At 60.4% G+C, this 228,294-nt stretch carries 209 protein-coding genes, 9 tRNA genes, 3 rRNA genes and 3 pseudogenes (2 of these 224 only partly in view); 109 read left to right on the top strand and 115 right to left on the bottom strand.

Features of this window, described 5'->3' with window-relative positions; translation table 11 throughout:
* On the bottom strand, positions 1-110 hold the start of the coding sequence (gene kdgD / locus ABWL43_RS04370) for a 5-dehydro-4-deoxyglucarate dehydratase (protein ID WP_064450699.1). 802 nt of this gene lie to the left of the window's left edge; only the first 110 of its 912 coding nucleotides appear in the window; it begins with the start codon at positions 108-110; the stop codon falls past the left edge of the window.
* Between the two features lie 233 nt (positions 111-343).
* On the opposite strand from kdgD, the gene ABWL43_RS04365 reads away from it, so the two are divergent.
* Positions 344-1,501, top strand: coding sequence for a phospholipase (locus tag ABWL43_RS04365; RefSeq protein ID WP_404486898.1), 1,158 nt, complete (start codon positions 344-346; stop codon positions 1,499-1,501).
* A gap of 163 nt (positions 1,502-1,664) precedes the next feature.
* Here ABWL43_RS04365 and ABWL43_RS04360 read toward each other — a convergent pair whose 3' ends face one another.
* The 8 genes from ABWL43_RS04360 to rplM all read right to left on the bottom strand — a co-directional run bounded on the left by ABWL43_RS04360 (position 1,665) and on the right by rplM (position 7,464).
* Positions 1,665-2,414, bottom strand: coding sequence for a FadR/GntR family transcriptional regulator (locus tag ABWL43_RS04360; RefSeq protein ID WP_106578653.1), 750 nt, complete (start codon positions 2,412-2,414; stop codon positions 1,665-1,667).
* Between the two features lie 158 nt (positions 2,415-2,572).
* A complete protein-coding gene (locus ABWL43_RS04355) occupies positions 2,573-2,992 on the bottom strand; it encodes a ClpXP protease specificity-enhancing factor (RefSeq protein ID WP_159954235.1) in 420 nt (139 codons plus the stop codon).
* 17 nt (positions 2,993-3,009) lie between these two features.
* Positions 3,010-3,627: a glutathione S-transferase N-terminal domain-containing protein gene (locus tag ABWL43_RS04350; RefSeq protein WP_106578651.1), complete on the bottom strand. Its 618-nt coding sequence runs from the start codon at positions 3,625-3,627 to the stop codon at positions 3,010-3,012.
* Positions 3,628-3,776: 149 nt separating this feature from the next.
* A complete protein-coding gene (locus ABWL43_RS04345) occupies positions 3,777-4,556 on the bottom strand; it encodes a cytochrome c1 (RefSeq protein ID WP_145165217.1) in 780 nt (259 codons plus the stop codon).
* Entirely contained in the window at positions 4,556-5,767 is a 1,212-nt protein-coding gene (locus tag ABWL43_RS04340; protein WP_404486895.1) for a cytochrome bc complex cytochrome b subunit, read from the bottom strand. The genes ABWL43_RS04345 and ABWL43_RS04340 overlap by 1 nt, the downstream gene beginning before the upstream one ends.
* The gene (petA, locus tag ABWL43_RS04335; protein ID WP_003216040.1) at positions 5,767-6,363 is read right to left on the bottom strand and encodes a ubiquinol-cytochrome c reductase iron-sulfur subunit; all 597 of its coding nucleotides are present in this window, start codon (positions 6,361-6,363) and stop codon (positions 5,767-5,769) included. The genes ABWL43_RS04340 and petA overlap by 1 nt, the downstream gene beginning before the upstream one ends.
* A gap of 265 nt (positions 6,364-6,628) precedes the next feature.
* A complete protein-coding gene (gene rpsI, locus ABWL43_RS04330; RefSeq protein WP_003171743.1) occupies positions 6,629-7,021 on the bottom strand; it encodes a 30S ribosomal protein S9 in 393 nt (130 codons plus the stop codon).
* A 14-nt stretch (positions 7,022-7,035) separates the two neighbouring features.
* Entirely contained in the window at positions 7,036-7,464 is a 429-nt protein-coding gene (gene rplM / locus ABWL43_RS04325; RefSeq protein WP_003171742.1) for a 50S ribosomal protein L13, read from the bottom strand.
* Positions 7,465-7,712: 248 nt separating this feature from the next.
* On the opposite strand from rplM, the gene ABWL43_RS04320 reads away from it, so the two are divergent.
* Complete coding sequence (locus ABWL43_RS04320; protein ID WP_404486892.1) at positions 7,713-8,753, top strand: NADP(H)-dependent aldo-keto reductase; 1,041 nt, start codon at positions 7,713-7,715, stop codon at positions 8,751-8,753.
* 112 nt (positions 8,754-8,865) lie between these two features.
* Here the strand turns inward: ABWL43_RS04320 and ABWL43_RS04315 are convergent, their stop codons facing one another.
* Complete coding sequence (locus tag ABWL43_RS04315) at positions 8,866-10,002, bottom strand: acyl-CoA dehydrogenase family protein (RefSeq protein WP_404486890.1); 1,137 nt, start codon at positions 10,000-10,002, stop codon at positions 8,866-8,868.
* A 220-nt stretch (positions 10,003-10,222) separates the two neighbouring features.
* Here ABWL43_RS04315 and ABWL43_RS04310 point away from each other — a divergent pair, with 220 nt between their 5' ends.
* Positions 10,223-11,143, top strand: coding sequence for a GlxA family transcriptional regulator (locus ABWL43_RS04310; protein WP_178119741.1), 921 nt, complete (start codon positions 10,223-10,225; stop codon positions 11,141-11,143).
* 129 nt (positions 11,144-11,272) lie between these two features.
* Here the strand turns inward: ABWL43_RS04310 and zapE are convergent, their stop codons facing one another.
* The 3 genes from zapE to ABWL43_RS04295 form a co-directional block, all read right to left on the bottom strand.
* On the bottom strand, positions 11,273-12,367 hold the full coding sequence (gene zapE / locus ABWL43_RS04305; RefSeq protein ID WP_145165227.1) for a cell division protein ZapE: 1,095 nt from the start codon (positions 12,365-12,367) through the stop codon (positions 11,273-11,275).
* A 79-nt stretch (positions 12,368-12,446) separates the two neighbouring features.
* Positions 12,447-13,805: a tryptophan--tRNA ligase gene (locus ABWL43_RS04300; protein ID WP_404486888.1), complete on the bottom strand. Its 1,359-nt coding sequence runs from the start codon at positions 13,803-13,805 to the stop codon at positions 12,447-12,449.
* 24 nt (positions 13,806-13,829) lie between these two features.
* A complete protein-coding gene (locus ABWL43_RS04295) occupies positions 13,830-14,459 on the bottom strand; it encodes an alpha/beta hydrolase (RefSeq protein WP_145165231.1) in 630 nt (209 codons plus the stop codon).
* Between the two features lie 147 nt (positions 14,460-14,606).
* Here ABWL43_RS04295 and ABWL43_RS04290 point away from each other — a divergent pair, with 147 nt between their 5' ends.
* A complete protein-coding gene (locus tag ABWL43_RS04290) occupies positions 14,607-15,044 on the top strand; it encodes a YhcB family protein (protein ID WP_145165233.1) in 438 nt (145 codons plus the stop codon).
* A gap of 193 nt (positions 15,045-15,237) precedes the next feature.
* Here the strand turns inward: ABWL43_RS04290 and ABWL43_RS04285 are convergent, their stop codons facing one another.
* From ABWL43_RS04285 to ABWL43_RS04275, 3 genes are all read right to left on the bottom strand, one after another.
* A complete protein-coding gene (locus ABWL43_RS04285; protein ID WP_404486885.1) occupies positions 15,238-16,962 on the bottom strand; it encodes an ABC transporter ATP-binding protein/permease in 1,725 nt (574 codons plus the stop codon).
* Positions 16,963-17,061: 99 nt separating this feature from the next.
* Entirely contained in the window at positions 17,062-17,622 is a 561-nt protein-coding gene (locus tag ABWL43_RS04280) for a response regulator transcription factor (RefSeq protein ID WP_003171731.1), read from the bottom strand.
* Entirely contained in the window at positions 17,615-18,877 is a 1,263-nt protein-coding gene (locus ABWL43_RS04275) for an ATP-binding protein (protein ID WP_106578640.1), read from the bottom strand. Before ABWL43_RS04275 ends, ABWL43_RS04280 begins: the two co-directional genes overlap by 8 nt.
* A 218-nt stretch (positions 18,878-19,095) precedes the next feature.
* On the opposite strand from ABWL43_RS04275, the gene ABWL43_RS04270 reads away from it, so the two are divergent.
* The 11 genes from ABWL43_RS04270 (at position 19,096) to ABWL43_RS04220 (ending at position 33,895) form a co-directional block, all read left to right on the top strand.
* Positions 19,096-19,812 carry an SIMPL domain-containing protein gene (locus tag ABWL43_RS04270; protein ID WP_145165237.1) on the top strand — a complete coding sequence of 239 codons (717 nt, stop codon included), beginning with the start codon at positions 19,096-19,098 and terminating at the stop codon, positions 19,810-19,812.
* A 90-nt stretch (positions 19,813-19,902) separates the two neighbouring features.
* Entirely contained in the window at positions 19,903-21,504 is a 1,602-nt protein-coding gene (locus ABWL43_RS04265; RefSeq protein ID WP_404486883.1) for an ABC transporter substrate-binding protein, read from the top strand.
* A 258-nt stretch (positions 21,505-21,762) separates the two neighbouring features.
* Positions 21,763-23,391 (top strand): ABC transporter substrate-binding protein, encoded by a 1,629-nt coding sequence (locus tag ABWL43_RS04260; RefSeq protein ID WP_106578637.1) that lies wholly within the window; start codon positions 21,763-21,765, stop codon positions 23,389-23,391.
* 365 nt (positions 23,392-23,756) lie between these two features.
* On the top strand, positions 23,757-25,301 hold the full coding sequence (locus tag ABWL43_RS04255) for an ABC transporter substrate-binding protein (RefSeq protein WP_370004724.1): 1,545 nt from the start codon (positions 23,757-23,759) through the stop codon (positions 25,299-25,301).
* Between the two features lie 170 nt (positions 25,302-25,471).
* Positions 25,472-26,866: an OprD family porin gene (locus ABWL43_RS04250; protein WP_145165243.1), complete on the top strand. Its 1,395-nt coding sequence runs from the start codon at positions 25,472-25,474 to the stop codon at positions 26,864-26,866.
* Between the two features lie 80 nt (positions 26,867-26,946).
* On the top strand, positions 26,947-28,545 hold the full coding sequence (locus ABWL43_RS04245; RefSeq protein WP_404486880.1) for an ABC transporter substrate-binding protein: 1,599 nt from the start codon (positions 26,947-26,949) through the stop codon (positions 28,543-28,545).
* A gap of 76 nt (positions 28,546-28,621) precedes the next feature.
* The gene (locus ABWL43_RS04240) at positions 28,622-29,632 is read left to right on the top strand and encodes an ABC transporter permease subunit (RefSeq protein WP_010565541.1); all 1,011 of its coding nucleotides are present in this window, start codon (positions 28,622-28,624) and stop codon (positions 29,630-29,632) included.
* A gap of 10 nt (positions 29,633-29,642) precedes the next feature.
* Positions 29,643-30,554, top strand: a complete 912-nt coding sequence (locus tag ABWL43_RS04235) for an ABC transporter permease subunit (protein WP_145165247.1) — start codon at positions 29,643-29,645, stop codon at positions 30,552-30,554.
* A gap of 10 nt (positions 30,555-30,564) precedes the next feature.
* Entirely contained in the window at positions 30,565-31,533 is a 969-nt protein-coding gene (locus ABWL43_RS04230; protein WP_242194736.1) for an ABC transporter ATP-binding protein, read from the top strand.
* Positions 31,533-32,504: a peptide ABC transporter ATP-binding protein gene (locus ABWL43_RS04225; protein WP_106578631.1), complete on the top strand. Its 972-nt coding sequence runs from the start codon at positions 31,533-31,535 to the stop codon at positions 32,502-32,504. Before ABWL43_RS04230 ends, ABWL43_RS04225 begins: the two co-directional genes overlap by 1 nt.
* 254 nt (positions 32,505-32,758) lie before the next feature.
* Positions 32,759-33,895: a hypothetical protein gene (locus ABWL43_RS04220; protein WP_404486877.1), complete on the top strand. Its 1,137-nt coding sequence runs from the start codon at positions 32,759-32,761 to the stop codon at positions 33,893-33,895.
* An 84-nt stretch (positions 33,896-33,979) separates the two neighbouring features.
* Here the strand turns inward: ABWL43_RS04220 and ABWL43_RS04215 are convergent, their stop codons facing one another.
* From ABWL43_RS04215 to ABWL43_RS04205, 3 genes are all read right to left on the bottom strand, one after another.
* On the bottom strand, positions 33,980-34,240 hold the full coding sequence (locus tag ABWL43_RS04215; protein WP_404486875.1) for a hypothetical protein: 261 nt from the start codon (positions 34,238-34,240) through the stop codon (positions 33,980-33,982).
* A gap of 97 nt (positions 34,241-34,337) precedes the next feature.
* The gene (locus tag ABWL43_RS04210) at positions 34,338-34,595 is read right to left on the bottom strand and encodes a hypothetical protein (protein ID WP_404486873.1); all 258 of its coding nucleotides are present in this window, start codon (positions 34,593-34,595) and stop codon (positions 34,338-34,340) included.
* Positions 34,596-34,783: 188 nt separating this feature from the next.
* Positions 34,784-36,367: a peptide chain release factor 3 gene (locus ABWL43_RS04205; protein WP_145165255.1), complete on the bottom strand. Its 1,584-nt coding sequence runs from the start codon at positions 36,365-36,367 to the stop codon at positions 34,784-34,786.
* A 332-nt stretch (positions 36,368-36,699) separates the two neighbouring features.
* Here ABWL43_RS04205 and ABWL43_RS04200 point away from each other — a divergent pair, with 332 nt between their 5' ends.
* The 5 genes from ABWL43_RS04200 (at position 36,700) to ABWL43_RS04180 (ending at position 41,782) form a co-directional block, all read left to right on the top strand.
* A complete protein-coding gene (locus ABWL43_RS04200; RefSeq protein WP_025856261.1) occupies positions 36,700-37,416 on the top strand; it encodes an ABC transporter permease in 717 nt (238 codons plus the stop codon).
* Between the two features lie 20 nt (positions 37,417-37,436).
* Complete coding sequence (locus ABWL43_RS04195) at positions 37,437-38,333, top strand: glycine betaine ABC transporter substrate-binding protein (protein WP_145165257.1); 897 nt, start codon at positions 37,437-37,439, stop codon at positions 38,331-38,333.
* An 11-nt stretch (positions 38,334-38,344) separates the two neighbouring features.
* On the top strand, positions 38,345-38,998 hold the full coding sequence (locus ABWL43_RS04190) for an ABC transporter permease (protein ID WP_027604864.1): 654 nt from the start codon (positions 38,345-38,347) through the stop codon (positions 38,996-38,998).
* Positions 38,995-40,152: a betaine/proline/choline family ABC transporter ATP-binding protein gene (locus tag ABWL43_RS04185; RefSeq protein WP_053131666.1), complete on the top strand. Its 1,158-nt coding sequence runs from the start codon at positions 38,995-38,997 to the stop codon at positions 40,150-40,152. Before ABWL43_RS04190 ends, ABWL43_RS04185 begins: the two co-directional genes overlap by 4 nt.
* A gap of 466 nt (positions 40,153-40,618) precedes the next feature.
* Positions 40,619-41,782, top strand: a complete 1,164-nt coding sequence (locus ABWL43_RS04180) for a type III PLP-dependent enzyme (RefSeq protein WP_053254366.1) — start codon at positions 40,619-40,621, stop codon at positions 41,780-41,782.
* 47 nt (positions 41,783-41,829) lie between these two features.
* On the opposite strand, the gene ABWL43_RS04175 is transcribed toward ABWL43_RS04180, so the two are convergent.
* Both ABWL43_RS04175 and ABWL43_RS04170 read right to left on the bottom strand, forming a co-directional pair.
* Positions 41,830-42,579: a tetratricopeptide repeat protein gene (locus ABWL43_RS04175; RefSeq protein WP_404486869.1), complete on the bottom strand. Its 750-nt coding sequence runs from the start codon at positions 42,577-42,579 to the stop codon at positions 41,830-41,832.
* Between the two features lies 1 nt (position 42,580).
* The gene (locus tag ABWL43_RS04170; RefSeq protein WP_404486867.1) at positions 42,581-43,261 is read right to left on the bottom strand and encodes a Fe2+-dependent dioxygenase; all 681 of its coding nucleotides are present in this window, start codon (positions 43,259-43,261) and stop codon (positions 42,581-42,583) included.
* Positions 43,262-43,468: 207 nt separating this feature from the next.
* On the opposite strand from ABWL43_RS04170, the gene ABWL43_RS04165 reads away from it, so the two are divergent.
* Both ABWL43_RS04165 and ABWL43_RS04160 read left to right on the top strand, forming a co-directional pair.
* Positions 43,469-45,754 carry a TonB-dependent receptor gene (locus ABWL43_RS04165; RefSeq protein WP_404486865.1) on the top strand — a complete coding sequence of 762 codons (2,286 nt, stop codon included), beginning with the start codon at positions 43,469-43,471 and terminating at the stop codon, positions 45,752-45,754.
* Between the two features lie 136 nt (positions 45,755-45,890).
* Positions 45,891-48,416, top strand: a complete 2,526-nt coding sequence (locus ABWL43_RS04160) for a PepSY domain-containing protein (RefSeq protein ID WP_404486863.1) — start codon at positions 45,891-45,893, stop codon at positions 48,414-48,416.
* A 132-nt stretch (positions 48,417-48,548) separates the two neighbouring features.
* Here the strand turns inward: ABWL43_RS04160 and ABWL43_RS04155 are convergent, their stop codons facing one another.
* From ABWL43_RS04155 to ptsP, 4 genes are all read right to left on the bottom strand, one after another.
* Positions 48,549-50,090: an alkaline phosphatase D family protein gene (locus ABWL43_RS04155; protein ID WP_404486861.1), complete on the bottom strand. Its 1,542-nt coding sequence runs from the start codon at positions 50,088-50,090 to the stop codon at positions 48,549-48,551.
* Positions 50,091-50,284: 194 nt separating this feature from the next.
* Positions 50,285-52,000, bottom strand: coding sequence for a PTS fructose-like transporter subunit IIB (locus tag ABWL43_RS04150; RefSeq protein WP_404486859.1), 1,716 nt, complete (start codon positions 51,998-52,000; stop codon positions 50,285-50,287).
* Between the two features lie 11 nt (positions 52,001-52,011).
* Positions 52,012-52,953, bottom strand: a complete 942-nt coding sequence (gene pfkB / locus ABWL43_RS04145) for a 1-phosphofructokinase (protein ID WP_404486857.1) — start codon at positions 52,951-52,953, stop codon at positions 52,012-52,014.
* The gene (ptsP, locus tag ABWL43_RS04140; RefSeq protein WP_404486855.1) at positions 52,954-55,812 is read right to left on the bottom strand and encodes a phosphoenolpyruvate--protein phosphotransferase; all 2,859 of its coding nucleotides are present in this window, start codon (positions 55,810-55,812) and stop codon (positions 52,954-52,956) included. It abuts the gene before it with no gap.
* A 294-nt stretch (positions 55,813-56,106) separates the two neighbouring features.
* Here ptsP and cra point away from each other — a divergent pair, with 294 nt between their 5' ends.
* Together cra and ABWL43_RS04130 are read left to right on the top strand one after the other, a co-directional pair.
* Positions 56,107-57,102, top strand: a complete 996-nt coding sequence (gene cra, locus ABWL43_RS04135) for a catabolite repressor/activator (protein WP_145165276.1) — start codon at positions 56,107-56,109, stop codon at positions 57,100-57,102.
* 2 nt (positions 57,103-57,104) lie between these two features.
* Positions 57,105-57,881 (top strand): TatD family hydrolase, encoded by a 777-nt coding sequence (locus ABWL43_RS04130; RefSeq protein ID WP_404486853.1) that lies wholly within the window; start codon positions 57,105-57,107, stop codon positions 57,879-57,881.
* Here the strand turns inward: ABWL43_RS04130 and ABWL43_RS04125 are convergent.
* The 5 genes from ABWL43_RS04125 to ABWL43_RS04105 form a co-directional block, all read right to left on the bottom strand.
* On the bottom strand, positions 57,828-58,256 hold the full coding sequence (locus tag ABWL43_RS04125; RefSeq protein ID WP_404486851.1) for a hypothetical protein: 429 nt from the start codon (positions 58,254-58,256) through the stop codon (positions 57,828-57,830). The genes ABWL43_RS04130 and ABWL43_RS04125 overlap by 54 nt on opposite strands.
* Positions 58,257-58,383: 127 nt before the next feature.
* Complete coding sequence (locus ABWL43_RS04120) at positions 58,384-59,088, bottom strand: methyl-accepting chemotaxis protein (protein WP_404488367.1); 705 nt, start codon at positions 59,086-59,088, stop codon at positions 58,384-58,386.
* Between the two features lie 1,517 nt (positions 59,089-60,605).
* A complete protein-coding gene (gene ampE / locus ABWL43_RS04115) occupies positions 60,606-61,442 on the bottom strand; it encodes a regulatory signaling modulator protein AmpE (RefSeq protein ID WP_106578613.1) in 837 nt (278 codons plus the stop codon).
* Positions 61,439-62,002 (bottom strand): 1,6-anhydro-N-acetylmuramyl-L-alanine amidase AmpD, encoded by a 564-nt coding sequence (gene ampD, locus ABWL43_RS04110; protein ID WP_145165284.1) that lies wholly within the window; start codon positions 62,000-62,002, stop codon positions 61,439-61,441. Before ampD ends, ampE begins: the two co-directional genes overlap by 4 nt.
* 61 nt (positions 62,003-62,063) lie before the next feature.
* Positions 62,064-64,220, bottom strand: coding sequence for a DUF1631 domain-containing protein (locus ABWL43_RS04105; protein ID WP_404486848.1), 2,157 nt, complete (start codon positions 64,218-64,220; stop codon positions 62,064-62,066).
* 245 nt (positions 64,221-64,465) lie between these two features.
* On the opposite strand from ABWL43_RS04105, the gene nadC reads away from it, so the two are divergent.
* Complete coding sequence (gene nadC, locus ABWL43_RS04100) at positions 64,466-65,314, top strand: carboxylating nicotinate-nucleotide diphosphorylase (RefSeq protein WP_145165288.1); 849 nt, start codon at positions 64,466-64,468, stop codon at positions 65,312-65,314.
* Positions 65,315-65,357: 43 nt separating this feature from the next.
* Here nadC and ABWL43_RS04095 read toward each other — a convergent pair whose 3' ends face one another.
* The 3 genes from ABWL43_RS04095 to ABWL43_RS04085 all read right to left on the bottom strand — a co-directional run bounded on the left by ABWL43_RS04095 (position 65,358) and on the right by ABWL43_RS04085 (position 66,386).
* Positions 65,358-65,663, bottom strand: coding sequence for a DUF6388 family protein (locus ABWL43_RS04095; protein WP_242194771.1), 306 nt, complete (start codon positions 65,661-65,663; stop codon positions 65,358-65,360).
* A gap of 172 nt (positions 65,664-65,835) precedes the next feature.
* Positions 65,836-65,908 (bottom strand) — tRNA-Thr (locus tag ABWL43_RS04090).
* 64 nt (positions 65,909-65,972) lie between these two features.
* Positions 65,973-66,386: a pilin gene (locus ABWL43_RS04085; RefSeq protein ID WP_277933556.1), complete on the bottom strand. Its 414-nt coding sequence runs from the start codon at positions 66,384-66,386 to the stop codon at positions 65,973-65,975.
* Between the two features lie 202 nt (positions 66,387-66,588).
* Here ABWL43_RS04085 and ABWL43_RS04080 point away from each other — a divergent pair, with 202 nt between their 5' ends.
* The 4 genes from ABWL43_RS04080 to yacG are packed head-to-tail and all read left to right on the top strand — an operon-like array spanning position 66,589 to position 69,477.
* Complete coding sequence (locus tag ABWL43_RS04080) at positions 66,589-67,797, top strand: type II secretion system F family protein (RefSeq protein ID WP_404486846.1); 1,209 nt, start codon at positions 66,589-66,591, stop codon at positions 67,795-67,797.
* A complete protein-coding gene (locus ABWL43_RS04075; RefSeq protein WP_404486844.1) occupies positions 67,794-68,660 on the top strand; it encodes a prepilin peptidase in 867 nt (288 codons plus the stop codon). Before ABWL43_RS04080 ends, ABWL43_RS04075 begins: the two co-directional genes overlap by 4 nt.
* Entirely contained in the window at positions 68,657-69,280 is a 624-nt protein-coding gene (gene coaE / locus ABWL43_RS04070; protein WP_262210097.1) for a dephospho-CoA kinase, read from the top strand. Before ABWL43_RS04075 ends, coaE begins: the two co-directional genes overlap by 4 nt.
* Positions 69,277-69,477, top strand: a complete 201-nt coding sequence (yacG, locus tag ABWL43_RS04065; protein WP_106578604.1) for a DNA gyrase inhibitor YacG — start codon at positions 69,277-69,279, stop codon at positions 69,475-69,477. Before coaE ends, yacG begins: the two co-directional genes overlap by 4 nt.
* Here the strand turns inward: yacG and ABWL43_RS04060 are convergent.
* The 3 genes from ABWL43_RS04060 to ABWL43_RS04050 form a co-directional block, all read right to left on the bottom strand.
* Entirely contained in the window at positions 69,474-69,689 is a 216-nt protein-coding gene (locus tag ABWL43_RS04060; protein WP_003171680.1) for a hypothetical protein, read from the bottom strand. The two genes, yacG and ABWL43_RS04060, sit on opposite strands and share 4 nt — an antisense overlap.
* Positions 69,690-69,755: 66 nt before the next feature.
* A complete protein-coding gene (locus ABWL43_RS04055) occupies positions 69,756-70,445 on the bottom strand; it encodes an energy-coupling factor ABC transporter permease (protein ID WP_242194780.1) in 690 nt (229 codons plus the stop codon).
* Entirely contained in the window at positions 70,442-70,909 is a 468-nt protein-coding gene (locus ABWL43_RS04050; RefSeq protein WP_404486840.1) for an FAD/FMN-containing dehydrogenase, read from the bottom strand. Before ABWL43_RS04050 ends, ABWL43_RS04055 begins: the two co-directional genes overlap by 4 nt.
* A gap of 100 nt (positions 70,910-71,009) precedes the next feature.
* On the opposite strand from ABWL43_RS04050, the gene ABWL43_RS04045 reads away from it, so the two are divergent.
* From ABWL43_RS04045 to ABWL43_RS04035, 3 genes are all read left to right on the top strand, one after another.
* A complete protein-coding gene (locus ABWL43_RS04045) occupies positions 71,010-71,639 on the top strand; it encodes a DUF1780 domain-containing protein (RefSeq protein ID WP_145165302.1) in 630 nt (209 codons plus the stop codon).
* An 89-nt stretch (positions 71,640-71,728) separates the two neighbouring features.
* Positions 71,729-71,902 (top strand): DUF3094 family protein, encoded by a 174-nt coding sequence (locus ABWL43_RS04040; protein ID WP_064450648.1) that lies wholly within the window; start codon positions 71,729-71,731, stop codon positions 71,900-71,902.
* Positions 71,903-71,962: 60 nt separating this feature from the next.
* The gene (locus tag ABWL43_RS04035; protein WP_404486838.1) at positions 71,963-73,261 is read left to right on the top strand and encodes an NAD(P)/FAD-dependent oxidoreductase; all 1,299 of its coding nucleotides are present in this window, start codon (positions 71,963-71,965) and stop codon (positions 73,259-73,261) included.
* A gap of 59 nt (positions 73,262-73,320) precedes the next feature.
* Here ABWL43_RS04035 and ABWL43_RS04030 read toward each other — a convergent pair whose 3' ends face one another.
* From ABWL43_RS04030 to rluD, 9 genes are all read right to left on the bottom strand, one after another.
* The gene (locus ABWL43_RS04030; protein WP_404486836.1) at positions 73,321-74,208 is read right to left on the bottom strand and encodes a LysR family transcriptional regulator; all 888 of its coding nucleotides are present in this window, start codon (positions 74,206-74,208) and stop codon (positions 73,321-73,323) included.
* Positions 74,209-74,239: 31 nt separating this feature from the next.
* Entirely contained in the window at positions 74,240-74,974 is a 735-nt protein-coding gene (locus tag ABWL43_RS04025) for a cysteine hydrolase family protein (protein ID WP_404488366.1), read from the bottom strand.
* 166 nt (positions 74,975-75,140) lie between these two features.
* Positions 75,141-75,217 (bottom strand) — tRNA-Pro (locus tag ABWL43_RS04020).
* Positions 75,218-75,311: 94 nt separating this feature from the next.
* A tRNA-Lys gene (locus ABWL43_RS04015) sits at positions 75,312-75,387 on the bottom strand.
* A 5-nt stretch (positions 75,388-75,392) separates the two neighbouring features.
* Positions 75,393-75,469: transfer RNA gene (locus ABWL43_RS04010), tRNA-Pro, on the bottom strand.
* 10 nt (positions 75,470-75,479) lie between these two features.
* Positions 75,480-75,555, bottom strand: a tRNA-Asn gene (locus ABWL43_RS04005).
* A gap of 302 nt (positions 75,556-75,857) precedes the next feature.
* The gene (clpB, locus tag ABWL43_RS04000) at positions 75,858-78,422 is read right to left on the bottom strand and encodes an ATP-dependent chaperone ClpB (protein WP_242194788.1); all 2,565 of its coding nucleotides are present in this window, start codon (positions 78,420-78,422) and stop codon (positions 75,858-75,860) included.
* A 170-nt stretch (positions 78,423-78,592) separates the two neighbouring features.
* Positions 78,593-79,318 (bottom strand): peptidoglycan editing factor PgeF, encoded by a 726-nt coding sequence (pgeF, locus tag ABWL43_RS03995; protein ID WP_404486834.1) that lies wholly within the window; start codon positions 79,316-79,318, stop codon positions 78,593-78,595.
* Positions 79,315-80,277, bottom strand: coding sequence for a 23S rRNA pseudouridine(1911/1915/1917) synthase RluD (rluD, locus tag ABWL43_RS03990; RefSeq protein WP_005784662.1), 963 nt, complete (start codon positions 80,275-80,277; stop codon positions 79,315-79,317). The genes pgeF (ABWL43_RS03995) and rluD overlap by 4 nt, the downstream gene beginning before the upstream one ends.
* Positions 80,278-80,426: 149 nt before the next feature.
* Here rluD and ABWL43_RS03985 point away from each other — a divergent pair, with 149 nt between their 5' ends.
* Both ABWL43_RS03985 and ABWL43_RS03980 read left to right on the top strand, forming a co-directional pair.
* Positions 80,427-81,452, top strand: coding sequence for an outer membrane protein assembly factor BamD (locus tag ABWL43_RS03985; protein ID WP_106578596.1), 1,026 nt, complete (start codon positions 80,427-80,429; stop codon positions 81,450-81,452).
* Positions 81,453-81,577: 125 nt separating this feature from the next.
* The gene (locus ABWL43_RS03980) at positions 81,578-81,811 is read left to right on the top strand and encodes a PP0621 family protein (protein WP_092240641.1); all 234 of its coding nucleotides are present in this window, start codon (positions 81,578-81,580) and stop codon (positions 81,809-81,811) included.
* Here ABWL43_RS03980 and thiO read toward each other — a convergent pair.
* From thiO to pilV, 5 genes are all read right to left on the bottom strand, one after another.
* Positions 81,798-82,907: a glycine oxidase ThiO gene (thiO, locus tag ABWL43_RS03975; RefSeq protein WP_404486831.1), complete on the bottom strand. Its 1,110-nt coding sequence runs from the start codon at positions 82,905-82,907 to the stop codon at positions 81,798-81,800. The genes ABWL43_RS03980 and thiO overlap by 14 nt on opposite strands.
* A gap of 62 nt (positions 82,908-82,969) precedes the next feature.
* Positions 82,970-83,371, bottom strand: a complete 402-nt coding sequence (locus ABWL43_RS03970; RefSeq protein WP_404486829.1) for a type IV pilin protein — start codon at positions 83,369-83,371, stop codon at positions 82,970-82,972.
* Between the two features lie 11 nt (positions 83,372-83,382).
* On the bottom strand, positions 83,383-83,913 hold the full coding sequence (locus tag ABWL43_RS03965; RefSeq protein WP_404486827.1) for a PilX N-terminal domain-containing pilus assembly protein: 531 nt from the start codon (positions 83,911-83,913) through the stop codon (positions 83,383-83,385).
* 7 nt (positions 83,914-83,920) lie between these two features.
* Positions 83,921-84,628, bottom strand: coding sequence for a PilW family protein (locus tag ABWL43_RS03960; RefSeq protein WP_404486825.1), 708 nt, complete (start codon positions 84,626-84,628; stop codon positions 83,921-83,923).
* Positions 84,625-85,110 (bottom strand): type IV pilus modification protein PilV, encoded by a 486-nt coding sequence (gene pilV, locus ABWL43_RS03955; RefSeq protein WP_404486823.1) that lies wholly within the window; start codon positions 85,108-85,110, stop codon positions 84,625-84,627. The genes ABWL43_RS03960 and pilV overlap by 4 nt, the downstream gene beginning before the upstream one ends.
* 206 nt (positions 85,111-85,316) lie before the next feature.
* On the opposite strand from pilV, the pseudogene ABWL43_RS03950 reads away from it, so the two are divergent.
* Positions 85,317-85,897, top strand: a pseudogene (locus ABWL43_RS03950) (GspH/FimT family pseudopilin).
* Here the strand turns inward: ABWL43_RS03950 and ispH are convergent.
* From ispH to murJ, 6 genes are all read right to left on the bottom strand, one after another.
* On the bottom strand, positions 85,851-86,798 hold the full coding sequence (gene ispH, locus ABWL43_RS03945) for a 4-hydroxy-3-methylbut-2-enyl diphosphate reductase (RefSeq protein WP_083360219.1): 948 nt from the start codon (positions 86,796-86,798) through the stop codon (positions 85,851-85,853). The pseudogene ABWL43_RS03950 and the gene ispH sit on opposite strands and share 47 nt — an antisense overlap.
* 184 nt (positions 86,799-86,982) lie before the next feature.
* Positions 86,983-87,420, bottom strand: a complete 438-nt coding sequence (gene fkpB, locus ABWL43_RS03940; RefSeq protein ID WP_010213263.1) for an FKBP-type peptidyl-prolyl cis-trans isomerase — start codon at positions 87,418-87,420, stop codon at positions 86,983-86,985.
* A 7-nt stretch (positions 87,421-87,427) separates the two neighbouring features.
* Positions 87,428-87,937, bottom strand: a complete 510-nt coding sequence (gene lspA, locus ABWL43_RS03935; protein ID WP_106578588.1) for a signal peptidase II — start codon at positions 87,935-87,937, stop codon at positions 87,428-87,430.
* Positions 87,930-90,761 carry an isoleucine--tRNA ligase gene (gene ileS / locus ABWL43_RS03930; protein ID WP_404486820.1) on the bottom strand — a complete coding sequence of 944 codons (2,832 nt, stop codon included), beginning with the start codon at positions 90,759-90,761 and terminating at the stop codon, positions 87,930-87,932. Before ileS ends, lspA begins: the two co-directional genes overlap by 8 nt.
* Before the next feature lie 14 nt (positions 90,762-90,775).
* Positions 90,776-91,714 carry a bifunctional riboflavin kinase/FAD synthetase gene (gene ribF, locus ABWL43_RS03925; protein ID WP_064450635.1) on the bottom strand — a complete coding sequence of 313 codons (939 nt, stop codon included), beginning with the start codon at positions 91,712-91,714 and terminating at the stop codon, positions 90,776-90,778.
* Positions 91,715-91,833: 119 nt separating this feature from the next.
* A complete protein-coding gene (gene murJ / locus ABWL43_RS03920; RefSeq protein ID WP_145165592.1) occupies positions 91,834-93,372 on the bottom strand; it encodes a murein biosynthesis integral membrane protein MurJ in 1,539 nt (512 codons plus the stop codon).
* A gap of 253 nt (positions 93,373-93,625) precedes the next feature.
* On the opposite strand from murJ, the gene rpsT reads away from it, so the two are divergent.
* A complete protein-coding gene (gene rpsT, locus ABWL43_RS03915; RefSeq protein ID WP_003171647.1) occupies positions 93,626-93,904 on the top strand; it encodes a 30S ribosomal protein S20 in 279 nt (92 codons plus the stop codon).
* 283 nt (positions 93,905-94,187) lie between these two features.
* Here the strand turns inward: rpsT and ABWL43_RS03910 are convergent, their stop codons facing one another.
* A complete protein-coding gene (locus ABWL43_RS03910) occupies positions 94,188-94,673 on the bottom strand; it encodes a peptidylprolyl isomerase (protein ID WP_003188398.1) in 486 nt (161 codons plus the stop codon).
* Here ABWL43_RS03910 and ABWL43_RS03905 point away from each other — a divergent pair.
* The 3 genes from ABWL43_RS03905 (at position 94,672) to ABWL43_RS03895 (ending at position 98,041) form a co-directional block, all read left to right on the top strand.
* Positions 94,672-94,962 carry a DUF3565 domain-containing protein gene (locus ABWL43_RS03905; protein WP_404488365.1) on the top strand — a complete coding sequence of 97 codons (291 nt, stop codon included), beginning with the start codon at positions 94,672-94,674 and terminating at the stop codon, positions 94,960-94,962. The genes ABWL43_RS03910 and ABWL43_RS03905 overlap by 2 nt on opposite strands.
* A 79-nt stretch (positions 94,963-95,041) precedes the next feature.
* Positions 95,042-97,141 carry a phosphate acetyltransferase gene (gene pta, locus ABWL43_RS03900; protein ID WP_106578583.1) on the top strand — a complete coding sequence of 700 codons (2,100 nt, stop codon included), beginning with the start codon at positions 95,042-95,044 and terminating at the stop codon, positions 97,139-97,141.
* The gene (locus ABWL43_RS03895; RefSeq protein WP_404486817.1) at positions 97,142-98,041 is read left to right on the top strand and encodes an acyltransferase; all 900 of its coding nucleotides are present in this window, start codon (positions 97,142-97,144) and stop codon (positions 98,039-98,041) included.
* A gap of 114 nt (positions 98,042-98,155) precedes the next feature.
* On the opposite strand, the gene cysN is transcribed toward ABWL43_RS03895, so the two are convergent.
* From cysN to ABWL43_RS03880, 3 genes are all read right to left on the bottom strand, one after another.
* Positions 98,156-100,054, bottom strand: coding sequence for a sulfate adenylyltransferase subunit CysN (cysN, locus tag ABWL43_RS03890; protein WP_262210075.1), 1,899 nt, complete (start codon positions 100,052-100,054; stop codon positions 98,156-98,158).
* 13 nt (positions 100,055-100,067) lie between these two features.
* Positions 100,068-100,985 carry a sulfate adenylyltransferase subunit CysD gene (cysD, locus tag ABWL43_RS03885; RefSeq protein WP_017137614.1) on the bottom strand — a complete coding sequence of 306 codons (918 nt, stop codon included), beginning with the start codon at positions 100,983-100,985 and terminating at the stop codon, positions 100,068-100,070.
* Positions 100,986-101,256: 271 nt separating this feature from the next.
* Positions 101,257-102,015, bottom strand: coding sequence for a Nif3-like dinuclear metal center hexameric protein (locus ABWL43_RS03880; RefSeq protein ID WP_404486814.1), 759 nt, complete (start codon positions 102,013-102,015; stop codon positions 101,257-101,259).
* Between the two features lie 102 nt (positions 102,016-102,117).
* Between ABWL43_RS03880 and algW the strand changes: the two genes are divergently transcribed.
* The 3 genes from algW to ABWL43_RS03865 all read left to right on the top strand — a co-directional run bounded on the left by algW (position 102,118) and on the right by ABWL43_RS03865 (position 106,224).
* Positions 102,118-103,272, top strand: coding sequence for a Do family serine endopeptidase AlgW (algW, locus tag ABWL43_RS03875; RefSeq protein ID WP_369302557.1), 1,155 nt, complete (start codon positions 102,118-102,120; stop codon positions 103,270-103,272).
* A 108-nt stretch (positions 103,273-103,380) separates the two neighbouring features.
* A complete protein-coding gene (locus tag ABWL43_RS03870; RefSeq protein ID WP_404486812.1) occupies positions 103,381-105,492 on the top strand; it encodes a TonB-dependent siderophore receptor in 2,112 nt (703 codons plus the stop codon).
* Between the two features lie 12 nt (positions 105,493-105,504).
* Positions 105,505-106,224, top strand: coding sequence for a DUF4198 domain-containing protein (locus tag ABWL43_RS03865; RefSeq protein WP_404486810.1), 720 nt, complete (start codon positions 105,505-105,507; stop codon positions 106,222-106,224).
* 132 nt (positions 106,225-106,356) lie between these two features.
* Here the strand turns inward: ABWL43_RS03865 and hemH are convergent, their stop codons facing one another.
* Both hemH and ABWL43_RS03855 read right to left on the bottom strand, forming a co-directional pair.
* Entirely contained in the window at positions 106,357-107,382 is a 1,026-nt protein-coding gene (gene hemH / locus ABWL43_RS03860; protein ID WP_404486808.1) for a ferrochelatase, read from the bottom strand.
* Between the two features lie 14 nt (positions 107,383-107,396).
* Positions 107,397-108,296 carry a TIGR01777 family oxidoreductase gene (locus tag ABWL43_RS03855; RefSeq protein WP_404486806.1) on the bottom strand — a complete coding sequence of 300 codons (900 nt, stop codon included), beginning with the start codon at positions 108,294-108,296 and terminating at the stop codon, positions 107,397-107,399.
* Between the two features lie 211 nt (positions 108,297-108,507).
* Here ABWL43_RS03855 and ABWL43_RS03850 point away from each other — a divergent pair, with 211 nt between their 5' ends.
* The 12 genes from ABWL43_RS03850 to ABWL43_RS03795 all read left to right on the top strand — a co-directional run bounded on the left by ABWL43_RS03850 (position 108,508) and on the right by ABWL43_RS03795 (position 118,514).
* The gene (locus ABWL43_RS03850; RefSeq protein WP_404486804.1) at positions 108,508-109,494 is read left to right on the top strand and encodes an NAD(P)/FAD-dependent oxidoreductase; all 987 of its coding nucleotides are present in this window, start codon (positions 108,508-108,510) and stop codon (positions 109,492-109,494) included.
* On the top strand, positions 109,491-109,706 hold the full coding sequence (locus tag ABWL43_RS03845; RefSeq protein ID WP_094948912.1) for a TIGR02450 family Trp-rich protein: 216 nt from the start codon (positions 109,491-109,493) through the stop codon (positions 109,704-109,706). Before ABWL43_RS03850 ends, ABWL43_RS03845 begins: the two co-directional genes overlap by 4 nt.
* Before the next feature lie 112 nt (positions 109,707-109,818).
* A complete protein-coding gene (locus ABWL43_RS03840) occupies positions 109,819-110,778 on the top strand; it encodes a YbgA family protein (RefSeq protein WP_404486802.1) in 960 nt (319 codons plus the stop codon).
* Between the two features lie 17 nt (positions 110,779-110,795).
* Entirely contained in the window at positions 110,796-111,725 is a 930-nt protein-coding gene (locus tag ABWL43_RS03835; RefSeq protein ID WP_404486800.1) for a MerR family transcriptional regulator, read from the top strand.
* Positions 111,726-113,168, top strand: coding sequence for a deoxyribodipyrimidine photo-lyase (gene phrB, locus ABWL43_RS03830; RefSeq protein WP_404486798.1), 1,443 nt, complete (start codon positions 111,726-111,728; stop codon positions 113,166-113,168).
* Entirely contained in the window at positions 113,161-113,583 is a 423-nt protein-coding gene (locus ABWL43_RS03825) for a nuclear transport factor 2 family protein (protein ID WP_404486796.1), read from the top strand. Before phrB ends, ABWL43_RS03825 begins: the two co-directional genes overlap by 8 nt.
* Complete coding sequence (locus ABWL43_RS03820) at positions 113,580-114,362, top strand: SDR family oxidoreductase (protein ID WP_106578568.1); 783 nt, start codon at positions 113,580-113,582, stop codon at positions 114,360-114,362. Before ABWL43_RS03825 ends, ABWL43_RS03820 begins: the two co-directional genes overlap by 4 nt.
* Positions 114,359-115,606 (top strand): NAD(P)/FAD-dependent oxidoreductase, encoded by a 1,248-nt coding sequence (locus tag ABWL43_RS03815; protein ID WP_404486794.1) that lies wholly within the window; start codon positions 114,359-114,361, stop codon positions 115,604-115,606. Before ABWL43_RS03820 ends, ABWL43_RS03815 begins: the two co-directional genes overlap by 4 nt.
* Positions 115,603-116,412, top strand: coding sequence for a DUF1365 domain-containing protein (locus ABWL43_RS03810; RefSeq protein ID WP_124416390.1), 810 nt, complete (start codon positions 115,603-115,605; stop codon positions 116,410-116,412). The genes ABWL43_RS03815 and ABWL43_RS03810 overlap by 4 nt, the downstream gene beginning before the upstream one ends.
* Complete coding sequence (locus ABWL43_RS03805) at positions 116,399-117,670, top strand: cyclopropane-fatty-acyl-phospholipid synthase family protein (RefSeq protein WP_145165579.1); 1,272 nt, start codon at positions 116,399-116,401, stop codon at positions 117,668-117,670. Before ABWL43_RS03810 ends, ABWL43_RS03805 begins: the two co-directional genes overlap by 14 nt.
* A complete protein-coding gene (locus ABWL43_RS03800) occupies positions 117,663-118,154 on the top strand; it encodes a DUF2878 domain-containing protein (protein WP_404486791.1) in 492 nt (163 codons plus the stop codon). The genes ABWL43_RS03805 and ABWL43_RS03800 overlap by 8 nt, the downstream gene beginning before the upstream one ends.
* Positions 118,155-118,208: 54 nt before the next feature.
* A complete protein-coding gene (locus tag ABWL43_RS03795) occupies positions 118,209-118,514 on the top strand; it encodes a YkgJ family cysteine cluster protein (RefSeq protein ID WP_016977069.1) in 306 nt (101 codons plus the stop codon).
* 134 nt (positions 118,515-118,648) lie between these two features.
* Here ABWL43_RS03795 and ABWL43_RS03790 read toward each other — a convergent pair whose 3' ends face one another.
* The 6 genes from ABWL43_RS03790 to hemA form a co-directional block, all read right to left on the bottom strand.
* A complete protein-coding gene (locus ABWL43_RS03790; RefSeq protein WP_145165577.1) occupies positions 118,649-119,167 on the bottom strand; it encodes an acyloxyacyl hydrolase in 519 nt (172 codons plus the stop codon).
* Positions 119,168-119,278: 111 nt separating this feature from the next.
* Entirely contained in the window at positions 119,279-120,073 is a 795-nt protein-coding gene (gene murI, locus ABWL43_RS03785; RefSeq protein ID WP_404486789.1) for a glutamate racemase, read from the bottom strand.
* On the bottom strand, positions 120,066-120,821 hold the full coding sequence (gene moeB, locus ABWL43_RS03780) for a molybdopterin-synthase adenylyltransferase MoeB (RefSeq protein ID WP_404486787.1): 756 nt from the start codon (positions 120,819-120,821) through the stop codon (positions 120,066-120,068). The genes murI and moeB overlap by 8 nt, the downstream gene beginning before the upstream one ends.
* A complete protein-coding gene (gene prmC, locus ABWL43_RS03775) occupies positions 120,815-121,645 on the bottom strand; it encodes a peptide chain release factor N(5)-glutamine methyltransferase (RefSeq protein WP_404486786.1) in 831 nt (276 codons plus the stop codon). The genes moeB and prmC overlap by 7 nt, the downstream gene beginning before the upstream one ends.
* Entirely contained in the window at positions 121,646-122,728 is a 1,083-nt protein-coding gene (prfA, locus tag ABWL43_RS03770; protein WP_119736461.1) for a peptide chain release factor 1, read from the bottom strand.
* Positions 122,725-124,014 carry a glutamyl-tRNA reductase gene (hemA, locus tag ABWL43_RS03765; protein ID WP_106578558.1) on the bottom strand — a complete coding sequence of 430 codons (1,290 nt, stop codon included), beginning with the start codon at positions 124,012-124,014 and terminating at the stop codon, positions 122,725-122,727. Before hemA ends, prfA begins: the two co-directional genes overlap by 4 nt.
* A 182-nt stretch (positions 124,015-124,196) precedes the next feature.
* Between hemA and ABWL43_RS03760 the strand changes: the two genes are divergently transcribed.
* From ABWL43_RS03760 to hrpT, 17 genes are all read left to right on the top strand, one after another.
* Entirely contained in the window at positions 124,197-125,921 is a 1,725-nt protein-coding gene (locus ABWL43_RS03760; RefSeq protein WP_106578557.1) for a tetratricopeptide repeat protein, read from the top strand.
* A 4-nt stretch (positions 125,922-125,925) separates the two neighbouring features.
* Positions 125,926-126,543: a lipoprotein insertase outer membrane protein LolB gene (gene lolB, locus ABWL43_RS03755; RefSeq protein WP_177016585.1), complete on the top strand. Its 618-nt coding sequence runs from the start codon at positions 125,926-125,928 to the stop codon at positions 126,541-126,543.
* Between the two features lie 50 nt (positions 126,544-126,593).
* Entirely contained in the window at positions 126,594-127,397 is an 804-nt protein-coding gene (gene ispE, locus ABWL43_RS03750) for a 4-(cytidine 5'-diphospho)-2-C-methyl-D-erythritol kinase (protein WP_242195080.1), read from the top strand.
* A 36-nt stretch (positions 127,398-127,433) separates the two neighbouring features.
* Positions 127,434-127,508, top strand: a tRNA-Gln gene (locus ABWL43_RS03745).
* Between the two features lie 46 nt (positions 127,509-127,554).
* The gene (locus ABWL43_RS03740) at positions 127,555-128,496 is read left to right on the top strand and encodes a ribose-phosphate pyrophosphokinase (protein WP_003208392.1); all 942 of its coding nucleotides are present in this window, start codon (positions 127,555-127,557) and stop codon (positions 128,494-128,496) included.
* Positions 128,497-128,634: 138 nt separating this feature from the next.
* Positions 128,635-129,237, top strand: a complete 603-nt coding sequence (locus ABWL43_RS03735; protein ID WP_106578554.1) for a 50S ribosomal protein L25/general stress protein Ctc — start codon at positions 128,635-128,637, stop codon at positions 129,235-129,237.
* 168 nt (positions 129,238-129,405) lie between these two features.
* Entirely contained in the window at positions 129,406-129,990 is a 585-nt protein-coding gene (gene pth / locus ABWL43_RS03730; RefSeq protein ID WP_010213318.1) for an aminoacyl-tRNA hydrolase, read from the top strand.
* A 21-nt stretch (positions 129,991-130,011) separates the two neighbouring features.
* Positions 130,012-131,112, top strand: coding sequence for a redox-regulated ATPase YchF (gene ychF, locus ABWL43_RS03725; protein ID WP_101266309.1), 1,101 nt, complete (start codon positions 130,012-130,014; stop codon positions 131,110-131,112).
* A gap of 304 nt (positions 131,113-131,416) precedes the next feature.
* Positions 131,417-132,331: a sigma 54-interacting transcriptional regulator gene (locus ABWL43_RS03720; RefSeq protein ID WP_404486781.1), complete on the top strand. Its 915-nt coding sequence runs from the start codon at positions 131,417-131,419 to the stop codon at positions 132,329-132,331.
* Between the two features lie 255 nt (positions 132,332-132,586).
* Complete coding sequence (locus ABWL43_RS03715) at positions 132,587-132,754, top strand: hypothetical protein (RefSeq protein WP_157986803.1); 168 nt, start codon at positions 132,587-132,589, stop codon at positions 132,752-132,754.
* An 86-nt stretch (positions 132,755-132,840) separates the two neighbouring features.
* Complete coding sequence (locus ABWL43_RS03710) at positions 132,841-133,206, top strand: hypothetical protein (RefSeq protein ID WP_404486779.1); 366 nt, start codon at positions 132,841-132,843, stop codon at positions 133,204-133,206.
* 4 nt (positions 133,207-133,210) lie between these two features.
* On the top strand, positions 133,211-133,996 hold the full coding sequence (gene sctJ / locus ABWL43_RS03705; protein ID WP_404486777.1) for a type III secretion system inner membrane ring lipoprotein SctJ: 786 nt from the start codon (positions 133,211-133,213) through the stop codon (positions 133,994-133,996).
* Positions 133,989-134,570 (top strand): type III secretion protein, encoded by a 582-nt coding sequence (locus ABWL43_RS03700; RefSeq protein ID WP_404486775.1) that lies wholly within the window; start codon positions 133,989-133,991, stop codon positions 134,568-134,570. Before sctJ ends, ABWL43_RS03700 begins: the two co-directional genes overlap by 8 nt.
* The gene (gene sctL, locus ABWL43_RS03695; protein WP_404486773.1) at positions 134,548-135,153 is read left to right on the top strand and encodes a type III secretion system stator protein SctL; all 606 of its coding nucleotides are present in this window, start codon (positions 134,548-134,550) and stop codon (positions 135,151-135,153) included. The genes ABWL43_RS03700 and sctL overlap by 23 nt, the downstream gene beginning before the upstream one ends.
* 91 nt (positions 135,154-135,244) lie before the next feature.
* Complete coding sequence (locus ABWL43_RS03690; RefSeq protein ID WP_145165552.1) at positions 135,245-135,478, top strand: hypothetical protein; 234 nt, start codon at positions 135,245-135,247, stop codon at positions 135,476-135,478.
* Between the two features lie 263 nt (positions 135,479-135,741).
* A complete protein-coding gene (gene sctC, locus ABWL43_RS03685) occupies positions 135,742-137,874 on the top strand; it encodes a type III secretion system outer membrane ring subunit SctC (protein ID WP_404486771.1) in 2,133 nt (710 codons plus the stop codon).
* On the top strand, positions 137,871-138,074 hold the full coding sequence (gene hrpT / locus ABWL43_RS03680) for an HrpT family type III secretion system protein (protein WP_119736448.1): 204 nt from the start codon (positions 137,871-137,873) through the stop codon (positions 138,072-138,074). Before sctC ends, hrpT begins: the two co-directional genes overlap by 4 nt.
* Positions 138,075-138,168: 94 nt before the next feature.
* On the opposite strand, the gene sctU is transcribed toward hrpT, so the two are convergent.
* The 11 genes from sctU to ABWL43_RS03625 are packed head-to-tail and all read right to left on the bottom strand — an operon-like array spanning position 138,169 to position 148,272.
* Positions 138,169-139,266, bottom strand: coding sequence for a type III secretion system export apparatus subunit SctU (gene sctU, locus ABWL43_RS03675; protein ID WP_369302541.1), 1,098 nt, complete (start codon positions 139,264-139,266; stop codon positions 138,169-138,171).
* Positions 139,263-140,051: a type III secretion system export apparatus subunit SctT gene (gene sctT / locus ABWL43_RS03670; RefSeq protein ID WP_404488364.1), complete on the bottom strand. Its 789-nt coding sequence runs from the start codon at positions 140,049-140,051 to the stop codon at positions 139,263-139,265. Before sctT ends, sctU begins: the two co-directional genes overlap by 4 nt.
* Before the next feature lie 10 nt (positions 140,052-140,061).
* Complete coding sequence (sctS, locus tag ABWL43_RS03665; RefSeq protein ID WP_058411467.1) at positions 140,062-140,325, bottom strand: type III secretion system export apparatus subunit SctS; 264 nt, start codon at positions 140,323-140,325, stop codon at positions 140,062-140,064.
* A gap of 7 nt (positions 140,326-140,332) precedes the next feature.
* On the bottom strand, positions 140,333-140,986 hold the full coding sequence (gene sctR / locus ABWL43_RS03660; protein WP_145165544.1) for a type III secretion system export apparatus subunit SctR: 654 nt from the start codon (positions 140,984-140,986) through the stop codon (positions 140,333-140,335).
* Positions 140,983-141,996, bottom strand: a complete 1,014-nt coding sequence (locus ABWL43_RS03655; RefSeq protein ID WP_404486768.1) for a FliM/FliN family flagellar motor switch protein — start codon at positions 141,994-141,996, stop codon at positions 140,983-140,985. The genes sctR and ABWL43_RS03655 overlap by 4 nt, the downstream gene beginning before the upstream one ends.
* Positions 141,993-142,451, bottom strand: coding sequence for a type III secretion system HrpP C-terminal domain-containing protein (locus ABWL43_RS03650; RefSeq protein ID WP_404486766.1), 459 nt, complete (start codon positions 142,449-142,451; stop codon positions 141,993-141,995). The genes ABWL43_RS03655 and ABWL43_RS03650 overlap by 4 nt, the downstream gene beginning before the upstream one ends.
* Positions 142,423-142,860: a YscO family type III secretion system apparatus protein gene (locus tag ABWL43_RS03645; RefSeq protein WP_404486764.1), complete on the bottom strand. Its 438-nt coding sequence runs from the start codon at positions 142,858-142,860 to the stop codon at positions 142,423-142,425. The genes ABWL43_RS03650 and ABWL43_RS03645 overlap by 29 nt, the downstream gene beginning before the upstream one ends.
* Positions 142,847-144,205: a FliI/YscN family ATPase gene (locus ABWL43_RS03640; RefSeq protein WP_145165537.1), complete on the bottom strand. Its 1,359-nt coding sequence runs from the start codon at positions 144,203-144,205 to the stop codon at positions 142,847-142,849. The genes ABWL43_RS03645 and ABWL43_RS03640 overlap by 14 nt, the downstream gene beginning before the upstream one ends.
* Positions 144,202-145,089, bottom strand: coding sequence for an FHA domain-containing protein (locus ABWL43_RS03635; protein WP_404486762.1), 888 nt, complete (start codon positions 145,087-145,089; stop codon positions 144,202-144,204). The genes ABWL43_RS03640 and ABWL43_RS03635 overlap by 4 nt, the downstream gene beginning before the upstream one ends.
* A 37-nt stretch (positions 145,090-145,126) precedes the next feature.
* Positions 145,127-147,220 (bottom strand): type III secretion system export apparatus subunit SctV, encoded by a 2,094-nt coding sequence (gene sctV, locus ABWL43_RS03630; RefSeq protein ID WP_404486760.1) that lies wholly within the window; start codon positions 147,218-147,220, stop codon positions 145,127-145,129.
* Positions 147,217-148,272, bottom strand: coding sequence for a TyeA family type III secretion system gatekeeper subunit (locus ABWL43_RS03625; protein ID WP_178119746.1), 1,056 nt, complete (start codon positions 148,270-148,272; stop codon positions 147,217-147,219). The genes sctV and ABWL43_RS03625 overlap by 4 nt, the downstream gene beginning before the upstream one ends.
* A gap of 262 nt (positions 148,273-148,534) precedes the next feature.
* On the opposite strand from ABWL43_RS03625, the gene ABWL43_RS03620 reads away from it, so the two are divergent.
* From ABWL43_RS03620 to pgeF (ABWL43_RS03590), 7 genes are all read left to right on the top strand, one after another.
* Complete coding sequence (locus ABWL43_RS03620; protein ID WP_106578536.1) at positions 148,535-149,086, top strand: RNA polymerase sigma factor; 552 nt, start codon at positions 148,535-148,537, stop codon at positions 149,084-149,086.
* A gap of 442 nt (positions 149,087-149,528) precedes the next feature.
* A tRNA-Met gene (locus ABWL43_RS03615) sits at positions 149,529-149,605 on the top strand.
* A gap of 95 nt (positions 149,606-149,700) precedes the next feature.
* The gene (locus tag ABWL43_RS03610) at positions 149,701-150,264 is read left to right on the top strand and encodes a GNAT family N-acetyltransferase (RefSeq protein ID WP_242194934.1); all 564 of its coding nucleotides are present in this window, start codon (positions 149,701-149,703) and stop codon (positions 150,262-150,264) included.
* Positions 150,264-151,097 carry an EamA family transporter gene (locus tag ABWL43_RS03605; RefSeq protein WP_404486757.1) on the top strand — a complete coding sequence of 278 codons (834 nt, stop codon included), beginning with the start codon at positions 150,264-150,266 and terminating at the stop codon, positions 151,095-151,097. Before ABWL43_RS03610 ends, ABWL43_RS03605 begins: the two co-directional genes overlap by 1 nt.
* 95 nt (positions 151,098-151,192) lie before the next feature.
* Positions 151,193-151,972 carry a PhzF family phenazine biosynthesis protein gene (locus tag ABWL43_RS03600; protein WP_145165525.1) on the top strand — a complete coding sequence of 260 codons (780 nt, stop codon included), beginning with the start codon at positions 151,193-151,195 and terminating at the stop codon, positions 151,970-151,972.
* Positions 151,973-152,008: 36 nt separating this feature from the next.
* Positions 152,009-153,838, top strand: a complete 1,830-nt coding sequence (gene ggt / locus ABWL43_RS03595) for a gamma-glutamyltransferase (RefSeq protein WP_404486755.1) — start codon at positions 152,009-152,011, stop codon at positions 153,836-153,838.
* Positions 153,839-153,861: 23 nt separating this feature from the next.
* Positions 153,862-154,584, top strand: a complete 723-nt coding sequence (gene pgeF, locus ABWL43_RS03590; protein ID WP_404486753.1) for a peptidoglycan editing factor PgeF — start codon at positions 153,862-153,864, stop codon at positions 154,582-154,584.
* Between the two features lie 190 nt (positions 154,585-154,774).
* Here the strand turns inward: pgeF (ABWL43_RS03590) and ddlA are convergent, their stop codons facing one another.
* The 4 genes from ddlA to ABWL43_RS03570 are packed head-to-tail and all read right to left on the bottom strand — an operon-like array spanning position 154,775 to position 157,372.
* Entirely contained in the window at positions 154,775-155,869 is a 1,095-nt protein-coding gene (gene ddlA / locus ABWL43_RS03585) for a D-alanine--D-alanine ligase (protein ID WP_404486751.1), read from the bottom strand.
* A 44-nt stretch (positions 155,870-155,913) separates the two neighbouring features.
* Positions 155,914-156,552, bottom strand: a complete 639-nt coding sequence (locus tag ABWL43_RS03580; RefSeq protein WP_242194952.1) for a LysE family transporter — start codon at positions 156,550-156,552, stop codon at positions 155,914-155,916.
* Between the two features lie 33 nt (positions 156,553-156,585).
* Entirely contained in the window at positions 156,586-156,804 is a 219-nt protein-coding gene (locus ABWL43_RS03575; protein ID WP_145165515.1) for a helix-turn-helix transcriptional regulator, read from the bottom strand.
* A 7-nt stretch (positions 156,805-156,811) separates the two neighbouring features.
* Positions 156,812-157,372 carry a DUF2975 domain-containing protein gene (locus tag ABWL43_RS03570; RefSeq protein ID WP_145165513.1) on the bottom strand — a complete coding sequence of 187 codons (561 nt, stop codon included), beginning with the start codon at positions 157,370-157,372 and terminating at the stop codon, positions 156,812-156,814.
* 195 nt (positions 157,373-157,567) lie between these two features.
* On the opposite strand from ABWL43_RS03570, the gene ABWL43_RS03565 reads away from it, so the two are divergent.
* Positions 157,568-158,377, top strand: coding sequence for an AraC family transcriptional regulator (locus ABWL43_RS03565; RefSeq protein ID WP_106578527.1), 810 nt, complete (start codon positions 157,568-157,570; stop codon positions 158,375-158,377).
* Between the two features lie 113 nt (positions 158,378-158,490).
* On the opposite strand, the gene ABWL43_RS03560 is transcribed toward ABWL43_RS03565, so the two are convergent.
* Entirely contained in the window at positions 158,491-159,834 is a 1,344-nt protein-coding gene (locus ABWL43_RS03560; protein WP_404488363.1) for an MFS transporter, read from the bottom strand.
* 121 nt (positions 159,835-159,955) lie between these two features.
* On the opposite strand from ABWL43_RS03560, the gene ABWL43_RS03555 reads away from it, so the two are divergent.
* Complete coding sequence (locus ABWL43_RS03555) at positions 159,956-160,840, top strand: LysR family transcriptional regulator (protein ID WP_404486748.1); 885 nt, start codon at positions 159,956-159,958, stop codon at positions 160,838-160,840.
* A 3-nt stretch (positions 160,841-160,843) separates the two neighbouring features.
* Here ABWL43_RS03555 and ABWL43_RS03550 read toward each other — a convergent pair whose 3' ends face one another.
* From ABWL43_RS03550 to ABWL43_RS03535, 4 genes and pseudogenes are all read right to left on the bottom strand, one after another.
* Positions 160,844-161,419, bottom strand: coding sequence for a flavin reductase family protein (locus tag ABWL43_RS03550; protein WP_145165507.1), 576 nt, complete (start codon positions 161,417-161,419; stop codon positions 160,844-160,846).
* 60 nt (positions 161,420-161,479) lie between these two features.
* Positions 161,480-161,911: pseudogene (locus ABWL43_RS03545) on the bottom strand (methyl-accepting chemotaxis protein); the annotation flags it as partial.
* A gap of 108 nt (positions 161,912-162,019) precedes the next feature.
* Positions 162,020-162,706, bottom strand: a pseudogene (locus tag ABWL43_RS03540) (PAS domain-containing protein); the annotation flags it as partial.
* Between the two features lie 194 nt (positions 162,707-162,900).
* The gene (locus ABWL43_RS03535; RefSeq protein ID WP_145165503.1) at positions 162,901-163,233 is read right to left on the bottom strand and encodes a DUF2790 domain-containing protein; all 333 of its coding nucleotides are present in this window, start codon (positions 163,231-163,233) and stop codon (positions 162,901-162,903) included.
* 225 nt (positions 163,234-163,458) lie between these two features.
* Between ABWL43_RS03535 and ABWL43_RS03530 the strand changes: the two genes are divergently transcribed.
* The 3 genes from ABWL43_RS03530 to ABWL43_RS03520 all read left to right on the top strand — a co-directional run bounded on the left by ABWL43_RS03530 (position 163,459) and on the right by ABWL43_RS03520 (position 167,191).
* Entirely contained in the window at positions 163,459-164,778 is a 1,320-nt protein-coding gene (locus tag ABWL43_RS03530) for an OprD family porin (RefSeq protein ID WP_404486745.1), read from the top strand.
* Positions 164,779-165,134: 356 nt separating this feature from the next.
* On the top strand, positions 165,135-165,809 hold the full coding sequence (locus tag ABWL43_RS03525) for a response regulator transcription factor PcoR (protein WP_119736387.1): 675 nt from the start codon (positions 165,135-165,137) through the stop codon (positions 165,807-165,809).
* Positions 165,806-167,191 carry a heavy metal sensor histidine kinase gene (locus tag ABWL43_RS03520; RefSeq protein WP_404486743.1) on the top strand — a complete coding sequence of 462 codons (1,386 nt, stop codon included), beginning with the start codon at positions 165,806-165,808 and terminating at the stop codon, positions 167,189-167,191. The genes ABWL43_RS03525 and ABWL43_RS03520 overlap by 4 nt, the downstream gene beginning before the upstream one ends.
* 253 nt (positions 167,192-167,444) lie before the next feature.
* Here ABWL43_RS03520 and ABWL43_RS03515 read toward each other — a convergent pair whose 3' ends face one another.
* From ABWL43_RS03515 to ABWL43_RS03500, 4 genes are all read right to left on the bottom strand, one after another.
* A complete protein-coding gene (locus ABWL43_RS03515) occupies positions 167,445-170,579 on the bottom strand; it encodes a CusA/CzcA family heavy metal efflux RND transporter (RefSeq protein WP_404486741.1) in 3,135 nt (1,044 codons plus the stop codon).
* 18 nt (positions 170,580-170,597) lie between these two features.
* Positions 170,598-171,707, bottom strand: a complete 1,110-nt coding sequence (locus tag ABWL43_RS03510; RefSeq protein WP_404486739.1) for an efflux RND transporter periplasmic adaptor subunit — start codon at positions 171,705-171,707, stop codon at positions 170,598-170,600.
* Between the two features lie 18 nt (positions 171,708-171,725).
* The gene (locus tag ABWL43_RS03505; protein WP_404486737.1) at positions 171,726-172,946 is read right to left on the bottom strand and encodes a TolC family protein; all 1,221 of its coding nucleotides are present in this window, start codon (positions 172,944-172,946) and stop codon (positions 171,726-171,728) included.
* 110 nt (positions 172,947-173,056) lie between these two features.
* Complete coding sequence (locus tag ABWL43_RS03500; protein WP_106578516.1) at positions 173,057-173,962, bottom strand: cation diffusion facilitator family transporter; 906 nt, start codon at positions 173,960-173,962, stop codon at positions 173,057-173,059.
* Between the two features lie 216 nt (positions 173,963-174,178).
* Here ABWL43_RS03500 and ABWL43_RS03495 point away from each other — a divergent pair, with 216 nt between their 5' ends.
* Entirely contained in the window at positions 174,179-175,549 is a 1,371-nt protein-coding gene (locus tag ABWL43_RS03495) for a gluconate:H+ symporter (protein ID WP_106578515.1), read from the top strand.
* A 3-nt stretch (positions 175,550-175,552) separates the two neighbouring features.
* Here the strand turns inward: ABWL43_RS03495 and ABWL43_RS03490 are convergent, their stop codons facing one another.
* A complete protein-coding gene (locus ABWL43_RS03490; protein ID WP_404486734.1) occupies positions 175,553-176,842 on the bottom strand; it encodes an MFS transporter in 1,290 nt (429 codons plus the stop codon).
* 185 nt (positions 176,843-177,027) lie between these two features.
* Between ABWL43_RS03490 and ABWL43_RS03485 the strand changes: the two genes are divergently transcribed.
* The 4 genes from ABWL43_RS03485 (at position 177,028) to ABWL43_RS03470 (ending at position 182,313) form a co-directional block, all read left to right on the top strand.
* A complete protein-coding gene (locus ABWL43_RS03485; protein WP_145165484.1) occupies positions 177,028-178,446 on the top strand; it encodes a short-chain fatty acid transporter in 1,419 nt (472 codons plus the stop codon).
* Between the two features lie 205 nt (positions 178,447-178,651).
* Complete coding sequence (gene acpA / locus ABWL43_RS03480; protein WP_404486731.1) at positions 178,652-180,352, top strand: acid phosphatase; 1,701 nt, start codon at positions 178,652-178,654, stop codon at positions 180,350-180,352.
* A gap of 122 nt (positions 180,353-180,474) precedes the next feature.
* The gene (locus ABWL43_RS03475) at positions 180,475-181,644 is read left to right on the top strand and encodes a hypothetical protein (RefSeq protein WP_242194999.1); all 1,170 of its coding nucleotides are present in this window, start codon (positions 180,475-180,477) and stop codon (positions 181,642-181,644) included.
* A 144-nt stretch (positions 181,645-181,788) separates the two neighbouring features.
* Positions 181,789-182,313: an SET domain-containing protein-lysine N-methyltransferase gene (locus ABWL43_RS03470; RefSeq protein ID WP_145165478.1), complete on the top strand. Its 525-nt coding sequence runs from the start codon at positions 181,789-181,791 to the stop codon at positions 182,311-182,313.
* On the opposite strand, the gene can is transcribed toward ABWL43_RS03470, so the two are convergent.
* Positions 182,310-182,954: a carbonate dehydratase gene (gene can / locus ABWL43_RS03465; protein WP_010213394.1), complete on the bottom strand. Its 645-nt coding sequence runs from the start codon at positions 182,952-182,954 to the stop codon at positions 182,310-182,312. The genes ABWL43_RS03470 and can overlap by 4 nt on opposite strands.
* Positions 182,955-183,093: 139 nt before the next feature.
* Between can and ABWL43_RS03460 the strand changes: the two genes are divergently transcribed.
* Complete coding sequence (locus ABWL43_RS03460) at positions 183,094-183,498, top strand: serine kinase/phosphatase (RefSeq protein ID WP_242195005.1); 405 nt, start codon at positions 183,094-183,096, stop codon at positions 183,496-183,498.
* A gap of 150 nt (positions 183,499-183,648) precedes the next feature.
* On the opposite strand, the gene rimI is transcribed toward ABWL43_RS03460, so the two are convergent.
* Together rimI and ABWL43_RS03450 are read right to left on the bottom strand one after the other, a co-directional pair.
* Entirely contained in the window at positions 183,649-184,101 is a 453-nt protein-coding gene (gene rimI, locus ABWL43_RS03455; RefSeq protein WP_003188286.1) for a ribosomal protein S18-alanine N-acetyltransferase, read from the bottom strand.
* Positions 184,094-184,837 carry an energy transducer TonB gene (locus ABWL43_RS03450; protein ID WP_145165603.1) on the bottom strand — a complete coding sequence of 248 codons (744 nt, stop codon included), beginning with the start codon at positions 184,835-184,837 and terminating at the stop codon, positions 184,094-184,096. Before ABWL43_RS03450 ends, rimI begins: the two co-directional genes overlap by 8 nt.
* A gap of 187 nt (positions 184,838-185,024) precedes the next feature.
* Between ABWL43_RS03450 and mksB the strand changes: the two genes are divergently transcribed.
* The 3 genes from mksB to mksF are packed head-to-tail and all read left to right on the top strand — an operon-like array spanning position 185,025 to position 189,836.
* Positions 185,025-186,302, top strand: a complete 1,278-nt coding sequence (gene mksB, locus ABWL43_RS03445) for an Mks condensin complex protein MksB (RefSeq protein ID WP_145165474.1) — start codon at positions 185,025-185,027, stop codon at positions 186,300-186,302.
* Positions 186,292-186,999 carry an Mks condensin complex protein MksE gene (mksE, locus tag ABWL43_RS03440; protein ID WP_145165472.1) on the top strand — a complete coding sequence of 236 codons (708 nt, stop codon included), beginning with the start codon at positions 186,292-186,294 and terminating at the stop codon, positions 186,997-186,999. The genes mksB and mksE overlap by 11 nt, the downstream gene beginning before the upstream one ends.
* Complete coding sequence (gene mksF, locus ABWL43_RS03435; protein WP_106578505.1) at positions 186,996-189,836, top strand: Mks condensin complex protein MksF; 2,841 nt, start codon at positions 186,996-186,998, stop codon at positions 189,834-189,836. The genes mksE and mksF overlap by 4 nt, the downstream gene beginning before the upstream one ends.
* Before the next feature lie 171 nt (positions 189,837-190,007).
* Here the strand turns inward: mksF and ABWL43_RS03430 are convergent, their stop codons facing one another.
* The 10 genes from ABWL43_RS03430 to ABWL43_RS03385 all read right to left on the bottom strand — a co-directional run bounded on the left by ABWL43_RS03430 (position 190,008) and on the right by ABWL43_RS03385 (position 202,639).
* Positions 190,008-192,311 carry a PqiB family protein gene (locus tag ABWL43_RS03430; RefSeq protein WP_106578504.1) on the bottom strand — a complete coding sequence of 768 codons (2,304 nt, stop codon included), beginning with the start codon at positions 192,309-192,311 and terminating at the stop codon, positions 190,008-190,010.
* Entirely contained in the window at positions 192,304-192,927 is a 624-nt protein-coding gene (locus ABWL43_RS03425; protein ID WP_242195008.1) for a paraquat-inducible protein A, read from the bottom strand. The genes ABWL43_RS03430 and ABWL43_RS03425 overlap by 8 nt, the downstream gene beginning before the upstream one ends.
* The gene (locus tag ABWL43_RS03420; protein WP_242195010.1) at positions 192,914-193,573 is read right to left on the bottom strand and encodes a paraquat-inducible protein A; all 660 of its coding nucleotides are present in this window, start codon (positions 193,571-193,573) and stop codon (positions 192,914-192,916) included. The genes ABWL43_RS03425 and ABWL43_RS03420 overlap by 14 nt, the downstream gene beginning before the upstream one ends.
* A 327-nt stretch (positions 193,574-193,900) precedes the next feature.
* Positions 193,901-194,016 (bottom strand): 5S ribosomal RNA (rrf, locus tag ABWL43_RS03415).
* 170 nt (positions 194,017-194,186) lie between these two features.
* Positions 194,187-197,078 (bottom strand): 23S ribosomal RNA (locus ABWL43_RS03410).
* Positions 197,079-197,329: 251 nt separating this feature from the next.
* A tRNA-Ala gene (locus ABWL43_RS03405) sits at positions 197,330-197,405 on the bottom strand.
* 30 nt (positions 197,406-197,435) lie between these two features.
* A tRNA-Ile gene (locus ABWL43_RS03400) sits at positions 197,436-197,512 on the bottom strand.
* An 83-nt stretch (positions 197,513-197,595) separates the two neighbouring features.
* Positions 197,596-199,132 (bottom strand): 16S ribosomal RNA (locus tag ABWL43_RS03395).
* The 16S, 23S and 5S rRNA genes sit together here with 2 tRNA genes alongside, the layout of an rRNA operon.
* A gap of 624 nt (positions 199,133-199,756) precedes the next feature.
* Positions 199,757-201,250: a CoA-acylating methylmalonate-semialdehyde dehydrogenase gene (locus ABWL43_RS03390; RefSeq protein WP_124416352.1), complete on the bottom strand. Its 1,494-nt coding sequence runs from the start codon at positions 201,248-201,250 to the stop codon at positions 199,757-199,759.
* A 39-nt stretch (positions 201,251-201,289) separates the two neighbouring features.
* On the bottom strand, positions 201,290-202,639 hold the full coding sequence (locus ABWL43_RS03385) for an aspartate aminotransferase family protein (RefSeq protein ID WP_106577754.1): 1,350 nt from the start codon (positions 202,637-202,639) through the stop codon (positions 201,290-201,292).
* A gap of 125 nt (positions 202,640-202,764) precedes the next feature.
* Here ABWL43_RS03385 and ABWL43_RS03380 point away from each other — a divergent pair, with 125 nt between their 5' ends.
* The 4 genes from ABWL43_RS03380 (at position 202,765) to ABWL43_RS03365 (ending at position 206,508) form a co-directional block, all read left to right on the top strand.
* Positions 202,765-203,685 carry a LysR family transcriptional regulator gene (locus ABWL43_RS03380; RefSeq protein ID WP_145160389.1) on the top strand — a complete coding sequence of 307 codons (921 nt, stop codon included), beginning with the start codon at positions 202,765-202,767 and terminating at the stop codon, positions 203,683-203,685.
* Positions 203,686-203,772: 87 nt separating this feature from the next.
* Complete coding sequence (locus ABWL43_RS03375; protein ID WP_404486725.1) at positions 203,773-205,167, top strand: uracil-xanthine permease family protein; 1,395 nt, start codon at positions 203,773-203,775, stop codon at positions 205,165-205,167.
* A gap of 87 nt (positions 205,168-205,254) precedes the next feature.
* Positions 205,255-205,914: a TetR/AcrR family transcriptional regulator gene (locus tag ABWL43_RS03370; RefSeq protein WP_262208895.1), complete on the top strand. Its 660-nt coding sequence runs from the start codon at positions 205,255-205,257 to the stop codon at positions 205,912-205,914.
* Between the two features lie 12 nt (positions 205,915-205,926).
* Entirely contained in the window at positions 205,927-206,508 is a 582-nt protein-coding gene (locus ABWL43_RS03365) for a YigZ family protein (RefSeq protein ID WP_262208896.1), read from the top strand.
* A 66-nt stretch (positions 206,509-206,574) separates the two neighbouring features.
* On the opposite strand, the gene ABWL43_RS03360 is transcribed toward ABWL43_RS03365, so the two are convergent.
* Entirely contained in the window at positions 206,575-206,991 is a 417-nt protein-coding gene (locus tag ABWL43_RS03360) for a hypothetical protein (protein WP_404486722.1), read from the bottom strand.
* Between the two features lie 82 nt (positions 206,992-207,073).
* Here ABWL43_RS03360 and ABWL43_RS03355 point away from each other — a divergent pair, with 82 nt between their 5' ends.
* The 3 genes from ABWL43_RS03355 (at position 207,074) to ABWL43_RS03345 (ending at position 209,775) form a co-directional block, all read left to right on the top strand.
* Positions 207,074-207,424 (top strand): MerR family transcriptional regulator, encoded by a 351-nt coding sequence (locus tag ABWL43_RS03355; RefSeq protein WP_145160381.1) that lies wholly within the window; start codon positions 207,074-207,076, stop codon positions 207,422-207,424.
* A 25-nt stretch (positions 207,425-207,449) separates the two neighbouring features.
* Positions 207,450-208,136 (top strand): SDR family oxidoreductase, encoded by a 687-nt coding sequence (locus ABWL43_RS03350; protein ID WP_404486720.1) that lies wholly within the window; start codon positions 207,450-207,452, stop codon positions 208,134-208,136.
* Positions 208,137-208,416: 280 nt separating this feature from the next.
* Positions 208,417-209,775, top strand: a complete 1,359-nt coding sequence (locus tag ABWL43_RS03345) for an 8-oxoguanine deaminase (protein ID WP_404486718.1) — start codon at positions 208,417-208,419, stop codon at positions 209,773-209,775.
* A gap of 56 nt (positions 209,776-209,831) precedes the next feature.
* Here ABWL43_RS03345 and ABWL43_RS03340 read toward each other — a convergent pair whose 3' ends face one another.
* Positions 209,832-210,923, bottom strand: a complete 1,092-nt coding sequence (locus ABWL43_RS03340; RefSeq protein WP_145160376.1) for a calcium:proton antiporter — start codon at positions 210,921-210,923, stop codon at positions 209,832-209,834.
* Positions 210,924-211,117: 194 nt separating this feature from the next.
* Here ABWL43_RS03340 and ABWL43_RS03335 point away from each other — a divergent pair, with 194 nt between their 5' ends.
* A complete protein-coding gene (locus tag ABWL43_RS03335; protein WP_119737737.1) occupies positions 211,118-212,071 on the top strand; it encodes an adenosine deaminase in 954 nt (317 codons plus the stop codon).
* 138 nt (positions 212,072-212,209) lie between these two features.
* Here the strand turns inward: ABWL43_RS03335 and ABWL43_RS03330 are convergent, their stop codons facing one another.
* The 3 genes from ABWL43_RS03330 to ABWL43_RS03320 all read right to left on the bottom strand — a co-directional run bounded on the left by ABWL43_RS03330 (position 212,210) and on the right by ABWL43_RS03320 (position 215,437).
* On the bottom strand, positions 212,210-213,580 hold the full coding sequence (locus tag ABWL43_RS03330) for an MFS transporter (protein WP_369301496.1): 1,371 nt from the start codon (positions 213,578-213,580) through the stop codon (positions 212,210-212,212).
* Positions 213,581-213,638: 58 nt separating this feature from the next.
* Positions 213,639-214,373, bottom strand: a complete 735-nt coding sequence (locus ABWL43_RS03325) for an ArsR/SmtB family transcription factor (RefSeq protein ID WP_404486715.1) — start codon at positions 214,371-214,373, stop codon at positions 213,639-213,641.
* A 134-nt stretch (positions 214,374-214,507) separates the two neighbouring features.
* Positions 214,508-215,437 carry a LysR family transcriptional regulator gene (locus ABWL43_RS03320; RefSeq protein ID WP_404486713.1) on the bottom strand — a complete coding sequence of 310 codons (930 nt, stop codon included), beginning with the start codon at positions 215,435-215,437 and terminating at the stop codon, positions 214,508-214,510.
* Between the two features lie 118 nt (positions 215,438-215,555).
* Between ABWL43_RS03320 and ABWL43_RS03315 the strand changes: the two genes are divergently transcribed.
* From ABWL43_RS03315 to ABWL43_RS03305, 3 genes are all read left to right on the top strand, one after another.
* A complete protein-coding gene (locus ABWL43_RS03315; RefSeq protein ID WP_242199116.1) occupies positions 215,556-215,849 on the top strand; it encodes a putative quinol monooxygenase in 294 nt (97 codons plus the stop codon).
* 24 nt (positions 215,850-215,873) lie between these two features.
* Positions 215,874-216,887, top strand: coding sequence for a zinc-binding alcohol dehydrogenase family protein (locus tag ABWL43_RS03310; protein WP_145160365.1), 1,014 nt, complete (start codon positions 215,874-215,876; stop codon positions 216,885-216,887).
* 144 nt (positions 216,888-217,031) lie between these two features.
* Positions 217,032-217,214 carry a hypothetical protein gene (locus ABWL43_RS03305; protein WP_017134711.1) on the top strand — a complete coding sequence of 61 codons (183 nt, stop codon included), beginning with the start codon at positions 217,032-217,034 and terminating at the stop codon, positions 217,212-217,214.
* An 8-nt stretch (positions 217,215-217,222) separates the two neighbouring features.
* On the opposite strand, the gene ABWL43_RS03300 is transcribed toward ABWL43_RS03305, so the two are convergent.
* Positions 217,223-218,416, bottom strand: coding sequence for a multidrug effflux MFS transporter (locus ABWL43_RS03300; RefSeq protein WP_404486710.1), 1,194 nt, complete (start codon positions 218,414-218,416; stop codon positions 217,223-217,225).
* An 87-nt stretch (positions 218,417-218,503) separates the two neighbouring features.
* Positions 218,504-218,701, bottom strand: a complete 198-nt coding sequence (locus ABWL43_RS03295; RefSeq protein ID WP_106577736.1) for a heavy-metal-associated domain-containing protein — start codon at positions 218,699-218,701, stop codon at positions 218,504-218,506.
* A 147-nt stretch (positions 218,702-218,848) separates the two neighbouring features.
* On the opposite strand from ABWL43_RS03295, the gene ABWL43_RS03290 reads away from it, so the two are divergent.
* The 3 genes from ABWL43_RS03290 (at position 218,849) to cueR (ending at position 221,980) form a co-directional block, all read left to right on the top strand.
* Entirely contained in the window at positions 218,849-219,229 is a 381-nt protein-coding gene (locus ABWL43_RS03290) for a hypothetical protein (RefSeq protein WP_106577735.1), read from the top strand.
* 148 nt (positions 219,230-219,377) lie between these two features.
* A complete protein-coding gene (locus ABWL43_RS03285) occupies positions 219,378-221,579 on the top strand; it encodes a heavy metal translocating P-type ATPase (RefSeq protein WP_404486708.1) in 2,202 nt (733 codons plus the stop codon).
* Positions 221,576-221,980 carry a Cu(I)-responsive transcriptional regulator gene (gene cueR, locus ABWL43_RS03280; RefSeq protein WP_262208973.1) on the top strand — a complete coding sequence of 135 codons (405 nt, stop codon included), beginning with the start codon at positions 221,576-221,578 and terminating at the stop codon, positions 221,978-221,980. The genes ABWL43_RS03285 and cueR overlap by 4 nt, the downstream gene beginning before the upstream one ends.
* Positions 221,981-222,113: 133 nt before the next feature.
* Here cueR and ABWL43_RS03275 read toward each other — a convergent pair whose 3' ends face one another.
* Positions 222,114-223,010: a PA4780 family RIO1-like protein kinase gene (locus ABWL43_RS03275; RefSeq protein WP_106577732.1), complete on the bottom strand. Its 897-nt coding sequence runs from the start codon at positions 223,008-223,010 to the stop codon at positions 222,114-222,116.
* A gap of 135 nt (positions 223,011-223,145) precedes the next feature.
* The gene (locus tag ABWL43_RS03270; RefSeq protein WP_404486705.1) at positions 223,146-224,423 is read right to left on the bottom strand and encodes an acetyl-CoA C-acetyltransferase; all 1,278 of its coding nucleotides are present in this window, start codon (positions 224,421-224,423) and stop codon (positions 223,146-223,148) included.
* A gap of 113 nt (positions 224,424-224,536) precedes the next feature.
* Between ABWL43_RS03270 and ABWL43_RS03265 the strand changes: the two genes are divergently transcribed.
* From ABWL43_RS03265 to ABWL43_RS03255, 3 genes are all read left to right on the top strand, one after another.
* Positions 224,537-225,889, top strand: a complete 1,353-nt coding sequence (locus ABWL43_RS03265) for a 3-oxoacyl-ACP reductase (RefSeq protein ID WP_404486703.1) — start codon at positions 224,537-224,539, stop codon at positions 225,887-225,889.
* 2 nt (positions 225,890-225,891) lie between these two features.
* A complete protein-coding gene (locus ABWL43_RS03260) occupies positions 225,892-226,740 on the top strand; it encodes a MaoC family dehydratase (protein WP_404486701.1) in 849 nt (282 codons plus the stop codon).
* 291 nt (positions 226,741-227,031) lie between these two features.
* Positions 227,032-228,294, top strand: partial view of a collagen-like triple helix repeat-containing protein gene (locus ABWL43_RS03255; RefSeq protein WP_404486699.1) — the 5' portion only. Its footprint extends 519 nt past the window's final position; only the first 1,263 of its 1,782 coding nucleotides appear in the window; the start codon lies at positions 227,032-227,034; its stop codon lies beyond the right edge, outside the window.

Genomic DNA, 228,294 nt, shown 5'->3' with positions numbered 1-228,294 from the left:
AGACGCTTGATGTAGCCGGCCTGGTGGAAGTCACCCTGCGCGTTGAAATCGGTCACGGGGAAAGACAGCAGACCGTGGGAGAGGATGGACTTCAGTTCTTGTGGATTCATTATTCGAACACCCTGGGCGAAGACTTTCTGTCGAAAGGTTGTTGTTGGTTTGTTGATGTCGTACGTCATCGTACAACTATAAAAAGATTCGTCAACTGCAATTCATCGGGCTTCATCCGGCCCTGCGTTTGAACGCACTTTCTTGACGTAGGAAATTAATCCTCTATGCTCCGATTAACTGTATATACATACAGTTATCACGGAAGATTCCTACGACATAGCAAGGAGCTAACATGTCAGGTCTTGAACTCGCAGCCCCCGAGAAAAACCCACCTACCCTGCGCTTCGAAGGCGGTGAGCACACCGCCATCGGCGATGACACGCTGTTGCGTTTCGTCAAAGACGCCCCGGCGATTCCCGCCCACCAGGTCGAGCTGCACCTGCCCAACGGGCTGGCACTCACCTATGGCCAGGTGATCGCGCTGGGGGGCGACTTCTATGGCATTCCTGGCCAGCCGATCAGCGACGGCGCGTCCGCCGCCGATCGCGTGCAGCGCTTTACTGCAGCGTTCAATTCGCTGGCGGTGCTGCCAGCCTCGCGGGAAGAGGCCGGGAAAATCCTCGCGGTGATGCAAAAGGAGATCAACGCCGTGAACCAGGCGATCAAGGACGGCAAACAACCGCACGAAGCCTATGACGCACTGGGTGATACGTTGTCCGAGGAATGGAACCGCATCACCGGCGGCGGCAGTGCCGTTTCGGCATTGATTCCGCTGGGGCGCTACCTGAAATTGGCCGCAGATAACGCTGACCACTTCGGCGAATGGGCGCTATCAGCGTATCTGGCTGGCCATACGGCGGCACTGCAACAGGCGGTCGTTGCCCATCAAACCGGCACCGATCAGGCACTGGAATTGGCCTACGCCATGAACAGCTTTGCTGATCACTTTTTGACCGACCTGTTTTCCGCCGGCCACCTGCGCGTGCCGCGCAAGCAATTGGCGGCGGTGGTAACGCCTGGCGAACTGGGTTCGCTGATCAGCCGCTTCATGCACGATGAGGACAGCAAGTTCGGGCTCAAGGTGCGCAACGCCAAGGGTGATCAATGGCATGCCTATGGGGATAAACGCTACTTCGATGCCATCGACGCGGACAATCGGGCGATGGTCAAACGGGCGGTACAGGCCTCGGCCGATGAGGTCTTCGAGACCTTTATCAGCGGCGTGGCGCCCTCCCCGGCCAACTTCAAGGCGCCGCTGTATGTGCCGGATTTGAACGCAGCGCAGAACCCGGCGAATAACTTTTCGCCGCTGTTCAAGATGGAAGGCGACAAGGTGCTGCGCCGCAAGGACGTGAATGACCTGAACGACAAACACTGGACCAATGATTGGTGGGGTTGGAGTACTTATCTGCTGCTCAAGGACTACAAGCCCAATCAGCCGGCTAATTAAGTAGACGCAAAACTCCAGGCCAAGGAGATCAAAATGTGGGGGCGGGCTTGCTCGCGAAGGCGTTTTTTCAGTTGATGCATGTGCAGACTGACACACCGCATTCGCGGGCAAGCCCGCTCCCACACTTGGATCGATTTACTCCCGACACCACTCGGTTGCCCGGTTAACCGCGCTGCGCTTCTGCCTCTTCGTGGGCATGGCGCAGTCGCTCTCGGCTGTTGGTCAAATGCAAGCGCATGGCGGCGCGTGCAGCGTCCGAATCCTGGCGGGCAATTGCCTCATAAATCTCTTCGTGCTCGCGGCTCAGGCGGCCCATGTAGTGCTGCTGATCGTCATGGGCCAGGCGCGCTGAATTCAGGCGCGTACGCGGAATGATGCTGGTGCCCAGGTGGGTCATGATGTCGGTGAAGTAGCGGTTGCCGGTGGACAGCGCAATTTCCAGGTGGAACGCGAAGTCTGACGCCACTGCATCGCCGGCGTGGGCCGCGCTTTCATTCAGGGCATCGAGCGCCGCACGCATGGCGGCCAGTTGCTCGTCGCTGCGACGTAACGCGGCAAGGCCGGCGGACTCCACTTCCAGGCTGATCCGCAGCTCCAGAATCGCCAGCACATCGCGCAGCGTAACCACCGTGGCCGGGTCAATCCGGAAACCGCTCGGGCTTGGCGTATCCAACACAAAGGTGCCGATACCGTGACGGGTTTCGACCTGCCCCGCCGCCTGCAAACGCGAGATGGCTTCACGCACGACCGTGCGGCTGACGCCATGGGCTTCCATGATGGCCGACTCGGTGGGCAACTTATCGCCACGTTTGAGTTGACCGTCGCGGATCTGCTCAGACAACACCGTGACCAATTCCTGGGCAAGGCTGCGGCGCTTGCGGGGAAGACGAGGGGCGGTGTTGGCGTTTTCCATGATGAACCATCTTTCTCGGCGAACTTGAGCCCGCATCATAGCCCATGGCGGTTGTACGATCACCGTTGTGTCGCGACTTTCATCTACATCCTTCGCGCAAAAAAATGCCCCGACGCATATCGAGGCATTTTTCAGGCTCACCCGAGGGTGAAAGCCGCTTACTTCACCACTTTCAGGCTCGGCCGGCCGCTTGGACGCGGTGGCTCGGAGTCCGGTGGTGGTACATCATCACCGTCTTCGCCTTCAATCGATTCGTCGTCCTCGAAAGGCGACTCCAGATCGAACACCATGCCTTGGCCATTCTCGCGAGCATAGATCCCGAGAATCGCGCCAATCGGCACGAACAGCGTATGGGGCACGCCGCCGAAACGCCCTTCGAAGCTGACAGCCTCGTTGTCCATGTGCAGGTGGCGCACGGCACTGGGTGATACGTTCAGCACAATCTGCCCGTCACTGGCAAAGCCTTGAGGCACGTCAACCTTGGGAAATTCGGAGTTGACCAGCATGTGCGGGGTGCAATCGTTGTCCACAATCCACTCATAGAGCGCGCGGACCAAATAGGGTCGACTGGAGTTCATCAGCGGCTCCTTAAGCCTTAGCGCATATCGCGTTCGACACCAGACAGACTCGCCTGGAAAGCCTCACGCGCAAACTGGCGCTCCATGTAATCAAGCAACGGCTTGGCCGGCCGTGGCAGTTCAATGCCCAGGATCGGCAAGCGCCAGAGTATGGGTAATAGGCAGCAATCCACCAAGCTTTGTTCCTCGCTGAGGAAAAAAGGTTTGTCGGCGAACAGCGGCGAAACACCGGTCAGGCTCTCACGCAATTCCTTGCGCGCCTGCACCCGAACGGCTTCTTTACTGCGTGAATCCAGAATCACATCCACCAGCCCGCACCAGTCACGCTGGATCCGATGGATCAGCAGGCGGCTGTTGGCACGCGCCACCGGGTACACCGGCAACAAAGGCGGATGCGGGTAACGCTCATCCAGGTATTCCATCACCACGGTTGACTCCCACAACGCCAGGTCACGATCGACCAGGGTGGGCAAGCTGCCGTAAGGGTTCACTTCGATCAGTTTCGGCGGATGACGTCCCACCTCCACACTGATGATCTCGGCGCTGACACCCTTCTCTGCGAGCACGATGCGTACTCGGTGGGAATAGTGGTCGGCGGGGTCGGAGTAACAGGCCAACCGATTGGTCACGCCCATGGCGGTCCTCCTCGCTTGTTGAAATTATCGAAAGCTCAAAAACGAGCGCGCCCAGAGAGCATCTCTGCAGTGCCTGGTTCAACCAGACCGCTACGTGTTCAGAGATGCCGCTGGGCGCGCAAGATTAACAGCAATTGCTTACGGTTGGATCAATGCACATCCTTCCAGTATTCACGTTTGAGCAGATAGGCGAATACGAAGAAGAAGGCCAGGTACAGCAATACATAGGTGCCGATGCGCTGATGTTGCAGTTTGACCGGGTTGGCCGAGTAGGCCAGGAAGGTCACCAGATTCTTGACCTTCTCGTCGAACTGCTCTTCGTTCAGCGTACCGGTCTTGGGCACTATGGTCAGTTGATCACACGCTTCATGCGTCAGAGGCGTGCCGGTCAACGGATCATATTGCTTCTTGCCGTCTTCAACGACCTGAACCTGCTTGCATCCTACCACTTGGCGACCCTGTAGGCCGACCAGAACGTTAGGCATACCGACGTTCGGGAAGACTTTGTTGTTCACACCCCAAGGGCGCGCCGGGTCTTCGTAGAAGGATTTAAGGTAGCCATACAGCCAGTCGGTACCCCGCACGCGCGCCACCAGGGTCAGGTCAGGCGGTGCAGCACCGAACCAGGCTTTGGCGTCGGCAGGCTGCATGCCGATGTTCATGTGGTCGCCAATCTTGGCGCCGGTGAACACCAGTTTCTCCAGCATCAGCTCATGAGGGATACCGAGGTCATCGGCAACCCGCTCATAGCGCTGGAACTTGGCGCTGTGGCAGCCCATGCAGTAGTTGGCGAAGGTACGCGCGCCATCTTGCATTGCAGCTTTGTCAGAGACGTCGATATCGACTTTTTCCAGTTCCGGGCCCTGCTCGGCCGCGAAGGACAGTAGCGGCAGTGCCGCAAGCATCAAAGCAACGAATAACTTTTTCATCAGCCAGTCACCCTTTCCGGAACCGGTTTGGTCTTCTCGAGCCGGGTGTAGAACGGCATCAGAATGAAGTAGGCGAAGTACAGGAAGGTGCAGACCTGCGACAGCAACGTCAGCGCAGGCTTCGGTGCCTGGACGCCGGTCCAGCCCAGCAGCATGAACGCGATGCAGAACACGACCAGCCAGATTCGGCTCAACCATCCCTTGTAGCGCATCGATTTGACCGGGCTGCGGTCAAGCCACGGCAGTACGAACAAGAGCGCAATCGAGGCGCCCATGGCAACAACGCCCATGAGCTTGTCTGGAATCGCCCGCAAGATCGCGTAGAACGGCGTGAAGTACCAGACCGGTGCAATGTGCTCAGGCGTCTTGAAGGCGTTGGCCTGTTCGAAGTTAGGCTTCTCGAGGAAATACCCGCCCATCTCCGGGAAAAAGAACACGATCGAGCAGAAGATGAACAAGAACACCACCACGCCGACAATGTCTTTCACGGTGTAGTACGGGTGGAACGGAATGCCGTCCAGCGGGATGCCGTTTTCGTCTTTGTGCTTCTTGATGTCGACGCCATCGGGGTTGTTCGAACCCACTTCGTGCAGCGTCAGGATGTGCAGCACCACAAGGCCCAGAATCACGATCGGCAGGGCCACAACGTGCAAGGCGAAGAAGCGGTTCAAGGTGATGCCGGAAATCAGGTAGTCACCACGGATCCACTGGGTCAGGTCGTTGCCGATGACCGGGATCGCGCCGAACAGCGAGATGATCACCTGAGCGCCCCAGTACGACATCTGCCCCCACGGCAGCAGGTAACCCATGAAGGCCTCTGCCATCAGCGCCAGATAGATCAGCATGCCAAACACCCACACCAGCTCGCGGGGTTTCTGGTATGAGCCATAGAGCAAGCCACGGAACATGTGCATGTAGACCACGATGAAGAACGCCGAGGCGCCGGTGGAGTGAAGCAAACGCAGAATCGAGCCGTACTCGACGTCGCGCATGATCCCTTCAACGGACGCAAAGGCCTCTTCAGCCGAAGGTGTGTAGCTCATCGTCAGCCAGACGCCGGTGACGAGTTGGTTGACCAGCACCAACAGCGCCAGGGAGCCGAAGAAGTAGAAGAAGTTGAAGTTTTTTGGTGCGTAATATTTGCTGAGATGGTCTTCCCACATTTTGGTAGCGGGGAAGCGCGCATCCACCCAATCCATGAACTTGCTCATCAGGCTTTCTCCCCCTCGTCGACGCCAATGACAATGACACTGTCAGTCTCGTAGTGATGTGGCGGAACTGGCAGGTTCAGTGGTGCGGGTTGTGACTTGTAGACGCGGCCGGCCAGGTCGTAATGAGAGCCATGGCAAGGGCAGAAGTAACCACCCACCCAGTCTTTGCCCAGGTCGGCAGGAGCAACTTCAGGGCGGAAGGTAGGCGAGCAGCCGAGGTGGGTGCAGATACCGATCAGCAGCAGAATCTCTGGCTTGATCGAACGGATTTCCTTATCGACGTAGGCGGGTTGGTCGGAATTCTTCGAGTCGGGATCAGACAGCTGACCTTCGATTTTTTTCAGATTCCCCAGGATTTCCTCAGTACGACGAACGATGAAGACCGGCTGACCGCGCCACTCAGCAATCATCTGCTGGCCTGGGTCGATCTTGCTGACATTCACCTTCACCGGTGCACCTGCGGCTTTCGCCTTGGCACTGGGAAACCATGACCCCACGAACGGGACCGCAGCCCCCACCGCTCCTGCAGCACCCACCACGGATGTGGCTGCTACCAAGAAGCGACGCCGGCCTGCATTCACGCCGTCATTGCTCATTCAGTCCTCTCCCATCAGCTTTTTGGCCTGTTAAATCAGGCGTCTACTAAGTGTTGAATCTTTACTTATAAAAATTTTGCCGAATGGTAATGAAAAGCCCCACGTATGACAAGGGAATTGCCCGGGGCTCCCTCTCCAGGCCTTGTAGTATAGGGGGTCTACGGATGTGGCAAGTTGTCACGGCGAAATTTGTGCATAAATCGCAGGCAATAAAAAACGCCCAGCTCCGTGAGGAGTTGGGCGTTTTTGTGGAACGTAAAGCGAATTAACGCTTCGAGTACTGCGGACGCTTACGCGCTTTACGCAGACCGACTTTCTTACGTTCAACTTCACGAGCATCGCGAGTTACGAAGCCAGCTTTGCGCAGTGCGCCACGCAGGGTTTCGTCGTACTGCATCAGAGCGCGAGTGATACCGTGGCGGATTGCGCCAGCTTGACCACTTACACCGCCACCGATAACGGTGACGTAGATGTCGAACTTTTCAACAGTCTCGGTCAGTTCCAGCGGCTGACGAACTACCATGCGGGCAGTTTCGCGACCGAAGAAGTTGTCCAGAGTGCGGTTGTTGATCGAGATGTTACCAGTGCCCGGACGCAGGAAAACGCGTGCGGTTGCGGTTTTGCGACGGCCAGTGCCGTAATTTTGAGTCGCCGACATAATGAACTATTCCGTTAAAACTTCAGTTCTTGGGGCTGCTGAGCAGCATGAGGGTGTACAGCGCCCGCATAGACTTTCAGCTTGCGAAACATATCGCGACCCAGTGGGCCCTTCGGCAGCATGCCTTTGACCGCGATTTCGATCGGGGCTTCAGGCTTCTTGGAAATCAGGCCTTCAAAGTTCGAAGACTTGATACCGCCTGGGAAACCGGAGTGACGGTAGTACATTTTGTCTTGCGCTTTGTTGCCGGTAACACGTACCTGCTCAGCGTTGATGATCACGATGTAGTCACCGGTGTCAACGTGAGGGGTGTACTCAGGCTTGTGCTTGCCACGCAGACGGCTGGCGACTTCAGTGGCCAGACGACCCAGGGTCTGACCAGCGGCGTCGACGACAAACCAGTCGCGCTGAACTGTTTCCGGTTTTGCAGTAAAAGTTGTCATTCTTTAATAGCCTCAGGGGCCGCCCTGTAAATTAGACGGCGGATCTTACTGAATAGTGCGTACTTTGACAAGTCAAAGGCAGCCGGATACAGACGCTATCGGGGGCTCGGGTCGGCGCGTCCGTTCAACGGCAAGATTCTTCGGCAGGCGGCGCATCACTTCCACTGCAGAAAGAGGTGGGCAATTATGCAGATTGCGAAAAAAAATTCAACCTGCTTTTATGATTGTTTTCCCTGAAGGAGTACCCGATGGATTATCGACAGCTGGGCCGAACCGATCTGAACGTAAGCGCGATAGCCTTGGGCACCATGACCTGGGGTGAGCAGAACAGCGAGGCAGAGGCCTTCGCGCAGATCGAACGAGCCAAGGCCGCGGGGATCAACTTCCTCGACACGGCGGAAATGTACCCGGTGCCGCCCAAGGCCGATACCTATGCCACTACCGAGCGTTACATCGGTAATTCCTTCAAAAGCCGCGGCGACCGTGCCGACTGGATCCTCGCCAGCAAGATCGCCGGCCCCGGCAACACCATCGACTACATCCGCGACGGCCACCTGCGCCACAACCGCAAGCACATCGTCGAAGCACTGGACGCCAGCCTCAAGCGCCTGCAAACCGACTGGATCGACCTCTACCAGCTGCACTGGCCGGAACGCAGCACCAACTTCTTCGGCCAACTGAGCTACAAGCACAAGGACGAAGACGACCTCACCCCGCTGGAAGAAACCCTCGAAGCGCTGGACGAGCAGGTAAAAGCCGGCAAGATCCGCCACATCGGCCTGTCCAACGAAACCCCGTGGGGCACCATGAAATTCCTCGCCCTGGCCGAAGCCCGTGGCTGGCCCCGCGCGGTGTCGATCCAGAACCCCTACAACCTGCTCAACCGCAGCTTTGAGGTGGGCCTGGCGGAAGTGGCGATTCGTGAACAGTGCGGCCTGCTGGCGTATTCGCCCCTGGCGTTCGGCATGCTCAGCGGCAAGTACGAGAACGGCGCACGCCCGGCCAAGGCACGCCTGACCGAATACAGCCGTTTCAGCCGCTACTTCAACCCGCAGTCCGAAGCGGCGTGCAGCCGCTATGTGGCGCTGGCGCGTGAACACGGCCTGGACCCGGCGCAGATGGCCTTGGCGTTTGTGACGCAACAGCCGTTTGTGACCAGCAACATCATTGGTGCGACGTCTTTGGAGCAACTGGATAGCAACATCGCCAGCGCTGACTTGAAGCTGTCGAAAGAAGTGTTGGAAGGGATTGAGGCGATTCAGAAGGATCATCCGAATCCAGCGCCTTGATTGATCTTTAGATAGCTATCGCAGGCAAGCCAGCTCCCACATTTGACTGTATTCACACATCAAAATGTGGGAGGGGGCTTGCCCCCGATGAGGCCCTGAGCACCACCGAAGATCAAAGCGCTCGCGCAATAATCTCTTTCATGATTTCGTTGGTCCCCGCATAAATCCGCTGCACCCGCGCATCCGCCCAGGCCCGCGCGATCGGGTATTCCCACATAAAACCGTAACCGCCGTGCAGCTGCACACACTCGTCGAGCACCTTGCATTGCAGGTCCGTGGCCCAGTACTTGGCCATCGCTGCGGTAGGCACGTCGAGCTTGCCTTCCAGGTGCAACGCCATGCACTGGTCGACAAACACGCGACCGATCTGAATCTCCGTGGCCATCTCCGCCAGCTTGAACCGGGTGTTCTGGAAATCGGCAATCGCCTTGCCGAACGCCCTGCGCTCGCGGGTGTATTCCAAGGTCCACTGCAGCGCCGCCTCCGCCGATGAGAGCGCACCAATCGCCACGGTCAAACGCTCCTGCGGCAACTCCTGCATCAAATAGGCGAAGCCCATGCCCGCCTGCCCCAGCAGGTTGCCCTTGGGCACACGCACGTCCTGGAAAAACAGCTCCGAGGTGTCCTGGGCCTTCATGCCCACCTTCTCCAGGCGCTTGCCCTTGTCGAAGCCCGGCGTGTCGGCTTCCACCAGAAACAGGCTGGTGCCCTTGGCGCCGGCCTTGGGATCGGTCTTGGCCACGACGATCACCAGCTCGGCGAGAAAGCCATTGGTGATGAAGGTCTTTGAGCCGTTGATCACGTACGCATCGCCATCCAGCACCGCGGTGGTCTTCACGCCCTGCAAGTCGGAACCCGCCCCTGGCTCGGTCATGGCGATGGCCGTCACCATTTCACCGGAAATCAATTTGGGCAGGTACTTCTGCTTCAGCGCCTCGCTGCCGTAATGCAGGATGTACGGCGCGACGATGTCCGAATGCAGCGAGAAACCGATGCCTGTCAAACCCAGGCGGCTGACCTCTTCGATCACCACCGCGCTGTAGAGAAAGTCGGCGCCCAGGCCGCCATACTCTTCCGGCAAGTGGGAGCAAAGCATCCCCGCCTCCCCCGCCTTGCTCCACAACGCACGGTCGATATAGCCCTGTTTCTCCCATTGCCCATGGAACGGCGCGGCGTGTTTTTCAAGGAAGGTGCGCACGCTCTCGCGGAAAAGTTCGTGCTCCGAGCTGAACAAGGTTCTGGGGATCATGGGTCACCTGCGTGGATTGTCGGACAAAGACCAGACCACAGAGCCTATGCCGCGAAGCCGTCACGGGACACTGGACACATGCGACAAAAAATAAGACGATCCAGCCGTCTGGTGACCACTTTCCCCTATAAGAATAAATGAAATTATGTCTAACCAAATCTCCACGCCCTTGCGGCGCGTCAGCATTTTGGCCATTGATCGGGTATTCGCTTCCACCCTCATGCAAGCCAAGGATTTCTTCCATCTCGCCAGCCTGCGTTATGGCAAACAACAAGGCCTGGGCCTGACCCCGGCGTTTGAAACGCGCCTGGTCAGCCCCGACGGGCAATCGGTGCGCAGCTTCAGTGATGTGATCATGCCGGTGGACGGCGGCCTGGAAGACGCCGACATCATCGTGCTACCGGCCTTCTGGGACGACTTCGACGCGTTATGCACACGCTACCCGCAAGTGCTGCCCTGGCTGCGCCAGCAACACGCACGCGGCGCTGTACTCTGCGGCGAGGCCACCGGAGTGTTCTGGCTGGCCGAGGCCGGATTGCTCGATGGCAAGGAGGCGACCACCTACTGGCGTTTCTTCAATGCCTTCAGCGAACGCTTCCCCAAGGTGCAGCTCAACCAGGACAAGCACCTGACCGACGCCGACAACCTGTATTGCGCCGGCGGCACCACCTCGGCGTGCGACCTTTATATCTACCTGATCGAACGCTTCTGCGGCGCCAACATCGCCCAGGCCGTGGCCCGCGACATCCTCTACGAAGTGCAACGCAGCTACGCACCGGGGCGCATTGGTTTTGGTGGGCAGAAGCTGCACCAGGACGTGATCATCCTGCAGATCCAGCACTGGCTCGAAGAGCACTTTGCCGACAAGTTCCGCTTCGAAGACGTCGCCCGCGAACACGGCATGAGCATCCGCAACTTCATGCGCCGTTTCCAGACCGCCACCGGCGACAAGCCGCTGCACTACCTGCAACGCCTGCGCATCGAGACCGCCAAAGGCTTGCTCTCGGGCAGCCGCAAAAGCATCAAGACCATCAGCTATGAGGTGGGTTACGACGATGCGAGCTTCTTTGCGCGGCTGTTCCGCCAGCACACCGAGCTGTCGCCGAACCAATACCGGCAGCAGTTCCAGCAAGCCGCTTAAGCAGGGTCAAACACCGTAAAAAATGTGGGAGGGGGCTTGCCCCCGATAGCAGTCGGTCAGTCAGTACACCTGGCCCTGACACACCGCTATCGGGGGCAAGCCCCCTCCCACCATTTATGCGTGTCGCTGTTAGGGTTTGTGCCCGCGCGACAGGAACTCGTGGGACTGCATTTCCAGCAAGCGGCTCAGCGTGCGCTGGAATTCGAAGTTCAAGCGACCGCCGGTGTAGAGGTCCTTGAGTTCGACTTCCGCCGAGATGATCAGCTTGACGTTGCGGTCGTAGAACTCGTCGACCATGTTGATAAACCGGCGCGCAATGTCGTCAGTGGTGACGCTCATCTGTTCCACGCCGCTCAGGATCACCGCGTGGAAGATCTTGCCCAGTTCGATGTAGTCGTTCTGGCTGCGCGGGCCATCGCACAGCTGGCGGAACTCGAACCAGGCCACGTCATCGCAGGTGCGCAGCGCGATGATTTCGCGGTTCTCGATCATCAGCTTGTCGTTTTCGACCGCCTTGGTGCATTCCGGCGTGAGCGCGCGGAAGCTTTTTTTCAGGCTGTCCAGCGCGGCCTCGTTCAGCGGATAGTGGTAAAGCTCCGCTTGCTCAAGGTGACGCAGGCGATAGTCGACGCCGCTGTCGACGTTGACGATCTCGGTGTTCTGCTTGATCAACGCGATGGCCGGCAGGAAGCGCGCGCGTTGCAGGCCGTCCTTGTACAAGCCATCGGGCACGATGTTCGAGGTCGCAACCAGGGTCACGCCGTTCTTGAACAGCTCTTCCATCAGGGTGCCGAGGATCATGGCATCGGTAATGTCGGAGACGAAGAATTCGTCGAAACAAATCACCCGCGCCTCGTCGGAGAAGCGCTTGGCGATGATGGTCAGCGGGTTTTTCTCGCCCGGCAGCGTCTTCATTTCTTCGTGCACGCGCTTCATGAAGCGGTGAAAGTGCGTACGCACCTTTTCCTTGAACGGCAGCGCTTCGAAGAAGGTGTCGACCAGGTAAGTCTTGCCGCGGCCCACGCCACCCCAGAAGTACAGGCCTTTGACCGGCGTATGGTCTTTCTTGCCAAACAGCTTGCTGAACATCCCTGGCTTGTTTTGCGAGGCCGCGACCAGGTCGTCGTACAGGCGCTGCAAATGACGCACCGCATTTTCCTGCGCGGCATCATGGAAGAATTCAGGGCGTTTCAGATCAGCTTGATATCGTTCTAGGGGCGTCATAATTTCGTTAGCAAGGCAACAAAAACGGGCCGTCACTGTAACGACGGCCCTGGATAATGGCAATCAACCCTTGGTCGGGTTAATCCTCGGTTGGGGTCAACGCAACGCGCAGGGTATCAATACCGACATCTCGTTGAGCAGCATCTGCGTAAATCGCTGAACTTTCGGCCACACACTCACCGTCGAGCCAAACATTGAAACCATACTTTTCGGTGCGAATGTCCAACGTTTGACCCGACTGCAATTGCTTGGTCACCGCACCAGCCGCTTTGCCGTCGGCAAAATTGCGCGACAGCAGCAGTTGCTCGCCGTCGGCCGACAGCAGGCGGAAGCGGAAGCTGCCGTCGTCTTCGCGAAAGCTCACAAAGCGCGCGGCTTTGGCGGCTTTCTTCTTGGCAGCCACCGGCGCGGCGGCCTGATTGACGAACGAGCGCAAGCCAACCGCCTCACGCAGCTCGGCCAGGAACGGCGCCGCCACGGCGCGGGCTTTCTGGGCGCCGATCAGCAACAGGTCTTCCATGTCCGAGGGGCGCGACATCAGTTGGTGATAACGCTCGCGCGCTTCACCCAGTTGGCCGTCGAGCAGTTGGAACAGACGGCTCTTTGCCTCGCCCCAGCCCAGGCCTTGCAGCAGCTCGGCACGGAATTCCTCTTCCTGGGCCTTGGTTGCAAACGCCTGGAACAGGGTGAACAGGTGCGAGTTGTCCGGGTCTTTGGCTTCGCCAGGCGCGCGCGAGTCGGTGACGATCCGCGAGATCGCGTCCTTCATGTCCTTGGCGCTGGTGAACAACGGGATGGTGTTGTCGTAGCTCTTGGACATCTTGCGGCCATCCAGGCCCGGCAAGGTGGCGACGCTTTCTTCGATCAACGCCTCAGGCATGGTGAAGAATTCTTTACCGTTGCCAAACAGGTGGTTGAAACGCTGGCCAATGTCGCGGGCCATTTCCACGTGCTGGATCTGGTCGCGGCCGACCGGCACCTTGTGCGCGTTGAACATCAGGATGTCCGCGGCCATCAGCACCGGGTAGCTGTACAAGCCCATGGTGATGCCCGCGTCCGGGTCTTCGCCGGTTTCCACGTTTTTGTCCACCGAGGCCTTGTAGGCGTGGGCGCGGTTAAGCAGGCCCTTGGCGGCAACACAGGTCAGCAGCCAGGTCAGTTCAGGAATTTCCGGGATGTCGGACTGGCGATAGAACGTCACCCGGTTCACATCCAGGCCACCGGCCAGCCAGGTCGCGGCAATTTCCATACGCGAGCGCTGGATGCGCTGCGGGTCATCGCATTTGATCAGGGCGTGGTAGTCGGCCAGGAAGTAGAAGGAATCGGCATTCGCGTCCTGGCTGGCGAGGATCGCCGGGCGGATCGCACCGGCGTAGTTGCCCAGGTGCGGCGTGCCGGTGGTGGTGATGCCGGTGAGAATACGGGTACGAGTCGTCATGGGTAATCGCTTATCAGACTGCTATCAATTCGAGAGGCGCGGCAGCACCAGATCCTTGAGATCGGTGAGCTTGCCATGAAAAAAGTGTCCGCATTCTGCCACTTTCAGCAGCTCATGGGGGCGTTTCAAGGCAGCGGACCAATCGTAGACGACCTGCGGGTCGACCACTTCGTCGGTTTCCGGCTGGATCAAAGTCAATGGGCAGCCTTGGGGCAGCACGTCGGTATCACGCAGGCGCATCACGGCGGCGGCCACCATGAACAGGTGCGCGAGCTTTTCACCCTTGGCTTCCAGACGGCCGCCGAGGCTGGCGGCCACGTAGCCACCGAAGGAAAACCCGAGCAGGGTGAGCGGCAGGTCGGGGTGTTTTTCCCGCAGCCAGGTGGCGGCCGCTTCGGCATCATCCACTTCACCGGTGGCCATGTCGTGGGTACCGGCGCTGGCACCGACGCCACGGTAATTGAAACGCAAAGTAATCAAACCGGCATCGCGAGCGGTGCGTTGCAGGGTCGAGACAACTTTATTAAGCATGGTCCCGCCCTGCACCGGGTTAGGGTGGCAGATCAGCGCCAGGCCACGTGGCTCGGGGTGATCCAGGTACAGGGCTTCCAATTGGCCAACCGGGCCATCGATCAAAACGGGGGTTTCACGCATGAGCAAGGAATGAACTCCGTGACCTCACAAAGGGTCGACTCGTCTAGCTAAAAGTCTGTGCATGGCATCATTGCGAGCTTAATCGCGGTATACAGCGCAGGTCCGAGCCGTTAACGTAAAGCAAAGCCGTTTATAGAGGAAGGACTCGTGGAACACTCGCTCTTAGTTTGGTTGTTGCCGACTCTCGCCTTGGTTGCCGGTGTCGCCATTGGATTCCTGGTTGCCCGCCTGCTGCCAAATGCCGCGCCTAACCGCACGCAGCGTCAGTTGGATGACATTCAGGAACGTTTTGACAGTTATCAGAACGAGGTTGTTACCCACTTCAACAGCACCGCGACCCTGGTCAAGAAGCTCACCCAGAGCTACCAGGATGTACAGGATCACCTCGCCGATGGCGCTAACCGCCTGGCCCTCGACGACATCACCCGCCAGCGTCTGCTGGCCGCGCTGCATTCCGATGCACCGCACGCGCCACGGGAGCGCCTGACGCCTCCGCGGGAAAACCAGGAGCCACCACGGGACTACGCGCCAAAAACGCCGGACGCCCCAGGCATGCTGGATGAGCATTACGGCTTGAAGAAGTAAGTCTTCTGCAAGCAACAAAAAGCCCGGCTGATCGATGATCAGCCGGGCTTTTTATTGGGCTTCACTTTCCATAACACTGGAGATCCACTGTGGGAGCGGGCTTGCCCGCGAACGCGGTGGGTCAGTTAGCACATCGCTAACTGACAGACCGTATTCGCGAGCAAGCCCGCTCCCACATTGACCGCGCACGACCTTAAGCCGGTTGCTGCTCCTGCAACAACCCACCGTCAATCCGTACATGCCGCCCATGGAAGCGCTTGAGGCTGCTGCGATGGCCGACGCTGACGATGCTCAGTCCCGGCAACTCGTCAATCAATGCTTGATACAACGTGGCTTCGTCTTCCTCATCCATCGCCGAGGTCGCTTCATCCATGTACAGCCATTGCGGCGCGAACAACAACGCGCGAGCAAAGGCCAGCCGCTGCTGCTCACCCGGCGAGAGCATGCGTTGCCAATGATTGGCTTCGTCCAGGCGCGCAACCAGATGCGGCAGGCGGCACGTTTCCAGGACCTGTGCATAACGTTCGGCCGGGTACGCGCTGTCGTCTTGTGGATAACTCAACACAGCCTTCAACGTGCCAATGGGCAAGTAAGGCTTTTGCGGCAGAAACAGGTAACGCGCAGCCGGCAGACGAATGCTGCCGTGGCCCGCTGGCCAGAGGTGGCCCATTGCGCGCAGCAGCGTACTCTTGCCGCTGCCTGAGCGCCCACTGAGCATCACGCGCTGGCCCGGCTCTACGGTCATGTCGGCGTCGGTCAGCAAGTGACGACCGTCAGCCAAATCCATGCCCAGGTTTTTCACCACCAGGCGCTCGCCCTCGGGGTGCACATCGATGGCGGGCACACGCTGCTCGTTGTCACTCATGGCCTGATGGAAGCTGAGCAGACGATCACTGGTCGCGCGCCATGAAGCCAACTCCGAATACGCGTTGATAAACCAGCTGAAGTTCTCTTGCACGTTGCCGAACGCCGAGTTGATTTGCATCAGCTCGCCCAGCTCGATCTTGCCGGTGAAGTAGCGTGGCGCGGCGACAATGAAGGGGAAGATGATCGCAATCTGGCTGTAGCCAGCGGTGAAAAAGGTCAGGCGCTTGGACACTTTCATGATGTCCCAGAAGTTGTGCCAGACCTTGCCAAAGCGTGCGCTCAGGCGCTGGTTTTCATTCGGTTCGCCGTTGTACAAGGCGATGCTCTCGGCGTTCTCACGCACACGCACCATGGAGAAACGCAGGTCTGCTTCAAAGCGTTGTTGTTGGTTGCTCAGGCCGATCAAACGGCGGCCGATCAGGTGGGTCAGCCAGCTACCGACGCCCGCGTACACCAACGCGCACCAGAACATATAGCCGGGGATGGTGAAACCAAACACTTCGATACTGCCCGACACGCCCCACAGGATGATCGAGAACGACACCAGGCTCACCACGTTACGCAGCAGGCCCAGGCCAAGGCTCAAGGTGCTGGAGGTGAAGTTGTTGAGGTCTTCGGAAATCCGCTGGTCCGGGTTATCGGTGTAACCGCCCTGCTCCAGCTGGTAGTAATTCTTGTGGGCAAGCCAACGTGCAAAATGCTTTTCGGTGAGCCAGGCACGCCAGCGGATCGTCAGCATCTGGGTCAGGTAGAGGCGGTAGACCGCGCCGAGAATCGCTACGGCGGCGATCCCGCCGAAATAGCCGATCAGCTGCCAGAAGGCGGCGGTGTCCTTCTTCTCCAGCGCGTTGTAAAAGTCTTTATACCAGTGGTTGATCCACACGGAGATCGCCACGCTGAACAGCGACAGACCAATCACTGCAGCCAGCAACAACCAGGCCTTGCCCTTCTCTTCGCTGCGCCAATAGGGCGTGATCATCGCCCAGGTTCGGCGAAAGAAGTGCCCACGCACCGCATCGTTGACCGCGGAGTACTCAGCGTTCTGATTCATCGTTCAGGCTCGGTAGGAAAAAGTGACAGGCGTTTGAACCGATCATAGACGATCGGTTCAGGGCTCCGTGCGGCCTGAAGCAGATTGTTCAGACTTTGTTCAGCGCCGTACCGGACGCTTCTGCAGCTTGCGTTGCAGGGTACGCCGGTGCATGCCCAGGGCGCGGGCGGTCGCGGAGATATTGCCTTCGTGTTCAGTCAACACGCGCTGAATATGCTCCCACTGCAGACGGTCCACCGACATCGGGTTTTCCGGCACCAGAGTGTCGAGGTCGGCATGCTCGGAGAGCAGCGCGGCCAGCACGTCGTCGGCGTCCGCCGGCTTGCACAAATAATTGCAGGCGCCGCGCTTGATGGCCTCGACGGCGGTGGCGATGCTCGAGTAACCGGTGAGGATCACCACGCGCATTTCGGGGTCGAGTTCCAGCAACTTGGGCAGCAGCACCAGGCCGGAGTCGCCGTCCATTTTCAGGTCGAGCGCGGCGTAGTCCGGCAAATCGGCCTGGGCGATGGTCAGGCCTTCTTCGGCCGAGCCTGCGGTGCTCACGCGAAAACCGCGGCGGCTCATGGCGCGCGCCATCACGCGGGTAAAGGTGGCGTCGTCATCTACCAGCAGCAGGTGCGGCAGTTCTTCGCCTTCGACTTGGATCTCGTCACTCATCGATATCTCCTCGTGCGACACGGGGCAGGCGCAGCTCGGTGAGCGTGCCACCTTCCTCATGACTATAGAGCTTCACTGAGCCGCCCGCGCGGGTCACGCTGGCCTTGCTCAAAAACAGGCCGAGGCCGAAGCCTTTGCCCTTGGTGGTAAAGAAGGGTTTGCCGATCTGCTCGGCAATGGCCAGCGGCACGCCCGCGCCGTGGTCACGAATGCTGATGGTCACGTTTTCCGCGTCCCAGTCCAGCTGCACGCCCAACCCTTCAGGGCAGGCATCGGCGGCGTTGTTCAGCAGGTTGAGCAACGCCTGCGTCAGGTCTGGTGGTGGCGCCATGCGCGGCACGCTGCCCTGGCCCAGCAGGTTGAAACGGTAACTGGCTTCGGGGCGCATCAGGTGCCAGCGGTTCAGGGCTTCGTCGAGCCACTGGGTCACGTCCTGCATCTCCACCGCCAGGCGGCGATTGGCCTCGGCGGCGCGTACCAGTTGCTGCAAGGTCTGCTTGCACTGCTTGACCTGTTCCTGCAACACGCTCAGGTCATCTTGCAGCGCCGGGTCGTGATGGTCCTGGGTCATTTCCTTGAGCAGTACGCTCATGGTTGCCAGCGGTGTGCCCAGTTCATGGGCGGCGCCAGCGGCCTGGGTGGCGACGGCCAGCAACTGCTGGTCACGCAGGCCTTCTTCACGGCGAATGGCGCGCAATTCTTCCTGGCGGCGCAGCTCTTCGGCCATGCGCGCGGCAAAAAACGTGATAACCGCAGCGGACAGCGCAAAGCTCAGCCACATCCCGTAGATCTGCAGGTTTTCCCGGGCGATAGGGAAGGTCTTCAGGGGGTAAAACTGCGCCAGCAGCAAGGTGTACAGCGTCAGCGCGATGCCCGACAGCACCACCGAATAGCGCCATGGCAACGTCACGGCGGCAATGGTCAGCGGCACCAGGTAATAAGACACGAACGGGTTGGTGGAACCACCGGAGAAATAAAGCAACACACTGTGGATAAACAGGTCGCAGGCCAATTGCAGCGCGTATTCCAGCTCGGTCACCGGCCACGTGGTGCGCAGCCGAATGGCGGTGAACACACACAGCACGATGGAAAAGCCCAGGGTCACGGCCAGCTGCAGCCACGGCAGCGGCAACAGGTCGAACCAATACGCGAGCCCGACGGAGCCGGCCTGTGCGGCCAGTACCAAGGTACGAATGAACGTCAGGCGCCAGAGGTTCTGGCGGGTGGCGGAAGTCAGTTTTACGGCGGCGAGCATGAGCTCTCCCGGTGAGCGCTGCAGGCGGATCGGCAGGAGTATAAACGAAGCAGACCCGCTGGCACGGCGCGTGTGGCTCTTTGACGCAGGCCGGGCAGATGACCGTTCGTCGGCACCGCGCCACTTGTAGCGAATATGTAAACCCGAAGAACCCGATAGCACCGTCTACAGTCTTACCGAACACGGTTATACCAACACGACCATCCCAAGGAGCTTCCATGTCTCGTTTCACTCGCAGTGCAGCTGTCCTCACTCTCAGCGCCAGCGCCCTGGCCAGCCTGCCGGCCATGGCCGCCGATGAACTGCATTACAACCAGATCTCCCTGCGTGCCGAAGTCAGCCAGGAAGTGGCTCGCGACAAGATGATCGTCACCCTTTATACCGAGTCACAAAACACCGACCCGGCCAAGCTCGCCGCCGAAATCACCACCACCCTGAACAAGGCCCTGGGCGAAGCGCGCGAAGTCAAAGGCGTGACCCTGCGCCAGGGCAGCCGTAACAGCTACCCGATCTACGACAACAAGAACCAGAAGATCACCGGCTGGCGCGAGCGTGCCGAACTGCGCCTGGAAAGCGCGGATTTCCCGGCGCTGTCCAAGCTCACCGGCGATCTGCTGAACACCCTGAAAATGGAAAACATGGACTTCGCCATCGCCGACGCCACGCGCAAGTCCAGCGAAGATGCCCTGCTTAAAGACGCGGTCGCCGCCTTCAAGGCGCGCGCGCAGCTGGCCACCGATGCGCTGGGCGGCAAGGGCTACAAGATCGTCAACCTGAACTTCAACACCAACGGCTACCCGATGCCTTACGCGCGCGGCGCCGGCATGATGATGAAAGCGGCGATGGCGGATTCGGCACCGACGCCTGAAGTAGAAGCGGGTACCAGCCAGGTCAACATGAGCGCCGACGGCGTGATCGAAGTACAGATGCAGTGACCTCTACCTGACAAACCTGAACGGCGGTAACCTCGGTTGCCGCCGTTTTCGTTTGGGCGGCTGTATAGGCCTGCCACTTCAGGAGTTTCCATGGAAAGAACCGCTTTCAAACCGCTACTCCTGGCTGCAAGCCTGCTGGCGTTCATGCCGATGGCCCAGGCGGCAAGCACCCTGGTCTACTGCTCCGAAGCCAGCCCTGCCGGCTTCGACCCCAGTCAGTACACCAGCGGCACCGATTTTGATGCCTCCGCCGAAACCGTGTTCAACCGCTTGACCCAGTTCAAGCGTGGCGGCACCGAAGTCGAACCCGGCCTGGCAACAAGCTGGGATGTATCCAATGACGGCCTGAGCTACACCTTCCATCTGCGCGATGGCGTCAAGTTCCACACCACCGACTACTTCACCCCCACCCGCGACTTCAACGCGGATGACGTGCTGTTTACCTTCAACCGCCTGCTGGATGCCGACAGCCCATTTCGCAAGGCTTACCCGTCCGAGTCGCCGTACTTCACCGACATGGGGTTGAACACCACTATCAAAAACGTCGAAAAACTCGACGATCACACCGTGCGTTTCAACCTGAACAATGTCGATGCCTCGTTCGTGCAGAACCTGGCCATGAGTTTTGCCTCGGTGCAATCGGCCGAATACGCCGCCCAGCTGTTGAAAGAGGGCAAGGCTGAAGACATCAACCAGAAACCCGTCGGCACCGGGCCGTTTGTGTTCAAGCGCTACCAGAAAGACTCGCAGATCCGTTACGTCGCCAATAAACAGTATTGGAAACCCGAGGATGTGAAGCTCGACAACCTGGTGTTTGCCATCACTCCGGACGCCGCTTCGCGCTTGCAGAAGCTCAAGGCCGGCGAATGCCAGGTCAGCGGGTACCCACGCCCGGCCGATATCGAGGTGATGAAACAGGACCCAAACCTGCGCGTGCTGCAACAAGCCGGCTTCAACCTGGGCTTTCTTGCTTACAACGTGACTCACCCGCCGCTTGACCAACTCAAAGTGCGTCAGGCCCTGGATATGGCCATCGACAAGCCGGCAATCATCAAGGCCGTGTACCAGAGCGCCGGGCAATTGGCGCAGAACGCATTGCCACCTGCCCAGTGGTCTTATGACCCCACCATCAAGGACGCGCCCTACGACCCGACCAAGGCGCGGGCGCTACTAAAAGAAGCAGGGGTTGCACCAGGTACCACCATCAATCTTTGGGCGATGACCGTGCAGCGCGCCTCCAATCCCAACGCGCGAATGTCGGCGCAGATGATTCAGCAGGATTGGGACAAGGTGGGTATCAAAGCCAACATAGTCAGCTACGAATGGGGCGAATACATCAAACGCGCCAAAAATGGCGAACATGACGCGATGATTTACGGCTGGACCGGCGACAACGGCGACCCGGATAACTGGCTCGGCGTGCTCTACAGTTGTGCCGCGGTCAAGGGCAGCAACTACGCCAAATGGTGTAACCCGGCCTACGACAAGCTTGTGCAGCAAGCCAAAGTCAGCAATGACCGCGACCAGCGCATCAAGTGGTATCAGCAGGCACAAAAAATCCTTAAGGAACAAGTACCTATAACGCCTATCGCAAACTCGACGGTTTTCCAGCCTATTCGAAAAGAAGTGCAGGACTTCAAGATCAGTCCTTTTGGCCTGACGCCGTTTTATGGTGTCAGTCTAGATAAGTAACAGCTGCGCCCCAACCGAGTGCGCCAGACGCCTCGGTTGGGCTTTTTTGGTGCGTCAAATGCACCGAAAAAACCCTCTATATATATGCATTTATGTACAAACTTTCATAAATGCGACATTCCTGTACGTTCGTACCACTGTTTGGCGTTCGCGACGGTTCAGCATCTTGCAATGGGTATGGCCCCTGCATAAGTATCCGCAGGCCGACTCACGAGGTCGCCCTCAACACCAAAAATGACAACAAATCATGAGGCCAACATGCTTAAACACGCAGTCCTTCCGCTTTTAGTTAGCGCTGGCCTTATGGCCGCAGCCCCTTTCGCCCAAGCGGCGACTAACCTGGTGTTCTGCTCCGAAGGGAGCCCGGCCGGTTTTGACCCAGGCCAGTACACCACCGGAACAGACTTCGATGCCTCGGCCGAAACCGTGTTCAACCGCCTGAGCCAATTTGAACGTGGCGGCACCGCCGTTGTTCCAGGCCTGGCCACCAGTTGGGACGTTTCCCCGGATGGCCTGACGTATACCTTCCACCTTCGTGAAGGCGTCAAGTTCCACACCACCCCGTATTTCAAGCCGACTCGTGAATTCAATGCCGATGACGTGCTGTTCACGTTCAATCGCATGATCAACAAGGACGATCCGTTCCGCAAAGCCTATCCAACCGAGTTCCCGTACTTCTCGGACATGGAGATGGACAAGAACATCAAGAACATCGAAAAAGTTGATGACCATACCGTCAAGTTCACCCTTGGCACCGTGGACGCAGCGTTCATCCAGAACCTGGCAATGAGTTTCGCGTCGATCCAGTCGGCCGAATACGCTGCCCAGCTGTTGAAGGAAGGCAAAGCCAGCGACATCAACCAGAAGCCAATCGGCACCGGGCCGTTCGTCTTCAAGAGCTACCAGAAAGACTCCAACATCCGCTTTACCGGCAACAAGGACTACTGGAAGCCTGAAGACGTCAAGGTTGATAACCTGATCTTCTCGATCTCCACTGACGCCTCGGTACGCATTCAAAAACTCAAGAAGAACGAGTGCCAGATCACGGCCTATCCTCGCCCAGCGGACATCAAGCCACTGGAAGCGGACAAGGACATGAAGATGCCGCACCAGGCGGGCTTCAACCTGGGTTATATCGCTTACAACGTCATGCCTGTGCTCAAGGGCCAGACCACGCCGAACCCATTGGCAGACCTGCGGGTTCGCCAGGCGCTGGACATGTCGGTCAACAAACAACAGATCATCGACTCCGTGTATCAGGGCGCAGGCCAACTGGCCGTCAACGCCATGCCGCCGACCCAATGGTCGTATGACACCACCATCAAAGACGCCAAGTACGACCCTGCCAAAGCCAAGGAACTGCTCAAGGAAGCCGGTATCAAGGAAGGCACCGAGATCACCTTGTGGGCCATGCCGGTTCAGCGTCCGTACAACCCGAACGCCAAGCTGATGGCTGAGATGCTGCAGAGCGACTGGAAACAGATCGGCCTGAAGGTCAACATCGTCAGCTACGAATGGGGCGAGTACATCAAGCGCTCCAAAGGCGGCGAGAACCAGGCGATGATCATCGGCTGGAGCGGTGACAATGGTGACCCGGACAACTGGTTGGGTACCCTCTTTGCCTCCTCGGCCTTGAACGGTAACAACTTCTCCAAGTTCACCAACAAGCAGTACGACGACCTGATCAGTCAGGCCAAGTCGACCACTGATGTGGCCAAGCGCACCGAACTGTACAAGCAGGCGCAACAACTCCTGAAACATGAATTGCCTTACACACCTATCGCGCACTCGACGGTGTATCAACCCATGCGCAACACCGTGCAGGACTTCAAGATCAGCCCGTTTGGCTTGAACTCTTTCTACGGCGTAAGCGTAAGCGGCAAGTAAGGATTAATAACGGCGACGTTTCATAACGTCGCCGTTATTGCATCCGCCTGGACCGTAGGAATCAGACCACCTTTGCGACCGTTACCGTCCTACGGCAACGAACTGCGATAGGTGCGTCTGTTGCCTACAAGGTCAATCCGTTTTGGCGCATTTACTGCGAAGTCCACGGCCCATACCGTCGTACGACAGCAGAGGCACCCATATCGGAAAGGCACCTGCCGTGTGTGGGATCAGTGATGTCTCCCAGGCTTCGAGCCTGGGTGATTGCTCGCTGATGACAACTACAAACAAGGATCGGGATCGTCATGCGCCATACCACTGTTCTATCCGCAATTTTTGGCACCAGCCTGCTGGCTGTGGCCACGATGGGCCAAGCCGCCGACAAGAAGAGCCTGGTGTTCTGCTCTGAAGGCAGCCCGGCCGGGTTTGACACCGCGCAGTACACCACCGCCACCGACAACGATGCGGCCGAGCCGCTGTACAACCGCTTGGTTGAGTTCGAAAAAGGCGCGACCAATGTGGTACCTGGGTTGGCAACCAAGTGGGATATTTCCGAAGACGGCCTGACCTACACCTTTCATTTGCGTGAAGGGGTGAAATTCCACAGCAACAAGGAATTCAAGCCGACGCGCGACTTCAACGCCGACGACGTGCTGTTCACCTTCAACCGCATGCTTGACCCCGACCACCCGTTTCGCAAGGCCTACCCCACCGAGTTTCCATACTTCAACGGGATGAGCCTGAACAAGAACATTGCCAAGGTCGAGAAAACCGACCCGCACACCGTGGTGATGACCTTGAATACGGTTGACGCTGCGTTCGTTCAAAACATCGCCATGAGCTTTGCCTCGATTCTGTCGGCCGAGTACGCCGAGCAGTTGCTCAAGGAAGGCAAGCCCAGCGACATCAACCAGAAGCCGATCGGCACTGGCCCGTTTGTGTTCCAGCGTTATCAGAAAGACTCGCAGATCCGTTACGTGGCTAACAAACAGTACTGGGACCCAAGCCGGGTCAAGCTGGACCAACTGATCTTCGCCATCAACACCGATGCGTCGGTGCGAGTACAGAAGCTCAAGGCCGGCGAATGCCAGATCACGCTGCACCCGCGCCCGGCCGACGTCGACGCCCTCAAGGCCGACCCGAACCTGCAACTGCTGACCAAACCCGGCTTCAACCTGGGTTACATCGCCTACAACGTGCGCCACAAACCCTTCGACCAGCTCGAAGTGCGTCAGGCACTGGACATGGCGGTGAACAAGCAGAGCATCCTCAACGCCGTGTACCAGGGCGCCGGCCAACTGGCGGTCAACGCCATGCCGCCGACCCAGTGGTCCTACGATGACACCATCAAGGACGCTGCCTACAACCCGGAAAAAGCCAAGGAATTGCTCAAGGCCGCCGGCGTCAAGGAAGGCACCGAGATCACCCTGTGGGCGATGCCAGTGCAACGTCCGTACAACCCCAATGCCAAGCTGATGGCCGAGATGCTGCAAAGCGATTGGGCCAAGATCGGCCTCAAGGTCAAGATCGTCAGCTACGAATGGGGCGAGTACATCAAGCGCACCAAGAACGGTGAGCACGACGTCAGCCTGATCGGCTGGACCGGCGACAACGGTGACCCGGACAACTGGCTGGGCACTCTTTACAGCTGCGACGCTATCGGCGGGAACAACTACTCCATGTGGTGTGACCCGGCGTACGACAAGCTGATCAAGCAAGCCAAGGTCGTCACCGACCGCGAACAAAGGACTGTTCTGTACAAACAGGCGCAGCAACTGCTTAAAGCACAGGTGCCGATCACGCCCGTCGCCCACTCCACGGTCAACCAGCCGTTAAGCGCCAAAGTCGAAGGTTTCAAAGTCAGCCCCTTCGGCCGCAACGTGTTCTCGGGCGTCAGTATCAACCCATAAAAAAATAACCGGATTGCAGGGAGCGACGTTGGCTCCCTGGCAAACGTGCAGCCTTTTGTTGCGAAATTTCCTACAGCAAACGTTTGCAAAGGCTTGAACGAGTTACACACCCAATAGCCGGTTCACCTAAAAAGACCGGCATTAAAAAGAGAACCAAAGGAGCTTCACCCATGAAACTGAGCAGCAAAGCGCTTCTGGCCCTGGCCATCAGCAGCATCACGGCAACCGCCTTCGCTGAAACCCAAAGCCAGGACTTCGTCCCTACCACATTGGCCGGCACCAGCGCCCAAAGCGAGGCCAAAGGCTTTATCGACGGTCAAAGCCTGGGCGGTACCACCCGTAACTGGTTTTCCAACGAGCAGCGTTTCCGTGGTAGCAAGTTCACTTACCAGAAGCACGGCGAGGCTCGCACCGACGCCTACCGTACCAACTGGCTGCAAGGCACCATCCTTAACTACTCCTCGGGCTTCACCCAAGGCACTGTTGGGGTAGCAACCGAAGTAGCGGGTTACAACGTCATCGCGCTCGACCAGAGCAAGCGTGACATCAAGGGCGGTTCCAACCGTACCCTGGCCGACTCCGACGGCGATGCAGTAGGCCAGTGGAGCAAACTGGGCCTGGCCAACGTCAAGTTCCGTGTGTCCAACACCACCTTGACCGCCGGTCGCCAGAACTTCAGCAGCGGCATCGTCGACACCATCGGCAACCGTGCACTGCCGTCGAGCTTTGAAGGTTTTGCCCTCAACAGCGAAGAGTTCAGCAACCTGTCGTTCCAGGGCGCTTACTTCGACCGCGTGTCGCCACGTACCGAACAGAGCCTGTCGAAATTCCGCAGCGAATACGGCAATGGCCAGGAAGCGGATCACGTCTACACCGCCGGTGTGAACTACCAGCCGTTCAAGAGCCTGAAAACCAGCTTCTTCGGCGCTCAAGTCAAAGACTTCTGGAACCAGTACTACTTCGGCGCAACCCATGAACTGGGTGACAGCCAGCAACTGAGCCTGACCACCGGCCTGAACTACTACAAAACCGTCGACGAAGGCAAAAAGTTGATGGGCAAGATCGACAACGACACTTACTCGCTGTCGCTCGGCCTGACTCACCAGGCTCACAGCCTGACCTTCTCGTACCAGGAAGTGAACGGTAACGAGTACTTCGACTACCTGCACGAAACCAACGGTATCTACCTGGCCAACTCCCTGACGTCCGACTTCAACGGTCCGAACGAGAAATCGTTCCAGATCGCTTACGGCATCAACATGGCCGAATACGGCGTGCCAGGCCTGAAGTTCAACATCTACTCGGCTCGCGGCTGGGGCATCGACGGCACTCACTACACCGGCGACGGCGGCCGTGCCGGCTTTGCTTACAACGGTATCCAGACCCAGGACGGCGAGAAACACCAGGAATACGGCGTGGGTACTTCCTACGCGATTCAAAGCGGCGCACTCAAGGCCACCACCATTCGTGGTACCTACGTGACTCACCGTGCCAGCGCCAACCAGGCTGACGGCAACCTGCGTGAGTTCCGCCTGGTCACCACCATCCCGTTCAACATTCTTTAATTAGCGCCAGGTAGACGGCGGGCTCAGGACGAGCCCGCCGTCTACGCTTGTCTGGTTCACTCGATTGCAGAGGGCTCTGAATGAAAATGCTCCCGTTACAAGCTGCCATTGCCGCTGCGCTATTGAGCGTTGCGATCGGCGTTTCGGCCAAACCGTTGGTGGTCTGCACCGAAGCCAGCCCGGAAGGTTTTGACCCGGTCCTGTACACCACCGCCGTCACCGCTGACGCCGCGGCAGAAACGATGTTCAACCGCCTGGTGGACTTCAAGCCCGGCACCACCGAAGTCGTGCCTGCACTGGCCAAAGACCTGCCGGAAATCAGCGCCGATGGCCTGATCTACACGTTCCACCTGCGTGACGACATCAAGTTCCACACCACCGATTACTTCAAACCCACGCGCAACATGAATGCCGACGACGTGCTTTGGAGCTTCCAGCGCCAGCTGGACCCGAATCACCCGTGGCACAACAAGTCCAACGTGGGCTACCCGTACTTTGAAAGCATGGGTTTCAAGGAACTGCTCAAGAGCGTAGAGAAGACCGACGACCACACCGTGGTCTTCACCCTGACCCGTCCTGAAGCACCGTTCCTGTCCGACCTGGCCATGGCGTTTTCCTCGATTCACTCCGCCGAATACGCCGACCAGTTGCTCAAGTCCGGCAAGACCGATGACCTGAACGCCAAGCCCATCGGCACCGGCCCGTTCATCTTCAACCGTTACGCCAAAGACGCCCAAGTGCGCTTCAAGGCCAACCCGGACTACTTCCGTGGCAAGCCGCCGGCTGACCCGTTGATCCTGGCCATCACTACCGACAGCAACGTGCGCCTGCAAAAGCTCAAGGCCAACGAATGCCAGATCGCGCTGTATCCCAAGCCCGATGATGTGCCGAGCGCCAAGGCTGATCCCAACCTGAAAGTCGCGGAACTGGCGGCGATGACCACCAGCTACACCGCCTTGAACACCACCCACAAGTACATGAGCGACGCGCGCGTGCGCCACGCGATCAACATCGCGTTCGACAAAAAAGGCTACAACGAGTCCCTGTACGGCAAAGGCAACGCAATCGACGCCACCGGCCCGTACCCGCCAACCCTGCTGGGCTTTAGCGACAAGCTGAAAAACCCACCGCGTGACCTGGACAAGGCCCGCGCCCTGCTCAAGGAAGCCGGCGTACCGGAAGGCACCGAGTTCACCCTGTTCACCCGTAACGGCGGCGGCCCGACCAACCCCAACCCGATGCTCGGCGCCCAGCGCATGCAGGCGGATCTGGCGCAGATCGGCCTGAAAGTGAACATCAAGGTCATGGAGTGGGGCGAAATGCTCAAGCGTGCCAAAAACGGTGAGCACGACATGGTGTCCGCCGGTTGGGCGGGGGATAACGGGGACCCGGATAACTTCCTCACACCAAACCTGAGTTGCGATGCAGCCAAAAACGGCGAAAACTACGCCCGCTGGTGTAACAAAGAGTTTCAAGACTTGATCGACAAGGCACGCGCTATCGCTGAACCGGCCCAGCGCGCTGCACTCTATGAACAAGCACTGGACGTTTTCGAGAAGGACCAACCATGGATTCCCATGGCTTACCCGAAAATGTTCACCGCCATGCGCAAAAACGTCGAGGGTTATACCCAAAGCCCTCTGACGACCAATAACTTCGCCACCACCCAGGTGAAGTAATAAGAGAAGACGCTCGGCACCGTCGCCATTGACGGTGCCGAACCTGCCTAACCGGCTGATTGAGGTACACAACAAGATGTTTAGTTTTATTGCCCGCCGATTGGGGTTATTGATCCCCACGTTTTTCGGCATCACGTTGCTGACGTTTGCGTTGATTCGCATGATCCCCGGCGACCCTGTCGAAGTCATGATGGGCGAACGACGAGTCGACCCCGAGATGCACGCACAGGCAATGGAACGCCTCGGCCTTAACAAGCCGCTGTACGCGCAATACCTGGACTACGTAGGCAAACTCGCCCACGGCGACCTCGGTGAGTCCCTGCGCACGCGCACCAGCGTGTGGACCGAATTCACCGCCCTCTTCCCTGCGACCCTGGAACTGTCCATGGCCGCCCTGTTGTTCGCCGGTATCCTGGGCCTGTTGGCCGGGGTGATCGCGGCCTTGAAACGAGGATCCCTGTTCGACCATGGGGTGATGGGCATCTCCCTCGCGGGATATTCGATGCCGATCTTCTGGTGGGGCCTGATCCTGATCATGTTCTTCTCGGTAAGCCTGGGCTGGACCCCGGTTTCCGGGCGTATCGACCTGCTTTACGACATCGAGCCGCGCACCGGCTTCATGCTGATCGACACGCTGCTGGCTGACGAGCCGGACGCGTTCTTCGACGCCCTGCACCACCTGATCCTGCCGGCCATCGTGCTCGGCACCATCCCGCTGGCGGTTATCGCGCGGATGACCCGTTCGTCGATGCTCGAAGTCCTGCGTGAAGACTACATCCGTACCGCCAAGGCCAAAGGCCTGTCGCCGGCGCGCGTGGTCTTCGTACACGGCCTGCGTAACGCGCTGATCCCGGTACTCACCGTGGTCGGCCTGCAAGTGGGCACTCTACTGGCCGGTGCGGTTCTGACCGAAACCATCTTCTCGTGGCCCGGCATCGGCAAATGGCTGATCGAAGCCATTGGCGCACGGGACTATCCCGTGGTGCAAAACGGCATCCTGTTAATCGCCTGCCTGGTGATTCTGGTGAACTTCGTGGTGGATATCCTCTACGGCTTCGCCAACCCACGCATCCGTCACCAGCGCTGAGATCATGACCATGACCACACCTACTTCCGCGGTAGCAGTCGATCAAAGCCTGCTGTACCCGTCCCCGTACAAAGAATTCTGGCAAGCCTTTTCCAAGAACAAAGGCGCCGTCGCCGGCCTGCTGTTCATGTTGCTGGTGGTGTTTTGCGCGATCTTTGCCCCTTGGGTTGCGCCGCATAACCCGAGCGAGCAATACCGTGACTTCCTGCTCACCCCTCCAGCCTGGCTAGAAGGCGGGCAGATGCAGTTCCTGCTCGGCACCGACGAACTGGGCCGTGACCTGCTCTCGCGCCTGATCCAGGGTTCGCGCCTGTCCTTGCTGATCGGCTTGTCGTCGGTCGTGATGTCGCTGATCCCGGGCATCCTGCTGGGTCTGTTCGCCGGGTTCTTCCCGCGCCTGCTTGGCCCAACCATCATGCGGTTGATGGACATCATGCTGGCCCTGCCGTCGCTGCTGCTGGCCGTTGCCATTGTCGCGATCCTCGGCCCTGGCCTGATCAACACCGTGATCGCCATTGCGATCGTGTCGCTGCCCTCTTATGTGCGTCTGACCCGTGCTGCGGTGATGGGCGAACTGAACCGCGACTACGTGACGGCCGCCCGCCTCGCCGGCGCCGGCCTGCCACGCCTGATGTTCATCACCGTGCTGCCCAACTGCATGGCGCCGCTGATCGTACAGGCCACCTTGAGCTTCTCTTCGGCGATTCTCGATGCCGCGGCCCTGGGCTTCCTTGGCCTTGGCGTACAACCGCCAACCCCTGAGTGGGGCACCATGCTGGCTTCGGCCCGTGATTACATCGAACGCGCCTGGTGGGTCGTGAGCTTGCCGGGTTTGACCATTTTGCTCAGCGTGCTGGCAATCAACTTGATGGGTGACGGCCTGCGCGATGCGCTGGACCCGAAACTCAAGAACGCCGCCTGAGGAGATTCCCATGTCACTGTTAGAAATCAAGAATCTCAACGTACGCTTCGGCGACACGACCGCCGTGCCGGTGGTCGATGGCCTCGACATTTCCGTCGACAAAGGCGAAGTACTGGCGATCGTTGGCGAGTCGGGCTCGGGTAAATCCGTGACCATGATGGCGCTGATGGGCCTGATCGAGCACCCCGGCATCGTCACCGCCGACGCCCTGAACTTCGATGGCAAGGACATGCTCAAGCTGAGCAACCGTCAGCGCCGCCAAATCGTCGGCAAAGACCTGGCGATGGTGTTCCAGGACCCGATGACCGCGCTGAACCCCAGCTACACCGTGGGTTTCCAGATCGAAGAAGTGCTGCGCCTGCACCTGAAAATGTCCGGCAAGCAAGCGCGCAAACGTGCGATCGAACTGCTCGAAAAAGTGGAAATCCCGGGCGCCGCCAGCCGTATGGATGCTTACCCGCACCAACTGTCCGGCGGTATGAGCCAGCGTGTCGCAATCGCCATGGCGATTGCCGGCGAGCCGAAACTGCTGATCGCGGATGAGCCGACCACGGCCTTGGACGTAACCATTCAGGCGCAGATCATGGAGCTGCTGCTGGCCCTGCAGAAAGAGCAGAACATGGGCCTGGTGCTGATCACCCACGACCTGGCCGTGGTGGCCGAAACCGCCCAGCGCGTGTGCGTGATGTACGCCGGCCAAGCCGTGGAAGTCGGCCAGGTGCCGCAACTGTTCGACATCCCGGCGCACCCGTACAGCGAAGCGCTGCTCAAGGCGATCCCCGAGCACAGCCTGGGCGCCACGCGCCTGGCCACGCTGCCGGGCATCGTGCCCGGTCGTTATGACCGCCCGCAGGGTTGCCTGCTGTCGCCACGCTGCCCGTACGTGCAGGAATCCTGCCGTGCCCAGCGGCCTGGCCTTGACCCGAAAACCAACAGCCTCGCGCGCTGCTTCTACCCCTTGAACCAGGAGGTGGCGTAATGGCCGTCGTTCTTACCGCCCGCGACCTGACCCGTCACTACGAAGTCTCCCGTGGCCTGTTCAAGGGCCACGCGCTGGTACGCGCGCTTAATGGTGTGTCGTTTGAACTGGAAGCCGGCAAGACCCTCGCCGTGGTGGGTGAGTCGGGTTGCGGCAAATCCACCCTGGCCCGCGCGCTGACGCTGATTGAAGAGCCGTCGTCGGGCTCCTTGAAAATCGCCGGCCAGGAAGTCGCCGGTGCCGACAAGGCCCAGCGCAAGCAATTGCGCAAAGACGTGCAGATGGTGTTCCAGAGCCCGTATGCCTCGCTGAACCCACGCCAGAAGGTCGGTGATCAACTCGGCGAGCCGCTGTTGATCAACACCAACCTCTCCGCCGCCGAGCGCCGCGAGAAAGTGCAGGCGATGATGAAGCAAGTGGGCCTGCGCCCTGAGCATTATCAGCGCTACCCGCACATGTTTTCCGGTGGTCAGCGCCAGCGTATTGCCCTGGCCCGCGCCATGATGCTGCAACCCAAAGTGCTGGTGGCGGACGAACCGACCTCGGCACTCGACGTGTCGATCCAGGCCCAGGTGCTTAACCTGTTCATGGACCTGCAGCAGGAATTCAACACCGCCTACGTGTTCATTTCCCACAACTTGGCAGTGGTGCAACACGTTGCCGACGACGTGATGGTGATGTACCTCGGCCGCCCGGTGGAAGTGGGCCCCAAGGAAGACATCTACGCCCGCCCGCTGCACCCGTACACCCAGGCGCTGCTGTCGGCCACCCCGACCATCCACCCAGACCCGAACAAGCCGAAGATCAAGATCGTCGGCGAACTGCCCAACCCGCTGAACCCGCCATCTGGCTGCGCGTTCCACAAGCGTTGCCCGTATGCGACAGCGCGTTGCAGCAGCGAGGAGCCGTTGTTGCGGCCGCTGGACAACCGCCAGGTGGCTTGCCACTACGCGGAGCAGTTCGTGGCCTGAGCCTGCTGCAACAAAAAATGCCCTGACGATAACGCCAGGGCATGACAGGTGTTCTACAAGCCCTTCCCATCAGGTTGCGCATCAGCCTGTTGGGAGGGGCTTTTTTTTGGCTGATCACCACCCGCTTTTGATGACCAAATCCCTTTCAGTATTCGAAACCAATCTAACTGCCTGTCAGTTCTCACAGTAGCCAGCCACGGCCTTTTGCATTGTTATGAGTTCACCCCCTTTATCCAATGGACGGGTAATCGCTCATGACAACTTTCACTGTTTTTTTCTGCGGCACTGGCTCAACCAAGTTTGACGATACTCACGCAAGTTATTGGAACGGCGAGTTGATTTCCACGCTGGCGCAAAACACTCAAAGCGTCAGTAAGGAGTTTGCCGAATGGATTGTTATCGACGGCCCCGGCAGCGGCAACTTGCAGGCCGATGAGATGTTCTCCGAGTCTGGCAATTATCTTCAGTTAAAGGGCACCGCCCTGGGCTCCGGCTGGGAAGAAAACGTGGCTCACGCGGTTAACATCATGAAGGGCACGTTTACCTGGCAGCGCGAAAAACTGACGGAGGAAAACTACACCCAACTGCAAAAAGCCGGCATTCCGATTGAAGACGTCAAAGTCACCGGCAGTTGGTATTGGCGCACTTACGATTACGGTACGCGCAAAGTAACGCAGCAGCAGTTGCAAGAGCAGATCATCAAGACCTTCCGAAAAGACGGCATCATTCCCACGCGCGTCAACCTGGTCGGCTGGAGCCGCGGCGGGATCAGCTGCCACATGCTGGCCAACGCCATGCTCAACGACAGCGTCTTGAAGAATGTGCCGGTCAATATCTTCGCTGTCGACCCCGTTCCGGGACTCTTGAACTTCCAGAGCAGTCGAGTAACGCTCGGCAGCAACGTTAAAGAGTACGTCGGTTTTTACGCCAGGGACGAGCGATCTTCCGGCTTCGCATGTGTCGTGCCCACCTTTGATAAAAGTACCCATGTTCATATCTATCCAATGCCCGGGCGCCACGCGACCTTGGTGGGTAATGCTGCCCCCGATGGAAACCAGGGTGCCAAGGTGTATGCCGAACCCGGAGAGATTGTTCGTCACTTTGCAGAAACTTGCCTGACGCGATGGGGTGTGCGCCTGGAAAAGAAACTCGACCTCACGCCCGGCCAGATAAATGACCGTCTTACAAAGATGAATAATGATTTGAGCGGGTACGTGGCGATGCGTAATACGGTTTACACCACCCGCACGTCCACAGCAGGTGAGCGCAGCATTACCAAGGGCAGCAGCGATATTAAATTCACCGCCGCGAGCGGCACCGATTACCTGCCAGGACAGGGACTTTCAATAGACAAGATAGTGGACAGCGACTATTTCAAAGACATCGCGTGATTCTTATAAGGGAACGGGTTGAGCGTTTACAGCCCTCCCGTCAGGCGGTGCATACCTGACGGGAGGGGCCGTGCTTCAGGCCGATCAGGTATCGCTGTCACCTTGATCGCTATCATCGTCATCCGGGGCTTGCTGGTCGTCATCATCCTTGGAACCGCCTTGGTCCTCATCGCCTGGTTCGGCTTCCGACTTGGCCAGTTGCAGGCCCTTGCCCTGCACTGTCTGCACCGCTGAAAAGCCCGTCTGACTGCCCTGCACCGGGTTATGCGCCCAGGCCGTCGACATCCCCAACGACAACAGCACCAGCACTTTTATCAACAGCACTACACGTTGAAAAATACTCATGGTCGATTTCCGTCCAGTCAGTAGATGAATCCTGCACGACAGCGTTTTACCGTCGCCAGGTTAGAAGCTAGTCCCAATGCCGGGTTTGCGCCAGGCTTCAGGTGTCGCCATCGTCGTAGGTGTCGCTGTCCTCGCCTTCGTTATAAGGGTTTTCTGCGTCTTCCTTCGGCGCGGGTTGGGCTTGGGGTTGCCAACTGCCGGAGTTGACCTCCTTTTGCTTTTTTTTGCTGACGGGGCCGGTGTCCTTCCACTGGGGGGTTCCGGCATCCGCCAGCGCCGCGGTGTAAGCCAGAGCAGTGGACAGCCCCAAGGCCCCCAGCAGCACCACATGAATGGCGCGTTGAGTTATACGCAAGGTCGCCTCCTGATCCGTCGCTGATTGGGTGAAGTAGTTGAAACGCTAGACCGGATGCGGACTTCTCGCCAATGCCGCTGACAGATGAGGATCAAATGTGGGAGCTGGCTTGCCACATTGAGTCAGCGGCGCGCCCACAAAAAAGGGCGAAGCCATGACAGCTTCACCCTTTTTGTACCGCTCAGACCTTAATGGTGCTCACGCGTCGCGCGGAATTTCACATCCGGCCAGCGCTCTTCCATCAATGCCAGGTTCACGCGGGTCGGGGCCAGGTAGGTCAGGTGACCACCGCCGTCCACTGCCAGGTTTTCCACGGCTTTGTTGGAGAACTCTTCCAGCTTCTTCTTATCGCTGCAATCGATCCAGCGCGCGGAGTACACGGTGATTGGCTCGTAGGAGCATTCAACCTTGTATTCCTCTTTCAGGCGGCTGGCGACCACATCGAACTGCAACACGCCGACGGCGCCAAGGATGATGTCGTTGCTGCGCTCGGGGAAAAACACCTGGGTGGCACCCTCTTCCGCCAATTGCTGCAGGCCCTGGCGCAGTTGCTTGGATTTGAGCGGGTCGCGCAGGCGTACGCGGCGGAACAGTTCCGGGGCGAAGTGCGGGATACCGGTGAAGCCCAGCACTTCGCCTTCGGTGAAGGTGTCGCCGATCTGGATGGTGCCGTGGTTGTGCAAGCCGATGATGTCGCCGGCGTAGGCTTCTTCGAGCTGTTCACGCTCGGAGGAGAAGAACGTCAGGGCATCGCCGATGCGCAGGTCCTTGCCGGTGCGCACGTGGCGCATCTTCATGCCTTTTTCGTATTTGCCGGAGCAGATACGCATGAAGGCGATACGGTCGCGGTGCTTGGGGTCCATGTTCGCCTGGATCTTGAACACAAAGCCGGTGAATTTCTCTTCGACCGGTTCCACGGTGCGCTCATTGGCAACCCGGGCCAGAGGCTTCGGCGCCCAGTTCACGACGGCGTCGAGTACGTGGTCGACACCGAAGTTGCCCAACGCAGTACCGAAGAACACCGGGGTCAGCTGGCCGTCGAGGAATTCCTGCTGATTGAACTCGTGGCAGGCGCCCTGCACCAGCTCCAGTTGATCAACGAAGCGGTCGTACTCGTCACCCAGGTGGGCGCGGGCTTCGTCGGAGTCGAGCTTTTCGATGATTTTCACATCGGTGCGCTCGTGGCCGTGGCCAGCGGTGTAAACGATGATGTAGTCGTCGGCCAGGTGGTACACACCCTTGAAGTCGCGGTAGCAACCAATCGGCCAGGTGATCGGCGCGGCCTTGATCTTCAGGACCGCTTCGATTTCATCGAGCAACTCGATCGGGTCGCGAATATCGCGGTCGAGTTTGTTGATGAAGCTGACGATTGGCGTGTCACGCAGGCGGCACACGTCCATCAGCGCAATGGTACGTGGCTCAACGCCCTTACCGCCGTCGAGGACCATCAAGGCCGAGTCCACCGCGGTCAGGGTGCGGTAGGTATCTTCGGAGAAGTCTTCGTGGCCCGGGGTGTCGAGCAGGTTGACCATGTGGTCGCGATACGGGAACTGCATGACCGACGTGGTAATGGAAATACCCCGTTGTTTTTCCATTTCCATCCAGTCGGAGGTGGCATGGCGGTCGGATTTGCGGGATTTCACCGTGCCGGCCACTGCGATTGCCTTGCCCATCAGCAGGAGCTTCTCGGTGATGGTGGTTTTACCGGCATCGGGGTGGGAAATAATGGCGAAAGTGCGGCGTTTCGCGACTTCGGCGGCCTGGTGGGTCATGGGAAATCGCCTGGCAGGTGAGTCAAAAAAGGGCGGCGAGTATAGCGCAAACCCAGGGAGCCAGACCACCGTTCACCCGATTGGGGGTGGCTAAATGCTGCCAAGTGTGGAACCTTTTAAAAGGTAGAGACGTCCACTCCCCTGCTACCGCACTCGTACCAGGGGCTGAAAAATCAGCAAGTTAGCCTGACGAGGCTGCGCTCATGGCTTGATCGCATACCGCATTGCCGGTATCGGCGAGCTGCTTTTCGCGAACTCATTCGCCGACAGCCAGGAATGGCATTGCCGCTCGGAAATGTGTTCGCCGACAAAAGAAAAAAAGGAGTCCGCCTGTGGCTATTCGCTATGGCAAAGGGCTGATAGGAGGAGCGGTTGTCGTCGCTCTCCTGGCCCTGCTGGTCCACTGGATCGGCATCAACACGATCGAACTGTACCGCGACGATTTGTTGTTTTACCTGCAAGCACACCTGATCCTCGTTCTTGTCTCCATGCTGGCTGCCCTCGTTGTAGGCATCCCCGCCGGTATCCTGCTCAGCCGACCGAACATGGTCGGGCGCGCAGAACGTTTCATGCAGATCTTCAACATCGGCAACACCGTCCCTCCCCTGGCCGTACTGGCCATCGCCCTCGGCGTCCTCGGCATCGGCAGTGGCCCGGCCATCTTCGCGTTGTTCCTCGCCTCGTTGCTGCCCATTGTGCGCAACACCTACGAAGGCCTCAAAAACGTTCAAGGCTCGCTGAAAGAAGCCGCCACCGGCATCGGCATGACGCCGCGCCAGGTGCTGTTTCGCGTGGAATTGCCCAACGCCGTGCCGATCATCATCGGCGGTGTGCGCGTAGCCCTGGCAATCAACGTCGGCACCGCACCGCTGGCGTTCCTGATTGGTGCCAACAGCCTGGGCAGCCTGATCTTCCCCGGCATCGCCCTGAACAATCAGCCGCAACTGCTGCTCGGCGCCGCGTGCACCGCGCTGCTGGCATTGCTGCTTGACGGTCTGGTGACCATGGCCAGCCGCCTCTGGCTGGAACGCGGGTTGCGTCCGTCTTAAGGCTTGGCAAAGGAATTCACATGAAAAAACTGACATTGATATTGAGCTGCGTCCTGCTGTTCGCAGGTTTTGCGCAAGCCGCTGAAAAACCCGTCATCCGCATCGGCGCCCGAGTGTTCACCGAACAGACCCTGCTCGCCGAAATCACCTCCCAGTACCTGCGCACCAAGGGTTACGACACCCGCGTGACCGGCGGCCTGGGCAGCAACCTGGCGCGCAGTGCCCAGGAAAGCGGGCAACTGGACCTGATCTGGGAATATACCGGCGTGTCGCTGGTGGCCTACAACCATGTGGACGAGAAGCTCGACAGCGAACAGTCCTACGCCCGAGTCAAAGAACTCGATGCGAAAAAAGGCCTGGTCTGGCTCTCCCCGTCGAAATTCAGCAACACCTACGCCTTGGCGTTGCCGGAAAACGTGGCCAAGGAATTCCCGCAGATCAACAGCATCAGCGACCTGACCCAAGCCCTGGCCGAGAAAACCAAAGGCACGCGCCTGGTGGCCCTGGACACCGAGTTCGCCAACCGTTCCGACGGCATGGCCGGCATGGTCAAGCTGTATGACATGAACCTGACCCGCAAAAATACCCGGCAGATGGACGCCGGCCTGGTCTACACCGCGCTGCGTAATGGCCAGGTGTTTGCCGGGTTGGTCTACACCACCGACGGTCGCCTGAATGCCTTCAAATTGAAGCTGCTGGAAGACGACAAACACTACTTCCCGGACTACACCGCTGCGCCGGTGGTGCGTCAGGATTATCTCAACGCTCACCCTGAACTGGCCGCCGACCTGAAACCGCTGGCCGCGCTGTTCGACGACGCAACCATGCGCCAGCTGAACGCACGGGTCGACGTCGACCATGAAAGCCCCTCCGCCGTGGCCGCAGACTTCCTGCGCCAACATCCCATCAGCCAATAAGAGGAGAAGACATGGAATTTCTGAACGCCTTTTCCCATCTTGATTGGGCCCAGGTCCTGCACCTGACCTGGCAGCACATCACCCTGGTCGGCATTGCCGTCATTCTGGCAATCGTCGTGGGCGTGCCGCTGGGCGTGCTGATGACGCGCTTCCCGACCCTGGCCGGCCCGCTGCAAGCCAGCGCCACGGTGCTGCTGACCGTGCCGTCGATCGCGCTGTTCGGCCTGCTGCTGCCGTTCTACTCCAAGTTCGGCCAGGGCCTGGGGCCGATGCCGGCGATCACCGCGGTGTTCCTCTACTCGCTGCTGCCGATCATGCGTAACACCTACCTGGCCCTGACGGGCGTGGAACCGGGCATCCGCGAAGCCGCCAAAGGCATCGGCATGACCTTCGGCCAGCGCCTGCGCATGGTTGAACTGCCCATCGCCGTGCCCGTGATCCTCGCCGGTGTGCGCACCGCCGTGGTGATGAACATTGGTGTAATGACCATCGCCGCCACCATCGGCGCCGGTGGCCTGGGTGTACTTATTCTGGCTTCCATCAGCCGCAGCGACATGTCGATGCTGATCGTTGGCGCCGTGCTGGTCAGTCTTCTGGCCATCTTCGCCGACCTGCTTCTGCAATGGCTGCAACGCTCGCTGACTCCAAAAGGACTGCTCAAATGATCGAACTTCAAAACCTGACCAAGACTTTTCAAAGCAACGGCAAAACCGTATCTGCCGTGAACGACGTAAGCCTGACCGTCAATGAAGGCGAGATTTGCGTGTTCCTCGGCCCATCGGGTTGCGGCAAAAGCACCACGCTGAAAATGATCAACCGCCTGATCAAGCCCACCTCGGGCAAGATCCTGATCAACGGCGAAGACACCACCGACCTGGATGAGGTGACCTTGCGTCGCAACATCGGTTATGTGATCCAGCAGATCGGCCTGTTCCCGAACATGACCATCGAGGAAAACATCGTGGTGGTGCCCAAGCTGCTCGGCTGGGACAAGCAGAAATGCCACGACCGCGCCCGCGAGTTGATGAGCATGATCAAGCTGGAGCCCAAGCAATACCTGCATCGCTACCCGCGTGAACTGTCGGGCGGCCAGCAACAGCGCATCGGCGTGATCCGTGCATTGGCGGCCGATGCGCCGCTGCTGCTGATGGACGAGCCGTTCGGCGCGGTTGACCCGATCAACCGCGAGATGATCCAGAACGAATTCTTCGAGATGCAGCGCGCGCTGAACAAGACCGTGATCATGGTCAGCCACGACATCGACGAAGCGATCAAGCTGGGCGACAAGATTGCGATCTTCCGCGCCGGCAAGCTGCTGCAGATCGACCACCCGGACACGCTGCTGGCGCACCCGGCTGACGAGTTCGTGAGCAATTTCGTCGGCCAGGACAGCACGCTGAAGCGCCTGCTGCTGGTGAAAGCCGAGGACGCGGCGGACAACGCCCCGTCGGTGAGCCCCGAAACCCCGGTGGCCGAGGCCCTGGAGCTGATGGACGAAACGGACCGTCGCTACGTGGTGGTCACCTGTGCCGAGAACAAGGCGCTGGGTTATGTACGACGTCGCGACCTGCACCGTCAGACCGGTACCTGCGGCCAGTACTTGCGCGAGTTCAACGCCACGGCGGCGTATGACGAGCACTTGCGCATCCTGTTGTCGCGCATGTACGAGTTCAACCGCTCGTGGTTGCCGGTGATGGACGCGGAGCGTGTGTTCCTGGGTGAAGTGACTCAGGAATCGATTGCCGAGTACCTGAGTTCCGGTAAGTCGCGTGGCGGCAAGACCAGTATTGTCTCCCCTGCCGAGACCGCCCTGGCCTGATCTGAAACCCCCCAGGTCAACCTGTGGGAGGGGGCTTGCCCCCGATGACGGTGTGTCAGTCACTTCATCAGTCACTGCTCCACCCCTATCGGGGGCAAGCCCCCTCCCACATTTGCTCGCTGAAATCCCGCCGATTTAGCCCATCCGGGGAACATCAATCCGTCACACCGGTCGGTTACATAAGTAGCTGCACGAGGTCCTGCGACGAACGCGTGCAAAAACGCGACATTTTTAGTTGATCTATGGCCCCTCACGTCCTAAAGTTCGCGCCGAACGTCCATGCTGGAAACGATCCATCCGGCTCAAGTACTGACGACGAGACAGCAAGGCCAAGGGAAGCGGTGATTCCCATGGCCTTTTTGCTTTCGGCGACATGCCTTGGGAAGTAGGCGAACCAAAGTGGGGATACGGAGGACGTTCATTTGCACCCATTGCTAATTTTAGTTTGCCCTTAGGAGTTCCCAGCATGTCGATCAACGTCGAAGATTATTTCGCGCGCGCCACGTTTGACAAAATGAAGGCGTTCGCCGACAAGCAAGAAACCCCGTTCGTGGTGATCGACACCGCGATGATCAGCCAGGCCTACGATGACCTGCGCGCCGGTTTCGAATTCGCCAAAGTTTATTACGCGGTCAAGGCCAACCCTGCCGTCGAGATCATCGACCTGTTGAAAGACAAGGGTTCGAGCTTCGACATCGCCTCGATCTACGAGCTGGACAAGGTCATGGACCGTGGCGTGAGCCCCGACCGTATCAGCTACGGCAACACCATCAAAAAATCCAAGGACATCCGCTACTTCTACGAGAAGGGCGTGCGCCTGTTCTCCACCGACTCCGAAGCCGACCTGCGCAACATCGCCAAGGCCGCGCCGGGCTCGAAAGTCTATGTGCGTATCCTCACCGAAGGCTCGACCACGGCTGACTGGCCGCTGTCGCGCAAATTCGGCTGCCAGACCGACATGGCCATGGACCTGCTGATCCTCGCCCGTGACCTGGGCCTGGTGCCATACGGCATCTCCTTCCACGTCGGCTCGCAGCAGCGCGACATCAGCGTGTGGGACGCGGCGATCGCCAAGGTCAAAGTGATCTTCGAACGCCTGAAAGAAGAAGACGGCATTCATCTGAAGCTGATCAACATGGGCGGTGGCTTCCCGGCCAACTACATCACCCGCACCAACAGCCTGGAAACCTACGCCGAAGAAATCATCCGCTTCCTCAAGGAAGATTTCGGCGACGACCTGCCGGAAATCATCCTGGAACCAGGCCGTTCGTTGATCGCCAACGCCGGCATCCTGGTCAGCGAAGTGGTGTTGGTGGCGCGTAAATCCCGCACCGCCGTCGAGCGTTGGGTGTACACCGACGTGGGCAAGTTCTCCGGCCTGATCGAAACCATGGACGAAGCCATCAAGTTCCCGATCTGGACCGAGAAAAAAGGCGAGATGGAAGAAGTGGTCATCGCCGGCCCTACCTGCGACAGCGCCGACATCATGTACGAAAACTACAAGTACGGCCTGCCGCTGAACCTGGCGATTGGTGACCGTCTGTACTGGCTGTCGACCGGTGCGTACACCACCAGCTACAGCGCTGTGGAATTCAATGGCTTCCCGCCGTTGAAGTCTTACTACGTGTAAGCAATTCGCACACAAAAAACCCATGACATGTCATGGGTTTTTTTTGGTCAGGACAGGCTTGCGGCGCGCTGTTGGTAGGCCTCGGCCATCGCCCGAACCTGCGGGTCACTGGCTGCGGCCAACGCGGTGTGAGCCGTTCGCAAAAACTTCAGATTGCCGCCCGCCAGCGCCTTGCGCAGCCACGCCAATGCCTCGTCGATTCGGCCTCGGTCAGCCAATATCGCGGCATAACTGAACTGCCCGCGAAAATCCCCGCCCTCGGCTGAGCGCCGATACCACTCGACAGCCGCCTCAAAATCCCTCGGGCAAGAGTGGCCGTCTTCCAAATAACGCCCCAGCAGGTTCATCGACTTGGCGTGGCCCTGCTCTGCAGCCAGCCGATAAAACCCCAGCGCTTGCGGTCGGTCTTCGTCGACACCACGACCGGTGGCCAGCAGATTGGCATAGTTGTACTGGCCCCAATCCAACCCGGCCTCTGCCGCCAGGCGATACTCCCGCGCAGCTGCCGCTTCATCGACGGCGCAGCCCCAGCCATGTTCCAGGCAACGCCCGGCCATATTGCGTGCCATCAACTGCCCGCCGTTGGCGGCGATCTGGAACCAGCGCAGCGCCAGCGCTTCATCGCGCGCAATGCCGCGCCCTTCCAGCAGGATTTGCCCCAGCAAGGCCTGGGCGTCTACCACGCCCGCCTTGGCGGCCATCAAAATCGCCTGGGCGGCGCGCACCGGGGAATCGTCGAGCATGCTTTGCAGTTGCTCGACGTTGAGCACTTCTTCACGGCGCAGTAAAAAGCCCATGTCAGACCTCGACCCAGCGGCGCAACAGGTTGTGGTACGTGCCGGTGAGTTGGATCAGCGCTGGATGGTCAGGAACATCGCGGGTCAGTTGCTGGATGGCGCCGTCCATCTCGAACAGCAAGGTGCGCTGGCTGTCTTCACGCACCAGGCTTTGGGTCCAGAAGAACGAAGCGTAACGCGCGCCACGGGTTACGGCGTTGACCTTGTGCAGGCTCGAACCTGGGTACAGCACCATGTCGCCGGCCGGGAGTTTGACCCGCTGCAGGCCGAAGGTGTCCTGGATCTCCAGCTCGCCACCGTCGTATTCCTCGGGGTCGCTGAAAAACAGCGTGGACGACAGGTCCGTGCGCACCCGTTCATGGCTGCCCCGCGCCTGGCGCACGGCGTTGTCGATATGGAAGTCGAAATTGCCACCGGCCGTGTAGCAATTGAGCAAAGGCGGGAAGACCTTGTGCGGTAACGCCGCTGACATAAACAGCGGGTTTTTCCACAAACGCTCGAGCATCGCCGCGCCAATTTCCTTGGCCAGCGGGTGGCCTTCGGGCAATTGCAGGTTGTGTTTGGCTTTGGCGGACTGATGCCCGGCGGTGATTTTACCGTCGGCCCACTCGGTGCTTTCCAAGGCTTGGCGAATGCGCAGCACCTCCTCGCGAGAGAACAGGCCGGGAATGTGCAGCAGCATGGGGCAGTACCTGAAGGCAGAGAGGCGCCAATGGTATTGATTCTTATCCGCCCTGTAAAACGCGGAAGACGAACGAGTTGGTAAAAACCGCAAGCAAAAAGTGTAAAGAATGTAAATTCAGTGCGAATAGTAATGTATCGCAATTGATAGAAACTCTTGTTGACCCTATATTCCGCGGCCTTACAACCTTGGGGAAGGGACACGTCAATGTCGCGCACACTGCTAAAAACACCAGCCAGTTCACCACGCCTGCTGGCTTCGGCCATCGGCGTCGCACTCAGCGCCAGCTCTGCCGCCCAATTGGCGCAAGCGGCCGAAAGCACCGAACGCAAAGGCGAGCGCAACAGCATCTCCCTGGGCGCCACCAGCATTACCGGCCAGGAGCAGGACAACACGTCCTACCAGGTGGAAAAAGCCGCTTCGCAAAAGTACACCGCGCCATTGGTAGACACCCCGCGCTCGGTGACCGTGGTGCCGCAACAAGTGCTCAAGGACACCGCCGCCACCTCGTTGCAGGACGCCTTGCGCACTGTACCGGGCATTACTTTCGGTGCCGGTGAAGGCGGTAACCCTCAGGGCGACCGTCCGTTCATTCGCGGCTTTGATGCCCAGGGCGACACTTATCTGGACGGCGTGCGCGACACCGGCGGCCAGAGCCGCGAGATCTTCGACATCGAATCGATTGAAGTCAGCAAAGGCCCGAACTCCTCGTTCGGCGGTCGCGGCTCGGCGGGCGGCAGCATCAACCTGGTGAGCAAAACGCCACAGGCGCGCGACTTCACCAACGGCGGTTTCACCTACGGCTCCGACCAGACCCGCCGCTACGTGCTCGACGTGAACCGCCAGTTCCTCGACAACGCCGCGTTCCGCTTGAACCTGATGAGCCACGAGCAGAACGTGGCTGGCCGCGATGTCATCGACTATGACCGCTGGGGTGTTGCGCCGTCGCTGACCTTCGGCCTGGGCACGCCGACGCGCGTCAACTTCAGCTACTACCACATGGAAAGCAACGACCTGCCGGACTCGGGCATTCCCTACGGCTACAGCTCGCCGACCGCCACTGCCCACGGGCACGACAAACCCACCGATGGCGGCGACAGCAACAACTTCTATGGTTTGAAAGACCGCGACTTCCGCAAGACCCGCGCCGATATCAGCACGTTCTCCATCGAGCACGACCTGAACGACAACATGACGCTGAAAAACACCCTTCGCCATGGCAGCACCGGCCAGGACTACGTGCTCACTCAACCGGACGACAGCCAGCGCAACGTCAGCCGTTTCGGCACCGTGTGGCGCCGTGCCAACACGCGAGTGTCGACCACCGACACCACCACCAACCAGACCGACCTGTTCGGCAATTTCCAGCTGGCGGGCATGAAGCACTCGTACTCCACCGGCCTGGAATTCACCGGCGAAGAAACCCGCGTCAGCGGCTACACGGTCAGCCCGAACGCCAACCCGACCTGCACCGTGGCCAAAGGCAGCCTGGGCGGGCAGTGCACCTCGCTGAGCAACCCGACGCCGGACGACGCCTGGACTGGCAGCGTCGCGCGCAACTACTACGGCACCAACACCAAGGCCACCAGCCGCGCCGCCTACGCGTTCGATACCATTGAGCTGGACCCGAAATGGCTGTTGAACCTGGGCCTGCGCTACGACACCTTTGACACCGAAGCCAACACCAACGCCGCCGCGGGGCGCAGCAAAATCAAGGACGACAGCCAGTTCTTCAACTGGCAGGCGGGCCTGGTCTGGAAGCCGCTGGAGAACGGCAGCATCTACACCTCCTACGCCACCTCGGCATCGCCTGCCGGCGGCATGGTCGGTGAAGGCCAGGAAACCAACGGCTTCGTCACCGGCATCAACACCAGCGACCTGAAACCCGAAGAAACCGTCAACTACGAACTGGGCACCAAGTGGGACCTGTTCCACAACCGCCTGTCCCTGACCGGCGCGATCTTCCGTACCGAGAAGAAAAACACGCGCATTCTGGTGGACTCCAACACCTACGAGACCGCGGGCGAATCGCGAGTGGACGGCATCGAACTGTCCGCCAGCGGCAAGCTCACCGAACAATGGCAAGTGTTCGCCGGCTACAGCTACCTGAAAAGCGAGCTGGTTGACCCCGGCAAAAACGGCAACCGCCAGGGTGTCGTCACTGCCGGTTCCAACCAGGGCAACCAAATGCCCAACACGCCGAAAAACACCTTCAGCCTGTGGACCACCTATGACATCACGCCAAAGCTGACCATCGGCGGCGGCGCGTTCTACGTCGACCAGGTTTACGGCGATGCGGCCAACACCGTTTACGTGCCGTCCTACACGCGCTACGACGCCATGGCCAGCTACAAGCTGACCAAGAACGTCGACCTGCAATTGAACGTGCAAAACCTGACCGACAAGACCTACTACGACAAAGCTTACGCGGCGCACTTCGCCAACCAGGCGGCCGGTCGTACGGCGTTGTTGACCACCAGTTTCCACTTCTAAACGCGGCAAACTTCAGGCCCAAAGCCCCACGCATCGGATGCGTGGGGCTTTTGCGTGTAAAACAGAAGATTTCTCGTTAGCCCACGGCATAATGCGCGCCGTGACTTATATATCCAGATGAGCGAGGCGGTCCGACGTGTTGAAGAAAACCCTGTTCCAGTTGCACTGGTTCTTCGGCATTACCGCCGGGCTGGTGCTGGCATTGATGGGGATTACCGGGGCTGCGGTCTCGTTTCAGGATGAAATTCTGCGCGCGCTCAATCCGACCGTATTGAGCGTCGAAAAACGCGAAGCCGGCGTGCTGCCGCCTGCCGAACTGGTGCGCAAGCTGGAGGCCACCGAAGGCAAAACCGTGTCGATGCTGTGGGTGGAAAGCGACAGCGGCAACGCCGCGCGCGTGTTCTTCACGGCACCGCCGGGCGAGCGGCGTGGCCAGATGCGCTACTTCGACCCGTACACCGGCAACTACCTGGGCGACGCCGTCGGCCAGGACGTGTTCGGTTTCATCTTGCAACTGCACCGCTTCCTGGCGGCTGGCGATACCGGCCGGCAAATCACTGGCGCCTGCACGCTGATCCTGGTGTTCTTCTGCCTGTCGGGCCTGTACCTGCGCTGGCCGCGCCAGGTGGCAAGCTGGCGCGCCTGGCTGACGCTGGACTGGCGCAAAAAGGGCCGCAGTTTCAACTGGGACCTGCACTCGGTGTTCGGCACCTGGTGCCTGCTGTTTTATCTATTGGCCGCGCTCACTGGCCTGTATTGGTCGTATGACTGGTACAACCAGGGCGTGACCAAACTGCTCTCCGACGCCCCGCAAAATGAACGCATGCGCAAGCGCGGCCCGCCGCCCGAAGGCCCGGCGCCGGTGGCCGACTACGACGCGATCTGGAGCAGCATCTACGCCAACGCCGGCCCCGGCTTGAGCGCCTACAACATCCGCATGCCGGCCGTCGCCGGGCAGCCGGCCATTGTGTATTACCTGCTCAACACATCGCCGCATGACCGCGCGCTGAACCAGATCAACCTCGACCCGGCCACCGGCGAGGTCAAGTCCCATGACCGCTACGCGAGCAAGACCTTCAAGTCGCAATTGCTCACCAGTGTCTACGCGCTGCACACCGGCAGCTACTTCGGCCTGGTAGGCCGCATCATCCTGACCGTCAGTGCGCTGTGCATGCCGCTGTTCTTTATTACCGGCTGGCTGCTGTACCTCGACCGCCGTCGCAAAAACCGCCAGGTCCGCGATGCCCGCAAAGGCCTCGGCGCCAACCACAGCGACGCCCCGGCGTGGCTGATCGGCTTTGCCAGCCAGAGCGGCTTTGCCGAACAGCTTGCGTGGCAGACGGCCGGGCAATTACAGGCCGCCGGCCTGCCGGTAAAGGTGCAGCCGTTGGGCAGTGTCAGCCAGCAAGACCTGTGTGAGTCAGAACATGCACTGTTTGTGGTCAGCACCTTCGGCGACGGCGAAGCGCCCGACAGCGCCCGCGGTTTCGAGCGCAGCGTGCTCGGCCAGGACCTGTCGCTCAAAGGCCTCAACTACTCGGTGCTGGCCCTGGGTGACCGCCAGTACGAACACTTCTGCGGCTTTGCCCGGCGCCTGCATTTCTGGCTGACCCATCAAGGCGGCAACCCGTTGTTCGCGCCTGTGGAAGTCGACAGCGGCGACACCGAAGCGCTGCTGACCTGGCAACAGCAACTGGGCCAGCTCACCGGGCATGCGCCGGCATCCGCCTGGCAAACCGCCCAGTACGAAAACTGGACCCTGACCCGACGCACCCTGCTCAACCGCGACAGCGTCGGCTCGGACATCTACTTGCTCGGCCTCACACCGCCTGCGCCACACACCTGGCTGGCCGGCGACCTGGTGGAAATACTGCCGCGCAATTGCCCGTGGGCCATTGAACACTTCCTCGCCGGCCTGGGCCTGGCCGGCAGCGACGGCGTGTTGATCGAGGGCCTTGCGCAAACCCTCAACCAAGCCCTGGCCACCCGCCAATTGCCGGACAACCGCGCGCACTTGGTCGGCCTGCATGCCCAGGCACTGGTGAACGCCCTGGTGCCTCTGGGCATGCGCGAATACTCCATCGCCTCGATTGCCAGCGACGGCGTGCTGGAGCTGATCGTGCGCCAGGAACGTCACCCCGACGGCAGTCTGGGCCTGGGTTCCGGCTGGCTGACCGAACACGCCGCCCTCGGCTCAAGCATCAGCCTGCGCGTGCGTCGCAACAGTGGTTTCCATCTGCCTGAGGCGCCAGTGCCGCTGATTCTTTTGGGCAACGGCACTGGCCTTGCCGGCCTGCGCAGCTTGCTCAAGGCGCGCATTGCCGCTGGCCAGCAGCGCAACTGGCTGCTGTTTGGCGAGCGCAATATCGCCCACGATTACCTGTGCCAGGACGAGCTACAAGGCTGGCTGGCCAGCGGCGATCTGGCCCTGCTGGACCTGGCGTTTTCGCGCGATCAGCAAGAAAAAATCTACGTGCAGGATCGCCTGCGCGAGTCGGCGGACGTGCTGCGTCGATGGCTGGCAGACGGCGCCGCCATTTATGTCTGCGGCAGTTTGCAGGGCATGGCGACGGGCGTGGACCAGGTGCTGCATGAGGTGCTGGGCAGCGAAGCAGTCGAGCGCTTGATCGAGCAGGGCCGCTATCGTCGGGATGTGTACTAAGCCCTCATAAACACCGAGGATCAAATGTGGGAGCTGGCTTGCCTGCGATGCAGGCACCTCGGTGTATCAGTGACACCAGGGTGATGTAATCGCAGGCAAACCAGCTCCCACAGTGTTTAAGTGCATTGCAGGTCAGGCAGGCTGCAGCTTTTGCTCGAACACCGAGACCCCATCCAAGTCGCGCAAGATCACCGTCAACTCCGCCGTCTGCCCGTCAATCTGCACCTCACCAAAAAACTGAAACCCAGCCAGCGGCGAGGTGTTCTGCGCAGGCGGCGCCTTCTCGAACACCACCTGTGGGCCAAAGGTTTTATCCAACGGGTTGGGCCCAAAACTCCCTGCATTCAACGGCCCGGCCACAAACTCCCAGAACGGCTCGAAATCCTGAAACGCCGCCCGGTCGGGGTGGTAATGGTGCGCCGCGCAGTAGTGCACATCCGCCGTCAGCCACACGTGGTTACGCACCTGCTGGGCACGCAGAAACCCCAACAGTTCGGCAATCTCCAGCTCACGGCCCTGGGCCGGGCCAGGGTCGCCATTGGCGATCGCTTCCCAACGTGGCACGCCGGGGCTGACCTCGCCGTCGGGCACGCCAAGGCCGATGGGCATGTCGGCGGCGATGACCTTCCATTGCGCTTTTGAGGCCTTGAGTTCGCGCTTGAGCCAGTCCAGTTGCTCACGGCCCATGAACGGTTTTTCGCCGCCCAGGTTGTCGTCGTTGGGGCCGCGGTAACTGCGCATGTCCAGTACGAACACATCCAGCAGCGGGCCGTAGCTGAGCTTGCGATAAATCCGCCCGCCGCCATCGGCGCTTTGCCGACGCATCGGTGAATACTCCAGCCAGGCCTGACGTGCGTGGCCGACCAACGTGTTGATGTCCTTGGTCTGATAGCGCTCATCGAGTTGCTTGCTCGGCGACCAGTTATTCACCACCTCGTGATCGTCCCACTGCCAGATCTGCGGCACCTCGGCGTTGAAGCGGCGCACGTTTTCGTCGAGCAGGTTGTAGCGGTAATTACCGCGGTATTCATCCAGGGTTTCGGCGACTTTGCTCTTGGCTTCGGTGGTGATGTTGCGCCAGATGCGTCCGTCTTCAACGCTCAGTTGCGCCGGCACCGGGCCGTCGGCGTAGATGGTGTCGCCGCTGTGGATAAAAAAGTCCGGCAGGCGCAGGCGCATCGCTTCGTAGATGCGCATGCCGCCAATGTCCGGGTTGATACCAAAGCCTTGGCCGACGGTGTCGCCGCTCCACACAAAACGGATGTCACGGCGTTGTTGCGGCACGCTGCGCAGGTGGCCGAACCACGGCTCGCTGGCGACGCCGGTCTGGGCGTCTTCAAAATGCACGCGGTAAAAGATCGCCTGGTCGACCGGTAACCCTGTGAGTTCGACGCGGGCAGTAAAGTCGGTGCGGCTGTCGGCCAGTGGCGAGATGAATTTTCGCGGGTTGCTGAACACGCTGCGGGTGTCCCATTCCACCACCATCTTGGCCGGGCGGTCGCTGCGGCTCCAGATCATCGCGCGGTCGCCCAGCAGGTCGCCGGACTGCACGCCATCGGTGAGTTGCGGCCGGTCCTTGACCGACGCGATCACCGCCGGCGCCAGGCCCGGCAGCAGCAGGCCGGCGCCGACGGCTTGCATCACGCGGCGACGGCCGAGATCGAAGTGGCTCATGCAGGTGCCCTCTTGAGTATCAAAAGGTCAACTAAAGCACGCTGGGATGAAGCGGATGTGACACCCGACTGGGCAGCCCCGAAGATCCAAATGTGGGAGCGGGCTTGCCCGCGAAAGCGCAGTGTCAATCAACCAATACATTGACTGGCACACTGCGTTCGCGAGCAAGCCCGCTCCCAAATTTTTGGCCGGTGTCAGGCCTTTCCCGCAGCTTCTGTGAGTTCCACCGCCTCAGGGCGCTTGATCAGCGCATACACCAACCCCGTCAACAGGCTGCCGGCAACAATCGCCAGCAAGTACAGCAGGGCATGGTTCATCGCATTGGGAATGATCAGCACAAACAGGCCACCATGAGGCGCCGCCAGTTTGCAGCCGAAATACATCGACAGCGCGCCGGTCAAGGCGCCACCGGCGATGCTGGCCGGGATGACGCGCAGCGGGTCTTTGGCCGCAAACGGAATCGCGCCTTCGGAGATAAAGCACAGGCCCAGAATCATCGCGGCCTTGCCGGCTTCGCGCTCGGTCTGGGCGAACTTGCGCCGCGCCAGGAACGTGGCGATGCCCATGCCAATCGGCGGCACCATGCCAGCGGCCATGGTCGCGGCCATCGGCGCGCCGCTGGAAGCGGCCAGCAAGCCGACGGAAAACGCATACGCCGCCTTGTTGATCGGCCCGCCCAGATCGACGCACATCATGCCGCCCAGGAGGATGCCCAGCAGCACCGCGTTGGTGGTGCCCATGGTGCTGAGAAAGTCGGTCAGGCTGGTGAGCAGCCGCGCAACCGGCGGGCCGACCAGATAAATCATCGCAAGGCCGGTGAACAAACTCGCCAGCAAGGGAATGATCAGGATCGGCTTGAGCGCCTCCAGGCTCTGCGGCAATTTCACCGCGCGGGTGATCAACTTGACGCAATAACCGGCGAGGAAACCGGCGAAAATCCCGCCGATAAACCCCGCGCCCAACGTGCCCGCGAGCAGGCCGCCAATCATGCCCGGCGCGAGGCCGGGGCGGTCGGCAATCGAGTAGGCGATATAGCCCGCCAGCAGCGGCACCATCAGCATGAAGGCCTGGTCGCCGACGGTTTTGAGTGCCGCCGCCAAGGTGCCCTTTTCTTCAAAGGCATGAATGCCGAACACAAACGACAAGGCGATCAGCAAGCCGCCGGCCACCACCATCGGCAACATGAACGACACACCGGTGAGCAGGTGTTTGTACACGCCGGTCTTTTCCGATTTTTTCGCCACCGCGCTGCCGGCCGCGCTTTCCACCGCGCCTTCGGCCAAGGCTTTGTGGAGCGTGGCTTCGGATTGCTTGAGGGCAATGCCGGTGCCACAGCGGTAAATCTTCTTGCCGGCGAAGCGCTCGGTGGCCACTTCAATGTCGGCCGCCAGCAACACCACGTCGGCATTGGCGATGGCCTCCGGGCTCAAAGGCGTGCGCGCGCCCACCGAGCCCTGGGTCTCGACCTGCAAGTCGTAGCCCAGGCGCTTGGCGGTTTGCTGTAAGGCTTCGGCCGCCATAAAGGTGTGCGCTACGCCGGTTGGGCAGGCCGTGACCGCGACGATACGCGGCGCGGACTTGGCTGCCTGCTGCGTCGCCACATAGACCTCAGCCTCTTCGGCGCCGCGACGCAATACTGCGTCCACATCCGCCAACGCCTGGGCCGGCGTGCTCTGGAACACGCGCTTGCCGACAAACCGCTGCATCTCCACCGGCGTGCTGCTGACCAGCAACACCCAATCGGCGTCATCGAGCGTGGCCTGGGACAACTGGCGTTCCGGGTGCTGCACGTCCACCACTTCGACGCTGGTGTGCAAGCCCTGGCGCTGCGCGGCGGCGTCCAACAAGCGGGCGCACAGCACACTGGTGACCATGCCGTTCGGGCAGGCGGTAACAATGGCTAACTTCATCACAAACCCTCTTATTGTTCTGTCAGCGCGCGCACATGGACGCCGCTTTCGAGACGCGCCAACTGCGCGTCATCGCTGATGCCAAACCCGATCTGTGTGACGGCCATCGCGGCAATTGCCGTGGCGCGCCGCAAGGTGGTTTGCGGCAGATCAACCTTGAGCAAACCGTGAAGCATCCCGGCCAGCAGCGAGTCGCCGGCGCCCACCGTACTGGCGACGCTGACCTTGGGCGGCGTGGCGTGCAGCGCGGTGCCCGGGCTGAACCAGTTCACGCCGTCGGCACCGTGGGACACCACCACATGTTCTACGCCTTGGGCGTGCAGACGCTCGGCGGCCTGGGCCTGTTGCGCGATGGAGTCCGTGGGGCAATCCAAGGCCTCGGCCAGCTCTTCAGTGTTGGGTTTAATCAGCCACGGGCCCGCCTGCAAACCGGCGCGCAAGGCTTCACCGCTGGTGTCGAGGGCGACTTTCAAACCGAGGCTTTTGAGGTGTTCCAGCAAGCCTTTAAACCACTGCGCACTGATGCCGCGCGGCAAACTGCCGGCGACCACCACCGCGTCGTGCCCTGGCGCAATCAGCGTCAGTTGATTGAGCAACGCCTGCTGGGCCTGCTCACTGACCTGCGGTCCCGGCGCATTGACGTCGGTGACCCGGCCGTCCTGCTCGGCGATCTTGATGTTGCTGCGGGTTTCGCCCGGTACGCGAATAAACGCGTCGGCAAAACCACGCCGGGCAATCAACGCCTCGAAGGCTTGCGGATTGTCTTCACCGAGAAAGCCACCGACGGTGACGTGATGGCCAAGGTCCGCCAACACCTGGGCGACATTCACACCTTTGCCGGCGGCGTGGGTCAGCAGGGTTTCGCTGCGGTTGACGGCACCCGGCTCCAGGCGTGCCAGGCGGACCGTAAGGTCCAACGCCGGGTTCAGCGTCAGGGTCAGAATCTTCGCCATTTACACGGCCTCCACTAGGGCTCGCACTTGCGCGGGCGAACCCACCGCAAGGGCTTTTTGCGCCAGGCCCTGGGCCTCGCTCAGACTGAATTCGCGTACCCGCGCCTTCACTTCGGGAATGCTGCGGGCCGACACGCTCAACTCATCCACCCCCAGCCCGATCAGCACCGGCACCGCCAGCGGGTCCGCCGCCAATTCGCCGCACACGCCCACCCACTTGCCATGGGCATGGGCGGCACGCACGGTGATGTCGATCAGTTGCAGCACCGCCGGGTGCAGGCCGTCGGCCTGGGCCGACAAGGTTGGGTGGCCACGGTCGATAGCCAGGGTGTACTGGGTCAGGTCGTTGGTGCCGACGCTGAAAAAGTCGACCTCCTTGGCCAGTACCGGCGCGAGCAAGGCGGCAGACGGCACTTCGATCATGATGCCCAGTTGCAAGTCGGCGACCGGGATTTCCAGGCGCAGGCGCTCGGTCATGTCCCGGGCCGCGCGCCATTCATCGACGCTGCCGACCATGGGAAACATGATGCGCAGCGGTCGGTTGTCCGCCGAGCGCAGCAGCGCACGCAATTGCGCTTCCATGATCTGCGGGCGTTGCAAGGTCAGGCGAATACCGCGCACACCGAGGAAGGGGTTTTCTTCCTCGGCGATCGGCCAGTACGGCAGCGGTTTATCACCCCCAACATCGAGGGTGCGCACCACCAGCGGGCGACCGCCAAGGCCGTCGAGTACGCGGCGGTATTCGGCTTCCTGAGTGGCTTCATCCGGCGCTTGTGGGTGAGCCATGAAAATCAGCTCGGTGCGCAGCAGGCCGATGCCTTCGGCGCCCTGCTCCACCGCGCCGGCAACACCGGCGCTCTCGCCGATATTGGCGAACACTTCCACGGCGTGACCGTCACGGGTCAACGCCGGTTCGTGGCGCTGCGCCGAAGCCGCTTGCAGGCGCTGTTCGCGGGTGTCGCGCTCGACGCTGGCGCGTTGCAAGGTGGTGGCGTCGGGGTCGACATGCAGGCGACCGCGCTGACCATCGAGCAACAACGGCGTGCCGGACGCGAGCAGCAACACCGCCGCGCCTGCGCCTACCAAGGCGGGAATGCCCAGGGCGCGCGCGACGATGGCGCTGTGCGCCGTGGCGCCGCCACGCGCGGTGAGGATGCCGGCGACGCGGGCCGGGTCCAGGCGCGCGACGTCGGAGGGACCGACTTCGTCCATCACTAAAATGTAGGGTTCGCTCGGCTCCTGGGCGGTTTCGACGCCGCACAATTGCGCCAACACCCGACGGCCGATGTCGCGCAGGTCGGCGGCGCGCTCGGCGAGCAAGGCGTCCTGCAGCGCCTCCTGCTGCTTGGCGGCGGCCTCGATCACGCTCATCCACGCCGCTTCGGCGCTCTCGCCCTGCTTGAGGCGGGTGTCGACTTCGTCGGTCAGTTCCGGGTCGTCGAGCATCTCCTGATGGGTGATGAAGATCTCGCGGATGGCTTTGGCCTGGCTGCGTTCGATCAGGCCCTGGATATCGCGGCGCACATCGGCCAGGGCGCTCTGCAAGCGCTGGCGCTCAATGGCCGAGGACTCGCCGCGAAGGGGGTAATCGAAGACTTGCTGAACCTGGATATGTGCAGGCCCGATGGCAATGCCCGGCGCGGCAGCGATGGCCTGGATCTGGCTGCCGGCTGCGGGCGCGCTGATCGCCGGTTCGATGTCGACGGTGGCAGGCTGGGCACTTACGGTCGGCAGCGGCTCGATTTCTTCGCCCAGACCTTCTTCTACGGCCGCGAGCAACGCGGGCAATGCATCGCCGGCAATTGTCGGTTCAGCGACAAACTCCAGCACCTGCCCGCGACGGGCGCCAAGGCTCAGCAACTTGCTCAAACTTTTCACCGACACGGCGCCCACCGGGCCATCAACCAGGCGCACGCGGATATCGCCGTCAAAACTTTTCGCCAATTGCGCGAGGATCTTCGCTGGCCTCGCATGCAAGCCATGGGCGTTGGCCAGGGTGACGCGCACGCTGGGCCAGTCAGGCGGCAGTTCGCCGCCGAGTACTTCGAGCACCGCGCGGCTGCTGGTGGCGCGGCCGAGTTCCTGGCCGCGTCCTTCAATCAACAACGCGCACAGGCGTTCGAGCAAGCTCTGGTGCGCTTCGCCAAGGCTGGCCAGGCAAAACAAACCGTTGAGCGGCTGGCCGAGGTAACGCATGGGTTTGTCCGGCGTAACAAACGCAAGGCCCGGCCGTTTGACCGTCTGCTCGCTGTGCAACCACCACAGGCCATCGCCCAGCGGCAACGCGTCGACTTGCTGCAACACGGCAGCAAAACCATTGCTCACGCAATCAGCCTGACGCAACAGGCGCGCGCCTCGCCAGACAAGCTCTTCGAAGTCATCGGCGGACACGCCAAGGCTGATCATTTGCGCGTCCAGCGCCAGTTCCTGCGGCGCGCCTTGCAGCAGCTTCAGCAAGGCGTCGGCCGAACCGGCACGGCGCAGCGCCTCGCCCAGATCGGTTTCACCGAGGGCGCGGGTCAGCAATTGCAGCAGGCGCAGGTGTTCATCGGATTTGGCGGCAATGCCAATGGCCAGGTAGACGATCTGGCCATCGCCCCAGTCCACCCCTTCGGGGAACTGCAGCAGGCGTACGCCGGTGGAAAAAACCTGGTCGCGGGTTTCCGGGGTGCCGTGAGGGATGGCAATGCCTTGGCCGAGAAAGGTCGAACCTTGGGCTTCACGCGCTTGCAGGCCACTGAGGTAACCCTCGGCGACCAGGCCGTCGGCCACCAGTTTGTCAGCGAGCAGGTGCAAGGCAGCAGATTTATCCACAGCCACCTGGCCCATGGATATCTGCTCTACAGTGAGCTCAAGCATGCCGTTCTCCTAGTTAGTGCGGTGGGCGCACTAGGTATTGTTTTGAATAAATCAGCGTGGCTGCGTTCAAAAATAGCTGACTGAGTGGTCAATTGGCAGTAGCCAGTCAGTCGCGAACGTCGTAAAAATACGCTGGCTGAAACGTTTAATCTAGAATTTATGGCAGATTACGCGCTAATTATGCAAGCTTGAAGCGCCACTCGGCGCTTGAGCTCAGCCAATAGTCGTGTGCAGTAATCGGTTACGATCGGACAAAATGTCGGGGCAAGCTCTAAAAAACAAGGAAATCCCGGTTTGAAACTCAGTGATATCGCACGTCTGGCCGGTGTGTCCGTGACCACCGCAAGCTACGTCATCAATGGCAAGGCCGCGCAACAACGCATCAGCAGCGCAACCGTCGAGCGGGTGCGCGCGGTGGTTGAAGCCCATGGCTTTACCCCAAACCCTCAGGCGGCCGGGCTGCGCAGTCGGCACACGCGCACCTTGGGCTTTATCCTGCCGGACCTGGAAAACCCCAGTTACGCACGGATCGCCAAATTGTTGGAACAGGGCGCGCGGGCGCGCGGCTATCAGTTGCTGATTGCCAGCTCCGACGATGAGGCCGACAGCGAGCGCCAATTACTGCAGCTGTTTCGCGCGCGGCGTTGCGATGCGCTGTTTGTGGCCAGTTGCCTGCCGGCCAGCGATGACAGCTACCGCGAACTGCAAGCCAAAGGCCTGCCAGTGATTGCGATCGACCGGGTGATGGAAACGGAGCAGTTTTGCTCGGTGGTCAGCGATGACCGCCAGGCCTGCCAGCAGTTGACCAGCAGCCTGCTGCAACCGTTGCCCAAGCAGATCGCGCTGATCGGTGCGCGTCCCGAGCTGGGCATCAGCCAGGAGCGCGCTGCCGGCTTTCATGAAGCGCTGAAAGGCTTCACGGGTGAGGTCATCGTCGAACAGGGCGAGGCCTTCAGCCGAGATTGCGGCCGACAGCTGATGGAGCAACTTCTGCAACAACTGGGGCATTTGCCTGACGCGCTGGTGACCACTTCGTACGTACTGCTGCAAGGTGTGTTCGACGCGCTGCACGACTTCCCGCTCAAATCCCGGCCGCTGCGCCTCGGCACTTTTGGTGACACCCAGTTGCTGGACTTCCTGCCGCTGCCGGTCAACGCCATGGCCCAGCAACATCAGCTGATTGCCGACACCGCCCTGCGCCTGGCGCTGGCCGCCATCGAGGAAGAACAGTACCAACCGGGCGTGCACGCCATCGGCCGGACCTTCAAGCAGCGTATTCACGAGGCTTGAGCGTGGAGCTGATCGACACCCATACCCACCTGGACTTCCCGGACTTCGACCCTGATCGCCGGCAAGTCCTCGCCCACAGCCGCCAACTCGGCGTGCAGCGCATGGTGGTGTTGGGCGTGTATCAGCAAAACTGGCAACGGCTGTGGGATCTGGTGCAGGAAGACGAAGGCTTGTTCGCCGCCTTCGGCCTGCACCCGGTGTACCTGGATGAGCATCGCCCCGCCGACCTGACGGAGCTGGGCGACTGGCTGACGCGCTTGAAGGGCCACCGGCAACTGTGCGCCGTCGGTGAAATCGGCCTGGATTACTTTCTCGAACAGCTGGACCGCGAGCGCCAGCAGCACCTGTTTGAAGCGCAGCTGAAACTGGCGGTGGACTTCCAGCTCCCGGCCTTGCTGCACGTGCGCCGCAGCCACGCAGCAGTGATCGCTACCCTCAAGCGCATTCGCCTGCCACGCGGCGGCATCATCCATGCGTTTGCCGGCAGTTTTGAGGAAGCCCGCGAGTACATCAAGCTGGGTTTCAAACTCGGCCTGGGCGGCGCCGCCACATGGCCGCAGGCGCTGCGCATGCACAAAGTACTTGCGCGACTGCCCCTTGACGCGGTGGTGCTGGAAACCGATTCACCGGACATGGCGCCCGCCATGTACCCGGGCCAGCGCAACAGCCCGCAACACCTGCCGGACATCTGCACCGACTTGGCCGAACGCATGGGGATCAGCCCTTTATTGCTGGCTGAGACGAGCACACGCAATGCGCGCGAGCTGTTCAACTGGTAGCGGTTTGACCGCCTGCAAGTTCAACGTCAGCCGTTGCCGATGACGGGCGTAACGCAGCACTAGAAAGTGCATCAGCACCGCCACCAGCGAAACGTTGAGTTGCCCGACCACGCTGAGCAACCCGACCCACTCCGCCACCAGCGCCACAATCAGCACCGAGCAGGTCAATACCACCATGCTCGGGGCCACCATGGCCCAGTGGTCCAGCGCCTTGAACTGGCGCAACTGCCTGGGGCATATCAACTGCAGGGTGCGCTGGCAATAGGGGCATTCAAAGGGCTCGTGGATGGCAATCGCATTCACTTGCCAGGGCTTGAGTTCAAACGTGATGTCGCAATGGGCGCAATGCCCTTTGATCCCCATGGCAGTGGCCATCGCTGTGCCTCCCTTGAACCGTGACGGGTTGAAACAAATTCTCACCCATTCAGGCATTCAAAAAAGCCACACAGCGAAATCAGGACGGGCACCACGGCCCACGAAGACCAAGTCCTACGCGCCTGCCCTACACACGAAACGCGCCGATCAATTGCCTCAACTCGACGACTTGTACCGACAGCAGCCGACTGGCCGTTTCGGTCTGATGCGCGCCCTCGGCGGCATGCTCGCCCGCACGATTGATGGCAACGATGTTCTGGTCGATATCGTCGGCAACGGCGGTTTGCTGCTCCACGGCCGCGGCAATCTGCTGGTTCTGATCGACGATCATTCCGACGGCGCCCAGGATATTTTCCAGGGCTTGCTGGACCTTTTCCGACTGCCCCACGGTGCCATTGGCCATGGCATGGCTGGTGCCCATGACCTTCACGGCCGCGCCGACACCGCTGTGCAGGCGGCTGATCATCTGTTCGATTTCTTCAGTGGACTGCTGGGTGCGTCGGGCCAGGGTGCGCACCTCGTCGGCCACCACAGCAAAACCGCGGCCCTGCTCGCCGGCGCGCGCCGCCTCAATCGCGGCATTCAGCGCCAACAGGTTGGTTTGTTCGGCGATGCTCTTGATCACCTCGAGCACGCCACTGATCGACTGGCTGTCGGTGGCCAATTGGTTGATGACCTGCACTGACGCCTCTATCTCCGACGCCAGGCTCGCGATGCTGCCCTGCTGGGATTGCACCAGGCCTCGGCCGCTGACGGTTTCGTCGTTGACGCTGTGGGCACTGCTGACCGCCGCCGCCGCACTGCGCGCCACTTCCTGGGCGGTGGACGACATCTGGTTCATGGCCGTCGCCACCTGCTCGATCTGGCTGCGCTGCCCGGAAACCGCCTGGTTGCTGTGGGCCGACACGGCTTGCACTTGCCCGGCTTGCAACTCGACCTGGCTGACGGTGTGACCGACGCGCTCGATCAAGTCATGAATCCTGGCCACCGTGCCGTTGAATACCTGGCCCAACTCCCCGAGTTCGTCGCGGCTGTGCGCAACAAAGCTGACGGTCATGTCGCCGCCCGCGACCTGGTTCATCATCGCCCCCAGGCGACGCAACGTGGTGCGGGTCGACGCGTAGAAACCGGCATACAAATAAAAGATCAGCACAAACACCGCCACCAGCGCCGAGACCAGCACCATCATGTGCGTGCGTTTTTGGGCCAGGCGCTGCTCAAGTTGCTGTTCAAGAAACGTCAGGGTCGCTTCATTGAGTTGGTAGGTTTGGGCCATCAACTGGCTGACGCTTTCATAAAAACCCTGCCACGGCGCATCGAGGGTTTCGGCCATCACCACCTGCTCTTCAAACAACTCGCTGCCGTGCTTGAGGCTCGCGCTGCTGGCCGCGGCCAGAGGGTCGAGCGCCGCATGCGCGGCGGTGCTGGCGCCCAGTGCGTCCTGCAACTTCAGGGCGTACTCGGCCTGGAGTTTTTCCAATTGCTGCAGCAGTTCATCAAAGCGCGTACTGGAGGATGAATTGAGAAAACCCTGGCCCAAGGAGTAGGCGCCCATGGCCCGCCCTTCACCCAGGGTTTGGGTGACTTGCGGGGTGACGCTGGTGACCAGCTCGCTGAGTTGGCGCAAATCGCCCTGAGGGTCACGGCTCAAGCCGGACTGGCTGGCAATGATCTGGCTGAGCATCTGGGCCTTGTTGAGCAATTTGCCAATCAGCGCGCTTTTGCTCAGCAGCGAGGTTTCCTGTTGCTGAGCCTTGAATGCGGCGACCATTTCGTCGCGCTTGCCATCAAAAACACGGGTGTGTTCAGGGTCGCCGGTCATCGCGTTGAGGCCTTGCAGGCGGCTCAACACGCTCTGTTCCAACGCACTGATCTTGCCCTCCAGATCACCGGCCTTGCCGGACTGCCCCAGCACCGCGTTGATCTGCACCTGGTTATTGAGGGTTTCCAGGTCACGGCGCAGCGCCAGGCTGCTGCCGAGCAGATCGAGGCTTTGCAGTTCGATGCGAGTGCCCTGCAATTGCGACCAGGAATCACGCACCAGGAAATAATTGGTGGCCAGCATCGGCAGCAGGAACAGCACGCTGATCAGGCTGAATTTCATGCCGAAACTCAGACGGTTCATCAGCGCGATGGCGGGATAGAGCAAGCTCTTCAAAGGTGTACTCCCTTTCTATTATTTTTATTGAGGCGCAGGGGGGAGCGGCAGATAGCCACTATTTGGCGCTCTGTCTGTATAGCTCAATTTGAAAGGGAGTTTTGTAACGTAAGGTTAACGAGCTGCGCTGAGCGGTTTTTTGTGGCGGGGGCGCAAAGTCCCCCGCCACAAAAACCCGCTCGTCTGGCTAGCTACGGCAGTACGGTCCAGATCGCAAACCCGGCATACCACAGCACCGCCGCGCGCAGCAGCAGTTCCCATAGCCGATCCAGGCTGTTGATACCCTCGGGCCCCACCACGGGCGGTGGGATTTCAGCCGCCGCCAGGCCGACTTTTTCTACCAGTTGTGCAGCGCTGATGTCCCAGCTCAACAACTCATGCAACATCACCCGCCCAACCGCGACAAAGTTACCCACCAAGGCAAAACTTGCCGCCAGAAGGCGCACCGGCACCCAGTCAAACGCGTGACGCAATTGCCCGGCACGCTCGGCGACCTGCGGGTTCTGGCTGTATTCGCTGGCCAATGCCAATAGGCGATACGCCAACGCCGCCACCGGCCCCAACAGGAAGTACCAGAAGATCACTGCAAAAAAGCTCTGATAGGCCTGCCATAGCAAATGGCCTTGAACGCGCTCCAGCAGTTGCTCGCCATTGTCAGCCACCACCTTCAGGTCTCGTTCGGCCACATGCTCGGCGGCCTGCAGGTCACCGCGGCGCCATGCATCGCGAAACGGCCCAAGCCCAGCCAGCAGATCGCCGCGCCCGAGGCTGTAAATCACCACCAGCAGATGCACCGGCAGCGCCAGCAGGCCATAAGCCACCGGTTCCAGCACCAACAGCAACAGCGCCAGCAAGGCCACCGGCAGTAACACCAACAGGACAAGAATCAGCCAGGGCCGCTTCCCCATGCGCGGGCTGGATTCCAGCTTGGCCAGTTCACGCAACCATCCACCGTCGCGTTGTAACCGCTGACGCAAGGCCGAGAATTTCTCGATCCAGACCGCCAACACCAACACCAGGAAACTCATCGTGCGTGTCCTCCATCCTGCAGGGCGCTGCGAAAGCGCGTCCAATCAAAAGCCGGGCCCGGGTCGGTCTTGCGACCCGGTGCGATATCACTGTGACCACAAATACGCTGCCGGGTGATGTCTGGATAAGCCGCCAGCAGCTGTCGCGTGAGGTCAATCAGCGAAACATATTGAGCCTCGGTAAACGGTAGCTCGTCCGTTCCTTCCAGCTCGATTCCCAGAGAAAAGTCATTACACACCTCGCGCCCCTCGAAACTCGATACCCCGGCATGCCAGGCGCGGTCCAGGCACGACACAAATTGCGTCACGCTGCCGTCGCGCTCAATCAGAAAATGCGCAGACACCCGTAAGTCGGCAATGCCTTCAAAGTAAGGATGTTGCGTGACATCCAGGCGATTCTGGAAAAACTCATGCACCTTGCCGGTGGCAAACTGCGCCGGTGGCAGGCTGATGTTATGCACCACCAACAGGGAGATCTCGCCGGCGGGGCGCTCGTTGAAGTTGGGCGAAGGGCAATGGCGAATGCCCTGGCACCAACCGCTGGTGGGGTCCAACTGCATACGGGTTCCTTGAATGAGACGAGGTGTTACCAGTATGCCGCGTTCAGGCCTGCGGTTGCGATCACTTGCCGCGATTGAGTTGACGCAGGTTGCCCACCACGCACGCCAGTGCGCGGTCGAACAGCAGCCCGTCGTCCAAGGTACGCAAGGCCCCGCGCTTGAATGCCATGGCCAACTGGTCGGCACTTTTTTCAAGGACTTTGAGGCCGGTACGGCTGACAAAAATGTAGCTATTGGACGGGGCCATGATCGCCGTCAACTTGCAGCGCAACGCTGTGTTTTCGTCTTGCTGGAACTCAAACCAGCCACCGACACGCAGTTGGTGAGCCTTGAGCAGGTCCGGGTCATCGCTCGGCAAGTGCTGTATTGAATCAGGCAACCCGACACTGAACGAAAACGGCTCACGCACCTTGATCAGCGCGTCGATGCACTCGCCTTCGGCCGACTGAACATGCATGGCCTGCAATTGAACAAAAAACTCACGGGTGCTGAAAGGGTCGAACGCCGCGCTGGTCAAGCCGTTGCGCAAAGCCGTGAGCAGCCCGGGCAGTTGCTCCAGCAGGTGCCGGCCGGCCTCGGTGTCTGTCTGCAGGCCCACACTCCAGATCAACTCGTCCATGGTGCGCACGCCCGCCTGCCACTGCACCGACTGTTCGCCGTGCTTGAGGCAGGCCAACAACAGCACCTGGCTCCAGGCCTGCTGAAGAAACCGCACCACCGATTGCGGCAAGACCTTGCCGAGCAAGCGCCGATTGAGCAGATCGGCCACACGGTCACGTGCGGCTTGCGTGCGTATGCGCCCTTCTTCGGCCTCACGGGTGTGTTGTTCAAGCAACGCGCTACGGCGTTGTTCATCCGAGGTGAACGCAGTGAACTGCGCCAGCAGTTGGGAAAAAATCGTCAGGTCTTCGACGAAATCATTCAACAAACACTGCACCACATGCTCAATATGCAAGTACAGGCTGTCGCGCTGATAGCCCTCGTGCGGGCTCCAGCCCATGGCAGCCGAGGCGATTTCATTAAGCAGTCGACGCGCCGGGTGGCAGGCGCGGCTGAAGAGGCTCTTGTCCAGCACCGCCACTTTCAACATCGGAATCTGCAAGCGCGCGATCAAGCCCTTGAACGCATCAGGCACGGTGCGATCATTGAGGATGAACTCGAACAGCAAGGCGACCAGATTGATCACGTCTTCATCGGCGCCTTCCACCACACGCGACTTGCCGCTCTTGACGCTGACGCGGGTCAACAGTTGTTCAAGCTGGTTACGCAGGTCGAAGTCGTCTTCGGCCTCAGGTTCAGGCACATATTGTTGCAGGTGCGAGAGCAGGCGCAGCAGGTCGCGCGAGGCAATGGGTTGCGGTTCGGCGCAGGCTTCCAGGGTCGGCGCCACGCTGCCTCGCACCGCCGCCAACAACACCTGCAAGGCGGCGAAGGCTTGCTGGCCGTTCTCATCCAGGGGCGGGTCGATGGCTGGCGGGTTGCCTTCTCGCTGCTGGTCACGGGCGGCACGCCCGCCAGGGCGACGCGAGGGCACCGCCTTGAGTTCGGGCAAAACCCCGGTGGCGACCAGCAACTGATTGGCTTCGCAGAACAATTGGTCGGCGTCACTGAGCACGTACTTTTCAAACAGTTTGAGCATGATCAGCTTGACGCGAATCTCTACGCCCAGGCTGCGCCCCGCGCGCAAAAAGAACTCGCAAAGCAGCGCCGGACCCAACGGGTTGTCGCGCTCGCTCAGAGGCTTGCCAAGCAATGCACTCAGGCGCGCGGTCAGTTGGCCCAGCGCCAGGCCATCGCGATGTCGCACCCGGCCGAGCATGGCCTCCAGCGCAACGGCCTTTTCCAGTTCGTCGCTGGACGTGCCGGGCGCCGCCTCATACGACACCACCGGCACCAAATGCGCCTCGCCTGGCTCTGCATGGCCCAGACTGGCGAAAGCGGCGAACAACTGCGCCATGAACACGCGCTCAAAATTTTTGCGCTTGAGGCGCAAGTCACGCATCGCTTCAAAGAAGATGTGATGGTCAACATTGCTGCGGGCCTTGTCGGCCATTTCGAACAGCGTGTCATCGGCGTTATCGAACAGTTCCTGCAGACCTTGCTGCAACTGTTGGGCAGCCTTGTCGCGAACCTGCAGCAACACCACCGGCAGGCGCGCAAGCGGCGATGGCGTGGGGTGCGCCTTGTTGATTGGCACCACCTTTCCGTCATTGTGCATCCTGGCCTCCTGAAACGGCGGTGTTGGGGTGGGGAGCGATCAGCTACAGGTCCGATGGGGGCTGCGAAAACCGGTTGTCACCAGGACGTCAAAGCTATGACGCCAATTGCAAGGCGCAGGATTATCTTGCAAATAAGGGTAGTTGCGCCAGTGAACTCTGCCATTGCTCTGTAAATGAGTGTTGAGTCTGGGTTCACAGGCGCGCTGCCCCTATAATCCGAGGCACTTTGTTTGTGGAGCCTGTTATGCCGAATCTCCGTCTTGCCGACCTCACCGCCGAAATCGAAGCCAACGTGCGCCGTGCACTGCTGGAAGACATCGGCAGCGGCGACATCACTGCGCAATTGATTCCGGCCGAACGGCTGGCCAAGGCGACGATCATCACCCGCGATGCGGCCGTCATCGCCGGTACGGCCTGGGTCGATGCGGTGTTCCGTCAGCTCGATCCGCGGGTCGCGGTGCATTGGCAGGTTGCCGACGGTGAGCGTGTCAGCCCCAACCAGGCGCTGTTCCACCTTGAGGGCCCTGCCCGCTCACTGCTCAGCGGCGAACGCTGCGCGCTGAATTTTCTGCAGATGCTGTCAGGCGTCGCCACGCGCGCTCAGTACCTGGCGGATTTCGTCGCCACGACCCAGGTCAAGCTGCTGGACACCCGCAAAACCCTGCCGGGCCTGCGCCTGGCGCAGAAATACGCCGTGACCTGCGGCGGTTGTCATAACCACCGCATCGGGTTGTATGACGCCTTCCTGATCAAGGAAAACCATATCGCGGCGTGCGGCGGGATTGCGCAGGCGATTACCGCCGCGCACAAGATCGCGCCGGGCAAGCCCGTGGAAATCGAAGTGGAAAGCCTGGAGGAACTGCGCGAAGCGCTGGCGGCGGGCGCCGATATCATCATGCTCGACGAATTGAGCCTGGATGACATGCGTGAGGCCGTGCGCCTGAATGCGGGCAAGGCCAAGCTGGAGGCCAGCGGCGGGATCAATGAAACCACGCTGCTGCCCATCGCCCAAACCGGAGTGGACTACATCTCCATCGGCGCGATGACCAAGGATGTGAAGGCGGTGGACTTGTCGATGCGGCTGAGCATCTGACGTTTTAATGTAAGCGCCGGCAAGCCGGCGCCTGCACAGTGTTTCAGATCGCGAGGTTGTTCATCCCGCAATACTCGTTCCAGTCGACACCCAGCACCTCGGCGGCCTCCTTGTGCAAGGCCAGGCGTGCGGCCTCGAACTCTTCCGGCGTCGACGTGTACTTGAGGGTTAATTCCCATGGCTGCAGGCCCTGGGCCTCGGCCTCATCCTCAAATGACCATTGGATCTGGTCCCTTTGATCATCGGCGCTCAGGTCCTTGATCTCATCCAGCAGTTCCGGCGACTCCGCAACGTACTTTTTGAGGGCTGCTTCGTGCCGCGCTTCCTGGGTCATTTCTGATGTGGTCATGTTGTTCTCTTAGATCGAGGAATGGGGATGCATCTGGGTCATCAAGGTTGCGCAGATACGAAAGAGCAAGCATGAATGCCGGCTCGTCTGGCCTTCAGAACCATTCTGGGATCATCTGAAAACAGTGCTGCCTTTTGAAACAGTGTTGCGTTTTTTCAACAGTGTTGCCTTGTGCCCGAGACAGGAATCGAACCTGCGACCTTCGCGTTACGAGTGCGCTGCTCTACCGGCTGAGCTACACGGGCGGTGGGCTAAAGCTAGCACCGCATTGGGCAGGCGGCAACTAACTCGCCTACCGCCCGACGGCCGTCAGGCCCCGTCGGCGCCGCAGCCTTTGGCAACGTATTGCGCTTCAGCCGTGGTCGCGCACTTCCAGCCCGTGGTGGCGCTGCGCGTCAACGTGATGGTCTTGCCCAGCACGGGCGCAGGCGCATCAAGAATTTCACAGCTGATGGAGCCTGTGCCGGTGGCCACATCGCCTGCCACGTCGATCTTGCAATTGGCGGTGGGACTGGTGCCACCGATCAAGGCCAGGGTCGGTACGGTGCCCTGATTGAGGGTGTCCTCGAAACCTGCCTTCAGCGCGGAGACTTCAGCCAACCCCGCGGTGAACTTGGCCTTGGCCTGGTGCTTGGTATACATGGGCAAACCGATAGTGGCCAAAATGCCGATGATTGCCACGACGATCAACAGCTCGATCAAGGTAAAGCCTTTCTGACGCATCACATTCACTCTCCAGAATAGAAACCCTCACAAGGCGCGTCCTGCGCCCCGCATTGTGCAACGGCGCCAGTGTACTCATCCACGCACGACCAATCGCCTGCAAGACGCACAATCTGACATTTTATCCTTCCTCGCCAGCCTGTCCGAATCCCTCACCTGACTAAGCTATAAATCTTCAACGACCTGCGTGCGGAAACGTGACATGAATGACGCTGCAACGATCTACGCCTGGGAAGGCATCAACCGCAAAGGACGCAGAGTCTGCGGGCAAACCACAGGCCAGAACCTGGCGCTGATCAAGGCACAACTGCGCGAGCAAGGGATTTGCCCCGGCCGTATCCGCAAGAAAACCCCACGCCTGCCAAGCTTCGCCCCGCCGATAAAACCCGCCGATATTGCCCTGTTCACCCGCCAGCTGGCGACATTACTGAAGGCTGGCATACCGCTGTTGCAAGCGTTCGACATTATTGGCGAAGGCTTCGACAACCGCCTGATGCGCGAGCTGATAAAGGGCTTGAAACAGGAAATCGCTGCCGGCAACAACCTGGCGGCAGCGCTGAAAAAACAACCGCGCTATTTCGATGACCTGTATTGCCACCTGATTGCCGCCGGCGAGCACGCCGGCGCCCTGGAAACGCTGCTGGAGCGCGTTGCCATCCATCTGGAGAAAAGCCAGCAGCTCAAGGCGCGCATCAAGAAGGCCATGACCTACCCCATCGCCGTCATCGTGGTTGCAGGCCTGGTCAGCACGGTCTTGCTGATCCACGTGGTGCCGCAGTTCCAGAACCTGTTCGCCGGCGTCGATGGCAAACTGCCAGGCTTCACGCTGAGTGTCATTGCCTTGTCCGAGTTCCTGCAGCGTGCCTGGTGGATGGTGGCACTGGGTTTGGCCGCGACAATTATCGGGCTGCGCCACGCCTATCGGGCATCTTCCGGTTTTCGCCGTTGGCTGGACCTCGGTTTGTTGAACGCGCCCCTGGCAGGCACACTGCTGAAAAAAACCGCGGTTGCCCGCTACGCCCGCACACTCTCAACGACTTTCGCCGCGGGCGTGCCGTTGGTGCAGGCGCTGGATTGCGTGGCGGGGGCGGTCGGAAATGGGTTGTTCAAACAGGCGATAGAGCATATGCGTCACGATGTATCCACTGGCATGCAGTTGCACCAATCCATGGCCAACAGCCGCCTGTTTCCCAGTATGGCAATCCAGATGACGGCCATCGGGGAAGAATCGGGAACCCTGGATCGCATGCTGGAAAAAGTCGCCAATCACTACGAGGCCGATGTGCAAAACCTGGTCGATAACCTCACCAGCCTGATGGAGCCCCTGATCATAGTGGTATTGGGCGGCATCGTCGGCGCACTGGTGATCGCCATGTACCTGCCAGTGTTCCAGCTGGGGTCGGCATTTTGAACCCGTTGCTGAATGAACAACCGTGGCTCTTTATCGGGATGGCGCTGGTGCTGGGCCTGATTGTCGGCAGTTTCCTCAATGTGCTGGTGTGGCGCCTGCCGAAAATGCTCGAGCGCGAATGGCGCGCCCAGGCCCAGGAGGTGCTCGGTTTGCCTGCTGACCCTGCGGGCCCGGCTTACAACCTGATGCGCCCCCATTCCTGCTGCCCCCGATGCAATCATCCGATTCGCGCGTGGGAAAATATTCCTCTGCTCAGCTACCTGCTGCTCAAGGGCCGTTGTGCCCATTGCCGAGAACCTATCAGTGCCCGCTACCCGTTCACCGAACTTGCCGGCGCGCTGGTCTCGGCGGCGGTGGCCTGGCATTTCGGCTTCGGCTGGCAAGCCGGCGCGGTGATGCTGCTGAGCTGGGGGTTGCTGGCGATGAGCCTGATCGATGTGGATCATCAGCTGCTGCCCGACGTTCTGGTGCTGCCGCTGTTATGGCTGGGGCTGATCCTCAACAGTGTTGGCTTGCTGGTGACGCTGCCGGATGCGCTCTGGGGTGCGGTCATTGGGTATATGAGCCTGTGGACGGTGTTCTGGCTGTTCAAGGTGATCACCGGCAAGGACGGCATGGGCTATGGCGATTTCAAGTTGTTGGCCTTGCTCGGCGCCTGGGGTGGCTGGCAGATTCTGCCGATGACACTGCTGATGTCTTCGTTGCTCGGGGTGCTTGCCGGGCTCATCCTGCTGCGCTTGCGCAAGCCCCAGGCGTCGGCCCCAATGCCGTTTGGTCCGTGTCTGGCGATTGCCGGCTGGATTGCATTGCTCTGGGGTGGTCAAATAACCGACTTCTATTTGCAGTCTGTCGGTTTCAAATGACCACTTCTGTTGCAACACCCTGGATTCTTGGCCTCACCGGCGGCATCGGCAGCGGCAAAAGCGCGGCCGCCCAGCACTTCATGGATTTGGGCATCGACCTGGTCGACGCCGACCATGCGGCTCGCTGGGTGGTTGAGCCCGGCCGCCCGGCACTGGCGCAAATCGCCGAGCACTTCGGTGCAGGCGTGCTGTTACCCGACGGCCAACTGGACCGCGCCGCGTTGCGCAAACTGATCTTCGAGGTCCCGCAAGAACGCCGCTGGCTGGAAGCCTTGCTGCACCCGCTGATCGGCGAGGAGATTCGCAGCCATCTGGCGCGCGCGCGGTCGCCTTACGCAATCCTGGTGTCACCGCTGCTGATCGAGTCCGGCCAGTACAGCATGACCCAGCGCATCCTGGTGATTGACGTGCCGCAATCACTGCAGATTCAGCGTACCCTGCAGCGCGACGGCATCAGCGAACAGCAGGTGCAGGCGATTCTGAAGGCCCAGTCCAGCCGTGAAGACCGCCTGAACCATGCCGATGACGTACTGGTCAATGACCAGGACCTCGCCTGGCTGCACAGCGAGGTCGAGCGACTGCACCACTTTTACCTTACTTTGCGTGGAGGCCGATCATGAGCCAACCTATGACCGTCGACTGCCCAACCTGCGGTGCACCCGTGGAATGGAAAACAGACAACCTCAATCGGCCGTTTTGCTCGGACCGTTGCAAACTCATCGACCTGGGCGCCTGGGCATCGGAAGAGCACAAGATTCCGGTCAGCCCGGATGCCGAAGACGACCTGTTCTCCGAAGACTTTCAGCCTAAGCACTAAGGCCGCATAAAGGCGTATTCCTGCTGGTCGTCGAGATTCTCTGCAAGGTATTGCAGCTCGTCGGCCAGGTCTTCGAAACTGCGTACGCCTTTACTCTGCTGCACCACGGCGCTGAGCATGGCGCGCAAGGTCAAGCCTGGGTCGAAACCGATTTCCTGCGCGGCGTCCTGACTTCTGCGCAACTCCTGCCGTGCCCATTCGTACACACTCATGCCCCACGCTCCTCCATAAATTTCGCAGAGCATGGGCCTGTGTGGCCGGCCGGGATTTGATCTGGGTCAACGCCGCGAATCGTCGTCTTTCCATGGCGCAGAGAGGTAGCGCGTACGGTTGAAGGTCTCAAGCCACTCCGGGCAAAACACCACCAGAGCGCTGATGACCATGCCGTTGATAAAGGCTTCGGGGAAGATGATCAGCCACAGGTAGCCGATGAAGTCTTCCAGCCACTCCGGCATCGCGAAACGGCCGTCTAACCACAGCAACCCCAGCGCAGCCAGCAAGCAGAGCAGCGCCGACAGCGCGGCGGCAAAAAAGCCCGAGCAGAAGATATACACAAAGGGATTGCGGGGTTGGGCGCGCTCTACCAGCACTGCACAGCCTTCCGTGATCAGTACCGGCAACACGATCAGCAGCAGGCCATTGACCCCGACGGCGGCCAGGTCCTGACGCCCCAGCAGCACCAACCCGAACTGCGCCGCCAACCCGCCGACGATTGCCAGAGGCCAGTCGAGCAGCAGGGTCACGGCGGTCATGCCGATAAAGTGGTAGGAAACGCCAGTATCGAAATCGCGCCGCACCAGCCACAACATGAACAGCGCGAACACCGTACCAAACAGCAGATGCTGACGCCGCCGGTCGGCAAACAGCTCGACCCATGGCGAGCGCAGGATTGCCCACATCACCACGGGCGCATACAACAGCCAGCCGATGCTGAGAGTTTGCGGCGCCAGCACGGCGGCACTGATCACGGCTTCACCTGCTCCAGTGCCTGGCGCAGCTCGTCGGCGGAGCTGTATTCGTGCTGAGCAATCAACTTGCCGTTATCGAGTTGCAGCCACAGCACTTTATCCACAGCCCCTGGGTAACGCGGGGCGATACGCGCATCACGGTCCAGCATGACCCGGTAGTTGTAGGCCTGCATCGCCGGCACGGCGAACAGCTTGGCGATGAGCCGGGGCATGCGCTGGATATCGGCGATGAACACCGCGTGGCGCGCTTCGAGGTAGCCCTTGGGCTGGCCTTGCAGCGCGGCATCTACCCGCTTGGCGGCGTCCATGCTGCGGGCTACCAGCAGAATCTGCGCTTGGTCATCCAGGGTGTAGGCCTGGTCGAACTGGTCGAGCAGGGTCCATGGCGCCACGCGCTCACCGACCTCAACAGCTTGGGCCCACAACGGTAAAAGGCTCAGCAACAGCACCACGAAAAACTTCACCGCAGACTCCTTGATTCGGATGAGGGTCGAGTAGCCAGTCTACACCGGCCGTTTAAAGCAAGACTTCCTGCGGTCATCATTTGGACGCTAAGCTGCAAATATGGATGACTCAGATTACTTGCGCCTGCTCACCGTAGCGGCCGAACAAGCCAATGCGTTCCTGTCCAATGCCCGCAAATGGGAGCGTGAGCGTTGGGTCTGCCAACGCCTGCTGCAAGGCTTGAATGTGCCCTACCGGGCCGAGGAGTTTCATGCCGCCGGTCAAGAACCGCCGGATGTGTTGTTTCGCGACGCCAGTTTCGAGGTGTTTTTTGTACTGGATGAAGGCCGGCGCCTGAACGACGAATGGCGCGATGAGTTGCTGCGCCGACGCAGCGCATTTTCCCTGAGCCAGTTGGTCCGGCGCGAAGCCAAGCCGCGGCGTATCCCCGCCCATGAGTTCCTGTTGCGCCTGGCGCCGACGCTGCGCAAAAAAGCGCATAACTACAAAGAACGTGGCATTGACCTGGGCGAGCTGGACCTCATCGCCTTCGCCAGTCTCAAGCGCGAAGTGCTGGACCTCAACAGCCATTTTCCGCCTCCCACCGAATACCTGCGCCAGGGCTGGCGCTCGCTGTCGCTGGTCGGGCCGACCTTTGCCCGCGTGCTGTTCGCTCATCCTGATGCCCCGGATTTCTTGCGCAACAACTTGGGCCGCAGCATAGTATTCGACGTGGGCATCAGCCTGTGACGCAGGCACAGGCTACGCTTGTGGCGATACCGCCAATCTCCCGACTGTAACGTGGCGCCCTTTTGCAACGTCTACCTGACGAGGCCTTTATGACCAGCCGCCTGAACCCCGATGACCAACAGCATGTCGAAGAGTACCTGCAACTCTCCCAGAACCGAGTCGAGCGCAAGCCTTTCCGGCCGTGGCTGCTCCTTGGTGTGGTGCTGGTGGCGGTGATCGGGCTCGGTCTGCTGAGCCGCCTTTTGAGTTACCTGACGCTATGAGCTGCCTGGCGCTCGCGAGGGTAACTGCTCCGATTTCTTTTAGCCTTGCGAGATATCCCCATGACCCATCGTATTATTATCGTCGGCGGCGGCGCCGGCGGCCTGGAGTTGGCTACCCGCCTGGGTAAGACTCTGGGCAAGCGCGGCACCGCCAACATCACGCTGGTGGACACCAACCTGACCCATATCTGGAAGCCACTGCTGCACGAAGTGGCTGCCGGCTCGCTGAACTCTTCGGAAGACGAACTCAACTACGTCGCCCAAGCCAAATGGAACCACTTCGAGTTTCAGCTGGGGCGCATGAGCGGGCTTGACCGTGAACAGAAAAAAATTCAGCTGGCCGCCACCCTTGACGAAGAAGGCCGCGAACTGGTGCCTGCGCGCGTGCTGGGCTATGACAGCCTGGTGATCGCAGTCGGCAGCACCACCAATGACTTCGGCACCGAGGGCGCAGCGCAACACTGCCTGTTCCTGGACACACGCAAACAGGCCGAGCGTTTCCACCAGCAGTTGCTCAACCACTACCTGCGCGCCCATGCCGGGCAGACCGATACCATTGAACAGATCAGCGTCGCCATCGTCGGCGCCGGCGCCACCGGTGTTGAGCTGGCTGCCGAGCTGCATAACGCCGCCCACGAGCTGGCAGCGTACGGCCTGGACAAGATCAAACCGGAAAACATGCACATCACCCTGATCGAAGCCGGCCCACGGGTTTTGCCTGCGCTGCCGGAACGAATTGGCGGGCCGGTGCATAAAACCCTGGAGAAACTCGGGGTCACGGTGCTGACCAATTCGGCGGTCAGCGAAGTGACGGCCGACGCACTGATCACCAGCAGCGGCCAGGTCATTCCGGCCAGCTTGAAGGTGTGGGCCGCCGGGATTCGCGCGCCAGGCTTCCTCAAGGACATCGACGGCCTGGAAACCAACCGCATCAACCAATTGCAGGTGTTGCCGACGCTGCAGACTACCCGCGACGAAAATATCTTCGCCTTCGGCGACTGCGCCGCCTGCCCGCAACCAGGCACCGACCGCAATGTACCGCCCCGCGCACAGGCCGCTCACCAGCAGGCTTCGTTGCTGGCCAAGTCGCTGAAACTGCGGATTGAAGGCAAGGAACTGCCGTCCTACAAGTACACCGACTACGGCTCGCTGATCTCGCTGTCACGTTTCTCGGCGGTGGGTAACTTGATGGGTAACCTGACCGGCAGCGTGATGCTGGAAGGCTGGCTGGCGCGGATGTTCTATGTATCGCTGTACCGCATGCACCAGATGGCGTTGTACGGTTTCTTCCGCACGGCCATGCTGATGCTTGGCAGCAAGATCGGGCGCGGGACCGAACCAAGGCTCAAGCTGCACTGATTGACTGAACGGCAGCAAAAAAATCCCCCTATCACACGATAGGGGGATTTTTTATTGGGCTAGAGCTGCTGGTAGAACTCAGCCATATAGTCGACAAACGCCCGCACCTTCGGCGCCAGGTGCCGGGACTGTGGATAAAGGGCGTAATAGTGCCGCTCACCCAATGAATAATTGGGTAGAATTCGCACAAGCTGACCGTGCGCCAAGTCGCTGTGCACTGTGGCCTGGGTGAAACACGCAATGCCCGCCCCCGCCAACGTGGCCGCGTGCAACGCGCTGATGGTGTTGGTGCTGAACCGCCCCGATGGGATGACCGTAACCACCGCGCCACGCGCCGCGCTCAGTTGCCAATCCGACGACGCACCAATGAAAGTCAGCAAGTGATGGTTGTCGAGCTCCTGCGCCGAACGGGGCAACCCATGGCGACCGATGTAGCTCGGCGACGCGACCAGAACCTGGCTGGAAATCGTCAACGTGCGGGCAATCAATGACGTATCCGCCAAGGCGCTGGCAATGCGTATCGCGACATCAAACCCGTCGGCCACCAGGTCGACGAACTGATCATCACAGCACAGCTGCAGCTCAATATCCGGATAGCGTCGTTGAAAACCCGGTAGCCAGTGCGGCAGATCCAGTGTGCCCACCACCAGCGGCACACTGACTCTCAGCAGGCCTTCGGGGCGTTGGTGCCCGTGGGCGATGGCCTGGGATGCGGCGTCGAGACGATCAAGGATATCCACGCACGCTGCGTAGTACTGCTCCCCGGCACCCGTCAGACTGAAGCGTCGCGTGTTGCGGTTGATCAGTTGGGCGCCCAGCTCAATCTCCAATTGCTGCAATTGCCGGGATATCGTCGAATGCGTGGTCTCCAGGCGCTCTGCGGCTGCAGAAAAACCCTTGGCTTCGACGATGCACCGAAAGGCGCGCATGGCAGATAACTGGTTCATGAAGCAGGCGATCCCAAGCTGGTCAGGGGAATCAGTTAACCGGCAAAGCGATAATTTGCGAGGTGGTCAGCACCGAACCGAAGGTGTCTTCGATTTCAGCCAGTGCCGAGTTGTGCAACTCATCCTTGGTTACCGAACGGCCATCGGCGCGGGTAATAGCCCGTGTGGCACTGGCATCGGATGCTACCACAACGTCATAGCCCAACGGCGCGGCGTCACGGGCGGCGCCAGCGACACAGGCGTGAGTCATCAGGCCACTGATAATCAGGGTTTTGACGCCGGCTTTCTTCAATTGCGCATCCAGATCGGTGCTGGCAAACACGCTGACCGTGGTCTTCTGCACAAGCGTGTCTTGTGCACGTGGCTTCATCAGCGGGTGAAAATCGACGGTCTTGCCATTCTTGGCGAAGACCGCCGCGTCGTCCGGGGCAATGTGCTGCACGTGAATGACTTGGATGTTTTCCTTGTCGGCAAACTTGATCAGACGCTGGGTGTTTTCCAGGACTTTCATGCCGTCAGGGATCGGCATGCGGCCGGTGAAGTATTCATTCTGGAAGTCGATGACCACCAACGCGGTGGTTTTCGGGTCAAGACGGTCAGTCGGCTTCGCCCCCAACATCGCGCGAATGGTCGGCTGCGGGTGTGTGGCTGTTTCGGCGGCGACAGCGTAATGGCCGAGGCCCACCATCATACCGAAGCCAACAAGCGTGGACTTGAGTACGGCAGATAGCGAACGGACAGGGTGAGCGGCTGGGGTGAGGGTCATCATGCAGATTCCTTGAGGCGAGTGAATGGACGAGGCCCAGTCTAGGAGGCCGCGACCAGTTCACCAACGCACCCATCAGCACAATATCTGTTTGGAATTCGCACAAGTGAGGCCAAACAACAGGCAAAAAAAATCCCCGTATCTTTCGATACGAGGATTTTTAATATGGTCGGGGTAAGGGGATTCGAACTCCTGACATCCTGCTCCCAAAGCAGGCGCGCTACCGGACTGCGCTATACCCCGGTAAAAAAAAGGCGACCTTTCAGTCGCCTTCTGCGACCAGGGCTTTTGACCTCTGATCTTAAGATCTGATCCCAGCGTTAACTGGTCTCAAAAATGGTGGGTCGTGTGGGATTCGAACCTACGACCAATTGGTTAAAAGCCAACTGCTCTACCAACTGAGCTAACGACCCAAAAATGGTCGGGGTAAGGGGATTCGAACTCCTGACATCCTGCTCCCAAAGCAGGCGCGCTACCGGACTGCGCTATACCCCGGTTTTGAAATTGGCTCCGTGACCAGGACTCGAACCTGGGACCCAATGATTAACAGTCATTTGCTCTACCGACTGAGCTATCACGGAACTGCATATTTCAAATGTGTAACTTTACTGCGTTGAAACGTTCTCTTCGGCTTGTCCGTATCGCTACGTTCATGTCTCTGAGGCGCGCTATTCTACAATCTTAAAAACCCCTGTCAACCCTTTAAATTGCTTTTAAGACAATGATTTGCGCTTCTTTCTGATTTCTTCTTGGGGAGAAGAAACCCGTGGGCTGACGTTGCTGCGGGGCGCACTTTACAAGCCTTTGCCTTACAGTTCAACGCCCTATCGAAAAAAAAGGCCCCGCAATGCGGGGCCTCCTCTTATAGCCATACAGGCTGGGCTTAGTGGAAGACGATTTCGTCGTTTTCCACAGTCGCCGTGACGCTGGTGCCCGGCATGAAGCTGCCCGACAGGATCAACTGCGCCAATGGGTTCTCGATCCAGCGCTGGATCGCACGTTTCAGTGGCCGTGCGCCATACACCGGGTCGTAACCCACCGCGATCAGCTTGTCCAACGCCTCGCTGCTCAGCTCCAGATCGAGCTCGCGCTCGGCCAAGCGGCCGCGCAGGCGCCCCAACTGGATCTCGGTGATGCCCGCGATCTGATCCCGCGCCAGAGGCTCGAAGATCACCACTTCATCGACCCGGTTGATAAATTCCGGACGGAAATGAGTGGTCAGTGCATCCATCACCGCAGCGCGCTGGCCCTCGCGATCACCCACCAACTCCTGAATCTGCGCCGAGCCCAGGTTGGAGGTCATCACGATCACCGTATTACGGAAATCCACGGTACGCCCGTGGCTGTCCGTCAAACGGCCATCTTCCAGCACCTGCAGCAAGATGTTGAACACATCCGGGTGGGCCTTCTCGACCTCGTCCAGCAGGATCACCGAGTAAGGCTTGCGACGCACGGCTTCGGTCAGGTAACCACCCTCTTCGTAGCCCACGTAGCCTGGTGGGGCGCCGATCAAGCGAGCCACCGAGTGTTTCTCCATGAATTCGGACATATCGATCCGCACCATGGCCTCTTCGGTATCAAACAGGAACTCAGCCAAAGCCTTGCACAGCTCGGTCTTACCCACGCCGGTCGGGCCGAGGAACATGAACGAGCCGCTCGGACGGTTCGGGTCGGACAAGCCGGCCCGGGAACGCCGTACCGCGTTGGACACAGCCACCACGGCCTCTTCCTGGCCGATGACGCGCTGGTGCAACAGGCTTTCCATCTTCAGCAACTTGTCACGCTCGCCTTCGAGCATTTTCGACACCGGAATACCGGTCCACTTCGAAACGACTTCGGCGATTTCTTCCTCGGTCACCTTGCTGCGCAGCAATTGGTTCTCGGGCTTACCATGCTGGTCGACCATTTGCAGGCTGCGCTCCAGGTCCGGGATCACCCCGTACTGCAACTCGGCCATGCGGTTCAGGTCACCTTTACGGCGCGCGGCTTCCAGCTCCTGACGGGACTGCTCGATCTTTTGCTGGATCTGCGCAGAACCCTGCACCTCGGCTTTTTCCGAAGTCCAGATTTCCTCGAGGTCTGAATATTCACGCTCCAGACGCACGATTTCTTCCTGGAGTTTTTCCAGGCGTTTCTTCGCAGCCTCGTCTTCTTCTTTCTTCAGGGCCTGGGACTCAACCTTCAGCTGAATCAGGCGCCGATCCAGACGGTCGAGCACTTCCGGCTTGGAGTCGATCTCCATGCGAATACGGCTGGCCGCTTCGTCGATCAAGTCGATGGCCTTGTCCGGCAACTGGCGGTCAGTAATGTAGCGATGGCTCAATTTGGCCGCCGCAATAATCGCGCCGTCAGTGATCGCCACCTTGTGGTGGACCTCATAGCGTTCTTTCAGGCCACGCAGGATCGCGATGGTGTCTTCTTCGCTGGGTTCTTCCACCAGCACTTTCTGGAAACGACGCTCAAGGGCTGCGTCTTTCTCGATGTACTGGCGATACTCGTTCAGCGTGGTGGCGCCAACGCAATGCAGCTCACCGCGCGCCAATGCGGGCTTGAGCATGTTGCCGGCATCCATCGAGCCCTCGCCTTTACCGGCGCCGACCATGGTGTGCAGTTCGTCGATGAACAGAATGATCTGCCCTTCCTGCTTCGACAGTTCATTAAGCAGGGATTTCAGGCGCTCTTCGAACTCGCCACGGAACTTGGCGCCGGCGATCAGCGAGCCCATGTCCAAAGACAGCAGACGCTTGCCTTTAAGACCGTCCGGCACTTCACCATTAATGATGCGCTGGGCCAGGCCTTCGGCAATCGCGGTTTTACCCACGCCAGGTTCACCGATCAGCACCGGGTTGTTCTTGGTGCGGCGTTGCAGCACCTGGATGGTGCGACGAATTTCGTCATCACGGCCAATCACCGGGTCAAGCTTGCCCTCTTCGGCGCGCTTGGTCAGGTCGACCGTGTATTTGTCCAGGGCCTGGCGCGACTCCTCGTGGTTGGGGTCATTCACCGCCTCGCCGCCACGCAGGTTGTTGATGGCGTTTTCCAGGGCCTTTTTGCTCACGCCCTGGCCCAGCAGCAATTTGCCAAGCTTGCTGTTGTCGTCCATCGCCGCGAGCAGTACCAGTTCGCTGGAGATGAACTGATCACCTTTTTGCTGAGCCAGGCGATCTGCCTGGTTAAGCAGGCGCGCCAGGTCCTGCGACATGTTCACGTCGCCGGTAGGGTTTTGGATTTTTGGCAGTTGGTCGAGCTCTTTGCTCAACTCTTTGCGCAGGCTGTTGACGTCAAAGCCCACCTGCATCAGCAAGGGCTTGATAGAACCACCTTGCTGTTCCAGAAGCGCCTGCATCAAGTGCGCAGGCTCAATGGCCGGATGGTCGAGGCCGACCGCCAGGGATTGGGAGTCCGATAGAGCTAACTGCAATTTGCTGGTTAAACGATCAATACGCATTAGTCACCTTCCTTTTGAGCAGGCCGGAGCTATGTGCGAGCGAGCTTGCTCGCGAAAAACGCATCCTGAATGAAGAAACCTGCCAGATACCCCTATAGATGGGGTGGATTCTGCAAGATTCAAGCGGGCTATCGTGGATGTGGATCAGCGTTGACCCAAGTCAAGAGAGTCTAGCGCTCAAGCCAGATAAGGGAGGCAAATCGACCCGTGCGAGGGCTGCGACGGTAAGAAAAGAAGCGCGGGTCAGTCACGGTGCAATAACCGCCACCATAGACAGCGGTGATTCCACGTGCGGCGAGCCGCAGGCGCGCCAACTGGTAGATGTCGGCCATGTACTTGGCGGGATTGTGGCTTGGCACGAAGGCTTCGGCGGTCGTTGGCAGCTGCTGCATGAAGGCTTCACGCACCTCCGGGCCGACCTCAAAGGCTTGCGGGCCAATGGCAGGGCCCAGCCAGACCAATACATCGGCAGGCTCGCAGCCCAGGCTTTCGAAAGCCGCTTCGAGCACACCCGCTGCCAGCCCACGCCAACCGGCATGGGCGGCCGCCACGCGAGTACCGGCGCGGTTGCAGAACAACGCGGGCAGGCAGTCGGCAGTCATGGATGTGCAGGCGATACCAGGCGTGCTGGTCCAGCTGCCATCGGCTTCGGCGATGCGCGAGGGGTCAGCCTCGACCACGGTCACCCCGTGAACTTGGCGCAGCCACGCGGGCTGAATATCAAAGGCATCGGTCAGGCGACGGCGATTTTCAAGGACGGCTTCCAGGCTGTCATCAACACGATCGCCCAGGTTGAGGCTGTCGAACGGCGCCAGACTGACGCCGCCCGCACGGGTGGTGACGCAGGCTTTAACCTGAGCCGGCGCAGGCCAGTCAGGAATCAGCCAGTCATTCATCCGATAAACGCCTCGCGATCCTGCTTGAGCAGCGACAACAACCAGACCAGATCGTCTGGAAGAGGCGATTCCCAGCTCATTCGCTTACCGCTCGTCGGATGATCCAGCTCCAGGAAACGTGCATGCAGTGCCTGACGCGGGAAGGATTTCAGCGATTCAACCATGGTCTGACTCGCCGCCGGCGGAATACGGAAGCGACCGCCGTAGGCCGGATCTCCGACCAACGGGAAGTTAATGTGCGCCATGTGCACGCGGATCTGGTGCGTACGGCCGGTTTCCAGCTTGACCCGCACGTGAGTGTGGGACCGGAAACGCTCCAGCACACGGTAGTGGCTGACGGCCTGCTTGCCGCCTTCCATCACCGCCATACGCTGACGCTGCTGGCCGTGGCGGCCGATAGGGGCGTTGATCTTGCCACCCGCCACCACCACGCCGATCACGATGCACTCGTAGATGCGGCTGACGCTACGGCTCTGCAACTGTGTGACCAGTTGCGTCTGGGCCTGGATGGTCTTGGCCACCACCATCAAGCCGGTGGTGTCCTTGTCCAGGCGGTGCACGATGCCGCAGCGCGGTACATTGATGATGTCCGGCACGTGGTGCAGCAAGGCATTGAGCAAGGTGCCATCAGCGTGCCCGGCGGCCGGGTGAACCACCAGGCCTGCGGGTTTATTGATGACCAGGATGTCGTCGTCTTCATAGACGATGTCCAGCTCGATGTCCTGGGCGACCCATTCTCCCTGGGCTTCCTGCTCGGCAGTCAGCTCAAGAATCGCACCGCCATGGACTATGTCTCGCGGGCGGATAACCGCTCCATCCACAGTCAGGCGGCCGTCTTTGATCCAGGCGGAAAGGCGCGAGCGCGAGTGCTCAGCGAATAATTGTGCGGCGACTTGATCGAGGCGTTGGCCGCCCAATTCGGACGGCACCTCTGCGCGAAGTTCAATTTTATCGGACATGCTCAGACTAGGCGTGGCACAGCCTTTGGTTTCGGCTGCGCGCTTGTGGTTAAATACGGCGTCTTTTGCCCCGAGGCTTTCAACGGGGCGCTCATCATAACAGGACGGCCCCGCCCAAGACAGCGGCCGTCATAGGGACGCAAGCCGCCATGCAAGTGAAACACCTGCTGCTGATCGCCATCCTCGCCATGACTGCTGCTTGCTCGTCAACAAAGGAAGTCGTCGACGAAAACCTGAGCGAAGTCGAGCTGTATCAATTAGCTCAAAAAGACTTGGACAATAATAGCTACACCAGTGCCACAGCCAAGCTGAAGGCCCTGGAGTCACGTTATCCGTTCGGGCGCTACGCCGACCAGGCACAGCTCGAGCTGATCTACGCCAACTACAAGAACGCCGAGCCGGAAGCTGCCAAGTCCGCCGCCGAGCGTTTTATCCGCCTGCACCCGCAGCATCCGAACGTGGACTACGCCTACTACATGAAGGGCCTGACCTCGTTCGACCAGGACGTGGGCCTGCTGGCGCGCTTCCTGCCGCTGGACATGACCAAGCGTGACCCCGGCGCTGCCCGCGACTCCTACAACGAGTTCGCCCAGCTGACCAGCCGCTACCCCAACAGCCGCTACGCGCCGGACGCCAAGCAGCGCATGATCTACCTGCGCAACCTGCTGGCGTCCTACGAGATTCACGTGGCTGACTACTACCTGACCCGTCAGGCATACGTGGCTGCCGCCAACCGTGGGCGCTATGTAGTGGAAAACTTCCAGGAAACCCCTTCCGTGGGTGACGGCCTGGCGGTGATGACCGAGGCTTACCAGGCATTGCACCTGGATGCATTGGCAGCCACCAGCCTGGAAACCCTGAAGCTCAACTACCCAGACTCGCCAAGCTTGAAAGACGGCCAGTTTGTGCCTCGGGTTGCCGAAACAGACAACCGTTCGTGGCTGAGCAAGTACACCCTGGGCCTGATCAGTTCCCGTCCACCCTTGCCGCCGGGCGAAACCCGCGCCAACCAGGACGTGATCAAACAGTTCCAGGACGCCAAGGAAGCAATTCCGTCGGAGCTCAAGCCGCATGACGAGAATGGCGATGTGATCGAAGAGCAAGAGCCGCAGGCCCTTGGCAACAACGAAGATCGTTCGTGGTTCAGCTACATGACGTTCGGCGTATTCGACTGATTGCACCCAGCGTCATCAAGAAGGAGCCTTTCGAGGCTCCTTTTTTATTGCCCGGCGTTATTGCGCTGTGCGCCTGCCACGACCTTGGCTAAACTGGCGCATTCCTTGTCGAGAAACTGCCCATCATGCTTCGTCTACTGTTCTGGATTGCCGTCATTGCTGCCGCGGTATGGTTCTGGCGCAAATTCAAAAGCCCGGCCGCCCGGCAGCAACGCGCCAGCGAGCCTGACGCAGCCCTGATGGTGCGCTGCGCCCACTGCGGCGTGCACTTGCCGCAGGATCGCGCGCTGAGTTCACGCCAGGAGTGGTATTGCACTCAGGCACACCTGGAACAGGGGCCGAAGTCTATCCAGCGTTGATTCGACCTGCGGGCGCATAAGGCACCGGGTCAATGATCGGCGTATGCCCCAGCAACAAGTCGGCAAACAACTGGCAGGATGCCGGCGCAAGCACCAAGCCATTGCGGTAATGCCCGCAATTGAGCCACAACCCTTTGAAGCCCGGGACTTCACCGATATAAGGGATACCTTCCGGTGAGCCGGGCCGCAAACCGGCCCAATGCCCCACGACCTCGGCGTCCGCCAAGGCAGGAATCAACTCCACAGCCGAAGCCTTGAGGCTTTCCAGCGCTGAGTCGGTCGGGGTCTTGTCGAACCCTTCGTGTTCAAGCGTGCTGCCGATCAGAATGTGCCCATCACGCCGTGGGATCGCATAACGCCCCTTGGCCAGGACCATGCTCGAAAGGAAATCCGAGGCGCATTTGTACAAAATCATTTGGCCTTTGACCGGCTCCACCGGCAGCGCCAAGCCCAACTTGCCAAGCAACTCACCGCTCCAGGCACCCGCAGCCAACACTATCTGGTCGCCAAGAATCGGTCCCGCAGCGGTATTCACGCCCACTACGTCTTCGCCTTCAAGTACAAAACCCTGCACTTCGCACTGCTCATGAAGGGTCACACCAGGCAGCGCCAACAGCGCCGCCTTGAGGGATTTGACCAGGCGCGGGTTGCGCACATTGGCCACGTCCGCCATGTAAATCGCCTGGGAATACCCGCCGCCCAGTACCGGCACGGCATCGTGCGCAGCCGACACATCCACTTTGCTCAGCGGCCGTCCCTCGCGGGCAGCCCAGGCCAACGCCTGGGCCTCGTCTTCCAGGTCCAGCCAGTACAGGCCCGTGGTATGAACCTCTGGATCAACACCCGTGGCCGCGAACAGACGTTCGGCCAATTGCGGATAAAAATCCTGGGACCAATGCGCCAGCGCGGTGACCGCCGGGCTATAGCGCCACGGATACAGCGGCGACACGATCCCGCCGCCGGCCCAGGAGGACTCCTGGCCAAGCCCGGAGCGCTCCAGCAGTATGACGGCCTGCCCTTGGGTGGCCAGGTTGTACGCCGTCAACAACCCGATTACTCCGCCACCGACAATCACCACTTGCTGTTGCTTAGCCATCATTTGATCCAGCCGATAAAAAGGGAAAAGCGCACCGGGCGCCCACTCATCCAGCACTCTCATCATTGCCCCCAGCACGCCTTGCGCGACATTCCAGGTGCCGCGCCCGGGTTGCTGCGCACGCCGGAGCTGCTCAGGCTGAATTCAGCGCAAGGGTCGCCTGCCATGGCTGAGCCGACGGCAGGCGTGGCAACCAGGGTGAAGTCCTGAGGGTTCAATGCAGCGCCGATTCTATAGCGTTCATTGCCCGCACTGACGCCGCTTGCATCAATAAAAGTGCCGTTGCGCGTGTAAAAGCGCTCCAGGTAATGGACTTGCTCGGACAACAACGCAACGATTTCTGCGCGATAGGCCTTTTTTACATGCCCGGTATACGCCGGGTAAGCGATCCCGGCCAGAAACGCAATGATCGCGACAGCGATCAATAACTCGATCAAGGTAAAACCCCGGCAATCCTTGCCCATTGATACGCTCCTTATTGAAGTTGCCGCCATAAAATCCGACGAAATCTCGCCCCTGCTGCTTCGTTGACCTGCGCATAGACCGTCTCCAGAACGGTGCGCGATTGGCCACTGAAGCCCACCGCCGTCACGCGGTATAACCTGGCAGATGTGTGCAGAGGTAAACCCGTCAGCCCTGTGCCCTGCCCCAGCACTTGAATGCCGTACAGACCGCCCTTGAAGGCAACCCAACTGACCGCTGAAGCAGAACGCTGCCCGGCGCCAACCACAGAAAACGACTCCGGTGGCGGTGCGCAGGCGCTGGTCGACTGGCATAACGGCAACACCGACCCCGCGCGACGGACCATTGATTCCCCCAACCTCAGGCCACTTTCGGCACTTTGAAATGATTGATTGCGATGCCAGACGCCGCTGGCAATCCTTTGCTGGGACACGGCCCCTTGCATCGAGGCCAGGCCAGTCAGTGACAACACCAGCAAAAACACCAGGCTGATCAAGAGGACCATGCCCGTCTGCCGTGGATGGAAGCCGTCAAAGTTGCGCATGATGGCTCTACTCCAACCGGTTGCGCAGCGCTGCCACGACGCTGTAGGCCTGATCCCGAACGCGCCCCGTCGGGTCTCGCAGCGTCATTCGGATACGCACGCTGCGTATCAGTGATTCGTCGGCCGGGGTGGGGTCATAGCGCGCAACGCGAGCCGAGCCGGGCTTGGCTGCCACACCGAAACTGAGGTCGAACGCCTGTACGTTATCCACCAGAACCGCCTTGGCCGGCGCAGCCGGTGTACTGACCTTCAGCTGGCCCGCTTCAAAGGTGTAGGTGAGCTGGCGTATCGCAAACCGGCTCTGGCCAGGCGCGGGCGTCGGCGAGTTGCCCGCATAGGCCTGGGCCGTGGTCATGCAGTCGGAAAGTACCGTCCAGTCTGGCCTGCCACCCTCTCCACTTGCATCCGCGGTGACTAATGTCAGTGACCTCGAGCTGCCCGAGGTGCTCCAGCCGACCGGTCGATCAAAGGCCGCCGGCGCATTATCGATAGAGGCCGTCGCCAGGCAGCCAAACACACCCGCCTGGCGAATGTCCTGAATCATCTTGCCCAGCACAAACCGCGCATCATCCTGCAGCAACATGGCTGCCTGCTGGCTGGCGTGGGTGGCTCGAACACTGATGACGACTTGGCTGACCCCGAGGATCAGCAACAACCCGACAGACAGCGCCAGCAACAGCTCCACCAGGCTGAATCCCCGTGCAAAGCGATTCATTGCGCCACCCCAGACTCGCTGGCAATGCGACTGGCGAGGGTGAAGGTCTCCCGTGCGCCGCTGCGGTTCGCGCCCCTCGCGTCGTCCCAACTGATACTGACGGTCACCTCGCTGCCACTGACCACGACGGAGCCTTTTGCACTCGCTCCGGCAAACCCGACGATATTTGCTTCGAAGTCGTGCAGGTCCAGGTCACGCACGCTGGCGCTGGCCGTACCGAGCGGCGCGCCTTCGGCTCGGCTCCATGAATAGTCGACGCTCGAGTTGGCGCGAACCCGGTCCAGCATGTCGTAGGCAATGAAACTGGCCTGGCTGATCATCCTTGAGCTGTCGGTGTATTTGAGTGCGTTGAGCTGGATCACCGCCGCGCCCAGCAACCCGACCGCAAGAATCAGCACGGCCACCAGCACCTCGATCAGCGTCATGCCGGATTGGTGACGAGGTAAGACGCAGGCAAATTTTAGGTTAGGGCAAACAAGCATCACCGTCGTCATCCCTGTCGAAGGCCGGAGAAAAGCAGGAAAAACCTGCTGTGCGGCCCAAGACTAGCGTCGGTTTTCGGCTGGCGCTGCTGCCGGAACAAAGGGAAATACTTTGGACATAAAGGCCATCACTCCACGCCAGGAACTGGCGGCTATACCTATGCCTGTCACCTGAAACAGTGAACCCGTCCATGGAGGGACGACACATGACGCAACGCGGATTCACCTTGGTCGAGCTTCTGCTGAGCCTGTTGCTGAGCGGCATCCTGGCAAATCTCGCAGTACCCGGTTTCAAAGGCTTGCTCGAGTCACAGCAACGACAAACGGCTGCGCAGGCTTTGGCCAGCGGCATGCGCTATGCGCGCACCGAGGCCATTGCGCGCAATCGCGCGGTAATCATTCACGCGCGGGATGAAAACTGGAGCCAGGGATGGCGAGTGATACTGGACGAAAGCGGACGCGGCCACCTGGACGAGAACAATCCGGTGCTGCTGGAACGACAGGACAGCGGGCAGGTACCGATCGTTGGCAATGGGCCCGTGAAGAGCGAGGTACGCTTCAGCGGATTGGGCGAGCCGATTTTTTCAGCGGGAGGGTTCCGTGCAGGCACTGTGCACGTGTGCGACGCGGATCAGGCGCAAAGCCTGTTTCAGGTGGTACTTGCCCCAGCGGGCGCATCAGCCTGCGCAGTGACACCACCGAGCAGGCGTTATGCCGGAATGACTCCGGCACCTTGGCACTCAGAGCAGCGAGCGAACCCGCAGCTCCTTGGGCATGGAGAACGTGATGTTCTCTTCACGGCCAGCCAATTCATCGGCACCGGTGGCACCCCATGCCTGCAGTTGCTGGATCACACCGCGCACCAGCACTTCCGGCGCCGACGCGCCCGCGGTAATGCCGATACGCTCGACACCGTCGAACCAGCTGCGCTGCATGTCTTCAGCGCCGTCGATCAGGTAGGCCGGCGTGGCCATGCGCTCGGCCAGTTCGCGTAAGCGGTTGGAGTTGGAGCTGTTGGGGCTGCCAACCACCAGCACGACATCGCACTCATCCGCCAATTGCTTGACCGCGTCTTGACGGTTTTGTGTGGCATAGCAGATGTCGTCTTTGCGCGGGCCACCAATGGCCGGGAATCGCGTGCGCAAGGCGTCGATTACACGGCTGGTATCGTCCATCGACAAGGTGGTCTGCGTGACAAAGGCCAGCCGCTCGGGGTTTTGCACCTGCAAGTTGGCAACGTCTTTTTCGTCTTCCACCAGGTAAATCGCGCCGCCATTGCTGGCGTCGTACTGGCCCATGGTGCCTTCGACTTCCGGGTGGCCGGCATGGCCGATCAGGATGCATTCACGGCCGTCACGGCTGTAGCGCGCGACTTCGATGTGCACTTTGGTCACCAGGGGGCAGGTGGCGTCGAATACCTTGAGGCCGCGGCCGGCAGCCTCGGTGCGCACGGCCTGGGAAACACCGTGCGCGCTGAAGATGACGATAACGTCGTCCGGCACCTGATCGAGCTCTTCGACAAAGATGGCACCGCGGGCGCGCAGGTCTTCAACCACAAATTTGTTGTGGACGACTTCATGACGCACGTAAATCGGCGGCCCGAAGACTTCCAGGGCGCGATTGACGATTTCGATCGCCCGGTCCACACCGGCGCAGAAGCCACGGGGGTTGGCGAGTTTGATTTGCATGCTGTGCCTCGTGTCTTGCAGGGCAAGAAATTGGATCAACTCAACTCTACAGGAGTGAGCCCCTGTGGGCGCCGGGGTTGCCCGCGATGCAGACGACTGGGTGTATCAGGTACACCGAGGTGATGCTATCGCAGGCAGGCCAGCTCCCACATAAACCAGCCCCCACAGGAGCCAGCGTCGTTGATCAGAGCGCTTTAACGTCGATGATTTCAACGTCAAACGTCAAGGTTTTACCGGCCAACGGGTGGTTGAAGTCGATGGTCACTTGCGCGTCATCGAAGGTTTTCACCACACCAGGCAGCTCGGTATTCGCCGCATCATTAAAGATCACCAACAGGCCTTCCGACAGGTCCATGTCCTGGAACTGCGAACGCGGGATGATCTGCACGTTTTGCGGGTTGGGCTGGCCAAAGGCGTTTTCCGGCAGGATCTGCAGGGTACGCTTGTCGCCGGCCTTGAAACCGAACAGCGCCGCTTCAAAACCCGGCAGCAGGTTGCCGTCGCCGACCTTGAAGGTCGCCGGGGCTTTGTCGAACGTGCTGTCGACCGTGTCGCCGTTCTCCAGGCGCAGTGCGAAATGCAAAGTGACTTCCGTGTTCTGGCCGATGCGTTGCTCAGCCAATACCTGATCAGTCATTGACGGTCTCTCCGGTTTTCTTGCTTTTGAACATGTCCAACGCCAGCATGATTGCACCGACGGTGATGGCGCTGTCGGCAAAGTTGAACGCCGGGAAATACCAGCGGTTCTGCCAATGCACCAGGATAAAGTCGATCACATGGCCCAGGGCAATGCGGTCGTACAGGTTGCCCAGCGCACCGCCCAGCACCAGGGCCAGGGCGATAGCCAGCCAGGTGTCATCGCGACCCAGGCGCTTAAGCCAGACCACCAGGACTGCACTGACCACGACCGCGATCAACGCGAACAGCCAGCGCTGCCAGCCGGAGCTGTCAGCGAGGAAGCTGAAGGCAGCGCCGGTGTTGTAGGCCAGGGTCCAGCTGAAGTAGTCAGGGATGACCACGATCTGCTGGTACATCTGCAAGGCGCCTTCGAAGTGAGCCTTGCTGAGCTGGTCAATGACCAGCACCAGCACGCTCAGTACGAGCCAGCCCAGACGTCCGAAACGGCTGGTGTTAGGCATAGTGGCGAACCTCGCCAGCACCGCTGATGTTGTCGACGCAACGACCGCAGATTTCCGGATGCTCGGGGTTCACGCCAACGTCTTCACGGCAGTGCCAGCAACGGGCGCACTTAGGAAAGGCCGACTTGACCACTTGAAGCTTGAGGCCCGGCACTTCGGTAGCCACCGCGTCCGCAGGTGCCTGGGCAAACGGTGCCAGGCTGGCAGTCGAGGTGATCAGCACGAAGCGCAGTTCGTTGCTCAGCTTGGCCAGGTCGGCGCTCAGGCCTTCCTCGGCAAACAGGGTGACTTCGGCTTGCAGGTTGCCACCGACGGCCTTGGCCGCACGCTGCACTTCCAGCTCCTTGTTCACCGCCACTTTGACAGCCATCACGCCTTCCCAGTACTCGCGGCCCAGTTCGAAGTCGGCCGGCAGTTCGGTCAGGCCTTCGTACCAAGTGTTGAGCATCACCGATTCGTTACGCTCGCCCGGCAGGTATTCCCACAGCTCGTCGGCGGTAAAGGCCAGGATCGGCGCGATCCAGCGCACCAGCGCTTCAGAGATGTGGTACAGCGCGGTCTGCGCCGAACGGCGTGCCTTGCTGTTGGCGCCGGTGGTGTACTGGCGGTCCTTGATGATGTCGAGGTAGAAACCACCCAGCTCCTGCACGCAGAAGTTGTGGATCTTGGAGTACACGTTCCAGAAGCGGTATTCGCCGTAGTGTTCCTGCAACTCGCGCTGCAGCAACAGGGTACGGTCCACTGCCCAACGGTCGAGGGCGAGCATGTCCTCGGCCGGCAGCAGGTCGGTGGCCGGGTTGAAACCGGTCAGGTTCGACAGCAGGAAGCGTGCGGTATTACGGATACGGCGGTAGGCATCAGCGCTACGGGCCAGGATCTGGTCCGACACGGCGATTTCGCCCGAATAATCGGTCGAGGCTACCCACAGACGCATGATGTCGGCGCCCAGGGTTTCATTGATCTTCTTCGGCTCGATCACGTTTTTCAGCGACTTGGACATCTTGCGGCCCGTCTCGTCGACGGTAAAACCGTGGGTCAGCAGTTCGCGGTATGGCGCGTGGTTGTCGATGGCGCAGCCGGTCAACAAGGAGGAGTGGAACCAGCCGCGGTGTTGGTCCGAACCTTCCAGGTACAGGTCGGCACGCGGGCCGGTCTCGTGGCCCATCGGGTGCGAACCGCGCAGCACGTGCCAGTGAGTGGTGCCGGAGTCGAACCACACGTCGAGGGTGTCGCTGATCTTGTCGTACAGCGGCGCTTCGTCGCCCAGCAGCTCGGCGGCGTCCAGCTTGAACCAGGCTTCGATGCCTTCCTGCTCAACACGCAGGGCGACTTCTTCCATCAGTTCGACGGTACGTGGGTGCAGCTCGCCGCTTTCCTTGTTGAGGAAGAACGGGATTGGCACGCCCCAGTTACGCTGACGGGAGATGCACCAGTCCGGGCGGTTGGCGATCATCGAGTGCAGGCGCGCCTGGCCCCAGGCCGGGACGAACTTGGTGTCTTCGATGGCTTTGAGCGAGCGCACACGCAGGGTGTCGCCGCTGGTCGGCTCTTTGTCCATGCCGATAAACCACTGCGCAGTGGCGCGGTAGATCAACGGGGTCTTGTGGCGCCAGCAGTGCATGTAGCTGTGCTTGATGGTTTCGGTGTGCAGCAGCGAACCGACTTCACGCAGCTTATCGATGATTGGCTCGTTAGCCTTGAAGATGAACTGGCCGCCGAAGAACTCCAGCGACGGCGCGTAAACGCCATTGCTCTGCACCGGGTTGAGGATGTCGTCGTTGACCATGCCGTAGGCTTTGCAGGTCACAAAGTCGTCAACGCCGTAGGCCGGTGCGGAGTGAACCACACCCGTGCCCGAACCCAGCTCAACGTAGTCAGCCAGGTACACCGGCGACAGGCGGTCATAGAACGGGTGGCGGAAGTTGATCAGTTCCAGCGCGGTACCGGTCGTCGTGGCGATCACCGAACCTTGCAGCTCGTAACGCGCCAGGCAGGCTTCGACCATTTCTTCAGCGAGCACCAGCAGGCGACCACCGACGTCCACCAGGGCGTAGGTGAATTCCGGGTGAACGTTGAGCGCCTGGTTGGCCGGGATGGTCCACGGGGTGGTGGTCCAGATCACGATGGCAGCCGGTTTGCTCAGGCTTGCCAGGCCAAAGGCCTCAGCCAGCTTGGCGTCGTCGGCGATCGGGAAGGCCACGTCGATGGTCGAGGACTTCTTGTCTTCGTACTCGACTTCCGCCTCGGCCAGGGCCGAACCGCAGTCGAAGCACCAGTTCACGGGCTTGAGGCCCTTGAACACGAAACCGCCCTTGACGATTTCAGCCAAGGCACGGATTTCCCCGGCCTCGTTCTTGAAGTTCATGGTTTTGTACGGGTTGTCCCACTCGCCCAACACGCCCAGGCGGATGAATTCGGACTTCTGCCCTTCGATCTGTTCGGTGGCGTAGGCACGGCACAGTTCGCGGGTTTTATCCGCGCCCAGGTTCTTGCCGTAAGTCACTTCGACTTTGTGCTCGATTGGCAGGCCATGGCAGTCCCAGCCCGGAACATAAGGTGCGTCGAAACCCGACAGGGTTTTAGAGCGCAGGATCATGTCCTTGAGAATTTTGTTCAGCGCATGACCGATGTGAATCGTGCCGTTGGCATAAGGAGGGCCGTCGTGCAGGACGAATTTCGGACGATCCTTGCCAATTTCGCGCAACTTTCCGTACAGGCCAATACTGTCCCAGCGCTGCAGGATCTGCGGTTCGCGCTGTGGCAGGCCGGCCTTCATTGGGAAGGCGGTGTCCGGAAGGTTTAGCGTGGCTTTATAGTCGGTCATTTAAGGCTCTTCGGTTAGCGATGGGCGCTAGGTGCGGCTAGTGCACGGGCGGCGGCGACATCCGCATTGATCGCCGTTTTCAACGCCTCAAGCGAGGCGAAACGCTGCTCTTCACGCAGCTTCTGGTGGAAAACCACCGTCAAACGCCGGTCATACAAATCACCGGCAAAATCCAAAAGGTGAACTTCCAGGTGGGCCTTGCCATCACCTGCAACCGTGGGCCTGACGCCTATGTTGGCGACTCCCGGCCACGATTGGCCGTCGATGTCGACGCTCACCAGGTAAACCCCGGTGAGTGGCACACGACGGCGCTTGAGTTGCACGTTGGCGGTTGGCGTGCCCAGTTGGCGCGCCAGCTTCTGGCCGTGCAGTACCCGCCCGGCAATGCGGAACGGGCGACCGAGCAAACGCTCGGCCAAGGCGAAGTCGGCAGCGGCCAGGGCGTTACGCACCTGGGTACTGCTCACGCGCAGGCCGTCCAGTTCGACGGTTTGCGCGGCTTCGACGGTAAAACCTTGATTCACACCGGCGTGTTGCAGGAAGTCGAAATCCCCGACGCGGTCGCAACCGAAACGGAAGTCGTCGCCGACCTCCAGGTGCTGTACGCCCAGGCCATCTACCAGGATACGGTCGACGAACTCCGCGGCGCTGAGGCTTTGCAGACGCTGGTTGAAGGCCAGGCAAAGAACACGGTCCACGCCCTCTTCGGCCAGCAGCTGCAGCTTGTCGCGCAAACGTGCCAACCGTGCCGGCGCCGTTTCAGGGGTAAAGAATTCCCGTGGCTGCGGCTCAAAAATCACCACGCAGCTGGGCACGCCCAACTCGACCGCGCGTTCACGCAGCCGGCCCAGGATAGCCTGGTGGCCACGGTGAACACCGTCAAAGTTGCCAATAGTGGCGACGCAGCCCCGATGCTCGGGGCGCAGGTTGTGGAGACCTCGAACCAGCTGCATAACGCGCTTCTTGCTCATAAAGTGGTCGATTATAACCACACCCGGCCCCGGACGACAGGCAACAGCGCAGGCCAAATGGATCGAATCGATAAAACCATCGTTTTATCGCGGCAAACTCTCTATCCCAGGGACTTGCGATTGAAATCACGCAGACGAAAGCCTTGCAGCAGCAACATCCCGAAGTACACCACCACGCCGGCAACCACCAAAATGCCCAGGCGCATGAAGCGCTCCAGCATATGGCCTTGGTCCCAGGCGGGCATAAAGTGCATCAGGCCCAGCAACACGGCCGACATGGTCGCCACCGCCACGAGCAGCTTGAGGGCGAACATGCCCCAGCCCGGCTGCGGCTGATACATCTGTTGTTTACGCAGTTGGTAAAACAACAGGCCGGCATTGATGCAGGCACCAGCGCTGATGGCCAGGGCCAGGCCGGCGTGAGCCAGCGGACCGATGAACACCAGGTTAAGCAGTTGAGTGACGATCAGAGTGAAGATTGCGATCTTGACCGGTGTGCGGATGTTTTGCTGGGCGTAGAACCCCGGCGCCAGCACCTTGATCACAATAATGCCGAGCAGCCCGACGGAGTAGGCGACCAGCGCACGCTGGGTCATCGAGGCGTCAAACGCGCTGAATTGGCCGTATTGAAACAGCGACACGGTCAGCGGTTCGGCCAGGATGCCCAAGGCCAGAGAACACGGCAGTACCAACATAAAGCACAGGCGCAGGCCCCAATCGAGGATCCGCGAATACTCCTGGCGGTCCTTGCTCGCATAGGTGCGCGACAAGGTTGGCAGCAAAATGGTGCCCAGGGCCACCCCGAGCACGCCGGATGGCAGCTCCATCAGACGGTCGGCGTAGTACATCCAGGACACTGAGCCTGAAACCAGCAGCGAGGCGAACGCGGTGTTGATGATCAGCGATATCTGACTGACGGAGACCCCGAGGATCGCCGGCAACATATTGCGCATCACGCGCCAGACGCCGGTGTCTTTGAGGTTCAGGCGCGGCAGCACGAGCATGCCGATCTTTTTCAGGTGCGGCAGCTGGTACAGCAGTTGCGCCAGGCCACCCGCCAGCACCGCCCAACCCAGGGCCATCACCGGCGGATCGAAGTACGGCGTGAGGAACAGCGCAAAAATAATCATGCTGACGTTCAGCAGCGTCGGCACGAAGGCTGGCACCGAGAAGCGGTTCCAGGTGTTGAGGATCGCCCCAGCCAGGGACGACAGGGAAATCAGCAATATATAAGGAAAGGTCACGCGCAGCAGATCAGTGGTCAGCGCGAATTTTTCCGGGGTATTGGCAAAACCCGGCGCCGTGGCCCAGATCACCCAGGGCGCGGCGAGCATGCCGGCGATGGTGACTAGCATCAGCACCAGCGTCAGCAGGCCCGAAACGTACGCGATAAAGGTGCGGGTGGCTTCTTCGCCCTGCTGGTTTTTGTACTCGGCCAGAATTGGCACGAACGCCTGGGAAAATGCCCCCTCGGCAAAGATGCGTCGCAGCAGGTTGGGCAGTTTAAAGGCAATAAAGAACGCATCCGTGGCCATGCTGGCGCCAAAAATGCGCGCCAGCAGGGTGTCACGCACGAACCCCAAAACCCGGGAGATCATCGTGATAGAGCTGACGGCAGCCAACGATTTGAGCAGATTCATTGAAAGAGTTTGCGCCTATAGATAAAGAGCAGGCGAACAAAGCGCCCACTTATGCGATACTGCGCGCCTGCAACAGCACAGAGCCAAAGCTCGCGAGTTTACAGGTCAAGCGCCGGAAATAAATCACCCGCCTCTTCAGATCGACCACTCAGCAGTTCGCATCAGCCGCCCTTGACAACCCATCAAGTCATCGGCATGATTCGCGGCCTATTTTGTTTGCTATTTCCTAAAAAGTCTTTCGAGGAGCTCGACGGTGGCCAACACACCTTCCGCCAAAAAACGTGCAAAACAGGCTGAGAAGCGTCGCAGCCACAACGCCAGCCTGCGTTCCATGGTTCGTACCTACATCAAGAATGTAGTTAAAGCCATCGACACCAAAGACGCTGAAAAAGCCCAAGCTGCTTACGTTCTGGCCGTGCCAGTTATCGACCGTATGGCCGATAAAGGCATCATCCACAAGAACAAGGCCGCTCGTCATAAGAGCCGCCTGAATGGCCACATCAAGGCTCTGAACGTCGCTGCAGCAGCCTAAGTGGTAAAAACTGCCACGTAGCCCAGGCCGCGTAACAGTTAAGAAATGCCCCGCACCGAAAGGTGCGGGGCATTTTTGTTTGTGCCGCATATAGGGCGTGCGCAGTTCAATGTGGGAGCGGGCTTGCCCGCGATTACAGCGTGTCAGCGACCGAATACTTGGCTGATACACCGCTATCGCGAGCAAGCCCGCTCCCACATTTGGACTGGGATACATTTTCAAGGCACAAAAAAACGCCCCGAACCAGTCGGGGCGTTTTTGCTACCTATTGATCAAACCACAATCAATGGTGATGACCGCCTTCACCGTGAACGTGGCCGTGGGCCACTTCTTCCTGGGAAGCGTCGCGGATGGCAACGATCTTCACTTGGAAGTTCAGGCGCTGGCCAGCCAGAGGGTGGTTACCGTCAACGGTCACGTCATCGCCGTCCAGATCGCGGATGGTGACGATCTGCATTTGGCCGTCCGGCGCGGAAGCGTGGAACTGCATGCCCACTTCCAGCTCGTCAACGCCTTCGAACATGCTGCGGCTCAAGGTGCTGACCAGTTCGGCGGAGTATTCGCCGTAAGCGTCTTCAGGTTCTACGGCGACGGTCAGTTCGTCACCGACGTTCTTGCCTTCCAGAGCCTTTTCCAGGCCCGGGATGATGTTACCTGCGCCTTGCAGGTAGACCAGCGGCGCGCCGCCGGCGGAGCTGTCGATGACCTCACCAGCGTCGTTGGTCAGGGTATAGTCGATGGAGACAGCCTTGTTAGCGGCGATCGTCATGGGGCGAGACCTTTTGCATAAGAATGAAGAACGGACAAGTCTAAACAAGGATTTGCCCGAAAGCGAACACAACCCGGACAGACGGGACCGATCAACGGCATCCTTCATCCTCGGACTTCACCAGGATGACGACCGGCACTGGGTCGCCGAGCTGTCCTGCGGCCACACCCAGCACCTGCGCCACCAACCGCCATGGCAGTCGCGCGCCTGGGTACTGGACCCCGCGCAACGCCTTGAAAAAATAGGCCAACCCTTTGCGTGTGGCTGGTGTGCGCAAGCGCTCGAATAACGATAACCTTGGCGTCTGATTCCCGGTAGGCGCTCAACCATAGAGCGCCACCGAAGCCATGCACCTCCAGAGAATTCGCATGCAGACTTTTTTTATCGCGCCCACCGATTTTGGTGTGGGTCTGACCTCCATCAGCCTTGGGCTGGTGCGTACCCTCGAACGGGCCGGGCTGAAAGTCGGTTTCTTCAAACCCATTGCCCAGCCGCACCCGGGCGACACCGGCCCCGAGCGCTCCACCGAGCTGGTGGCCCGCACCCACGGCCTGAAACCGCCCCAGCCTTTGGGCCTGGCCCATGTAGAGCGCATGCTCGGCGACGGCCAGCTGGACGAGCTGCTGGAAGAAATCATCACCCTTTACCAGCAAGCCGCCGTGGGCAAGGACGTGCTGATCGTCGAAGGCATGGTACCAACCCGCAGCGCCAGCTATGCGGCGCGGGTCAACCTGCACCTGGCCAAGAGTCTGGATGCGGAAGTGATCCTGGTCTCGGCGCCGGAAAACGAAGTGCTCACCGAGCTCTCTGGCCGCGTGGAACTGCAGGCGCAACTGTTCGGCGGCCCCAAAGACCCGAAAGTGCTGGGCGTGATTCTCAACAAAGTGCGCACCGACGAAAGCATGGAAGCGTTCTCGGCGCGCCTCAAAGAACATTCGCCACTGTTGCGCAGTGGTGACTTCCGCCTGCTTGGCTGCATCCCGTACCAGCCCGAACTCAACGCGCCGCGCACCCGCGACGTGGCCGACCTGATGGGCGCACAGATCCTCAATGCCGGCGATTACGAAACCCGGCGCATGACCAAAATCATCATCTGCGCGCGCACCATGCGTAACACCGTGGAGCTGCTCAAGCCCGGCGTGCTGGTGGTTACCCCTGGCGATCGCGACGACATCATCCTCGCCGTCAGCCTGGCCGCGATCAACGGCGTGCCGCTGGCCGGCCTGCTGCTGACCAGCGACACCCTGCCCGACCCGCGCATCATGGATCTGTGCCGGGGCGCGTTCCAGGCCGGGCTGCCGGTGTTGTCGGTGAGCACCGGCTCCTACGACACCGCCAACCAGCTCAACAGCCTTAACAAAGAAATTCCGATTGATGACCGCGAGCGCGCAGAAATCATCACCGATTTCGTCGCCAGCCACCTCGACGCGCGCTGGCTGCACCAACGCTGCGGCACGCCACGGGAGATGCGCCTGTCGCCGGCCGTGTTCCGCTACCAGTTGATCCAACGCGCCCAGGCCGCCAACAAACGCATCGTGTTGCCCGAAGGCAGCGAGCCGTTGACCGTGCAAGCTGCCGCCATCTGCCAGGCGCGCGGCATTGCCCGTTGCGTGCTGCTGGCCAAACCGGCGGATGTGGAAGCGGTGGCCCGCGCCCACGGCATCGAGCTGCCCGAAGGCCTGGAGATTCTCGACCCGGACCTGATTCGCCAGCGTTATGTCGAACCGATGGTCGCGCTGCGCAAGAGCAAGAGCCTCAACGCACCGATGGCCGAGCAGCAACTGGAAGACACCGTGGTGATCGCCACCATGATGCTCGCGCTGGATGAAGTGGATGGCCTGGTCTCCGGCGTCATCCACTCCACCGCCAACACCATCCGCCCTGCCCTGCAGCTGATTAAAACGGCGCCGGGCTGCACCCTGGTGTCGTCAGTGTTCTTCATGCTGTTCCCCGAGCAGGTGCTGGTCTACGGCGACTGTGTGATGAACCCGCACCCGAGCGCGGCGGAACTGGCGGAAATCGCCCTGCAAAGCGCCGACTCGGCCGCCGCGTTCGGCATCACCCCGCGCGTGGCGATGATCAGCTATTCCAGCGGCGATTCGGCCAGTGGCGAGGAAGTGGAAAAAGTCCGCGAAGCCACCCTGCTCGCCCACGAACAGCAAAGCTCGCTGCTGATCGACGGGCCGTTGCAATACGACGCCGCCGCCAACGAAACCGTGGCCCGGCAACTGGCGCCCAACAGCTTGGTCGCCGGCAAAGCCACGGTGTTTGTGTTCCCGGACCTGAACACCGGCAACACCACGCACAAGGCCGTGCAGCGCAGCGCCGATTGCGTAAGCCTGGGGCCGATGCTGCAAGGCCTGCGCAAACCGGTGAACGACCTGCCGCGCGGCGCTCAGGTCGACGACATCGTGTACACCATCGCCCTGACTGCGATTCAAGCCGCCAACCGACCTATGGATATTTAAATGCTGGATTTTCTACCTGCCGCCGTGCGCGGGGTGATCGCGTCCTTGTTGTTGGCGCTGAACACGATTGTGTTGTGCTCGTTTCTGTTTATCGTCGCGCTGTTCAAGGCGCTGCCATTTGCCAAGCGCTTCAGCGAATGGCTGATGAACCACACCCACGAAGCCTGGGTCACCAATAACAAGGGCTGGATGAACCTGGTACGGCGCACGCGCTGGCACCTGACCGGCCTTGAAGGGCTGGACTACGAGCACTCGTACCTGGTGACCAGTAACCACCAGAGCTGGGTGGACATCATGGTGCTGCAGTACGTGCTCAATCGCCGGACTCGCCCGCTGAAGTTCTTCCTCAAGCAGGAGCTGATCTGGGTGCCGGTGATTGGCCTGGCGTGGTGGGCGCTGGGCTTCCCGTTCATGAAGCGCTACACCAAGGCGTACCTCGAGAAACACCCGGAAAAGAAAGGCAAAGACCTGGAAACCACCCGCAAGACCTGTGCGAAGTTTCGTGACAACCCGGTGGGCATCTTCAACTTTGCCGAAGGCACACGCTTTACGACGGGCAAGCATGCGCAGCAGAAATCCCCATTTCGCTACTTGCTCAAGCCCAAAGCCGGCGGCATTGCGTTTGTGCTGGACGCCATGGGTGAGCAGTTGAAGTCCCTGGTCAACGTGACTATTCACTACCCTGCCGGGCGCCCTGGGTACTGGGACTTGCTGTGTGGGAATGTGAAGGATGTGGTGGTGCACTTTGAAGAAGTGCAGATTCCGGCCGGGTTTATCGGCAAGAATTATGAGCAGGACGGGGAGTACCGGTTGGCGTTTCAGGGCTGGATCAACCAGCTTTGGGAAGACAAGGATGCGTTGCTGGACAAGCTGCACACCGATTACCCAGGCAAACAATAATCAACTGTGGGAGGGGGCTTGCCCCCTCCCACAGTTGGCCGAGTTGTCTTCAAGACTCCATGAAAAAGCCCGCCACCGAGTGATCGGTGGCGGGCTTTTTTGTGGCGGCGAGGTTTAGATCGCGCCGCGCTGACGCAACAGCTCCAGCACTTGCTTGACGCTGTCTTCCAGCGACGTGGCCTGGGTGTCGATCACCAGATCGGCATTCAACGGCACGTCGTACGGGAAAGACTCGCCAGGGATGTTATCCCCACCCGCCGCGTACAGGCCTTGCGGATCACGCTCGGCGCACACCAGCGGCGACGCTTGCACATAGACGGTGAGCAGGCGGTCGGCGCCAATCAGCGCCTTGGCCTGTTCGCGGCCCTCGGCATCCGGCGCAACGAACGCAGCCAGGGTCAGCAGGCCGGCTTCGTTGAACTGGCGCGCCACGTGAGCAGCGCGACGCCAGTTTTCAGTACGGCCGCTTCGATCCTGCGGCAACCCTTTGTTCAGGTCGTGGCGCAGGTTCTGGCCATCCAGTACGAACACTGCACGGCCCATGTCGAACAACTTGCGCTCAACCGCATAGGCCAAGGTGCTCTTGCCCGCGCCCGACAGGCCGCTGAACAACACGGTGGCCGGCTGCTGGCCGAAGCGCAGAGCGCGCTCTTCAGTGGCGACATGAGCAAGGCTGCCGTGTTGCGCTGAACCACCATGGTGGACCGGCGGCGCGATGATCATGCCCGCGGCCACCGTGCCGTTGGTCAAACGGTCGATGACGATAAACGCACCGGTGGTGCGGTTACTGTCGTAACCGTCCAGCGCGATGGCGGCGTCGAGGCTGACCTTGACCCGGCCAATCTCGTTCAGTTGCAGCGAACTCGCCGGGCCTTCGGCCAGGGTGTTCACGTCCACGCGGTGCACGATGCTGGTGATGGAACCCGGCACGTAGCTGGTCGCGCGTTTGATGTCGTATTTCTTGCCCGGCAGCATCGGCTCTTCGGCCATCCACACCAGCATGGCGTCGAAGGCGTCGGTCACTTGCGGCACGTTGTCGGCATGCACCAACAGGTCGCCACGGGAGATGTCGATCTCGTCTTCCATGGTCAGGGTCACGGCCTGGCCTGGGCCTGCGTGCTCCAGCTCACCTTCGAAGGTGACGATGGATTTGACGCGGCTGCTCTTGCCCGACGGCAGCACCACGACTTCGTCGCCCTTGTGCACAATGCCGCTGGCCAGGGTGCCGGCGAAACCACGGAAGTTCAGGTTCGGACGGTTGACGTACTGCACCGGGAAACGCAGGTCGGTGTAGTTGCGGTCGTTGGCGATCTCGACGGTTTCGAGAATTTCCATCAGCGACTGGCCGGTGTACCAGGGCGAACGCTCGCTCTTGTTCACCACGTTGTCGCCCTTGAGCGCCGACATCGGCACGAAGGCCAGGGTGCTTGGCTTGAACGCGATACCGTCGGCAAACTTCAGGTAATCGGCCTTGATCTGCTCGAATACGCTTTGGTCAAAGCCGTTGATGTCCATCTTGTTGATGGCCACCACGATATGTTTGATGCCCAGCAACGAGGCGATAAAGCTGTGGCGACGGGTCTGAGTCTGCACGCCATAACGCGCGTCGATCAGAATGATCGCCAGGTCACAGGTGGAGGCACCGGTGGCCATGTTGCGGGTGTACTGCTCATGGCCGGGGGTGTCGGCAATGATGAATTTGCGCTTGGCGGTGGAGAAGTAGCGGTAGGCCACATCGATGGTGATGCCCTGCTCGCGCTCGGCCTGCAGGCCGTCGACGAGCAAAGCCAGGTCGATGTCATCGCCGGTGGTGCCGGATTTCTTCGAATCGCGGGTGATGGCTTCCAGGTGATCTTCGTAGATCATCTTGGAGTCGTGCAGCAGGCGCCCGATCAGGGTGCTCTTGCCGTCGTCGACGTTGCCGCAGGTCAGGAAGCGCAACATTTCCTTGCGCTCGTGCTGGCCCAGGTAGGCGAGGATGTCCTCGCTGATCAAATCAGATTGATGCGACATTGGTGACAGCCCCTTAGAAATAACCCTGACGTTTTTTATCTTCCATCGAGCCTGCGCCATCGTGGTCGATGACCCGGCCCTGGCGCTCGGAAGTTCGCGTCAGGAGCATTTCCTGAATGATGTCCGTCAGCGTCTCGGCTTCGGACTCCACCGCGCCCGTCAACGGGTAGCAGCCCAGGGTACGGAAACGTACTTTCTTTTTGACGATTCGGGCTTTGTCTTCGTCGGACAAGTGCTCGAGGATGCGGTCGTCGTCGATCATGATCAACGTGCCGTTCTTCTCGATCACGTCGCGTTCGGCGGCGAAGTACAGCGGCACAATCGGAATGCCTTCCAGGTAGATGTACTGCCAGATGTCCAGCTCGGTCCAGTTGGACAGCGGGAACACACGGATCGACTCACCCTTGTTGACGTTGCCGTTGTAGACGTTCCACAGCTCCGGGCGCTGGTTTTTCGGGTCCCAACGGTGCTTGCTGTCGCGGAACGAGTACACGCGCTCTTTGGCGCGGGATTTCTCTTCATCGCGACGGGCACCGCCGAAGGCTGCGTCGAAACCATGCTTGTCCAATGCCTGCTTGAGGCCTTCGGTTTTCATGATGTCGGTGTGCTTGGCGCTGCCGTGGGTGAACGGGTTGATGCCCTGCGCCACGCCGTCCGGGTTGACGTGGGTGATCAGGTCCAGGCCAAGCTCTTCGACCATTTTGTCGCGAAACTTGTACATCTCCTGGAATTTCCAGCGGGTGTCGACGTGCATCACCGGGAACGGCAGCTTGCCCGGGAAGAACGCCTTGCGCGCCAGGTGAAGCATCACGGCGGAGTCTTTACCGATCGAGTAGAGCATCACCGGGTTGTCGAACTCGGCGGCGACCTCGCGGATGATGTGGATGCTTTCCGCCTCCAGCTGTTTCAGATGCGTCAGTTTGTCGACCATGGCTACTCACGGAAAAACGATCTTATGGACGGCCAGCGGGCCGTGTTCGAGCGGGGCATGCTAGCACAGCACCTTCTTCTATTCAGGGAGCTGGCTAGATCGAAACGGTATATGAATATGCCGCCTGGTTTGGCGTGAAACCCGGTCAACTGCGGGAGCTGGCTTTTGTGGGAGCTGGCTTGCCTGCGATACAGGCACCTCGGTCAGTCAGGTAAATTGAGGTGATGCTATCGCAGGCAAGCCAGCTCCCACATTGGGCCTGCGGCGAGGCTTAGATCGGGTTGGGGCAATCGATGAACAGATGCTCCAGCGCGAAACGCCGCGCCAGGTACTCGCCCAACGCCTGCACGCCATAACGCTCGGTGGCGTGGTGCCCGGCGGCGATAAAGCTGATGTCGTTTTCCCGCGCGCTGTGAAAGGTTTGCTCGGAAGCTTCGCCGCTCAGGTACAGGTCGACGCCGGCGGCAATCGCCTGGTCGATATAGCCCTGGCCACCGCCGGTGCACCAACCAACGCGGCGGATCATTTCGCTGCCTTCGATCAGCAGCGGCTCACGGCCCATCACGTCCTGCACACGGCGGGCAAAGTCGCGGGGCGACAGGGGCTCGGCAAGGGAACCGACCAGGCCGACGATTTTGGGGTTGCCCGGGTCCAGCGGGCCTTCGACGGTAATGTCCAGCTGCCGGGCGAGTTGCACGTTATTGCCCACGTCCGCGTGCAGGTCCAGCGGCAGGTGGTAGGCGAGCAGGCTGATGTCGTGCTTGAGCAGGGTTTTCAGGCGGCGCTGTTTCATGCCGGTGATACACGGGTTTTCGCCCTTCCAGAAATAACCGTGGTGCACCAGCACCAGGTCGGCCTGGGCTTCGACCGCGGCATCCAGCAGAGCCTGGCTTGCGGTCACGCCGCTGACGATGCGCATCACCTGCGGACGGCCCTCGACCTGCAGGCCATTGGGGCAATAATCGGCAATTTTTGCGCTGCCAAGGTAGCGGTCCGCTTCCTCGACGAGGGTGGTAAGAGGGACGGCCATAAAAGACTCCTAAATATCCCGTTCCGAGGCGCTCGCAGCCTCGTATAATGCGCGACATTATGGGCGCTCTCCCGCCCCCTGCAACCTGTCAGGACTTACTTGATGCTTAAGGCACTGCGTTTTTTTGGATGGCCATTGTTGGCTGGCGTGCTGATCGCGATGCTGATTATTCAGCGTTATCCCCAGTGGGTGGGCTTACCCAGCCTTGATGTGAACCTGCAACAGGCACCGCAAACCAGTTCGGTGGTGCAAGGTCCGGTGACTTATGCGGACGCCGTGGTCATCGCCGCACCCGCAGTGGTCAACCTGTACACCACCAAGGTCATCAACAAACCGGCGCATCCGCTGTTTGAAGACCCGCAATTTCGCCGCTATTTCGGCGACAACGGCCCCAAGCAGCGCCGCATGGAATCCAGCCTGGGTTCCGGCGTGATCATGAGCCCCGAAGGCTACATCCTCACCAACAACCACGTGACCACCGGCGCCGACCAGATCGTCGTGGCCCTGCGCGACGGCCGCGAAACCCTGGCCCGCGTGGTTGGCAGCGACCCGGAAACCGACCTCGCGGTGTTGAAGATCGATTTGAAAAGCCTGCCCTCGATCACCATCGGCCGCTCTGAAGGGCTGCGCGTCGGTGACGTGGCACTGGCGATCGGCAACCCGTTTGGCGTCGGCCAGACGGTGACCATGGGCATCATCAGCGCCACCGGGCGTAATCAGCTGGGGCTCAACAGCTACGAAGACTTTATCCAGACCGACGCGGCGATCAACCCGGGCAACTCCGGCGGCGCGTTGGTGGATGCCAATGGCAACCTGACCGGTATCAATACGGCGATTTTCTCCAAATCCGGCGGCTCCCAGGGCATCGGTTTTGCGATCCCGGTGAAGCTGGCCATGGAAGTGATGAAGTCGATCATCGAGCACGGCCAGGTAATTCGCGGCTGGCTGGGCATCGAAGTACAGCCGCTGACCAAGGAATTGGCTGAGTCGTTCGGTTTGACCGGACGCCCGGGCATCGTGGTCGCCGGGATCTTCCGCGACGGCCCGGCGCAGAAAGCCGGTCTGCAACTGGGCGATGTGATCCTCAGCATCGATGGCGAACCGGCAGGTGATGGCCGTAAGTCGATGAACCAGGTCGCGCGGATCAAGCCGACCGACAAGGTGGCAATCCAGGTAATGCGCAACGGCAAAGAGCTCAAACTGCTGGCAGAAATCGGCCTGCGCCCACCGCCGGCGCCGGTGAAAGAAGAGGAATAACGGGGTTGGGAGCCCGTTCGCGGGCTCCTGTAACCTAATATTTCAAAAGAAATCCATTCTCATTAGGCATGTTATATTGTTTCAATATAGACATTGGAACGCTCTATCATGCCGCCTCGTAGATTTACCCCACTGGCTGGTCTGGCCTTGGGATTGCTGCTCGACCCCGCCTACGCCGAAGACAGCTACGCCAAAGACAACACTGTCGAACTGGACACCATCAGCGTCACCGGCGACGCCTATGAATCTGCCACGGGCCCCGTCAAAGGCTATCGCGCCACCCGCTCTGCCAGCGCGACCAAAACTGACACGGCCCTGCGTGACATTCCTCAATCAATCAGCGTGATTCCCGCCACGGTGCTCAACGACTTGGGCAGCACCAATGTCGAACGCGCCCTGGAATTCGCCGGCGGCGTGTCCAAGCAAAACAACTTCGGCGGCCTGACGCTTTACGAGTACAGCGTGCGCGGCTTCACCACTTCGCAGTTCTACCAGGATGGTTTCAGCGCCAACCGTGGCTACCCGAGCACGCCAGACGCGGCCAATATTGAGCGCATTGAAGTGCTCAAAGGTCCCGCCGCCAGCCTCTACGGGCGTGGCGATCCCGGCGGCACCGTCAATATCGTCAGCAAAAAACCCCAGCCGCAAGCCTTCACCACCGTGCAAACCAGTGCCGGCAGCTGGGACCGCTACCGCACAGCCCTTGATGTGAACACGCCACTGGACGGCGACGGCCGCATGCTGTCGCGCGTGAACCTGGCGGTGGAAGACAATCACAGCTTTCGCGATCACGTTGACGCCAAGCGCGTATTCGTCGCGCCGTCTTTCAGCTGGCAATTGGACCCGGACACTCGCCTGCTTGTGGAAAGCGAGTTCGTGCGCCACAGCTCAACCTTCGACCGTGGCATCGTCGCGCCCCATGGCATGTCCCGCTCCACTTTCCTCGGCGAGCCCAACGACGGCAACATCCGCAACCACAACAACCGCCTACAGGCCGCCGTGGAACACCACCTCAACGACGCCTGGCAACTGCGCCTCGCCAGCCACTATAAACAGGGCAGCCTGTGGGGCGACGCCTCGGAAAGCCGCGCGCTGAATGCCGACGGCCACACCGTCAACCGCCGCTACCGCCAACGCTCTACCGGCTGGCATGACAGCATCACCCAGCTCGAACTGCGCGGCCTGTTCGATATCGGCAGTTGGCAGCATGAACTGCTGATCGGCAGCGAGTACGAGGACTACCGCAAAAAAGAACGCGTGACGGCGATTGCCGGCAGCCTCTACCCCATCGACATCTATAAACCGATCTATGGCCAGACCAAACCCAACGGCGCGCGCTCCGGCACCGACGTTTTCGAACAGGTGAAGAGCCAGGCACTGAACCTGCAGGACCAGATCGTCTTCACCGACCGCCTGCGCGGCATGCTCGGTGCACGCTTCGAGCACGTCGAACAAAGCACCGATGACTTCACCCGCAACCACGCCAAGGGCCGGCAAACCCATGATGCCCTGACCCAACGCGCCGGCTTGCTCTACCAACTCACGCCGCAGGTCGGCGTGTTCGCCAACGCGTCAACGTCGTTCAAACCGAACAACGGCCTGGATGCCGGCGGTAAATCCTTCGAGCCAGAAGAAGGCGTCGGTTATGAAATAGGGCTCAAGAGCGAGCTGTTCGACGATCGCCTGAGCACCACCCTCGCCGCCTTCCACATCGAAAAGAAAAATGTCCTCGCCCTCGATCCCGCCACCGACACCCAGCGCGCCATGGGCAAGGCGCGCAGCCAGGGTGTCGACCTGCAACTGAGCGGGCAAGTGACCGACGCCGTACGCGTCATCGGCGCCTTCGCCTACATCGACGCCGAAGTGACTAAGGGCGACAAAGCCATCCCCACCGGCAGCCGAATTCTCGGCGTGGCCAAGCGCAGCGCCAGCCTGTTGGGCGTGTATGAGTTCCAGAATGGCGCGTTGCGCGGCTCGGACCTGGGCGCAGCTTTCACCTACGTCGGTGACCGCTCCGGCGAGGCCGGCAGCCGTTTCGAACTGCCCGCCTACCACACCGTCGACCTGCTGGCGCATTACAAAGCCAGCGACAACGTCACCGTGGGCCTGAACCTCAACAACGTATTCGACGAAAAGTACTACGAGCGCTCCTACAGCAACTACTGGGTCACGCCCGGTGAGCCGCGCAATGTCACCGTCAGCCTGACCCTCAACCTGTAAAAGGACGCTCCCATGCAAGCCTTGAAATCCCTGGCCGTGCTCGGCCTGCTGTTTGCCAGCCAAGTTTCTGCCCACGGCCTGTGGACCGAACAGCGACGCGGCAATATCGAAGTGATCTACGGCCACGGCGCCGAGGACAACGCCTTCAAGGCCGAGAAAATCAGCGGCGCCTGGGCGTATGACGCCAGCGCCAGGATGATCCCGGTCAGCGTAGAACGCCTTGCCGACCACGCACGCCTCAAGCCGCTCAAATCACCCGCCGTTTTAGCGGTTGCCCTGGATAACGGCATGTGGTCGCAAACGCCGGACAAGAAGTGGATCAACCAGGGCCGCAGCCATGTGCCGGGGGCAATTGCATCGACCCAGACCTTCAAGTACAGCCTGGCGATTTATCAGCCGGGGGCGAAGTTGCCGAAGCTGGATCAGATCAAGCTGCTGATCCTGCCTGAAGTGGATCCACTGACTGTAGGACCTGGCCGATCACTGCCGGTGCGTGTGCTATTGGATGGCAAGCCTGCGGCGGGGATCAAGCTGGTGGGCGACTATCGCAATGCACCAAACACCTTGAGCACCGAGACCGACAAAGACGGTCGCGCCCAGGTGCTGGTGCGTAATGAAGGGTTGAATGTGATCACGGCGCAGGTGGAGATCCCGCTCAAGGACAATGCCGATGTGGCGACGCGCGGGCTATTCAGTTCGCTGACGTTCCTGGGTGAACCGCATCACGAATAAACCCTAAAAAACACTGTGGGAGCGGGCTTGCTCGCGAAGGCGCTGCATCAGCCAATACATTCGTTGACTGACACCTCGCATTCGCGGGCAAGCCCGCTCCCACAGTTGATCTCTATCGTTTCGACAATCTGATCACAGCGCCAAGGGCGCCCGCTCACACAACGTGTTCAGCGCCGCAGCCCACTGCGGATCATCATTGAGGCACGGCACCAACACCAACTCCTCGCCCCCTGCTTCGCGGAACTGCTCCAACCCACGATCACCAATCTCTTCCAGCGTCTCAATGCAATCGGCAACAAACGCCGGGCACATCACCAGCAGCTTTTTCACGCCTTGCTGGGCCAGGGCTTCCAGGCGGGCTTCGGTGTAGGGTTCGATCCATTTCGCCCGGCCCAAGCGCGACTGGAATGCCACCGACCACTTGCCATCCGGCAGGCCCATGCGCGCGGCAAATTCCCGTGCAACGCTGAAGCACTGCGCGCGATAGCAGGTGGCAAGCACCTCGGGCGACGCGTTCTGGCAGCAGTTCGCATCCTTGAAACAATGCCCGCCGGTGGGGTCGAGCTTTTTCAGATGACGCTCGGGCAGGCCGTGAAAACTCAGGAGCAAATGATCGTAGTCCTGCTCGACATACGGCCGGGCGCTCGCAACCAGTGCCTCGAGGTATTCCGGCTGATCGTAAAAGGGCTGCAGGATCGAAAACTGCACGTCGAGCTTTTTGTCGCGCACCACACGCTTGGCTTCTTCAATCACGGTGGTCACGGTGCTGTCGGCAAACTGCGGGTACAACGGCGCCAGGGTGACTTTCTTAATCCCCTGGGCGGCCAGGCGCGTCAGCGTCGTTTCAAGCGACGGTTCGCCATAACGCATCGCCAGCTCCACTGGGCCCTGGGTCCACTGCGCGGTCATTTGCTGCTGCAAACGACGACTCAAGACTACAAGCGGTGAACCCTCGTCCCACCAGATCGACGCGTAGGCATGCGCCGACTGCTCGGGGCGCTTGATCAGGATCAGCGACACCAGCAACCGCCTCACCGGCCACGGCAGGTCGATCACGTAAGGGTCCATCAGGAACTGATTGAGGTAGCTGCGCACATCGGCCACCGAAGTGGAGGCCGGTGAACCCAGGTTGACCAGTAACAACGCGTGATCCGTCATGCAACATCCTATGGCTAGAGGCGGCTGGACAAGTCTTCCAGGGCCGCGTGCAACTCAGTGAACTGAAAAGTGAAACCGGCCGCCAACAGCCGTTCGGGCACGGCTTTTTGCCCGCCGAGCAACAACCCGGACAACTCACCCAGCCCGACCTTCAATGCAAACGCCGGCATCGGCATGAACGCGGGACGGTGCAGCACCTGGCCCAGGATCCTAGCGAATTCGCGGTTGCGCACCGGGTGTGGCGCGCAGGCATTATAAGGACCGCTGGCGTCGGCTTTGTGCAGAAGAAAATCAATCAGGGCGATTTGATCTTTGATATGAACCCACGGCATCCACTGCCGACCATCGCCGATCGGCCCGCCCAGCGCCAGCTTGAACGGCAATAACAACCGCGACAAAAAGCCGCCCTTCGCCGCCAGCACAAGGCCGGTGCGCACCAACACCACACGGATGCCCATGGCTTCGGCGCGCAGGGCCGTTTCTTCCCAGGCAATACACAGCTGGCTCGGGAAGTCGTCCTGCACCGGGCCGCTGGCCTCGGTCAATTCGCGCTCGCCGCCGTCTCCGTACCAACCGACCGCCGAACCGGAAATCAGCACCTGCGGTTTTTGCGCCTGGCCTTCCATCCACGCCAACAGCGTTTCGGTGAGGCTGATGCGGCTGCTCCACAACAAGGCCTTGCGCTTTTTGGTCCAGGGCCGATCAGCAATGGGCGCGCCGGCCAGATTGACCACCGCATCCACGCTGCCGATCACGTCTTGCAAGCGGCCAACGCCCAACACTTGCGCACCGCACCACTTGGCAACGGTGTCCGGTTCACGGCTCCAGACGGTCAAGCGATGCCCTTGGGCAAGCCAGTGTTGGCAAAGCTGGCGACCGATCAAGCCGGTACCGCCGGTCAGCAAAATATGCATGGGACACTCCTCATGTAACGTTCGCCGCCGATCACTGGTCTATTTTATAAGCAGGGATCAATTGCAATCGGGCGCGGCTGTTGGTTAAGCCTCAGCTTTAACCATAGGCCACGCCGTAAGAACAGGTACGCCAAAACTTATACCAAAAAACAATATTGTACAGCTATTGGTGTCGGCGTAGTCTGTACCCAACGGTAAAACGAGGCCTCCCATGACTGTTCCCATCGCGATCATCGGCACCGGCATCGCCGGTCTCTCCGCCGCCCGAGCGTTACGAGACGCGGGGCACGCTGTACAACTTTTCGATAAAAGCCGCGGCAGCGGCGGCCGCATGTCCAGCAAGCGCAGTGACGCCGGCGCGTTGGACATGGATGCGCAATACTTCACCGCCCGTGACCGGCGCTTCGTCAACGAGGTGCAACGCTGGCAAAGCAATGGCTGGGCCGAGCAATGGAAACCTCAGCTGTACAACTTCAAGTCCGGTCAGCTCACGCCCTCTCCCGACGAGCAAATTCGCTGGGTCGGTACGCCGCGCATGAGTGCTATCACCCGTGCGCTGCTGGATGATTTGCCGGTGGAATTCGGTTGCCGCATCACCGAAGTGTTCCAGGGCAAACAGCATTGGAACCTGCTGGACGCCGACGGCGGCAATCACGGCCCGTTCAGCCACGTCGTGATTGCCACGCCGGCGCCCCAGGCCACCGCGCTGCTCGCCGCCGCGCCGAAGCTGGCGGGTGCCGCTGCTGGGGTGAAAATGGACCCGACCTGGGCCATCGCCCTGGCTTTCGACAAACCTCTGGACACGCCGATGGAAGGCTGTTTCGTCCAGGACAGCCCGCTTGACTGGCTCGCGCGCAACCGCAGCAAACCCGGGCGCGATACCACTCTCGACACGTGGGTGCTGCACGCCACCAGCGCGTGGAGCAAGGCGCACCTGGACTTGCCCAAAGAAGCCGTCATCGAACACCTGCACGGCGCCTTCGCAGAACTGCTGCACAGCGCCATGCCCGCGCCTTCTTTCAGCCTGGCGCATCGCTGGCTGTACGCGCGACCCTCCAGCGCGCATGAATTCGGGGTACTGGCCGATGCTGACCTGGGCTTGTATGTGTGCGGCGACTGGTGCCTGTCCGGTCGGGTCGAAGGCGCATGGCTCAGCGGCCAGGAAGCGGCGCGACGCTTGATCGAGCACCTGCAATGAACCGCATCAATCCCGCCAAACTGCTGCTGTCGAAGTGGACAGCAGCTCGTCCTCGCAACAAGGAGAAACACTTCTTGGTCACCGAATTGTTTCGTGACGAGGAAGGCACTGTGCTGGAAATCGAGCTGCAAGCCGTCATGACTCGCCGTGCTGAACGCCTGACCTGGCAAACCCTGCAGAACGCCGAAGACTGGCGAATCGGCTGGAAGTAGCCCGCCCGAAAATACTTGTACAAAATATTTGACTTGTACAGCATCAAACCTATGATGAGATTTAGTTGTACAGACTTAAGAGTTTGTACAGGAATCTCGGAGAGGTTTGAACATGTCCAGCACCGGAAAACCGAAGATCGCCATCAGCGCCTGCCTGTTAGGCGAGAACGTGCGCTTCAATGGCGGACACAAACAATCCCTGCTGTGCAGCCAGACGCTCGCTGACTACTTCGACTTCGTGCCGTTGTGCCCCGAAGTTGCCATCGGCCTGGGCATCCCCCGCGAACCTATCCGCCTGGTGGGCGACCCTGCCCAGCCGCAGGCCGTCGGCACGGTGCGCCGTGATCTCAACGTTACGCAGCCACTGGACGAATACGGCCAGCAGATGGCCCTGGAACACACTGACCTGTGCGGCTACATCTTCATGCAGAAGTCGCCGTCGTGTGGCCTGGAACGGGTCAAGGTCTACCGTGAGAACGGCACACCTGTGGACGGCGGCGGGCGCGGCATCTACGCGCAGGCGTTCTGCGCGCGCCACCCCAACCTGCCGGTGGAAGAAGACGGCCGGCTGAATGACCCGGTGTTGCGGGAAAACTTCCTGACCCGCGTCTTTGTGTACGCCAGCTGGCAGCAACTGCTGGCCGAGGGCCTGACCCGCCATCGCCTGCTGGCGTTTCACTCGCGCTACAAATACCTGCTGATGGCCCACAGCCCGGTGCATTACAAAAGCCTCGGCCACCTGCTGGGCAGCATGGGCAAGGACACCTCTCTCAACGAACTGGCCGCCGGCTATTTCAGCGAGCTGATGACCGGCCTGAAAAAATGCGCCACTCGCGGCACTCACACCAATGTGCTGCAACACATCAGCGGCTACCTCAAGCAGGCGATCAGCGCCGACGACAAGCAGGAAATGCAAACCGTCATCGGCCAGTACCGCACCGGCATCGTGCCGCTGGTGGTGCCGCTGACCCTACTCAAACACCACTTCCGCCAACACCCGGACCGTTACATCGCGCAGCAGGCTTACCTGCAACCGCACCCGGAAAACCTCAGCCTGCGTAATGCGATCTGACCCATGAAAACTACATTATGAAAGCTGCCCTGCAAGACGAACCCGGCGAAGACATCGCCCAAGCCCTCCAAGACGGCTGGCTGCCGATTCGCGAAGTGGCGCGCCAGACCGGCGTCAACGCCGTGACCCTGCGCGCCTGGGAACGCCGCTACGGCCTGATCGTGCCCCAGCGCACGCCCAAGGGCCACCGCCTGTTCAGCGCCGAACACGTGCAACGCATCCACACCATCCTGACCTGGCTCAACCGCGGTGTGCCGGTCAGCCAGGTCAAAGGCTTGATCGACTCCGCCCAGGTCAGCCCCGACACCGTCGAAAACGAATGGCACGCCCTGCGCCAGAACCTGGTGAACGCCATCAGCGCGTTGGCCGAGCGCCGGGTCGACGATGCGTTCAACCAAGCCATGGCGTTGTACCCGCCACGTACCCTGTGCGAACAGTTGCTGCTGCCGCTGCTCCAGGAACTCGAGCAGCGCTGGCAAGGCCAGTTCGGCGCCCAGATGGAGCGGGTATTTTTCCTGTCCTGGCTGCGCAGCAAGTTCGGCGCACGCATCTATCACAACAATCGCCAGCTGCAAGGCGCCCCGCTGCTGCTGGTCAACCACTCGGACCTGCCGCTGGAGCCGCATCTGTGGCTCAGCGCCTGGCTGGCCAGCAGCGCCGATTGCCCAGTGGAAGTCTTCGATTGGCCGTTGCCGGTCGGTGAGTTGGCGTTAGCGGTGGAGCACCTGCAACCGCGGGCCGTGCTGCTGTATTCGAGCAAGGCCCTGCAGGTGTCGACACTCACCAAGCTGCTGGGCGGCGTCGGTTGCCCGACGCTGATTGCCGGACCAACGGTATGCATCCACCAGGCCGAGTTGGCCGTATTAACCCGTGAAACCCCTGAATTGTTCGTGGCCGAAGACCCGTTGTCGGCCCATTTGATTCTGATCCAGCGTGGACTTCTTTAAATGCATTTGATCTGGCTGCGCACCGACCTGCGCCTACACGACAACACCGCCCTGGCCGCCGCCTGCCAGCGAGGCCCGGTTGCGGCCGTGTACCTGATCACTCCCGAACAATGGCTGGCCCACGATGATGCACCGTGCAAAGTCGACTTCTGGCTGCGCAACCTGCAGCACTTGAGCCAGGCGCTCAGCGAGCTGAACATTCCCCTGCTGATCCGCACCACCGCGACCTGGGACCAGGCGCCCGCCGTGCTCGGCACGCTGTGTCGGGAGCTGTCGGTCGAATCGGTCCACGTCAACGAGGAATACGGCATCCACGAAACCCGCCGCGATGCCGCCGTGGCTCAGGCTCTGGAAGCCCAGGGCGTGACGTTCCACAGCTACCTGGACCAATTGTTCTTCCAGCCCGGCAGCGTGCTGACCAAAAGCGGCACGTACTTCCAGGTCTTCAGCCAGTTCCGCAAGGTCTGCTACAACCGCCTGCACAGCGCCCTTCCCCGTTTGGTGGCAACACCCAAAGCCCAGGCGCCGATCAAGCTCAAAAGCGATCCGATACCTGCACAGGTCGACGGGTTCGAGCCGCCCAGCGAAGCCTTGCGCGCGCTCTGGCCGGCCGGTGAAGACGAAGCACGCCGCCGTCTCGACGCCTTCGCCGATCAACAAATCAGCTACTACAAAGATGAGCGCGACTTCCCGGCCAAACCCGGCACCAGCCAACTGTCCGCCTACCTTGCCGCCGGCGTAGTTTCGCCCCGCCAGTGCCTGCATGCCGCCTTGCAAACCAACCAGGGCGAGTTTGAAAGTGGCGACATCGGCGCGATCACGTGGATCAACGAACTGCTCTGGCGCGAGTTCTACAAGCACATTCTGGTCGGCTATCCACGGGTGTCGCGCCACCGTGCGTTCCGTCCCGAGACCGAAGCGGTGGCCTGGCGCGATGCGCCCAAGGACCTCGCCGCCTGGCAGCAAGCGCGCACCGGCTTGCCGATCATCGATGCCGCCATGCGCCAGTTGCTCGAAACCGGCTGGATGCACAATCGCCTGCGCATGGTGGTCGCGATGTTCCTGACCAAGAATCTGCTGATCGACTGGCGCGAAGGCGAGCGCTTCTTCATGCGCCACCTGATCGACGGCGACCTGGCCGCCAACAACGGCGGCTGGCAGTGGAGCTCCTCCACCGGTACCGACTCGGCGCCGTATTTCCGGATTTTCAGCCCGCTGAGCCAGTCGGAAAAATTCGACAGCGAAGGCGTGTTCATCAAGCACTGGCTGCCGGAACTGGCGGCGCTGAACAAGAAGGAAGTGCACAACCCCGAGGCGGTTGGCGGCCTGTTTGGCGTGGCCGATTACCCACGCGCTATCGTCGACCTGAAAAAGTCCCGCGAGCGCGCCCTGGCCGCCTTCCGCAGCCTGCCCTCGCGCCAGGGGGTTGCCGAACATGAGTGACTTCCTGCAGCGGTTCGCCCAGGCCTTTGCGACGCTGGACAAGCACAACCTGCACCTGCTCGACAGCCTGTACAGCAAGGACATCGCCTTCACCGACCCGCTGCATGAAGTGCACGGGCTGACGGCCCTGCACCGCTATTTCACCGAGCTGTATGGCAATGTGAGCCAGCTGCGTTTTGACTTTCACGGCTTCGACCAAGTGGCCGAAGGCGAAGGCTACCTGCGCTGGAAGATGAGTTTTTGCCACCCGCGCCTGAACAGCGGCAAAGTGATCCGGGTTGAAGGCTGCTCACACCTGATGTGGCGCGACAAGGTGTACCGACACCGGGATTATTTCGATGCAGGCGCTCTGCTCTACGAACACGTGCCAGTACTCGGCCGCGTCGTCGGCTGGCTGAAAAGGAGAATGGGATGAGCCTTACACCGCCCCGCCGATATTGGCTGACCGGCGCCAGCAGTGGCATCGGCGCGTCGCTGGCCGTGGAGCTGCTCAACAGCGGCGCCCACGTGGCGCTCAGCTCACGCACGAAAGGCCCGCTGGAAGCCCTCGCCCAACGTTATCCGGGCCAAGTGCTGGTGGTGGCCGGCGACCTGACCAACAGCCAGACCGTGCGTGAGATCGGCGAGCACATCGGCGTGGTCTGGGGCTCCGTCGATACGGTCATTCTCAACGCCGGCACCTGTGAGTATGTCGATGCCAAGCAATTTGATGCATCGATTGTCGAGTACGTGGTGCGCACCAACTTGCTGGCCAGCAGCTATTGCATCGAAGCCGCGCTGCCGCTGTTGCGCGCCGGGCATTCCCCGCACCTGGTCGGCGTAGCTAGCGCCGTCACCTACCTGCCCATGCCCCGCGCCGAAGCCTATGGTGCGTCCAAGGCCGGGCTGCGCTACCTGTTCGAATCCCTGCGCATCAGCCTGTCGCCCGAGAACATTGACGTCACCGTGATCAGCCCGGGCTTTGTCGACACCCCGCTGACCGAACGCAACGACTTCCCGATGCCCCTGAGCTGGTCCGCCGACAAGGCCGCGCGGCATATCTTCGCCAAGCTGGCAAAACGTCCGCTGGAAATCGCCTTTCCCGCCATGTTTATCGCCACCTTGTGGCCGCTGTCGAAGCTGCCCAACCGTGCGCAACTGATCATCGGCAAACGCATGTTGCGCAGCCCGCCACCGAAGAAGGACGACCTGTGAAGATCGCCATTATCGGCAGCGGCATCGCCGGGCTGACCAGCGCTTACCTGCTCAGCCGTCGCCACGACATCACTGTGTTCGAAGCGGGCGAGCGCATTGGCGGGCATACCCATACGGTCGACGTCACGGTTGAGGGCCAAAGCTACGCGGTGGACACCGGGTTTATCGTGTTCAACGACTGGACCTACCCCAACTTCATTCGCTTGCTGGGGCAGATTGGCGTCAGCTTCAAACCCACCGAAATGAGTTTTTCGGTGTGCGACCAAAGCGCCGGATTCGAGTACAACGGCAACAACCTCAACAGCCTGTTTGCCCAACGCCGCAATATCCTGTCGCCAGGGTTCTGGGGCATGTTGCGCGATATTCTGCGCTTCAATCGCCAGGCGCCGCTGGACCTGCAGGAACAACGCATCAGCGCTGAAATGACGCTGGGCGATTACCTCGAAGCCGGCGGCTACGGCCCACGCTTTATCCGGCATTACATCGTGCCGATGGGCGCGGCGATCTGGTCGATGTCCCTGGCCGACATGCTCGGCTTTCCGTTGCAGTTCTTTGTGCGCTTTTTCAAGAACCACGGTTTGCTCTCGGTGAACAACCGGCCGCAGTGGTGCGTGATCGAGGGCGGGTCGAGCAGCTACATCGAGCCGCTGACGCGCAGCTTTCGCGAACAGGTGCGCCTCAATTGCCCGGTGCATAACGTCGAGCGCACCGACGAGGGCGTTGTGATCCACAGCGCCGCCGGCAGCGAGACGTTTGACCGGGTCGTGTTGGCCTGCCACAGCGACCAGGCCCTGGCCTTGCTGGCCGACCCCAGCACGGCGGAACAGGAAATCCTCGGCGCGCTGCCTTACGCCGACAACGATGTGGTGCTGCACACCGACACGCGCCTGCTGCCGGACCGCAAGCTCGCCTGGGCCAGCTGGAATTATCGGCTGACCGGCGATACCCAAACCCAGGCCGCCGTCACTTACGACATGAACATTCTGCAAGGCATCGACAGCGCCACCACCTTTTGCGTCAGCCTCAACCAGACGCCGATGATCAACCCGCTGAAGATCCTCGCGCGCTACACCTACGCGCACCCGCAATACAGCCTCGCGGCGGTCGCTGCCCAAGCGCGCTGGGAAGAATTGGCAGGCACGCGCAACACCTTTTTTTGCGGCGCCTACTGGGCCAATGGTTTCCACGAAGACGGCGTGGTCAGCGCTTTGCGCGTGGCTCAAGCCTTTGGAGAAACCCTGTGAACAGCGCCCTGTACAGCGGCTGGATCGCCCATCGCCGGTTTGCGCCCAAGGCTCACGCCTTTCGCTACCGCATCGGCCTGCTGTACCTGGATTTGAGCGAACAAGACGAAGTGCTCGGGCTGTCGCCCCTGGCCGGCGCTGGTCGCCTGGCGCCCTTTGGCTTTCGCCAGCAGGATTACCTGCGTGAATTCACGCGCCACGGCATGAGCTTGAGCGATGCCGTGCGCCAGGAAGTTGGCAAGGCGCTGGGACGCGAGCCCCAGGGCGTTATCTGCCTGCTGACCCAGGCTCGCAGTTGGGGCCTGGCTTTTAACCCGGTGAGTTTCTTCTACTGCTTCGAGGCCGATGGGCAACTGGCCGCGATCCTGTGTGAAGTGACCAACACCCCATGGCGCGAGCGTTATCACTACGTGTTGCCGGCCCAGGCGCTCGGCGCCGATGAGCATCAGCACTTCGCCGTGGCCAAGGCCTTCCATGTGTCGCCGTTTTTGCCGCGAGACCTGGAATACCGCATGAGTTTCAGCCCGCCCGCCGCCAAGCTCGGCGTGCACATGGCCGACTGGCAAGGTGAGCTGAAGGTTTTCGACGCCACGCTGAGCCTGCACAAGGAAGCGTTGAACCGCGCCAGCCTGCATCGCTACCTGTGGCGCTTCCCGTGGATGACCGCCAAGACGTGCCTGGCCATTTACTGGCAGGCCATGCGCCTGTTGCTCAAACGCACACCGATTTTTTCCCATCAGGCCGCCGATGGCGCCTCTCGCACCGCAGTCGGGTATACCAAGGATCGCCGCCATGAAATCCCCTAGCTTATCGGTCAAGACCAATCGCCTGAACGTCAACGGCATGACCAGCGCATTGCTGCGCAAGGCCGTGCTGCGCCAACTCAGCCAACTGCGCCACGGCCAGCTGGTGGTGATCGAGGACGGCGAACGCCAAGTGTTCGGTGCCCGCGAAGCGCACCTGCTGGGGGAAATCCAGATCCTCGACTCGGCGGTGTGGGGCCTGGTGGCGGCCAACGGATCGATCGGCGCCGGCGAGGCGTTTATCCACGGTTACTGGACCAGCCCGGACTTGACCGCCGTGGTGCGCGTGATGGTCAGCAACCTTGAAGTGCTCGACGCCATGGAAGGTGGCCTGGCGCGCCTGGCACGCCCCTTCACTCAAGGCCTGCACTGGCTCAACCGCAATACGCGCAAGGGCTCGCAGAAAAACATCGCCGCCCACTATGACCTTGGCAACGACCTGTTCGAAGAATTCCTCGACCCGACCATGATGTACTCGGCGGCGCAATTTCTGACGCCCGATGACACCCTGGAACAGGCGCAATTGAACAAGCTGGAACGCATCTGCCAAAAGCTTGCACTCAAGCCCACCGACCATCTGCTCGAAATCGGCACCGGCTGGGGCAGCATGGCGCTATACGCAGCGCAGCATTATGGCTGCAAAGTCACCACCACGACCTTGTCCAAAGAGCAGTTTGCCTACACCCAAAAGCGCATCGATGCCCTGGGACTGCAGGGCCAGGTGACCCTGTTGTTGCAGGACTACCGCGACCTGACCGGTCAATACGACAAGCTGGTGTCCATCGAGATGATCGAGGCAGTGGGCCATCGCTTCCTGCCGACCTACTTCAAGCAGTGCGCGCATTTGCTCAAGAGCGACGGCCTGATGCTGCTGCAAGCCATCACGATTCGCGAGCAGCGTTTTGAGCAGGCCAAGAACAGCGTTGATTTCATCCAGCGCTATATTTTCCCCGGCGGCGCCCTGCCCTGCGTGCAGAACATGCTGCACATCGTCAGCCGCGACACCGACATGAACCTGCTGCACATGGAAGACTTCGGCCTGCACTACGCAAAAACCCTGCGCCTGTGGCATGAGAACTTCCGCCGCGCCCATGGCCGCCTCGCCGAGTTGGGCTACGACGAATACTTCCTGCGCTTGTGGGAATTCTATTTGTGCTACTGCGAAGGTGGGTTCATGGAACGAACGATAGGCACCGCGCAGTTGCTGCTGGCCAAACCTGCGGCAATCAACCCACCCTTGCTTGGGCGCTTCAGTGCTTAAATCGCTGGCGAACGCCGTACTGTTCCAGTGCGGCTGGTTTGCCTGTGTGCTGGGGGGCGACAGCGAATGGTTGCTGGTGGTCGGTGCAGTGCTGGCCATCCACCTGCTGTGGATAAGTTCATGGTCGCGGGAAGGCCAGGTGATCCTCGCCGTCACGTTGTTTGGCACTGTGGTGGATACCGCATTGCGCACCTTTGGCGTCTTTCATTTCAGTTTTCCGGGGCCGCTGATCCCGTTTTGGCTGGTGTTGCTGTGGGCGTTGCTCGCCACTACGCTACGCCATTGCCTGGCCTGGAGTGCCCAGCCCTGGTGGCGCGCCAGCGTGTTGGGCGCGGTCGGCGGGCCGTTGTCTTATTACGCGGGCAGCCAATTGGCCGGGGTGGGTTTCGGTTACGGCACGGCGCCAACCCTAATTGGCCTGGCGCTGCTTTGGGCGCTGGTGTTCCCGGTGCTGCACTGGATCGCCCGACAACTGGGGCACTGACGTCCGTCAGAGCTTTCACACCTACCTGACACGCTTGCCTTACACTGCGCGCCTATGACCAACATTCCCCACACTCAAATCACCGAACCCGCCGTCACTTGCTCGACGTGCGCGGCTTGCTGTTGCCAATTGGAAGTGATGCTGATCACCGACACCGGCGTGCCGGAGCGCTATATCGACACAGACGATTGGGGCGGCGAAGTGATGCTGCGTCTGGATGATGGCTGGTGTGCGGCGCTGGACCGGGACACGATGATGTGCACGATTTACGAGCGACGGCCGCTGATCTGCCGGGAGTTCGAGATGGGTGCGCCGGAATGCCTCACCGAGCGTGAAGGGATTGCGACGGCGTATCGCTGATCCTGAGGTAGATGAAAATCAAAATGTGGGAGCTGGCTTGCCTGCGATAGCATCACTTCGGTGTAACTGATAGACCGAGGTGTCCGCATCGCAGGCAAGCCAGCTCCCACATTAGTCAGCAGGTGCCTGATGATTTACAACGGCAAGGTGTAGTGCAACGAGTAGCTCTCTACCCCATCGTTATTGCTGCTGATGCCCGCGTTGGAATAGTGCGTGGCACGAATGCCCACCTCATGCCCACCGGTAAAACGCAAACCAAAGCCCAGGCGGTCTTCGAACTGGAAGGACTGGCCGATGTTGTTGTCTTCCAGGCGTGTGCGCGAGAACGCGGCCACGCCGATGCCGGCCTCGATGTAAGGTTTTACCGAGGCCCCGGCAAACTCATACACAAATACCGGCGAGAACGACAGGCTGCTGGCGCCCGCACGTTTGTCGCCTTCCCAGTAGGTGTACGCGCCGCTCCAGTAGCCGGTCAACCGGCCGGTATCGCTCTGCCACCAGCTTTTATCCCAATCCGATGTCAGCCCCAACCGATAGGTCATGGTCGAATCGCTGGTGCTCCCCACACCAAATTCCAGGCCAGCGGCCTGGGCCGAAACAGAGTGTCCTACCACGGCGGCCGCAATCGCAGCCAAACAGAACAAGCGCTTCATAAGAAACAGTCCTTGAGAACGAAGTTGTATGGTTTGGTACAAGCTAACTCGCTATAGAAGCGCGCGCATAGCCAGAAGTTCAGCGTCTAACCCCGGTATTTCACGAATTTTTCACGCGTCGAAGCTTCGCACAACTCCGGAATGTTTCCATAGTGTAGGTAGGATATTTCTTAAATGATCGACGTTACCGCTCGTCCAGAACCGGGCCGGCTCAGGGTTGCCGCTGGCCAGCAGGTCACGCTCGCCCAGCAAACGCTTGAGCTGGCGTGCCACGGCAGCGCCGGTATCGATCAGGATGATGCTCGGGGCAAGCATCTGCGCCAGAAGCGGCTTGAGGAAGGGATAGTGGGTGCAGCCCAGAATGATCGTGTCGCAGCCGGCGCTGAGCAACGGTTCGACATAGCCGCGCAACATCTGGCGCAGTTCGGGGCTGTCGAGGTCGCCGCTTTCAATCAACTCCACCAGGCCCGGGCATGGCTGGGTGATCACACGCACGTCGGTGGCGAAGCGATCAAGCAAAGCGGCGAACTTGGCGCTTTGCAGGGTGCCGGTGGTGGCGAGTACACCCACCACGCCGCTGCGAGTGGCGGCGGCGGCGGGTTTGACGGCGGGCTCCATGCCTACCAGGGGCCAGCCGGGATAGTCCTGGCGCAAATCGGCAACGGCGGCGACGGTCGCCGTGTTGCAGGCAATCACAAACGCCTTGGCGCCTTGCTCGCGGAAAAATTCGGCGACACGCCGGGAGCGTTCAAGAATGAATGCGGGGGTTTTCTCGCCGTAGGGGATGTGCCCGCAATCAGCCACGTACAGCAGCGACTCATGGGGCAATAACTGCTGAATTTCGTCCAGCACGGTCAAGCCGCCGATACCGGAATCGAACACACCGATGGGCGCGCTCTTAACCATGCTGCGTCCCGCACACGCTGCAACCGGGGTCGCGCTTGACGCGCAGTTCGCGAAAACGTGTGGTCAGCGCATCAATCAGCAACAAGCGGCCTACCAGCGGCTCACCGAAACCGGCCAGCAATTTCAGGGCTTCCAGTGCTTGCAGGCTGCCGACCACGCCAACCAACGGACCGACGACGCCGGCTTCGCTGCAGGTCAGTTCGGTGTCGCTGCCATGCCCATATAAACAGTGGTAACACGGGCTGTCGGCGCGACGCGGGTCGAACACCGACAATTGCCCTTCCAGGCGAATCGCCGCGCCGCTGATCAATGGCTTGGCGGCGGTAACACAGGCCGCGTTCACCGCTTCACGGGTGGAGAAGTTGTCGCTGCAATCGAGCACCACGTCCACCGCCGCTACCGCCGCGGCCAGTGAATCGGCATCCAGCGCTGCGCGGTGAGCAAGCAGTTTGACTTCAGGGTTGATCGCCGCGAGACGACGCAGGGCCGAATCGACCTTACTCTGCCCGACACTCTCGGTGTCATGGATGATCTGGCGTTGCAGGTTGGTCAGGTCAACGGTGTCAAAGTCCGCCAGGTGCAACTCACCTACACCGGCTGCCGCCAGGTACAGCGCCACCGGCGCGCCCAGCCCGCCCAGGCCAATGATCAACGCGCGGGCGTTTTTCAGGCGCAATTGGCCGTCGATGTCGACATGTTGCAACAGAATCTGTCGGCTATAGCGCAACAGCTCCTGGTCGGTCAGCACGGCCGGCGCCCCAGGGTGATGCGTTCGTGTCCACCGAGGTCAAGGCGGCTGTGCACCTCTTCAAAGCCTGCGCCAAGCAGCAGGTCACGCACGGCCGCCGCCTGATCGTAGCCATGTTCGAGTAACAGCCAGCCAGCCGCATTCAAGTGGGCGGGAGATTCGGCGATGATCAACCGCAAGTCATCCAGGCCATCATGCCCCGCCACCAGCGCGCTGGCCGGTTCAAAACGCACGTCGCCGGCCACCAGATGGGGATCGTTATCGGCAATGTACGGCGGGTTGCTGATGATCAGGTCGAAGGTTTGATCTTGCAGGGCGCTGAACCAATGACTGTTCAACACTGTGGCGTTTTTCAGGTGCAGGCGCTGGCGATTGCGTTCAGCCAGGGCCACGGCTTCCAGCACGCGGTCAACCGCCGTGACCTGCCAGGCCGCACGTTCGCTGGCCAGGGCCAGGGCGATGGCGCCACTGCCGGTGCCCAGGTCCAGAACCTTGGCAGGCGTGGCGGGCAACAGTTCCAGCGCGGCTTCCACCAGCAGCTCGGTTTCCGGACGTGGGATCAGCGTGTGGGGCGCGACCTCCAGGTCCAGCTTCCAGAAGCCTTGCTGGCCGAGGATATACGCCACCGGCTCACCGCCACGACGACGTTGCAAATAGTCGGCAAAGGTCAGCGCATGTTCGCTGCTGACGATTTTTTCCGGCCAGGTGTGCAGGTAGCTGCGCGATTTACCCAAGGCCGCGGCCAGCAACAACTCCACATCCAGACGCGCAGTGGGCGAGTCGGGCAGGTCTGCGGCGCGCAGCAGGCTGGCAATGATGGTCATTTATTCACCTATCGCCGCCAATTGGTCGGCCTGGTATTCGGCGAGCAACGGTTCGATCACTGCATCCACACCGCCGGCGAGAATCTCGTCGAGGGAGTAAAGCGTGAGGTTGACCCGGTGGTCGGTGACCCGGCCCTGGGCAAAGTTGTAGGTACGGATGCGCTCGGAGCGGTCGCCCGAACCCACCAGCAACTTGCGCTCGCTGGCAATCGCGTTAGCGGCGGCGCTGGTCTGCTGGTCGTTGAGCTTGGCCGACAGCCAGGACATGGCCCGCGCACGGTTCTTGTGCTGGGAACGTTCTTCCTGGCACTCCACCACGATGCCCGACGGCAAGTGCGTGATGCGGATCGCCGAGTCGGTCTTGTTGACGTGCTGACCACCGGCGCCCGATGAGCGGTAGGTGTCGACACGCAAGTCCGCCGGATTGATCTCGATGGCTTCCTGCTCGTCGGGCTCTGGCAACACGGCCACGGTGCACGCCGAGGTGTGGATACGGCCTTGGGATTCTGTCGCCGGCACCCGCTGCACGCGGTGTGCGCCGGATTCGAATTTCAGTTTGCCGTAGACGTTATCGCCTTCAACCCGGGCGATGACTTCTTTATAGCCGCCGTGTTCGCCTTCGTTCTCGGACAGAATCTCGACGCGCCAGCCACGACGCTCGGCGTAGCGCGAGTACATGCGGAACAGGTCGCCAGAGAAGATCGCCGCCTCGTCGCCACCGGTGCCGGCACGGATTTCGAGGAACACGTTGCGCCCGTCGTTGGGGTCTTTGGGCAGCAGCATGCGCTGCAGGTCGCCTTCCAGCTCGGCCAGTTTTTCCTTGGCCTCGCGAACTTCTTCCACGGCCATTTCGCGCATGTCCGGGTCGCTGTCCTTGAGCAGCGCCTGGGCGCCTTCGAGGTCGGCCTGCACTTTCATCAGGTGTTTGTAGGTGGCCACAATTGGCTCAACTTCGGCGTATTCCTTGGAATAGGCACGGAACTTGGTCTGATCGGAGATGACCTCGCCATCGCCAAGCAAGGCGGTCAGTTCTTCGAAACGGTCCTGGAGCACGTCCAGTTTATTGAGCAGTGACGCTTTCATTGCGGTTTTTTATCCGAAGAGCTATCTGACGCGCCCTCACCGAGGGCAAAGAGTTCCTGGGCCATGGCCAGCGCATCAAGGCGGCCTTCGGCGGTAAGCTTTTTCAACTGAACGCTGGGGGCGTGAAGCAACTTGTTGGTCAGGCCACGCGCCAGTTGCATCAGCACCTCTTCGGCGCTGCTGCCGTTGGCCAGCAGACGCTGGGCCTTGATCAATTCCTCGTCACGCAGGCGTTCGCCCTGCTGACGATACGCCTTGAGCACGTCGACCGCCGCCAGTTCGCGCAGGCGCACCATGAAGTCTTCGGCGCCGGTGCTGACCATTTCCTCGGCGGCCTGGGCAGCGCCCTGGCGACTCTTGAGGTTTTCGGCAACCACTTCGTGCAGATCGTCGACGCTGTAGAGGTAAACGTCGTCCAACTCGCCGACTTCCGGCTCGATGTCGCGGGGAACGGCGATATCCACCATGAAGATCGGTTTGTGCTTGCGCAGCTTCAGCGCGCTCTCGACCGCGCCTTTGCCAAGAATCGGCAACTGGCTGGCGGTGGAGCTGATGACGATATCGCTGCGCACCAGTTCAGCCGGGATATCCGACAGCAGGACGGCGTGGGCGCCAAACTGCTCGGCAAGAATGCTCGCGCGTTCCAGGGTTCGGTTGGCGACCACAATGCGCTTCACACCCAGGTCGTGCAGATGGCGTGCCACCAGGGTGATGGTTTCACCGGCGCCGATCAGCAAGGCCTGGCTGCGCTGCAAGTCGCTGAAAATCTGTTTGGCCAGGCTGACGGCGGCAAACGCTACGGACACCGGGTTTTCACCGATGGCAGTGTCGGTGCGCACCTGCTTGGCCGAGTTGAAAGTGGCCTGGAACAGCCGCCCCAGCAGTGGCCCCACGGTGCCGGCCTCGCGGGCCACGGCATAGGCGGATTTCATCTGGCCAAGGATCTGCGGTTCGCCCAACACCAGCGAGTCGAGCCCTGAGGCGACGCGCATCATGTGACGAACTGCCGCATCCTCTTCGTGCACATACGCACTGGCGCGCAGGTCATCGAGGCTCAAATGGTGATAATCGGCCAGCCAGCGCAACACCCCATCCGCTGAAAGATGTTCCTGCTCTATATAAAGCTCACTGCGATTGCAGGTCGAAAGGATCGCAGCTTCGCGGCTGTCGGTGAGCCGGCAGAGCTGCTGCAAGGCCTCAACCAACTGCTCAGGCGTAAACGCCACGCGCTCGCGCACGTCTACGGAAGCAGTCTTGTGGTTAATACCGAGTGCGAGGAAGGCCATTCAATATCGCTGATGATGTCGGGAAGCCGACAATTGTCCTACTTCGAAAGATCCAGAACAACCACCGTCGTCTATTGTCCTAGTAGCTTATGCCTATAAAGGCGCCAACTGAGACTCGGTTATGTTTGGCCGAAGGCTTGTGTCATGATGATCCGACCGCAGGTTAGTCGTCCTCTTCCTATATGAATAGATCTTCCGCGTTGCTCCTTGCTTTTGTCTTCCTCAGCGGCTGCCAGGCCTTGGCACCCGTGTCGCCGGACGGTACGCCGCCGGTTGAAGACAGCACCCCCGCCCCTGAAAAGCCCAAGGTTTATTCCTCGTTCAATGAAGAAACGATCTACAGCCTGCTGACCGCGGAACTCGCCGGCCAGCGCAATCGTTTCGATATTGCCCTGGATAACTACGTGACCCAGGCCATCAACACCCAGGATCCGGGCATTTCGGAGCGCGCGTTTCGCATCGCCGAATACCTGGGCGCTGACCAGGCTGCGCTGGACACCTCGCTGATCTGGGCGAGAAACGCACCGGACGACCTGGAAGCGCAGCGGGCCGCGGCCATTCAACTGGCGCGCGCGGGGCGCTATGACGATTCCATGGTTTATATGGAGAAAGTCCTGCTGGGCAAGGGCGACACGCATTTCGACTTCCTCGCGCTGTCGGCTGCCGACACCGACCAGGACACGCGCAATGGCCTGATGAAGAGTTTCGACCGCCTGCTGCAAAAACACCCAAAGAACAGCCAGCTGATTTTCGGCAAGGCGTTACTGCTGCAACAGGATGATGAAGCCGACGCCGCACTCAAGCTGCTGGAGCAGAACCCGCCGGAAGACGGCGAGATCGCACCGATTTTGCTGCGCGCGCGCTTGCTGCAGAACCTCAATCGCGGCAAGGAAGCGATTCCTCTGCTGGAAAAGAGCATCAAGAAGTATCCGGACGACAAGCGCCTGCGCCTGACCTATGCGCGCACGCTGGTTGAGCAGGACCGTATGGAAGACGCCAAGGTGCAGTTCGCCAATCTGGTCCAGCAATACCCGGACGACGATGAATTGCGCTACTCCCTGGCACTGGTGTGCCTGGAAGCCAAGGCCTGGGACGAGGCCAAGGGCTATCTGGAGGAGCTGATCCAACGCGAAAGCCATGTGGACTCGGCGCACCTGAACCTCGGCCGTATCGCTGAAGAGCGCAACGACCCGCAGGCGGCCCTGCTCGAGTACGCTCAGGTCGGCCCTGGCAACGACTACCTGCCGGCCCAATTGCGCCAGGCTGACATCCTGATGAGCAACGGCCGCACCGACGAGGCGGAAAAACGCCTGGCCGCAGCGCGCGATGCCGAACCGGACTACGCGATCCAGCTGTACCTGATCCAGGCCGAAACCTTATCGGCCAACAAGCAGGGCGAACGCGCCTGGAAATTGCTGCAACAAGCCTTGCTGCAATACCCCGACGATTTGAATCTGCTGTACACCCGCGCCATGCAGGCGGAAAAACGCAATGACCTGGCGCAGATGGAAAAAGACCTGCGCCTGATCATCAAGCGTGACCCGGACAACGCCATGGCGCTGAACGCCCTGGGTTACACCTTGTCCGACCGTACGACGCGCTACGCCGAAGCCAAGGTGCTGATCGAGCAAGCCCACAAGCTCAACCCCGAAGACCCGGCCGTGCTCGACAGCCTGGGCTGGGTCAATTACCGCCTGGGCAACCTGGACGAAGCCGAACGCTTGCTGCGCCAGGCACTGGAACGCTTCCCTGACCAGGAAGTGGCCGCCCACCTTGGCGAAGTGCTGTGGGCCAATGGCAAGCAGCGCGAAGCGCGACAAATCTGGGAAAAATTCCTCAAGGAACAACCCGAAAGCCCCATCCTGCGCGGCACCATCAAGCGCCTGACCGGATCCGAGACCCTTTAAGCTTATGTTCTTGCGCCACGTCATTGTTTTCAGCTTCATCGCCCTGCTCGCCGGTTGCGCGGGTTTCGGCGCCCGCGAATCCGTTGAAGGCCAGGGCAACCCGGCGCAATGGAAACAACACAAGGATCAGCTCAGCAGCATTGATGGCTGGCAGATCGAAGGCAAGGTCGGGGTTCGCGCGCCAAAAGATTCCGGCAGCGGCACGTTGTTCTGGCTGCAGCGCCAGGACTATTACGACATTCGCCTGTCCGGCCCACTGGGCCGCGGCGCAGCTCGCCTGACGGGACGCCCGGGGCAAGTCAGCCTGGAAGTGGCCAACCAGGGACGCTATGAAGCGGCGTCGCCAGAAGAATTGCTGGAGCAGCAAATGGGCTGGAAGCTGCCCGTTTCGCACCTGGTGTGGTGGGTTCGCGGTTTGCCCGCGCCGGACAGCAAAAGTCGCCTGAGCCTCAATGGCGACAGTCGGCTGGCCACGCTGGAACAGGATGGCTGGCAGGTGGAGTACCTCAGCTACGTGCAACAAAGCGGTTACTGGCTGCCCGAGCGCATCAAGCTGCATGGCACCGACCTTGATGTCACGCTGGTGATCAAGGACTGGCAACCGCGCAAGCTGGGGCAATAAACGTGACTGTTACAACGCTGACGCTGCCTTCCCCCGCCAAACTCAATTTGATGCTGCACATTCTGGGTCGCCGTGAAGACGGCTACCACGAGCTGCAGACGCTGTTTCAATTTCTGGACTACGGCGACGAACTGACCTTCGCCGTGCGCGATGATGGCGTGATTCAGTTGCACACCGAATTCGAAGGCGTGCCCCACGACAGCAACCTGATTGTGAAGGCCGCAAAAAAACTTCAGGAACAATCCGGTTGCCCCCAGGGCATCGACATCTGGATCGATAAAATTTTGCCCATGGGCGGTGGCATTGGCGGTGGCAGCTCAAATGCCGCGACGACGTTGCTCGGCCTCAATCACTTGTGGCAACTGGGTTGGGACCACGATCGCCTGGCTACGCTGGGCCTGACGCTGGGCGCTGACGTCCCGGTTTTCGTGCGTGGGCACGCCGCTTTTGCCGAGGGCGTGGGTGAGAAACTCACCCCGGAATACCCCGAAGAGCCGTGGTATGTCGTGCTTGTTCCGCAAGTATCTGTAAGTACAGCAGAAATTTTTTCAGATCCACTGTTGACACGTAACTCTCCTCCCATTAAAGTGCGCCCCGTTCCCAAGGGAAACAGTCGAAATGACTGCTTACCGGTTGTAGCAAGGCGTTATCCAGAGGTACGTAACGCTTTGAATTTGTTAGGTAAATTTACCGAAGCAAAATTAACCGGAACTGGAAGTTGTGTGTTTGGGGGCTTCCCAAGCAAAGCTGAAGCTGATAAAGTCTCGGCCCTTCTTACAGAGACCCTTACAGGGTTTGTAGCAAAGGGAAGCAACGTTTCGATGTTGCATCGCAAGCTGCAAAGTCTGCTCTAAAGGAACCGAGTACTGGGTACTCGTTGCAACAGATACAGGGGCGTCGCCAAGCGGTAAGGCAGCAGGTTTTGATCCTGCCATGCGTTGGTTCGAATCCAGCCGCCCCTGCCATTTTCTAATACTCATCCAGGTTACCCTCAGCCTCTAGGTACTGCGCGTGTCCAAGATGATGGTCTTTACGGGGAATGCCAACCCCGATCTGGCTCGACGTGTCGTACGTCAGCTGCATATCCCTCTCGGTGACATCTCTGTCGGTAAGTTCTCCGACGGCGAAATTACAGCCGAGATCAATGAAAACGTCCGCGGTAAAGATGTCTTCATTATTCAGCCGACCTGCGCTCCGACCAACGATAACCTGATGGAACTCGTCGTGATGGCTGATGCCTTCCGCCGCTCCTCAGCGACTCGAATCACAGCTGTAATCCCTTACTTTGGTTATGCCCGTCAGGATCGCCGTCCGCGTTCCGCACGTGTGGCTATCAGCGCGAAAGTCGTTGCTGACATGCTGACCGTGGTAGGCATCGACCGTGTTCTCACGGTTGACCTGCACGCTGACCAAATTCAGGGGTTCTTCGATATCCCGGTAGATAACATCTACGGCTCCCCAGTATTGGTGGATGACATCGAAGACCAGCGCTTTGAAAACCTGATGATCGTGTCCCCGGACATTGGTGGCGTCGTGCGTGCACGGGCCGTTGCCAAATCCCTGGGCGTTGACCTCGGGATCATCGACAAACGCCGTGAAAAAGCCAATCACTCTGAAGTGATGCATATCATCGGTGATGTCGAAGGGCGTACCTGTATTCTGGTTGATGACATGGTCGACACCGCCGGCACACTGTGCCACGCGGCGAAAGCCCTGAAAGAGCACGGTGCCGCAAAAGTCTTCGCCTACTGCACACACCCTGTGCTGTCGGGCCGAGCGATCGAGAACATCGAGAACTCCATGCTGGACGAACTGGTGGTGACTAACACCATCCCGTTGTCCGCAGCAGCTCAAGCCTGTTCGCGTATCCGTCAACTGGATATCGCACCGGTAGTTGCCGAGGCGGTTCGCCGCATCAGCAACGAAGAATCGATCAGCGCGATGTTCCGTTAAGGTTCACACCTTAGCGACATCAACCTGACGAAAAGCGCCCCGCCCCAGCATACTGTTGGGGCGGGGCTTTTTTGCCCATATCGCCTTTAGCGCTGGTCGCAAACGCTGGGGCGAATGTGGTTATTTTGGAGATACAACATGAACGATTTTACTTTGAATGCTGAACTGCGTTCCGACCTGGGGAAAGGTGCGAGCCGCCGCCTGCGTCGTCTCGCAAGCCTGGTTCCAGCTGTAGTTTACGGTGGCGAAAAAGCCCCTGAATCCATCAGCATGCTGGCTAAAGAAATCGCCAAACTGCTCGAAAACGATGCTGCTTACAGCCACGTTATCGAACTGAACGTTGGCGGCACCAAGCAAAACGTGATCATCAAAGCTCTGCAACGTCACCCGGCCAAAGGCCACGTGCTGCACGCTGACTTTGTACGCGTTGTAGCCGGTCAGAAACTGACCGCTATCGTTCCAGTGCACTTCGTTGGCGAAGAAGCTCCGGTCAAGAAAGGCGGCGAGATCTCGCACGTCCTGAACGAAATCGAAGTGACCTGCCTGCCGAAAGACCTGCCTGAGTTCATCGAAGTCGACCTGTCGGCTCTGGAAATCGGCGCCATCGTTCACCTGTCCGACCTCAAGGCCCCTAAAGGCGTTGAATTTGTCGCACTGGCTCACGGTGATGACAAAGCTGTTGCCAACGTTCACGCTCCACGCGTTGCTCCAGAAGCTGAAGAAGAAGGCGCTGCAGAGTAATTCACTCTGTATTGCCGGAGCTTGAGGAAACATCGCGGACCGAAACGTAGCGAGAAAGCGGGCGATAACGCGGCGTTTACTCTTGAGTAAATGATCTCTTGTCGTCCACTTTCGCCGCACGCAGGTTGCGGCGATGTTATCCACAACTCCAAAGGAAGGGCCCCTGTCGTGACTGCCATTAAACTGATCGTTGGCCTGGGAAATCCAGGCGCCGAATACGAACAGACCCGGCATAACGCGGGGGCCCTTTTTGTTGAGCGTATCGCCCACGCCCAAGGCGTAAACCTTGTGGCCGATCGCAAATATTTTGGCCTGACCGGACGCTTTTCGCATCAAGGTCAGGATGTTCGTCTGCTGATTCCCACCACCTACATGAACCGCAGCGGCCAAGCCGTCGCGGCGCTTGCGGGCTTCTTCCGGATCAAACCCGAAGAAATCCTGGTGGCCCATGACGAACTGGACCTGCCACCCGGCGTTGCCAAACTCAAGTTGGGCGGCGGGCATGGCGGGCACAATGGCCTGCGCGACATCATCGCGCAGCTGGGCAATCAGAATAATTTTTACCGTCTGCGGCTCGGCATTGGCCACCCAGGCGTTGCCAGTATGGTTTCAAATTTCGTCCTGGGTCGTGCGCCACGCGCCGAACAGGAAAAACTCGATGCCAGCATCGACTTTGCCCTCGGCGTGCTGCCGGATATCTTCGCCGGTGAATGGAACCGTGCGATGAAAAACCTGCACAGCCAGAAGGCCTGACTCTTACCGAGGGGAAACACCATGGGATTCAATTGCGGCATCGTCGGCCTGCCCAACGTCGGCAAATCCACCCTGTTCAACGCCTTGACCAAGTCCGGTATTGCGGCGGAGAACTTCCCCTTCTGCACCATCGAACCCAACAGCGGTATCGTGGCCATGCCGGACCCGCGCTTGCAGGAGCTGGCGGCTATCGTCAATCCAAAGCGCATCCTGCCGACCACCATGGAATTCGTCGACATCGCAGGCCTGGTGGCCGGCGCGTCGAAAGGTGAAGGCCTGGGCAACAAGTTCCTGGCCAACATCCGTGAAACCGATGCCATCGCCCACGTGGTCCGCTGCTTTGAAGACGAGAACGTGATTCACGTCTCCAACAGCGTCGACCCGAAGCGCGACATCGAGATCATCGACCTGGAACTGATCTTCGCCGACCTCGACAGCTGCGAGAAACAACTGCAGAAAGTCGCGCGTAACGCCAAGGGCGGCGACAAGGATGCCGTGGTCCAGAAAGGCCTGCTGGAGCAATTGATCGCTCACTTCACCCTGGGCAAGCCAGCGCGCAGCCTGATGAAGAGCATGAACGCCGATGAAAAAGCAGTGATCAAAGGCTTCCACCTGCTGACCACCAAGCCGGTGATGTACATCGCCAACGTCGCTGAAGACGGCTTTGAGAACAACCCATTGCTCGACGTGGTCAAGGCCATCGCCGAGGAAGAAGGCGCGATCGTGGTGCCGGTGTGCAACAAGATCGAAGCCGAAATCGCCGAGCTGGATGACGGCGAAGAAAAAGACATGTTCCTCGAGGCGCTGGGCCTGGAAGAGCCTGGCTTGAACCGTGTGATCCGCGCCGGCTACGAAATGCTGCACCTGCAGACTTACTTCACCGCCGGTGTCGAAGAAGTCCGCGCCTGGACCGTCAAAGTCGGCGCCACCGCGCCACAGGCTGCCGGCGTGATCCACACCGACTTCGAAAAAGGCTTTATCCGCGCCGAAGTCATCGCCTACAACGACTTCATCCAGTACAAGGGTGAAGCCGGCACCAAGGAAGCCGGTAAGTGGCGCCTTGAAGGCAAGGAATACATCGTCAAAGATGGCGACGTCATGCACTTCCGTTTCAACGTATAAGTAAACCTTGCGGTCATTGCCGCAAACAAAAGGCCGATGCACTGCATCGGCTTTTTTGTGGGCGACTACTTATCGACGTTCATCCGAACACTCCGAAACTTAAGATTCCTCCTATTAACCCTTAATATTTTACTGACTGCACCTCCAAGCAAAATACCCCCCAAACCTATCTCATTTCTCCTACGCCTTGCGCGTAAGTTCCTACTTCAGAACAACAATAAAAAAACTATAATTTGCGCCCTGCTGGCCTTTGCCTGCCGACCGTTGCCTGAATGATGCACAGTGATAATGGAGCACTTACTTGATGTCGGATGCCTACCATAGGGAAGTTGAAACAGACATCTCAATCAGTGACACCTCAGGTATTGAAAACACCCTTAACAGCACAGCGTCACTCAATATCGACATTCTGCTATTAGGGGAAACCGGCACAGGGAAAGACACCTTGGCCCAACGGGTCCATCGCTTGTCGGGGCGGCGCGGTAACTTCATTGCCGTGAACTGCGCCGCTATCCCGGAAAGCCTCGCGGAGAGCCAATTGTTCGGGGTCAACAGTGGCGCCTTTACCGGGGCCATGCAATCGCGGGCCGGCTTTGTCGAGGCGGCTCACCTGGGCACCTTGTACCTCGATGAGGTCGACAGCATGCCATTGAGCCTGCAGGCCAAACTGCTGCGGGTGCTGGAGTCGCGGGGCGTGGAGCGGCTGGGTTCAACCCGCTTCATCCCGGTGGACATGCGCGTCATTGCCTCGGCCCAGCAGTCACTGCACCACATGGTCGAATTGGGCACCTTCAGGCGTGACCTGTACTTTCGCCTGAATGTCGTCAGCCTCGAACTTCCGGCCTTGCGGCACCAGCGGGAACGCATCATTCCGCTGTTCATGAAGATGGTCCGGGAAGAAGCCGAGCACTTCAAATGCCCCGCTCCGACGGTTCCCGGCCCGCTGTTGCAACAACTGCTGTGCCACGCCTGGCTGGGCAATATTCGCGAATTACGTTCGTCCGCCAAGCGGTTCGTGCTGGGCCTGCCACCATTCTCCACGCCCATGAGCAACCCGCACGATGGCGAACTGAGCCTGAAGGAACGTCTGCAACAAATCGAAAAAGCACTGATTGAAGAGTCGTTGCGCCGCAATGATCATTGCGTGGATATCACCGCAATTGAATTAGGCGTCGCCAAACGCACGCTCTACCACCGAATTAAACAACTCGACTTATAACCGAGCAGTGTAACTGGCACATTGCGGCAGAACTTAGCCATTCGCACCTGCCTGGGCACTTTAGCGCATGCGCACAATTAAGCATTACAACAATGACTTCACAAAAAACCGCACTAGAAATAATTTTAAACATATAAATACTGGAACGCTTTATTTCCTTCCACCACTTATAAGTGGGTGACTTCACAGCCACTCAACACGTGACGGTAGCTAACACTCGCTATCAGACTTCATTTGAAATCAAGAAGGTGATCTATGTCCTCAATCTCAGGTATTGGTGGTTCCAGCGCGGGTAACCAGGCGCAACTGGACGCAATCAACGCAGATAAAGAAAGGAAAGTCGTCGAAGAGGCCAAGAAGACTGCTGAACAAGAACTGACTACCGCGAAAGCGGGCCGCATTAAGTCTTTGCGATTCGCGTAAGTCAGACTGACCTCCTCTGCCCAGGTCGAGGAGGTTTTTCATCGTCACGAGGCACGTAACACTCGATACGTTCGATGGAGGTTCACATGTACATCACCACCCCTGGGCAACCGGAAAACAGCAGCATCCTCTCTCAAGCCGAGGCGCCTGGCGCGATCAACCGGGCGTCTGACATCAACTTTTTCAACGCCCAACTCAGCCAGACCGAGCCGCCCGTGAAAGGCATCGTGCCTGCGGTGGCGTCCACCGCTCAGGCGTGGAGCGCGACAGCGTCGGACGCTTTATCCAGACGCGTATCCAAAGGCTTTCGTGACGCGAGCCTGAACAAAAAGACCAAGGACGCGAACGAGTTCCCCCAGTCGCTCGCCGAAGCGCATATCGACGTGATGTCACGCGTCAAGGTCATCGGCGCCGTCGCGAAAGGCGTCGACAAAATTTCAAGCATGGGATAGCTGCATGTACCGCCGCCTAACCGCCCCATTCTTGTTTTCATTAGCGTTGATGCTGTCCGGTTGTGGTGACAGCGTAGAGCTGCATCGCAATATTTCTGAGCAGGAAGCCAACGAAGTCATCGCGGAGCTGGCAGACAAGCAAATCCGGGCCCAGAAGGTGCCAGGCAAAGACGGTGTCGCTGTTCGGGTCAAGGCCAGTGACATCAGCCGAGCTGTGCGTACCCTGGACGCGGCGGGGCTGCCCAAAACGGCCCGGTCGACGCTGGGGGATATCTTTCGCAAGGAAGGCGTCATCTCCACCCCGCTGGAAGAGCGCGCACGCTATATCTACGCGCTGTCCCAGGAGCTGGAATCGACCTTGTCCAACATAGACGGGGTGATCGTCGCGCGTGTGCATGTGGTACTGCCTGAGCGCGTCGCGCCAGGCGAGCCGGTACAGCCGGCCTCCGCCTCGGTCTTCATCAAGCACGACCCGCGACTGGACCCGGACAATATCAATCCGCGCGTGCGAAGACTGGTGGCCAGCAGCATCCCGGGCATGGCCTCGGCCATAGACAACACGACAAAACTGACCGTCATTTTTGTACCGGCCACCGCCTACACCGAGCAGCAACAGCTGACCTACCTCGGCCCTTTTCTGGTGCCCGAGCAAGACCTTGGTTTCTGGCGCGCCAGCATGATTGCGCCGCTGATCATCGCTCTGTCAGGAGGCATCGCCTGGCTGTTCTGGCGCCGCAGGAAAGTCTCCACACTCACACCCGAAAGCACGCCGGCACACGCCCATGAGTGACGACCTCAACTGGGTAAAATGGTGGGCTTTCCCATGGAAAAACGCACACATTGACTGGCTCACGCAAACGGGGTTTGTGGAAACCGCAGCGCTTTCACGCGCCTATCATCGCCGCGTGAGCAGCCTGTTCGGCATCGCGCCCGAGCTTGCCCCTCCCACGTCTCCAGCCCTCCTCCAATGGGTGTTGAGCAGCGCACAACAACGCGACCTCGCACTGACACTGGTGAATGAGGTGTACAACGCGCCCCACGACAACCGGTTGAATCAAGAGCAGCTGCTGTGGTGCCAGCGCCTGGCCAAGGCACTGCCCACGGGCTCAGCACCGGTGAACGTCGACGACCCATTGCACTACCTGCGCGCGTGGGTCGCTCCCAATGTCTGGCAGCGGCTACGCCTGAATTTTGCCCGCCCAAGGGTGCTGGCCTTGGAGCAGCATCCTCGCCTGGCGGACACGCACGGACGGCTGGATACCCTGTGGAAAGCCACGATCTGGCGCGCAACCTCCACCGCTGTCGATGACGCGCCGCCCGCCCCTCGCGAGAAACCCGACCATGTTTTGCGCCCACACGATTGAGCTGAACACCCCCGCCCACGCACTGCCCACGGCCCTGATCCCCAGGGAAATGCTGTCTGACTACGCCCAGGCCCGTCAGCTGTTGGAACACGCAGAAACTCAAGCGCAGACGCGCATCAGCCAGGCCCAGGCCCAATGCGAAAAGATACTCGAACGTGCCAGCGATGAGTTCTGGCAACGCGCCAATGCCCAGCTGCACCGCTGGGAGTCAGAGCGCCAGGCAATGCTGGCGAGTTTGGAGCAGGTCGCAAGCTCAGTCATCAACGCGGCCATTCAAACCCTGCTGGAGGAGACTGTGCCCGTTCAACGCCTCACGACACTGCTCAACAAACTGCTGGAGGCGCAACTGCCCACCGTTGAGGCGCACCTGGTGTGCAACCCGCAGGACCGTGAACACGTCGAGCTATGGCTCAACCTTCACAGCAGCGTGCCCTGGACGCTTCGAGTCGAAGACGGGATCGCCGCCCAGTCGCTGCTGCTTGAGACAGAAGATGGCGGGTTTCATATCAACTGGGCGCATGCCCTCGACAACCTGGTGGCGATTCCACCCTTGGCCAAATCAAGTGACACCTTTGCTGGGTAAATGCTGTTCTTTTTAACCACACAGGCCTGTTGTTGGAACTGGTGAGCAATCTGCCGCCACACAGGGATACACACCCACTGGAGATAACGCCATGAATACTGACTCACGCGTACTCAGCAGTCTCTACAGGCAGCAATCCCAAGCCGAAAAAAACCTCGACCAGATCAGCGCCGACATTCCGTACAGCGAAGCAAGCGAAGACAGCGCGCGGCTCTTCGAACAACTCATTGAGGAAAAGTCCGCCCTGGTTAACAACTTTGCCGTGAGTTCGACCTACCTCAGCTACAAACACGAGACGGTTAAATCGGCCATCAATGTCGTTTAGTGGCTGGCAGCAAACGCTGACTGTTGGCTTGGGCGGTCGTGAACAGAACAGGCGGCGGCTCGAACCGCAAGTCAGCACTTGCCCAGGTTCGCGCCACGCGCCATCTCTGGTGGGTGCAATGCCTGCCACTTGATTGCAAACCCTTGAAGTCCCTCTCAACCAACGTGACACCTGGCGCGGCGCAACCGCGCGCCTGACAACGGCTGGGCGCAAATCCGGCCCACTTCATTACGACGCTTTCGCACTGAAACAGAGAACCTGTCATGTATAGCAAGATCAACAAGCACACCGGCTTGCGTTTAAACTCGCCCGCGGCTCTGGCAAAACGCGCCCACTGGCGTTGTTTGCTTGCGCTGCCCTTGTTGTTGGCGCCGCTGCACAGCCCCCTCGCCGCCATCCCCTCCGAATGGAAAAACACCGCCTACGCCTATGAAGCCGAGCATAAGCCCCTGCGGGATGTGCTGGAGGACTTTGCTCAAACGTTTGGCACGCAACTGCAAGTCGACGGTCTGCTGGAGGGCATCGTAAATGGCAAGATACGCGCCAATACCCCGCAGTCGTTACTCGACAGGCTGGGCGTTGAACACCGCTTTCAATGGTACTTGTACAACAACACCCTCTATATCAGCACCCTGGACCTGCAAGAGTCCGCGCGCCTGGAGGTTTCTTCCGAGACCGTCGCCGACCTCAAACGGGCCTTGACCGATATCGGCTTGCTCGACAGTCGTTTCGGCTGGGGCGAACTGCCCGATGACGGCGTGGTGCTGGTCTCTGGCCCCAAGCGCTACATCGAACAGATCAAGCAATTCAGCAGCCAGCGTAAGTCACCCGACGAAAAACAAAGCGTACTCAGCTACCCCCTGAAATTCGCCAACGCGGGAGATCGCCAGATCGACTACCGCGGCGAAAAAATAGTCGTCCCTGGCGTCGCCAGCATGCTGCGGGGCTTATTGGAGCCTCGGGCGACGTCATCCCTGTCGACGCTTTCCCCGCGCCCCTCCTCGCAGCCCTCGCCCATCACGCCGAACGTTCCGCGGTTGAGCAATCCCATGCTCGGGCAAATGTTCGGCCAGACAGCGGACTCAGGCCAGTTGGCCTCTGGCGCCACGCTCACCCCGCGCGCTCCGGTGTCGGCAGGCAAAATCCGCGTAGAGGCCGACGTGCGCAACAACGCCGTGCTGATCTACGACCTCCCGGAACGGCAGGCCATGTACCGAGAGCTGATTACCCAGCTCGATGTGGCGCGCAAAATGGTGGAGATCGACGCAATCATCCTCGACATAGAGCGCTCCCAACTGCGCGAATTCGGGGTCAACTGGGGCAACAGCCATTTCAGCAGCGACATGAGAATGGCGCCTGGGAGTTCATCGCAGCTGTCGATCGAGAACCGTGATCGCTTCTTTGCCAAGATACGCGCCCTGGAGCAGCGCGGCCTGGCAACCATGGTGTCCAACCCCTCGGTGCTTACCCTGGAAAACCAGCCCTCGGTGATTGACTTCAACCGCACCCAGTACCTGACCGCAGGCACGGAGGTCGCGACGATCCTGCCGATTACGGTAGGTACCAGCCTGCAAGTGATCCCTAGGGTGATTACCACCCGTGGCACTCATCAGGTGCACCTCATGGTGGATATCGAGGACGGCAACTTCGACGAATCCAACCCGGATCGCATCGGTCCCGACGTGCGCCGGGGCAATGTCAGCACCCAGGCGGTGATGGCGGAAAAACGCTCGCTGGTGGTCGGTGGTTTTCATGTCACCGAAAGCACCGACAAGCGCAATAAGGTTCCCTTGCTGGGCGACATACCGCTGCTGGGCAAGGCGCTGTTTTCCTCCAGCGAACGCCAGAACAATCGCCGCGAACGCTTGTTCATCCTGACGCCACGCGTCATCGGCGATCAGGCGGACCCTTCACGGTATTTGCCGCAGGAAGATCAAGTGGAGTTGCAGGCCGCGCTCAAGCCCCTGGCCAGGCGTTACGCCGAACACCCGCCGGTCATCAAGCGCAGTGACATCACCAGCACTCTGGCCAATCTGGTGACCGGGCAAGTGCCCCTGGCCTTCAAGGCGGCACCGATGCCATTGGGCCTGGACACCCTGTGCAACACCCGCGATCTACTGGCCATGAACACCGAGCGCAGCCAGTGGTACGCCGGCCCGCAGTTCAATGTGGCGGTGGTGGTGGTGCGCAATCAGATCAAGCGCAACGTGCGCATCGACGAAAAGGAGTGCAGCAATTCGCAGACCCTGGCCGTCACGGTATGGCCACGTGCCTGGCTCAAACCGGGTGAAGAAGCCGAGGTATTTATCGCCATGCGCCCGGTGGTGAAGGATGAACACATCGGCGTGCCCCGCCCGTCCTTGATCACGCCCACTCAGAAGAAGGTCGCCCCATGAAACGCCACCTGTTGTGCATCACCCTGATCGGCACCGTGCTGCTCATCGCCGGCTGCGCTCCCACGTGCAAAGGCGACTCCTGCTCACGCCCGCAATCGACCAAAGACACCTTGGTAATCTGGTGGCCACCGCAGATGCGCGTCGAGCCCGGCCCTTCAGGAGAGCGCGCGGATTACCAGACAATTTCGCTGGAACGCTGAGTGTTCCGCGATCAACGCCGGCTATTGCCAGGCTGTCAGGTGAGCAGCACGGCGGCTCACCTGGCCCTGGCTTCGCGTAGGTTCGGTGCGCTGATCAGCGCACTTCCAGCGCCGGCAACTCGAGGGTTTCGCGCTTGGCCTCATCATCCAACTCACGCAACGTGCGATAGATCAGCGCCACGGCCTGCAGGGTGTCGCGGGGGATGCTCGCGCCCAGTTTGTTCGTGTAGAGCGTGCGCGCCAGCCACACGCACTGAATCACCGGCACCTCAGCGGCCTTGGCCTGTTGGATCAAGTCGCGCGCCGCGTCATCCGTGCCTTTGCACACCAGCATGGGCAGCGGCGTCTCACCCGGGCGGTAATACAGCGCCACGGCAAAATGCGTCGGGTTGACCACCAGCATATCGGCCTCTTCCAGCTTGGGCAGCTTGACCTTAGGTTCCTCCTGGGCCAGCTGCTGGGCCAGCGAACGGCGCTGCCCCTTCACATGCGGGTCGCCCTCCATGTCTTTGTACTCTTTGACGACCTCGACCTGGGTCATGCGCATGCGCTTGGCGAAGAAGTGTTTTTGCAACGCCAGGTCGATCAGCGCCAGCACCAGCAACAGCCCCAGGCAGGCATGCAACAAGTGACGGAACAGCATGATCAGCGCCAGGATGTACGTTTGCAGGTCACTGCTGGCCAGGTTAATCAGCGTGCCCAAAGACGGCTTGATCACCACGTACAAAATCACGCCCAGTAGCACTGCCTTGGTGATGCTCATCAACAGATTCATGACCGATTGCGCAGAAAACATCTGTTTGAGCTGCTTGAGGGGGTTGAGCCGATTGAAATCGAGCTTCAAGGTCTCGGGAGCAAACAGAAACCCGAACTGCATCCAACTGCTGATCAGCTTCGCGGCAATGGCCAATCCGGCCATCAACAGGGCGAACGCGAAAAACATCATCGCGCCTTCAAACAGCACCGTCTCCAGCGCCCGCGTGAACGGCTGAGCCATACTCGACATTGGCAACACCATCAGTTGCTGAAAGCGCTGCAAACTGGTTTCGGCGGTGAACAACGCCACCTCGCTGATGGCCGTCAACGCCAGCAGCTTGCTGACATCCTGGCTTTGGGAAACCTGGCCTTTCTTGCGCTGATCGCGCAGTTTCTTGGCTGAGGCCGGGTGCTTCTTTTCACCGGAGTCACTCATGGCGTCGAGACCTGGAACATCAGCCCGAGTGAGTGTTTGAGATCGCCGAGCACATTCAAGCGCCCGACGATCAGGTCCTGCAGCAACGCAAAGTACAGCAACAGAATCCCGATACCCGCCAGGCATTTGACCGGCGGCGCCAGCGTGCTCACCTGCAACTGCTGGCTGTAGACACCCAACAGCGCGATGCCGAACTCCAGAAACATCAGCACCGCAATGAACGGCGCAGCGTAGAGCATCATGTGGGTAAAGGTATCGCCGACCAGGCCCAGGAAAAGACTGAAACCATTGACCGCCGGCAGCGGCACCCAAGCGGTGGCCGGCCATAGCAGGTAACTGTCCCAGATCACTTGGGTAAGCACGCTCAAGCCCAGGACGGCGATCAGCAAGTAAATCACCAGCTGTTTGAACAGATGCCCCACGGGCGTTGCATCCGGCCCCAATGACGGGTTGAGCTGGCCACCTGCCAGGGCGCCACGCTGGTTATCCAGCAGCGCGCCAACCGACTCGAACATCCAGAAAGGCATGGCCAGCAAAACCCCGAGCAAAATGCCCAGGGTGACCTCCTTGAGCATCAGCCCGATGATCATCAGCGCCGAATAGTCCTGGCCCGCCAGTACCGCATGGATGCCGGGAGCCGGAATGAACGCCATGACCATCACGATCACATGCCGGGGCATGCCGCGTAGATGCTGGAAACAGAACGCCGGCACCAGGATCGCGCAGGGATAGATACGCGCCATGGCTACCAGCAGGCTGGGTAGATATTCAAGATAAAGCAGCACGTGCATGCCCTCAGTTCAGTGCCGAGCGAGCGATCATGTCGAACATCAGGTTGATCAGTTGAATCAGCTCCACGCCAATCCAGCGCCCCGTCAATATCAGCGTGATGCCCACCGCAACCAGCTTGATGCCAAAGGGCAGGGTCTGATCCTGTATCTGCATCAGCGCCTGCACCAACGACGTCAGCACGCCGACGATCACCGCCACAATCAGCGGCGGTGCCGACAACACCACCACCAGCAGCATGCCCTGCTTGAACAGTACGATCGGTTCCATGGGGCACTCAAAGGTAGGAAAGGAAAAGGCTGTCGAGCAATCGCGACCATCCGGAGACCATGACGAACAACAGCAGTTTGAGCGGCAGGGAAATGGTCATGGGCGAGACCATCTGCATCCCCAGCGCCAACAGCAGGTTGGACACAATCAAATCGATGACGATGAACGGAATGTAGATGAGGAAGCCGATCTCGAACCCGGCCTGCAACTGCGACAGCACAAAGGAGGGGACCAACAGGATCAGGTCATCGCGCTGGGTGCTTTGCGCCATTTCAGGCGGCCACATGCGCGCGGTGTTTTCGTGCATGTGGGTCAACACATCCGGATCGGTGTTGCGTTTCATAAACGCGCGCAGCGGCTGTATGGCCACAAGCCCCGTCTGTTGAAGGGTCTGCACCGTGCTCATGTCCAGGGGCGCGCCCTTGAGGTTTTCGGCGACCTGGTAACCCACCGGGGCCATGATAAACAGCGTAGCGGCCAACGCGATGCCATTGATCGCCATGCTCGGGGGCACCTGCTGCACGCCGATAGCGTTGCGGGTAATCATCAGCACAATGACGATCTTCAAGAACGCGGTGCAGATGATCAACAGCATCGGCAGCAACGACAACGCCCCGAAAAACAGCGCCAGGACAACCGGGTCGACGCCCTGGAATATCATCGCGAAAACACCACGCGAGACACTTGCAAGCCAAGTCGCCCACCCACTTCCACCAATTGCCCCTGGCCAATGGGCCGCTCACCGTAATACAGGCCGGCCATGCCCGGGGCGTACCCGGTAATGCCCAGCACCGCTCCAGGAGCAAGATTGCGCAGTTCGCCCAGGGTCAGGCTCAGGACACCACAGCGCACCGTCAGCGCCATACTCAATTCATCAAAGGGCTCACGGCCAAAGATATCCTCCACCGGCTGGTCCTGTTCAGGCCCCGGGTATTCTTCTATTACAAAGTTCTCGTCCATGGACGCTTCCTCAATCGCAATAAGGTTCAGGCACAACGGCCCGGATTCATCGTCAATACGCCCTTGCAGACGGCGACGCCCGATCGACAAGTGGCCACGGCCCTGCACATCAAAAAAGGCGTGCTCAGGCACCAACACGTCACCCGCACGCACGCCGCGCAACTGCCCGACAGGCAAGCTCAAACGGCCCACGGTCACGGCGATTGCCAAGGGAAACGATGCGGGTAATGAGCTGGCCGTCGACCGCCAAGCGCCCGCCGCACACATCGCCAGCAAGCTCTGTGGGGCCAGCCACAGGTAACCGTCGACCTTGGAGGCTCCCAACAGCACGGTGAAGCGGCAACCAAAGCCCGGCGTTTTGGGTGCCGGCAGCAAGCGCAGATAACCGAACAACGCCACCACTTGGGGGCTGAGGTGATGCTGGAACAATTCCCAGAACCACGACGTCGAGTCATTGCCGGCTTCTGCCAGGGTGACCGGGCATTCGCCCATCAGGCTGAACATCGCCTCGGGTTCCGAGAACCCCAGTACACCGACGGCACTCTCGAAACACACCGGGCTTCGCCCTTCAGGCGCGCGGCCGGGCTCGAGCACAAACGCGCCCTGCTGATCACCAACCTGAAACGGCATGCGTAATCCGCGCCCCAGCCGCTGCAACGCCGCAACCCTTGCCGCCTCAACCAGGGGCGGTGCCACCGCCAACATGATCATGCGGACCCCGTGCTGTTGATGTGGATATCGACAGGCTGGCCCAACGCCTCGGTCAGCCTGTCCTGATAGCGTTTTTGCACCGTGGCGAGCCAATGCGCCGTGCGCGGTTCTTCGGCGTCCAACTCGATGTTCCACGCGCCCGACTGCCGCAGCACACTGGCGTTGATTCGCCCCAGCCGTGGCAGGTAAAGCACCGCCAGCAACGGCCATTGCGTGGCGCCTTGAACGCGCAGCGCCAACTGCCCCGCCAATGCCTCAATCATTAATTTATCCGTCGCCACACGTTGCGCAGGCAGGCTGGAAACGTAACCGCCCTGGCCATCGTCCTTGGCAAACAGTTGCGCGAATACCTGCACATGAACCCACGGCACCACGGCCTCAACGCCTCTCTCACGGTCTTCCCTGGGCTCGCGAATGCGCGGCCGCTCAGACCTGCTCACAGGCAATCGTTTCATGACGCTCCTGCACCAGTAACTGGGATAATTCCGAGAGTTTTTCGACCTCGCGCAAATACTGGCTGGCCTGCTTTTGCATGCTGTCGATATGCATCACTTGCTGCGCCTGCTGCCCCTGTAACGCCTGTAACTGCGCCTCTTCACGCTGCGTACTGGCGGACAATGAGCGCTCCTGGGTATTCCACGACTTGAGCTCCTGAAACGAGAGCACGTGCCCTTGATGCTTGCTCAATAGCTGCGCCGCTTCCTCGGCCTCCTGCAGGCGAGTGTCCTCAAGGCGCTGCTGCGCCTGCTCAACGTGCAACTGCAGTGCGCGCTGATGCCTTTTAGCCTCACCCAATGCGCGCTCAGCCCGGTCCGCGCGGTGTTTGCGCAGACGCCTCAGGGTTTCCAATTCAGAAAGGAACATAGGCGGTCAGCTCCGTCAGCTGATCCAGGGTCGCCGCCATTGGTGAAGGCTCACGCAAGTCCTGGCGCAAAAAGCCATCCACCGCGGCACGGCTGTCCACCGCCAGGTCGGTCAGGGCATCATTGCCGGCCTGGTATTCACCCAGCTTGAGCATCAGCTCGATCTGCTGATACGCCGACAACAAACGGCGCAGCCCGGTCCCCGCCTGGATGTGCTCAGGCGTGGCGACATTGCTCAGAATTCGCGACAGGCTGGCCAGCACATCCACCGCCGGGTAGTGACCGCGCTCGGCCAGCTTGCGCGACAGCACAATATGGCCGTCCAGCAGCGAGCGAACCTCGTCGGCCACGGGGTCACTCATGGAGTCCTGTTCGATCAGCACGGTGTAGATTGCGGTGATGACGCCGTCGCGGGTCAACCCGGCGCGTTCCACCAAACGCGGCAGCAAGCTGTACACCGAAGGCGGCAAGCCCCCGCGCCCCAAGGGCTCGCCGGCGGCCAGGCCGATTTCTCGCTGCGCGCGGGCGAAACGCGTCAAGGAGTCGATCAGCAGCAACACCCGCTTGCCTTGGCGTCGATAGCCCTCAGCCAGCGCCGTTGCGGTGAACGCTGCGCGGGCGCGCTCCATGCTTGAGCGGTCGGATGTCGCGCACACCAGCACGGCCTTGGCGCGCAACTGATCATCCAGTTCATGGTCGAGAAATTCGCGCAGTTCCCGGCCGCGCTCACCGATCAGGCCGAACACAATCACATCGCACTCGACATTACGGGCAATCTCCGCCAGCAACGTGGTCTTGCCACAGCCGGCACCGGCAAACAGGCCCACGCGCTGGCCTTCGCCAAGCGTCAACAGACCATCGATCGAGCGCACCCCGGTCGCCAGGGCCCGGTGGATCCTCGGCCGTTCGGTCGGCAACGGCGCCTCACACAGCACCATGCTCGCATCCGGGCTGTCGGACTCGGCGAAGGCATTGGGGCCAACGCCCGTAATCGGCCGGCCGAACCCATCGAGCACCTGGCCCAGCAACGCATCACTGACGCGCACTCGATGCGAGACACCCAGACGCTGCACACTGGCGCCCACGCGCACCCCTTCAAGGTTGCCCAAGGCACTGAGCACGGCATCCTGCTGATCGAAGCCGATGATTTCCGCCAGCATGTAGTCGTCGGCAGATTTCTCGACCTGGCACAAGTCGCCAATACGCGCGCTCGGCAACCGGCATTGCAACAACATGCCGTTGACGCGCTGAACCCGACCGCGCAGGGTTACCGGCATCAGGTTGGCCAGCGCCTGGGCCTGACGCTGCTGCCAGGCATCCAGACGTGCGTTCAGTTCTTCGTTCACCAGCGCACCTCATAACGCCGCGCGCCATCGAACACCACTTTGCTGTTGTCGATCAGCACCAGGCGCAGGCCGTCCACTTCATCGCCGACAAACACCCGGCGACCCTCTTCCAGGACGACATGGCCATTGGGGCCGCCGACGATCTGCACGATCTTGAACGGCAGCGCGCCGTCGCTGACACGCACACGGCTGATCACTGGCACCGCGCTGTCGAACAGCTCGACAAAACGGCTGAGCATGCGCGACACCAGCTCCACATCGTCCTGCGACACGTCGCCGTTGAGCGCGACCTGGCCATTGATCACTTGCAGGCTGACCCGTTGGCTCAATTCGCGTTCATTGAGCATCTTCAGCAACTGCTGGCGCACCTCAAACGGCGTGGCCAACTCGTGCTTGACCACCACAGGAGGCATCAATGAGGCCTGGGCCTCACGCTCACCCGTGGACGCGATGCCCACCACCACGACGATGATCGCAACCACCAGCGCCACGCTGATCAGGCGCTTTTGCTGCGCGTGCGAGATGGACGAAAGTTGCAGCGCCCGCGGCGCTTCAGGGGCCGGGGCCGCTGGGGCGGGCGCCTCGGGCCATGGCTGATCGGCCCAGGTGACACACAGCCGCACAGCCCCGACCGAAAACGGTACGTTCAGCGCCAGGCTCGCAATCTGGGCCAGCACCTGCCCTTCATCACCGTGCAGCAGCCCGGCTTCGGCCTGCACTGACCAGTTTGCGTTGATCAGCCGCAACCGCGCGTGCTGCTCGGCGATGCCAGGATCGTTCAGCATCAGGTCAGCGTCAGGATGAGCGCCGATGCTCCACTGCTCGCCAAAAAGCGGCAACGCGGCGCCCTGGCGCAGCCCATTGAGCACCCGTAACTCAAACATTATGGAGCGCTCCGGCGCGTTGAAGCTGACTGGCGATTCATGCCAGCGCACCGCGCGCCAGCTCATCCTGGGTCAGGTCAAAACGCCCCAGCACTTTCACCTTGGAGGTGCTTCCCAACTCGGCAAAGGACAACACCGGCACATGGTTGAACTCTTCCAGAAGCAGGGTGCGCAAGGGGCTGCGCAGGTCTTGTGCCACCAACATCACACTTTTGCTTTTGGCGCGTAAGGTGAAGGCCTGGTTGAGAAGGTTGATCAACGCGGCGCTGCTTTCGTTATCAAGCGCAAAGAAAACCCCGGTCTGCGTCTGACGCAACGCCTCGCGCAGGATGTTTTCGGTATGGGGCGACAACAGCCAGGCGTGCAGGCCGTCTTCCTCGCTGTACTGGTGGAAAATCTGCGCCTTGAGGGCAATGCGCGCGTAGTCAGCCAGCGCTTCGGGCTCGCGCTCATGCTGGCCGTACTCGATCAGCGACTCGACAATCAGCCGCACGGCACGCAGCGGCACGCCTTCGCTGGCCAGGCGTTGCAGGACCGCCGAAAACCGCGAGAGCGGCATGATGCGTTGCAGTTCCTGCACCAGTTCCGGCTGGTTGTGCTCAAGCCAACTGAGGATCGATTTACTCTCCTGGATCCCCAGGAACTGCGGCCCGCTGAGCATCATCGCCTGCCTCATGCGCTCAATGATCAGGCTCGTCGCGGTAAAGCGTTCCAGCTGCGGGTCATCGAGCAGCGGATCATCAGGCGCCAACCACACCCAATCCTGTTCATCGCGGTCGGCCTTGCCGGGTATTGCGTGCTCGGGTTCAACCGCCAGCGCCTTGCGGTCCACGGCCAAATGGTTAACGACCGAGGCCTTGACCATCGGCACTTCATGCACACAAAAGCGCATTTCATCGGCGGCCAGGGCGTCATCCAGTTCGACTTCAAACGGCGGCAAGGTCAAACCGATATTGGCCACCAGTGTGTTTCGGGCCTGGCGTATCCCGTGGATAAGCTCGGTGACCTCGGGGGTTCCGCGCAGAACCGGGGAAAACTGCAGCAAGTAAGGTCGCGACGGATCAAACCCGCGCAAGTCTTCATCACCGTTTTGCTCCGGGCGCACGGCGTCCGCGGCTTCGGCGACCGGCTGTTCTTGTCGTTGACGCTGGCGCATCAAGTAATAACCCAGGCCGCCGGTGACCATCGAAATCAGGATAAACACCAGAGTGGGCATGCCAGGCACCGCTGCAAACGCAAGCATCCCCACCGACGCAATCATCCAGCTCTTGGGTTCGCTGGTCATTTGCCGGGCAATTTCGGCGCCCATGTTACTGATCCCCTTGCGCCCATCCGGAGCCACGCGGGTGATGATCATGCCGGCGGTCAGGGAGATCAGCAGCGCCGGAATCTGTGCAATCAGGCCATCGCCGATGGTCAGCACCGAATACAGCCGTATCGACTCGGCGGCGCTCAAGTCGTGTTGAAACATGCCCGTGGTGAAACCACCCAACAGGTTGACCACGACGATGATCAAACCGGCGACGGCATCGCCCTTGACGAATTTCATCGCACCGTCCATGGCACCGAACAGCTGGCTCTCGCGGGACAACTGCTCACGTTTGTCCCGGGCTTGCGTGCCGTCGATCAGCCCGGCACGCAGGTCACTGTCGATGGACATCTGTTTACCCGGCATCGCATCCAGGCTGAACCGTGCCGCCACCTCGGCGACCCGTTCCGAACCCTTGGTGATGACCAGGAAGTTGACCAGGGTCAGGATCAGAAAGATCACCATCCCCACCGCCAGATTGCCGCCCACGACGAAATTGCCGAAGGCCTCGACGATGTCGCCGGCGTCCTGTTCCAGCAGAATCAAGCGCGTCGTGGCGATCGACAGCGCCAGACGGAACATGGTGGTCAGCAGCAAAATCGATGGGAACGACGAGAACGCCAAGGGGCCTGGCAAATACAGCGCGAGCACGATCAACAGACAGGATATGCAAATGTTGAGTGCGATCAGAATGTCCACCAGCCAGGTGGGCAACGGCACGATAAAAATAAACACGATACCCAGGATCACCACTGCGCCCAGGACTTCGGCACGTTGTGCCATTTTGAGCAGTACAGCGTTAATGGCTGACAGTGCAGTCACGCCGACGCCCCCAGGTCGCCGGCAAACTTGATCGGGCCGCGCTCGATCCGCTCCAGTTCCCCCATCACGGCCAAAAAGCTGTCCAGCGCGCCCTGGCGGGTTCGACTGTCGGGCCACAAGGCCAAAGGCAACTGCCGGACCAGAGGGTAAAGCGCGTTGAGAACAATCACTTGCCGGGGGCTCGGGCCACTGCCCAGATCATGCCCAAGTCGCAGGATTTCGCCCGCGTCGATGCCGCTGCCGGCATACCCCAGCAAGCGCTGCAAAAGACTGACGGCGTCGTAGCCGATGCCCAGGCGCTGGATCAACGCGTGGCAACCGGCCAACACGGTGCTCAGTTGCCCACAGCTTTGCAGGGCCAGCAACAACGTGCGCAATCGCGGCGTGGTCATTGACGAAACCAGGACTGCGATGTCGTCAGCCAAGGCTTTACGCATGCTGATGAGCCTGACGGAAAACGTATCGCCGCCGTATACGCCCAACAGCGCCTGCATCATCGTCGCCAAGGATTGGCGCGTGGCCACACTGGCGTAATAAAGCGCGCGCAGCGCCTGGCGCTCCTGCGGATCACCACCGGCCTCCATCAACGCCGTGGCGAATTTGAGGCCCGCCTGGATCTCCCCTTTGAAGCCCACCGCCAGCATGCCAATAGCATCCCGCGCCAAGGCAGCTTCGGTGGGGCGCACATCATTGTCCGCCTGGGCTTCCAGATGCTTGAGCACCACGTAGGCACGTGCGGGGTCGCCCTCGGCGAGCTCTACCAGCTTGTCGACACTGGGATGCTGCTGCAATTGCTGCCTGAACCGCCGCGAAATAGTCGCCAGGGACTCCTGAGCAGGATGGCCCAACTGCTCATAAAGTTGCGCAAGCTGTTCGGTGGGGGGCACGCGAATCGACACCGAGCGCTGAGCGCGGTTGTTGGCAATCACTTCCTGGTCGAAGAGCGAAGCAAGCTCATCAACCTTCGCGGGTGCGGGCGTGGAAACAGGCGCAACGGCAGATTGATCCAGGCGCTGGGCAGAGGGCGCATCTTTAGGGGATTCGACTTTCATAAGCATGCCAAGACGGGAAGAGTGTGTCCCTATGTGGCAATGCCTGCCGATACGGTTCCATCAGAACGCGGCTATCGAGACGTTTGACAAGACCGGCACAAAGCCTCGGCGCTTTTTGCAAACTACTGCGCAATATCTCTCCATTTCAAGATATTTACCCTTAATAATCAGCTAGTTACGAGATTTTTTCATTTGGCACACCCAGTGCTAAAGGGGTTTCCATCGAACTTATTTCGATAGCGTCTACCCTGAGGAAAAAAACGTGAATATCCCAATTGAAGCTTTAGCGCACCTGGTTGGCAGCTCGCCTCAATTCATGCTCCAACTGACGGACGACCAACAGAAAAAACTCCGGCGTTTTATTCATAAACGCGTACTCAACCCCGAAGATGCAGACGACATACTGCAACTGACTTACCTGGAAGCCTGGCGCAACAGGGAGCGCTTCAGTGGTCAGGCGAGCCTCAGTACCTGGATGTGCGGGATTGCTCAGAACCTGGTACGCAACCACTTCCGCCGCCTGTACGCCAAGCCTGTGCACTGCGAATTCGATGAATCGCTGTGGCATGGGCAGGAGGAAACCAAGAACCTGGATTGGCAGTTCGAGATCAACCGCCGACTGGAGAAAACCCTGACCGCCATCGACCACCTGCCCACAGAAATGCGCAAGACGCTGTACGCCTCACTGGAGACCGACGGCAGCTACCAGGACACCGCCGACGTGTTGGACATACCCATCGGCACCGTTCGCTCACGTTTGTCACGCGCGCGCGAACACCTCAAGCGCGTCACGCATAACCCGTCGCAACCGTAAGGTCCTCTAGCGGGTAATCGTTGGGCGGCAGGGATATCTGCCCAACCGAATTTTGCTCCTTTCATTCACCGCGACGCGTTCACCAACCGCCCGAACACCCCACTCCCTACCGACTGCCTCAGCGCCAATAACCACCTCAGCGGCGAAGACGCCCAGCCCTGCCTTTCCCACCCGATGCTCAGCGCTTGCGCTACCGTTCTCGACTGCGGCGCCCTCCTGCAGCGTCACGATCAACGCCCTAGGGCATCTGCAGAAAATCACCACGACCGTGATTGATCGCTTAATTGAAAGCCTGCGCCCACACACGGCCCGACAGGCGGACGAATGACAAGCCACTCGTCGCCAGAACTGATGATTCCGGTTAAACAGTTGAAAGCGTAGAAAAAATTTCGATAAAAGTGCTTGACGCATTCCCGTTCTACGCGAATAATGCGCGCCACTTGGCTACATAGCTCAGTTGGTTAGAGCATAGCATTCATAATGCTGGGGTCCGGGGTTCAAGTCCCTGTGTAGCCACCAAGTACTAAAAACGGCTTACCGAAAGGTAGGCCGTTTTTTTATGCCTGAATAAAAGCCCTCAGGCATACTCGCCCCCAACCACAAGGAGGCGATTCGTGAACCCGCACTTCCCCACCCACGGCATTGCCACCGAACGGCTGATACTGCAAGCCGCCCAGCCGTCTCACGCTCAGGCCCTGCACACCTATCTGCTGCAAAACCGCGCTTACCTGCGACCCTGGGAGCCCACGCGCGACGATGACTTCTTTGCACTCGATGCCATCACCCAACGCCTCGAAACCATGGCCGAGAAAATCGCCAGCGGCGAAGCGCTGCACCTGCTGATACGGCGCGACGGTCAGATCATCGGCGCCTGCAATTTCACCAATATCGTGCGCGGTGCATTTCAAGCCTGCCACCTGGGCTACGCGCTGGACGAATCGGCTCAGGGCCAGGGGCTGATGCACGAAGCGCTGAAGGCTGCGATTGCCTATGTGTTCGATGCCATGAAACTGCATCGAATCATGGCCAACTACCGCCCCGAAAATGCACGCAGTGCACGCCTGCTGGAACGGCTGGGGTTTGAGCGCGAGGGTCAAGCGCGGGCCTATCTCAAGATTAACGGCGTGTGGGCGGACCACGTGCTGACGTCGCTGATCAACCATGCGCAGAGCAACTGATGAGCCTCAGCGTATTCGCCATCATCCTCTTGGGCGCCGCGCTCCACGCCACCTGGAACGCCGTGGTCAAAGGCGGCACCGACAAGCTGTTGACCACCTGCATGATCGCCTCCGTCGCCTCGTTGATCGCGTTGGCCGCCACCCCGTTTCTGGTGCTGCCGGCAAGAGAGAGCTGGCCGTTCATCGGCGCGTCGGTGGTTCTCCAAGTGCTGTATTTCGTACTGGTGGCCTCGACCTACCGCATTGCCGACATGAGCCAGACTTACCCGATCATGCGCGGCACAGCGCCGCTGCTGGTCGCGACGGTGAGCGTGTTTGTGTTGGCCGAGCCACTGTCGACATCCGCCTGGCTTGGCATTGCGGTGATCTCACTGGGCATTTTGAGCATGGCCCTGGCGCCTTCTTCAGGGCAAAGAAAAGGCCTGATTCTGGCCCTGATCAACGCCGGCGTGATCGCCGGCTACACCCTTATCGATGGCCTGGGCGTGCGCAAATCCGGCGCGCCAGTGGCCTACACGCTGTGGATTTTCCTGCTGACCGGCGTCCCGCTGGCGACGTGGGCGTTAGCTTCCCGGCGCACGCTGTTCTGTGATTACCTCGCGCGTAACTGGCGCTTGGGCGTCGTCGGCGGCGTGGGCACGATCGCCTCGTATGGCCTGGCGCTGTGGGCCATGACCGCAGCCCCCATCGCGACCGTTTCGGCCCTGCGCGAAACGTCGATCCTGTTTGGCGTGGTGATCTCGGCCTGGGTGCTCAAAGAGCGTCTGACGCGCGTGCGCATCGTGGCCGCGTGCGTGATTGCCGCCGGGGCGATGGTGTTGCGCCTGGGATGAGCAAGAAGCATGCGCTCAAAAAAACTCCGTATCTGTATTTTGACGCCTTAAAGACCCACTGTTAGTGTCCAGCCTCCCTACTCGGAGTGCCCTCGATGAAACTGGATATCTATCAAGTCGATGCTTTCAGCCAACACCCCTTTGGCGGCAACCCGGCGGCAGTCTGTCCGCTCACCGAGTGGCTGCCCGACGAACAACTGCAGAACATCGCGGCTGAAAACAACCTCTCCGAAACCGCCTACTTCGTACCCCGTGGCGATTTCTACGAGTTGCGCTGGTTCACCCCGGAGGTCGAAGTGGACCTGTGTGGCCATGCCACGCTGGCCGCAGCCTGGGTGTTGATTCACCAATTGGCGGATGCACCCGACGTATTGCGTTTTGCCACCCGCAGCGGCGAGCTTCGCGTGACGCGCAATGGCGACGAACTGGCGATGGATTTCCCGGCCAAACAGCCCCAGCGCTGCGAGCCGCCAAGCGGCATGTTGAGCGCATTGGGGATTGAGCATGCCCAGGTGTTTGCCACCGACGACTACCTCGTGCTGGTCGACGACGAAGCTCAAGTCGCCGCCCTGACGCCGGACTTCGCGCGCCTCAAGGGCCTGCCCAAACGCGGGATTGCGGTGACGGCCAAAAGCACGCGGTTTGATTTTGTATCCCGTTGGTTCGGCCCCAACGTGGGCGTCAATGAAGACCCGGTCACCGGTTCCGCACACACCTCGCTGGCGCCCTTCTGGGCCGAGCGTTTGGGTAAGTCGCAGTTGACTGCTGAACAGGGCGGCAAGCGCCGTGGGCAACTGCGTTGCGAGCTCAAGGACGACCGCGTGATTATCTCCGGCCACGCGGTGCTCTACCTGCAAGGCACGATATACCTGTAAAAAGCCGTAACCCAAGGACAACAGATCATTCTCAAAATGAACGGAGTTCAGCGCGTGTTTTCGATTTCCCGCCGTCAACTGTCAATGATTGCCGCCGCCCTCGCCCTGGCTGGCTGCCATACCGCCGTCAATGAACAACCGCCCGCGCCGGAGCTGGGTTCGGGTTATCGCACCGACCTCACCACCCGCCACGCCGAGCGCCATATGGCCGCCGCCGCCAACCCGCTGGCTGCCGAAGCCGGGCGCGAGATGCTGCGCCAGGGCGGCTCGGCCATTGACGCCGCGATTGCGATGCAGGCGGTGTTGACCCTGGTGGAGCCGCAATCATCCGGCATCGGCGGCGGCGCGTTCATCATGCTGTGGGATGGCAAAAACGTGCACGCGTATGACGGCCGCGAAACGGCGCCCGCGGGCGCCACCGAACGCTTGTTCCTTAAAGCGGACGGCACGCCGATGGCCTTTGCCGAGGCGCAGATTGGTGGGCGTTCGGTTGGCACGCCAGGCGTGTTGCGCGCGCTGGAGATGGCACACAAAAAGACCGGCCACCTGCAATGGGCCAAGCTGTTTGAACCGGCGATTCGCCTGTCCGAGCAAGGCTTCGCGATTTCCCCGCGCCTGCACGCGCTAATCGCTGCCGACCGTTACATCGCGCAATCGCCCGAGATGGCGGCGTATTTTCTGAATGCCGACGGCACGCCTAAAGCTGCCGGCACGCTGTTGAAAAACCCGGCGCTGGCCAGCGTGTTCAAGCGCATCGCCAAGGAAGGGCCGGATGCGCTGTACCAAGGGCCGATTGCCGATGAGATCGCGCGCAAGGTCCAGGGCAACCGCAACGCGGGCAGCCTGTCGCAGGCGGACCTCAAGGGCTACACCGCCAAGGAGCGCACGCCACTGTGCACCGACTACAAGCGCTATCAGGTGTGCGGCATGCCACCGCCGTCATCGGGCGGGATTGCGGTCGCGCAGATCCTCGGTACGTTGCAGGCGTTGGAAACCCGCGACCCGCGCTTGGCCATCGCACCGATGAAGCCGGTGAAAAGCACATCGCCTGCCGGCCTTGAGCCCACACCTGAAGCCGTGCACCTGCTCGCCGAAGCCGGTCGCCTGGCCTTCGCCGACCGTGGTTTGTACGTGGCCGACGCCGATTTCGTGCCGGTGCCGACCGCAGGCCTGGTCGCCCCGGACTACCTGGCCAAACGCGCCACACTGATCGGCGACCGCAGCATGGGCATCGCCAAGCCGGGCACGCCTGCGGGCATCCAGGTGGCGTACGCGCCGGACCGCTCGCCGTTGCGCATTTCGACCTCGCAGGTGGTGGCGGTAGATGACCTGGGCGGCGCGGTGTCGATGACCACCACAGTGGAAGCGGCGTTTGGTTCGCACGTGATGGTCCAGGGCTTTTTGCTGAACAACCAGATGACTGACTTCTCGTTCATCCCCGCAGAAAACGGCCAGCCGGTGGCCAACCGCGTCGAGCCGGGCAAACGCCCGCGCTCGGCCATGGCACCGACACTGGTGTTCGACCGCAAGAGCGGCGAGTTGCTGGCCACCGTCGGATCGCCAGGCGGTTCGCAGATCATCGAGTACGTGAGCAAATCCCTGGTGGCGATGCTCGACTGGAACCTCGACCCGCAAGCGGCCATCAGCTTGCCCAACTTTGGTAGCCGTAACGGCGCCACCGAGCTTGAGGCTGGGATGTTCAGCCCCGAGTTGAAGCAGGCGCTGAGGGACAAAGGCCATGCACTGAGCGAGATTGATATGACCAGCGGCATCCAGGCCATCGTGCGCACGCGGGACGCCCAGGGTAAAGCGTCGCTGAGCGGCGGCGCCGACCCTCGGCGCGAAGGCGAAGCGGTCGGCGACTGACTTTATTGAGCGGAGAGAGCCCCTTGCAACAGGCAAACAATCTCGGCGCCATCCCCGGCGTCGACCACGGTTTTTGTTCGATCAATGATCCATTGCGGCCGCACGAGGTGTTCATCTGCAAGCAGGTGCACAGTGCTTCGGTGATTGAATGGCAGGCGCAGCAGGTGAGCAACACCATTGAGGCAGACGGCGTGTTCACGCGCGCGCCTCAGCCAATCGCCGTGATCACCGCTGACTGCCTGCCCATTCTGATCGCCGCACACAGTGGTGAACGGGTCGCCGCCGTGCATGGCGGCTGGAAGGGTCTGCAAGGGGGAATCATCGCCAATGCGGTGAAACAATTGGCTGCCGAGGGCATTGCCGTTGACCAGTTGCGAGTGGCTATCGGGCCGTCGATCAAGCCGTGTTGTTATGAAGTGAGCGCCGAATTTATCGCGCAATTTCAGGCGGACCAGGGGCACGTGTGGCGTGACGCTCAGGCGCCATGGCACTTCGAGCAACCGACGCCACGGCTGTCACCGCAGATTGCACCGCCCCACGCGCGGCAAGCGGGAAGTGCGTGGTTCGACTTGAGTGGTTACGGGGTGATGCTGTTGCAAGCGGCGGGCCTTGAGCGTGAGCAGATCGACGTCAGCGAGGTGTGCACGTATTGCACATCACCGACCTTCGCCAGCTACCGCAGAAGAACCCACCACCCTGAAGAGCCGAAGACGCTGATCTATTCGTGGATCGCCCGCAAAACCTGAAGAGCAAGCTTGTCGTGGCGAGCGGGCTTGTTGTGGCGAGCGGGCTTGCCCCGCGTTGGGCTGCGAAGCAGCCCCAAAACCACCCAACTCATTTCTGTCTGACACAATGCGGTGAGCCTGACGGGGCTGCTGCGCAGCCCAACGCGGGGCAAGCCCGCTCGCCACAGAGTTCGTCCGGCCCCAACGATTATCAGCGGCTGATCTTCAGCCCCTTGCGCCCCGCATGTCGCTCCAGCGCCAGCTCAATCAAGCGGCTTACCAATTCGCTGTAACTCATGCCCGCCGCCTGCCACAGCTTGGGGTACATGCTGATGCGGGTGAAGCCGGGCAGTGAGTTGATTTCGTTGATCAGCACTTCGCCATCGTCGGTGAGGAACACGTCGACTCGCGCCAACCCGGCGCAGCCCAAAACCTCAAACGCTTCAATGGCAAGTTGGCGAATACGCTCACTGGCCTCAAGGCTGATATCAGCCGGCACCACCACTTGGGCGGCCTGGGCGTCGATGTATTTACTGTCGTAGGAATAGAAACCGCTGCCCACCACGATCTCGCCGCAGCCGCTGGCGACAGGGTTGTCGTTGCCCAGCACGGCGCATTCAATTTCACGCCCCTGGACAGCGGACTCCACCAGCACTTTTTCATCAAAGCCCAAGGCCAGTTCGACCGCGGCATGGTACTCGGCCTCGTTGCCGACTTTACTCACACCCACCGAAGAACCCTGGTTGGCGGGTTTGACGAACATCGGCAAGCCAAGCTTGTTCACTGCTGTATCAAAACCGCTGCGCGCCGCGTTGCGACGCGTCAGGGTGATGAACGGGGTAACGGCAATACCGGCATCGCGCAGCAGGCGTTTGCTGATGTCCTTGTCCATGCACACCGCCGAGCCGAGCACGTCGGAGCCTACGAAAGGCAGGTCCGCCATGCGCAGCAGGCCTTGCAGGCAGCCGTCTTCGCCAAGGGTGCCGTGAACGATAGGGAAGATCACATCGATGTGTTCCAGCAGGCTCTGCCCGGAGGTTTCCACCACTTGCTGGCTGGCCTTGCCCGGCACCACCGCCAGTTCGCGGTTGGACTGGTTGAGGGCGATCAGGGCCGGGTTTTCCTGGTTGATCAGGAAGTTCGAGGTTTCGTTCAGGTGCCAGTGGCCGGCCTTGTCGATGCCGATCAGAACCGGCTCGAAGCGCGAGCGGTCCAGTGCATCGACGATGTTGCGCGCCGACTGCAGCGAGACCTCGTGCTCGGCCGAACGGCCACCAAAAATAATACCTACCCGCACCTTGCTCATGACTCGGCCTCACTGTTGAAAGTAAGGCTTCTTACCATGAGCGGTCAGCGATTCGCTACCAGATGTGCGCCGAACAACAGGTAGCACCCGCCGGCAAACCGGTCGAGCCACTTGCGTGAACGGCTGTAGAGGTTGGCCATGCGCTCACTGGAAAACACCAGGGCCACGCTGGTGTACCAACTGAACGACAAGGTGGCCATGGTAATCACCGCCAGGGCCAACAATGTCGGCGACGGTGAAGGCGGCATGGTCGACGCGAAGGCCGTGGCGACGAACAGCGCGGCCTTGGGGTTGGACAAGTTGCCCAGCAGACCGAAGCGCCAGGCGGAGAACAGCGAGCGCTTGGGTTCGTCGGGCAACACGGTCTGGCTCGCGGTTGGCGCCGAACGCTTGAACAGTTTCAGCCCCAGGTAGATCAGGTAGCAGCCACCGATGATCTTGAATGCCAGATAGAGCATGGGCGCCGCAGTGAACAGCGACTTGATGCCCAAACCGCCCGCCAGCCCCCAGATCACCGTGCCCGTGGCCACCCCGGCAGACGCCACCACCCCATGCCGACGCGAACAGCTCGCCGCCAGTTGGGCGGTATTGAAGAAGTTCGGGCCCGGCGTCACCACTGCGACGGTCCAAAGCAGCCCCAGCGACAGCAGCGGCGCAACGTACGGCAAGTCGGAGAACAGCATTGGACGATCCCTCTTGTTCTTAAGTGGTTAAACCTATTCGCCCGCAGGTTCAGGGGTGTGCACCAACAGGTCGCCAGGCTGGCAGTCCAGGTAGGTACAGATCGCATCCAGCGTACCCAGCCGTATGCCCTTGACCTTGCCTTGCTTGAGCAACGACAGGTTCTGTTCGGTAATCCCGATGGCGGCTGCCAGGTCTTTGGATTTGACCTTGCGCCGGGCAAGCATAACGTCCAGTTCAATCACAATGGGCATTTCGATCTCAAACAAAAGTGCGGTTTTCAGAGTCCACTTCGCTGGCCTGCCACAGGATACGCGCGATTACCGCAATGCAGGCAGCGAGAAACAACGCGACGAAGCTCGGCGGGGTCAGACTCAAGGTAAAAAATCGCTGGCCCAGCGGCTGGTTCATCGAGACCCAGAGGCCGAGCAACGGCTCGCATAAAAAGTCCAGCAGTACCCACAATGCAACAGCTCGACCGACTTTGCCCAGATGCTGCGCCGCCGCGCTGGAGAAATACTCGCCCCGCGCGTAGTTGCGAAACAGCTGGCGCAGATGGTTCAAGCCCGACACCAAGGCCACCAGCGGGATGCTGGAAAAAATGATTCCGCCAAGTTTTTGCCACCAGGGGAGCAGCGCAATTTGCACGCCGCTGTCCTGGATCCGGTTACTCAAGGAAAAGCTCAGGCCCAGGCCATCGGCGGAAGAACCCAGCACCGGAAACAGCCAGACACCGGTGTTGAGCACCAGCATGACGACCATCAGCAGGAGCGTAAGCAGCGACATGCGCTGGCTGAGCTGAGCCAGACGTTGGGTATTCATAAGTAACCTCGATCAGTAAGTGAGGTCGCAAAAATAATAGATTAATTATCGTAAAACAATCATTTATTAACCTAATTCAACATTTACGCTACTGAAAGCCTTCGTCCGAGCACGCACAATCGTTCAAGACCTCGACAGACACGACATGCCAGACTGGGTTAACGTATTTCCCACCTCTATTTGTGACAAGTCACCATGGGCCAACCCACTTCCACCCTCGATTGGTTGCACCGCGCCCCGCACGCCAGCGGGCTGGACCGCATCGAAGCGTATTTCGCCGGCTTTGCATTCGACCCGCATCGCCATGACACCTACGCCATCGGGCGCACCTTGTTTGGCGTGCAGAGCTACCACTACCGCGGCTGCATGACGCACAGCCTGCCGGGTACGACCATGGTGATTCACCCTGACGAATCCCATGACGGCCGCGCCAGCAGTGTGGAAGGCTTCAAGTACCGCATGATTTATGTGGAGCCGGCGCTGATCCAGCAGATTCTCGGCGGCCGGCCATTGCCGTTTATCCACAACGGCCTGTCGACTGACCCGCGGCTGTTCCGCGCCAGCGAAGTGTTGCTGCAAAGCCTGGACTGCCCGATTGACCCGATGCAGGAACAGGACGCGCTGTACGACCTGGCGCAAGCACTGAGCGCTGCCTCGGGGGTGATCATCAGCCGTAAATCCTTCGATTACGTCGCCGCCGAGCGCGCGCGGGAATTTATCCACAGCGCCTTGGGCCGCAGCATCACCCTGGATGAAATGGCCGACCATTGCGGTCGTGATCGGTGGGCGCTGTCGCGGGATTTTCGCTTGTTGTTCGGCACCAGTCCCTATCGGTACCTGACCATGCGACGGTTGGACCTGGTGCGCGGCTTGCTGGCCCAGGGCCAATCACTGGTGGACGCGGCGCTGACCGCCGGTTTCACCGACCAGAGCCATATGACCCGGCAATTTCGCAGCACCTACGGCATGCCGCCATCGCGCTGGGTGAAGATGCTCGGGCGCTGATGTGAAACGCAATCAAAATGTGGGAGCGGGCTTGCTCGCGAAAGCGCAGTGTCACTCGATGCATGAGTGACTGATCCACCGCCTTCGCGAGCAAGCCCGCTCCCACATTGGTTCTATGTTGTTTCCACTATCGCATTCGGCTCGGGCGCTTGCGTTTTGAGCCGCAGCGCCACCACCGCGCCCACCAAGGCAATTGCCGCGCTCCACCACAGCGCCAGCTCGATCCCGCCCGCATTCGCCACCGACACCAGCACCGCCAGGCCCAATGCCCCGCCGATCTGCTGGCTGGTAGACGCCATCCCCGCCGCCACGCCCTGCTCCCCAGGCCGAATACCCAGCCCCGCCGCCACCCACATCGCTGTCCAGGTCATGCCCTGTCCGATGCTCAAAATGAAGATTCCCGGCAACAGCGACCAAAACCCCACGCCCGTCGGCAATGCCCAACACACCAGTGCAATGCCCAGCGCGCCCGCCAGTTGCCCGCTGACCAAGGTGTTGCGCAACCCCAGCCTGGCCAGCGAACGCTCTGCCAACCAGATGCCAAACGTGCACACCAGAGTCGCCGGTAAAAACGCTAAGCCGGCTTGCAATACGCTGTAGCCATAGACCTGCTGGTAATACAGCGCCAGGAAGTAGTACTGCACGCCAAAGCTGCTCATGAACACCGCCGTGAGCACCATCGCCATGCGCAGTTCGCGGTAGGCGAACAAGCGCAGCGGCATCAGCGGATCGCTGCCGCTATGCTCGATCCAGGCGAACAACCCAAGCAGCGCCAGCGCCAAGGCGATGCAGCCCAGCGTCTGCGGCGCCGACCAGCCCCACTCGGGGCCTTGCACCAGCGCGAACACCAGCAGCGTGCCGCCGACGGTCACAGTCAAGGCGCCGCCGATGTCGAATTTGCGCCCACGCACACGCTCGCCATCGGCTGGAATCCAGTAACGTGCCGCCCACGCGCAGCCGCCCGCCAACGGCACATTCACCAAAAACACCGCCTCCCACCCCCACACCTGAGTCAGCACGCCGCCCAATAATGCGCCAAGTGCCAACCCCGCTGCCGAGGCTGCGCTCCACACCGCAAATGCTCGATTGCGTGCAGGCCCTTCGGCATAGTGCGTGTTGATCAACGCTAACGTGGCCGGGAACAACAACGCCCCGCCCACGCCTTGTATCGCCCGCGCCAGCACCAGCAACACCGCGCTGCCGCCGAGCACCGCCGCCAGGGAAGCCAGCGCATACAGCGACTGGCCCAGCCGGTAAAAACGGCGCTTGCCAAGCAGGTCCGTCGCCCTGCCACCCAGTAACAGAAAGCCACCAAACGCCACGCTGTAGGCGCTCACCACCCATTGCAATTGCTGCGCGGAAAAATCCAGGTGCGCGCCAATCTGCGGCAGGGCGACAAACACAATGGTGGCATCCAGGGCGATGATCAGTTGTGCGGTGGCTAGCAATAGAAGCATCCAGCCAGAGGGTCGAGAGGAAGACATCACAGCGTCCAGTCCGAAAATAAGAGGTGCCAGTTTCTTTCATGTCTGACAGATGACAAATAGCGCTATCACTCTTTCAGTAATGACTTTAATCATGGATCTGAACGCCGTTCGACTTTTGGTCCGCGTGGCCGAAACGCGCAGTTTTACCCGCGCGGCCGGGGAATTGGGGCTGACGCAGTCCGGGCTGTCCCGCGCAATCTCGCGCCTGGAAAGCCAGCTGGGCGTGCGCCTGCTGCAACGCAACACGCGCAGCGTGAGCCTCACGCCCGATGGCCAGATGCTGTACGAGCGCAGCGCGCCGTTACTGGCAGAACTGGCTGAAACCGAAAAGCTGATGCTCGACCGGCGCAGCAGCCCCTCCGGCCTGTTGAAAATCAGCACACCGTCGTTGTTCGGTCGCAAGGTGGTGATGCCGGTGATCGGCGAACTGACATTGCGCTATCCCCAATTGCGCATCGAAGCGGTGATGACTGACCGCCTGGTGGATATCGTCGACGAAGGTTTTGACGCATTGCTGCGCACGGGCGAAATCCAGGATCAACGCCTGATCGCCCGTGCCCTGCCGCCGTTGCGCTGGGTCACGGTGGCTTCGCCCGCTTATCTGGCGCGTTGGGGCACGCCGCAAACGGTGGACGAACTCAAGGACCACAGCTGCCTCACTGTGCGTAACTTGCGCAGCGGGCGCATGGTCGATTGGCAATTCATGAAGGAGGGCAAAGTGCAGGACGTGAGCGTCGAAGGGCGGCTTATTTTCGACATTGGCGATGCGCTGGTAGACGGCGCGGTGGGTGGTTTCGGCATCGCCCAGGTGATGGATTTTGCGGTGCGCGACGACGTGGCCGCCGGGCGCCTGGTGCCGTTGCTGGAAGACGTGGCCGGGCGCAGTCGCGCGATCTCACTGGTCTATCCGCCGTCCCGGCAGTATTCGCCCAAGCTGATGGCGTTTGCCGAAGCACTGGCAAACGCCCGCTGGTAAGGCCTACAGCTGGCGCCCGACCACCGGCTCGCCGATGCTCAGGAAATTCCCGCCCGCGATATGGTGCAAGGTGCGCAATTCGTCATGGCCTTCGAAGTGCCAGTGCCCGTCGCTGAACACGCGCGCGTCGGCATAGGCCGCGACGACTTCGCCGAGGAATAAATCGTAGGTCTGTTGGTTGTGAGGCTCGGGCAGCAGGCGGCATTCCAGCCACGCTACGCAACCGTCCAGCAGCGGCGCTTCGGTATGTTCACCGTTGAATGTCTGCAAGCCATAGGTGGCGAATTTGTCGGTGTCTGCGCCCGTGGTGTTGCCGACCGTCTGCACCAGATCGGCCTGGGCCACACAAGGCACCTGCAGCACAAAGGTGCCGGCGGCTTCCAGCAGTTGGCGGGTCCAGGTGGCCTTGTCGAGCACCACGGCGACCTTCGGCGGTTCGAAATCAAGCGGCATGGCCCAGGCAGCGGCCATGATATTGCGCTTGCCAGCGTGGGCCGCGCTCACCAATACGGTCGGCCCGTGATTGAGCAAACGGTAGGCCTTGGACAAAGGTACGGGGCGACGGTGAGTTGGGCTCATGGAGGAACGGCTCTTCAAGCAAGAAAAAACCTACGATACCTCAAGCACAAGCCCTACGGGTCAGCTCGACAGCTGATTGGCAAACTGCCCGACCGCGCTCACCACCTTTTGTGCACCGTCCTGGATTTCCACAATCACCGTGCCCGCCTCGGCCGCCAGGGCCAAGCCTTGCTCGGCCTGCAAACGGCCCTCGTTCATCACGGACACCGCATCGCGGGCCATGTCCTGGTTCTGACGCACCACGCCGACAATTTCATCGGTGGCCTTGCTGGTACGCGAGGCCAATTGCCGCACTTCATCAGCCACCACCGCAAAGCCACGGCCCTGCTCGCCGGCCCGCGCCGCTTCGATCGCTGCGTTGAGCGCCAGCAAGTTGGTTTGCTCGGCGATGCCGCTGATGGTCTTGACGATGGTGCCGATCACTTGGGACTGGGCGTTCAGCGCCTCGATGCCATCACCGGCCTGCTGCATGTGCCTGGCCAGATCACGCATGACATCCACCGCCTGCGTCACGACAGTGGTGCCGCGCTGGGCACTGTGGTCGGTTTGCAGCGAGGTGCTGTAGGCAATGTTCGCGGCCTCCGCCACGGCCTGCTCCTGGTTAACCTGGTCGGTGATCACCGTGGCGAATTTGACCACTTTGTAGAGGCGGTCATTGGCGTCCAGCACCGGGTTGTAGGTCGCCTCCAGCCACACCACACGGCCATGGCTGTCGACACGTTTGAAGCGCGCCGCAACAAACTCGCCGGCGTTCAAACGTTTCCAGAAATCCTGGTACTCGGCGCTGTTGTATTCCTCCGGCTCGCAGAACATACGGTGATGTTTGCCCTGGATCTGCGCCAGGCTGTAGCCCATGCCACCGAGGAACCGGTCGTTCGCGGTCAGCACATGGCCGCCGAGGTCGAACTCGATCACCGCAGTGGAACGCACCAGCGCGGTGATCAGGTTCTCATGCTCGCGTGACCCCTCGATGGTGTGGGTGAGGTCGCTGGAGTAAATCGAAAAATGCTTGATGCGCCCGTCAGAACTGCGCACGGGCTGCAGGATCGAGCGCAACCAGGCCTCTTTGCCGTTGCCACGCATCAGGCGCACGGTGCCGGCGAAGTGTTCGCCGCGCACCAGGGCATTGTGAAAACGCTGCTGGAATTCGTCCTGGCGCAGGTGCGCAGGCACCAGCTCTTCCATGGGCCGCCCCACGACGTTGGAGGCCTGGTACGACAGCTCTTGCAGGAAGTTGGCATTCGCCCACTCCACCCGGCCTTTGGCGTCCAGCGTCAGGCACAGCATTTCGCTTTCCAGGCTCTCCTTGACCTGTTGCAAGCTGCACAACTCTTCGCGAAGAGCCGACAGCTCCTGCTTCAAACGGGTGTTGAACATGGGGCACCGATGGTCATTTGGGGAGATGGATCTGACCTGCATCGGCGCTGACGAGGTTTTCTGAAGCGCTTTTTTGTGGCGTGCCCAACTGTTTTTTGGATCCATTAACTGCCGTTGTTTCGGCAAACACCCATCACCTTGTATTCCACCGTATTGAGCTTGCCGCTGGAGTCTTCATAGGTCATGCGTGAAGGCACGGCATTGCACGAACTGATCGGCGGCGTAACGTTGACGACCTTGGCAATATCCAGCGCCATGCCATAGCGATACGCCTGTACCTGGGGTGCTGGCTGGCCGTTTTTTTCCGCGTAAGCCGCCATGGCTTTTTGATTACGCTCCATCATCAACGCAAACGTGCGGTCGCCTCCGCCTTCGGCCATCGCCCCCAGTGACAGGACTGCAGCTAATACACCCAAGCCAATTTTATAAAATGTCATTACAGGTTCCTCGGTTGATAAGTTCAGTCACGAGACTAATCAACCAACCCTGTCGCCATGTTCACCAAAAGATTACTTATCTGTTAGATCGCCTTGAGCTTCCAGAATTGTAATGTTCGCGCCACCTGACCGTTATCAACTGTTTGCAACTATCAGCCCGGGCCAGATCAATAAAAACGCCCCTACCTATAAGAAGCTGAAACTGCCAACACCCAGGAGCGAAACATGAATATTGCTTACTACACCCTTCCCTTTTCATTGATTGCCGCACTGCCTCTGGCAGCCGTGGCGGTGGAAGACACGCCCGAAGGTTTTATCCAAGGCAGCAGCGTAACCGTGCTGGCGCGCAACTTTTACTTCAATCGCGATGACCGCAAGGGCCAGTCCAGCCCGACCGGCAATGGGTATTCCGAAGCCTGGGCGCAGGGTTTGATCGGCAAATTCGAATCCGGTTTTACTCAAGGCACCGTAGGCTTTGGCCTGGATGCGTTTGCCATGTACGGCCTGAAACTCGACTCGGGCACCGGTCGCAGCGGCGGCAAGGGTTCGTTCGGCGTGCTGCCGGTGGACAGCGACAATCACCCCGAAGGCAGCTACAGCAAAGTCGGTGGCGCGGCGAAATTGCGCGTGCTGGACACGGTTATCAAGGCCGGCGATGTGTTCCCGCTCACGCCGGTGGTGGCCTACGGCGATTCGCGGTTGTTGCCGGAAAGCTTTCGCGGCGTCACCGCGCAGAACACCAGCCTTGAGGGCTTGAGCCTGCAAGGCGGACGCCTGAGCGGCATGAGCCAGCCAAGCGAAAGCGGGATGAACAAGGGCTTTGCGACCTTTTACGCGGGCAAGGTCGACTCACCCTGGATCGGCTATTTCGGCGCAGAGTACGCCGTCAACAAACACCTGAACGTGAGCCTCTACAGCAGCCGCCTGAAGGACGCCTGGGACCAGTACTACGTCGGCAGTGCCGCCAGTTACCCACTGACCGACGACGTGTCGTTATTCGGCGATTTCAACTATTACAAGGCCGTGGACGAAGGCAAAAAGCTGCTGGGCAAATTCGACAACAACATCTGGAGTGCCAGGCTCGGGGTAAAGGTCGGGGCCCACAGCGTGGCCCTCTCGCACCAGCGCAACAACGGCGATGACGACTTCGATTACTTGCGCCAATCGGACTCGATTTTCCTCAATAACTCGATCCAGTACAGCGACTTCAATTCGCCCAAGGAGCGTTCGTGGATGGCCCGTTACGACCTCGACATGCAGGCGTTCGGTATACCTGGCCTGTCGTTCATGACCCGTTATGCCAAAGGCACCGGCGCCGATTACAGCCATGCCAACGCGGTGTACATGCGCCGCGATGCAACCGGCAACCCGCTGACCGATCAATGCCGTTGGGAGCGGGATGTCGAGGCCAAGTACGTGGTGCAAAGTGGCAGCCTGAAGGATTTGTCATTGCGCTTGCGCCAGGCCACCGTGCGCTCCAGTGCGTTTGAGTCGGACCTGGAAGAAGTTCGCCTGATTGCGGAATACCCATTGGTCGCACTTTGAACAATCGCCCAGTTGAGTGCTTACATTCGTTCGCGCTTGACTAACATCTGTTCACAAATTGCTATCTATCAAAACTGTAACATTGGCCCCAGCTTCCCGTTAAGTTGAACTTCCTATACTCGCTTCAACTTGTCAGCAACGAGCAACATTCGTCTCTGAAGCTTTTTTTAGCTCCTTTGGAAAGAGATGATTTTTTAACGCCCCTCTGGGGCGTTTTTTTTGGGCGCAGGCTTGGTCGCGACCCATTGCCACAGTTGACCCTGAAGCTGCTTCACACTTCAGAATTTTCCTACTCACAACACACCTGATTCCATAGGGAAATGGAACCCTTCTCTTTCAGTAAAAGGTAAATCCCCATGCGTATCCTTGTGGTTGAGGACGAGCAAAAAACCGCTGACTACCTGCAGCAAGGCCTGAATGAAAGTGGCTACGTCGTGGACTGCGCGTCCAATGGCATTGATGGCCTGCACCTGGCTGAGCAGCACGCCTATGAGTTGGTGATTCTTGACGTCAACCTGCCGGGCAAGGATGGCTGGGAAGTGCTGGAGCAATTGCGTCGCAACGGCACCCAGCGCGTGATGATGCTGACCGCCCGCGGCCGGCTGGCCGACAAGATCAAGGGCCTGGACATGGGCGCCGATGATTACCTGGTCAAACCCTTCGAGTTTCCCGAATTGCTGGCGCGGGTACGCACCCTGCTGCGGCGCAGCGAGCACATCCCACAGCCGGAAGTGTTCAGCGTGTCGGACCTGGAACTGGACCCTCGCCGCCATCGCGCGTACCGCGGCACACGGCGCATTGACTTGACCACCAAGGAGTTCGCACTGCTGCAGGTGCTGATGCGCCAGACCGGTGAAGTACTGACCCGCACGCAGATCATTTCGCTGGTGTGGGACATGAATTTCGACTGTGACACCAACGTCGTGGAAGTTTCCATCAGCCGCCTGCGGGCCAAAGTGGACGATCAGAGCGAGGTCAAGCTGATCCACACCATTCGCGGCGTGGGTTACGTGCTGGAAGCACGGCCATGAAAACCGGCAGCCTGTCGATGCGTCTGGGGTTGACGGTCAGCCTCATGGGCGCCGGCCTGGTGCTGTTGCTGGCGACGTTGGCGTACCTGGCCCTGACCCACGAACTGGAAAAACTGGCGCGCAAAGGCCTGGAAAGCAAGATGGAACAGATCCAGCACAGCCTGTCTCAAGGCCTCGACGCCCACGCCATCCGGGCACGTCCGCATTCGCTGATGGACCTGGTGATCGGCCATGACAATTTTTACCTCACTATCGTCGGCACCGCGCCCGATGAAACGGTGCTGCTGAGCATCGGTGCCAAGCCTCAGGAGCCACTGCTGACAAACTTCACACCGCGAGAAACACTCGGCTACCTCAATTGGGCCGACAGCAATGGCAACCAGGTGCTCAGCGCTTCCAGCCTGATGCGCCTGGCCAGCGGCGAACGCGTACGCGTGCTGTTGTCGCTGGACCGCAGGGACGATCAGGCACTGCTCAGTGCCTACCTGCGCGCCACCGTGATCGCCTTGCCCATGTTGTTGATACTGATCGGCATGGGGGCCTGGTGGCTGGTGCAACGGGGGCTTGCTCCGTTGAAGCAGTTCAGCCATGTGGCGGCCAAAGTCACCACCCAGGACCTGACCCATCGCTTGTCCGTCGACAACCTGCCCAAGGAGCTGGGCGAGTTGGCGCAAGGCTTCAATGTGATGCTCAACCGCCTGGACGCCGGGGTGCAGCAACTCTCGCAATTCTCTGACGACCTTGCTCACGAATTGCGTGCACCGCTGACCAACCTGATGGGCAAAGCCCAGCTCACGTTGTCGCGCCAACGCCCACCGGACGAATACAAAGCAGTGCTGGAATCCAACACCGAAGAGCTGGAGCGCCTGGCACGCATCGTTTCCGACATGTTGTTTCTGGCCCAGGTCAGCCACCCGGCAGCGCGAGCTTCGTTTACCGCGGTATCGCTGGCGGACGAAGCTCATCGGGTCATGGATTTATTCGCCCTGAGTGCCGAAGACAAACAACTGACCCTGACCCTCAGTGGCGAGGCCCAGGTGCAGGGCGATCGCCTGATGATTCAACGCGCCCTCTCCAACCTGCTGTCCAATGCAATCCGCCATAGCCCAGCGGGCGCGCATATTTCGTTGCGGGTGGAGGCTTACGGCAACAGCGTGTCGTTGTCTGTCAGCAACCCAGGCCCGGGGATTGAAGTGCACCACCTGCCGCATCTGTTCGAACGGTTCTACCGTGTCGACAGCAGCCGCGCGCGCACCGAGGGCGGCACCGGCCTGGGACTGGCCATCGTGCGGTCGATCATGACCCTGCACCAGGGGCAAACCGACGTGCGCAGTTCGCCCGGCGCTTTCACCGTGTTTCGCCTGGTGTTTCCTCAGGTGTAAGCCCCTTGAGGGTGAGCCTGCTTGTTGTGCCAAGCGCACTTGTTGTGGCAGCGGCGTTGTTGTGGCAGCGGGCCTGTTGTGGCGAGCGGGCTTGCCCCGCGTTGGGCTGCGCAGCAGCCCCCATCAAGGCCACCTCGGTATCCCTGATATACCGTGGCGAAAGATTTGGGGCGGCTTCGCCACCCAACGCGGGGCAAGCCCGCTCGCCACAACAGGCCCGCTCGCCACAGTAAGCGGGCTCACCCCACCCGCGTCATTCCTCCTTGCGGTGCGCCCACTGATACAACGCCGGCAGCACCAGCAAGGTCAGCAACGTAGAGGAAATAATCCCGCCGATCACCACCGTCGCCAACGGGCGCTGTACTTCGGCGCCGGTGCCGGTGGCCAAGGCCATGGGGATAAACCCCAGCGACGCCACCAGCGCGGTCATCAACACCGGGCGTAAACGTGTGAGCGCCCCTTCGTGGATCGCCACCGACAGTGAACGCCCTTCCTCGCGCAGGTTGCGGATGAAGGCAATCATCACCAGCCCGTTAAGCACTGCCACACCGGACAACGCAATAAACCCCACCCCCGCCGAGATCGACAACGGAATATCGCGCAGCCACAGCGCCATGATTCCACCGGTCAACGCGAACGGAATCCCGGTAAACACCAGCAAGCCATCCTTGAGGTTGTTGAACATCATGAACAACAGCCCGAACACCAGCAGCAACGCCACCGGCACCACGATACGCAAGCGCTCGGAGGCCTCCTTGAGCTGTTCGAACTGGCCGCCCCAGGTGGTCCAGTAACCCGCCGGGACCTTCACCTGAGTGCTGATGGCAGACTCGGCCTGTTCGACGAACGAACCGATATCACGCCCGCGCACGTTGGCGCTGACAATCACCAGGCGCTTGCCGTTCTCGCGGCTGATCTGGTTCGGGCCCAGTACCAGGTCCAGGCTGGCGACCTGGGACAAGGCAATAAAACCCAACTGGCCCGAGGCGTTACTGGCCAGCGCCGGCACCGGGATCAACAGCCGCGACAAGCCCTCGATATCGGTGCGCAGCGCATCGGATAAACGCACGACCATGTCGAAGCGGCGGTCACCTTCGTACAGCGTGCCGGCCTGGCGTCCACCCACGGCGACAGCGATGGTGTCCTGCACGTCGCCCACGTTCAGGCCAAACCGCGCGGCCTTGTCGCGATCAATATTGATGGTCAGTACCGGCAAGCCAGAGGTCTGCTCCACCTTCACTTCCGAGGCGCCATCAAGCGTTTGCAAGGTCTCGGCGATCTCTGCGGCGGTCTTGTTGAGCACTGCCATGTCGTCGCCAAATACCTTCACCGCCACGTCACTGCGCACCCCGGAAATCAACTCGTTGAAGCGCAGCTGGATCGGCTGCGACAGTTCATACGCACTGCCCGGCACAATCGCACTGGCGCGCTGGATATCTTCGATCAACGCCTCGCGGGATTTCGCTGGATCAGGCCACTGGTCCTTGGGCTTGAGCATCACATAGCTGTCGGAAATATTCGGTGGCATCGGGTCGGAAGCGATTTCCGCGGTACCGGTGCGCGCAAAGACTCGCTCGATTTCCGGCACCTGGGCCATCAAGGTTTTCTCCAGCTGCTGCTGCATCTGCACCGATTGCGTCAGGCTGGTACCAGGCACACGCAGAGCCTGTTGAGCGAAGTCGCCCTCACTGAGGCTGGGGATAAATTCGCTGCCCATGCGGCTGGCCACCACGCCCGAAGCGACGATGGTCAGCACCGCCAGGCCGAACACCAGCGGGCGGCGCGTCATGACCCAATCCAGCACCGGCGCATAGGCCCGACGCGCCGTGCGCATCACCAGGTTTTCCTCTTCCTTGACCTTGCCGGTGACAAACAGCGCAATCGCGGCCGGCACAAAGGTCACCGACAAAATCATCGCGCCAAGCAAAGCGATGACCACGGTGAACGCCATGGGGTGGAACATCTTCCCGGCCACTCCGGTGAGGGCGAAGATCGGCAGGTACACCACCATGATGATCAGTTGCCCGAAGATCAGTGCGCGCCGCGCTTGCTTGGCCGCAGCGAACACCTCATGCAGGCGCTCGCTGCGGGTGAGCAAGCGGCCATGGCGCTGCTGCGCATGAGCCAGCCGGCGAATGGCGTTTTCGACGATCACCACCGCGCCGTCGACAATAATCCCGAAGTCCAGCGCGCCAAGGCTCATCAGGTTGGCACTGACTTTGTTGGTAAACATGCCGGTAAAGGTGAACAGCATCGCCAGCGGAATCACCATCGCGGTGATCAACGCCGCGCGGATATTACCCAGGAACAGAAACAGCACCGCGACCACCAGCAGCGCGCCTTCGAAGAGGTTTTTCTTCACGGTGGCGATGGCTTTTTCGACCAGGTTGGTGCGGTCATAAACGGTAACGGCGATCACGCCCTGAGGCAGCGAACGGTTGATCTCTTCGAGTTTTTTCGCCACCGCCTGGGACACGGTGCGGCTGTTTTCACCGATCAGCATGAACACCGTGCCCAGCACCACTTCACGGCCATTTTCGGTGGCGGCGCCGGTGCGCAGCTCACGGCCGATGTCGACTTGCGCCACATTGCGCACGCGGATGGGCGTGCCGTCCGACGTGGTGATCACGATGTTGGCAATGTCATCGATCGACGCCACTTGCCCCGGTGCGCGAATCAACAGCTGCTCGCCGCTGCGCTCGATGTAACCGGCGCCAACGTTGGCGTTGTTGCGCTCAAGCGCGGTGACCAAATCGGTCAGCGTCAGGTTGTAGGCCGCCAAGCGTTTTGGGTCCGGGGCGATCTGGTATTCCTTGGCAAAGCCGCCGATGGTGTTGATCTCGGCCACGCCCGGCACGTTGCGCAGCTGTGGCTTGATGATCCAGTCCTGGATCACGCGCAGGTCGGTCGGCGAGTAAGGCGTGCCGTCTTCCTTGAGCGCGCCGTCTTCGGCTTCGACGGTCCACAGGAAAATTTCCCCGAGGCCAGTGGAAATCGGCCCCATCGCGGTTTCGATGCCAGTGGGCAATTGCTCGCGGGCCACCTGCAGGCGCTCATTGACCAATTGGCGGGCGAAGAACAGGTCAGTGCCGTCTTTGAAGATCACCGTGACCTGGGACAGGCCGGAGCGCGACAACGAACGCGTCTGCTGCAAACCCGGCAGGCCGGCCATGGCGGTTTCGATGGGAAAGGTAATGCGCTGCTCGGTTTCCAACGGTGAAAAGCCGGCCGCCGCCGAGTTGATCTGTACCTGCACATTGGTGATGTCGGGCACCGCGTCGATGGGCAACTTCTGATAACTGGCGATGCCGACACCGGCCATCAACAGCACCGCCAGCAACACGATGATGCGCTGCTCGATGGCGAATTGGATAAGGCGCTCAAACATGGGGAATCACTCGCAGGATCAATGGGCGTGCTCGGCCGAGCCTTTACCCAGTTCGGACTTGAGGATGAAGCTGCCTTCGGTCGCCACTTGCGCGCCGGCTTCAAGGCCCTGGCGCACTTCGACGTAGCCGTTTTCACTCACGCCCAGTTCGAGGTGGCGGGTGATGAAACCGTCCGCCGTGCGCACGAATACCGAGGGTTTGTCCTCGACGGTCTGGATGGCGGTTTGCGGCACGGTGACCTTGGCCTGGTAGGTGTCGGTGGCCAGTTGCACAGTCACAAACAACCCTGGGCGCCAGGCATCGTCGGGGTTGGGCACGGTCACGCGCACGGTAGCGGTGCGCGTCTGCTCGCCGAGCAGGTTGCCGACATAGGCCACCGTGCCTTGAACTTCAGTGCCCATTTCCGAGGAGCTGACCTTCACCGGTTTACCGACGCGCACCTTGTTCAGGTCCTTGGGAAACACGCCGAAGGTGACCCACACCTGGGACAAATCCGAGAGCGTGAAGGCGTTGCTGGTTTCGCCGACCACTTCGCCCACGCCCAGGTGTTTTTCCACCACCACACCGGCGAATGGCGCGCGCAGCTCGTAGCGATTACCGCCGGCCAGTACGGCGCTGCCGCTGAGTGCCGTCATCTTCTGACGCGCGTTGGTCAGCGCGATTTCCGCTTCCTGCAAGGTCTGGCGCGCCAGCAGGTAGTCCTGCTCGGCGGAGATTTCGTCCTTCCACAGCTGGCGCTCGCGCTCAAAGGTGGTGCGCGCCAGCTCGACGCGTCGCTCGCTGGCGGCCAACTCGCTGCGCTGGTCGGAAATCTGCTGGCTGGCGATCACGGCCAACAACTCGCCCTTTTTCACCGACTGGCCAAGGTTGACCTTCACCGCCTCCACCACTCCGCCCGCACGCGGCACGATGTGTGAGGTCCGGTCCTCGTCGAAACGCACTTCTCCCGGCAGCGTCAGCAGCGTGCTGATCGCGCGCGGTTGGGCTTGGGCGAGCTGAATACCGGCCGCCTGGATCTGCTGCTCGGTGAGTTCGAGTTTGCCTTCTTCTTCCTCTTCGGCCCGTGCAAAACCAGACAGCATCAGGCCCAGGGCGACGGCGAGCGCCACACCGTGTTTATGCTTCATAAAAGACTCCAGAAAAAATCAAAACCGGGCGAGGTCGCCGTAAATCCGTTCGATGCGCACCCAGGCGTCGGTCGCCTGAGCGGCCGCCACCAGGTATTGGGTGCGGGCTGCGATCAAGGTGCGCTGAGCGTCGAGCACGTCGAGGAAGTTGAACTTGCCCATCTCGAAGCCACGGGTGGCGCTGTCCACCGCGCTCTGGGCGGCGGGCAGGATGTGTTGGTTGAACGCGCGCACTTCGGTGTCGGCGGTTTGCCACAGGTCCAGGGCCTGGCGGGTTTCGGTGCGCAGGCGCAGTTCGACCGCGTTGCGCAAATCGCGGGCCTGATCGGCACGGCGGCTGGCGGCGAGCACATTGCCCTGGTTGCGGTTGAACAGCGGGATCGGCATCGACACGCCCACCAGGTTCACGCGTTCACGCACGCTGGCGTCGTACTGGCTGCCGATGGACACATCGAGGTCGGGAATCCGCTGGGCCTTTTCCAGGCCCACGCTGGCTTCGCTTTGAATAATGTGCAGGTCGGCCAGGCGCAGTTCGGTGGTTTGCTCAAGCCGCGCCAGCAATTGCGCGGCGGCCGGCAAGGGCGGCGCGGATTGGCTTTGCGCGGCCACGTCCAGAAAGTCAGGCGTGGCGCTGCCGGTGCTGGCGGCAAGGCGCCGATAGGCATCGCTGAGGCCGATTTGCGCGCGGTTCAATTCCAGGCGGATCTGCGACACCTGCACCTGCGCGCGCGTGGTTTCCACTGGCGATGACTTGCCGGCGGTGACGCGACCTTTGGCGACCACCAGGCCACGCTCGGCCAGGGCCATTGAACGTTGCGCCAAGTCGAGGCGCTGCTGGGCACGCAAAGCACTGTAGTAACTGTCGATTACGTCGGCGCGCAGGCCATTGCGACGCTGCTCCAGCGTCAGCGCGGCGGCGTCCTGGGCGCGCGTCGCGACGTCAATGCGTGCGCCACGTTTGCCGCCCAGTTCCAGGGTCTGGCTGAGTTTGAGGGTGGTAGTGCGCGTGTTGCGGCGAGTGTCTTCGGCATCCCAGGACGCCACCGGGTTGGGGATCAAGCCGGCCTGCTGGCGACCGCCCTGGGCAATGTCGATGTCCCACTGCGCAGCGGCCAGGTCAGGGTTGTTGGCGAAGGCGGCTTGCAGGGCTGCATCCAGAGTGAGGGTCTGCGCCTGGGCAGCGCCTGCGGCCACCCACAACGCTGCTGCCCCCAAAAATGTTCTAACGGAAAGTGCCATAACGAAAGTTCCACGCCCATGAAGTCGCTGAGATTTCCCAGCGGGGGGCAATGTAGCTTTCGGTACTTATCAGGGCCGTGGGCGCAACATTACAAATCCGTTAGCCGGGCTCAGGCATGCACCTCGTCATGTTCGTCGTGCACAAACCCCTCGCCTTCCACCTGAATCGTGGCGTGGGAAATATCGAATTGTTCGTGCAGCAATTCCGTCACCTGGCTAAGGATTTTTTGTTCCGTGTTCAGCGCAGCATCCGCCACCAAGTGCGTGCTCAGCACATTTTTGCCACTGGTCAGGGCCCAGATATGCAGGTCGTGCACGTCCTTGACCCCTGGAACACCACGAATGGCCTGCTCGACCTGATCGATATCGATGCCGTCCGGCACGCCTTGCAGCAGCACGTTCATGCTTTCCTTGAGCAGGGTCCAGGTGCGCGGCAACACCCAGAAACCAATCGCCGCCGCCACCACCGAATCGACCCAGCCCCACCCGGTGAACATGATCACCACCGCCGCGATCATCACGCCGATGGAACCGAGCATGTCGCTCCACACCTCCAGATAAGCGCCCTTCACATTCAGGCTTTCACCGCTGGCGGCACTGAGCAGTTTCATCGAGATCAGGTTGACGATCAGCCCCAAAAACGCAATCACCAGCATGCCGGTGGACTGGATCTCAGCCGGTGCCTGCAGCCGTTGATAGGCCTCATACAGAATGTAAAACGCCACGCCAAACAACAGCAGCGCATTGAACGCCGCCGCGAGGATCTCGAAACGCGCGTAGCCAAAAGTGCGTTTGCGGTCGGCCGCGCGCTTGGCGACCTGGATGGCCACCAGAGAAATCGCCAGTGCCAGGGCGTCGGTCATCATGTGCGCGGCGTCGGACAACAGCGCCAGGCTGCCGGTAATAAACGCGCCGATCACCTCAGCAATCATGAAGCTGCTGGTCAGCCCCAGGGCGATCCATAGAAGACGCTCGTGACCGGCGCGTACCTGACCGTGGTTATGTCCTGCGCTCATGAAAATTCCTCAATAGGTGGGGTTCGTTGATCATAGAGCTATAGGCCAGATCCCCGCGCAGGGGTTGCAAATTTGTCATCCGCGGGACAGCTCGCCGTTATATCGCGCGCACCAAAATCGCCCATGGACGCGCTGCAACAGTTCTATCAGGTATGCTTTTCGAGCAGGAAACAAAAAGAAACAAATTAGCCAACCTGTTCGATAAGGAGTCCCGTTTTGGAGTTATCGACTGCCGCGTGGATGGTTCACGACACCCGTCTCATGTTCTGCGTTCTGCTGGCCATCGCCAGCATCATTGTGCTGATCAGCGCGACCAAGCTGCCGCCATTTTTATCGATTCTGATCGGTACGTTTATCGCCGGCGTCGGCGCGGGGCTGCCGCCGGAAGAAGTCGCCAAGGCCTTCAGCAAAGGCGCCGGGGCGATCCTCGGTGAGGCCGGGATCATCATTGCTCTGGGCTCGATGCTCGGTGCGTTAATGGCCGAATCCGGCGCCGCCGACCGTATCGCCACCACCTTGCTCGGGCTGGGCAAAGGCAAGTCGTTGCCTTGGGTGATGGCACTGGTGGCGATGGTGATCGGCCTGCCGCTGTTCTTTGAAGTCGGGCTGGTGATGATGGTGCCGATCATCTTCGTAATGGCCAAACGTTCGAATCAGCCGCTGCTGAAAATCGCCATTCCGGCGCTGGCGGGCATGACTACCCTGCACGCGCTGATGCCACCGCACCCGGGGCCGCTGATTGCGGTGAGCGCATTGCACGCCGACTTGGGCCTGACCATGTTGCTGGGCTTCTGCCTGGCGGTGCCAGCGGTGATTCTCGCGGGGCCGCTGTATGGCAACTGGCTGTCCAAGCGCATGCAGGTGGATGAACCGGCCGACATCGGCGCGCTGTTCAGCGCACCGCCCAAGGCACCGCGCCAGCCGAGTTTCGGGGTGTCGTTGCTGATCATTTTGTTGCCGGTGATTTTGATGCTCGGCAGTACCCTGGCCAAAGTCGCGATGGCGCCGGAAAACCCGCTGGCACTGACCTTGAAGTTCCTCGGTGAACCGCTGATTGCCCTCGGCCTGGCTGTCATCGCCGCCGTGATCTGCCTGGGCTGGGCCGCCGGCATGCCACGCGCCGAGGTCGGCAACACGCTGCGCAAAGCCCTCGCGCCCATCGCCGTGTTGCTGTTGACCATCGGCGCCGGCGGCGGCCTCAAGCAAACATTGCTGGACGCCGGCGTCAGCCAGACCATCAGTAAAGTCGCCGAAGGCGCGCACATGCCGTATCTGCTGCTGGCCTGGTTGATTGCCGTGGCCCTGCGCCAGGCCACCGGTTCGGCGACCGTCGCCACGACAACCACGGCGGGCATTCTCGCGCCGATGATGGCGGGTTTGGCGGCGACGCAGAGTTCACTGGTGGCGCTGGCGATTGGCGCCGGCTCGGTGTTCTTCTGCCACGTCAACGACGCCGGGTTCTGGATGGTGCGCGAGTACTTTGGCTTGCAATTGAAGCAGACGATCTGGGTGTGGTCGGTGCTGCAAACCATCGTTTCCGTGGTCGGCCTGGTCGGTACGCTGTTGCTCTGGCACTTTCTGACCTGAGCCTCAGGTGACCAAGGTGTGGCGCTTGCCAAACAGCGCCACACTCGCCACCCCCACCGCGCCCATCACCACGCAATAGCCCACGCAAATCCACGGGCGTGTGGGCATCAGCGCGATCAGCAGCAACGGCGTAGTACTCGCCCACAACGCGTAGGCAATGTTGTAGGTGAAGGAAATCCCCGACACTCGCACGTGCGCTGGAAACAGGCCGACCATCACCGACGGCACCGCGCCCACCACGCCGCAGCTCAAGCCCGCCACGGCGTACGCCGCGCCCAGCCAGAGGCCGCCGTTGATAAGGCTCGCGTACAGCAGCGCAATCCCCACTGGCAGCAACAGGCTGTAGACCAGCACCGCGCGCCAGGCGCCGATACGGTCCACCAGCAGGCCGGCGAGGACGCAGCCGATATTCAGAAAAACGATGCCCAGCGCGCTCAAGGCGAAGGTGTGGCTGGGGCTCATGCCGAAGGTTTTTTGCATCAGGGTCGGGGTGATGACGACCAGCACCACCACGGCCGAGGTGAGTACGCAGGTGAGGATCATCGCCGGCAGCAACACGGCGCGATGGTCGCGCAGCACAGTGCGCAGCGGCAGTTCGGCGGCTGCCTGGCGGCGGGCCTGCATGTCGAGGAACACCGGGGTTTCACTGAGCCAGCGGCGCAGCCACACGCCGATCACGCCGAATACGCCACCGAGCAGGAACGGGAAGCGCCAGGCGTAATCGAGGATTTCGGCTGGGGTGAAGACTTGCGCCAGCAGCGTGGCAGTGAGTGCGCCCAGCAGGTAGCCGAAGGTCAGACCGGCTTGCAGGAAACCCAGGGCGTAACCGCGGTGATGACGCGGTGCGTGCTCGGCGACGAAGGTCCAGGCGCTGGGCACTTCGCCGCCCACTGCGGCGCCTTGCAGCACGCGCAGCACCAACAGGATCAGCGGCGCGAAATAGCCGATTTGCGCGTAGGTCGGCATGATCCCGATCAGCAGGCACGGCAGCGCCATCATCAGGATGCTCAGGCTGAACACGCGTTTGCGCCCCAGGTGATCGGCGAAGTGCGCCATCAGGATGCCGCCGAGCGGGCGCGCCAGGTAGCCAGTGACGAAGATGCCGAAGCTTTGCAGCAGGCGCAGCCACTCGGGCATTTCGGGCGGGAAAAACAGTTGGCTGAGGGTCAGCGCAAAGAATACGAAGATGATGAAATCGTAGATTTCCAGGGCACCGCCGAGGGCGGCCAGGCCCAGGGTTTTGTAGTCGGAGCGGGAAAAACGCTGCGCCCGTGGGGAAAAGGTGGCAGTCATGTGCAAGCTCGGCAGACAAACAAAATGGCGTGCAGGTTATGAGTTGAGTCCGGTGATGGCAATCACGGCAGATATATTTGTTTTACTCATGGATCGATGAAGATAACTGCATTCCCATATCAATGGCCGTAGCGGAACATGCCGTAAAGCTGCCAACACCATAATAAATACAAGAGGAATGACTCGTGGCCGATGCTATCGAAGAAAGCCGCTATGCCCGATTTGCCCTGCGCTGCTCCAATTTCGCCGAACGCTGGTTTCCGGATTCCTGGGTGTTTGCCGCCCTCGCGGTGATCATCGTCGCCGTGGCGACCCTGGGCATGGGCGCCGCACCCACCGAAGCCGCCAAAGCCTTTGGTGACGGGTTCTGGAGCCTGATCCCGTTCACCATGCAGATGGCCTTCGTAGTGATCGGCGGTTACGTGGTGGCCAGTTCGCCACCGGCGGTGAGATTGATTGACCGCCTGGCACGTATCCCCAAAAACGGCCGTTCGGCGGTGGCCTGGGTCGCATTGATTTCCATGGTCGCGTCCCTGCTCAACTGGGGCTTGTCGCTGGTGTTCGGCGGGTTGCTGGTGCGCGCACTGGCCCGCCGCACGGATTTACGCATGGATTACCGCGCAGCCGGTGCTGCGGCCTACCTGGGGCTGGGCGCGGTGTGGGCGCTGGGGCTGTCGTCGTCGGCCGCGCAGTTGCAGGCCAACCCGGCCAGCTTGCCGCCGTCGATCCTGTCGATTACGGGGGTGATCCCGTTCACCGACACGATCTTCCTGTGGCAATCCGGGGTGATGTTACTGGCGCTGATCGTGGTCTCGTTGATCATCGCCTACGCCACCGCGCCCGGCCCGAACAGCGCCCGTGATGCAAAGGCCTGTGGCGTCGACCCGGCGTTCAACCTGCCTAAGCTTCAAGCGCCCACCCGCCCGGGCGAATGGCTGGAACATAGCCCGCTGCTGACTATTCTGCTGGCGTTGCTGGCGGCCGGTTGGCTGTTCCATGAGTTTTCGACCAAGCCGGCGATCAGTGCGATTTCGGGGCTGAACACCTACAACTTCCTGTTCATCATGGTCGGCGCACTGCTGCACTGGCGCCCGCGCAGCTTCCTTGATGCGGTGGCGCGCGCCGTACCGACCACCACCGGCGTGCTGATCCAGTTTCCGCTGTATGGCTCCATCGCGGCGCTGATGACGGTGGTCAAGGGCGGCGACGGCCAAACCCTGGCGCACCATATCTCGACCTTTTTCACCTCTATTGCTTCACACGACACCTATGCGCTGTTGATGGGTGTGTACTCGGCGGTGCTGGGCTTCTTTATTCCGTCGGGCGGCGGCAAGTGGATCATCGAGGCGCCTTACGTGATGCAGGTGGCCAACGACCTGCAATACCACTTGGGCTGGGCAGTGCAGATCTACAACGCAGCCGAGGCGCTGCCGAACCTGATCAACCCGTTTTATATGCTGCCGCTGCTGGGCGTGTTGGGGCTCAAAGCGCGGGATTTGATCGGCTTTTCGTTTGTGCAGTTGCTGGTGCACACGCCGCTGGTGTTGTTTTTGCTGTGGGCGTTGGGGACGACGTTGAAGTATTTGCCGCCCGTCATGCCCTAACACGGTCAGGGTGGAAGCGGGCTTGCTCGCGAAAATGCGCGCGGGTCAGTGACGGAAACGGTTGACTGACACAGGGCTTTTGCGAGCAAGCCCGCTGCCACATTTCGACCTGAGGCTTTAACCCGGCTGTCTTCTTTTCGTCACATTGCATTGCTACCGTCCTGCGAAATATCTTGAAACAACCACCGCGCAGGGACTCCCAGCAATGAGTGACGAGCACGAAGACCGCCCTTCTCCCGATTCCATCGCCCAACCGCCGGTAGACACCAGCCGCCGGCGTTTCCTGGGGGGCGCGGCAGTGCTGGGGGTCGGCGCGACCTTGAGTGCCTGCGGCAACACCGGTGAAACACCGACCACACCGGTGACGCGACCGCTCACACCTCAAGAGCTGGACAAGGCCTTGCACGACCAGGTGAAAACCGTGGTGGTGATCTATGCCGAAAACCGCAGCTTCAACAATTTGTTTGCTGATTTCCCTGGCGTGGAAAAACCACTGTCGGCGCTCTCCGGCGCCGATGCCCAGCAACGCGACCGCGACGGCAGCCTGCTGACCAGTCTGCCGCCAACCTGGGGCGGTGTGTTGCAAGTCGGCCCGCAAAGTGTCGACGGGGTGACCTACCCCAGCGAAGTGCAATTCCAGGAAAACCTGCCCAACGCACCGTTCGCCCTCAAAGGCCCGAACGCCGAAGACCTGCCTTTGAGCCTGGTCACGCGCGATTTGTGGCACGTGTTCTACCAGAACCAGATGCAGATCAACGGCGGCAAGAACGACAACTTTGTGGCCTGGGGCGATTCCGGTGGCCTGGTGATGGGCCATTACGCCCAGAGCCGTTATTCCTTGCGCCTGTGGGATGTGGCCAAGGAGTTTGTGCTGTGCGACAACTTCTTTCAGGGTGCATTTGGTGGCTCGTTTCTTAACCACCAGTACCTGATCAGCGCCACGGCGCCGTTTTATCCGAACGCCGCGCAGTCGGTGGCCAAGGCGCAGATTGCCACGCTGCAAAGCGATGACCCAGCCGACCCGCGTCTCAAGCCGCTGGACAAGTCACCCGCCAGCGCCATGACCGGCCCACCGCAGTTTGGCCCCAGCGCACTGACACCGGACGGCTACGGCGTGAACACCCTCGCCCCGCCGTACTGGCCGACCTGGATTCGCGACCCGGACAACCCGGATTACTCCAAACCCGACCTGCCCAATGTGCTGGTGCCGCAGACCCACGAACACATCGGCGACAAGCTGTCGAAAAAGAACATCGACTGGGCCTGGTACGCCGGGGCGTGGCAAGCGACCCTCGACCAATTCAAGGATTCGGGCGGCATTCCGAAAATCCCCAACTTTCAGTATCACCACCAGCCGTTCAACTACTTCAAGCAACAAGGGCCAGAAAACCGCGCCGAGCGTGATAAACGCCTGCGCGATGGCGGCTTGGGTGATGAGGCCAGCACCAACAAATTCTTCGCCGACGCCCAGGCCGGCAAGCTGCCGGCCGTGAGCTTCTACAAGCCTCAGGGCAATCTGAACATGCACGCCGGTTACGCCGACATAGCCTCGGGCGATCGCCACATCGTTCGCGCCTTGAAAGTGCTGCAGGAAAGCCCGCAGTGGAAAAACATGGTGGTGGTGGTGACCGTCGATGAGAACGGCGGCTGGTGGGACCACGTGGCCCCGCCCAAAGGCGACCGCTGGGGCCCGGGCACGCGGGTTCCGGCGCTGGTGGTGTCGCCGTTTGCGCGCAAAGGCACCGTGGACCACACGGTTTACGACACGGCATCGATCCTGCGTCTGATCACCAGGGTGTTCCAGCTGGAGAAACTGGACGGCCTCAAGCAGCGCGATGACGCGATGATCTCCCGCGGCCAGACGCCCATGGGCGATTTGAGCAACGCATTGCAATTCAAGCTGTAGGTTTTCTTATCCAATAACGACACGCCTGGCGATTTAGCACGCGGTTTTCCTGGTCAGCCGCTACTGTGTGCAGGTGGGCTTTCACCCCGCGCAGACGGGCTTTCGCTGACAAGGAACCAACTATGTTCAAACCGACCAGGCTGTCCTTCACCTTGGTCGCACTGCTGGCCAGTGCGCTCGTACACGCCGATATCGAAGTACCACTGGGCAGCACGCAACGCGTCACCCAAGTGTTCGCGTTTCCCAATAACTGCAACGTGATCTGCTTTCGGCCATGGACGCTGGAGCAGACCGCCGAGCACTACCTGAACCAGAGCTTGCAGCGCGACGGGTACAGCCGCGCCAAGGTCAGCGTGAAAACCCATGATGGCGAGGTCGTGGCGACCTTCAGCGGCGTACCTGACCACTACGGCCAGCCCCTCACCACGCTGCTCAACACCGCTGACCTGGCCTACCAAGGCGCCAGCAAACTCAACACCGACGGCAAATGGGCCTACAACTGGTACCTGTTCCTGCCGCTGGGCATGGCGCTGGAAAACCGCAAAAGCATCGAGCTGCTGCACTTCCCGCCGGATTACTCACTGACCCAGGCCCAGGATTACCTGGAATCGGCCACCACGGATCGCTGGGCCACGTTGCTCACCGACAACGGCATCCCGGCCACCGAAACCCCGGCCTACCAGACCATCATCGATATCGCCCCCATCGCCGCGCCGTCCAACGCGGGCAAGGACCTGGAAACGGTTTACAGCTATTTCACCGACTATCAGACCCGCATGGTCAAGGAACTGAGCCTGCACGCCAACGGCTCATTGCCGATGGTGGCGTTCGGTGCGCCGGTGCGCAGCTGGATCAAACAGCAATACGGTCAGACGGTGGCGGTGTTGGGCCTGGCGCAGATCAGCCCGACCGAGGGCAAACCCGTGTCGGTGCTGGGCGCCAACCACCCCAGCTACATTTGGTATGCGGCAGACCCTGCCACCTACGACGGCAATGAACAAAAAGCCGACGAAGCCGGTTTGAAGGTGATGGGCCAGGATTTGAGCGCTGCCTGCTGGCAAGCCGGCATGGGACAGAAGCCCGCCAGCGATCCGAATGTGTTGCTAAAGGCGTGCATGAACACCTGGCAGGTCACGCGCAAGGAGCAAACCTGTGAGTTGTTTTACACCTCGGTCCGCAACCTGACCCCGGAACAGGCCAACGCCAAATGCGCCACGCCTGCGATCAAGGCCCAGTTGAAACAGTTGAAGGGCGTCGTGCCGGCAGCATCTCTTACCGCGCCAGCGCTATAAAGCGCACAAACAGAACGGTTTCTACTGTCAGATTTGACAGTAGAAATCGAATTCAACTTGGGCGAGTCTGGGGCCGCACACATTCGCTGCAAGACTGGCAGTCAGACAACTCAGTAGGTCGATGCAGCCTAGGCCAGGAGAGTTATGAAAACTCAAGCCATGGATAAGGCTAAAACCAGCACAAAGGACTGCCTTTACCCTTTCAAAACCCTGCTTTTTGAACCGGGCTATCCGTCGACCGAGCAATTCCAGCCCATTCAGGACGCTAACGGATTACCCGCCGGGGTCAAGGCGCGCATCGCCTTTGACAGCCGTGTGCGCATCGCCAAGGTTTCCGGCTATGCCGTGGGTGAGCGGCGCCCGCATACGCTGCAGCTGTCGCCCCGTATCCACTTGTATGACTGCTGGTTCTGCGGCCTGTTGTTGCACTCCTGCGACCCGAATGTGTTTTTCGACACCACAGACCTGGAGCTCTGGACCGTACAGCCCATCGCCGCCGGCACCTTGCTGACGCTGGATTACGCCAGTACCGAGGACGCGCTGCCCCAGCAGTTCGCTTGCCTGTGCGGCGAGCTGAACTGCCGGGGCTGGATCACCGGCAGCCAGGAGCCGTTAAACAGCGAAGGTCAGGCGTTCATGGCCCGGTGGCGTGAACGCAAAAGACCTTAGGCTTCGCCCAACGGGCGCAGGCGGTATTGCGGCGGCAACTGCTCAAACCCACTGATGGTGGTGTTCAAGCTCTTCCAGCGGCCATCCTTGATGCCATAGATGCAGCCATGAATCGACAGGCTCTGCCCACGGTGCCAGGCGTTTTGCACAATGCTGGTGTGGCCGACGTTGGCCACCTGCTGAATCACGTTCAGCTCGCAAAGGCGATCGACGCGCTCTTCTTCGGTCGGCAGCTGCGCCAGCAGGTCACGGTTTTCGTAATAGAGATCACGAATAGTGCGCAGCCAGCCGTCGATCAGGCCGAACTGGCGGTCCTGCATCGACGCACGCACACCGCCGCAGCCATAGTGGCCGGTGACGAGGATGTGTTTGACCTTGAGCACGTCGACTGCGTACTGGATCACCGACAGGCAATTGAGGTCGGTGTGCAGCACCACGTTGGCGACGTTGCGGTGCACGAACAGATCACCCGGCAACATGCCGACTATCTCGTTGGCCGGTACGCGGGCGTCGGAGCAACCGATCCACAGGTATTCCGGGGTTTGCTGGCGGGCAAGCTTGGCGAAGAATTCGGGATCTTCCTGTTTGATCGCGTCCGCCCAGCGTTCGTTGTTATCAAGCAGGTCTTGTAGTTCGTTCATCAGGGAAAGCCTCAGGAATGATGCGCAGCTGTGTGACAGACAACCGCTCGTCCGGGTCACGCCAAGCCGTAATTAGCTTGAATCTTTAGGGCGCCGTGCCTGTCCACACACTATAAGCCCCACAGTATGAGGATTGGCCATGACTGAATCACGACGTCCCTACGGCGCTACGCAGCCGGAACCGATTGATGACAACGAAGACCGCATGGGCTCGATACGCGAGCTGGATTTTGACGAGGAAGAACCGACCGCGGAAATCGGTGATGAGATTCCGCCGGGAGAGCGCGAGCAATTGATGCCCGACGAACGGGTGCGCGAAGCGGGCATGACTGGCGCGTCGACGGCGGACCATGAGCCGACCGATGATGATATGAGCCCGGAAACGCTGATCCATGAGGACGGTGCGCGGGATGCGCGGGAGGAAGGCGAGGATAATCCGGCGGATTACGATCTGAGCATCGTCGATGAAGATGAGATCGGCGGTGGCAATGGGCTGGATGAGGCTGAGCTGGCCGACATCGACCCGGTTGACGGTAACCGCTGACACAACACGGCCCCAACAGTAAGCACCGCCTTCTGTGGGAGCTGGGCTTGCCCGCGATACAGGCGCCTCAGTGTCTCAGTGACACCGTGGTGATGCTATCGCAGGCAAGCCAGCTCCCACAGAGGCCTGCTTGCACAGGGAGTTTTGGATTCAATCGACCAGCGTGCAGGCCATAACGACCGCATCTTCGCGGCCACCCACGGCGGGGTAGTAATCGCGCCGACGGCCGATCTCATTGAAGCCGTAACGCTCATACAGGCGAAACGCCCCCGTATTGCTGTCACGCACTTCCAGGAAGCATTCCCGGGCATTGGCGGCATAGGCGCGGGACATCAAGTGTTCCAGCAACGCCAGGCCCAAACCCCGGCCCTGGTTTTCCGGCTTGACGGTAATGTTCAGTAGATGCGCCTCATCGAGGATGATCTGCACCACACCGTGGCCTACCTGCTGCTCACCTTCAAACATCAACCAGATCTGGTACTTGCCCAAGCCGTCGAGAAAAATCCCGCGGGTCCACGGATGGCTGAACGCCGCGTATTCAATCTTCAGTACAGCGTCGAGGTCCGCCTCGGTCATTGGGCGGAAAGATAAAGCTTCACTCATCGGTACTTTTCCAGCGCGCCATCAGCCGGCGCATGGCTTGCCATACATCAGCCTTACGCTGTGGCTCTTCCATTAATAATTCCAGGCCCGGCAGGGCCCACACCGACCCAAGGCCCTCGACCTGCAGTTCACGGTACCAGGCCTCGGCATTCGCCTCGCCGGCAAACCGCACGGCGGGCAGGCCGATCAGCCACAGGCACACGCATGGCTCGTCTTCGAGGCGCGCCGAAACAAAACCTTGCACAAAATCCCGCGCGGCTTCCGGGCCCTGGTCCATGTTGCCACGCACCAGCAGCGGCCAGCGCACCGGGTCGCCGACGATTTGCGGGCTGTCGGGCAAGCCGGCAGCGCGCAGCATGTCCTTGAGCAACATGTAGGCCGGGTCGCGGGTCTGGAAACGCTCGCCTGTGGGTAACTCGACCAATAGCAGGCAACGCCCGGCGCGCAGCAATTGCAGGGCAAAGCGCGGCGGCGGCACCACGGGCGCCTTGGCTACCGGCGCAACCGTTTCGGCCACCACTGGCTTGGCCATTGGCGCCGGGCGCGGCACTTCGACCTTCGCCCGCTCGACGACAGGGCGCGATTCAGGTGTGGGCTTGACCACGGCCACCGGCGCAGCCGCCTCTTCCCCCGACACGTCGAACGCCTCATAAGGCTCAAGCGCCTGCAGCAGCTCGGGCCGCGACGGGGCGGCAAACGGCAGTTCGGTGCGGGGCAGCCAGTTGACCACCTGCATGGCGGTCAAGTAAGCGCGACGTCGGGACTCGATAAGCACAGCTCGGCCACTTGTGGATAACTAAAGAGCGGGGATTCTACCGCTGTTCGGTAACAATCGCCCACTGCGCACTGACCGGCTGTGGATAAATCCCGCGCCTGATGCAGTACAATCGCGACTTTTAATCGCCAACCAGCCGGCCATTCCCATGATCGAACCCAAGCGCGTCCTGCGCGCCCTCGCCGAACACTGGGCCTTACTTGAGCCACTGTGCGAACACTTCGACCAAGGCACCTTGAGCCTTGGCGAACTGCGCGCGCAACTGGCCGCCCAACAACTGGACAGCACGCCCCAGGACATCACCAGCCTGCTGGACGTGTGGATTCGCCTGGATATCCTGGTGCCTGTCGCCAAAAGCCCGAACCGTTTCGAGCTCAACGCACAGATCCACGACTTCCTGGCCTATCTTCGCAAGGAGCACCGGCTTGGCCTGTGCCTGGAAATTGAAGCCTACCTGCGCCACCTCGAGCGCCTGGCCGGCTACATTCAGGACGCTTTCGACATCCGCGATGGCCACGACCTGGCCCGCCAGCTGCGCCTGCTGGACATGCGCGTACGCGATGTATTGAAAAAACTCGCCAACGACGAGCAAGCCCTTGCGGCCGTCGCCGACCGCGCCAAGACCAGCGACCGGCAGATCCCGTTGCGCCAGCGTTACGCCGAAGTGCTGGCGACCTGGGACGAATACGTCGAGCCGATGATCCAGCTGGTGAACGCCGACGGCGCCTTCGAGCAAGGCGTGCGCAAGGTCGAAAACGTGCTGTTGCGCATGCTGACCGAGCAACAACGCCTCGGCCACCTGGTCGATGACGACATGCTGCTGCGCACCCACGCGCGCATTCTCGAAATGCAGACCAGCGCCCAGCTGACCTTGCGTCATGCGCGCGAATTGCTGCTGCCGCTGCGTGAAGAAGCACGCCGGCACAACGCCGTGACCCGTGGCGCCGCGCTGGCCTTGTCGGCCATCCGCCGTAAAGGTCTGGACGCCGTGCCGCAAGCGGCGATGCCGATGTTCACCCGGCCGCAAAGCACCTTCCTCGGCAGTGCCAGCCAGGTCGAGGCCTATGTGTACGCGCTGGCGAATTTCGAGCCGAAACCGGCGCGTTTCCCCAAGGCGCACAAATCCCACAAGGGCGACGCCCAGCGTGCGCCGCGCACGGTCAAGGAAATGCTCGAGCGCTGCGAAGATGCGCTGCCGATGCCAGACCTGATGACCTGGCTGCTGGAGCAGGAACCGGACGGCGCCACCGACGAATTGTTGTACTGGTTCTCACGCCTGTCCCGCGAAAAACGCTTCAAGCGCGAACGCCTGGAACGCCGCGACTACCACACACACGAGCACCAGGTCAGCCTGCGCTCATTCGCCCTGCTCCCGGCCGGCGCTGATATGGCCGAGAATTCTGCGAGTACACCTCATGCATCTTGATCTATCCGAACTGTCCCAGCTGGCGCCGATCTTTCGCGAGCTGTTCAAGGGTTACCACGTCAGCCGCCGCGACCCGGAGCTGTACGCGCAACTGTCGAACTTCCAGGACCAATACCGCACGCTGTTCAAGGCGCTGGGTTTTGAACTGGTGTGCGATACACGCGGCTTCTATTACTTTGTGCCGGACTCGGCGATTGCCAGCGCGCAAGTGAACAAGACCGCCCAGCGCCTGGCGCTGTTCACCTTCATCCTTGTCGAGCACCTGGCCGACCAGGGCCGCGACCCGATCGCCGTGCTCGACGGTGGCAGCCTGGGCCGCGACGAATTGCCGTCGTTGCTGGAGAAGTACCGCGACCTGTTTATCCAGGCCGAAGTGCAGACCCAGGAAGAACTTGAAGAAAAAATCATGCGCCGTATGACCCAATTGGGTTTTGCCAGCGAAGACAACGGCGTGTATCGCTTCCTGCCGCCGATGCACCGTTTCCTCGACGTATGCCTGTCAGTGCAGCAGGACCGCGACCTCGCCGCCAGTGTGCACAGCGTGCTGCCTTTGCCGGTGCCGGTGATCATCGACGAAGACAGCGATGAAAAACTGCTCAAGACCGACGACCCGCTGGACTTGAGCGACTTTGACGAAGAAAGCGAAGAAGACGCCCTGGCCCGGGCCATTGCCGAAGAACAGGAGACCGACGCATGAGCAAGGAACGCTACGGCATCCGCCGCTTCGCCCTATTGAACACCGCCGGTTACAGTTTGGGCCTGTTCCCGCTGGAAGAACCGCTGTCGGTGTACGGCGCGAACAACCTGGGTAAATCCGCCTCGATCAACGCCCTGCAGTTCCCGATTCTGGCGCGCATGTCGGACATGAGTTTCGGCAAGTACACTCTGGAGCAATCGCGGCGCTTCTACTTTGCCACCGACACCAGCTACATCCTCGTGGAAGTCTCGCTGCCCCACGGCCCGCACGTGATCGGCGTGGTCGGGCGTGGCCCCGGCGGTGGTTTCGGGCACCAGTTCTTTGCCTATGCCGGCAAGCTGGACCTGGCGCATTACCAGAAAAACGACACCTGCCTGCGTCAGAAAGAGCTGTTCACCAACCTTGAGCGCGAAGGCCTGAAAGCCTACGAGCTCAAGCCGGACGAACTGCGCCGCTTGCTGGTGGGCGGCCACACGTCGATCCCGCTGGACCTGACCCTGATTCCACTGCGCTCTACCAGCGAGCAGAGCCTGAAGACCTTCCGCGCGCTGTTTATCAACCTGCTGCACATGCGCGAAATCACCGCCGCCAAGCTCAAGCAATTGTTCCTGGATGCCTTCGAACACAGCCTGCGTTCCGGCAGCGTGGACTACATCGCGGCGTGCGAAGAAGCCTTCCGCGATGTACGACGCATGGAGCAGGATTACAACTCGCTGGTGGCGGCCGGCCCATTGGTTGAGGCGTTGGCCAATGGCGTTCGGCAGCGCGATGTTCTGCGCGGCAAACTGCATCGCCTGTCGCCCTTGCTGGATTCGTTGCTGGGTACCTGGTCGGACTACGCCAGTGCGCGCAAGGAAGAGCTGACGATCCAGGCCGAGCATTACCGCAATGAGCAGGACGCGCTGCAAAACGATCAGCGCGGTGGCACCCAGGAGCTGATGCGCCTGGAGCGCGAAATCAGCGGCATCCAGCGTTGGCTGGGCGAGCTGTCGGTGCTCAAGCATCGCTTCGCCCTGGTGGATGACGTCAAGGTGCTGGAGCAGCAACTGCTGGCGGCCAAGGATGCCCACGATGAATTGGCGGGCGCCCTGGCGCAGTCGCGGCAGTTCAGCGCCGAGGATTTGGACGAGCGCTTGCGCGATCTGGAAAAACGCTTGAAGTCGGTCAAGCAGCAGCTCGACCATGCGGACAACAACAGCTACGCCAAACTGCGCGAAGAGTTTTCGCAGCAGGATGTCGAGCGTCTGATGCGCCTGTTCAACAGCTCGTTGTTCAGCCTGCCATTGGGCGAGCACGGCATCACGCTGGATGAGGACGGCCAGTGGGTCAAATCCCTGGAGCAGATCCTCGACGGCTTCAAAGGCGAGCGCTTCGAAGTGCCGGGGCTGTCCATCGACATCTCGCACATCGAGCCACCGGCGTTGCAGGCCCTGGCGGACCGCGCGGCGTTGCGCGACCAGAAAGAGCGCCTGGAAAAAGAACTCAAGCAACTCAAGACCCAGCAGGCCGTGGCCTCCGACCGCGCAGCGAGCAAGACCCAGACTGAGGCGCTGTACCAGCAAGTGCTGGATGCGCAGAAGGCGTTGGAAGACTTCCGTCGCGCCCAGACCCTGAGCGCTGAAGAAGGCGAGAAGCTGGAAAACCTGGCGCAAATGGAAGCCGCCCAGGATGAGTTGAAGCGCTCCAGCGACGCCTTCACCGAACGTGTGCAGCAACTGTCGGCCAAGCTGCAATTGGTTGGGCGCCAGATTGGCGACATGGAAGCCAAGCAACGCACGCTGGATGACGCGTTGCGCCGTCGCCAGCTGCTACCGGCAGACCTGCCGTTCGGCACGCCGTTCATGGACCCGGTCGACGACTCCATGGACAACCTGCTGCCGCTGCTCAATGACTATCAGGACAGCTGGCAGGGTTTGCTGCGCGCCGATGGCCAGATCGAAGCCTTGTATGCGCAGGTTCGCCTTAAAGGCGTGGCCAAGTTTGACAGCGAGGATGACGTCGAACGTCGCCTGCAACTGCTGATCAACGCGTATGCGCACCGCACTGACGAAGCCCTGACCTTGGGCAAGGCGCGCCGTGCAGCCGTCACCGATATTGCGCGCACCCTGCGCAATATCCGCAGCGACTACGACAGCCTGGAACACCAGTTGGCCTTGTTCAACCGCGAGATCAACAAGCGTCAGGTGTCCAACCTGCAAAGCTTCCGCATTGTGCTGGCGCCGAACAAGGAAGCCCTCAAGCATATCGACCAGATCATCCACAGTGCCGGTCAGTATGAAGAAGGCGAGACGTTGTCGGTGTTTGACCTCAGCCAGAGCGCCGAGCAAGACAACAAGAACGAGGAAGCCAAGGAGTACCTGGCGCGCCTGGTAGCCGCCAACCATAACCAGTTGGGCCTCAAGGACCTGTTCGAGCTGGCGTTCGAGATCACCAAGGTGCATGGCCAGCCGGTGATTCACACCGACATCGACGGCGCGGCATCCAACGGCACCACCATGACCATCAAGGCGCTGACCAACATGTACTTGTTGCTGCACTTGATGGACCGTGATCAGGCCGGGCGTGTGCGTTTGCCGTACTACCTCGATGAGGCAGCGGACATCGATGAGAAGAACCAGGCGGCGCTGCTGGAAACCAGTTTGCAGCTGGGTTTTGTGCCGATTCTGGCCAGTGTGAAGCCGCAGGTGTCCGCCCAGGTGGCGATTGACCTGGAAGGTGGCAGTGGGCCGAACGGCATCTACATTGACGAGGCGGACTGGAAGTACATCCGTCGTCACGATGCGGTGAAGGCGACCGTGAATGTGCAGGCGGATGAGCCGGAGCTGGATGAGGTTTGATCCACTGAGCTGAAATGCAAAAAGGCCCCTGGGTGAGCATCCAGGGGCCTTTTTTTTCGCCTGTGATGGCCTCTTCGCGGGCAAGCCCGCTCCCACAGGTGAGCGCATTTCTACAGGATAAATGCGCTTGAATGTGGGAGCCGGGCTTGCCCGCGATGGCCGCGCCTCGGTTTATTTGCCGAGCGAAATCTTAGGCGCCCAGGTCAGCCATTCATCTTCAAACTTGTCGAACAGCGGGAAGGTCTGCTGCGGCCGGGCGGCATTGCCCATACGCTCGCCGTCTGGCGTGGCGAAAGCGATACCGCCGGCGACCAGCGTCTCCAGGGATTCAGTGCGCACTGTCGCGCCTTTGAACAGGCCGAAGTCGAGACCGAAACCGCTGGTGTTCCAGAAGCGGCTGCCGCTGCGCACCAGTGGCGCGTACTTGGGCTCGATCAAGATATGGATCAGCACGCGGTCGGCGGTCTGACCCAGCTCGTAGCCGGTGACTTTGCCGACGGTGACCTCACGGTAGGTGACCGGCACGCCTTCCTTCAACGAGCCACGGCGTGCGGCGCTGAGTACCAGGCTCAGGCCTTCCTCCTGACGGGCCGCCTCCGGTGGCTTGTCCAACGCGACGAAACTCTTTTGTGGGCCGGCGTTTTTCGCGGATGGCTGCACCTCGATGTACTGGCCCGTGACCAGGGTTTCCAGGTTCGAGGTTTTCATCAGGCCCAATTCGGGCTTGACCACCCAGAACTGGCTGCCGGCGCGGGCGATCCGATCGGCCACTTGGGTGATGCGCGCGCTGAGCAACACCGACTGCATATCGGCACTGAGGTCGACGCTCTCGATCTTGCCTACGTCTAGGCCTTTGAAGCGTACCGCGGTGCCGGGGCGCAGGCCGTCGGCGCGATCGACCTTGATGGTCACCAGCGTGCCGTGTTGATTGGCGGCTTCGCGATCGGCAAACAGACGGAAGCGCGGGATACGTTTTTTCAGCGGCACGTTCGGTTCCGGGGTCTCGAAGGCAATACCGCCGGCCATCAAGCTGGCCAGGGATTCACTCTTGACCTGGATGCCACCGGTGAGCCCGCCCGTCAGCGTGACGCCGCTGGCATTCCAGAAGCGCGTCGAACCGTTGACCAGGTTTTCGTATTCCTTTTCGATGTGAACACCGATCACCAATTGCTTGTTCTTGCGCGAGAACTGGTAGCTCTGTACCGAACCCACCTTGACCTGTTTGTAGAGGATCGGGCTGCCGACATCCAGCGAGCCGAGGCTGTCGGTGAACAACACCATGTGCAGGCCGGGGGAACGCAGGTCCAACGGTGGTGCCTTGGCCCGAGCGACGAATTCACGCTGCGGCGCACTGCCTTTATCGCCAGGGCGAATGGCGATGTAGTTACCTTTGACCAGCGCTTCCAGGCCGGTGATACCGGCAAGCGAGATGGACGGTTTGACCACCCAGAACTGGGTGTCTTGCACCAGGTAGTCTTCGGCAAGCGGGTCGAGGGTGAGCTCGGCATTGGCGCTGGACAGGTCGGGGTCAATCTTCAGGGTTTTCAGGCTACCGACCTGAATACCTTTGTACATGACCGGTGTGCGCCCGGCCTGCAGGCCTTCGAAGTCCGTGAGTTTGACCTTGACCTTGAGACCGGCCGCCGCTGCGTCGAAGTCTTCGTATAAGCGAAACGGCAGGCTTGGATCGGTAGGAGGGCTGTCCTTGCGGTTCTCGGGTGTGGCGAAAGCGATGCCGCCGGCAACGATGCTCGAGAGAGACTCGCTGCGCACCTTCACGCCGGAGAGGTTGGCGTCGATGCTGATGCCGCTGGCGTTCCAAAAGCGCGTATGTTTGCGCACCAGGCTGGCGTAAGTGGGCTCGATGTAGACCTTGATCTCGACCGTACTCTGGTCTTCGGACAACAAGTAGCTTTTGACCTGGCCAACCTGAATCTGCTTGTAGAACACCGGGCTGCCACGGTTGAGCGAGCCCAGGCGATCGGCCTTGATGGTCAGGTGCAAGCCGGGCTTGGCGTCGGATAAAGGTGGCTCTTCGGAAAGGGCCTTGAACTTGCGGGACGGCTCGCCGTCGCCAGGGCTGGCGGCGATGTAGTTACCCGAGACCAGGGTTTCCAGGCCGGTGATACCGGCGAGGCTGACACTGGGTTTGACCAGCCAGAAACGGGTGTTGGTCTTGAGGTATTGCTCCACATCCTTGTTCATCTCGATGGTGGCGATCACCCCGCGATTGTTGCCCTCGTCGTCCAGGGCCAGGGTCTTGACCTTGCCCACGGGCATGCCTTTGTAGACCACTTCGGTCTTGTTGGCCTGGATGCCTTCGCCACTTTCAAAGCGCACCTGGATCTCGATGCCTTGTTGGGAATAGGCACGCCATCCCAGCCAACCACCGATGATCAGGGCTATCAGGGGCAACACCCAAATGGCCGACCAGTTGGAGGCCGGGCGGGTTTTAGCTTTTGGCAAATCACTCATGGTCGTCGTCCGACTCCGTGTTGTCCCAAATCAGTCGGGGATCAAAAGTTACTGCGGCAAGCATCGTCAAGATCACCACACTGGCGAACGCTGCAGCACCGAGATTAGCCTCGACACTGGCAAGTCGCCCAAAGTTAACAACCGCTACCAGGATGGCGATCACGAAGATATCCAGCATGGACCAGCGGCCAATGAATTCGATAAAGCGGTACATGATAATGCGTTGTTGCGCGGACAGCGGCTGGCGACGCTGCACCGAGAACAGCAGCAGGCCAATGCCCACCAGCTTGAATGTCGGTACAAGAATACTGGCAATAAACACCACAGCAGCAATGGGGAACATGCCGTGCTGCACCAGCTGGATCACGCCGGCCATGATGGTACTTGGATCGCCCTGACCAAGGGAGTTAACGGTCATGATTGGTAACAGGTTGGCGGGGATATACAGGATCGCCGCCGTGACCAGTAACGCCCAGGTACGCGTAAGGCTGTTGGGACGACGGGCGTGGATCAGCGCACCGCAACGGGTGCAGAGCTGCTCATCGGTGTCGGCCTCTTGCTTGTTCAGCTCGTGGCATTCGGTACAAATCAGAATGCCTGCATCAATCGCCCGCATGATCATCCTCTCCTGACAACGCTTGCCAGATCTGGTGGGGCGACATCACCACCTCAAGCAGCACCTGAACCATTAATAGACTGATGAAACAGATAAGTCCCAGGCCGACCGTGATGGAGGCCATGTCGGCGAGTTTGACGATCGCCACGAGCACGCCCATCAGGTAGACCTCCAACATTCCCCAGTCTTTCAAGTGATGGTAAATGCGGTAAAGCAATAACCCATAGCTGCGGCCGATCTTCCAGCGAATGCTCAGCAGCACAGCCAACTGGCAGAGCAATTTGAGCAATGGAATGCCCATGCTGCACAGAAACACCACTGCGGCGACGCCTTGCATGCCGGTATCGAACAGACCTACAACGCCGCTCCAAACGGTGTCCTCTGAGGACTGCCCGAGTAGATTGAGCTGCATGATGGGTAAAAAGTTCGCAGGGATGTACAGCAATAACGCGGCAATTACCAAGGCGAGGCTTCGCTCAACGACATTGTAGCGGTGAGCATAGAGCTCGTAACCGCAGCGTGGGCATTGAGCCTTTTCGCCTCGAGCGAGCGTGGGCTTGCGCATCAGCAAGTCGCACTCATGGCATGCCACCAGATCGTCCAGGGGTAAATCCGACACCGCTGGGGTATCAACCGGATCGGGCATAGTTAGGGCTCGAACTCTAAAAAAGGTTAGGTGCCTATTCTAATGGTCTGGTTCAGAAATAACTGTGCAAATTTGTCGGCCGGGATTGAGCCGCTGGTCGAGGGGGCGGTCGCGGCATGCGGCGCGAATAATGGGATGACGGAGCGTCCGCTGATATTGGCGATCTCGGGGAGAAGGGTGGGCTTTCGCTCGATACCAGAACGTTCGCGTTATTCGGAGAATGCGCGTTTTGCTGGCGTTCGTTGCCAGCACGCTTGCACTTACGCTTTTCGACCGCCCAAAACAAAGCCCCTGTTTGCGTTAGCAAACAGGGGCTTTGGAATTTAATCTTGACGATGACCTACTCTCACATGGGGAAACCCCACACTACCATCGGCGATGCATCGTTTCACTGCTGAGTTCGGGATGGGATCAGGTGGTTCCAATGCTCTATGGTCGTCAAGAAATTCGGGTACTGAGTCGTGACCATGCGGTCTCGCTTCAGCAAATTGGGTATGTGACAGCTTTCGGTGTTTTGTGAGGTTCGAACTTTCGGTTCATTTCGTCTTCACACACCGCAATCTGGTGCTCTTACGCTTTTCAGCTCGAAGCAAGCAAATTGCTTGGGTGTTATATGGTCAAGCCTCACGGGCAATTAGTATTGGTTAGCTCAACGCCTCACAGCGCTTACACACCCAACCTATCAACGTCGTAGTCTTCGACGGCCCTTCAGGGAACTCAAGGTTCCAGTGAGATCTCATCTTGAGGCTAGTTTCCCGCTTAGATGCTTTCAGCGGTTATCTATTCCGAACATAGCTACCCGGCAATGCCACTGGCGTGACAACCGGAACACCAGAGGTTCGTCCACTCCGGTCCTCTCGTACTAGGAGCAGCCCCTCTCAAATCTCAAACGTCCACGGCAGATAGGGACCGAACTGTCTCACGACGTTCTAAACCCAGCTCGCGTACCACTTTAAATGGCGAACAGCCATACCCTTGGGACCGGCTTCAGCCCCAGGATGTGATGAGCCGACATCGAGGTGCCAAACACCGCCGTCGATATGAACTCTTGGGCGGTATCAGCCTGTTATCCCCGGAGTACCTTTTATCCGTTGAGCGATGGCCCTTCCATACAGAACCACCGGATCACTAAGACCTACTTTCGTACCTGCTCGACGTGTCTGTCTCGCAGTCAAGCGCGCTTTTGCCTTTATACTCTACGACCGATTTCCGACCGGTCTGAGCGCACCTTCGTACTCCTCCGTTACTCTTTAGGAGGAGACCGCCCCAGTCAAACTACCCACCATACACTGTCCTCGATCCGGATAACGGACCTGAGTTAGAACCTCAAAGTTGCCAGGGTGGTATTTCAAGGTTGGCTCCACGCAGACTGGCGTCCACGCTTCAAAGCCTCCCACCTATCCTACACAAGCAAATTCAAAGTCCAGTGCAAAGCTATAGTAAAGGTTCACGGGGTCTTTCCGTCTAGCCGCGGATACACTGCATCTTCACAGCGATTTCAATTTCACTGAGTCTCGGGTGGAGACAGCGCCGCCATCGTTACGCCATTCGTGCAGGTCGGAACTTACCCGACAAGGAATTTCGCTACCTTAGGACCGTTATAGTTACGGCCGCCGTTTACCGGGGCTTCGATCAAGAGCTTCGCGTTAGCTAACCCCATCAATTAACCTTCCGGCACCGGGCAGGCGTCACACCCTATACGTCCACTTTCGTGTTTGCAGAGTGCTGTGTTTTTAATAAACAGTCGCAGCGGCCTGGTATCTTCGACCGGCATGAGCTTACGGAGCAAGTCCTTCACCCTCACCGGCGCACCTTCTCCCGAAGTTACGGTGCCATTTTGCCTAGTTCCTTCACCCGAGTTCTCTCAAGCGCCTTGGTATTCTCTACCCAACCACCTGTGTCGGTTTGGGGTACGGTTCCTGGTTACCTGAAGCTTAGAAGCTTTTCTTGGAAGCATGGCATCAACCACTTCGTTAACTAAAAGTTAACTCGTCATCAGCTCTCGGCCTTAAGATCCCGGATTTACCTAAGATCTCAGCCTACCACCTTAAACTTGGACAACCAACGCCAAGCTGGCCTAGCCTTCTCCGTCCCTCCATCGCAATAACCAGAAGTACAGGAATATTAACCTGTTTTCCATCGACTACGCTTTTCAGCCTCGCCTTAGGGACCGACTAACCCTGCGTCGATTAACGTTGCGCAGGAAACCTTGGTCTTTCGGCGTGGGTGTTTTTCACACCCATTGTCGTTACTCATGTCAGCATTCGCACTTCTGATACCTCCAGCAAGCTTCTCAACTCACCTTCACAGGCTTACAGAACGCTCCTCTACCGCATCACTTACGTGATACCCGTAGCTTCGGTGTATGGTTTGAGCCCCGTTACATCTTCCGCGCAGGCCGACTCGACTAGTGAGCTATTACGCTTTCTTTAAAGGGTGGCTGCTTCTAAGCCAACCTCCTAGCTGTCTAAGCCTTCCCACATCGTTTCCCACTTAACCATAACTTTGGGACCTTAGCTGACGGTCTGGGTTGTTTCCCTTTTCACGACGGACGTTAGCACCCGCCGTGTGTCTCCCATGCTCGGCACTTGTAGGTATTCGGAGTTTGCATCGGTTTGGTAAGTCGGGATGACCCCCTAGCCGAAACAGTGCTCTACCCCCTACAGTGATACATGAGGCGCTACCTAAATAGCTTTCGAGGAGAACCAGCTATCTCCGAGCTTGATTAGCCTTTCACTCCGATCCACAGGTCATCCGCTAACTTTTCAACGGTAGTCGGTTCGGTCCTCCAGTTAGTGTTACCCAACCTTCAACCTGCCCATGGATAGATCGCCCGGTTTCGGGTCTATTCCCAGCGACTAGACGCCCTATTAAGACTCGCTTTCGCTACGCCTCCCCTATTCGGTTAAGCTCGCCACTGAAAATAAGTCGCTGACCCATTATACAAAAGGTACGCAGTCACAGAACAAAGTCTGCTCCCACTGCTTGTACGCATACGGTTTCAGGATCTATTTCACTCCCCTCTCCGGGGTTCTTTTCGCCTTTCCCTCACGGTACTAGTTCACTATCGGTCAGTCAGTAGTATTTAGCCTTGGAGGATGGTCCCCCCATATTCAGACAAAGTTTCTCGTGCTCCGTCCTACTCGATTTCATGACTAAGAGACTTTCGCGTACAGGGCTATCACCCACTATGGCCGCACTTTCCAGAGCGTTCCGCTAATCTCAAAGCCACTTAAGGGCTAGTCCCCGTTCGCTCGCCACTACTAAGGGAATCTCGGTTGATTTCTTTTCCTCAGGGTACTTAGATGTTTCAGTTCCCCTGGTTCGCCCCTTACACCTATGTATTCAGTGTAAGGTAACCATCTTATGATGGCTGGGTTCCCCCATTCAGACATCTCCGGATCAAAGTCTGTTTGCCGACTCCCCGAAGCTTTTCGCAGGCTACCACGTCTTTCATCGCCTCTGACTGCCAAGGCATCCACCGTATGCGCTTCTTCACTTGACCATATAACCCCAAGCAATCTGGTTATACTGTGAAGACAACATTCGCCGAAAATTCGATAATACTCAATTACGAGTAACTCACAAATTTTACCTTAGCCTGATCCGTTACCAGTGAAAGTAACGTTCAGTCTATCTTTCTATCACATACCCAAATTTTTAAAGAACGATCTAATCAAAGACTAGAAATCAACATTCACCATCGCCTGGATGGAATGCTCATTTCTAAGCTTTCAAAACTTTCAGAAGCAGTAGTGGTGGAGCCAAACGGGATCGAACCGTTGACCTCCTGCGTGCAAGGCAGGCGCTCTCCCAGCTGAGCTATGGCCCCGTATTTCTACAGGCGTTTCCCACACAAAATTGGTGGGTCTGGGCAGATTCGAACTGCCGACCTCACCCTTATCAGGGGTGCGCTCTAACCAACTGAGCTACAGACCCAATTTCGGGCTGCTTCTTTATCGTCTTCTTCAATGAATCAAGCAATTCGTGTGGGAACTTATGGAGCAGCTGATGTCGTCGATTAAGGAGGTGATCCAGCCGCAGGTTCCCCTACGGCTACCTTGTTACGACTTCACCCCAGTCATGAATCACACCGTGGTAACCGTCCTCCCGAAGGTTAGACTAGCTACTTCTGGTGCAACCCACTCCCATGGTGTGACGGGCGGTGTGTACAAGGCCCGGGAACGTATTCACCGCGACATTCTGATTCGCGATTACTAGCGATTCCGACTTCACGCAGTCGAGTTGCAGACTGCGATCCGGACTACGATCGGTTTTATGGGATTAGCTCCACCTCGCGGCTTGGCAACCCTCTGTACCGACCATTGTAGCACGTGTGTAGCCCAGGCCGTAAGGGCCATGATGACTTGACGTCATCCCCACCTTCCTCCGGTTTGTCACCGGCAGTCTCCTTAGAGTGCCCACCATTACGTGCTGGTAACTAAGGACAAGGGTTGCGCTCGTTACGGGACTTAACCCAACATCTCACGACACGAGCTGACGACAGCCATGCAGCACCTGTCTCAATGTTCCCGAAGGCACCAATCTATCTCTAGAAAGTTCATTGGATGTCAAGGCCTGGTAAGGTTCTTCGCGTTGCTTCGAATTAAACCACATGCTCCACCGCTTGTGCGGGCCCCCGTCAATTCATTTGAGTTTTAACCTTGCGGCCGTACTCCCCAGGCGGTCAACTTAATGCGTTAGCTGCGCCACTAAAAGCTCAAGGCTTCCAACGGCTAGTTGACATCGTTTACGGCGTGGACTACCAGGGTATCTAATCCTGTTTGCTCCCCACGCTTTCGCACCTCAGTGTCAGTATTAGTCCAGGTGGTCGCCTTCGCCACTGGTGTTCCTTCCTATATCTACGCATTTCACCGCTACACAGGAAATTCCACCACCCTCTACCATACTCTAGTCAGTCAGTTTTGAATGCAGTTCCCAGGTTGAGCCCGGGGATTTCACATCCAACTTAACAAACCACCTACGCGCGCTTTACGCCCAGTAATTCCGATTAACGCTTGCACCCTCTGTATTACCGCGGCTGCTGGCACAGAGTTAGCCGGTGCTTATTCTGTCGGTAACGTCAAAACACTAACGTATTAGGTTAATGCCCTTCCTCCCAACTTAAAGTGCTTTACAATCCGAAGACCTTCTTCACACACGCGGCATGGCTGGATCAGGCTTTCGCCCATTGTCCAATATTCCCCACTGCTGCCTCCCGTAGGAGTCTGGACCGTGTCTCAGTTCCAGTGTGACTGATCATCCTCTCAGACCAGTTACGGATCGTCGCCTTGGTGAGCCATTACCTCACCAACTAGCTAATCCGACCTAGGCTCATCTGATAGCGCAAGGCCCGAAGGTCCCCTGCTTTCTCCCGTAGGACGTATGCGGTATTAGCGTCCGTTTCCGAACGTTATCCCCCACTACCAGGCAGATTCCTAGGCATTACTCACCCGTCCGCCGCTCTCAAGAGAAGCAAGCTTCTCTCTACCGCTCGACTTGCATGTGTTAGGCCTGCCGCCAGCGTTCAATCTGAGCCATGATCAAACTCTTCAGTTCAAACATCTTTGGGTTTTTAAGAAACCCTAAACTTGGCTCAGCAATCGTTGGTTACATCTTTGATTTCTCGCGGAGTAACTTGTGATGCTGATAATCTTGTTGACTATCAGTCTGACCCCACAAGCACCCACACGAATTGCTTGATTCAGTTGTTAAAGAGCGGTTGGTTAAGATCTTTCGTCTCAACCGAGGCGCGCATTCTACAGCAGCCTCATTTGCTGTCAAGTGATTATTTTCAGAAGTTTTCGAAGATTTCTTCAACAACTTCAACCACTTGCGCTTCCGATCTCTCGTTAGCGGGAGGCGAATTCTACAGCGTTACACGCTGCTGTCAACACCTCTTTTTCTCCGCTTTCGACCGAGAGGATCGAAACGTTAATAGAGCCAAACAACACTGCCCTACCAACTCCTTCTGGGCTTCGATGAACTGAAGCAACTCGCTGTCGAATCTCGCGTAACTCTTTGTTTACCAAGGAGTTTTCCGTTTCGACTGCGCCGGAAGTGGGGCGAATTATAGACTTCCAGAATCTGCCGTCAACACCTTTTTTCACATTTCTGTCATATCGGTCAATAAAGCCCCAAAAACGACAAAGCCGGCCCCAGGGGGCCGGCTTTTATCCCGCCTTACAGGCTAGGAAAGGCAAACTGCGACGCTTCATGGCTGGCCCGTTGCGGCCAACGCTGGGTGATCGCCTTGCGACGGGTATAGAAACGCACCCCATCTGGCCCATAGGCATGCAAGTCGCCAAACAGCGAGCGCTTCCAGCCGCCGAAGCTGTGATAAGCCACCGGCACCGGCAGCGGGACGTTCACCCCGACCATGCCCACTTCAATCTCGTCACAGAACAGGCGCGCTGCCTCACCGTCACGGGTAAAGATGCAAGTGCCATTACCGTACTCGTGATCATTGATCAGTTGCATCGCCGCTTCCAGGCTATCCACCCGAACCACACACAGCACCGGCCCGAAGATCTCTTCTTTATAGATGCGCATCTCAGGTGTCACACGATCAAACAGGCTGCCGCCCAGGAAGAAACCTTCCTCATGCCCGGCAACACTCAAACCGCGACCGTCGACCACCAGCTTGGCACCCGCCGACACGCCATCTTCTATATAGCCACTGACCTTATCCCGGGCCTGGCCAGTCACCAACGGCCCCATATCCAGGCCACACGAAGTGCCCGCTCCAATCTTCAGCGCCTTGACCTGCGGCACCAGCTTGGCGATCAACGCATCCGCCACCTGATCACCCACGCACACCGCCACCGAGATCGCCATGCAACGCTCACCGCACGAACCATACGCCGCGCCCATCAAGGCACTCACGGCGTTATCCAGGTCTGCGTCCGGCATCAGCACCGCGTGGTTCTTCGCCCCGCCCAGCGCTTGCACGCGTTTGCCGCGCTTGGTCGCTTCGGAATAAATGTATTCGGCAATGGGCGTCGAACCCACAAAGCTCAGCGCCTTGACTTCCGGCGCCTCGATCAGCGCATCCACCGCGCCCTTGTCACCGTGTACCACGCTCAACACGCCTTTAGGCAAGCCGGCTTCCTGCAGCAACTGCGCGATCAGCAGGGTAGAACTTGGATCACGCTCCGACGGTTTCAGGATGAAACAGTTGCCGCAGACAATGGCCAGCGGGTACATCCACAACGGCACCATCGCCGGGAAGTTGAACGGCGTAATACCAGCCACCACGCCCAACGGCTGGAAATCCGACCAGGCATCAATGTTCGGCCCCACGTTACGGCTGTACTCGCCCTTGAGAATCTCCGGCGCTGAGCACGCGTACTCGACGTTCTCGATCCCGCGCTTCAATTCACCCGCCGCGTCTTCCAGCGTCTTGCCGTGCTCTTCGCTGATCAACTGCGAGATGCGTGCTTCATTTTGCTCCAGCAATTGCTTGAAACGAAACATCACCTGGGCACGTTTGGCCGGCGGGGTATTGCGCCACGCCGGGAACGCGGCCTTGGCCGAGTCGATCGCCTGTTGAATGGTTTCACGACTGGCCAGCGGCACCTGGTGAATCACCTGGCCGGTAGACGGGTTGTACACGTCGGCACTCCGGCCGCTGTCATTGACCAACTCACCGTTGATCAAATGCTGGATAAGGCTCATGCAGGGCTCCTGAAAAGTTGTTCTATATAGAAGGAGAAATCAGTCGATCTTGTTCAGCACTTCGCCGACCGCGTCAAACAGACGATCCAGGTCCTGCGGCTTGCTGTTGAAGGTTGGCCCAAACTGCAGCGTGTCGCCGCCAAAGCGCACGTAGAAGCCGGCTTTCCACAAGGCCATGCCGGCCTCGAATGGACGCACGATGGCATCACCGTCACGCGGAGCAATCTGGATCGCGCCGGCCAGGCCGTAGTTACGAATGTCGATCACGTTCTTGCTGCCCTTCAAACCGTGCAGCGCATTCTCAAAGTGCGGGGCGACTTCGGCTACGCTCTGCACCAGGTTTTCCTTCTGCAACAGGTCCAATGCCGCCAGGCCAGCCGCGCACGCCACCGGGTGCGCCGAGTAGGTATAGCCGTGGGGGAATTCCACGGCGTACTCCGGCGTCGCCTGGTTCATGAAGGTCTGATAGATCTCGCTGCTGGCAATCACCGCGCCCATCGGGATCGCGCCGTTGGTGACTTGCTTGGCGATGCACATCAGGTCCGGGGTCACGCCGAAGCTGTCGGCGCCGAACATCGAGCCGGTACGGCCGAAACCGGTAATCACCTCGTCGAACACCAGCAGGATGTTGTGTTGGTCGCAGATCTCACGCAGACGCTTGAGGTAGCCCTGTGGCGGCACCAGCACGCCAGCGGAGCCGGCCATCGGCTCAACAAACACGGCGGCAATGTTCGACGCGTCGTGCAGTTCGATCAACTTGAGCAGCTCATCGGCCAAGGCGATACCGCCCTGCTCCGGCATGCCACGAGAAAACGCATTGCTCGCCAGCAAGGTGTGAGGCAGGTGATCCACATCCATCAAGCCCTGACCAAACAGCTTCCGGTTACCGTTGACGCCGCCCAGGCTGGTGCCGGCGATGTTGACACCGTGATAGCCACGGGCGCGGCCAATCATTTTGGTCTTAGTCGCCTGCCCCTTCAGCCGCCAGTAGGCGCGCACCATCTTCACCGCGGTATCGGCGCACTCGGAGCCCGAGTCCGTGAAAAACACGTGGTTCAGATTGCCCGGCGTCAGGTCGGTAATCTTTTCTGCCAGCTGGAACGACAGCGGATGGCCGTATTGGAAGCCCGGGGAGTAGTCCAGGGTGCCCAGTTGCTTGGCGACCGCTTCCTGGATTTCCTTGCGGGTGTGCCCGGCGCCGCAGGTCCACAGGCCCGACAACGAGTCGTACACCTTACGACCCTTGTCATCGGTCAACCAGCTGCCTTCGGCGGCCACGATCAGGCGCGGGTCACGCTGGAAGTTACGGTTGGCGGTGTAGGGCATCCAGTGCGCATCCAACTTCAATTGGCTGGCCAGGGACGTAGGGGCGTTTTCGGGCATGTTCATCAGCAAAACCTCGCAGGGCAAAAGGCAGCGTCGGGATTGAAAAGCGTTCTTGCAGCTAAATTGCCACGGGGATAAAGTCGGTGAAATTCAACTTTTCTAACCTTCAGTCAGGCCTTCACTAAACTATGAGCAGCCGTCGACCCGACCCCCTGGCCCAAGTCAGTGACTTCGATATCCGCCTGTTGCGCATCTTTCGCAGCGTGGTGGAGTGCGGCGGCTTCTCGGCAGCAGAAACCGTGCTCGGCATTGGCCGCTCGGCCATCAGCCAGCAGATGAGCGACCTCGAACAGCGCCTGGGATTGCGCCTATGCCAACGCGGGCGTGCCGGTTTCTCACTCACCGAAGAAGGCCGCGAGGTCTACCAATCGGCCCTGCAGCTATTAAGTGCCCTGGAAAGCTTTCGCACTGAGGTCAACGGCCTGCACCAGCATTTGCGTGGCGAGCTGATCATCGGCCTTACCGACAACCTCGTCACCCTGCCCCACATGCGCATCACTCACGCGTTGGCACAGTTGAAGGAACGCGGCCCGGACGTGCAGATACAAATCCGCATGATCGCCCCCAATGAAGTCGAGCAAGGCGTACTCGACGGCCGGCTGCATGTCGGCGTTGTCCCCCAGGCCAGCGCGCTGTCGGGCCTGGAATACCAGCCGCTGTACAGCGAACGTTCGCTGCTCTATTGCGCGGTTGGCCACCCGCTGTTTTATGCCGACGACAAACAACTGGACGACACCCGCCTCGACAGCCAGGACGCCATCGCCCCCACCTTCCGCTTGCCCGCCGAGATCCAGGCCCATTACCAGGCACTCAACTGCACCGCCAGTGCCTCGGACCGCGAAGGCATGGCGTTCCTGATCCTCACGGGTCGCTACATTGGTTACCTGCCTGACCACTACGCCAGCCTGTGGGTACAACAAGGCCGACTGCGTGCGCTGAAACCGACTACACGTTTTTACGATTTGAGCCTCGCATCGGTCACGCGCAAGGGCCGTCGCCCTCATTTGGTGCTGGAAAGCTTTCTCGAGAGCCTTGCGGCAACGCGCTAGCTCGGGCCTTTCGGCAAAAGCTGAGCAACTGGACAGCTTTTTGCAAGGCACAAGGACCTTGAACCGTCCGCCCTGAGTTTGCCCGCCATGCCACCAGAAACCTCCAGCCCCAGCGACCTGATCTACGGCCTCAACGACCGCCCAAAACCCATCCCGGCAATACTGGCCGCCGCGCAACACATGCTGGCGGCGTTCGTCGGCATTATCACGCCGCCTTTGATCATTGGCTCCACACTGGGCCTCACCGCCCATTTGCCCTACCTGATCAGCATGGCGTTGATGGTCTCCGGCGTCGGCACCTTCATTCAGGCGCGCAGGCCATTTGGCATCGGTGCCGGGATGATCTGCCTGCAAGGCACCAGCTTTGCGTTTCTCGGCGCGGTGTTGTCGGCAGGCTTTCTGGTCAAGCAACGCGGTGGCAGCCCGGAAGACATCATGGCGATGGTCTTCGGCGTGTGCTTTTTCGGCGCGGCGGTACAGATCGTGCTGAGCCGCTTTATCGGCCAACTGCGCCGAGTGATCACGCCTTTGGTCACCGGGATTGTGATCACGCTGATCGGCATCAGCCTGATCAAGGTGGGCATCACCGACCTCGGCGGCGGCTTTAACGCGCCCGACTTCGGCGCTCCGGTGAACCTGGCGCTGGGCGTGTTCGTCGTACTGACGATCATTCTGCTCAACCGCTCCAACACTCCGTGGGTTCGCCTTTCGGCGATCATCATCGGCTTGGCCCTCGGCAGTCTGGCCGCCTGGTTCAGCGGCAAACTGGTACCCCAAGCCCTGCCCGACTTGCCCTTGATCAGCGTGCCAATGCCCTTTCGCTTTGGTTTCAACTTTGACTGGAGCGCTTTTTTGCCCATCGCGCTGATTTATCTGATCAGCAGTATCGAAACCGTCGGTGACCTCACCGCCAATTGCATGATTGCGCGCCAACCCATCAGCGGCCCTTCTTATATAAGCCGACTCAAAGGCGGCGTATTGGGCGATGGTGTGAGTTGCATGATCGCCGCCACCTTCAGCGCCTTTCCCAACACCACCTTCGCGCAGAACAACGGCGTGATCCAACTCACCGGCGTCGCCAGCCGTTACGTCGGTTTGTACATCGGCGTGCTGTTGTTCTGTCTCGGCTTGTTTCCGTCGATTGGTGCCGTGCTGCAGCAAATTCCCAAGCCGGTATTGGGCGGCGCCACCCTGGTGATGTTCGGCAGCGTGGCCGCTGCCGGTGTGCGCATCCTTGCCCAGGCACCACTGGACCGGCGCAGCATGCTGATCATCGCCACCTCGTTCGGCGTCGGCCTGGGCATTGCCGCCCAACCGGACCTGTTGCACTTGATGCCGTCCCTGGTGCGAAACCTGTTCGACTCAGCCATCACCAGCGGCGGCCTGACCGCCATCGTGTTGTGCCTGTTGTTACCGGAAACCAAAGCGACCTGCGTTGGCGCAAACCACGCGCCGGAAAGCGACACGCTGGAACCGCTTTGACGGTTTTATTGCATCGGGACTTGTCTGAGGCTTGAGGGTGGGTTATCTGTGCACACGTCGTCTCTATCGATCAGCACGGAAACCTCCATGAGCCTCGAAGTTCCTGCCCACAGCAACCACGCCGGTAAACCCGCCAGCCGCATTCGGCAAAAGAACGAACAAGCGATTCTGCAGGCTGCTGAAGACGAGTTCGCGCGCCATGGCTACAAAGGCACCAGCATGAACACCATTGCCTCGAGTGCCGGGCTGCCCAAGGCCAACCTGCATTACTACTTCACCAACAAGCTCGGCCTGTACATCGCGGTGCTCAGCAATATCCTCGAACTGTGGGACAGCACCTTCAACGCGCTGACCGCCGAGGACGACCCGGCCGTGGCGCTCACCCGCTACATCCGCACCAAGATGGAGTTTTCCCGGCGTCACCCACAGGCCTCGCGGATCTTCGCCATGGAAATCATCAGTGGCGGCGAATGCCTCACCGAATACTTCAGCCAGGATTACCGCGCCTGGTTCAGTGGTCGCGCCGCCGTGTTCCAGGCCTGGATCGACGCCGGCAAGATGGACCCCATCGACCCCGTGCACCTGATCTTCCTGCTGTGGGGCAGCACCCAGCACTACGCCGACTTTGCCACCCAGATCTGCCGCGTCACCGGCCGCACCAAGCTGACCAAACAAGACATGGAAGACGCCGGCAGCAACCTGATCCACATCATTCTCAAAGGCTGTGGCATCCAGCCCGCCCTCTAAACGAAGCGACTTATGCCTTTCACGCTTACCGGCCTTTGCGAATTTCGTGAAGAAATACGCAAAAGCCGCTTTATTACCCTCGCGGCGCCGATCACCAGCGCGCAAGACGCCCAAGCGTTTTTCGAGCAATACAGCGACCTCAACGCCACGCACAACTGCTGGGCCTGGAAACTCGCCGACCAGTACCGCAGCAACGACGACGGCGAACCCGGCGGTACCGCGGGGCGGCCGATTCTGGCCGCCATCGAGGCCCAAGGCTTTGATCAGGTCGCCGTGCTGGTGATTCGCTGGTACGGCGGCATCCAGCTGGGCACCGGTGGCCTCGCCCGTGCCTACGGCGGCGGCGCGAACAAATGCCTGCAAAATGCCGAGCGCATCGAGCTGATCAGCCGCGTGCCACTGAGCTGCGCCTGCGGCTTTTCCGAGCTGAACCTGGTGAAACTGCGGGTCGCCGAACTGGGCGGGCTGGTGGTGGAGGAAACCTTCACCGCCAATGGCGTGGAGCTGCAGTTGGCATTGGGCGAGGCGGCTATCGACACGCTGCAAACCCAACTCGCCGACCTGAGCCGTGGGCGCATCCTGCTGGCGCGCTGAAACTGCCCACATCTACTGTGCACCTGCCTGTGGATAACCTGAGCACATCCGCCTGTAACCCTTCTGTCATAAGGGCTTACGGGCGCCGGTCATTTTTTGATCAGTCTCCACGGGGACCATCTGCGCGATGCCCCACACCCCCTCAAACAGTAACGTTACCCACAGCACCGCCGTCGCGCCCTGCATCAGCGCGTAGAGCTGCCAGGTCGCGAACAGTGCGCGGCCGGCCGCGTCATAGAGGCCAAACTGGCGCTGCGGGTCGCGAATTCGCAGCACTGCCCACACGCACACAATCGAGCCGAGCAAATTGGCCATCAGCACATGCGCCGGTGCAAACGCCGGCAGCGTCCCCGGCAGGTTCAAACCCTGCAGCACGCTGTGCACAAACACAAAGCTCCACGGGGTGACAAACGCCGCGGTCACGATCAAGTCATACCAGGCGCTGGCGCGCACCAGTGTTCGGTATTGGGCAGCGGTCCACATATCGGCAAGCTCCTTGAATTAAGAAGCCAGCAGGCTAAAGCCTGGAGTATGCTCCAGGGTCAAGCCCTTTCGAGCCCGCCCCATGCGTATCGGTGAACTAGCCCAGGCCAGCCAGGTCAGCCGCGACACCCTGCGTTTCTACGAGCAGCGCGGGTTGATCGCAGCACAACGCAGCGCCAACGGTTACCGCGACTACCCGCCGGACATGGTGCAACTGGTGCTCTACATCAAGACCGCGCAACGCCTGGGCTTCAGCCTGGGCGAGATCGGCAGCAGCGTCGCCGCCCTGTGGCAGGCGCCCGACCCCGACAGCGCTGTCACGCAATTGCTGCAAGACAAGCTCAACCTTATCGAAACCCGTATCAACGAACTCGGCCACCTGCGCCAGGAGTTGCAGCAAAGGCTCGGGCAACGTTGTCCACTGAATCCGTGAACCTTCATTCCAAAGGAAGCCTTTCATGTCTACGCCAAAAACCGCACTGATCATCGGCGCCTCGCGCGGGCTGGGCCTTGGCCTGGTCAAGCAATTGCTTCAGGACGGCTGGGATGTGACCGCCACCGTGCGCGATCCGAACAAGGCCGATGCGCTCAAAGCCGCAGGCCCGGTACACGTCGAAAAGCTGGACATGGATGATCAGCAAGCCGTGATCGCCCTGAGCCAGCGCCTCAAGGACCGCACCTTCGACCTGCTGTTCGTCAACGCCGGCGTCAAAGGCCCCGCCAATCAAGAGCCTGGCCACGCCACCCTGGCGGAAGTCGGCCAGCTGTTCTTCACCAACGCCGTGGCGCCGATCAACCTGGCCCAGCGTTTTGTCGGGCAGATTCGCAAAGACAGCGGCGTGCTGGCCTTCATGAGCTCGGTGCTCGGCAGCGTGACCATTCCCGACGGTGCGGACCTGGCGCTGTACAAGGCCAGCAAGGCTGCACTCAACTCCATGACCAACAGCTTTATCACCCAACTCGGTGACCAAAAGCTCACCGTGCTGTCGCTGCACCCGGGCTGGGTGAAGACGGATATGGGCGGTGAAAACGCGCTCATTGATGTCGACACCAGCGTGCGCGGCCTGATCGATCAGGTAAATGCCTACACGGGCAAGGGCGGCCATCACTTCGTGGACTACAAAGGCGACACCATCGCCTGGTAATACCACGGATCAAAATGTGGGAGCGGGCTTGCCCGCGAAGACGTCGGCCCAGCCAACCTTAATGTTGACTGGCACACCGCTATCGCGGGCAAGCTCGCTCCCACAGGGGCCCGCTTAACTGAACGGCACTGGTGACTCAAGAGCACCTCGCGCCTGCAGCTGGACCGGATCCAGAACTCCACGTAATCTACCGACCTCGCCTCAACCGGCGACCCTGGATCAGCAGACAGGGCAACACTGAGCTGGCAAACCTGAACCCATCATTCAGAGGAGCCGGCCAATGCCTGCGACCCGTATCTGGTTAAAAAACCCCGTCGCGATTTTCACTGCCAATGGCCTCGATGCCCGTGGCGGCCTGGTGCTGCAAGACGGTGTGATCACCGAACTGCTGGGCTGGGGACAAGAGCCTGCCGTGCCCTGCGCACAGGTGTTCGACGCGCGCGAACATGTGATCCTGCCGGGGCTGATCAACACCCACCATCACTTCTATCAGACCCTGACCCGCGCCTGGGCACCGGTGGTCAACCAGCCGTTGTTCCCGTGGCTCAAAACCCTCTACCCAGTGTGGGCCCGGCTGACCCCGGAAAAACTCGCCCTGGCGTCCAAAGTCGCCTTGGCGGAATTGCTGCTCTCGGGCTGCACCACCGCGGCCGATCACCACTACCTGTTCCCTGACGGCCTGGAAAACGCCATCGACGTGCAAGTGCAAAGCGTGCGCGAACTGGGCATGCGCGCCATGCTCACCCGCGGTTCCATGAGCCTGGGCGAAGCCGACGGCGGCCTGCCGCCGCAGCAGACTGTGCAACAAGGCCAAGTGATCCTCGACGACAGCCAACGCCTGATCCGCGAATACCATGAGCGCGGTGACGGCGCGCAGATCCAGATTGCCCTGGCGCCCTGCTCGCCGTTTTCGGTCACCCCGCAAATCATGCAAGCCAGCGCCGAACTGGCCAACAGCCTCGATGTGCGCCTGCACACGCACCTGGCGGAAACCCTCGACGAAGAAGACTTCTGCCTGCAGCGCTTCGGCCTGCGCACCGTGGATTATCTCGACAGCGTCGGCTGGCTCGGCCCGCGCACCTGGCTGGCCCATGGCATTCACTTCAACCCGGATGAAATCGCACGCCTGGGCGCCGCCGGCACCGGTATCTGCCATTGCCCAAGCTCGAACATGCGCCTGGCCTCCGGCATCTGCCCGACCCTGGACCTGCTCGCCGCCGGTGCGCCGATTGGCCTGGGCGTGGACGGCTCGGCGTCCAACGACGCCTCGAACATGATCCTTGAAGCGCGCCAGGCCCTGTACATCCAGCGCCTGCGTTACGGCGCAGAAAAGATCACCCCCGAAGGTGTGCTGGGCTGGGCGACCAAAGGATCGGCGCAATTACTGGGGCGTACGGATATCGGTGAACTGGCCGTGGGCAAACAGGCTGACCTGGCGCTGTTCAAGCTCGATGAGCTGCGTTTTTCCGGCAGCCACGATCCGATTTCGGCGCTGCTGCTGTGCGGCGCCGACCGGGCGGATCGGGTGATGATCGGGGGCAAATGGCGAGTGATTGACGGGCAGGTTGAAGGGCTGGATCTGAAAGGTTTGATTGCCGATCACAGCCAGGCGGCGCGACAGTTGATCGCCGGAACCTAAGTCAGGCGCAGACCAAAATGTGGGAGGGGGCTTGCCCCCCTCCCACATTGGCTTGGTTACAACCCCAGCAACGACAGCATGATAAACGTCGCAAACAACACAAAATGGGTCATCCCTTCGATGGCATTCGTCTCGCCATCGTTGAGGTTGATCGCACTGACAACCAGCGTGATCAACACCATCACGGTTTGCACCGGCGTCATCGCCATCTGGAACGGCTGGCCGGTATAGAGCGCCATGGCCTCCATCACCGGCACTGTCAAAATCACCGTCGACAACGACGCACCGAGTGCGATGTTGACCACCGACTGCATGCGGTTGGCCAGGGCTGCGCGCAGGGCCGTCAAAATTTCCGGCGCCGCCGAAATAGCCGCAACCACAATCGCCGTGATCACCGGCGGTGCGCCCGTGCCTTCCAGGCCCAGGTCGAGGGTCTTGGACATCACCTCGGCCAGTGCGCCGATCACAATCACGCCAAACACCAAGGTGCCAATGGAGAAAGCCAAACTGATCGGCGGCTCCTGCTGTTCTTCCGGCTGTTTCTTGCGGCGTTTTTCCGGGTAGCTGTAACTGAAGAAATAACTGTGCGGCCCCACCTGCATGCGCAAAAACAGGGTGTAAAGCAGCACCATCGCGCCGATGGTGAACGCCGAGTAAATTTTCCAGTCAGCCTGAGGGATAAATTCCGGCACCACCATCGACACGCCCATGGCCGTGAGGATCATCACGCTGTAGCTGCGTGCCGAGTCATCGTTGTAGGACTGTTCGCCATGTTTGATGCCACCCATCAGCGCAGCCAGGCCGAGGATGCCGTTGATATCGAGCATCACTGCCGAATAAATCGTGTCGCGCACCAGCGTCGGTGAGGGTTCGTTGCTCATCATGATCGCCAGGATCACCACCTCCACCAACACCGCGGCGAGGGTCAGGATCATGGTGCCGTAAGGGTCACCGACCTTCTCCGCCAGTTGTTCAGCGTGGTGGGCAACGCGCATCGAAGCCACGACGATGAAGACGATCAGCGCCACGCCACTGAGTAACGCCACCATCTGCCCGCTGTGCAGCATCCAGTGCTCCAACGGGTAGGCGACGATGGCGGCAATCAGCGCCAGTAACATGTATTTTTCTTGCTTGAGGGATGTGAGCATTCCGGGCCTTTTCATGCAGCAAATCAGTCATTGATGGGGTACAGACTGCACCACGCCGCTAACGTTTCGTTACACCTTAGTTCACGTGGCCCTTGCGTGAAAAAAACCAATACTCTCCTGCTGGTCAGGTTTTGCCGATTATTTCGGCCATGGCCTGTAGAATGCCGCCATTGCACCTGATGAGAATTTAGAAAATGTACGATTGGCTCAACGCCCTGCCCAAGGCTGAATTGCACCTGCACCTGGAAGGCTCGCTGGAGCCTGAATTGCTGTTCGCACTGGCCGAACGCAACAAGATTGCACTGCCTTGGAACGACGTCGAAACCCTGCGCAAGGCTTACGCCTTCAACAATCTGCAAGAGTTTCTCGACCTGTATTACCAGGGCGCCGATGTGCTGCGCACCTCCCAGGATTTCTACGACCTGACCTGGGCCTACCTGCTGCGCTGCAAAGAACAGAACGTGATCCACACCGAACCCTTCTTCGACCCGCAAACCCACACCGACCGTGGCGTACCGTTCGAAGTCGTGCTCAACGGCATTGCCGCTGCGCTCAAAGATGGCGAGCAGCAACTGGGCATCACCAGCGGTTTGATCCTCAGCTTCCTGCGCCACCTGAGTGAAGCCGAAGCTGAAAAAACCCTCGACCAGGCGCTGCCATTTCGCGACGCATTTGTGGCCGTGGGCCTTGACAGCTCGGAAATGGGCCACCCGCCGAGCAAGTTCCAGCGCGTGTTCGACCGCGCCCGCCACGAAGGCTTCCTCACCGTGGCCCACGCCGGCGAAGAAGGCCCGCCCGAGTACATCTGGGAAGCCATCGACCTGCTGAAAATCCAGCGTATCGACCATGGCGTACGCGCCATCGAAGACGAGCGCCTGATGCAGCGGATCATCGACGAGCAAATCCCGCTGACCGTGTGCCCGCTGTCCAACACCAAGCTGTGCGTGTTCGACGACATGGCCCAGCACAACATCCTCGACATGCTCGAGCGTGGCGTGAAAGTCACAGTGAACTCGGATGACCCGGCGTACTTCGGCGGCTATGTCACCGAGAACTTCCACGCGCTGTATACCTCGCTGGGCATGACCCAGGACCAGGCCAAACGCCTGGCGCAGAACAGCCTGGATGCGCGGCTCGTGAAGCCTTAAGCAACAACGGCTGACACGACAAAATCAATGTGGGAGCCGGGCTTGCCCGCGAAGGCGATGTATCAGTCAATACATGTGTCGACTGAAACACCGCTTTCGCGAGCAAGCCCGCTCCCACAGTGGTTTTTGTACTGTTCCTCAGACTTCGGTCAATTCTTCCAGCGTCTTGCCCTTCGTCTCCATCCCAAATACCCACACCACCAGCGCCGCCACGGCAAAACACAGCGCGCCCAAGGCAAACACCCCGCCCTGCCCGGTGATCGGAAACACCAGCCCCGTTACCAACGGCCCGAGCAACGAGCCCACCCGACCAATCGCCGAGGCAAACCCGGAACCGGTTGCCCGCGCCGAAGTGGGATACAGCTCTGGCGTGTAGGTGTACAGCACCGCCCACATGCCAAACAGGAAGAACTGCATCAACAGACCCGACGTAATCAGCAGCCCCACGTTGCCGCCAAACACTGCGCTTTGCCCATACACAAACGCCATCACGCCACCGCCCAGCAAAGTCACGACACACACCGGCTTGCGCCCCCAGCGCTCCACCAGCCAGGCGGCCATCAGAAACCCGGGAATCCCGCCCAGGGAAATGATCACCGTGTAGTACACCGACTGAGTGACCGCAAACCCCGACTGCTGCAACAACGCGCTCAACCAGGAGGTGAGCCCGTAGAAGCCGAGCAACGCAAAGAACCACACGCTCCAGATCATCATCGTGCGTTGCCGATACTGCGGCGACCACAGCTGTTGAAACGCCGAGAAAAACGTCCCCGGCACGCTCTCAACCCGTGGCAGGGCAATCGGCGCCGGCAAGTCGGCGCGCCCCAGCGAATCGCGCACTTTTTGCTCGATACCCTGCAACACCTTATCCGCCGCCGCGTGCCGACCGGCCTGCTCAAGCCAGCGCGGCGACTCCGGGATAAAAAACCGGATCGCCAACACAAACACCGCCGGCACCGCCAACACCAAAAAAATGTCACGCCAACCAATCACCGGCAGCAAGAAATAAGACAGCACGCCCGCCGCCACAAAACCCAACGGCCAGAAGCCATCCATCAGGGCGATGTAGCGCCCGCGCCCCTTGGCAGGAATCAGCTCAGAAAGCATCGACTGCGCAATCGGGAACTCCATGCCCATGCCGATCCCCAGCAAAATGCGAAACAGCGTCAGCGTTTCCACCGTCTGCGCCGTGGAGCACAGGTAGCTGGCGACGCCCCACAACACGATGCTCCACTGGAACACCGGTTTGCGTCCAAACCGGTCCGCCAACATTCCGGATAAAGATGCACCGACCACCATGCCGAAAAAACTCGAACTGGCCAGCAACCCGGCCTGGGCCGTACTGAGGCCGAACTCGGTTTTGATCGAACCCAACAGGAAAGTCATCATCGCCAGGTCCATGGAGTCGAAGAAAAACGCCAGCGCGATGATGATAAAGATGATTCGGTGGTAGCCGCTGATGGGCAACCGTTCCAGCCGTTCCGCTGCGCTATAGCCTTGCATGCCCATGCCGCCCCCCCCTGTATGAAAAATCCCCAACGCGAGTGTGCGGTATCGTTTTGCCTGGTTATTGCTGGATGCGACCTGACTGAAACTCTGAGCGACCATTGCCCTCCTGAGGCGCGGCCAGGCGGTTGATTTCCCCAAGCCCGATGTCGGAGAACTGCAGGGCGTGGGACTCGTTGACCACGCTGACCCAGCCCGATTGCAAAAACAGCTGCAACAGCCCCGCCCCCAATGCGCCCCCCAAGTGCGGTTGCTGCTGACTCCAGTCAAAACAATCGCACGCCAGGGGCGAGGCCAACGCGTGGGTAAAAATGCCCAGGCCTGCCAGGCACTGCGCGCCCTTGACGGTGACCTCGGTACGCTGTTCATGACGGTCGATCCAACCGGCCTGAAACATGCGCTGGTAAAGCCCCGCGCCCAGTTCTCCGCCCAGGTGACCATCGCATAACCGGGCTCGCCGCAACGCCGCCGGCGCCACCAGCGTCGGCGGCAGACCCTGCGGCGCACTGCGCACGGCGCTGGCCATGGTGGTACTGGCCAACGCGTCGATGGCAACGCTGACGTCGACGGCGGCGACACGAAACACGCGCTTGCCACGCTGGGCTTCAACCCGCAGCAAACCGCTTCCAGTCAGGCGCGACAAATGCGCGATCGCCGAAGCCGACGACAGCCCGGCAAGCCTCGCCAGTTCCTCTGACGATTTCGCCGACCCGTCCATCAAGGCCCAGAGCATGGCGGTGCGCTTGGGCTCGCAGAGCAAGCTGGCGATGTGGCTGATGCAGGGTGCTTCTTCCATGTATTCACTCCTTGTTAAACCATTTGTCTGCTGCGGTTGGAACCAAAGTATAGGGGCGCAAACCGCCCGTTCCGCGGCGTCTGACAGCGCGGATAGGGACAGGATCTGAGTGAAATTTCTTGCTTTGATGGAGGCTATTGCGCGGTGCTCAGTCGTTCCGGCCATTGCGCAGTCAATGTCGCACAGCGGGCCACGAGCATTTCCCGCAACAGGTTGATGGGCTTGCTCAATTGCGCGCGATGCGCGCACAGCAGGTTGAGCGGCGTGCGCTCACCGTGCAGCTCTGGCAGGATCACACGCAAACGCCCGGCCAGCACGTCGCTGCTCACATCCAGCCACGACTTGTAGGCGATACCGACACCCGCCACCGCCCAGCGCCGCACCACATCGGCGTCATCACTGAAGCGGTCGCCGCTCACCGTCAGGCTGACTTCACGCTTGCCGTCGTGAAAACCCCAGTGGTCGTGTACGCGGCTGCCGAGCATGTAAAGCAGGCAATTGTGTTGCGCCAATTGCTCCAGATGCCGCGGCTCGCCGTGGCGGGCGAGGTAGCTGGGCGCGGCACACAGCACACGCCTGTTGTCCGGGGCGATGGGCAGCGCGATCAGGCTGGAATCTTCGGGCTCGCCGTAACGCAGGGCGATATCCACCGGCTGGCGGAACAGGTCGGCAATCCGGTCGCCCAACAGCAGGCGCACGGTGAGTTGCGGGTAGTCGCGCTGGAACTCATCGAGCCATGGCAACAGCTGGTTGCGCCCGAAATCCGACGGCGCCGACAGCTGCAGCACGCCGCTGACATGGTCCTGGCCGCTGGCCAACAAGCGCCGCCCTTCGTCCAGCGAACTCAAGGCTGCGCGGGCATATTCCAGGAAGCCTTCACCTTCGGCGGTCAGCCGCAGGCTGCGGGTGGAGCGCGCCAGCAACCGCGCGCCCAGTTGCTGTTCGATGCGCTTGAGCGCCGCGCTGGCCACGGCCGGCGACAGGTCCATGACCCGCGCGGCAGCCGACAGACTGCCCAGGTCTGCCGCGCGTACAAACAACTGCAAATCATCAAAACGCAGCATGCATTACCGCCAATTATCAAAATTCTATTGAAACAGACTGCTGTTTTAGCGGGTTTTATCTTCACGGGAAATAGCCAATCATCTGCCCATCCCCTTCACCACGTGCCAGGAGTCGAATATGTCCACTGCCTTTAACGTCATCGCCACGCTGATCGCCAAACCCGGCCAACAGGCAACCCTGGAAACCCTGCTGCGCGGCCTGCTGGAACCGACCCGCCTGGAAGCCGGTTGCGAGCAATACGACCTGCACCAGGACCTGCAACATCCCGAGACCTTCTACATGCTCGAACGCTGGAGCGATGACGCAGCACTGGCCGACCACGACCAGAGCGCGCACATCCAGAACTTCCGCGCCAAGGCCGCTGATGTGATCGAACACTTCGAACTCAAGCGCCTGAAATTTCTTGCCTGATCACTGCCCTTTTCCGGAGTCCCCATGAAAGCCATTGCCTACTACGCTGCACTGCCAATCACCGATCCAAACTCCCTGCAAGACATCGAGCTGCCGGAGCCGGTCGCCGGCCCGCGCGACCTGCTGGTGGAAGTCAAAGCCATCTCGGTCAACCCGGTGGACACCAAGGTGCGCCAGAACGTCGCCCCGGAAAACGGTGCCGCCAAGGTGCTGGGCTGGGACGTGGCGGGTGTGGTCAAGGCCGTTGGCAGCGAAGTGACCCTGTTCAAAGCCGGAGACAAAGTGTTCTACGCCGGCTCGCTGGTACGCCCGGGTGGCAACAGCGAACTGCACACCGTGGATGAGCGCATCGTCGGTCATATGCCCAAGAGCCTGGGGTTTGCCGACGCCGCCGCGCTGCCGCTGACCGCCATCACGGCCTGGGAGTTGCTGTTCGAACGCCTGCAAGTGCGTGAAGGCAAGGAAGATGAAGGCCAGAGCCTGCTGATCGTCGGCGCCGCCGGGGGTGTGGGTTCGATTCTGACCCAGCTGGCCAGCCAGCTCACCGCACTGAAAGTCATCGGCACCGCCTCGCGTCCGCAAACCCAGGAATGGGCCAAGGCGCTCGGCGCCGACCTGGTGATCGATCACAGCCAACCGCTGAGCGAAGCGCTGAAAAACGCCGGCCACCCACAGGTGACCCACGTCGCCAGCCTGACCCAGACCGATCATCACCTCGACCAGTTGGTAGAAGCGCTGGAGCCACAAGGCAAGTTGGCGTTGATCGACGATCCGAAGTCGCTGGATGTCAGCAAGCTCAAGCGCAAGAGCCTGTCGCTGCATTGGGAGTTCATGTACACGCGCTCGATGTTCGAGACGCCAGACATGATCGAACAGCACAACCTGCTCAACCGCGTGGCTGAACTGATCGACGCCGGCACCTTGAAAACCACGGTGGGCGAGCACTTCGGTGTGATCAATGCCCAGAACCTGCGCCGTGCGCACACGCTGCTGGAAAGCGGTAAGGCCAAGGGCAAGATCGTGTTGGAAGGCTTTTAAAACGGTCTGTCAGTGTCGTCCTTTATTCCTGTGAGTAATGGACGACGCCGCTAGTCAGAGAGTTGACCTTTGTCATATTTGTGAGCGCATTCGGGTTTATATTGGCCGCCTTTGCCACGATTCTTTTACGTGAGGAAGTCAGCAATGAAGATCCTGATAAGAGCGTTAGCAAAATCCCCAGGCAACAAATGGCAGGTCAGCCTCGACGGCGACGCGTTCACCTTCCGCAGTGAGGCCGAAGCCCGGGCCTTCGCCGACACCCTGCAAGCGCGCATCCAGGCGCCGCACCGCATTCCCCTCAGCCAGCAACGCTCTGCCGCTGGCTGATCCGCACCTCAGACCTGCGCTTGCACGGCCCTCGCCCGTTGCAGGCGCTGGGTCGACATTGCAATCGTTACAGCCAGTACACCGCACAAGCTGATGACCATCGCCATCGGCATCGCCGTGCCGTCGTGCAACACGCCGACCAGCGACGCCGCGCCCGCCGCCACACCAAACTGAATGCAGCCCAGCAACGCCGACGCGCTGCCGGCCCGTGCGCCCTGCCCGCTCATGGCGCAGGCCGAGGTGTTGGGCAAAATGCAGCCAAGGCTGGCGATGCAGATAAACAGCGGCACCAGCAACGGCCACAACGCTTCGGTGCGCAAGGCGGCAATGCCCAACAGCGACAACGCCGCTGCCACATACACCCATACCGTGCGCGACAACAAAAACGCCGGGCCGCGCTTGGCCAGCAACCGCGCATTGAGCTGCGCCACCAGGATAAAGCCGGCCGCGTTGGAGCCGAACAGCCAACCGTAATGCTCGGCAGGCACGCCGTAGAGTTTGATGAACACGAAGGGTGAGCCGGCAATGTAGGCAAACATCCCGGCAATCGAGATGCCGCCGGTCAGGGCGTAGCCCAGGTACACGCGGTCCGACAGCAGCGCGCCATAGCGGCGCAGCGAACCGGACAGCGGCTGGCGCGGCTGATGGGCCGGGAAGGTTTCCGGCAAGCCGACTGCCACGGCGATGGCTGCCATCACGCTGAATATCGACAGCGCCAGGAAAATCGACTGCCAGCCCCACAACCCGACCATCAAGCCACCCGCCAACGGCGCAAGGATCGGCGCCAGGCCGGTGACCAGCATCAGTTGCGAATAAACCTTGGCTGAGCCCACTGCATCACATTTGTCGCTGACCACCGCACGGGAAATCACCATGCCCGCACACCCGCCGAGGGCTTGCACGAAGCGTGCGCCGATCAGCCAGTCCAGGGACGGCGCATACGCGCAGGCAAAGGAAGCGATGGTAAACAGCGTCACGCCACTGAGCAGCGGCACGCGCCGGCCAAAGCGGTCGGCCAGCGGGCCGTAGATCAATTGGCCAATGGCCAGACCGGCGAAATACACCGCCAACGTCAGTTGGATATGTTTTTCGTCGGTGGCGAACGCCGTGGCCATTGCCGGAAAGCCCGGCAAGTAAAAGTCGATCGCCAACGGCGCGAAGGCGCTCAAGGCGCCCAGAATCAGGATTATGCGGAGGTTCATCAGACACCCAAGTGAGTCGGCAGCCCGACAGTCTAGCCGCGCTTGGGTGCCATGAACATTACGTTAGCTCGCTAACTATCAGAAAAATTACGCGAGCTTGGCGCTGTAGCCTTCTTCGGTGATCAGCTCGATAACCTGCTCGGCGGACAAGCGACTTTCCACACCGACTTCCTTCGCCGCCAGGTTGACGTTGACGCTCGCCGCAGGGTCCTTGCTCTGCACCGCCTGGGTCACCGCCCGAACGCAATGGCCGCAGGTCATTCCTTCCACGTTGAATACTTGCATGACATGACTCCTTTGATGAGGTTGACGCCAGTCTCGACCTTGCCACGATGGCAAGGTCAAGTTTCAAAAACATCCGCCGGGCTGGTATTCAGCCGCCGCCTCGGCCAAGCTTCATCCATCTTGGATTTGAACCACGGAGCATTCGCCATGCGCTGGTCGTTTTTGGCCCTTATCGGCCTGTTGAGTTTGTCTGCCGCTGCGCCCATGGCCTTCGCCGACGAAGACTATGCGGTGTTGATCATCTCCCGCGAGCGCCTGGAAGTACCGACCAGCTGCGAGATCGGCCTGTATATCCAGGACCAGTTGGCCGGGCGTCTGTTTCAGGAACAGGCCACGTCGTTCAACTTGCCGGCGGGCAACGTGTCGCTGCGCTTGAAACTGCTGCCGGGCCAAGCCCCCGGCTGCTTGCCGGGCATGCTCGCGCCGCCCGCGCAGAACATCACGCTGAAGGCCGGTGATGTGCGCAAGTTGCGTATTGCCCAAGGCCCGGACGGCATGTACCTGAAACCCGCCGCCCTCGAATACTGAACACCTGCCTTGCCGGCCTCAGGTCCTTGCGTGCGCGCCTGAATGGCGGCCGTCATCGCCAGCCAACCGCCTGAGGCAAAATAGCCCCTTGACCTTCCCCACAGGTCAAGGTTGATTCTAGGGGCATCGTCTTCTGGAGGACTGCCCCATGAATGGATCCACCACGTTTGACCTGCCCATCAGCGGCATGACCTGTGCCAGCTGCGCCGGCCGTGTCGAGCGCGCGCTGGGCAAGGTGCCGGGCGTGCAACGTGTCAGCGTCAACCTGGCCAACGAACGCGCCCACGTCGAAGTGCTGGGCCAAATGGACCCCGGCGTACTGATCGCCGCCGTCGACAAGGCCGGCTACACCGCCACCCTGGCGCAAAGCGAAACCGCCACCGACGCCAATCAAGCCCAACGCCTGCATCGCGAGCGTTGGTCGCTGCTGTTGGCGATCGTGCTGGCCCTGCCGCTGGTGCTGCCGATGCTGGTGCAGCCCTTCGGCCTGCACTGGATGCTGCCCGCCTGGGTGCAGTTCGCCCTGGCTACGCCGGTGCAATTCATCTTGGGGGCGCGCTTCTACAGCGCCGCATGGAAAGCCGTGCGTGCTGGCGCCGGCAACATGGACCTGCTGGTGGCCATCGGCACCAGCGCCGGCTATGGCTTGAGCATCTATGAATGGCTCACCACGCCCGCCGGCAACATGCCGCACCTGTATTTCGAAGCCTCGGCCGTGGTGATCGCGCTGGTGCTGCTCGGTAAATACCTGGAAAGCCGCGCCAAGCGCCAGACCGCCAGCGCCATCCGCGCCCTCGAAGCCTTGCGCCCGGAGCGGGCGATTCGCGTGCTGGACGGCCGCGAAGAAGACGTTGCCATCAGCGCGTTGAAGCTCGGCGACCGGGTGCTGGTCAAACCCGGCGAGCGCTTCCCGGTGGACGGTGAAGTGATGGAGGGCCAGAGCCATGCCGACGAAGCCTTGATCAGCGGCGAGAGCCTGCCGGTGCCGAAACAGCCCGGCGATAAGGTCACCGGCGGCGCCATCAACGGTGAAGGTCGGTTGCTGGTGCGTACCCAGGCGCTGGGTGCCGAAAGCGTGCTGGCACGCATCATTCGTCTGGTGGAGGACGCCCAGGCGGCGAAGGCACCGATCCAGAAACTGGTGGATAAGGTCAGCCAGGTGTTTGTGCCCGCCGTGCTGGTACTGGCGCTGATCACCCTGGTGGGCTGGTGGCTCTACGGCGCGCCGCTGGAAACCGCGATCATCAATGCCGTGGCGGTGCTGGTGATTGCGTGCCCGTGTGCGCTGGGCCTGGCCACGCCCACCGCGATCATGGCCGGCACCGGCGTCGCCGCGCGCTATGGCATCCTGATCAAAGACGCAGAGGCCCTGGAACGCGCCCATGCAGTCAGCGCCGTGGTGTTTGACAAGACCGGCACCCTCACCTCCGGCGCGCCGAAAATTGCGCATCTGGCGGCGGTGGATGGCAATGAGTCGCTGCTGCTGCAACACGCCGGCGCACTGCAGCGCGGCAGCGAACACCCGCTGGCCAAAGCCGTGCTGGATGCCTGCAACGCACAAGGCTTGAACGTGCCAGATGTGACTGCCAGCCAGGCGCTGAGCGGGCGCGGTATTGCGGGCACCCTCGATGGCCGACAACTGGCGTTGGGCAACCGCCGGATGCTGGAAGAAAACGGCTTGAGCGCGGGTGACCTCGCGGCGTCCGCCAGCGCGTGGGAAGCCCAAGGGCGCACGTTGTCCTGGTTGATCGAACAAGGCGCGCAACCGCGCGTACTGGGCCTGTTCGCCTTTGGCGATACGCTCAAGCCCGGCGCACTGGAGGCCGTGGAACACCTCAGGGCCCAGCACATCAGCAGCCACTTGCTCACCGGCGACAACCGCGGCAGCGCCCGTGTGGTGGCCGAGGCACTGGGCATCGACGATGTACACGCCGAAGTACTCCCGGCCGACAAAGCCGCCATTGTCGCGCAGCTGAAAAAGACCGGCGCAGTGGCGATGGTCGGCGATGGCATCAACGACGCCCCGGCCCTGGCGGCTGCCGATATCGGCATCGCCATGGGCGGCGGCACCGACGTGGCGATGCACGCGGCGGGCATCACCTTGATGCGCGGCGACCCGCGCCTGGTGCCCGCCGCGCTGGAGATCAGCCGCAAAACCTACGCAAAAATCCGCCAGAACCTGTTCTGGGCCTTTGTGTATAACTTGATCGGCATCCCACTGGCGGCATTCGGCTTGCTCAACCCGGTGTTGGCGGGCGCGGCCATGGCCCTGTCCAGCGTCAGTGTGGTGAGCAATGCGTTACTGTTAAAAACCTGGAAGCCCAAGGATTTGGAGGATCAACGCCCATGAACATCGGCCAAGCCGCCCGTCAGAGCGGGCTGAGCGCAAAGATGATTCGTTACTACGAATCCATTGGCCTGCTCAAAGCCGCCCACCGCACCGACAGCGGTTACCGCGTGTACGGCAGCGATGACTTGCACACACTGGCGTTTATCAAACGCTCGCGGGACCTGGGGTTTTCGTTGGAGGAAGTCGGCAAGCTGCTGACCTTGTGGCAAGACCGGCAGCGCGCCAGCGCCGATGTAAAAGCCTTGGCGCGCGAGCATATCGAGGCGCTGAACCAGAAGATTCTGGAGCTTGGGCAACTGCGCGACACGTTGCAGGACCTGGTGGAACACTGCCAGGGCGATCACCGGCCCGATTGCCCGATTCTCAAGGAGTTGGCGTCGGGTAGCTGTTGCGCCGGCTAAGACCTGCATAAAACGACTGTGGGAGCTGGCTTGCCTGCGATGCAGACACCTCGGTGTATCAATAACACTGAAGTGATGCTATCGCAGGCAAGCCAGCTCCCACAGGGGATCGCGCCGGTTTCGAGTTAACGAATCACTGCATCCAAGGCGGCGGCGGTTCTTCTGCCGTCTTGGTCGGTGGCGCATCATCCGCCGCGCGAATCGCTTGCTTGCGCTCTTCATCCAACCGCGCCGCTTCAATCTCGCGAATCACACCGCCCACGTCCGCCAGTTCTTCCGGTTCGTCGAACTCGCCGGTCAATGCGCTGGCCGGGTGCAAGGTGCCGGCTTCGTACAACGCCCACATTTCCTTGGCGTACTTGGTCTTCTTCAACTCCGGAGCAAAGCGCCCGAAGTAGGAAGCCATGTTGCCCACATCCCGCTCCAGCATGTTGAACGCGTGGTTGTTGCCCGCCGCATCCACCGCCTGAGGCAGGTCGATGATCACCGGGCCGGTCGGCGTAAGCAGCACGTTGAACTCGGACAAGTCGCCGTGCACCAGACCGGTACACAGCATCAGCACGATCTGGGAAATCAGGAAGGCGTGGTATTCGCGCGCCTGGTCCGGCTCCAGCGTCACGTCATTCAGACGTGGCGCCGCATCGCCGTACTCGTCGGCCACCAGTTCCATCAACAGCACGCCTTCAAGGAAGTCGTACGGCTTGGGCACCCGAACGCCCGCACCGGCGAGGCGGAACAGCGCCGCGACTTCGGCGTTCTGCCAGGCATCTTCGGTTTCTTTCTTGCCGAACTTGGAGCCTTTGGCCATGGCTCGGGCCTGGCGGCTGTTACGGACCTTACGGCCTTCCTGGTATTCGGACGCCTGACGAAAACTTCGTTTGTTCGCCTCCTTGTAAACCTTGGCGCAACGCAATTCGTTGCCGCAGCGCACCACATAAACAGCTGCTTCTTTACCACTCATGAGTGGGCGCAGCACTTCGTCGACCAGACCGTCTTCGATCAGGGGTTCAATGCGTTTAGGAGTCTTCATCAGCTTTTATTGTGGGTCCTTTATTACCAAACACGCGTATGGCACTCGTTATACGGCAATCGGCTCGCCTCGGGGAGAGGCTAGCGACCTTTGACACTTAAGAATGCATCCAATATGCCAATTTTTCTGCGCAATTCAGCGCTCGATAATCGCGGTCACGCCCTGCCCGCCCGCGGCGCAGATCGAAATCAGCCCACGGCCCTTGCCCGCCGCGTCCAGCAGCTTGGCCAGGTTGGCGACAATGCGCCCGCCGGTGGCCGCAAACGGATGCCCGGCAGCCAATGAACTGCCCTTGACGTTGAGCCGGCTGCGGTCGATGGCACCCAGCGGCGCGTCCAGCCCCAGGCGGGTTTTGCAATATTCCGGGTCTTCCCAGGCTTTGAGCGTGCACAACACTTGGGCAGCGAACGCTTCGTGAATCTCGTAGTAATCAAAGTCCTGCAGCGTCAGGCCATTTCTCGCCAGCAAACGGGGCACGGCGTACACCGGCGCCATCAGCAGGCCTTCGGCGCCGTTGACGAAATCCACGGCCGCCGCTTCGCCATCGCGCAGGTACGCCAGGATCGGCAAGCCGCGCTCCCTGGCCCAGGCTTCACTGCCCAGCAGCACCAACGAGGCGCCATCGGTCAGCGGCGTGGAATTGCCGGCCGTGAGCGTGCCCTTCTCGCTGCGCTCGAACACCGGTTTGAGGCTGGCGAGTTTTTCCAGGGTCAGGTCCGGGCGCAGATTGTTGTCGCGGGTGAGGCCGAGAAAGGGCGTGAGCAAATCGTTGTGCCAGCCTTCGGCGTAGGACGCGGCCATTTTCTGATGGCTTTCAAGGGCCAACTGGTCTTGTTCGGCGCGGGGAATCTGCCAGGTCTGCGCCATCAACTCGCAGTGTTGGCCCATGGACAGCCCTGTGCGCGGTTCGCCGTTGCGCGGCAGTTCCGGCTTGAGGTGATGGGGACGAAGTTGTAACAGGACTTTTAATTTGTCCGCCATGGATTTGCTGCGGTTGGCCAGCAGCAGGATCTTGCGCAGGCCTTCATTGACACCGATCGGCGCGTCGGACGTAGTGTCGACGCCACCGGCGATCCCGCACTCTATCTGCCCCAGGGCGATCTTGTTGGCCACCAGCAACGCCGCCTCAAGCCCGGTGCCGCAGGCCTGTTGAATATCGTAGGCCGGGGTTTGCGGCGAGAGGCGCGAACCCAGCACGCATTCGCGCGTGAGGTTGAAGTCTCGGGAATGCTTGAGCACCGCACCCGCGGCCACTTCGCCAATGCGCAGGCCGTGCAGGTTGTAGCGTTCGATCAGGCCTTCCAGGGCTGCGGTCAACATCGCCTGGTTACTCGCCGTGGCATACGGGCCGTTGGACCGGGCGAAGGGGATGCGATTACCGCCAATGATCGCTACACGGCGCAATTGAGTCATGGAAAGCTCCCTGAAGGTTGTGGGTGGAATCATCCAGCCTAGCCTAGGCTGATCGAACGACTGCCGCACCGGGGTGGTCAACCCTTTGAACCCCAGTCTTCGGAGAGCGTTCCATGTCTGACCGTTATATCGACTTCGCCAACTCAAGCCTCGGCCATCGCCTGGTCGCCGCCATTGGCCTGCCGTCACCGGTACGCCTGGAACGCTGGCAGGCCGGGCGCCTGCGTCCGGTGGAAGGCGCGCTGCTGCTGGGCGGCGGCGCACTGGCGGCCAAGGTGCTGCCGTTTGCCAATAAACTCACGGACGCTATTTACAGTTACGGCGCCGCACCGCTGTCCGCGCCAGCCTGGATTCCCGGACACGGCCCCAAGCTCAAGGCAGTGGTGTTCGACGCCAGCGACCTGCAGCACACCGATCAGCTCAAGCAGCTGCGGGAATTCTTTCAGCCGCTGCTGAAAAATCTCGACCACAGCGCGCACCTGGTGATTCTTGGCCGAGCGCCGGAAAGCCTCAGCGATCCGTTTGCCGCCAGTGCGCAGCGTGCCCTGGAGGGTTTCAGCCGCTCGCTGGCCAAGGAACTGCGCAGCGGCGGCGTGTTGCAATTGTTGTATGTGGGCGAAGGTGCCGAGGACCAGTTGGAAGGCGCGTTGCGTTTTTTCCTGTCGCCTAAAAGCGCCTACATCTCTGGCCAGGTGATCCGCCTGCAAGCCTGCGCCACGCCGGTCGAGGATTGGACTCGCCCGTTGGCCGGGCGCAAGGCGCTGGTCACCGGTGCCGCGCGTGGGATTGGCGCCTCGATCGCCGAAACCCTGGCGCGCGATGGCGCCGAGGTGATCGTGCTTGATGTGCCGCAGGCCAAGGCCGATCTCGACGCCCTCGCTGCACGCCTGGGCGCCCGCACCGCGGTGCTGGATATTTGCGCCGAAGACGCGGCAACGCAATTAATCGAACACCTGCCGGACGGCATCGACATCGTGGTGCATAACGCCGGCATCACCCGCGACAAAACCCTGGCCAATATGACCCCGGAATACTGGGACGCGGTGCTGGCGGTCAACCTCAACGCACCGCAGGTGCTGACCAAGGCCCTGCTCGACAGCGGCACCCTGCACGACAACGGGCGCGTGGTGCTGCTGGCGTCCATCAGCGGCATCGCCGGCAACCGCGGGCAAACCAACTACGCCGCGAGCAAGGCCGGGTTGATCGGCCTGGCCCAGGCCTGGGCACCCTTGTTGAGCGAACGCGGGATCAGCATCAATGCCGTGGCGCCTGGCTTCATCGAAACCCAGATGACCGCGCACATTCCCTTCGCCCTGCGCGAAGCCGGGCGGCGCATGAGTTCACTGGGCCAGGGCGGCTTGCCGCAGGACGTGGCCGAGGCAGTGGCCTGGCTCGGCCAACCGGGTTCCGGAGCGGTCAGCGGCCAAGCGCTGCGGGTGTGTGGGCAAAGCCTGTTGGGAGCATAAGCATGGACTGGCAGACCTTAGGCACCACCCCGTTTCTGCCGCCGCTGTACTGGCGTGCAGCGCTCAAGCGCAAGATCACCGGCAGCACCTTGCCCGAACAGGGGCTGCGCTGCCGGGTAAGCGTCAATCCCAAGGCCGTGGCGGCCTATCGCAAGGTCTGCGGCTTTGCCGACAGCCCCATTCTGCCGGCCACTTACCCGCACATTCTGGCGTTCGGTTTGCAGATGCAATTGCTCACCGCAAACAACTTTCCGTTCCCTTTGCTGGGGTTGATTCACCTGAGCAACCGTATTCGCGTCCATCGCCCATTGGGCGCGGTCAGCGAGCTGACGGTGGCCGTGCACGCGCAAAACCTCAAGCCGCACGCCAAGGGTGCCACCTTTGAAGTGGTCACCACCGTCGAGGACGCCCTTGGCCTGCTGTGGGAAGCCGAAAGCCAGATGCTCTGCCGGGGCGTGAAGCTCGAAGGCGAGTCGGTGAATGATGCGTTGCCCAGCCCCACGCAGGTCACCGAACTGGCTCGCTGGAAAGCTCCCGCCGATATCGGCCGCCGCTATGCCCGGGTGTCAGGCGATTACAACCCGATCCACTTGAGCGCCCTGACCGCCAAGTTATTCGGCTTTCCCCAGGCTATCGCGCATGGGCTATGGAACACGGCACGCACCCTCTCGGCACTGGGTGAACACTTGCCTGCGGCCAATATTGAAATCGTGGTCGAGTTCAAGAAACCGGTCCGCCTGCCCAGTGAAGTAACGTTGCTGGCCAGTGCGCCAGGTTCCAGCGGTGAGTTGCTGTTAACCGGCGCGGGTAACATTGAACACATGATAGGAAAGTGGCAACCGATTGCCTGAATAACGCTGATTAATTGTATATATACACCTTAAGTTATAGCGGACCTTTAAAGGTCCGCTTTTTTATTCAATCCCTTGATTTATAAAAGATATACCTCCCTTCTCTATACCTTTGGCATTAGTCGCTAAGCACTGTCGGGCGACCCGTATATAAATCGTTAATACCAAGTTGAGCGTTGCGAGAAAGAGTGCCCGGGTCTGTGATAACACCACGGACAAACGTATCGCTATCCCTAGAAGTAACGAGCGTTTGAAACAACCACGGTTGTACAGGTGCAAGGGAACTCAATCATGAAAACTCAAACTCAAGTAGTGCTATGGAAAGCAAGTACCGCGCTGGCCCTGATCATGGCGATGAGCCTCGGTGGCTGCAGCAGCGGTGGCGGTGGACATCACAGCAGCGTGGCCGCGTCGTCGCCTGACGCAGGCGCCGGCACAGGTACCGGAGGCGGTACAGGCGGTGGCTCCGGTGGCGGCACTGGCGGCGGTACTGATGGTGGCACTGGTGGAGGCACCGGCGGCGGTACTGGTGGCGGCACAGATGGCGGCACCGGCGGTGGCACGGGTGGAGGCACCGGCGGCGGAACTGGCGGTGGCACTGATGGCGGAACCGGCGGTGGCACGGGTGGCGGCACCGGCGGTGGCACGGGTGGTGGTACTGGCGGCGGCACTGGAGGCGGCACTGGAGGCGGAACCGGCGGTGGTACTGGCGGCGGCACTGGAGGCGGCACCGGCGGTGGCACTGGTGGTGGCACCGGCTCGATTACAACCCCACTGGTAACAGGCCAGATTGCTGGCACCTTGGGCACCACGGTGGGCAATGTCGGTTCAGCAGTCGGTGAAATTGGCTCGACCCTGAACGGCGTTCCTATCGTCGGCGTCACCGCCGGCGGCCTGGTGACCTCCGCCGGTACTGCGGTGACCAGCATCGGCAGCGGTGTAACGACCGGTCTGGGCTCACTGGGCACTGACAGCAACTCCCTGGGCAAAACGGTTGCCGGTGTGGCCAACGGCGTTGCCGACCTGGGCACCGGTGTTTCAGGCGCTGGCAAATCCCTGGGCACCACACTGGGTGGCATCCCTGTTGTCGGCGGCCTGACCGGTGGTGTGGGCACTGCGGCGGGGGGTCTGGTGAATAACGTCGGTCAAGCGGTCACGATGCTCGGCGACACCCTCAGCACGTCCAGTACCACGGGCCCATTGGGTTCGCTGACTAACACCGTTGGCGGCAAAGTACTGGTGCCGGTGGTGTCCCTGGTGGAAAACACCACCGGCAACCTCGGCAAGGCAACGGGCCTGGGCAACCCGGTCAATGGTGTGCTGGATAAAGTTGGCGCCACAGTCACCGGCCTGGGCGGCCAGGTTGCCAGCGCCGGCGGCACCGGCAACCCGGTCACCACGATCGTCGGCGGTGCGCTGACCGGCGTCGGTGGCGTGCTCGACAAGTCGGGTGGTTATGTCGCCCCAGCCAGTGGCGCTGCGGCGCCTGGCTTGCCGGAGTTTGTCGGTGGCCTGGTGGCCAACGTGGGTAATGGTCTGAATGCTGGCAACACC

This window comes from Pseudomonas sp. HT11, assembly GCF_044875395.1.
GTDB lineage: Bacteria > Pseudomonadota > Gammaproteobacteria > Pseudomonadales > Pseudomonadaceae > Aquipseudomonas.
This window is presented reverse-complemented; position numbering and strand designations above follow the sequence as displayed.

What these genes read in the sequence shown, in the direction of transcription:
- ABWL43_RS04365 (WP_404486898.1), top strand. Translation starts at nt 344, where the DNA reads ATGTCAGGTCTTGAACTCGCAGCCCCCGAGAAAAACCCACCTACCCTG.
- ABWL43_RS04360 (WP_106578653.1), bottom strand. Translation starts at nt 2,414, where the DNA reads ATGGAAAACGCCAACACCGCCCCTCGTCTTCCCCGCAAGCGCCGCAGC.
- ABWL43_RS04355 (WP_159954235.1), bottom strand. Translation starts at nt 2,992, where the DNA reads ATGAACTCCAGTCGACCCTATTTGGTCCGCGCGCTCTATGAGTGGATT.
- ABWL43_RS04350 (WP_106578651.1), bottom strand. Translation starts at nt 3,627, where the DNA reads ATGGGCGTGACCAATCGGTTGGCCTGTTACTCCGACCCCGCCGACCAC.
- ABWL43_RS04345 (WP_145165217.1), bottom strand. Translation starts at nt 4,556, where the DNA reads ATGAAAAAGTTATTCGTTGCTTTGATGCTTGCGGCACTGCCGCTACTG.
- ABWL43_RS04340 (WP_404486895.1), bottom strand. Translation starts at nt 5,767, where the DNA reads ATGAGCAAGTTCATGGATTGGGTGGATGCGCGCTTCCCCGCTACCAAA.
- petA (WP_003216040.1), bottom strand. Translation starts at nt 6,363, where the DNA reads ATGAGCAATGACGGCGTGAATGCAGGCCGGCGTCGCTTCTTGGTAGCA.
- rpsI (WP_003171743.1), bottom strand. Translation starts at nt 7,021, where the DNA reads ATGTCGGCGACTCAAAATTACGGCACTGGCCGTCGCAAAACCGCAACC.
- rplM (WP_003171742.1), bottom strand. Translation starts at nt 7,464, where the DNA reads ATGACAACTTTTACTGCAAAACCGGAAACAGTTCAGCGCGACTGGTTT.
- ABWL43_RS04320 (WP_404486892.1), top strand. Translation starts at nt 7,713, where the DNA reads ATGGATTATCGACAGCTGGGCCGAACCGATCTGAACGTAAGCGCGATA.
- ABWL43_RS04315 (WP_404486890.1), bottom strand. Translation starts at nt 10,002, where the DNA reads ATGATCCCCAGAACCTTGTTCAGCTCGGAGCACGAACTTTTCCGCGAG.
- ABWL43_RS04310 (WP_178119741.1), top strand. Translation starts at nt 10,223, where the DNA reads ATGCAAGCCAAGGATTTCTTCCATCTCGCCAGCCTGCGTTATGGCAAA.
- zapE (WP_145165227.1), bottom strand. Translation starts at nt 12,367, where the DNA reads ATGACGCCCCTAGAACGATATCAAGCTGATCTGAAACGCCCTGAATTC.
- ABWL43_RS04300 (WP_404486888.1), bottom strand. Translation starts at nt 13,805, where the DNA reads ATGACGACTCGTACCCGTATTCTCACCGGCATCACCACCACCGGCACG.
- ABWL43_RS04295 (WP_145165231.1), bottom strand. Translation starts at nt 14,459, where the DNA reads ATGCGTGAAACCCCCGTTTTGATCGATGGCCCGGTTGGCCAATTGGAA.
- ABWL43_RS04285 (WP_404486885.1), bottom strand. Translation starts at nt 16,962, where the DNA reads ATGAATCAGAACGCTGAGTACTCCGCGGTCAACGATGCGGTGCGTGGG.
- ABWL43_RS04280 (WP_003171731.1), bottom strand. Translation starts at nt 17,622, where the DNA reads ATGAGTGACGAGATCCAAGTCGAAGGCGAAGAACTGCCGCACCTGCTG.
- ABWL43_RS04275 (WP_106578640.1), bottom strand. Translation starts at nt 18,877, where the DNA reads ATGCTCGCCGCCGTAAAACTGACTTCCGCCACCCGCCAGAACCTCTGG.
- ABWL43_RS04270 (WP_145165237.1), top strand. Translation starts at nt 19,096, where the DNA reads ATGTCTCGTTTCACTCGCAGTGCAGCTGTCCTCACTCTCAGCGCCAGC.
- ABWL43_RS04265 (WP_404486883.1), top strand. Translation starts at nt 19,903, where the DNA reads ATGGAAAGAACCGCTTTCAAACCGCTACTCCTGGCTGCAAGCCTGCTG.
- ABWL43_RS04260 (WP_106578637.1), top strand. Translation starts at nt 21,763, where the DNA reads ATGCTTAAACACGCAGTCCTTCCGCTTTTAGTTAGCGCTGGCCTTATG.
- ABWL43_RS04255 (WP_370004724.1), top strand. Translation starts at nt 23,757, where the DNA reads ATGGGCCAAGCCGCCGACAAGAAGAGCCTGGTGTTCTGCTCTGAAGGC.
- ABWL43_RS04250 (WP_145165243.1), top strand. Translation starts at nt 25,472, where the DNA reads ATGAAACTGAGCAGCAAAGCGCTTCTGGCCCTGGCCATCAGCAGCATC.
- ABWL43_RS04245 (WP_404486880.1), top strand. Translation starts at nt 26,947, where the DNA reads ATGAAAATGCTCCCGTTACAAGCTGCCATTGCCGCTGCGCTATTGAGC.
- ABWL43_RS04240 (WP_010565541.1), top strand. Translation starts at nt 28,622, where the DNA reads ATGTTTAGTTTTATTGCCCGCCGATTGGGGTTATTGATCCCCACGTTT.
- ABWL43_RS04235 (WP_145165247.1), top strand. Translation starts at nt 29,643, where the DNA reads ATGACCACACCTACTTCCGCGGTAGCAGTCGATCAAAGCCTGCTGTAC.
- ABWL43_RS04230 (WP_242194736.1), top strand. Translation starts at nt 30,565, where the DNA reads ATGTCACTGTTAGAAATCAAGAATCTCAACGTACGCTTCGGCGACACG.
- ABWL43_RS04225 (WP_106578631.1), top strand. Translation starts at nt 31,533, where the DNA reads ATGGCCGTCGTTCTTACCGCCCGCGACCTGACCCGTCACTACGAAGTC.
- ABWL43_RS04220 (WP_404486877.1), top strand. Translation starts at nt 32,759, where the DNA reads ATGACAACTTTCACTGTTTTTTTCTGCGGCACTGGCTCAACCAAGTTT.
- ABWL43_RS04215 (WP_404486875.1), bottom strand. Translation starts at nt 34,240, where the DNA reads ATGAGTATTTTTCAACGTGTAGTGCTGTTGATAAAAGTGCTGGTGCTG.
- ABWL43_RS04205 (WP_145165255.1), bottom strand. Translation starts at nt 36,367, where the DNA reads ATGACCCACCAGGCCGCCGAAGTCGCGAAACGCCGCACTTTCGCCATT.
- ABWL43_RS04195 (WP_145165257.1), top strand. Translation starts at nt 37,437, where the DNA reads ATGAAAAAACTGACATTGATATTGAGCTGCGTCCTGCTGTTCGCAGGT.
- ABWL43_RS04190 (WP_027604864.1), top strand. Translation starts at nt 38,345, where the DNA reads ATGGAATTTCTGAACGCCTTTTCCCATCTTGATTGGGCCCAGGTCCTG.
- ABWL43_RS04185 (WP_053131666.1), top strand. Translation starts at nt 38,995, where the DNA reads ATGATCGAACTTCAAAACCTGACCAAGACTTTTCAAAGCAACGGCAAA.
- ABWL43_RS04180 (WP_053254366.1), top strand. Translation starts at nt 40,619, where the DNA reads ATGTCGATCAACGTCGAAGATTATTTCGCGCGCGCCACGTTTGACAAA.
- ABWL43_RS04175 (WP_404486869.1), bottom strand. Translation starts at nt 42,579, where the DNA reads ATGGGCTTTTTACTGCGCCGTGAAGAAGTGCTCAACGTCGAGCAACTG.
- ABWL43_RS04170 (WP_404486867.1), bottom strand. Translation starts at nt 43,261, where the DNA reads ATGCTGCTGCACATTCCCGGCCTGTTCTCTCGCGAGGAGGTGCTGCGC.
- ABWL43_RS04165 (WP_404486865.1), top strand. Translation starts at nt 43,469, where the DNA reads ATGTCGCGCACACTGCTAAAAACACCAGCCAGTTCACCACGCCTGCTG.
- ABWL43_RS04155 (WP_404486861.1), bottom strand. Translation starts at nt 50,090, where the DNA reads ATGAGCCACTTCGATCTCGGCCGTCGCCGCGTGATGCAAGCCGTCGGC.
- ABWL43_RS04150 (WP_404486859.1), bottom strand. Translation starts at nt 52,000, where the DNA reads ATGAAGTTAGCCATTGTTACCGCCTGCCCGAACGGCATGGTCACCAGT.
- pfkB (WP_404486857.1), bottom strand. Translation starts at nt 52,953, where the DNA reads ATGGCGAAGATTCTGACCCTGACGCTGAACCCGGCGTTGGACCTTACG.
- ptsP (WP_404486855.1), bottom strand. Translation starts at nt 55,812, where the DNA reads ATGCTTGAGCTCACTGTAGAGCAGATATCCATGGGCCAGGTGGCTGTG.
- ABWL43_RS04125 (WP_404486851.1), bottom strand. Translation starts at nt 58,256, where the DNA reads ATGGCCACTGCCATGGGGATCAAAGGGCATTGCGCCCATTGCGACATC.
- ABWL43_RS04120 (WP_404488367.1), bottom strand. Translation starts at nt 59,088, where the DNA reads ATGTCGTCCACCGCCCAGGAAGTGGCGCGCAGTGCGGCGGCGGCGGTC.
- ampE (WP_106578613.1), bottom strand. Translation starts at nt 61,442, where the DNA reads ATGAGTTTCCTGGTGTTGGTGTTGGCGGTCTGGATCGAGAAATTCTCG.
- ampD (WP_145165284.1), bottom strand. Translation starts at nt 62,002, where the DNA reads ATGCAGTTGGACCCCACCAGCGGTTGGTGCCAGGGCATTCGCCATTGC.
- ABWL43_RS04105 (WP_404486848.1), bottom strand. Translation starts at nt 64,220, where the DNA reads ATGCACAATGACGGAAAGGTGGTGCCAATCAACAAGGCGCACCCCACG.
- nadC (WP_145165288.1), top strand. Translation starts at nt 64,466, where the DNA reads ATGCCGAATCTCCGTCTTGCCGACCTCACCGCCGAAATCGAAGCCAAC.
- ABWL43_RS04095 (WP_242194771.1), bottom strand. Translation starts at nt 65,663, where the DNA reads ATGACCACATCAGAAATGACCCAGGAAGCGCGGCACGAAGCAGCCCTC.
- ABWL43_RS04085 (WP_277933556.1), bottom strand. Translation starts at nt 66,386, where the DNA reads ATGCGTCAGAAAGGCTTTACCTTGATCGAGCTGTTGATCGTCGTGGCA.
- ABWL43_RS04080 (WP_404486846.1), top strand. Translation starts at nt 66,589, where the DNA reads ATGAATGACGCTGCAACGATCTACGCCTGGGAAGGCATCAACCGCAAA.
- coaE (WP_262210097.1), top strand. Translation starts at nt 68,657, where the DNA reads ATGACCACTTCTGTTGCAACACCCTGGATTCTTGGCCTCACCGGCGGC.
- yacG (WP_106578604.1), top strand. Translation starts at nt 69,277, where the DNA reads ATGAGCCAACCTATGACCGTCGACTGCCCAACCTGCGGTGCACCCGTG.
- ABWL43_RS04060 (WP_003171680.1), bottom strand. Translation starts at nt 69,689, where the DNA reads ATGAGTGTGTACGAATGGGCACGGCAGGAGTTGCGCAGAAGTCAGGAC.
- ABWL43_RS04045 (WP_145165302.1), top strand. Translation starts at nt 71,010, where the DNA reads ATGGATGACTCAGATTACTTGCGCCTGCTCACCGTAGCGGCCGAACAA.
- ABWL43_RS04040 (WP_064450648.1), top strand. Translation starts at nt 71,729, where the DNA reads ATGACCAGCCGCCTGAACCCCGATGACCAACAGCATGTCGAAGAGTAC.
- ABWL43_RS04035 (WP_404486838.1), top strand. Translation starts at nt 71,963, where the DNA reads ATGACCCATCGTATTATTATCGTCGGCGGCGGCGCCGGCGGCCTGGAG.
- ABWL43_RS04030 (WP_404486836.1), bottom strand. Translation starts at nt 74,208, where the DNA reads ATGAACCAGTTATCTGCCATGCGCGCCTTTCGGTGCATCGTCGAAGCC.
- ABWL43_RS04025 (WP_404488366.1), bottom strand. Translation starts at nt 74,974, where the DNA reads ATGACCCTCACCCCAGCCGCTCACCCTGTCCGTTCGCTATCTGCCGTA.
- clpB (WP_242194788.1), bottom strand. Translation starts at nt 78,422, where the DNA reads ATGCGTATTGATCGTTTAACCAGCAAATTGCAGTTAGCTCTATCGGAC.
- pgeF (WP_404486834.1), bottom strand. Translation starts at nt 79,318, where the DNA reads ATGAATGACTGGCTGATTCCTGACTGGCCTGCGCCGGCTCAGGTTAAA.
- rluD (WP_005784662.1), bottom strand. Translation starts at nt 80,277, where the DNA reads ATGTCCGATAAAATTGAACTTCGCGCAGAGGTGCCGTCCGAATTGGGC.
- ABWL43_RS03985 (WP_106578596.1), top strand. Translation starts at nt 80,427, where the DNA reads ATGCAAGTGAAACACCTGCTGCTGATCGCCATCCTCGCCATGACTGCT.
- ABWL43_RS03980 (WP_092240641.1), top strand. Translation starts at nt 81,578, where the DNA reads ATGCTTCGTCTACTGTTCTGGATTGCCGTCATTGCTGCCGCGGTATGG.
- thiO (WP_404486831.1), bottom strand. Translation starts at nt 82,907, where the DNA reads ATGGCTAAGCAACAGCAAGTGGTGATTGTCGGTGGCGGAGTAATCGGG.
- ABWL43_RS03970 (WP_404486829.1), bottom strand. Translation starts at nt 83,371, where the DNA reads ATGGGCAAGGATTGCCGGGGTTTTACCTTGATCGAGTTATTGATCGCT.
- ABWL43_RS03965 (WP_404486827.1), bottom strand. Translation starts at nt 83,913, where the DNA reads ATGCGCAACTTTGACGGCTTCCATCCACGGCAGACGGGCATGGTCCTC.
- ABWL43_RS03960 (WP_404486825.1), bottom strand. Translation starts at nt 84,628, where the DNA reads ATGAATCGCTTTGCACGGGGATTCAGCCTGGTGGAGCTGTTGCTGGCG.
- pilV (WP_404486823.1), bottom strand. Translation starts at nt 85,110, where the DNA reads ATGCTTGTTTGCCCTAACCTAAAATTTGCCTGCGTCTTACCTCGTCAC.
- ispH (WP_083360219.1), bottom strand. Translation starts at nt 86,798, where the DNA reads ATGCAAATCAAACTCGCCAACCCCCGTGGCTTCTGCGCCGGTGTGGAC.
- lspA (WP_106578588.1), bottom strand. Translation starts at nt 87,937, where the DNA reads ATGCCTAACACCAGCCGTTTCGGACGTCTGGGCTGGCTCGTACTGAGC.
- ileS (WP_404486820.1), bottom strand. Translation starts at nt 90,761, where the DNA reads ATGACCGACTATAAAGCCACGCTAAACCTTCCGGACACCGCCTTCCCA.
- ribF (WP_064450635.1), bottom strand. Translation starts at nt 91,714, where the DNA reads ATGCAGCTGGTTCGAGGTCTCCACAACCTGCGCCCCGAGCATCGGGGC.
- murJ (WP_145165592.1), bottom strand. Translation starts at nt 93,372, where the DNA reads ATGAATCTGCTCAAATCGTTGGCTGCCGTCAGCTCTATCACGATGATC.
- ABWL43_RS03905 (WP_404488365.1), top strand. Translation starts at nt 94,672, where the DNA reads ATGGGGCGAGACCTTTTGCATAAGAATGAAGAACGGACAAGTCTAAAC.
- ABWL43_RS03910 (WP_003188398.1), bottom strand. Translation starts at nt 94,673, where the DNA reads ATGACGATCGCCGCTAACAAGGCTGTCTCCATCGACTATACCCTGACC.
- pta (WP_106578583.1), top strand. Translation starts at nt 95,042, where the DNA reads ATGCAGACTTTTTTTATCGCGCCCACCGATTTTGGTGTGGGTCTGACC.
- ABWL43_RS03895 (WP_404486817.1), top strand. Translation starts at nt 97,142, where the DNA reads ATGCTGGATTTTCTACCTGCCGCCGTGCGCGGGGTGATCGCGTCCTTG.
- cysN (WP_262210075.1), bottom strand. Translation starts at nt 100,054, where the DNA reads ATGTCGCATCAATCTGATTTGATCAGCGAGGACATCCTCGCCTACCTG.
- cysD (WP_017137614.1), bottom strand. Translation starts at nt 100,985, where the DNA reads ATGGTCGACAAACTGACGCATCTGAAACAGCTGGAGGCGGAAAGCATC.
- ABWL43_RS03880 (WP_404486814.1), bottom strand. Translation starts at nt 102,015, where the DNA reads ATGGCCGTCCCTCTTACCACCCTCGTCGAGGAAGCGGACCGCTACCTT.
- algW (WP_369302557.1), top strand. Translation starts at nt 102,118, where the DNA reads ATGCTTAAGGCACTGCGTTTTTTTGGATGGCCATTGTTGGCTGGCGTG.
- ABWL43_RS03870 (WP_404486812.1), top strand. Translation starts at nt 103,381, where the DNA reads ATGCCGCCTCGTAGATTTACCCCACTGGCTGGTCTGGCCTTGGGATTG.
- ABWL43_RS03865 (WP_404486810.1), top strand. Translation starts at nt 105,505, where the DNA reads ATGCAAGCCTTGAAATCCCTGGCCGTGCTCGGCCTGCTGTTTGCCAGC.
- hemH (WP_404486808.1), bottom strand. Translation starts at nt 107,382, where the DNA reads ATGACGGATCACGCGTTGTTACTGGTCAACCTGGGTTCACCGGCCTCC.
- ABWL43_RS03855 (WP_404486806.1), bottom strand. Translation starts at nt 108,296, where the DNA reads ATGCATATTTTGCTGACCGGCGGTACCGGCTTGATCGGTCGCCAGCTT.
- ABWL43_RS03850 (WP_404486804.1), top strand. Translation starts at nt 108,508, where the DNA reads ATGACTGTTCCCATCGCGATCATCGGCACCGGCATCGCCGGTCTCTCC.
- ABWL43_RS03845 (WP_094948912.1), top strand. Translation starts at nt 109,491, where the DNA reads ATGAACCGCATCAATCCCGCCAAACTGCTGCTGTCGAAGTGGACAGCA.
- ABWL43_RS03840 (WP_404486802.1), top strand. Translation starts at nt 109,819, where the DNA reads ATGTCCAGCACCGGAAAACCGAAGATCGCCATCAGCGCCTGCCTGTTA.
- ABWL43_RS03835 (WP_404486800.1), top strand. Translation starts at nt 110,796, where the DNA reads ATGAAAGCTGCCCTGCAAGACGAACCCGGCGAAGACATCGCCCAAGCC.
- phrB (WP_404486798.1), top strand. Translation starts at nt 111,726, where the DNA reads ATGCATTTGATCTGGCTGCGCACCGACCTGCGCCTACACGACAACACC.
- ABWL43_RS03825 (WP_404486796.1), top strand. Translation starts at nt 113,161, where the DNA reads ATGAGTGACTTCCTGCAGCGGTTCGCCCAGGCCTTTGCGACGCTGGAC.
- ABWL43_RS03820 (WP_106578568.1), top strand. Translation starts at nt 113,580, where the DNA reads ATGAGCCTTACACCGCCCCGCCGATATTGGCTGACCGGCGCCAGCAGT.
- ABWL43_RS03805 (WP_145165579.1), top strand. Translation starts at nt 116,399, where the DNA reads ATGAAATCCCCTAGCTTATCGGTCAAGACCAATCGCCTGAACGTCAAC.
- ABWL43_RS03795 (WP_016977069.1), top strand. Translation starts at nt 118,209, where the DNA reads ATGACCAACATTCCCCACACTCAAATCACCGAACCCGCCGTCACTTGC.
- ABWL43_RS03790 (WP_145165577.1), bottom strand. Translation starts at nt 119,167, where the DNA reads ATGAAGCGCTTGTTCTGTTTGGCTGCGATTGCGGCCGCCGTGGTAGGA.
- murI (WP_404486789.1), bottom strand. Translation starts at nt 120,073, where the DNA reads ATGGTTAAGAGCGCGCCCATCGGTGTGTTCGATTCCGGTATCGGCGGC.
- prmC (WP_404486786.1), bottom strand. Translation starts at nt 121,645, where the DNA reads ATGACCATCATTGCCAGCCTGCTGCGCGCCGCAGACCTGCCCGACTCG.
- prfA (WP_119736461.1), bottom strand. Translation starts at nt 122,728, where the DNA reads ATGAAAGCGTCACTGCTCAATAAACTGGACGTGCTCCAGGACCGTTTC.
- hemA (WP_106578558.1), bottom strand. Translation starts at nt 124,014, where the DNA reads ATGGCCTTCCTCGCACTCGGTATTAACCACAAGACTGCTTCCGTAGAC.
- ABWL43_RS03760 (WP_106578557.1), top strand. Translation starts at nt 124,197, where the DNA reads ATGAATAGATCTTCCGCGTTGCTCCTTGCTTTTGTCTTCCTCAGCGGC.
- lolB (WP_177016585.1), top strand. Translation starts at nt 125,926, where the DNA reads ATGTTCTTGCGCCACGTCATTGTTTTCAGCTTCATCGCCCTGCTCGCC.
- ispE (WP_242195080.1), top strand. Translation starts at nt 126,594, where the DNA reads ATGCTGCACATTCTGGGTCGCCGTGAAGACGGCTACCACGAGCTGCAG.
- ABWL43_RS03735 (WP_106578554.1), top strand. Translation starts at nt 128,635, where the DNA reads ATGAACGATTTTACTTTGAATGCTGAACTGCGTTCCGACCTGGGGAAA.
- ychF (WP_101266309.1), top strand. Translation starts at nt 130,012, where the DNA reads ATGGGATTCAATTGCGGCATCGTCGGCCTGCCCAACGTCGGCAAATCC.
- ABWL43_RS03720 (WP_404486781.1), top strand. Translation starts at nt 131,417, where the DNA reads ATGTCGGATGCCTACCATAGGGAAGTTGAAACAGACATCTCAATCAGT.
- ABWL43_RS03715 (WP_157986803.1), top strand. Translation starts at nt 132,587, where the DNA reads ATGTCCTCAATCTCAGGTATTGGTGGTTCCAGCGCGGGTAACCAGGCG.
- ABWL43_RS03710 (WP_404486779.1), top strand. Translation starts at nt 132,841, where the DNA reads ATGTACATCACCACCCCTGGGCAACCGGAAAACAGCAGCATCCTCTCT.
- sctJ (WP_404486777.1), top strand. Translation starts at nt 133,211, where the DNA reads ATGTACCGCCGCCTAACCGCCCCATTCTTGTTTTCATTAGCGTTGATG.
- ABWL43_RS03700 (WP_404486775.1), top strand. Translation starts at nt 133,989, where the DNA reads ATGAGTGACGACCTCAACTGGGTAAAATGGTGGGCTTTCCCATGGAAA.
- sctL (WP_404486773.1), top strand. Translation starts at nt 134,548, where the DNA reads ATGTTTTGCGCCCACACGATTGAGCTGAACACCCCCGCCCACGCACTG.
- ABWL43_RS03690 (WP_145165552.1), top strand. Translation starts at nt 135,245, where the DNA reads ATGAATACTGACTCACGCGTACTCAGCAGTCTCTACAGGCAGCAATCC.
- sctC (WP_404486771.1), top strand. Translation starts at nt 135,742, where the DNA reads ATGTATAGCAAGATCAACAAGCACACCGGCTTGCGTTTAAACTCGCCC.
- hrpT (WP_119736448.1), top strand. Translation starts at nt 137,871, where the DNA reads ATGAAACGCCACCTGTTGTGCATCACCCTGATCGGCACCGTGCTGCTC.
- sctU (WP_369302541.1), bottom strand. Translation starts at nt 139,266, where the DNA reads ATGAGTGACTCCGGTGAAAAGAAGCACCCGGCCTCAGCCAAGAAACTG.
- sctS (WP_058411467.1), bottom strand. Translation starts at nt 140,325, where the DNA reads ATGGAACCGATCGTACTGTTCAAGCAGGGCATGCTGCTGGTGGTGGTG.
- sctR (WP_145165544.1), bottom strand. Translation starts at nt 140,986, where the DNA reads ATGATATTCCAGGGCGTCGACCCGGTTGTCCTGGCGCTGTTTTTCGGG.
- ABWL43_RS03655 (WP_404486768.1), bottom strand. Translation starts at nt 141,996, where the DNA reads ATGATCATGTTGGCGGTGGCACCGCCCCTGGTTGAGGCGGCAAGGGTT.
- ABWL43_RS03650 (WP_404486766.1), bottom strand. Translation starts at nt 142,451, where the DNA reads ATGAAACGATTGCCTGTGAGCAGGTCTGAGCGGCCGCGCATTCGCGAG.
- ABWL43_RS03645 (WP_404486764.1), bottom strand. Translation starts at nt 142,860, where the DNA reads ATGTTCCTTTCTGAATTGGAAACCCTGAGGCGTCTGCGCAAACACCGC.
- ABWL43_RS03635 (WP_404486762.1), bottom strand. Translation starts at nt 145,089, where the DNA reads ATGTTTGAGTTACGGGTGCTCAATGGGCTGCGCCAGGGCGCCGCGTTG.
- ABWL43_RS03625 (WP_178119746.1), bottom strand. Translation starts at nt 148,272, where the DNA reads ATGAAAGTCGAATCCCCTAAAGATGCGCCCTCTGCCCAGCGCCTGGAT.
- ABWL43_RS03605 (WP_404486757.1), top strand. Translation starts at nt 150,264, where the DNA reads ATGAGCCTCAGCGTATTCGCCATCATCCTCTTGGGCGCCGCGCTCCAC.
- ABWL43_RS03600 (WP_145165525.1), top strand. Translation starts at nt 151,193, where the DNA reads ATGAAACTGGATATCTATCAAGTCGATGCTTTCAGCCAACACCCCTTT.
- ggt (WP_404486755.1), top strand. Translation starts at nt 152,009, where the DNA reads ATGAACGGAGTTCAGCGCGTGTTTTCGATTTCCCGCCGTCAACTGTCA.
- ddlA (WP_404486751.1), bottom strand. Translation starts at nt 155,869, where the DNA reads ATGAGCAAGGTGCGGGTAGGTATTATTTTTGGTGGCCGTTCGGCCGAG.
- ABWL43_RS03580 (WP_242194952.1), bottom strand. Translation starts at nt 156,552, where the DNA reads ATGCTGTTCTCCGACTTGCCGTACGTTGCGCCGCTGCTGTCGCTGGGG.
- ABWL43_RS03575 (WP_145165515.1), bottom strand. Translation starts at nt 156,804, where the DNA reads ATGCCCATTGTGATTGAACTGGACGTTATGCTTGCCCGGCGCAAGGTC.
- ABWL43_RS03570 (WP_145165513.1), bottom strand. Translation starts at nt 157,372, where the DNA reads ATGAATACCCAACGTCTGGCTCAGCTCAGCCAGCGCATGTCGCTGCTT.
- ABWL43_RS03565 (WP_106578527.1), top strand. Translation starts at nt 157,568, where the DNA reads ATGGGCCAACCCACTTCCACCCTCGATTGGTTGCACCGCGCCCCGCAC.
- ABWL43_RS03560 (WP_404488363.1), bottom strand. Translation starts at nt 159,834, where the DNA reads ATGCTTCTATTGCTAGCCACCGCACAACTGATCATCGCCCTGGATGCC.
- ABWL43_RS03555 (WP_404486748.1), top strand. Translation starts at nt 159,956, where the DNA reads ATGGATCTGAACGCCGTTCGACTTTTGGTCCGCGTGGCCGAAACGCGC.
- ABWL43_RS03550 (WP_145165507.1), bottom strand. Translation starts at nt 161,419, where the DNA reads ATGAGCCCAACTCACCGTCGCCCCGTACCTTTGTCCAAGGCCTACCGT.
- ABWL43_RS03535 (WP_145165503.1), bottom strand. Translation starts at nt 163,233, where the DNA reads ATGACATTTTATAAAATTGGCTTGGGTGTATTAGCTGCAGTCCTGTCA.
- ABWL43_RS03530 (WP_404486745.1), top strand. Translation starts at nt 163,459, where the DNA reads ATGAATATTGCTTACTACACCCTTCCCTTTTCATTGATTGCCGCACTG.
- ABWL43_RS03525 (WP_119736387.1), top strand. Translation starts at nt 165,135, where the DNA reads ATGCGTATCCTTGTGGTTGAGGACGAGCAAAAAACCGCTGACTACCTG.
- ABWL43_RS03520 (WP_404486743.1), top strand. Translation starts at nt 165,806, where the DNA reads ATGAAAACCGGCAGCCTGTCGATGCGTCTGGGGTTGACGGTCAGCCTC.
- ABWL43_RS03515 (WP_404486741.1), bottom strand. Translation starts at nt 170,579, where the DNA reads ATGTTTGAGCGCCTTATCCAATTCGCCATCGAGCAGCGCATCATCGTG.
- ABWL43_RS03510 (WP_404486739.1), bottom strand. Translation starts at nt 171,707, where the DNA reads ATGAAGCATAAACACGGTGTGGCGCTCGCCGTCGCCCTGGGCCTGATG.
- ABWL43_RS03505 (WP_404486737.1), bottom strand. Translation starts at nt 172,946, where the DNA reads ATGGCACTTTCCGTTAGAACATTTTTGGGGGCAGCAGCGTTGTGGGTG.
- ABWL43_RS03500 (WP_106578516.1), bottom strand. Translation starts at nt 173,962, where the DNA reads ATGAGCGCAGGACATAACCACGGTCAGGTACGCGCCGGTCACGAGCGT.
- ABWL43_RS03490 (WP_404486734.1), bottom strand. Translation starts at nt 176,842, where the DNA reads ATGACTGCCACCTTTTCCCCACGGGCGCAGCGTTTTTCCCGCTCCGAC.
- acpA (WP_404486731.1), top strand. Translation starts at nt 178,652, where the DNA reads ATGAGTGACGAGCACGAAGACCGCCCTTCTCCCGATTCCATCGCCCAA.
- ABWL43_RS03475 (WP_242194999.1), top strand. Translation starts at nt 180,475, where the DNA reads ATGTTCAAACCGACCAGGCTGTCCTTCACCTTGGTCGCACTGCTGGCC.
- ABWL43_RS03470 (WP_145165478.1), top strand. Translation starts at nt 181,789, where the DNA reads ATGAAAACTCAAGCCATGGATAAGGCTAAAACCAGCACAAAGGACTGC.
- can (WP_010213394.1), bottom strand. Translation starts at nt 182,954, where the DNA reads ATGAACGAACTACAAGACCTGCTTGATAACAACGAACGCTGGGCGGAC.
- ABWL43_RS03460 (WP_242195005.1), top strand. Translation starts at nt 183,094, where the DNA reads ATGACTGAATCACGACGTCCCTACGGCGCTACGCAGCCGGAACCGATT.
- rimI (WP_003188286.1), bottom strand. Translation starts at nt 184,101, where the DNA reads ATGAGTGAAGCTTTATCTTTCCGCCCAATGACCGAGGCGGACCTCGAC.
- ABWL43_RS03450 (WP_145165603.1), bottom strand. Translation starts at nt 184,837, where the DNA reads ATGCAGGTGGTCAACTGGCTGCCCCGCACCGAACTGCCGTTTGCCGCC.
- mksB (WP_145165474.1), top strand. Translation starts at nt 185,025, where the DNA reads ATGATCGAACCCAAGCGCGTCCTGCGCGCCCTCGCCGAACACTGGGCC.
- mksE (WP_145165472.1), top strand. Translation starts at nt 186,292, where the DNA reads ATGCATCTTGATCTATCCGAACTGTCCCAGCTGGCGCCGATCTTTCGC.
- mksF (WP_106578505.1), top strand. Translation starts at nt 186,996, where the DNA reads ATGAGCAAGGAACGCTACGGCATCCGCCGCTTCGCCCTATTGAACACC.
- ABWL43_RS03430 (WP_106578504.1), bottom strand. Translation starts at nt 192,311, where the DNA reads ATGAGTGATTTGCCAAAAGCTAAAACCCGCCCGGCCTCCAACTGGTCG.
- ABWL43_RS03425 (WP_242195008.1), bottom strand. Translation starts at nt 192,927, where the DNA reads ATGCGGGCGATTGATGCAGGCATTCTGATTTGTACCGAATGCCACGAG.
- ABWL43_RS03420 (WP_242195010.1), bottom strand. Translation starts at nt 193,573, where the DNA reads ATGCCCGATCCGGTTGATACCCCAGCGGTGTCGGATTTACCCCTGGAC.
- ABWL43_RS03390 (WP_124416352.1), bottom strand. Translation starts at nt 201,250, where the DNA reads ATGAGCCTTATCCAGCATTTGATCAACGGTGAGTTGGTCAATGACAGC.
- ABWL43_RS03385 (WP_106577754.1), bottom strand. Translation starts at nt 202,639, where the DNA reads ATGAACATGCCCGAAAACGCCCCTACGTCCCTGGCCAGCCAATTGAAG.
- ABWL43_RS03380 (WP_145160389.1), top strand. Translation starts at nt 202,765, where the DNA reads ATGAGCAGCCGTCGACCCGACCCCCTGGCCCAAGTCAGTGACTTCGAT.
- ABWL43_RS03375 (WP_404486725.1), top strand. Translation starts at nt 203,773, where the DNA reads ATGCCACCAGAAACCTCCAGCCCCAGCGACCTGATCTACGGCCTCAAC.
- ABWL43_RS03370 (WP_262208895.1), top strand. Translation starts at nt 205,255, where the DNA reads ATGAGCCTCGAAGTTCCTGCCCACAGCAACCACGCCGGTAAACCCGCC.
- ABWL43_RS03365 (WP_262208896.1), top strand. Translation starts at nt 205,927, where the DNA reads ATGCCTTTCACGCTTACCGGCCTTTGCGAATTTCGTGAAGAAATACGC.
- ABWL43_RS03360 (WP_404486722.1), bottom strand. Translation starts at nt 206,991, where the DNA reads ATGTGGACCGCTGCCCAATACCGAACACTGGTGCGCGCCAGCGCCTGG.
- ABWL43_RS03355 (WP_145160381.1), top strand. Translation starts at nt 207,074, where the DNA reads ATGCGTATCGGTGAACTAGCCCAGGCCAGCCAGGTCAGCCGCGACACC.
- ABWL43_RS03350 (WP_404486720.1), top strand. Translation starts at nt 207,450, where the DNA reads ATGTCTACGCCAAAAACCGCACTGATCATCGGCGCCTCGCGCGGGCTG.
- ABWL43_RS03345 (WP_404486718.1), top strand. Translation starts at nt 208,417, where the DNA reads ATGCCTGCGACCCGTATCTGGTTAAAAAACCCCGTCGCGATTTTCACT.
- ABWL43_RS03340 (WP_145160376.1), bottom strand. Translation starts at nt 210,923, where the DNA reads ATGCTCACATCCCTCAAGCAAGAAAAATACATGTTACTGGCGCTGATT.
- ABWL43_RS03335 (WP_119737737.1), top strand. Translation starts at nt 211,118, where the DNA reads ATGTACGATTGGCTCAACGCCCTGCCCAAGGCTGAATTGCACCTGCAC.
- ABWL43_RS03330 (WP_369301496.1), bottom strand. Translation starts at nt 213,580, where the DNA reads ATGGGCATGCAAGGCTATAGCGCAGCGGAACGGCTGGAACGGTTGCCC.
- ABWL43_RS03325 (WP_404486715.1), bottom strand. Translation starts at nt 214,373, where the DNA reads ATGGAAGAAGCACCCTGCATCAGCCACATCGCCAGCTTGCTCTGCGAG.
- ABWL43_RS03320 (WP_404486713.1), bottom strand. Translation starts at nt 215,437, where the DNA reads ATGCTGCGTTTTGATGATTTGCAGTTGTTTGTACGCGCGGCAGACCTG.
- ABWL43_RS03315 (WP_242199116.1), top strand. Translation starts at nt 215,556, where the DNA reads ATGTCCACTGCCTTTAACGTCATCGCCACGCTGATCGCCAAACCCGGC.
- ABWL43_RS03310 (WP_145160365.1), top strand. Translation starts at nt 215,874, where the DNA reads ATGAAAGCCATTGCCTACTACGCTGCACTGCCAATCACCGATCCAAAC.
- ABWL43_RS03305 (WP_017134711.1), top strand. Translation starts at nt 217,032, where the DNA reads ATGAAGATCCTGATAAGAGCGTTAGCAAAATCCCCAGGCAACAAATGG.
- ABWL43_RS03300 (WP_404486710.1), bottom strand. Translation starts at nt 218,416, where the DNA reads ATGAACCTCCGCATAATCCTGATTCTGGGCGCCTTGAGCGCCTTCGCG.
- ABWL43_RS03295 (WP_106577736.1), bottom strand. Translation starts at nt 218,701, where the DNA reads ATGCAAGTATTCAACGTGGAAGGAATGACCTGCGGCCATTGCGTTCGG.
- ABWL43_RS03290 (WP_106577735.1), top strand. Translation starts at nt 218,849, where the DNA reads ATGCGCTGGTCGTTTTTGGCCCTTATCGGCCTGTTGAGTTTGTCTGCC.
- ABWL43_RS03285 (WP_404486708.1), top strand. Translation starts at nt 219,378, where the DNA reads ATGAATGGATCCACCACGTTTGACCTGCCCATCAGCGGCATGACCTGT.
- cueR (WP_262208973.1), top strand. Translation starts at nt 221,576, where the DNA reads ATGAACATCGGCCAAGCCGCCCGTCAGAGCGGGCTGAGCGCAAAGATG.
- ABWL43_RS03275 (WP_106577732.1), bottom strand. Translation starts at nt 223,010, where the DNA reads ATGAAGACTCCTAAACGCATTGAACCCCTGATCGAAGACGGTCTGGTC.
- ABWL43_RS03270 (WP_404486705.1), bottom strand. Translation starts at nt 224,423, where the DNA reads ATGACTCAATTGCGCCGTGTAGCGATCATTGGCGGTAATCGCATCCCC.
- ABWL43_RS03265 (WP_404486703.1), top strand. Translation starts at nt 224,537, where the DNA reads ATGTCTGACCGTTATATCGACTTCGCCAACTCAAGCCTCGGCCATCGC.
- ABWL43_RS03260 (WP_404486701.1), top strand. Translation starts at nt 225,892, where the DNA reads ATGGACTGGCAGACCTTAGGCACCACCCCGTTTCTGCCGCCGCTGTAC.